Here is a 226,558-nt window from a genome sequence, read left to right as displayed (position 1 = left end):
TGGCTCAGCATGAAGCGGATCGAAGGGGTGGAGAAGGTTCGCATGACGATCCTCGCGCCCATCGTGATGGTGGCTCTGCCGCTGGTCATGACCAAGGTTCTGACCGATTATCCGGCGCCTGATCCCAAATCGCTGATGTTCCTGTTGCCGATGTTGCTGGCGCCGGCGGTCCTCGGACGCTTCATCCCCATCACGGTCTCGTCGAGAACCGTCATTAAGATCGGCTTCTTGATGGTTGTCGTGGGAAATGCGATCTGGATGACCCCGCACGGGTTCGTGCCGACCGGGGCCAAGCTGGTTGCTGAACTGGAGCTTCCGTCCGATTGGAACTTCCTGGCTTTGATGCCGGCGAAGAACTCTGCGGCCTTTACGCTGGTGTTCGTCACCGTCGTCAACTACATCATCTACAACCGGGCTGTCACGCAGGGCACGATTGTCTGGGGTAAGATCGACTATGCCTCCCAGTTTGTCTTGATCTTCCTGGCCTTCAGCGCGATTTGGACCATGGGTCTGATGGGCGCCGTTCGCTCGCTCCTGCGGAAGTATTTCCATACGTACAACCTGCTGCCTGACTTTACGGCCGAATCGTTCACGCCGACCCTGGCCTATTCGGCTTGGTATATCACCGGCATCACGGTGGTGTTCTACGCGGTCGTCAGTTTTGCGATCATTGTCACGCTGCGCGCTTCGCATCCAAAGGAGCAGGCGCATGAGGGCGAGGCAGTTCCGGCAGGGGCCAAGTAACGAGTCGATTATTCCTGGTGCATTCATAGGGATCTAGAACGAGGAGCATTATGGGCAAGGCAATCATCAAGATTATCGTCGGACTCGTGATCGGCGCCGGCCTCTATATGGCCACGATGGCGTTCGACTTTCCGCCTGTCTTCCGATGGCTTTTCTTTGGGTATGCCATGCTGGGCACCATCGTGTTCTTGATCTTGGATGCCCCGACGATGAAGGTCATGAGCGGAGGCAAGGCGCTGGTGTCCTTGCTGGCGTTTTACGCCGTGCTCTGCACCGTGTTCATTTCCGGCGCCTCGCTCTGGCCGCAATATGATCCGGAGGACGAAAAGGGGAAGATCGTCAAGCTTCTGAAGGGGAAACCGAATCTCTTGGATCCCTGGAAGGCTGAAGAAGTAATTGCCCGTGCGAAGGATCTCGATCAGAAGGCGAAAGAGTTGACCGAGCGCATCAAGGCTTTGGGCGCGGCTCAAGCACCGGCGGGCCAGGAAGCCGGCGGAGCAGGTGCAGCTGTGGCCACGACCGGCGCGGCCGGTGGCGATGTGTTAAAGCTGGGCGAGGAGCAGTGGCAGCTCCAGGAGTGCTATAACTGCCACAAGCTGAAGGGTGAGGGCGGAAAGAAGCGCGGCCCCGAGCTGGATAATATCGGGACGCTGCTTCCCCAGGATGAAATTGCCAGAAAGATTCTCGATCCCAAGGCCTACAAGGCTGAAGGCTTCGATGCCGAGTACGAGAAGGGCAAGATGCCCGACAAGTACAAGGATCTCATGGAGCCGAAGGATGTGCAGGCGCTGGCGGCGTGGCTCTCGACATTCAAGAACACGTCTGTGAACACTCCGAAACCCATCAAGATGAAGTAATGATGCAGCCGAAACTTAAATCCAAGGTCCGTGCAACGGACCGTGAAATCGGAGAAGTGACGCGAGTCATCGTCGATCCGCTCTCGCACGAGATCAGCCATATCGTGGTCTCGATGAACGGCAGCGGTGAGCGGCAGGTGGCCATGACTTTCGTGCAGTCGGTCGCCGAGGGTCTTGTCGAGCTGCGTGCCGCATCGGGGGATATCCTTGAGCTGCCGCCATTCAAGCGCGATGAGTACGTGACCACGCATGAAGTGGAAATTGCCCATCTCGAAGAGAAGGTGCATGTCACGCCCGGAGAAGTGCTCGTTCCGTTCCCGGAGCTTGAAAAGAGCGTCAAGCGCCGCACTTTCTTCATGAATTTCACGCACGTGATCGGGTTCCTGATCGGGTTGCCGATCGCGTTCCCGGTATTGCGCTATCTGATGAAGCCGATGTATTCCCCATTCGATAATGGATGGCTGAAGGTCGGCAATATCAGCAAGATCAAGCAGGACGATATCGGCTTCCAGTTCAAGTATAAGCGCAAGGTCAAGGAAGCCTACATGCCGGAATCTGAAATCGAAAAGAATGTGTGGATTCTCAAGGCCACGCCGGCGGTGTTGGAGAAGGTGTACCAGGGCAAGGACCTGGAGTTTAAGGACGCCTACGGCAAGGCGGTCTGGACGAATAAGAAAGATGTGCCCTTCGTGGCATTTTCTGGCAAGTGTCCGCACTTGGGCTGCGGCTATAAATGGCGTCAGCATAAAGTCCTGGGCCAGGTGTTCCTCTGTCCCTGCCACCTGAGCATTTACGACGCATCCGGGAAAGTGCTCGATGGGCCTGCTCCGCGGTCGCTCGATTCACTGCCTATCAGAGTATCGGCCACGGGAGAAGTGGAGATCATCGACATGGAATTCAAGGCCGGCACTAAAACTCAAATTCGGATCATCTGAGCATGATGGAACAGACACCGCCTTCAGCGACCGGGCTTACCGCACTCGAAAAAGTCATCGCGTTTGTCGATGAGCGGGTTGGTCTCAAGACCATCCAGGCGAAGATGCTCAATGAGCCGGTTCCCGGCGGTTCCCGCTGGGCCTATGTGTTCGGTTCAATTCTGCTCTTTATTTTCATCATGCAGGCCGTCACGGGCATCCTGCTGATGTTCTACTATGTGCCGACCGCCGATCACGCCTTTGCCAGCACCCAGTACATCATTCATGAAGTCGATTACGGCTGGTTCCTCCTCAGTTACCATTTCTGGGGATCGACGGCCATGGTGGTCTGCGTGTTTGCCCATATGTCGCAAGTCTTCCTCTGGGGCGCCTATAAGAGTCCTCGTGAGTTGATTTGGCTTGTGGGTTTGGCGCTCTTCGGCCTGGTCATGGGTTTTGGATTTACCGGCTACTTGTTGCCGTGGGATCAGCGGGCCTATTGGGCGACGACCGTCGGTGTCGAAATCATGGATAAGACGCCGGTCATCGGCGATTTTATGGCCCGGTTCCTCAAGGGGGGAGCCACGCCTGGGCAGATGACCTTAAGTCGGTTTTTCGTCATCCACGTCATGATTCTTCCTGCCGGCCTGATGGGACTTGCCGGACTCCATATCTTCTTGTTCCGCGCCGCAGGACCTGCTGGTCCGTTCCGTGGCACGCCGGAAGAAATCAAAGCGAAGACCGACTACTTCTTCCCGCGCCAGATTTGGAAAGACATCGTCGGGATGGTGACGGTATTTCTCACGATTTGCGCCTTGGCATTCTGGGAGCCGGTCGTGCTGTTGGAAGAGGCGACGCCTGACCCCGGTGATTACCATCCTGAGCCGGAGTGGTATTTCCTGTTCCTATTCCAATTGCTGCGCCTCAAGATGTTCGGCGGTGAATTCGGCCAGTTCGTGGGCGCGATGGCATTGCCCGGCGCATTCATGGCGCTCTTGGCCGCGCTGCCATTTATCGATCGCGATCCGGAGCGGAATATTTTCAAGCGTCCCATCGCCCTGATCGGTTGGATTGTGGTCATGGCGATGATTCTGCTGTTCACCATTGCAGCCATTATCAACCGGGAATTCCTGGATTAATCGTGCGAAGCGCCTGCGCTTTGCCGGTGGTTACACTATGACGGAACGAGAATCGATGACTCCGTTGAAGCTGGGATTGAATGTGCTCTGGTCCGCGTTTTGGACCGGCTTCCCCATCAAGCTGGCCATTGCCCTGCTCTTTCTGGCTCTGGGCATGATGCACTTCGAGGGGCGCATTGGCCTGGCCCTCCTCATGTATCTCGCCAGTCCCGTGACGGTTTTCGCGATGCCGATTCTCAGCATGGCATTCGAACCGCATCTCGGAGAAGGTTTCGGAATTGCGCTCTTGTTCCTTCTGTGCATTCCCATCGACATCTGGGCGATAGGGGTGGTGTCTCGAACGGTATTCCTTGAAAAGTTACGGCTTGAGCCGCCGGATGGATTGGCGCTCTCGCTCTGGATCAAGACCGCGCTGGTTGGCGCGGTCTACATGCCGATCCTCTGGTTTGTGGTTGGTTTTGTGACCGAAAATTCGATCGCGCTATCGCACGCGCTGTTTGAAACCGAGATGCTGAAAGCCGTTCCCGTGGCGGAGAAGATCGGCATTGAGTTGACCCTCTGGGGCAGCGTGTCATTGGGGGTGCTGCTGGTGATGCTGCTCATCGGGGTCGCATTGGTCGGCCGGGTGATCAAGGGCGCGTCGCAATCGGCGCAGCCGACCGGTCAGAGCTATCAGGACATTATTACCCGGTGGGACCTGATGCGGGTGCCAGCCGACCAAGGATTGATGCTGACCGCGATTACGTTGATCGGGGTGGTGCTGTCTCTGCTGTTCTGGTCGGCGCTGCCGGTCAGCACGCCGCATCCCCATGAGTGCTGCAAGAAGCCTGAAGTCAAAGCCCAGCCGCCGTATAAACCGGTCGAGGCCTTGAATAAAGACGAAAAAGCCATCACGGTGCTGGCTGCCCAGGTCGAGTCGCTTGAAAAGATGAAAGCGGAAGAAGAGGCGGCGAAAGAAAAAGAGAAAGATAAAGGGAAAGCCGTCAAGGCTAAGCCTGCTGACGCCAAGGCACCAGTGAAAGCTCCGGCAACACCCTAGGACTGGGCGATGGAGAGGTGATATCCATGATGCAACGGCGTGGAATGATTGAACAGCTTATTCGGCTCCTTGCCAATTCGCCCGCCGCAGTGGCGGCCTGGGTCGTGGCAGCGGGGGCGTTGATCGCTCCGGCTATCGGATTGGCGGCGGATTCTGGCGCGACCGCGGCTGTCGCCTATCGGGACGTGCCTCTCGTTGGAAGCCGGAACTTGGTGTGGGTCATTGCGCAATTGCATCTGTTGCTCGCGGGCTTCGTGCTGGGTGTGCCGATTTTCGCCTGGCTTTGCGAAGTGGTTGGATGGCGAAGCGGCGAAAAGCGCTACGACAAACTGGCCAAAGAATTCACCAAGCTGCTCAGTTCCGCCTATTCCACGACCGCGCTGTTCGGTGGAATTCTTTTGTTCATCCTGATCGGGGCCTATCCCAAGCTCATGGCCTACCTCAGTGATATTTTCTTTCCGTCGTTCATGGTCTATTGCGCCTTGTTCCTGCTCGAAACGGCCACCCTCTATATGTATTGGTATGGATGGGATGCGATGTCGGAAGGCCGGGGGAAAGTCTTCCACATTTTCCTGGGGTTCATGCTCAACGTATTCGCCTTCTTCATCATGATTATCCCGAACTCCTGGGCCACGTTCCAGGCGAGTCCGGTTGTCATCGCGGAAGGGTCGGATCTGGCGAGAGCCTGGGCGGCAACCTGGAATCCAACGTGGTGGCCGGTCAATATTCACCGGTTGATCGCGAACGTCGTGCTCGGCGGCTATATCTGCGGGGCCTACGCGGGAATTCGGTATTTGTCCGCCAAGGGGCCGGAAGAGCGTGAGCACTATGATTGGATGGGCTATGTCGGCAATTTCATCGGCGTGTTCGGCTTGTTGCCGTTGCCGTTTGCCGGCTATTGGCTGATGCGTGAAATTTATCAGTATAACCAGCAGATGGGCATCACGTTGATGGGCGGCTTCCTCTCCTGGCTCTTCATCCTGCAAGCCATGCTCATCGGGGTCCTCTTTCTCGGGTCGAACTATTATTTCTGGATGGGCATTACCCATCGCATTCCGGGGTCTGAAGCCCAATATAAGAAGCCGATTTTGACGATGCTGGTGATCCTGCTCTTGTGTCTCGGAGTCTGGATGACGCCGCATTCGCTTGTGGCCAGTCTGGAAGAGGCGCAAAAGATGGGTGGCACGCACCATCCCCTCCTGGGCGTCTTCGGTGTTATGTCGGCCAAAATGACCGTGTCGAATCTCATGGTGCTCGTCACGTTCATGAGCTTTCTGATGTACTGGCAAGCCGGCAAGCAGGCGACGGTGGGATGGGCGCGCGTGGCCAAGGCCGTGATGAACGCGCTTCTTGTCCTCGCTGGCTTGGCGGTGATCTCCCTGGGTGTGTACGGGTATTTTGTGCCGGCCATTATCCGCATCAATTACTTCTCCACGTCGCAGGTCGGCATCGTGCTCTTCGTGCTGGTGACCTTTACCCTGTTGACCTCGGCCATTTTGAAGAGCGCGAAGACGACAACGGAAATGGTGTGGGGCAAGATGCCGCCGCGCGCCGGTTACTCCCTGGTGCTCAATGCGGTGATGGTGATTCTGCTGATGACGCTGATGGGCTATGCCCGCTCCTCATCCCGCGTGCACTGGCATGTATACGGCGTCATGCGGGATTCCTCCCAGTATGCATTCTCTCCCGCGCTGGGTTATGCGGCCGCGCTGATGGCAGCCAACACCTTCTTCTTCTGCATGATCGTGGCGTTCATTTTCTGGGTGGCGACGATGGGCGACAAGGCGAAGGCCGGAAAAGATGGTCATGGGAAAGACGAGATGGGCCATGGGGCATTGCCCGCAATGGCCGGCGGTTCACCGACATTGGACAAGCAGAGCTAACGGTATTGTCTTGCTCAGAGGAGTCCTATGAGTGAAGTCGTAAAATTACAGTTAATCGGACTATCAGTCGTCGGGACGGGTATCATTATCCTCCTGTTCATCCAATCGAAGTTTTTGCGGGTGATTGGATTTGTGGCGATTGTCCTCGGGCTCTTCTCCCTGGTCGCGCTGGCGGTGCCGCAGATGGCCTCGCTGCCTCCGGCGGAAGAAAGCATCGACATAGCGAGCATTAAAACGCCAGCCGATATGGCCTCCATCGGACAGAAGATTTTCTTCAGCAAGGGCCAGTGCGCCTTATGTCATTCAATTGGGCCGAGCGAATCCGCGCGCTGTCCGGATTTGAAGGGAATCGGCGCCAAGCTGAGCCGGGATTTTATTTTCGAGAGTTTGACCCAGCCTCAGGCCTACATCTATCTGGACTATCGCCACGAGGGCCTGCCCAAGGAATATCCGGCGCGCATGCCCTATATCAACAAGAACCCGATCGGCCTCTCAAAGAACGAGATTTTGTCGGTGATTGCGTTCTTGCAGCAGATGAGCGGCGAGCCCATTTCGGTGAATCCGTCGGAGTTGGAGATGCCAGGGGCGGCCCCGGCGGCTCCCGTGAAGTCGGCGCAATCTGAAACCGTGACTGTCGCGCAAGCGCACTGAGGAGGAGTATATGGGGGGATCTCTGCTCAAGCCGGCAATCCTGATTGGGATCGTCTATGTCATCCTCAAGTTTGTGGTGCCGAATATTCCTGGATCGGCGCCGCTGCCCTCCAGTCTCATCTTCCTCTATTTGATGTTGACGACGACCGGCATCGTGATTTTTGCGACCCTGAGCAGTGAATCCAAGGATGCCTTCTGGAATCCGATTCAGCGCTTCATGACCGGTGAAAATATTGGCGGGTTGCAAGCGGTCCGCTATGCCGTATTGATCGTATTTCCGTTGTTCATTGGCTACCAGGCTTACGGAAGCACCGCCACGAGCGACGCGCCCCCCGCTGAAAACCGGACGATCCATCCGGCTCCTCCGGGTGAGTACACGGGGCTTTCGAATCCCGTCTCCAAGACGCCGGAAAACATCATGCAGGGCAAAGGGTTTTATGCCGCGTTTTGTTCTCCGTGCCACGGTGGAAAGTTCGATGGCAAAGGGCCGGCGGCACGGGGCTTCAATCCGCCACCGGCGAATTTCTCTGACCCCACCACCATCGCCATGCTGCAGGAGAGCTATCTCTTTTGGCGCATCAAGAAGGGTGGCGTGGGACTCCCCATCGAAGGCATGCCCTGGAAATCAGCCATGCCCCGCTGGGAGCTTGAATTGCCGGATGAATGGATCTGGAAGATTATTCTCGGCGAGTACGATGGAGCCCATCAGTCGCCGCGGACGTGGGAATAATGCGGTTGGGCAGTGGCATATCGTCTAGTCGCACATTGAAAACGAGGCCAGTATGAAACCGGCAAAACGAATGAGGCAGTGGGTCATGCGAGGGGGCGTAGCGGTGACGGCCGCATTGCTCCTCGGTGGAGCGACGCTCAGCATGGCGCAGGAGGGCGTGTCGGTCAGCGCGCCGATGGTCAAGGGCGCATTGCCTGTCGATGATCCTAATGCGGCCGTGTGGAGCAGCGCGAAACCGGCGACGTTCCCGATGTCGCCCCAGGTGCATTGGCCGAACCGCATTCAAGAAGTGACGGTCAAAGATCTTTCCGTCCGGGCGTTGCACGATGGCACACAGGTGGCCATTCTCTTGGAATATGCCGACCCGAGCCAGGATCCTGACGATGCCGCAGCGTTGCAGTTCATGGTGGGAGATAAAAAAGCGCACTTCGCCCACGGGCAGCCCATGGCCCAGGTCGAAGGGGGGCCGGTCAACATCTGGTATTGGAAGAACAAGGATGACAAGGGCGTGGATATGAACGCCCAGGGGTTCGGGACCTTGAAAATCCAGAGCCATCAGGATGTGAAGGCCAAGGCGGCCTATGCCAATGGAACGTGGAAAGTGGTGTTCTCCCGTCCGCTTTCGACGGAGCATGCTGCGGAAGATACACAGATTACGCCAGGCGGGTTTATCAATATTTCCTTTGCGGTCTGGGATGGCCGGAAAGACGGCGCGGGCGAAATCGTGGAAAAGGGATCTCAGAAGGCGGTCTCTTCCTGGTGGTATTTCCGCGCCGAAGCTCCGCCGGATTATTCAGCCTACTACTATGCGGCCTTCGCAGCGGCGCTGGCCCTAGGGTTTCAGTTTGTCCTGATCCGCAAATTGAAGAAAGGGCAGACAGCATGAAGGCGGCAAGACTACAAGTCATCGGGACGGTCGCCGGCCTGATCGGGATCTGGGCGATGACCGCAGGCGGTTGTGCCAATGAGCAGCAGAAGAAGGGGCAGGAGTTGTACGCCCACTACTGTATGCATTGCCACGGTGAAAACGGACGGCAGAACGAGGGCTTTAATTGGTCCTCGATGCCAGACCCCAAGCCGAAAGACCTCTCGAATAAGTCGGAAATGGGCACCTTTAAGGACGAAGATATTTTCAATACCATTTCCCGCGATATGAAGGACACCAGCCCGGGCGGGGATAAAATCGGCGACGACGACTTTGCCGTGCCGACCATGCCGACCTTCAAGTACACCCTCTCCGAGGATGAGATCTGGTCGATCGTCGGCTATGTCAGAACCCTTCATGGCATGAAGCTGGAGTTTAAAGTCGAAGAGCGCAAGAAGGAATTGGCCGAAGGCTTGAAGACGGCGCAGGAGAAATTCGAGCAGGCGAAGCAGACTTTCGAGGCGGCGGAAAAGAAGGCCAGCGAGGAAGCAGAAAAGAAAGAAGCCGAAGTGGACGAGTCCCTCTATGCCAAAGAGCAGGCGGCGATGGCGGCGGCCAAGAAGGAACTCGATGCCGCGCAAGCGAGCCTCAATAACTTCTCCATGCGGCCAGGCAAGGGCCAGAACGTGGCCCGCCCGGATTTGACCATGACGCCGGAAGTGATGGCGCAGCAGGTTGAGCTGGGCAAGCGCCTCTATCAGAACAAGTACGGCTGCAATGGCTGCCATAGCATCGCCGAAGAAGGCGGGAAGGTCGGGCCGGCCTTGGATCGTGCGGGATTCCGTTTGAACGGCACCTGGATTTACCGGTGGCTCAAGAACCCGCAGGCCATGAAACCGGAGACGCGCATGCCGGCATTGGGGTTGAGCGATGCCGATGCGAAGGCCGTGACGACCTATCTGGGTACGTTGCGCGCACCTAAAGCCGAAGAAGCCCCGGCCGCAGTGAAGCCGGCCAGCTGAGTTCGTTATAAAAGAAAACCTGCGATGAGGCCGGCCAGAATGAACAGGCCGGCCCATACGTGGGCTTGAAACATCAGACGGGCGTCAGACGGGCTGACCACGCCTCGCAGGGTGCGAACTTGCGAAGCAAAAAACAGCCCCACGCCGCACAGGGCCAGATAATACATCCCGCCGATATCGGTCAGTCGTCCTGAGACTCCCAGCAGAATCAGCATGAGGCTCAGGGCCACGCCAACCGCCATCCACGTCGACGATCCAAAGAATAGCGCGGCTGATTTCACCCCGATCCGGCGGTCATCGTCACGGTCTTGGAGCGCATAGATCGTATCGTAGGCAATGGCCCAGGCAATAGTCGCCGCAAAGAGAAGCCACGCAGGCGTGTCAAGCGTCCCGCGTGACGCGGCCCAAGCCATGATGGCGCCCCACCCGAAGGCGATGCCCAGCACCGCCTGCGGAATGTGAATGACCCGTTTGCAGAATGGGTACAAGGCCGACAACAGCACGGCGATGGGGGCAAGCCAGCGAGTCAGGCCGTTCAGGAACAGCAAGAGGCCCCCGGCGGCGACCAATAGGATCACCAGCAGGACCACGGCTTGTGCCGGACGGAGTTCTCCTGAGGCCAGCGGCCTGGTCTTGGTGCGAGTCACATGGCGATCGAACGAGCGATCGGCCAGATCGTTCAGAATGACGCCGGCACTGCGCATGAGAAACGAGCCGGCGAGAAAGATCGCGAAGAGCCGGCCGGAAGGCAGGCCCCGTTCCGCGAGCGCCAGCGACCAGAGTGAGGGCAGCGCCAGCAACAGGGTCCCGGTCTGATTCCGCAGGCGGATCAGCCGGAATAGAGCGGACCAGGGCATCCCTTGCGGGCGAGCATGAGGCGGAACCGCGCGATCATCCATCGGAAGAACCTTAGCTCAGCCGGCTGGCGAAAAACAATTCAGGCGATCACCAGCGGGGCGTGGGCCATCGGCTGGTTCGGTTGTGGAAGCCTGGCGGAGTTCGTTATAACGACATGATGCGACGATCATTTCAGCAATCGATCCGATTCGGACCTCTCCGCAGCTGGCTCGGAAGCCTGCTGGCCGGAGTGTTGGTGCTGTCACTGGCCGGATGCGCCTGGTTCACCAGCGGGCGCAGTTCGTCCGCCACGCTTCCCTACTCCTTGACTCCCGCCCTGCGGTTCCATCCCGCCATGATGGAGGCCGGAGGAACCTATCAGAACGCCTGCGGTGAATCGCGGACAATCGCCATGGGCAGGCCGCTGGCTTCGGCGGTTCAACAGAAACTCGGGCGTGTGTTTCAACGCATGATGCCGGCGGCTTCCTCTCCGGCGGATGGGGTGATCGAAGCCGCTCTGGTGAGCCAGCGCATCGAGCTCGCGATCCCACGAAAAGGAGAGGCGGTCTACCCCGCGACCGTGACCATCGGCCTCGATCTGGCCTATGTCGCCGCTGATGGCAAAACCCTGTTCTCGAAAACCATTGAACGGACCGGGCGTGGCACGGTGGCGGTGCACGATCCGTCTTGTGAGGTCATCGGGCTGGATGCGATCGTCAATGAGGCCGCCAATCTCGTGACGGAGGCGGTCATCAAGCCGCTTGCGGAGTCTCGGCCAGTGCGTGAGGTGGCCTCGGCCAAGCTGAGTGGGGCCTCGCCGGACACGAGTACGGCTGCGACTCCGCCGGCTGTGCCGCAGGGCCAGCCAGGCGGCCTGTCTCGTGAGGAACGGCCGGACCTCAGTTCACCTCCTGTTCAAAGCGTACCACCTCAGGCGAGTCCGTCCACGTCATCCGGTTCCATGGATCTCCCGCCAGCCTCATTGACCTTCCGGGCGATCATGCGGGATGAGAGCCGGGATCAACTGCTCCAGGCGGACGAGCCATTGACCATCGAGATTGAAATTAAGAATGACGGGCCCTCGGAGGCCAGAGGGGTTGAAGTGCTGGTCGGGGGAACGGATCAATTGATCGCCCAACTGCCTCCTGCCATTGCCGTGGGCACGGTGCAGCCGGGAGAAATCAAGCGAACCACGATCACGAAACCGGTGGCGGGGGTTACGGAACCGCTGCGCGGGGAAGTGTTGTTGAGTTTGCGCGCCGGCAGTCCGCTGGCCCAGGTGCCGCCGGCAAAGAAATTTACCGTGCTGGTAAAGCCGGGAGGCGTGGCCGAGGGGCAAGCCCTCATCGATGTGGAGCAGCCGCCGAAACCGGCGGCGGCCGTCAAGCAGCCGAAAGCGTTGGTGCTGGCGATCGGCGTGGGCCATTTCCGGGATGAGCTGGTGCCGCCGCTCAAATATGCCGGCCGCGATGCCGATGTCATGGCCGCCTATCTGCAGGCCATCACCGGCGTGGGAAACGATCGGGTGCGGGTCCTGCGCGATGGCCGGGCGTTGAAACAGGATCTCACGGAGGCATTCGAGGAGTGGCTGCCGGCGCACGCCGAGGCCAATACGGTCGTCTATGTGTTTTTTGCCGGCCGTGCGCTGGTGGATGGCGCAACCGGAGCGGTCTCGCTGGTGCCGTATGACGGGTCCACTTCATCTGTGGGGCGGCTGTATGCGGTCAGCCGGATTCAGGAATCCTTAGCGCGGCTGGCGTTGCAGCGGGCCATTCTCATGTTCGATGTGTCGGTGGAGCCGGCGCCTGGCACCGATCCCAAGGCCAGCGCGGCTCCCGTGTGGGCTGCCGGTCTGTCAGATCCGAGTGCCAGGATGATGTGGATGATCGGGAACAACGCACTCCAAGAGGCCCATGATTATGAGCGGGCGCGGCACGGACTCTTTACCTATCAGTTGCTCAAGGGCCTGCAAGGGCTGGCCGATCTCGACCGGGACGGCACGGTGGTGGCGGGCGAGCTCTGTGCCTATGCGCGTGGAGAAGTCAGCCGCGCGGCACACGAGCAATTCGGCAATGGGCAGGAGCCGTTGTGCGCGCCGGGGCCGGGAGTCGGCGCGATGGTCCGGATCCAGCCGATGGCCAAAGGCCACAATCCCAAGCCCCCCACGCCGGTGAAGAAGGAAGGCCCTGGTTCCACCGGGTCTCCGAATGCGCCGGCGTCGGGAATCGGCCCGGGTTCATGAAAAATATGGGGGTGATGGTCATTGTGGCGTTCCTGCGTTGACAGGCCGCGCCGTGGGCCGTTATCATGGCCCCCTGAAATGTCGATCGGCCTCGGACAGGTCCGATCCCCCTCCATCAGCGCCAGGATGCCGACGTAGCTCAGTTGGTAGAGCAGCTGTTTCGTAAACAGCAGGTCGCCCGTTCAATCCGGGTCGTCGGCTCCATAACTAGTCAGAATCCTCTTGGTGGATTCGTATGTTGATCGGCAGTACCATCCCCAAACAGCTTGTGGTGATCCTGTCCGTCTGGCTGCTCATGACCGGAATGGCCCTGCTCGACGTCGTGGATTTGAGCGACGAGTTCGCCTATCCCTGGGTGACGTGGGACCAGGCTATCGATCCAGAGCTGGAGGAGTCTGACGATGAGTTCAGCCCGGTGGCTGTAGCGGCATTCTTGCCTGCGCCATTGGGTGGGTATGTGTCCGTCGATTCCACCGTGAGAGCCCATTCACGTGGCCCGCTGGAAGCGCGTGAAAGCCGCCCCCTGTTTCAACAGCTCGCACAGTATCGCATCTGAGTTCTCTCTTTCCCTCACAACCATAGACATCGCATTGCGCGGCCTCAGAGCCTCCGTGCTTTCGAGCGGAGGCCGATGGGCCTGAGCGCGATGTCTCTACTCCAGTTTCAACGGGGAGGGGCAGGGGTTCATGATCGAAAAGATTATCGGTTTTGCGCTGACGCAGCGGGTGTTTGTGTGCGTGGCGGGCTTGGTGTTGCTGTTTGGCGGCCTCTATGCCTTTCACGTGCTGGACGTGGTCGCCTATCCCGATCCGTCTCCGCCGATGATCGAGGTCATTACCCAATATTCGGGGTGGTCTGCCGAGCAGATGGAGCGGGCCATCACGCTGCCGATCGAAATCGCCTTGCAAGGCATGCCGGGGCTGACCGATATTCGCTCGCTCTCCATCTTCGGCCTCAGCGATATCAAAGTCTATTTTGACTTCGGCACGGACTATTTCCGGGACCGGCAGGAGGTGTTGAACCGGTTGCAGAGCCTCACGCTTCCGCAGAATGCCCAGCCGGCGATTTCCCCCTGGTCCGCGATTGCCGAGATCTTTCGGTATGAAGTGACGGGGCCGGGCAAGAGCCTCACCGAGCTCAAGACCATCCAGGACTGGCAGATCCGCCGTGAGTTCAAGCGCGTGCCGGGCGTCATCGATGTGAGCACCTACGGAGGGACCACGAAGGAATACCACGTCGATCTGGACCCGGGAGCGCTCCTCGGATTCAACGTCTCCTTAGATCAGATCATGCAGGCCCTCGCGCAGAACAACACCGATGTGGGGGGCAATTACCTCACCATGGGATCCCAGAGCTTCAATGTCCGCGGGATGGGCCTGATGCGCGACCTCGACGACATCGCCGACACCGTCGTGGCGGAGAAAGACGGGACGCCGATCTTTGTGCGGAACCTCGGGCAGACCAGCGTGGGCTACCGGGTGCGGCTCGGCAAAGTCGGCATCAATGAGCGGGACGACGTTGTGGAGGGGGTCGTCTTGCTGCAACGGGGTGAAAAAGCGCTCCCGGTGTTGGAGCGCGTGCACCAGAAGATGCAGGAGTTGAATGAGCGCCGGTTGCCGAGCGGCGTCACGCTCACCACGTTCTACGACCGCACCGTGCTGATTCATACGACGATCGAGACGGTCATCGACGTGCTCATCGCCGGCGTGCTGCTGGTCTCCGTCATTCTCTATGTGTTCATCGGACACCTGCGCACCGCTGTGATCGTGGCGCTGACCGTGCCGGTCGCATTGCTGTTCACCTTTTGCATTATGGTGCTGCGGGGAGACTCGGCAAACCTGATTTCGCTGGGGGCCATCGACTTCGGCATCATCGTCGATTCCACGCTCATCATGGTGGAGAGCATTTTCTATCACATCTCGCATAGGCGGGCGCCGGGGCTCACCGTGCCGATGCACGTGATGCGGGCGGCGCGCGAAGTGGGTCGGCCGATCTTCTTCGCCACGACGATCATCGTGGTGGCGTTCCTGCCGCTCTTCACCATGACCGGCGTGCCCGGAAAGGTCTTCGCGCCCATGTCTCTGACCTATGGGCTGGCGCTGACCGGGGCGTTGATGATGGCCTTCACCCTGGCCCCGGCGCTCTGCATCTTGCTGATCACGGACAAGGTGGAAGAGCGGGACACGGCCATCGTCGGATGGATCAAGCGCCACTATCTCATCGCGCTGCGGTGGGCGCTGGGCCACGAATGGCTGGTGATCGGAGGGGCCGTGGCGGCGCTGGCGGTGGCCATTGGGATGGTGCCGTTCATCGGGGGTGAGTTCATGCCGGCCCTGGAAGAAGGCAATATCTGGATGCGGGCCACCATGCCGGTCGATATCTCCTTCGAACAGGCCGCGCAGCTGGCGACGGACGTGCGGACGATTTTCCGCAAATATCCTGAAGTCATCGATGTGGCCTCGCAGTTGGGCCGCCCCGACGACGGCACCGATCCGACCAGTTTTTTCAATGCCGAGTTTCTCGTCACCCTCAAACCGTTCAAGGAATGGCGGGCCAGCGTGCCGACCAAACACCATTTGATTGCGGAGATTGAAAAGGAATTGGCGGAGATTCCCGGTGTGAATTTCAACTTCTCGCAAGCCATTCAAGACAATGTGCAGGAAGCCATGTCGGGCGTCAAAGGCGAGAACGCGATCAAACTGTACGGGCATGATTTGCGTCAATTGGAGGCCGAAGCCGCCCGGATCGAGCAGGTGATGAAGCAGGTGCCAGGGGTCAAGGATCTGGGGGTGTTCCATCTCATGGGGCAGCCGAACCTGATCATCGAAGTCGATCGGAAAGAATGCGCGCGCTACGGCTTGCAGGTCGGCGATGTGAACGACGTCATTCAGGCGGCGATCGGCGGCCAGGCTGTGACGCAGGTGTATGAAGGAGAAAAGTGGTTCGATCTCGTCGTGCGGTTTCTGCCGGAATACCGGCAGGACATCGATGCCATCGGCCACATCCAGATCAGCACGCCCGACGGAGCCCGCATTCCGATCAAGCAACTGGCGACCGTGTCGGAGCAGACGGGCGCCTTCATCGTGTACCGGGAGAATAACGAGCGCTACATTCCGATCAAGTTCAGCGTGCGCGGGCGCGACCTCGAAAGCACGGTGATGGACGCGCAGCGCAAAATCGCGGAGCAGGTGACCTTGCCGGAAGGCTTCCGCACGGAATGGCATGGCGAATATGATCAATTGCAGGAAGAGAAAATGCGGCTGGCGAAGATTGTGCCGGTGACGCTGGTGCTGATCTTTCTGCTCGTTTATTTCGTGCTGCACTCGCTGCGCGATGCGGCCTTGGTCTTGTTCGCCGTGCCGTTTTCGCTGGTGGGCGGGATTTGGGCCCTCGCGCTGACGGGCACGCATTTCAGCATCTCCGCCGCAGTGGGATTTATTTCGCTGTTCGGCGTGGCGGTGCAGGGCGCGCTGATCTTGATCAGCCGGATTCAAGATCTCGTGCGGGAAGGCCACGACATGGAGTCGGCCATCATGAAGAGCGCCGAAGTGCGGATGCGGCCCGTGGTGATGACGTCGCTGGCCGCCGCCATCGGACTCTTGCCGGCTGCAGTGGCGACGGGCATCGGCTCGCAGTCGCAGCAGCCGTTGGCCCGTGTCGTCGTGGGCGGCATGCTGACCTCAGCTGTGTTGATTCTGGTGGTCTTGCCGATTCTGTATCGCGTGCTGCATCGGCGCTCGCAGGAAGAGACTTGACGGCTGCCGAAAGGCGGGCACGTGGAGCCCGGAATTCAGCCCGCGCAAATGGCGAGATTCGCTTGGCCTGGCGGCCCTCTCGGGCTAGCATAGAGGCATGATATGGAAACTCTTCACGATGGCCGTGTGTGCGTTGGTCGTCCTGGCGTTGCGTCCGATGGAGGCGCGCGCGGACTTTCCCGCCCGGGTGGTGGCCGTACATGAAGGCGATCGGTTGCTGATCTACCACGACGGCAAGAGAGACACGATCTATCTGCAAGATATCGATTGCCCGGAGCTCAAGCAGCCGCAGGGGGTGCGGGCGAAGCATGCGACGCAGGCCTATGTCGGAGGCCGTGAAGTGATTGTGCGGAACCTGCGGCGCGGCGCACAGGGCCGCACCACCGCTGAGATCATCTTGCCCAACGGGCGCAATCTTGGCCATGAGCTGCTGAAGGAAGGCCTGGCCTGGTGGCGTTCATTCGATTCGAAGGACCGCAGCCTGGGCGAGGTCCAAGCGCTGGTGCAAGCCGAACACAAAGGCCTCTGGGCCGACCCCAATCCCGTTCCACCCTGGAAGTGGAAAGAAGCGAAGAAAACCCGCAAGTAGCGGGGCCTGCCGCCGTGTTCAGCCGTCCTGCTCCTCCTGATTCCCCTCATCTTCGGCGATCACCACATACCGCCATGGCGTGCCCGGTATCAGGCTGTCGAATGGATAGCAGGTCACCAGGGCCAAATGGTGTCCCCCGTGTCGTAAGGGAATGCCATCCCGCGTCACATGAGCGATGCGCCGGTTGCGCACACGATAGCTCCGGTGCCCGCCATCGGCGGATTGCAGCGTGAGCCGGTCTCCGGGCTGCAGATCTTTCAGGAAACTGAAATGCGTATCCCGATGGCCGGTCAGGATCGTCGTACCGGGTGTTCCCGGTTGCGCGCTCGATTCGGCATAGCCTGGGCCGAAGGCCAGCGTGCGGCCATAGGCTCCGTTCAGCACGATCATGTCGATGCCGAGAGTCGGAACGGTGAGCCTCGCCACCGGCCAGGTGTCGGCCCAGGGCCAGGGCTGTGCCTGTTTCTCGCCCGCCAGCGTGCGGGTCCAGGCCCGCTGCAGCAAATGCTGCGCGAGCCTGGCCTTCGCATAGATCCACGATCCTTCCCCGAGCTGCCACAAGCCGATGGCGAGGAGGCACACCGTCAGCACAGTCAGCATGCGGGGTGTAGACAAGATCGGGTTCATGCGACTCGTACCCGCAGGGCATAGGCCATCCAAGCCGCCAGCAGTGCGGCAAGTCCCAGAGCAATCTGGATCGGCCCGCTCGTGGCCGTCTGAGGCAGGCCGAAGATGGCTTGAGCGTGCTGGCCATCGGGCAGATTCGTCTTCATCGCGTGGGGATGCAGCGGCTGGTTCGCTGGCCGAACCGGCGTGACATCAACCGCGACGAGGCTGGTGTATGGGCTGACGAGGTGGTGGGCCAATGCCACATTGAGGACGGCCTGCCTCGTCGCGGTCTCATCCTGGCCGTAGCGTTGCTGATCCATCAGTGCGGCGATCTTCTGTCTCGCCCAGTAGACGGAGAGGCCCTCACGAGCTTCGTGATCCTTGAGTGGGATCGACGTTGTCCAGGGAGCGGACCCGATCATGCCGCGAATGGTGACCGTCTCAGGGAGAGAGGTACCTTTCAACACGACGACGACCGGCTCGCCCTCGTAGAGATCCGGAATGCGCGGGGGAAACATCTCGACCTGTCCGTCCAATCCCTCAATGTGCAGATCGGTCAGCGCCGGCCGTTCCAGCTTGCGGAAGATGGCATCCATCTGGGCCTGCACTTCGTTGGTGCTGCCGATATGGGTGAAGGTCCCGCGCCCGAACTCCGCCGCCTTCCGCATGAAGTGGCTGTTCGGCGCCGAGCCGATGCCGATGGTGAAGAGGCGGCTGGGGCCGAGCTGTGTGCGGATGATCTCGAACAGCTCGTCTTCATTGCCGACCTGCCCATCCGTCAGAAAGACCACCTGGCGCAGATGAGAGGCCGGTGCGCTGCCTTTCAAGGCCATCTTCAGGGCGGGCAGAATTTCCGTGCCGCCGTTGGCGGTCAGATGTTCGACATAGTGCACGGCCTTGCGGAGCGTCTGCGGAGTGACCGGCTGGGCCTGGGAAAACAGCACGTGAGTGACGCTGTTGAACTGGATTACGTTGAAGCGGTCCTGCGCCGTGAGGCGATGCAAGGCGAGGAGGAGCGCCGCCTTGGCCTGTTCGATCGAGGTGCCGGACATAGAACCGGAGGTGTCGATCACAAAGATGGTCTCGCGCGGGACGGAAGAGGCCGGTTGATTATGTCCAACCGGCGGCATGGCCATCAGGAAGGCATAGTGGTTGTCGCCCCGTTGTTCACGAAAGACGGAGAGGGTGGGCGCTTGTCCGGGAGCCGGTTTCCAGGTCAGCACGAAATCCCGATCAGCCGGGACGGTGTCTGCGCGGAGCGTGATATGTCGTCGGCCATCCGGCTCGGCGATCGTGAGAATTGCGTGCGAGGGCGACTCGATAGGGCCGAGAGGAAAGCCCGGCGCGAGGTCGATGGTGAGGCTCACCGGATTGATCGAGCCAGAGGCAGGATGCTGCACCGGCGGAGTAATTCGTGACGCGTCCGGCACGCGGTCTGTATCCAGCGACCAGCCGAGGCCTGGGGTCTGATCCTCCAGCACCACCGGTGTGCCGGGGATGTAGCGCGGGCCTACGACCATGGGGAACCGGAGCGAGAAGGCGCCCTGGTCGTAGCGGATGGTCTCCTGATATTCGATCTCGACCGAGATGCGCTCGCCGGGGCCGATGTTCGCAACGGAGGTGGTAAAGATGTTCGGGCGTTCCTGCTCGACGAGGCTGGCCCGCTTCCCTGCCTGCTTGGCCTGTTCGTAGACCTTCTTCGCGTCAGACTTTTCCTTGATCTGGCCTTCGATGATCCGTTCCCCGATCTTCATGCGGAGATGATCGACGGCGGCGGTCTCAGGAAGCGGGAACACATAGACGCCCTCGGCCCAGACGTCTGCCTCCAGGCTGGGGTTCAGAAACTCCTGCGTGACCGTGGCGCGGGCGATGAGTCCGGTCACGGAGAGGCGGACATCGGTGGTGAGGGTGGGCGCGGGAAGGAAGCGGCCCGGTTGAGCCGTCTTGAAGAGCAGTCTGCCGCCCTTCACATCATTCACCGAGATGGTGTGGCCGGTCTGCTCCGGTTCATTGCCGAATGCCGGAAGAAGCAACAGGGTGCCGGTACCCACCGAGAGGAACAGGGCGAGCGTGGTGCGGAGAAACAGGTGTTTGGTCATAGCATCCTCGTCTGATTCAGTAAGGGGGTGGATGGAGGCAGTCTGCGCGGGGCATGCGCCCCGCGCAGAATCTGTCCCCGGCCATGTCGTTAGCTGCCCGACGCCGGGTCAAACGTGGTGATGGCCGGATCGGACGAGGAGGGAGGCATGTTGCCGGTCGAGCCGTCGGCCTGGCCCGAGGCCTGCTGCTCGACGGACTGTTCAGCCGGATCGATCGCCGTTGTGGCGGCAACCGCCGGGATCACCAGATGTTCCTGGCCGATCTTGCGGATTTCCAGATGCACCCGCCGATTCAGGTGTTTGCAGAGATCGCTGTTGTCCACGCAAAGCACGCCCTCTTCTCCGAGGCTCACCACCTTCATCTGGTGCTCGGCTACTCCGGCCTTGAGCAGTTCGGCCTTCACCGTCTCAGCCCGCTTCAACCCCAGCTTCTTGTTGTAGCGTTCCGAGCCCTGCTGGTCGGTATAGCCCTGGATCAGCACGGCATAGTCCTGCTGCTGCTTCAGCAGCTCGCCCTGTGCCGAGAGCTGGGCCTTGGCCTCGTCCGTGAGGCCTTTGCGCCCCACTTCGAAGTAGATGTCGGAATGGATAATGTCCGGCGAGGGAGCCGCCGGGGCTGTGACTGGCAGGGAGGAGGTGGTCGAGGCTTCGGCCTGGGTCAAGGGGCTGGCCTTCTTGAGGAGCTCCGATACTGTGGCCGGTTCGACCTTCTCAGAGGGCGTTTTGATGGTCGTCGGTTCGTTCACCCCCGTATAGATCCAGGCGAGGGCGGACAACCCGGCAAGGGCGATCACCAGACTGGCGAGGATGACGATGTCCTTCGTCTCTTTCTGGGGTCCCATAACGGTGGGGGTGATGTTGCCTGACGAAACCTGGGATGGACCTTTTTGCATGATGGCTTCCTCCTTCATTCGTGAAACGTGAAAAGTAAAAGGTGAAACGTAATGGCGCATGATTCATTCGGCCCGAGCCCGTCATCACCTCCTTTCCGGCCTGCTGCGCCGCGTGCCGACGATTCTGTGCTTGAGCAACCGGAGTGCCGATGGGAAGGGGCGAAGGAATTGGGAAAGATATGAATGAAATTCAGGAGTTCAGAGAATGGCGTGTCTGATGAAACGATGCGGGGATGCTAGGCCCATCATGGGATGCGGGGATGGACCCGCAAGAGGGGGGAGGGGAGCCGCCAGGCCATCCTTCTTGCTCGCTGAGCCCCCACGATGAAACAATGGTCGCTCAATGCGGCGCAGTGAAGGACAGTCAAGCAGCTCCCTGGGAAAGAAGGTTCAGAGGGAACTATTTATAGGCTAAGGTCTTTAGAATAATCAGTTTGAGGATTCGGCTCTATCGCGGGGTGTTGGATACCTAATGGACTTTGACGTAGACTGGGTTGCCAGTGGTGTTGCTAGGTTCCCAATTCTTGCTGGGTTAAGGGAAGGCATTAAATAACTAAAGGCTTAGGGAGGCTTGGATGAAGTCATTGGAAGCCCTGTTGTGTGGCCTCGTAATCTTCTGTTCTGGTTGTGCCAGCTATGTCACCCCCGGCGGACCAGTCAACCTGGCAGCGATCAATCGATCTGATATTGCCGAAGCCGCTTCACGCAAACCCTCGCCGAATTTTCCCGCGCGCATTGCGATTGCGCGGGTTCAGGCACCCCAATACAAGTCCTACACCTCGGAGAGTTATAGCTATGGCCGATTTAGCGTTGTGACAACGCAGGAGCTGCTGAGCGACGGGCAAGTGGAGGGTATGTCGAAGTGGCCGTCTGTGGCAGGTGTGGCCCCCATTAATCGGTTGTTGCTTCCGCCCAATATGGATTCTATCGATGACCTAAGAGTTTCTGCCGCCAAGGTTCAAGCGGATATCCTGTTGATATACACGATCGACACATCATTTAGAGTCCAGGGTCGTGTTCATGCTCCATTGTCCTTGCTCTCTCTTGGAATGGTGCCGGATCGTGACGCTCACATTACGTCAACGGCATCTGCGCTTTTTACCGATGTCCGCACGGGGTTTGTTTACGGGTTATCGGAAGCCACAGCCAAATCCACGGGGCTGACTAATGCGTGGGGCTCCTCGAGCACTGTCGATCTGAAGCGCATAGAAGCCGAGCAGGAAGCGTTCAAGTTGCTCATCCCCCAGTTAGAAAAGACGTGGGCGGGGATTGCGAGGCAGTATGCGAAATAGTAACTTGCGATGAGGGCGGTAAGGGTGTCAGTGCATGATAGATAAGTGCGAAATCAAGAACTGCCCCAGCATGCCTTCCCCGGACATTCGCCAAAATCGGCGCAGACTGGTCAGTTAGTTGGTCATTTCAATGACTCGTCACCGCAGTTTCGAGGTTCAACTTGAAAACTTTAGAAGGGAGGCGATCATTGCTTCGCAGTACCTCTATGCTGAGTCGGCCATCCAACATGCTGCGTCAAGGTCAAGGAAACTGCTGAGCAGACTTAACAACACCCCCACATTCTGGCTTTCGTGCAGTGCGGCATTTCAATCTGCCGCCTACATTGCGCTGGGACGAGTATTCGACACAAATTCAAAGTACAACGTCACCGCATTGCTTGATGCGATGGAGAAAGACCTCGGTCTGTTTCAACGGGGCGCGCTTGCTTTTAGAAAACGAGACGGAAGAGAAACCAATCCTCCATGGCTTCTTGAATACTTGGACCGGGCCTACTATCCAACGATAAAAGACGTCAACCGTCTTCGAGGTATGGTCGAGAAATACCGCCTCGTGTATGAGCGGGCGATTAAGCCTGTCCGACACAAATATCTGGCTCATCGAGAGATAGAAGATCACGCTGACGTAAAAGCACTTTTTGCTCGTGGAACAGTGGGTGAGCTATGGCGCCTCACAACATTTCTGTGCCAGCTTCACGAGGTTCTCTGGCAACAACTTCATAACGGGCGCCGACCAGTATTTCGTTCTCTCCGTCACTCCATAAAGTCAATTTACGATGCGACAAACCATGGGACTTCACCCCAAGAACGAATGGTTGCCGACGTTAAGAATCTCATGCACCTTATTGAAACGGCGATGACCAACACCGCTCTTCATGTGTCGCCTCACAAACGGCCCGCTCCTGAACTTGGTCGATAAGACGGGGGAAATTAACGGGGACATTCTCCATTTCCGTCGTGGCGGAGAAGAAAATGGAGTGGGAATGTTTTCTTGATCGCCTCATGAGAAAAATAGAAAAGGCCTGATTCCTTCAATCCCTTTCGGCCTAACTAGTGTTGGGCCTTATGAGCACAGGTGTAGGGTGGGCAATCAATTACTGCCGCCGCACAAAGATCCGGCCGAACGAGGGTACCTGCGCTTCTTCTACCGGGATTGGCGCCCAACCCGATTCGGGAGATGGTGGACCAGGCTGTTTGCCTGGGTGTCGGGACTTGGGCTGACCCCGCGAATCCTGCTGACGTTGCAGGTGAAGGACCGAACCACTGGCGACCTCCACGACACCATCCTCGTTGGCGCCAGCTATCAAGGCCGGCGTTATCTCGTGTCGATGCTTGGGAATGGGTCGGAGTGGGTGCAGAATGTGCGTGCGGCTGGCGGACAGGCCTGTATCAAGCGCGGGCGGTCTCATCCGGTAAGGTTGGCGGAGATCCCGGCTGAGGGGCGCGCCCCGATCCTCAAAGCCTGGTGCCAGGTGGCGACGAGTGGCCGCGAGCACCTCCCAGTCTCACCCCAGGCGTCGGTTGCCGACTTTGAAGCCATCGCAGAGGACTACCCGGTATTCCGTATCGACGAATAGCGAAGATTAAAGAGGCCCTCCACTACGTCATCTCTGCCCCCCCCCGTTTCTCTCGCTTTGGATGATCATTCGGGCGTTATAAGGGGCAGTCCCCGTTGTTCCCTTGCGTGCTGGATGGATGGGCCGTGGTGTTGTCATCGTTGGCAACAGTGTGCGCATGCTGGTATATGTTTCAAACGAGGTGGAATTGTGAAAACCGTGACACTTGATGTTCGTGCCCCCGGCGAATCCATGGCAGAGTTTTCCCGTGCCTGGGCAACCGGCAAGGCGGAGAAATCCGCGCGCATTAGTTTTGCTTCCCCGGAGCTGCTGTGGAAGGTGCTCACGGCGAAGCGTTGGGAATTGCTCAAGGCCATGTGTGGGGCCGGGCCCATGTCTATTCGTGAAGCGGCCCGTCGTGTCGAGCGCGACGTCAAGGCCGTGCATAGCGATATCACGGCGCTCTTGAATGCCGGGGTGCTCGACCGCGTTGAGGATGGCCGGGTGATGTTCCCGTATGATGCGGTGAAGGTTGAGTTCCTGCTGCATGCCGCATAGACGCAGTGGCCGTGTGAGTACATATTCGAGGCGGGTGGATTGTTTCTGCATCTGCGAGAGGTCGGAGGGTGGCGATGGCGAGTGAGACGGCGAAGGAACGTGCCCGGCGCGTGTGGCGGGAATTGGGGTTTTTCTGCGGCAAGGACAAGGCGGCGAAGGAGTGGCGTGTGGCCGGATCGGTGGCGGGGTTGAGGACGTTTGCATCGCTCATACGGGACTATGCGTCAAACCCGGTGCATGATCGGTTGTCGGAATATATGCATCTGGGGCCGGCCACGAATCTGGAGGTGGGCACCTGGGAACAACCAGATATTACGGATCAGGGCATAGCTGGTTCGTTACCGGATTTGTTGAATCTCGCCGGGCTGATCGAGCTGAATGTGAAGGCCAATGTGGTGGGCCGCCGGATCGCCTTGCGCTCAAGTTACTCGCCCCTGGCCCCCTACGACCTGATTCTCGATGTGCGCGATGAGGCATTTGACCCTGCCTCTGCCGATCCCACCTGCAGTGAGGGCTGAGGAGGAACCAAGCTGGCGAGTATCCTGCGTAGCGCTGCTTGGGGAATGGCAGAGGGGCGGAGTCTTTGGATTGTTATAAGTTGACGGAAGGATCTATGGATCACATCGATTGGGATGAGAAGTATCAAAAGGGCGAGGCGTTCTGGGATAAGGGTGTGCCGGCGCCGGCGATGACGCAGTATCTTGCGCGTCAGACGGTGCGCGGGCGGGCACTGGTGCCGGGCTGCGGCCGCGGGCATGAGGTGGCGCTGGCGGTGGAGCATGGGCTGGATGCGACGGGGCTCGACATCGCGCCGACGGGGGTGGCGGAAGCGCGCGCGAAGTATCCCCATCTGGCGGAGCGCTTCGTGATCGGCAATGTATTCGATCCGCCGGAGGAGATGCGCGGCGTGTATGATGTGGTGCTGGAGCATACCTGCATGAGCGCGCTGCCTCCCACGCTGCGCGCGGACTACCGGCGCGGCATCGATCTGACGTTGCGGCCAGGAGGCCTGCTGATCGGAGTGTGGTTCATCAATCCGGCGCTCGATCCGGGCGAGGTGGGGCCGCCCTTCCCGTTCAGCGTGCCGGATCTGACGGCGCTCTTTTTAGACGGCTACGAAATCCTCGAAGACTATGTGCCGGATGTGGCCTTTCCCGGCCGCGAGGGCCGTGAGCGGGTGCGCGTGCTGCGGCGCGTGAGCTGATGAGGCAAGCCCGCGCGCAACGTGTTTCCAGAATAACCATCATCGGATAATCACCGGCATGCCCATTCCAGACTTCATTCAATCTCTTCGCGCCAAGGTCGGCACGGAGTTGCTGCAGGTTCCTACTGCGGCTGTCATGGCCCATGACAGCCAGGGCCGGCTCTTGCTCGTGCAGGATGCGAAGTCTGGATTATGGGGGCTGCCGAGCGGGATCATCGACCCGCATGAGTTGCCGTCAGATGCGGCGGTGCGGGAGACCTGGGAAGAGGCGGGGGTGTTCGTCGAGTTGACTGACATCCTTGGGGTTTTCGCGGGGGAGCACTTTTCTGCTGTCTACGACAATGGCGATCAGCTCGCCGTCGTCTCGACGGTCTTTGCAGCGCGGGTGATTCGTGGGACCCCTCGTGGTGATGACGAGGAGACCTCCGATGCGCGATTCTTCTCTCCCGCTGAAATCGACAGCCTGCCCTGTGCCCGCTATTTTCTCGTGATCCGCAACGCCGTCAGTCAGACCCCATCGCACGCCTACTTCAAGCCCGCCACCTGGCAGCCGCCTGTGGCCTAACCGTTTGCGTCCTGAAGCCTTGTCTTGACAAGAGGTACCTTGAGAGGTAACACTTACGCATGGGGAAGGTGCGTCGAGGCGGATATGTGTTCGTCACCTGGAAGGGCGATCACTCCCCCCGGCATGTCCACATCTACCGAGACGGTGTACTCATGGTGAAGTGGGATCTGGATCAGCGTCAGCCGATGGTCGGTAAGGCCACGAGACGAGTTCGTGCATTGATCGCAGAATTGGAGCGCGAGGGGGCACTATGAAAATCCAATCCGTGAGTCTGAATAATCGCAAGAAGGCGTTTGAGGTGAAGATCTCGAAGCAGACCTACCAGTTGCCGTACTCAAAGCTCGATTTGCGTCCCAGTGCCGCCGATCCAATTGCCCGGGTTTTCATCGATAAAGAACTCGGGAATGAGGGCTTTACCTATGTCTTGAAGTCCGGCAAGGAAGGGACGGTCCATAGCGAGCAGGTGTTGGAATATAATCAGGACCCTCACTATCTGCGGGATGGTGTGTTGTATAAGCTCACGGTTGAAGCGCAGAAGCGGGTCGAGGTGAGTGCGCTATCGAAACGCGAGATCATCCGTCGGTTGGGAACGTCGGCCACGCAGTTCTACCGGTTGCTCGATCAAACGAACTACAGCAAGTCTGTGGATCAACTCTTATCATTGCTGCATGTCCTGGATTGTGATGTGGAGCTCTTGGTGCGAGCCAAGGGGGTGTCTGGGAAAGCTGCTTAACGGAATGCCCGTCTGTTTCCCGTGAAGTGCTGCCGCACCAGCCTCTCCACCGCTTTGAAGTGGCGGTCGGGGAGGTTCTTGAAGCGCCGTTTGCAATCGGCGATGGCTTCGTCGGCGGTCTTGAAGGGGTCGATCACCGACAGCAGGTGGCTGTGGTAATCCATGAGCTTCAGTTCGACGGTTCGCAGGTGGCTTGGATCGCCTGCAATCGCGCTGGCTGCTTTCCCCTGGTCCCCATTGGTTTCGACCAGCGCCTGGAAGCAGAGCCCCTTCAATCGTTGCGTCACGGTGCTGCGGTCCCAGCCGAGGGTGTTGGCCGTGGCTTGCATGTCGAACCCCTGTTGCCGCAGGCAGTTCAGCACCGCCGCATCGCTGGCCGGATCGGGCAGCATCGGACTCTGTGTGGGGCGGCCTGTGGCGGGCGTGTTGTCGCTGCCGAGGCGCAAGGACTCTTTCGAGAGCAGCGGCCCGTCGTTCAAGGCGATGGCCTGTTCCAGGCAATGGCGGAGTTCCCGCACGTTGCCTTTCCATTCCTGTGCGGCGAGCGCCCGCATGGCCTCATTCGATAATTGGGGGACTGGCTTTCCCATCTGGCCGGCGATGTCCGCGAGGAAGATCTCTGCCAGCAGCGGCACATCGCCGGTCCGTTCGCGGAGCGGCGGGAGCCGGAACACGAGGCCGGTGAGTCTGAAATACAAATCTTCGCGGAACCAGCCTTCGGTGACGCCGCGCTGCAAATCGCGATTGGTCGCGGCGACGATGCGCACGTCCACCGTCGTCGGGGTGGTCGCGCCGACCCGGTAGAACGACTTTTCCTGGAGCACCCGCAGCAGCTTGCTCTGGTGATCCAGCCGGAGGTCGCCGATTTCATCCAAAAAGATCGTGCCGTGATTCGCCAGCTCGAAGTAGCCGCGCCGGTCCGCTGTGGCGCCGGTGAAACTGCCCTTGGTATGGCCGAAGAGTTCGCTCTCAAACAACTCGGGTGAAATGGCCGCCATGTTGACGGCGATGAAGGTCTTGCTCGTGCGGGGGCTCAGCCGGTGCACGGCACGGGCGAAGAGTTCTTTACCGGTGCCCGGTTCGCCGAGCAGCAGCACGGTCAGCGGCGACTTGGCCCCTTTCTTGAGATCCCGATACAGGCGCAGGAGACCGGCGTCCTGAGTCACGATGCCCAGGTGGCGGCATTCGTCGCGGCAGCGATCGAGTTCCACATCTGCGATCGTGGAGGAAGCGCTGGTGGCGGCGCGCAGGTTGTGCAGCTGCTGTTCAAGTTCCGCCAAGGTCCTGCGGGCGTCTTCTTCCGCCGCTTGGGCGTCGGCGAGTTGGGCGCGAAGAGTCTCGGCGGATCTGGCCAGTTCTGCCTGCTGTCCGGCGGAGTGGGTGATGGAGGCCTTGGCGGCGGCGAGATCTTCTTGCAGCGTGTCCGCGCGGGTTTCACGCAAGACCAGGGCTTCGCGCACGGCGGCGGCTTCTTGTTGCACCCGCAACATGTCTTGCTCCACCACCAGCAGCCGCTGGTGCGCGGTGAGGTGGCTCCAGATGGTTGTCCCTGCGAGGACGAGCGCGGCGGCTGTGACGGGCATGGCAAGGGGCAGCACCAGATGGGCCGCCACAAGTAAGAGGCCCAGGGAGCCGGCATAGACGGCGATGGCCGCCGCGGCAAGAAGCAGGTGGATAGCCCCGCGAAACTGCAGCAGGAGCCAGGCTGCCAGGCTGGCGACAAGCAGCGTCACCAGGAAGCGGCCGGTTGCGCCGACTTGGCAGAGGCGTTGATCGGTCAGCAGCATGTTCAAGACATGGAGATGGACGATCTGGCCGCTAACGCTGTGCCCTGTGGGCAAGAGCCAGTTGCCTCCCGTGAGCTGGTTCGGCAGAAACACGACCACCTTGCCGTTGAACCACTCGGTGAGTCGGGCGTTCTCGTGCTGCTCGATCGCGCCCCACACGGCTGACAGTGGCACAGTCGGGAAGGAGGCGAGCGTGCCGTTGCCGGCAAAATTGACCAAGAGCGATCCGGCCCCTATTGGGGAAGGACGGGGGCGTACCGGCGAGACCTGTTTTTGAAACGCATCGTAGAGCGCTATGCCGAAAGCCGGGACGGCTGATGGGTCATCGGGTGACGAAGCCAGCACAGTGCGTGCGACATGATCGGGATGGGCCGTGACTGAGAGCTGGGCGGCCAGGGCGGCATCCGACGCCAGGGCCGCGTCAGCGCTGTGCACCATGACCACGGGGGCGGCGCTGCTGAGGGCTTCCAGCAGCAAGGCATCGCTCGCGGCTCCGCCGCGCTGAGCCGGGCTGGCATGGTCGAGGCGATGGTCAAGGCCGAGAGCCAGGGCTCCGGCTTCGTGCGCGCTGGTCAGCAGGCGGGCGAGGATGGCCCGGTCCCAGGGGCCGGTGCCGAACTCCGCTTCGCTGGCAGGGTCGCGCGTGACGATGAGGAGGGAGGGGCTGACGGGGATGGGGGCGCGGCGGCTGAGCCAGAGATCGTAGGCGCTCCAGTCGAGGGTCGCAAATGTGGCCGGGGCAGCGGCCCACAGCCCGAAGGCCAGAAGGGTGGCGAGCGATCCCATGGCACCGGCTTGGAGCCAGGGAGAGCCGAGAAATTGTCGCCAGAGGCGTGCAGGGTCGAGCATGGTGAATGACTATCGTCCGGCGATTTCGTCCAGGATGAGTTTCGCGTCTTGCTTCGGGAGGCCCTTCAGCAGCGCTTTGGCTTTTTGTGCATCCGCTGAAACGCCGAGGCCTATGCCGTAGATGCGCGCCAGCGCTTTTTTGGCCGGCAGGAAGCCGTCGGCCGCAGTGGTTTCAAAACAGGCCAGGATGCGCGGGTCGAATGGAGTGAGGCGGCCGTCGAGGCCGGTCTCATAGAGGCGCGCCAACTCGGCCTGCGCTGGTTCGCTCAGCGCCAAGGCTTCGTGCAGCAGGACCGTGACGCTGTCGGGTGATTCGCTTGTCTTGAGCAAGGCGATGCCCAGCGAGTCATTCGGATCGTGTCGCGCCGCGTTCGGATAGTCTGTCCAGAGAGAGTCACGATATTGCCTGAAGGCGTCGAGCGCGTCTTTCCGTCGGCGCTCCGGCTGCTCCGGTGACAGGGCCTGGCGGCGCAGTTGCGAGAGGGATTCCGCCGCCCGTGGGTGGCCGAATTCGACCGCGCGGGTCCACCAGCTGATGGCCCTGGCGGGATTTTTCTCCACACCCTGTCCGTTGCGATAGGCATTGCCGGTGAAGAACTGCGCCTGCGGAATGCCGCCGGCCGCCGCCTCCTCCATGAACTGGGCCGCCTCCTGATGGCGATTCGTCAGCTTCAAGACCAGCGCGAGCCGGTAACGGGCGTCAGGAAAGTTGGGCTGCAGTTCCAAGGCCCGCCGATAGGACTGGATCGCGGCGGGTAGATGGCCCAGCGAGTAGTGCACGCTGCCGAGATTGTAATGGGCCTGCGTCAATGTGGGATCCAGCAGGAGGGCGTCCATCAAGGCGGTGGCGGCGGCGCGTCCCTCCTGTTTGGCCATCAACGTGACGCCGAGTTGCAGATGGGCGAAGGCGTTCTTCGGATCCAGTGCGATGGCGGCACGGCATTCGTCGAGCGCGGCATCCAGGTCGCCGATGCGGGAGAGCCCTTGCGCCAGGTTCAGCCGGGCGCTCGCGTTACCGGGCGAGAGACGGACGGCGTTGCGCAATTCCCCGAGGAGGGTCACGGCGTCCTCAGGTGTGGGCGCCGGAGGTTCAGGGAGTTGGCGCTCTTCCACCTGTGGCGGAGGAGTGGGCGATTCTGAAGGCGGCGGCGGGATCTCGAGCACGGGTGACGGGTCGGTTTCTTGTGGCTGTGCGAAAGAGAGTTGGACGGAAACCCGCGCAAGACAGCAGAGGGACAAGAGGGCCGCGAACACCAATCGATGACGCATCGGAAACCTGTGACCCTCCGGATCGGTTATCAAAATTGGATTGTAGTATAGCACCGAATCGAGACCGGTGGGGATGACGGGATCCCGTACTGGGCGCGGCGATACGTGGGTTAACAGGCCTTCTGAAGGGCCTCTTGCAGGCGTTGGACTGTGTGCTGGAGGTCGGGACCTGATCGAAGCACCGGCTCATGCGGCACCCGCCACACCGGTTCGAGCGGGGTAGGATCATTCGCGAGGCGGGGGATGAGATGCCAGTGAATGTGTGGGAGCTGGTTGCCCAGCAATTCGTAGTTGATTTTTCGTGGTTCGTAGACCTGGTTCAGGACTTTGGCAACCAGGGTCACTTCTTCTATCAACTGCATCCGCTCGGTCGGTGCCAGGTGAAAGAGCTCGGTTGCATGCCGGCAAAAGACCAGTACGGTCCAGCCGGAAAAGAATTGATCGTCATGGAGATAGGCCCGGGTCAGCCCGAGGTCGGCGATGAAGTGGTCGGCTCTCGGCCAGGTGCCAGAACAGGCTTTGCATTGGGGATCATTCATGCGCCGAGCATAGCAAAGTTCGATCGATTGAGCGAGTGGCCGCTGGTGCTGTCGCCTTGACACCCTGGGCACTCGACGATATTCTGCGCCCGGTTCTGGCGACTCGTATGGTGTTCGTTTTCTTGCACCTATGCCAATTGCTCGTTCATCGGCGCCGCTTGTAATCCCTCGCCAACTGGTGGCGGGACTGATGCGGCTCTACGATTACCCCCACCCTCACAAAGCCGGGCGGATCATTCGCGGCTACGATCGGCCGCATGCCGTGCGGACGGCACGCATGTGTGCGGCCGTGGCCGCATCGCTGGGGCACGATCCGGATCGGGTGCGGTCCTATCAGATCGCCTGTCTGCTGCACGACCTGGGGCGGGCGGGTCTTGACCGAACACTGTTTGGATCTATCTGGTCATGGGCCAAAGAGCGGGGCATTCCGACCAGGCCGCGCGAGTGGCGTGCCGTCCACCCTGGCACCACCTATGGACGGGAGACAGAGGCGTTCCTCGCGCGATATCGGCGGGACCTTGAAGCGGCCGGGATCGCCGTGACTCCTTGGGCGAAGGAGCAGGTGGAAATGCGGCTGGGCTACGCGCGGCGGCTGGCGCGCCGCCTGCGGGCGGTCCGGCCCGCGATCAAGAATATGGGGATCACCTGGCTGCCCTGGATGCAGCAGGTGATGCTCTACTACTATTATCCCGAGCGGCTGGCATCGGCGAAACCCTGGGTGAAACAGCTGGCGGAAATTCTGGTCGCCTGCGAACAGTTCGAGGCCTACAGCAACCAACAGCGCGGGCGCGATTATTATGTGCGGAAGAAGGAGACGCTGGCCGACGCGTTCGCCTATCTCGCCAAGCTGCAGCAGGAAGGCATTCTGAGCCACGCGGTGATGGGTGCGCTGCGGGGCCTGGCCTCGAAGGGCGAATTTGACCGGGTGTTGGAAGAAGCGCGGGGTTGCCGGCTCTCTCCATCGGAGCGCCGGTTCCTTCGTCAGATGGAGTGCTGACATGGCTGTGAAGACCGTCGCGTTGCACGTGAACATGCGGGGCGATTCGCACATCGAGAACCTGACGGCTGCGGTGCAGTCTGCGCTGGCCGAGTCGGAGCTGGAGGCGGGGATCGTCACGGTGTTTGTGAAGCATACCACCGCTTCGATCATGGTCATCGAAGACGAACCGGGCATTCGCGCCGACACGAAAGCCTTCTGGGACCGGGTGGTGCCGGCCGATCCGGCCTGGCAGCACAATACGAGAAATCCAGGCGAAGACAACGGGCACAGCCATCTGCGCGGGCAGCTCCAAGGGCCGTCCGTGACCATTCCCTTCTCCGAAGGCGCCTTGCATCTTGGCACCTGGCAGCAGATCGTGGTCGTTGATTTCGACACGCGGTCCCGCACGCGCGAGCTCATTATTCAGATCATGGGGGAGTAGGGTGATCACGCGGCCTGTCAGAGGGTGCCTCCAGGGGATTGCCTTGGGAGCTTGTCTGTTCACATCCACCGTAGCGGCAACGGCGTCGGATTGGGGGAAGCCGCTCGGCGGCGGCTATGACGGCGCGGAGGGCAAGCCTCGGCCGGTTTCGCCTGGACCAGCCGAATTGTCTCCCGATGAGCGGGCCACCATGGCCGTCTTCGAACGAGCCACAAAGTCCGTCGTCTTTATTGCCAATACGGCGATCCAGCGGGACTTCTGGTCGCTGGAGACGATGGAAGTGCCGCAGGGCTCCGGTTCCGGATTCATCTGGAACAAGCAGGGCCATATCGTCACGAACTTTCACGTCATCTATGGCGCCAACTCCATTAAGGTGACGCTGGCCGATCGGAGCGAGCACCAGGCGAAAGTGGTCGGCGTCGATCCGGACCACGATCTCGCGGTCTTGCAGATTCAAGCGCCAGAGACGGTGTTAGAGCCGCTCGCGGTGGGCCTGTCGCACGACTTGCGGGTGGGGCAGAAGGTGCTGGCCATCGGGAATCCGTTCGGGCTGGACCATACCTTGACGACCGGCGTGGTGAGCGCCTTGGGACGCACGATCAAGTCGATGTCGAACCGGACGATCGACGGGGTCGTGCAGACCGATGCGGCGATCAATCCCGGCAACTCCGGCGGGCCGTTGCTGGACAGCAGCGGCCGCTTGATTGGCGTCAACACGCAAATTGTGAGCCCCAGTGGCGCCTATGCCGGCATCGGATTCGCCGTGCCGGTGGATACGGTGAATCGCATTGTTCCGGAATTGATCAAGCACGGGAAACTGATTCGTCCAGGATTTGGCGTGTCGTTCATTCCCGATGCGATGGCGAAGCGCTGGGGCATCAAGGGGTTGATTCTCGGGAAGGTCGCCCGTGGGGGTGCGGCCGATGCGGCTGGGCTCAGAGGCGCACGGCAAACGGCCGATGGCCGGATTGAGATCGGCGATGTCATTCTCGCGGTTGCCGGCAAACCCGTGGCCACGCTCGACGACCTGATGGACGTCATGGAGGCGCACAAGGTCGGTGAGCAGGTATCCGTCGAGATTTTGCGCGCCAATAAGCGGCAATCGGTATCGGTGACACTCCAAGCTGTCAATTAGCAGGTTGTGGGCCTTTCTGTTTCGATGCGGTTCTCCATCCAATCTGCGCTCTCGATTGCCCCCAATCCTCGATATCTCCCTGGTAGCGTCTGGCGCAAACATGTTGTTATGATGACGCCTGATTGGTTGGGAGGCACACATGAGCGACCATCGAGCGGACGACAAGGGGCCGGGAGGCCCATCGGATACAGGGGCGGGGAAGCGGCCGGCCTCGGCGGCGGCAGACCCGTTGGAATTGATCGAGCAGTGTCTGGCCTCGTTTCCTGAGAACGACCCCCGCCAGCAGATCCTCTACAAGCTCCGGCATTCGGTCATGCTGAATGCCGCCAGCCAACAGCAGCGGGAAGCCGAATACAAAAAGATCAGCGAAGTGGTCGGGAAGTTGACCGCGCCGGCCAACCGGATCGGCACCTTGCTCGACTTGCCCGGCGAAGGGCTGGCTCGGATCGTGGTGGGCGGCGCGGAGTATTACACCAATGTCGATCCACGGGTGCCGGCCGATGTGCTGAAGATCGGCACGCAGATCCTGGTCAATGAAGCCTACGCCGTCATCAAGACGCTGGGCTATGACCGGAGCGGGCCGGTGCTCAAACTGGCCGAAGCCTTGCCGGACGGGCGGTTGCGATTCGAGCAGGAGATGGGGCGGCAGTCCATGATCCTCCAGCGGTCGAGCGATCTCGCGGGTGTGGACCTCAAGGCCGGCGATGAATTGCGCATTGATCCGGGCCATCGCATCGCGATTGAGAAGCTCGAAGATCGGAAAGCCAAGACGCACGTGCTGGATGAAGTGCCGACGGTCACGTGGGAACAGATCGGCGGCCAGCAGGAGGCGATCGGCGCGATTCGCAAGGCGATCGAATATCCCCTGTTGCACGCGGAAACCTTCCAGCAATTCAAGTTCACACAGCCTAAAGGATTTCTGCTCTATGGCCCGCCCGGTTGCGGCAAGACCCTGATCGGTCAGGCGGCGGCGGCGAGTCTCGCGAAGCTGGTCAGTGAATCGATGCCCGAGGGCGGCCAGGGTGAAACGCAGGTGCCTATTACCGGCGGCGCCTTTCTCCACATCAAGGGGCCTGAGATATTGAATATGTGGCTCGGGGAATCCGAGCGGATGGTGCGCGATCTCTTTGCCAAAGCGAGAGCCAGGCGGCGTGAAGGCGCCTTGCCTTTTATTTTCATCGACGAGGCGGAGTCGATTCTCGGCACCAGGCGGGCCTCGCGTTCGTTCAATATTTCAAGCACGCTCGTTCCGATGTTCTGTTCCGAAATGGACGGGATCGAGTCATTGCGCGACGTGGTGATCATCCTGGCGTCGAATCGGCCGGACCTGATCGATCCGGCGGTCCTGCGTCCAGGCCGGATCGACCGCAAGATCAAGGTGAGCCGGCCCAATCGCGAGTCGGCGGGAGAGATTCTGAAAGTGTATCTGCGGGAAGACCTGCCGCTGGACGCCGCCTATGTGGCGGAGCGGGGTGGCGAGAAGGCGGCGGCCTTGCAGGCGCTGGTTGGCGACGTCATCGAGACGATCTTCAAGCGGACCGATGAGAACCGGGTGCTCTCGATCCGGTTGCGCAACGGGCAGCACAAGGTGCTCTATCGGGGCGATCTCGTGAGCGGCGCGATTCTCTCTTCCATCGTGCAGCGCGCGAAGGAAAAGGCGATCGACCGGACGATTCAATCCGGGACACCGGCCGGCCTGATGGCGAAAGATGTGCTGGACGCGGCATCGGAAGAGTTCCGCGAAGGCGAGATGCTGCCGCCGGACGATGCGGCGGAAGAGTGGCTGAAGCTGCTCGATCATCATCCCGACCAGGTGGTCGGCGTGTCGTCGTTCCGTCATGGCCGGCAGACCGAGGAACGGCTGGTGAGTCAGATTATTTGAGTGAGGCAAGGGGTGTGGGGCGAGAGGCTAGGGGGATCGTCTGAACCGCTAGCCCCTGGCCTCGTGCCTCTCGCCACGCAACGAATTATGCGTCTCTTTGGCATTGAAACAGAGTACGGCATTACGCGCGAGGATCTCGACGTGGTGGATCCGGTCGTCGAGTCGATGGAGCTGGTGCGGGCGCACCTGACCGCCTCCTTCGAGCGGCGGTGGGATTACAGCGGCGAAGATCCGCATGAAGATTCGCGCGGGTTCCGGGTGTCCGGCCTCCAGCAGGACAAGGAAGAGGATGAGTTCGCCAAGGTCGATGCGCACCGGCCCTTTTCGTTTCACGAGATGAAGAGCGACCTGGTGCTGCCGAATGGCGCCCGGTTTTACAACGACCATACGCACCCGGAATACTCCACTCCCGAGTGCCGCACCTTGCGCGATCTGCTGGCCCATGACCGGGCCGGCGAGCGGGTGGTGCAGCGCGCAGCTGAGCGGAGAAACCGGACGTTGGGCGGACCGCATGTGCAGGTCTACAAGAACAACTCCGATTTTCATGGCCACAGCTATGGCTGTCACGACAACTATCTGGTCCCGCGCGCGATCCCGTTTCCCACGCTGGTAGAGGGGTTGATTCCGTTCCTCGTCAGCCGCCAGGTGATTGCCGGGGCCGGCAAGGTGGGGGTGGAGGCGCAGGAAAGCGGTTTCGTGCCGGGCTCGTATCAGCTCTCGCAACGGGCCGACTTCATGGAAACGGATCTGAGCGTCGACACGATGCACAATCGCCCGATCCTGAATACGCGGGACGAACCCCATGCCGATCCCAAGAAATACCGGCGGCTGCATTTGATCATCGGCGACGCGAATATGTGTGAATATGCGACTGCGTTGAAGATCGGCACCACGCAGCTGGTCCTGGAGTTGATTGGCCGCGATCGCGCGCCGGCGATCGAGCTCGATCAGCCGGTCGTTGCGGTAAAACATATTGCGCGTGACCGCGATCTCAAAGCGGTGGTGCGGCAGAAGAACGGCCTCATGCTGTCCGGTGTCGAGATCCAGGAGCAATATTGTGCGGCGGCGGAGGCAGAGTTCGCCGGGTCAGATCCGGATACGGATTGGATCTTGCGGGAATGGCGGCAGACGCTGACGCTCCTTACGACGGATCGCGCGCAGCTGGTGGGGCGCTTGGATTGGGTCACGAAGCTGTGGCTTCTGGAAACCTTCATGCGGGAAGAACGGATTGGCTGGGATGATCCCTGGCTGGCCAGCTTGGACCTTGAATATCACAATGTGAATGCCGAGCGCGGGCTGTATCTGGGGCTTGAAGCGGAAGGCAAGGTCTGGCGCATGACAACGGAAGCCGACATTGAGCGGGCCTTGTCGGCTGGTCCCAGCGATACACGCGGTGGCTTGCGCGGGCTCTGTGTGCGGCGTTTCCCGGACCAGATCAAGTCGATGCAGTGGGAGCGCATTCAGTTTTCCGGCGGGTTGATGCCCAAGACCTTGGAAATGGGCGATCTGTTCACTCCCGAGGATGTGAAGGCCTGTGCGGCGGTGCTGGAGGCGGCTGCGTCTCCCGCCGAAGCGATGACGGCCTGGAATCGACGAAAGGATGCACGATCATGACATATACAAGCATGCCGGAACGGCGCGAGGGGCCGGGTGATCCAATGCCGAAAGCGCCGAGCCCATTGGAGGAAGGCAGCGGACCCAAGCGGCCTGATATTGGGTCGCCCGATAAGGACAGTTTGATGAAGCGCATGAAGAAGGTCGATCCGAAGCAGGCTGAGCGGTATCGGCAAAGAACTGGTGAATAGGCGAGAGGCAATAGGCAAGAGGCGATGGGAGGGGCAGGTGGGTTTCCTCTCGCCCCTCGCCTCGTGCCCCCTAGCCTGGAGGTTTCAATGGGAATGCAGGGCGATTTCTTTCAACTGCTCAAAGAGCAGGGCTATACATTAGGGAGTCCCGGCCAGGCCGGGAACGGACAGGAGCTGACGAGCGCGACGACGATTCTCGCGTTCAAATATCGTGACGGCGTGCTGGTGGCCGGCGATCGGCGGGCCACGGCCGGCAATATGGTGATGTATGACCGGACGGACAAGGTCCTAGAGATCGACCGGCACAGTGTCATGGCGATTGCCGGCGTGCCCGCCACGGCCTATGAGATGGTGCGGGTGCTGGAGCATTCCTTCAAATATTACCGGCGGACGCAACTTCAAGAGTTGAGTTTCGAAGGGAAGCTGCGCGCGGTGTCCAAGCTCTTGAAGGAGAATGTGGCTGCGGCCTTGGCGGGAACCGGCGCGGTGGTGCCGGTCTTTGCCGGGTACGATTTCGAGCAGGGGACGGCGAAGATTTTCTTCTACGATATTCTCGGGGCTGAGTTTGAAGGCGTGGAGTATGCGGTGTCCGGTTCAGGCTCGCCGACGATCCGCGGCATTCTCCACTACGTCAATACGTGGGGTGAGCGTCCGCTCGTGCAGTTGAATGAAGAAGAGGCGACGATTCAGGCGTTGCGCCTGCTGACGAGTGCGGCCGAGTTCGATTCGGCGACCGGCGGGGTCAACCGGGAGGCGAGCCTCTATCCGGTCATCAAGCTCATTACGCAGGACGGGCTGCGGACGATCCCGGATTCGACGCTGAAACCATTGTTCGAAACGAAGGTGTCGCGCCATGTATGAAGAACCCTATCGGTGGGTGGAAGCGGTCGGTAATCGCCGGTCGTATCTCGATGAACAGTTCCGGCAGGGCAGCCCGGTTGTCGGGCTCGTCTACGAGGGCGGTATTCTGCTGACGACCGTCAGCAAAGGGACCTCGAAGCTCTATGAGATTTACGATCGGATCGCGCTGGGAGGCATGGGGCATCCGGCGGATTTGGAAAAGCTGCGGTTCAACCTGCTGGAGATGGCGCATGTCGAGGGGTTCAACCGTTCGCCCTCCGATGTGACGGGTTCGCGCCTGGTTAAGTACGGGATCGCGCCGGTGATCAAGCAAGCGTTTGAAGAGGTCTATAAGGCGCCGTTTATCGTCCGGATTCTGCTGGCTGAGCTGGGACAGAAGCCGGAGCGGGACTCGCTGCTCACGATCAATTATGACGGCACGTTTGAAGAGATGAAGAACCAGGCCGTCCTGGCCGCCACGAAAACGGCTCAGGCGCGCATGCTGGAGTATCTGAACACACAGAGGCCCGCTTCCTGCTCCCTCGATCAAGGACTGGTGCTGGCGCTCCGTACCTGGGCGATCGGGTCTCTCGCGCATCGGCAGGAATCGGCGGAGACGGCGGAGGAGTCCGGACCATCCGGTGAGAGCCAGAAGGCTGCGGCGATTCCGGATCAGGCGGCGCTGCTCGCGCATCTTCGCGAGGTGCTGGCGGACAAGACGTTGGAATGTGCCGTGCTGGACCGTCAGCAGCCAGGATCGTCCAAGTATCGGGCGCTCAAGCCGGCTGAGTTGACGCGGCTCTTGCCGAAGGACTTCCAGCCGATTGTGGCCGGCTAAAATGCTGAACCGTATTTTTGGGATCGAAACCGAGTATGGTCTCCTGGTCAATCAGGACCGTCCCGACCATATGCCGACGTGGTTTGCCCACCAGATCCGCGATCATCTCTTCCATGTCCAGCGCCGGGGGGTGCTCGATTTGCACCATCGCGGGCATGACGAGCCGCCGGGGAACGGCGGATTTCTCACCAATGCCGGGCGCATGTATTTGGATATGGGGCATCTCGAGTATGCCTCGCCTGAATGCCATTCGCTGGCGGATCTGGTCGCCACTGATCGGGCAGGCGATCTGGTGCTGCAGCAGGCGATCGAGGAACTCGGATTCGGCGATACGATCTCGCTGATCAAGAACAATATCGATCACGAAACCGATGCCACGTTCGGATCGCACGAGAACTATCTGGTCACCAGACAATTCCCGTTCAGCCGGCGCGGGTTGAGCCCGCTGGTGACGTTTCTGGTGACCCGCCAGATTTTTACCGGCTCCGGGCGGATCGGCGCCGCCAGTCCGCAGGATGCCTGGATTCAGATGGACCGCCTGATCGTGCCGCGTGCCGTGCTGCATCAGGGTTCGCCGCAGACGATGATTCCGTTTCAGATTTCGCAGCGGGCGGACCACATCGTCAACGACTTCTTCGAGTGGGTCCAACAGAACCGGGCCATCATCAATACCCGCGATGAACCGCTGGCGGACCCGAATCAGTACCGGCGCATTCATCTGCTGCTCGGCGATTCCAATATGGCCGAATATGCGACGGCGCTGAAGATGGGCACGACCGGGCTGGTGCTGCAGCTGATCGAGGAGGGCAAGGCGCCGCGCGGATTGGATATCGACGAGCCGGTCGAGACCCTGCAAGAGATTTCACAGGATCAAGAACGCCAGTGGATCGTGCGGTTGCAGTCAGGCCGGAGCATCTCGGCCATCGACATCCAGGAACAGTTTCTGGCCGCGGCCCGCGACGCCTATGCCGGGCAGGACGAGGAAACCGACTGGGTGCTGGCTCAATGGGAAGCGGTGCTGACGGATTTGCGCGGAGACTATGCCAAGCTGGTGGGCCGCGTGGATTGGGCCTCCAAGCTCTGGCTGCTGGAGTCTTTCCGCGAGGCCGAGCAGTTGGAGTGGCACGATCCGACGCTGAAGAGTCTGGACCTCGAATACCATAATCTTCGCCCCGATCGCGGGCTCTACTTCGGATTATTGGAAGAAGGCCGTGTGCCACGCATGACGACGGACAAGGCCATCGCGCTGGCGATGGAACATCCGCCCCGTAACACGCGCGCGTTTGGCCGCGGCGAGCTGGTTCGGCATCTGCTCGCGGCCGGTCCGATCGCCGAACCTGGTGGGCCGGTGCAGGATGAACGCTATTTCCCCGCCTATGTGATCAATTGGTCGATCTTTCAAGTCCGCGGCCGCACGCCGTTTCCCATGCCGGATCCTTTCAAAACCTATGCGCAGGACGTGCGCTCCCATCTGAACGTCGAGTAAGGATGCCCGGCCTGGAAGCGCCGGATGGTTCAGCTCTTCGGCCGCAGAAAATCCATGATGCGATTTTCCGCCCAATAGGGATCTTCTCCGTTCCGGCCCCAGTGGAAGAATCCACAATGGCCGCCATAGCGGGGATCGAGCAGGGTGATGGCGCGGTTGTTCCTGATCGCCGGCTGGGTGAACATGGAGTAAGGGATGAAGGGATCGTCTTGTGCCGTGATAATCAGTGTGGGGGTGGTAATCCGGTGCAGGACATGGTGGGAACCCGCACGGTCATAATAGTCGGCGGCATCCCGATAGCCGCCATCGGGGGCGGTGTAGTCATCATCAAATTGGCTCATGGTGCGGATGGAGTTCAGTCGCGCCAAGTCCCATTTCCCTGGAAAGTAGGCGGCCTTCCGTCTCATGCGCGCTTTCAGGCGTGGGAGGAAGTGCTGGTGGTAGATCCAATTCCGAGGCCGCTCTAATTCTGTCACGCACTGCGCGGGGTCGATATTCGGACAGACCGCTGCAACGCCCGCCAACGCTGGCTCCATTCCCTCCAGCTCTCCGGCTGCTTTCAGCACCAGATTGCCGCCCATCGAGTAGCCCACGAGCCAGAGGCTGGTGAGACGGTCAACGGTTGCGAGCTCATGCACGATGGCTCGGTAATCCTGGCTGAGGCCGCTGTTATACAGTGTCGGCGTCAGGTGTTCCGTGCCTCCGCAGTTGCGCTGGTTCATCCGCAGTACATTAAATCCGGCTCGGTAGGCCTTTGCCGCAATCCCGCGCATATAGCGCGATTCCGCGCATCCTTCGAGGCCATGCACGAGGATGACGGTGGGCGCGGTTTGCCGCTGGCGTTGCCAATGACAGAGCCCCAGGAGTTGTGTGCCTGGCTCCACGGTGAACAGGCGTGATGTATGGGGTATGCCGTTCAGGGAGTCGGCTCTTGGCCAATAGCGGGGGATGACGGTCATGAGATGGGCATTCCGAAGCAGGAATGGCGGATTAAAGGGAGGGGTGGTCTGCATAGATTTCCCCTATCATAAACAAACGTGGCGCCGTTGCGTACTATGAACTTTCTATTGGGCTGAATGTGAGAGGAATGGGAAAACCAGAGACTTGCTCACATGGTGCAAGAGAGAATCGAGAGGACAAGAAAAAGAGGGCTGGCGGCGTGTGCCACCAGCCCTCTTTTTTATGTTGGCTCCCCGGGCAGGACTCGAACCTGCGACCAGCCGGTTAACAGCCGGCTGCTCTACCAACTGAGCTACCGGGGAACGTCGTATGCTCGACGGAGGGCGTATTCTAGCAAAAGTTTTTGGCTGAGTGGAGTTTTTTTTCGCTGGTACGTGGGTGCTGGTTTGCCGGCTATACGTCGAAGTCTTCGGTTTCGTCTTCGTCCGATGACGCGTCGGTGTTTCCCTCTGCCACCGCAGCATAGTGCCTGGCCCAGGTGAAATACAAATTCCCGCTATCTCTCATGGTGTCGGCCGCTTTGACCAGCTTCTCCGCCAGCTCCGGGTCTTTCCCCCCCGCATGGATGAGGGCGGCCCGTTGTTCCAGCGCTTTTGGGAAGGCTTGGATAATCCGGCTGATCTCGCCCAGGAGTTCGTCGATGACGTTATCTTCACGTTCCATGAGGGCCCTCCATGTGCCTGAATAAAAAGCCCCATAGCGGGTTACGCTATGGGGCTCATGAAACGTCCCGGTGGGCTAGCCTTGGTAGGCTTGACCCAGGGCTGCGGATTCAGCCTTGTGGTGCTTGATGAGCTCTCCCGTGGAGCTGACAGCCTGCATCTCGATGGCCATGTGCTTCGCGGCGTTGCAGACGACCACGCAGAGCTCGCAGCCCTTGCAACGATCGATATTCACTTCTGCGACCATCTTGCTTGAATTGAGGTCCAGACAGTTGGCCTCCGGGCAATACATGATACAGAGGCGGCAGCCCTTTTTCGCCACGCATTTCTCGTCGATGACTTGCGCTACGTTGTACATGCGAGGGGGTTCCTTCTTTAGCTCGACTTACGCGGCGACGGCGGGATTGCCGACTCGCAGCTCAATCTTGTTCTTCTCCGCCCATTCACTGGCGATTTCATAGGCGCGCTTGACGGTGGCCAGGTTTTTCGCGAGCAGCATCTCTTTCTTGGCGAACTTCTTCTTGATGGCTTCGTCGAGCGAGGCGGTACCGCCTGAGGCGACGAATTTCTTCCCGAACCGTTCCTGCAAGGCGCCATCCAGGGCTTCCATCGAGACGCACTTGGTGATGCCGGCGACGGCGCCAATCATCGCCATATTCGTGGACAGCTCGGTGCCGGCCACTTCGATCGCCAGCTCGGTTGCGGCGATGTAAAACACCGCGACGTTCAAGTCTTTCAGACGCTGCACGTCTTCTTCGGACAGCAAGGGCTGGTCGGAGTTGATGATGACGACGCCGCCCTCCTTCACGCCGGAGTAGAACGGCATCGTGTAGCTTTTCCCCATGGTGATGACCTGGGGGTGGAACACTTGAATGACATCGGGGAATACCAGCTCGCCGCGATCGTAGATCCGCTCGATGCCGATCCGGCAATAGCTCTCGGCCGGGGCCATCCGTTTTTCCGCGCCGAAGAAGGGATTGGAAATGGAAAACTTGCCGTCGCGGTTGGCCGCCATCGCCATGACGTGCGCGGCGGTCACGGCGCCCTGTCCGCCGAGCCCTGACATCCGGATATTCAGTCTCTTCTTAATCATGATCGTCTCCTCAAGATTCGAGCTAGGCTTCCTGTGAGGCCAATTGCTTGGCGGCGGCTTTCTTTTCCTTGTCCTTTGCGGCCAGCTCGGCCAGCAATTGCTTCGCCGGTTCGCTGACGTATTCCTTGTAGGCAAACCGCTCGGTCGGCTTTTCAGAATCGCGCATTTCCTGGAGGCCTTCCATGCTGTTCTTGCCGATTTCAAGGATGCAGGGCGTGTACAGCTGGAGATACGTCGGGCCGATTTCGCGCGCGATATGCACGGCGTTGCGGATCACCTTCTCAACCAGGGAGGGCTTGCTGACCGTGCAGTTCACAACATAGTGACAGCCGGACTCACGGGCGATTTCAGGCAGCCGAACCTTGTCGAAGAGCTTGCCGACCGGGGCCATCTTTGCGACGAAGCCCTTCTGCATCAGGCCGCTCTCTTGGCCGCCGGTGTTGGCGTAGAGTTCGTTGTCGAAACAAATGGTGGTGAATTTTTCCTGGCGGAACCAGGCCTGGAGGGTCATGTCGAGACCGATATCGACGGTCGCGCCGTCACCGGCGAGGACGACGACATCTTTCACCCGGCCAGGGAACCGCACGCTGAGGGCGCGCTTCAGGCCGGAGGCGATGGCGTTTTGATTGCCGAACAGGGAGTGAATGTTATGCACGGCTACCATGGGGAACACCAGGCTGGTGCAGCCGGTCGAACCGACCATGACGGTGTCTTCCGGGTTCGGGAGGGAGGCCAGGATGTAACGGAAGGCCATGGACTCCGGGCAGCCGGCGCAGAGCGAGTGCTGCTCGATCAATTCCTTGCTGCTCCCGATATCTTTCCAGCCGCGATCCTCTTTGCCGTAGGTCGCATTCTTCACCAGATCCTGATAGTCCGACGGCATGATGTCGTACAGCGCTTCTGAAATCTTGATGCGTTCCTTGCTCATATATGCCTCCTCAAGGGATCTTCCTCGGAATTAGGTGCTCGTCGATACGATCGTCTCAGCTTCCCCGACCGGCCATGGAGATGGTCTTCATCCCAAGGGTCGTCTTAATTTCCTGCACGATGACTTCCGGCGGCATGGTCATGCCCCCGCAGACGTGCGGGCCGGCATGGACGCGCTGGGGGTTCGGGATCGAGGCGCGGATTTCCTTGGCCAGCCATCCGGTCACATTGAACTCCGGTACGAAGATGTGTTTGGCGTTCTTCGTCGCTTCGCGGATTTCTTCTTCCGGCCAGGGGCGCAAGGTCTTCACCTTCACCAACCCGCAACGGATGCCCTCATCTTCGAGAAGGCGGATGGCTTCACGGCCTTGTGAGACCGCGGTGCCCGAGGCCACGATGACGATGTCGGCATCGGTATTTTCGGTGTCGATCAGTCCGTTGAGCCAATGAATGGAATGCTTGCGGGACCGCTCGACCGCCGCCCACACTTCCTGCTGCCAGGAGGCGTGCGTGGCATAGCTGATGTAGTTGCTCTTCATGACGAACGGATCGCGCATCATCCGGACCGGCGGGCATTCCATATCCATGCAGGGCACCGGCGAGCGGTACGGATCGTATGGAGGCAAGCACATGTCTGCCGGGGTGAGGTTGACCACGTCCTTGGTGTGCGTGACAAAGAATCCGTCGCAGCAGAGGGCCAGCGGGAGGTGCACATCGGGCTCTTCCGACACCATGTAGCCCTTCAGGATCCAATCGAAGAAGTCTTGCGCCGTTTCCGCGTGCCACACCAGCATGCCGGTGTTCAGCAGATAGGCGATTTCGAGCGTGTCAGGCTGAATCGATAGCGGCGAGTTGATGCCGCGGCAGGTCACGATCATCTGAATCGGGAGCCGCGCGCCCGCCCACATGGGGAAGTTCTCCATGGCGCGCATCGTTCCGGGGCCCGCGGTCGTCGTAAAGACGCGGGCTCCGCCGAACGCGGCGCCGGCGCATTGCGACATGACGGCAAATTCGCTTTCGCCGCGGAAGTAGTCGCCGATGTAGCCTTCTGCGAACAGTTCGCCGATCAGGGCCGCCGCTTCGCTCTGCGGGGTGATCGGATAGGCGATCATGACATCGCAGCTGGCCCGCCGGACGGCTTCCTTGATGACTTCGCTGCCCGTATAGAACGACGGCGTGCGTGGCGCCTCGTTCATCATCTTCCAGGTATCGGTATAGGTTTGGCCCTTTTTATTCTTCGTGCCGATGACTGAGTGTATATCTGCCATGGACCCAGCCTCCTTTCAGGCTTTCGAGGATTTCAAACGATTAGTTTGAAGCCCCGCTCTTGGCTGACGTCAGCCGTGGTTGGACGGTTCCCTTCAACTTCTTCACCCATTCGGCCAGCTTCATGATCTTCTCGACCGAGGCATCACGGAAGGACAGCATCGCGTCTTCATGGCCAGCCTGGGCGCACATGGCGATCGTATAGCAGGAGGTGCCGCCGCGAATGATCTTCAAGGACAGGTTGGCTTGGTGGCAATGCACGCCGATGAACATGCAGCAATCGATTTTATTGTGCCAGATGGTCAGATTCGGGTGGTTGGGATTGATCTCGACTTCGGGATTGATCTTGGGATACTTGGGCCGGTAATCGGGCATCGGAATCAGCATGGGGGTCTGCCCGGGCTGCACGCATTCTTTCAGCGTGTTGTAGAGGTGACGCACCGCCGTGGCTTTCTTGGCGGCTTTCTCGTTCCACGCCCACAATACGAGCGGGCCCGGGAAAATCGTCGGAACTTTTGCCATCAGGAATTGCTTGGCGGCTTCCTCATAGGCCTTGTCTTCCGATACGATAACGCCATTAATGTGCGCTTCCCCCGGGTTTGGCAGCTGGATTCCCATGCTGGCTGCGGCGGGCGGGAGGAAGTGTTCAGGTCCTGGAAGCACGCGATATTGACTCATTACGACCTACTCTCCGGCAAAAGGGTGAATGACCTAAGAATGACGAGGTTCTAAGATTTGACCCTACAAATACTCTATGCTTTTTCCTCTCTCTTCTGCAACCTCACAGAAGGCCCACCCTGGAGCGATTTAGGGCTATCAGGAGTGGTGACGGTAGGCCTTTTGAACTAACCGCTTTTCAAGAGAAAAGATCGTTCGGGGCCAACAAGGAGCGGCATTATAGGTAAGGGACTTTTTCCTTGTCAAACCAGTGCGCGCGTTCATTTGGAGAAGGGCAGGCCCAAGAAGTGCTATTTCGGCAGGACTTGCATGAAGGGGTGGACTTCGACGCGTTCGAACACGCCATGAACGGTGTACGGATCTTGCCGGGCGAATTGTTCGGCGTCGGCTTGCGTCTCGAATTCCAAGACCAGCAAACTGCCCGCTTTGTCTGTTAGGGGGCCGGCTAAAACCACGCGGCCTTGCTGAGCCAATGGCTCAAGGTTCGCCAGGTGGGCCGGCCGGTGAATCTTCCGCTTCGCTTCCCCCTCGGGGCCGTCGTATCCGAGAATGACAAATTTCATAGGTGCTCTTTTCGATGGACGGTGTGCCGGAGGTTAGGCCGGATCCTCAAGGGGGCAGCGGTCGTTGTAGCCGCTCGTGACCTCATGCCACCAGCGAATCTCTTTCTCGCCCAGTTTCCAGCAGAGATAGACGATTCGGCCTTCGCGGAGGTGGGGAAAGTCGCACAGGCCCATATCGATGTCTTTGACGTGCACGCCGAGCTCGTGAATGGCGTGGAGGTTGGTGCTGATCTCTTGCAGGCTGCGGACGTAGTGCGCGCCGACGGGCGTTCCGCCCCCATGGTCGGCCTGTGCGGAGGCTTTCCGGACTTCGTCACGGGTCTCCATCAGAACGGCTTTTCGACGCTGAACAGTGGCTAAATGGGACTGGAGTTGAGGGATCAACTGATTGGCCTCGAATAGCGTAAAGACCCGCTCCGGCTGTTCATCGTCTCGCTCGTGTGCCATGCAATGCTCCTCGGCGCTGTTTATCACAGTGGAATTCTTCATTCAATGGGAGGCAGGCGCCTGGCGCAACCGGGAGGCGCCGCGTGAAAAATATAGGAATCTCAGTTGACAACCGGAGAGTCCCTGGGTATCATTCACCGTAGCATTCCAATTTGCGCGGGCTCACTCCACTTAAATAACTCAATTCTCGGAACCTGTCTCAAAGCGAAATCACACGATCTGCGAATGTCGGGGCATAAGGCTAAAGCCAGCAGGATGTATTGATCGTCATCGGCACCTCAGTGGCTTCGGAGACCATATCCTGAATCTTCAATAACGAATAATCTACACGGATCGTCCTCCCCGACGAACTATCGCGGATTCAACCACACACTAACATCTGTTTCGAATGGTCAATCAATTTCGTGAGCCGTCCCTCATGACAACAGAGCCGAAGGCTCGATAGGAGATCTATGCAAGCAACTAAGGGCGAGGTCATGTATCTGTCGGAGTTGAAGCAGAAATCCATTGCCGATCTCAACGATGTGGCCCGCGAGCTAAAAATCGAGGGCGCGGCCAATCTGCGGAAGCAGGAACTGATTTTTGCCATTCTGCAAGGCCAGACGGAGAAGAACGGCGTCGTCTTTGGCGAAGGGGTTCTCGAGACCTTGCCGGACGGATTCGGCTTTCTGCGCGCGCCTGACTCCAACTACCTCCCCGGTCCCGACGACATTTATATTTCTCCCTCTCAAATCCGGCGGTTCAACCTGCGCACCGGCGACATCGTCTCCGGGCAGATCCGCCCGCCGAAGGAGAGCGAGCGGTACTTTGCCCTGCTGAAGGTAGAAAAGGTCAATTACGAAGATCCCGAAGTAGCCCGCGACAAGATTCTCTTCGACAACCTCACCCCGCTGTATCCGGAAGAACGGCTCAATCTGGAGTTTGACCGGGAAGAATATTGCACCCGCGTCATGGATCTCACGACGCCGATCGGAAAGGGGCAGCGCGGTTTGATCGTGGCGGCGCCGCGCACCGGGAAAACCATGCTGTTGCAGGCGATTGCCCGGGCCATTCTGAAGAATCACAAGGAAGTCACGCTGATCGTGCTGTTGATCGATGAGCGGCCGGAAGAAGTCACCGACTGGCAGCGCCAGGTCAAGGCGGAAGTGATCAGCTCAACGTTCGATGAGCCGCCCCAGCGCCATGCGCAGGTGGCTGAAATGGTGTTGGAAAAGGCCAAACGCTTGGTCGAGCATAAGAAGGATGTCGTGATCCTCTTGGACAGCATCACGCGGTTGGCGCGTGCCTATAACACCATTGCGCCGCCCAGCGGCAAAGTGCTCTCCGGCGGGTTGGACTCCAACGCGCTGCAGCGGCCGAAGCGCTTCTTCGGCGCCGCCCGGAATATCGAACACGGGGGCAGCTTGACCATCATGGCCACCGCGCTGGTGGATACCGGCAGCCGCATGGACGACGTGATCTTTGAAGAATTCAAAGGCACCGGCAATATGGAAGTGCATCTGGATCGCCGGCTGGCGGATAAGCGCCTCTTCCCGGCCATCGACATCAGCCAGTCCGGGACCCGCAAAGAGGAATTGCTGGTCGATAAGGACCGGCTCAATAAGATGTGGATCCTGCGCAAGGTGCTGAGCCCGCTCGGCACCATGGAAGCCATGGAGTTCTTGATGGACAAGATCAGCGGGACCAAGACCAACCAGGAGTTCTTGCAGTCCATGAACCGGTAGGGGACCTTGTTTCTCCCCCTGCCGTTCAGATAGAGTGTACCGCTCTTGGCGTGGTGCCAGGAGTCTGACCGAATGTTGGCCAAGGAGTCGCAGGTTATGCAAAAGGGAATTCATCCAGTGTATCGGGAAGCCACGGTTCATTGTGCCTGTGGCAACTCATTCAAGACGCGCACGACCATCGGGGATATCAGCGTAGACATCTGTGCGGGCTGCCATCCGTTTTTCACCGGCACCCAAAAGATCGTCGATACCGAAGGACGTGTCGAACGGTTCAAGAAGAAGTACGCGAAGAAGGACAAGTAGCCACGCGACGGTTCAGAGAAGAGACCCTGCTTCGCATCGAGGCAGGGTCTTTTTCTTTTTGGCCTGCTGGAGGCCGTGTCTGAGGAACGAGCACGATGGAAGCCGCCTTACTCAAGAAGTGGGAATCCTTGGCCTCGCGATTTCAGGAGTTGACCGACCAACTCATGGATCCCTCTGTCTCCAGTCAGCCGTCCTTGCTGCACAAGCTCAGCAAGGAGCGGATCGATCTCGAGCCGGTCGCCCAGCTGTTTGAGACCTACCGCGGCAATGCCCGGCAGCTTGACGAGGCGGCGCACATTCTCGCCGATCCCTCGGCCGGCAGCGAGATGCATCAGATGGCCGCCGAGGAAACCGCCGAGCTGCAACGGCAGCAGGGCGCGCTGGAAGAGCAGGTGAAAGAATTCTTGATCCCGAAAGACCCCCGGGATGACAAGAGCCTGCTCTTGGAAATTCGGGCCGGGACCGGCGGCGATGAAGCGGCCTTATTTGCCGGAGAACTCTTTCGCCTCTATGTCAAATATGCGGAACAGAAGGGGTTCAAGGTGGATACGGTTGAGGCGTCAGAAACGGGCATTGGCGGGTACAAGAACATCACCGCCTTGATCGAGGGCAAAGGGGCCTATAGTCATTTCAAATATGAAGCCGGCGTGCATCGGGTGCAGCGTGTGCCGGTGACGGAAGCCGCCGGCCGGATCCACACGTCCACGGTGACGGTGGCGGTCATGCCGGAAGTGGACGAAATCGATGTCAAGATCGATCCGGGCGATCTGCGGATCGACACGTTCTGCTCCTCCGGCGCCGGCGGGCAAAGTGTCAATACGACCAAATCCGCCGTGCGCATCACCCATATTCCTACCGGGGTGGTGGTGAGCTGCCAGGACGAGCGGTCGCAACTGAAGAATCGCACGAAAGCCATGCGGACGTTGCGTGCGCGAATCGTGGAAGCGGAGCGCGAGAAGCACGACGCGGAGATCGCCCAGAGCCGAAAGTCGCAGGTCGGGACGGGTGAGCGGAGTGAAAAGATTCGGACCTACAACTTCCCCCAGAATCGTGTGACCGACCATCGGGTCGGCATGACTTTGCATAAGCTTGAATTGGTGATGGAAGGCGATCTGGACGAATTCGTCCAAGCGTTGAAGGCCCAGGAGCAGCAGATCGCCACAGCCAACGCGTAGGGAATGATGACGGCGTGTGTCATGCCAGAGCGGAAGACGGTCGGCGCGCTCCTCACGTGGGCCCGGCAGTCCTTCGTTTACGCCGGGGTGAGCAACGGGGCGCAGGAGGCGATGTGGCTGCTGGAGCATGCGCTCAAGGTGCGCAGCCACCAGTTGCTGAGTCAGCCTGACCAGTTGGTCTCTCCCGCTGTCTGGGCCCTGGCGGAGTCGTTGATCGCCAGGCGAATGGCCTGCGAACCACTGCAATATATTCTCGGCACGCAAGAGTTCTGCGGCTTGGAGTTTGCGGTCAGCCCTTCGGTCTTGATCCCACGGCCGGAGACCGAGTTGCTGGTGCGTGAGGTGGTGCGGCAGCATCGTGCGGGGCATAGGGCGACCCTCGTCGATGTCGGGACCGGCTCAGGCTGTCTGGCGGTGACACTGGCAGCCACGCTCAGGGGAGCGAGCGTGCTGGCGATCGATCGGTCCGCCGATGCCTTGCAGGTGGCGAAATGCAACGCTGTGACGCACGGGGTTCTTGAAGCGATCGAATGGTTGCACGGGGATCTGCTGGCGCCGCTGGCGGGTCGTGGGTTGGAAGGCCGTGTTGATGTCATCGTGTCGAATCCGCCCTATATCGCCGAGCGAGACATGCCGGGGCTTCAGCCGGAAGTGCGGCTTTTCGAGCCCCACCTGGCGTTGGTGAGCGGCCCGCTGGGCACAGAGTTTCATCGGCGATTGCTTCAGGATGCCCTGCCGTTTTTAGTGCCGCAGGGTTTGCTCGTGATGGAAATCGGACAGGGGCAGGCGGATGCGGTGCGTGCATTGGCGCGGGATACCGCAGGCTATGCGCCGGTGGCGGTGGTTGACGATGCGGCGGGTATTGAGCGCGTGGTGATAGCCAGGAAGCTCGGATAAGGCGACAACACGATGGATCACATTGTCATCACGGGTGGGAATCGGCTGCAGGGCGAAGTGCCGATCAGCGGCGCGAAGAACTCCGCCCTTCCCATTCTGGCCTCAACGATTTTAGGCGGCGGGGAGTGTGTCATCACGAATCTCCCGCGGGTGGTCGATGTCCTGACGATGGGCAAGCTGCTTGGCATGTTGGGCGCCACGGTGTCCCATGAGGGCAATCGCGCGGTCATCAGGGCCGATGCGATTCATTCCACGGAAGCGCCCTACGATCTTGTCAAAACGATGCGGGCTTCGGTGTTGGTCCTCGGTCCGTTGTTAGCCCGGTGGGGGGAAGCGAAGGTCTCGTTGCCAGGGGGGTGCGCCATTGGCTCACGCCCGGTCAACCTGCATTTGGCCGGCCTGGCAAAATTAGGGGCTGACATTTCCATCGAGCATGGGTATATCACCGCAAAGGCGGCGCGGCTGAAAGGGGCGCGGATCTATTGCGATACCCCCACGGTGACGGGCACGGAGAATTTGATGATGGCGGCGTCTCTGGCTGACGGGACCACGGTCATCGAGAATGCGGCGAAAGAGCCTGAAATCAACGATCTGGCCGAGTTTCTCTGCCGGCGAGGCGCCAAGGTGACCGGAGCCGGGACCGATGTGGTGACCATTGAAGGCGTGCGGGCGCTGCAAGGCGGCGCGCACGATGTCATTCCCGACCGGATCGAAGCGGGGACTCATCTGGTCGCCGGGGCCATCACCAGAGGCGATGTGACGATCACTCGCTGCCGGCCGGCCCATCTGGAAGCGCTTTTGATGAAGCTGCGTGAAGCGGGCGCCGAGATTCAGGTGGGGCCAGATTGGGTTCGGATCAAGGTGGCGGGGCGGCTGAAGGGGATCGATATCCGGACGCTGCCGTTTCCCGGGTTTCCGACGGACATGCAGGCGCAGATGGTGGCGGTCATGGCCTTGGCTGAGGGCACGAGTGTGGTGACGGAGACGGTATTTGAAAGCCGCTTCATGCATGTGGAAGAGTTGCGGCGGATGGGGGCGGACATTCGGGTGGAGGGGAACCGCTTGATCGTGACCGGCCGGCCCACCCTGACGGGGGCGCCGGTGATGGCGTCGGATCTGCGCGCCAGCGCCGGGTTGATCCTGGCGGGGCTCGCAGCCGAGGGCACGACGGATGTGCAGCGGGTCTACCATCTGGATCGAGGCTATGAACGCATTGAAGAAAAACTGCGGGCGGTGGGGGCGGTGATCGAACGCCAAAAGGCGTGACGGTCTCCGGCTGTCCGGTAGGGGATTCTATGCTGACGATTGCACTGTCCAAAGGAAAGTTGATTGAGCCGACGCTGGAACTCTTCCGCCGGGCCGGGTATGAACGAGCCGGGCTGGCTGGGGAAAGCCGGCGGCTGGTGTTCCCCTGTCCTGAAATCGGGATGACGTTTCTGATCGTGCGTCCGAGCGATGTCCCGACCTACGTGGAATATGGGGGGGCCGATGCCGGGGTGGTCGGCAAAGACGTCTTGATGGAGCAGGACAGCGACGTCTATGAACCATTGGATTTACTCTTTGGAGCATGTAGAATCTCGGTCGCCGCGCTCCGTGCGGAAGTGGCGCATGACCGGCTGTCGTCGAAAGTCCGTGTGGCGACGAAATATCCCAGGATCACCGAGCGGTTTTTCAATCAGCGCGGGATCCCGGTCGAAATCATCAAGCTCTACGGGTCGATCGAGCTGGCGCCGGTGGTCGGACTGGCCGACCGGATCGTCGATCTCGTCGAGACCGGCAGTACACTGAAGGCCCACGATCTCGTCGAAGTCGATGTGATCGCCCAGTCCACCGCGCGCTTCATCGCGAACCGGGCCAGTTTGAAACTGAAACACGAACCGTTGATGGAGCTGATCCGCCGGCTCCGGAAAGCGGTCGCAGCGTCACAGACGGCCCAGCCATCGAAGAACGGCAGTCCGGCCACGGCCGGCCGAGCCAAGAAAGCGAAGGCCCGCGCATGAAGATTCTCACTCAGGCAGACCGCTCCTTTACGCCCATGCTCAAAAAAGTCGCGCTACGGGGCAGTACCCAAAGCCATGCCGTGGAAAAAGTCGTCAGGACGATTCTGCAGGCGGTGCAGCGTGGCGGCGATCGCGCCGTGCTCCGGTACACGAAGCAGTTTGATCGCGTGGCCTTGAAGCCGGAGATGCTGCGGGTCACACCGGAAGAAATCAAAGAGGCCTACCACCACATCAGAAAAGACGAGGGCGACGCGTTGCGGTTTGCCGCGCAACGGGTGACGGCGTTCCACGAGCGGCAGCGGACCAAGACCTGGATGTACCAGGATAATACGGCGACGCTGGGGCAGGTCGTGACGCCGGTCGATGCGGTGGGCGTCTACGTGCCGGGTGGCAAAGCGGTGTATCCCTCGTCCGTCCTTATGTGCGCCATTCCCGCCAAGGTGGCCGGCGTGCAGCGGATCGTGATGGTGACGCCGCCGCAAAAAGGAGGCATTAATCCCTACTTGCTGGTCGCGGCCGATATCGCGGGGGTTACCGAAATCTATCGTGTGGGGGGGGTGCAGGCCGTTGCGGCGCTCGCCTACGGGACGAAGACGATTGCCAAAGTCGATAAGGTCGTTGGGCCCGGCAATATCTATGTGGCGACCGCCAAGCGGCTGCTGTATGGGACGGTGGGGATCGACATGGTGGCCGGCCCGAGCGAATTGCTGGTTGTGGCCGATGACGACGCAAACCCCGAACATGTGGCGGCCGATCTGCTCTGCGAAGCCGAGCATGATGAAGACGCGCAAGTCTTTCTCGTGACGACCTCCGGGCGCCTGGCGAAAGAGGTGTCCAAGCTGATCGGGAGTCAGTTAAAGGGGCTCCAGCGCGAGAAGATTGCCGCAAAGTCCATTGCTCGGCATGCGGTGGCGTTTGTCGTCACAACGCTCGATGAAGCGATCGATGTGGCCAATGAAATTGCCGCGGAGCATCTGACGCTCTCGGTGGATAATCCCTTCGACTATCTGGAGAAGATCCGGCATGCGGGCGCCTTGTTTCTAGGTCGGCATACGCCGCCATCCGTGGCCGACTACATTGCCGGGCCGAACCATGTGCTGCCCACCGGCGGGTCCGCGCGGTTCTTCTCGGCCTTGTCCGTCAATGATTATGTGAAGACCAGCAATATCGTGCATTACACGAAAGAGGAGTTGAGGAAGGTGAAAGATCATCTCGTGCGCCTCGCGCACATCGAAGGGTTCGATGCGCACGCCAAGTCGGCTGAAAGCAGGTTCTCATGAAGAAGCGCGGAGCGGCATCGAGGCAGGCGTCGATTCACCGTGCCACGAAAGAAACCGATATTGCCGTCGAGTGGACGCTGGACGGCAGCGGACAGAGCAAGATCGACACCGGCATCCGGTTTTTCGACCATATGCTGGAGTTGCTCGCGAAACACGGATTTTTCGATCTGGTCGTCAAAGCCAAGGGCGACATCGATATCGATGAACACCACACGGTCGAGGATGTCGGCATCGTCATGGGCAAGGCGCTGCATCAGGCGCTCGGTGAGAAGGCGGGGATCAAGCGATTCGGGTTCGCTTCGGCGCCGCTCGACGAAACGCTGGCGCAGATCACCGTGGATCTCAGCGGACGGCCCTATCTTGTCTACAACGTGGCGCTGCCGGACCGGAAGATCAAGGCGTTCGACCTCGGCTTGTTCGAAGATTTCTTCCAGGCCTTCGTGACCCACGGGGGGCTCAACCTGCATGTGAATCTCATGTATGGCCGCAACCCGCACCACATCATGGAGGCTATTTTCAAAGGCCTGGCCAAGGCGCTGGATCAGGCCACCATGCCGGAAGAGCGGCTGGCCGGAAAAGTGCTCTCGACGAAGGGGCTGTTGTAGGACGCAGAAGACCAGCGGCTAGATGATTCGAAAGGGACAGGCACTGTGCGCCTGTCCCTTTTTGTTTTCTTAAGACGGGAGTGGCAGGACGGAGCCGGTTGCGGTATTGTTACGCTTCTTTGGATGGACAACATTCTATGATCGCGATTGTCGATTACGGCATGGGCAATTTGCGCAGTGTCTCCAAGGCCTTTGAGGCGGTGGGGCATCAGGCGGTGGTGACGCGCGATGTGGCGGCGATCAAGGATGCCAGCCATGTGGTGTTGCCTGGGGTTGGTGCCTTTGGCGATTGTATGGCGAATCTTGCGCAGTATGATCTCATCGATTCCGTTCGGACGGCGGTTCAATCGGGTAAACCTTTCTTGGGGATTTGCCTGGGGCTGCAACTGCTCTTCACTGAAAGTGAGGAGTTCGGCACTCATAAAGGGCTGGATATTATTCCAGGCAGGGTCCGGCGATTTGCGGCTGATCCCATGCTGAAAGTGCCGCACATGGGCTGGAATCAGGTGGACGTGCTGCGGCAGTGTCCGGTGTTTGCGGGGATTCCCAGCGGGTCGAATTGGTACTTTGTCCATTCCTACTTCGTCGATCCGGTGGACCAACAGATTGCGGCGACGACCACGACCTACGGCATTTCCTTTGTCTCCAGTATTTGGAAAGATAATGTGGTGGCCTGTCAGTTCCACCCGGAAAAGAGCCAGGCTGTCGGATTACAGCTGGTCAAGAATTTTGGATCATGGAAACCGTAAGGGGTGCAGGGTGAGGCGTAAGAGGGCGGGGCTTCAGAAGTGGCGTCTCCTGCGTCTGGCTAAGCAGGCAGTCCTCGTTGTGTGTGTCTATGCCACGCTGGCTCTGTTTGTTGGGTGCAGCGGTGCGAAGGTCACGACGAAATCGTCGAACGAGCTGCCACGGTACACCATCCAAACCATTGCACTGGTGCCGTTTACCTCCATCACGACGCCGCAAGTGCGTGATCAAGGAGTGTCGCAACTCTCGACGCCGGAGGGGGTGCGGCGGTCGGATATTTCGGTTGCTGTCCAGCCCGATGCCGAGCTGTTATCCAGGCAGACGGCGACGGTCCCTGGCTACGCGGCGGACAAAGTGACGCAGCTGTTCTGGAAGCGGCTTCAGGGGAGGGAAGGGGTGCAGGTGTTGCCGCCTGGGGATGCGGCCAAGGTGTCTCTGACGGCGGCGGATGCGAAGGCCTCTCCTGAAATGGGTGCGGCGCTGCTGGCGAAACGATTGAAAGCGGATGTCGCCCTCATTGGGCAGGTGTTGGTCTTTCAGGAGCGCGTCGGCAGCCGTCTTGGCGCAAGCCCTGCCGCTTCGGTTGGATTCGAAGTCAAAGCGGTGGCGGCAGACGGGCAGGTGCTCTGGGTCGGGAATTACTACGAACGGCAGCGGCCGATGACCGAGGATGTCATGGGCTTTATCCAGCGGTGGTCCTTCGTCACGGCAGAAGAATTGGCGCAGTACGGGGTTGAAGAAGTGCTGAAGGAATTTCCATTTGGAACCCCGGCGAAGTAGCGGAGAAAGGGCGGACAACGTTCATGATCGTCATTCCAGCAATTGATTTGAAAGACGGGCGCTGTGTGCGGCTTCGCCAGGGCGATATGGCGGCGGAGACCGTCTATTCCACCGATGTGCCGGCGATGGCCCGGCAATGGCAACAGCAGGGGGCGGGATTGATCCATGTCGTGGATCTCAACGGCGCGGTGGAGGGCGAACCGCGCAATCTCCCTGAGATTCAGTCGGTGATCGCGACGGTCAGTGTGAAGGTGCAGGTCGGCGGCGGTATTCGCAATATCGACACGGTCCGCCGGTATCTCACGGCTGGGGTCTCGCGCGTCGTGCTGGGCACCGCGGCGTTGACGGATCGGGCGTTTCTCGAGCAAGCCTGTCACGAATTTCCGACCCGCATTGTGTTGGGGCTGGATGCGCGTGACGGCAAGGTGGCGGTGAAGGGTTGGACCGCGGTGTCCGATACGAAGGCGATCGACTTGTTGAAAGAGCTGTCCGGCTATGCGTTAGGCGCGGTGATCTATACCGATATTGCACGGGATGGGATGCTGGATGGGCCGAATATTCCGGCTCTGCGGGAGGTCGTGGAGCATTCGTCGTTTCCGGTGATTGCCTCGGGCGGGATTTCGCGTGTCGAGGATCTGCGGGCGGTCGCATCGCTCGGCCCGCGCATCGAAGGCGCCATCGTCGGCAAGGCCCTCTACGACGGCAAGCTGGACTATGCCTCTGCCGTGAAGGCGATTGGTTAACGATGCTGACGAAACGCATCATTCCCTGTCTGGATGTCAAAGACGGCCGTGTGGTGAAGGGCGTCAGCTTCGTCAATTTGCGCGATGCGGGCGATCCGGTCGAAGTCGCGACGGCCTACGATCGCGAAGGCGCGGACGAGTTGTGCTTTCTCGACATCACGGCGTCACATGAAAACCGGAAGACGATTCTCGATGTGGTCGAGCGAACGGCGGCACGGGTCTTCATGCCCCTGACCGTGGGCGGAGGCGTGCGCACGCTCGACGATATTCGCGCCTTGCTGAATGCGGGGGCCGACAAGGTGAGCATCAACACGGCGGCGGTGCAGCGGCCGGAGTTCGTGCGGGAGGCCGCGCAGCGGTTCGGCACGCAATGCATTGTCGTGGCGATCGACGCGAAGCGCGCGGGGACGCCGGGTCACTGGGAAGTCTTTACGCACGGAGGCCGGAAAACAACCGGCCTTGATGCGATCGAGTGGGCCAGCCGAATGGAACGCTTTGGCGCGGGCGAGATTCTGCTCACGAGCATGGACCAGGATGGCCAGCAGACCGGCTACGATCTGGCGCTCACCGCGGCGGTATCCGAGCGCGTATCCATTCCGGTCATCGCCTCAGGCGGCGTGGGCACGCTGGAGCATCTGTATGACGGGTTTGTGGCGGGCAAGGCCGATGCGGTGCTGGCGGCATCGATATTCCACTTTCGAACCTATACGATTCCGCAGGCCAAACAATTTTTGAAAGAGAAAGGAGTGCCGGTTCGGCTGGACCAAGCCGTGCCGGCCGCGTGAGGCGATGGGACAACAGGACGCGGGAGCGACGTTCACGTTTGATGCGCAGGGACTGATTCCGGCCGTGGTGCAAGACTGGCTGGATGGGACCGTGCTGATGGTCGGGTATATGAACCAGGAGGCGCTGAGCCAGACGCTGGCCACAAAATCCGTCCACTTCTGGAGCCGGTCCCGCAAGAAGCTCTGGGAGAAGGGTGAGACCTCTGGCAATAAGTTGCATGTCAAAGGCCTGTTCATCGATTGCGATCGCGATACGATTCTGGTGAAGGCGCAGCCGGTCGGGCCAACCTGTCATACGGGTGAGCGGGCGTGCTTCTTTACCGCGATTGATCCGGAAGGCTGGATTGAGTCGGAAAAGACCAGTGACGCGGCGGGGGGCATTCTTGAGGCAATCGCTCGAACCCTCGAGACGCGCAAGGCCCATCCGCAGCCGGGCTCTTACACTACGAAGCTGTTTGAAGGAGGCCAGGATAAGATCCTCAAAAAAGTGGCGGAAGAGGCGGGGGAAGTGCTCCTGGCTTCAAAGGGCGGCAAGCGGGACGAGATCGTCTACGAAGTGGCTGACTTGTTCTTCCATACGTTGATGGTCTTGGGCTATCACGATGTACCGCTTCACGCGATCTATGAGGAACTCGCCAAGCGGTTTGGGAAGTCTGGTCTCAGGCCTGAAAAGTAGTCAAGGAGGACGTGTGAGTACCTGCATCTTTTGCCGGATCGTGGAAGGGACTATCCCTGCCAAGCTTGTGTATCAGGATGAACACACGCTCGCGTTCGACGACATTACGCCGCAGGCGCCGGTCCACACGCTGGTGATTCCCAAACGGCATGTGGCGGCGGTCCAAGAGCTCGGTGAGGCGGATCAGGCGCTGCTGGGACAGCTCCTGTTGACCTGCCGAAAGGTGGCGACAGACAAAGGGCTGGCCGAATCCGGCTATCGCATTGTGGCGAATACTGGTCGCGATGGTGGGCAATCCGTGTTTCATCTGCATTTTCATGTACTTGGGGGCAGACATTTAGGCTGGCCTCCAGGCTGACGTTCCCTCCGCTGAATTGACAGACTTTCCGGCTGTCTGATACCCTGATCGATCGATTCATCCGACTTTTGTTAACCGACTCGTCCGGTCGTGCCTGACGGGTGTGTAGGAGCGACGACTCTCGTGGGCCGAGGCCTGATTTCTGACGATATCATCAACCAGATTCGGGATCGTGCCGATATCGCCGATATCGTCGGGCACCATGTGTCGCTCACGAAGGCGGGGCAGAATCTGAAAGGGCTCTGTCCGTTTCATCAAGAGAAAAGTCCATCCTTTACGGTCAGTCCCTCGAAGCAGATTTTTCATTGTTTTGGCTGTGGGGCCGGCGGCAATGTCTTTGCCTTTCTCACCCGGATTACCGGCTCGAGCTTTCCGGAGGTGGTGCGTGAGCTCGGACGGAAGGTGGGGGTCGAGGTTCAGGAGCAGGCGGGGTTCAATCCGCAGACGGCGCAGTTCGCCCGGATCGAGCAGGTGAATCAGGCGGCGTCGGCGTGGTTTCACAAGAATCTGCACGAGGCGAAGGCCGGCGAAGACGCACGGCGCTACCTCGCCGAACGCGGGATTGAACCGGCGACGATTGTGCAATTTAAGATCGGCGTGGCTTTGGGCGAGTGGGAAGGGCTGATCAAGGCGCTCACCCAGCAAGGCTTTACGTCGGGCGACTTGGCGGCGGCTGGTTTGACGATTGCGCGGGACCAGGCCGGCAACGGGGCGACGGGATTCTACGACCGGTTTCGGTCGCGGGTCATGTTTCCCATCGTGGATCTCCGCAAGCGCGTGGTGGGGTTCGGCGGGCGGACGCTCGGCGATGGAACGCCCAAGTATCTCAACTCCCCCGATACACCGTTATTCAAGAAAGGGCTGACGCTTTTTGCGTTCGATCAGGCGCGGGAGGCGATCGCCAGGACGAAGACCGTCATTGTGGTGGAAGGGTATTTCGACGCGATTGCGCTCCACCAAGCCGGGATTGTCCAGACCGTCGCGACGTTGGGTACGGCGTTGACGCCGGAGCACATTCAGGCCCTCCGGCGGTTTGCCTCCAATGTGGTGTTGCTGTTCGATCCCGATGCGGCCGGGGTGCGCGCGGCGTTGCGGGGGCTGGATTTGTTTGTGAACAGCGGGCTGGGCGTGAAGGTGGTGACGCTTCCGTCCGGCGACGATCCGGATACCTATGTGCGCAAAGCAGGCGTGGACGCGTTTGCGCGGCTGGAAGCGGCCGCGCCGAGCCTGTTGGATTATGCATTGGAACATAGTGTGAAGGCCGCGGAGGCCGGGTCGCTGGAAGGGCGCATCCGGAGTGTTGATGAAATTCTCCGCATCCTCCAAAAGAGCGAGCATCCCATCGAGCGCGAGGAGCGGATCCGCGTCGTGGCCGAGCGGCTGGGCATCAGCCAGCAACGGCTGATCGAGCGGTATCCGGCATTGGTGGCGGAGCAGAAAAAAGTTGCGAGTGCCGCGGCGATTCCGCCTAAGGCGGTGCCGGTCTTTAAGAACGTCCCGGAGGAGCGAGACTTGGCGTTCATGCTCTTGCATGGCAAGCTGGCGCCAGCCGATGTTCGCCGGCTCAACCCGGAACTATTTTCCGTTCCTGCCTGCCGGAAATTAGCGGAGCTCGCGCTCGGACATGTGGGGTTGGATGGCCGGATCGGCATCCGCGCGCTGCTCGATGCGGTGTTGGACGATCCGGATTGCGGCGCCCTGGCGACGGAATTATCGCTGCGTGAAGAACATTTCGACGATGTGTCGGCCCACATCAAGGATTGTCTGGATCAGTTGGATCGGAAGCGGGCGGAAGGGGTCATGCGCGACTTGATCGCCCGGCTGAAGACGGCCGAGCGGGAAGGCCGGTCGGAGGATGTGCGGTCGATCAACCTGCAAGTGAATGAATTGCGGATGCGGAAAGCCGGCACGCCAGTCGCCGGCACAGTTTCATTGGTTAAGGAGTAGCTATGCCGAAACAAGAGTTGCTCGGCGAGGTCAAAAAGCTCATCTCGATCGGGAAAGAAAAGGGCTTTCTGACTTACGACGAATTGAACAACACCCTGCCGGCGGAAGTGGTCTCGTCCGACCAGTTCGGGAGCATCATGACGATGTTCGGGGAAATGGACATCGAGATTGTGGATGCGCCGGAAGGCGAACGGGCTCAGAAGACGACCGAGCGCGAGGATGCCGGTGACGAGAGCGAAGAAGCCGAGGCGGAGAGTGACGAAGAAAACGAAAAGCCGATCGATCTTACGCCGGGCGCGCTCAGCCGGACGGACGACCCGGTGCGGCTCTATCTGAAAGAGATGGGCAGTGTCGCGCTGCTGAGCCGCGAAGGGGAAATCGAGATCGCCAAGCGCATCGAGGAGGGGAAGAAGGACATAGCCTCGGTCATCTACGGCATGCCGATGACGATCGAGTTCGTCCTGGCCCTGCGGGATCAGCTGAAGGATGCCAAGATCGATGTCCGTGAAATCGTGCCGGTGCAGGAAACGGAAGAAGATTTCGACGAAGAGCAGCCGGTCGAACGGGATTATGAGGAACTGCGGGTCAAGACGCTGGATGCGTTGAATGCCGTGCGCAAGGTGTCGCTGGCGTTGAAGGCTCTGGCCGAAAAGGGCAAGACGATCGGAAGCGACCCGGTCAAGCAGAAGCAATTCAAGAAGCAGTTCGATGTGGCGCGCCAGCAGGTGGTGGACAAGATCGAGTCCGTCAATCTGCACGGGGTGTTGAAGGACCGCATGGTGCAGCGGGTGCGCGACCTGGCGGTGCAATTCCGCATGGCCGAGCGCGAAGTGGCGAGCTGCCAGCGGCGCATCGGAGTCGGCGGGGAAGCCGGCGCCGAATTGCTGAAGAAGATGTGCCGGACGCGGCCGGATTTTCTGGCCGTCAAGCGGCGGGCCGGCGTGTCCGAAGACACGCTGAACGACATCAAGAAGGTCTATCAGGCGGCCAAGGCGCGCATCCGCCAGCTGGAAACCGAAGAAGCGCTGGTGTCGGCTGACGAGATCAAGGATGCGGTCAAGCATCTCGACGTGGCGGAAGAAAAGGTCAAGCGCGGGAAAGCGGAGCTTGTCGAAGCCAATCTGCGTCTGGTCGTGAGCATCGCGAAAAAGTACACCAACCGCGGCTTGCAGTTCCTCGACCTCATTCAGGAGGGCAATATTGGCCTGATGAAGGCGGTCGATAAGTTCGAGTACAAGCGCGGGTACAAGTTCAGCACCTATGCGACCTGGTGGATTCGCCAGGCGATCACGCGGGCCATCGCGGACCAGGCGCGCACGATCCGCATTCCGGTGCACATGATCGAGACGATCAATAAATTGATCCGGACGTCCCGCCATCTGGTGCAGAAGCTTGGGCGCGAGCCCCTTCCGGAGGAAATCGCCGAGCGGATGGATCTGCCGCTCGACAAGGTGCGAAAGATTTTGAAGATTGCGCGTGAGCCGATTTCGCTGGAGACGCCGATCGGTGAAGAAGAAGACAGCCATTTGGGCGACTTTATCGAGGATAAGAAGGCGGTGTCTCCGCTGGAAGCCGCGATCCGGTACGACTTGCAGCGCCAGATCAACAGTGCGCTGGAGACGCTGACGCCGCGCGAAGAAAAAGTTCTGCGGAAGCGGTTCGGGATCGGCGAAGCGACGGACCATACGCTGGAAGAAGTCGGGCAGGATTTCGAGGTGACGCGCGAGCGCATTCGCCAGATCGAAGCCAAGGCCCTGCGCAAGTTGCGCCATCCGAGCCGCAGCAAGAAGTTGCGCAGCTTCGTCGAAACGCTGTAGCCGGATGCACTGCCGGGTACAGTCCGATTTGACTCCGGGTGGGGGGCGGCCTAGAATCGACTACTTGCCGTCGGCTCTCTGCGGGCCGTGTGGGTATTCTGGGTACACCTGATGGGGCCCATAGCTCAGGTGGTTAGAGCGGCTGACTCATAATCAGCTGGTCCTAGGTTCAAGTCCTAGTGGGCCCACCACATGGGAGAGGTTCTTGCGCATGGCGGGCAGTGATTGCCTGCATGCAGTATAAAGGAGTCCGTTGAGCCAGAAACTATTTCCTCTGATCGCCCTGCAAAAACTTGATCTCCGCATCATGGAGATCAAAGATCAGCGCCGAAAAATTCCTGAACGCCTCAGTCTGGCCGAAGCGCCGCTACTCGAACAGACCCAGCTTCTCACTGAAACGCAGTCAGCGGTCGAGGCCCTCGTCAAAGAGCGCCGTGGGCATGAAAAAGATCTGGAAGCGCACGAGGCGCAGACCGAGAAGATGAAGTCGCATGCCGCAAGCTTGAAAACCAACAAGGAATATCAGGCGCATCTGTTCGAGATCGAGTTGGCGAATAAGAAGCGGGGGGAGTTTGAAGAAAAGATTCTCCTCTCGATGGAAAAGATCGAGCAGCTACAACAGACGGTCAAAGAAGCTCAAGAAAAAGCTGATGCAGCCAGGAAAATCTTTACGGAAGAGAGAAAAGTGCTTGATCAGCAGGATCAGGTGTTGGCAAAAGAGTTAGCCAAGCTCGAAGCCCAGCAGGCCGAGGCGGCGGGGTTGATCGATAAGAACCTGCTTGCCCGCTATAACCAGATCAAAACGGCCAAGAAGGAGCAAGCGCTGGCCGCGGTGCGCGACGGCATGTGCGCCGGGTGCCGCTTGCAAATCCCGCCTCAATTGATCGCTCAGGTCAAACGCTCCGACGATCTCCATGTGTGCCCCTACTGCCGCCGGATGCTCTACTGGGAAGGCGAGGTCCCAACCGAGTCCCCCTCGGCGTTGAGCGAAGCCAAGAAAAAAGATCTGGAAGTCGGCGAATCGGTTTAAGCCAATCCCGCCAGGACGGCTTGTGTGGTCTTGAAGTGCAGCTTCGCCACGGTTTCGAGCCGGTCTTTTCCGTGTTTCTTGATGACCATCTTTGCGGCAAGTTCCACGGCCGGTGAGGCCCCTTTCGGCAGCGTTGTCCCGACCTCATCCGATAGCCGCTTCAGGCGCAGCAGGAATTCCGCACGTGCCAGAATGGAAGCGGCGGCCACGGCGATGTCGGATTCGGCTTTGGTTCGTTGCTCCAGGACAATCTTCCGTCCCTTGTCTTGAAGGGCGTTCAGGATGAGCCGTTCGTCTCCGAACTGATCGGCAATCGCCCGTTCGCAGGACACTTGATCCAGCAGATTCTCCAGCGCCCGCGCATGGCCCCAGGCCAGCAAGCGATTCAAATTCTTAATCTTCGCATACAACTCATTGTATTTCTGCGGGCCGATGGCGACGATGCTATGCGGGCAGATTGTTTTGATGTCCGGCGCCATCTCGAGAATTCTGCCATCGGAAATCTTCTTGCTGTCCCGCACCTGCATAAGGGCCAGTTCGCCTTGGGTCGTCGCATTGACGAAGACGGCGGCGATGACCAGCGGGCCAAAATAGTCACCCTTCCCTGATTCATCGATGCCGATGCGTTCGATCGACGGGGCGGTATGGGCTGGAGAGGTCACGCGTCGCTCCCGGTGGAAAACACTTGTGCCGGCGCGGTAATGTAACGAATGCATGAGGCAGCGGTCAATTTGTGCGCCGATATGATGAGGGACGGAATATGAGGCATCGCGCGAATAGGATGAGGCTGGTGCTGGCCGGTATGCTCTGGTGTGTCTTGTGGAGTGTGGCTGGTTGTGAGACGAATCCCTATACCGGCCGGCAGCAGTTAGTCATGACGTCAGTGGCGGAGGAAATGACGATGGGGGCGCAGGCCTATCAGCAGGTCAAGAGCGATCCCAAGATGCGGCAATCGCAAGACCCTCGTGAGATCGAGCCGGTGAAGCGGGTGGCGGCTCGCATTATCGAGGCGGCCAAGCGGTCGAAGTACGCCGAGATGGCCCAGCAGTTTCAGTGGGAAGTGACGGTGATCAAGGACGACAAGACGATGAATGCGTTTGCGTTGCCCGGGGGAAAGATTGCGGTCTATACGGGCATTTTCCCGGTCGCCAAGACGGAGGCCGGATTGGCTGCTGTGCTGGGGCATGAAGTTGTCCATGCGCTGGCTCGTCACGGAGCGGAACGGATGAGCCAGGGGCAGTTGACGAATGCGGCCTTGCAAGTGGCGGAGGCCGTGGCGGGGATAAGTGGTGAAGGGGGGATGTTGTCACAGGCGGCGATGGCGGCCTTGGGGGCCGGCGCGCAGGTCGGGGTATTGTTGCCGTTTAGCCGGAAGCATGAGTCGGAGGCGGATTATATCGGCATTCTCCTTGCCGCCGATGCCGGGTATGACCCGCGGGAGTCTGTCGGCTTGTGGGAGCGCATGGCGCAATTGTCCGCCGGCGGTGGGCCAGCAGAATTTCTGTCGACTCATCCGGGACACGAAACCAGGATCCAGCAGCTCAAAAAGTGGATGCCGGAAGCTCTGGCCATATACCAGGCGAAACAACCGGTGTCTGCTTCACTATTGCCCATGATTGGGGGGCGATAACTAGATCGGTTCGTGTCGAATGTTCTCTATTGTCTCGCTCTCTATCGTGCGAGGCAAAGGTTCTCCCTACAAATGAGGTGCGTGGGCACCTCTTCTGAAGAGTAGGCATGGACTGCCTATTGTGAGAGAGTTGCGCATCACAAAGGTAGGGGGCGCTTATGGAACAACGGTATAGTGAGCGGATTCCGGTCGCCTGTGACGTGATGTTTGCCGGGAATGGAGTGATCGGGGAAGGCCGGGTGATCGATGTGTCGCTTCCCGGCTGTCTCATGGAAAGTCCTGAGGCGATGAAGATTGGGGACTATATCCGGATGCGCCTGTTTTTGCCTGACCGAGCAGCGCCCCTGAACATCCTGCTGGCAGTGGTACGGCGTGCGGAGGGGAATCTCGTGGGGCTTGAGTTTATTCGGTCCTCTCAGGGCGATCAGGCGAGATTGAGCCGCTTCGTCAGAAAACATGCGCCGATCCTGGAACAGCCCGCCCGCTGCTGGACTGGGGGCGTCGAGCTTCTTGCCGTAGCGGGAGAGTAATCGATCCCTTCTTGCCGGGAGCCGGTCGGTTCCTTGTCAGTGCTCAGGCGTTTCCCCTATACTATACTTGCGCGAGTGAGGAGGCTGGGTGATCGCTCGATACCTTCGGTATCGGGAGGAAAGTCCGGACTCCAGGGGCAGGGCGCTGGGTAACGCCCAGGCGGAGCAATCCGACACCAGCACCACAGAAAACAAACCGCCGATGGCCAACGCGACGGGATCCCATCTGGTCGCTGCGGCTCAGGTAAGGATGAAACGGTGGGGTAAGAGCCCACCGCAGTGGTGGCGACATCACTGGCACGGTAAGCGTCGCCCGGTGCAAGGCCAAATAGGAAGACACGTGCGGTTTCGAAAGAGACTGCGCAACGGCTGGCCCGGCCGGGGTCTTCGGGTAGGTCGCTTGAGGCTCGGGGTAACTCGGGTCCCAGAGAAATGGTCACCTATGCAAGGGTGTTGAGCTCTTGCAGGACAGAATCCGGCTTATAGGCTTCCTCACTCGCGCTTTTTCTTCTCCCGCTCGGCGCTCTCCTCATGATCTCTGGCAACCTCATGGTTTGGGGGAGGGGTTCCCTGGACCATGGCCTCTTGACCCTCGTGGGGCGTGATGTTAGGATCTCCCATCTTTCCCATTGATATTTCAGAAATTTCTGCGTAAGCAGACTGGGCGTTTTGTTCAGCCTATCTGTGGGGGCGTTTTTCTCAAGTAATAGACTCCGGCCATCCGGGGGAGGATAACGATATGAATCTCAACGGATCAGAAATCTTTATCGAGAGCCTCAAGCGGGAAGGCGTGAAAACGATTTTCGCGCTTCCCGGCGGCGTGGTGCTGAAGATTTTCGACATGCTCCACCAGCAAAAGGATCTTGAAGTGATTTTGACCAGGCACGAGCAGGGTGCCGGTCATATGGCCGAGGGGTATGCCAAAGCGACCGGGAAGGCCGGCGTGGCTTTGGTCACGTCTGGTCCAGGCATGACCAACGTCATTACGGCGCTGGCCGATGCCTATATGGATTCTGTCCCGCTGGTCTGTTTTAGCGGGCAGGTGCCCACGAGTTTGATCGGCAATGATGCCTTCCAAGAAGCGGACAATATCGGCTTGAGCCGTCCTTGCACCAAGTACAATTTCTTGGTGAAAGACGTGAACGATCTGGCCATGACGATCAAGGAAGCGTTCTACATTGCCACGACCGGCCGGCCGGGTCCCGTGCTGGTCGATATTCCCAAGGACGTGTCGATGGCCAAGGCTGAGTTCGTCTATCCGAACTCGGTGTCGATTCGCGGCTATAACCCGACGTACGACGGCAACAAGTGGCAGATCAAGCAAGCGGCTGAGGCTATTATGAAGGCCAAGAAGCCCATTTTGTATGTGGGCGGCGGCGCGGTGTTTTCAGGGGCTGCGCAGGAATTGCTTGAGCTGGCCGAACTCACCCAGATTCCCGTGGATATGACTTTGATGGGCTTGGGCATCTTCCCGGGCGAGCATCCGCTTTCAATGGGGATGCTCGGGATGCATGGCACCTATCAGGCCAACATGGCGATGCACTACTCCGATCTCGTGATTGCGATCGGCGCGCGCTTTGACGACCGGGTAACGGGGAAGGTCTCCGAGTTCTGCCCCCACGCTAAGATCATTCACGTCGATATCGATCCGACGTCGATCCGGAAAAACATCCATGTCGATATTCCAATCGTGGGCGATTGCAAAACGGTGTTGCGCGAACTGAATCAGATCCTTCGCGCATCAGTGAATGGCGAGCAAAAGGAATTGCGCAAGCCCTGGTGGGATCAGATTCATGAGTGGCAGCGCAATCATCCCTTGACCTATCAGCAGGATGCCGACGGACCGATCAAGCCGCAGCATGTGGTCAAGCGGCTCTACGAGCTCACGAAGGATCGTGATCCGATCGTGTCGACCGACGTGGGCCAGCATCAAATGTGGGCGGCGCAGTATTTCAAGCTGGCGAAGCCGAATCGCTGGCTGACGTCAGGCGGATTAGGGACGATGGGCTTTGGCTTCCCGGCCGCCATGGGGGCGCAGGCCGCGTTCCGGGACCGCTTGGTGCTCTGCATTGCCGGAGACGGCAGCATTCAGATGAACATGCAGGAGATGGCGACCGCCGTGGTCAGCAAGCTTCCGGTGAAGATCATTGTGTTGAACAACCGTTTCCATGGCATGGTGCGGCAGTGGCAGGACCTGTTCTACGAAGGGCGGTATGCCTCCAGCGATCTCGAAAATACGCCGGACTTTGTGAAGCTGGCTGAAGCCTACGGCGCAGTCGGGTTGCGGGCCAGCAAGGTGGGCGATCTCGATGGCGTGTTGAAGGAAGCGATTGCGGTCGATAAACCCGTGATCGTGGATGTTCCGACCTATCGGTTCGAGAACTGTTATCCCATGATTCCGGCCGGCGGGTGCAATCATGAAATGATTCTGGAAGATCCGCCGGAGTTGAAGAAAAAGCAGAAACAGGCCGGCTCCGGGAAGGTGACGCCGGAAGACAAAGATACGGTCTTGACGGCGTAAGGCAACGGACTATGGAACATATCATCGCAGTGACAGTGGAAAATAAGTTTGGCGTGCTGTCCCGCGTCGCGGGGCTGTTCAGCGGGCGCGGATTCAACATCGAGAGCCTGTCGGTCGCGCCGACGCTGGATCCGTCGATGTCGCAAATGATCATCGTCACGTCCGGCGATGACCGCATCATCGAGCAGATTGTCAAGCAGCTGAACAAGCTGATCGATGTCATCAAAGTGGTCGATCTGAATGAAAGCGAGTTCGTCTCGCGGGAGACGGCGCTGATCAAGGTGCACACCAAGGCGGAAGACCGGGCCGAGGCGCTCAGGATCGCGGACATCTTCCGGGCGAACGTCATCGATTCGACGCCGGCCACCTATACGATCGAAGTGACGGGCGATCCTAAAAAGATCGAAGCCATCATCAATCTGTTGCAGCCGCTCGGTATCAAGGAGCTCACCCGGACCGGCCGCGTGGCGGTCGCCCGTGAACCGATTCGGGCCAGTGTCGTGCAACCGAAAAAAGTGGCGCGCGAGTAGCCAGTCGTTCAGCGAACGGATTTATTTTGACCATAGGGAGTTCTTGAGGAGTTCATGATGAAGATTTATTACGACAAGGATGCCGACATTCAGCAGATTCGCAATAAAAAGGTCGCCGTGATCGGTTACGGCAGCCAGGGCCATGCGCACGCCCTCAACATGAAAGAGAGCGGCGTGAACGTGGTCATCGGGTTGCGCGAGGGCGCGTCCTGGAAGAAGGCGGAACAGAGCGGGCTGAAAGTCATGCCGGTGGCGGATGCGGTGAAGGCGTCGGATGTCATCATGATTCTGGCTCCGGATGAAATGCAGGCGGCCATCTATCGCCAGGAGATCGCGCCCAATCTAAAACCGGGGTCGTATCTCGCGTTTGGCCATGGATTCAATATCCATTTTGGCCAAATCGTGCCTCCGGCGAACGTCAATGTGTTTATGGTGGCGCCCAAGGGCCCCGGACACCTCGTCCGTTCCGAATACACCAAGGGGAGCGGAGTGCCCTGCTTGCTCGCGATCCATCAGGATCCCAGTGGCACGACCCGGCAGGTGGGCTTGGCCTACGCGAGCGCCGTCGGCGGCGGCCGCGCCGGCATCATCGAAACGAATTTCCGCGAAGAGACGGAGACCGACCTGTTCGGCGAACAGGCCGTGCTCTGCGGCGGGCTCACGTCTTTGATTCAGGCGGGCTTCGAAACGCTGGTGGAAGCTGGGTATTCGCCGGAAATGGCCTATTTCGAGTGTTTGCATGAGGTGAAGCTCATCGTCGATTTGATCTATCAGGGTGGCATCGCCAACATGCGGTACTCGATCAGCACGACGGCGAAGTACGGGGACATCACGCGCGGTCCACGAGTGGTCACCGAGCAGACGAAGCAGGAAATGAAGAAGATCCTCGGCGAAATTCAGACTGGTCAGTTCGCCAAAGAATGGGTGCTGGAGAACCAGGCCAATCGTCCCGTCTACAATGCGTTGCTGGCCAAAGGCGAGGCCCATCCCATCGAAGAGGTGGGCGCCAAGCTGCGGGCGATGATGCCGTGGCTGAAGAAAGATCAGCTCGTCGATAAGTCGAAAAACTGAGGCTCTTCATCCTGTGGCAGATCGCGCTGTCGGTATCCCGATTGTGAAAGAAGGAATTCCCTTCGTTGGAATAACGGGAGGGGTTACACTGCTATCAGGTGTGATGGGGTGGATGGTTCCGGCTGTCATTGCCGGAGGATTCACCCTCTTTACGGCCTGGTTTTTTCGTAACCCGTCTCGGGTCGTTCCTCAGGGCGCCAATGTGGTGGTGGCGCCGGGCGATGGGAAAGTCATCGCCATTGAGGAAGAATTCGAGCCACGGTATCTCAAGGATCGCAGCATCCGGCTGACGATTTTCTTGAACGTGTTCGATGTGCATGTGAATCGGACGCCCTGTGAGGGGCTCATTGAGCAGGTGCAATATCAGCCTGGCGCATTTCTGGTTGCCAGCAAGCCCGAGGCGACCCTGCGGAATGAGCAGAATGCGCTGATGATCCGGACTGACAAAGGCGCAAAAGTTCTGTGCGTGCAGGTGGCGGGATTGATCGCCCGCCGGATCGTGTGCTGGGTGACGGCCGGCGATCGCGTGCCGCGAGGAGAGCGATTTGGGTTGATCCGATTCGGATCACGGATGGATACGTTCCTTCCGTTGGGGACGAAGATGCGGGTAGCGGTGGGTGATCGCGTCAAGGGCGGGGAAACCATTGTAGGAGAACTGCAATGAAGGGAAACGGCTTGCGGCAAGCGTTTGCGAAGGAAGGGCGAAAGCGCCAGGCCATGCACCTGATTCCCAATTTGTTTACCACCGGGAATCTGTTCTGTGGCGTCTATGCGATTCTGTCGATTTTTAACGCCAACTACATGGCTGCGTCGATCGCCATTTTAGTGGCCATGATTTTTGACGTGTTGGATGGAAAGTCAGCCCGGCTGACCAATAGCACGAGCCATTTCGGGCTGGAATATGACTCCTTGTCCGACGTGGTTTCGTTCGGTGTGGCCCCGGGGCTGCTGATTTATTCCTGGGCGCTTAGCGGACAGGGCACGTTCGGCGTGGCCGTGATGTTTGCCTATGTGGCGATGGGCGCGGTGCGGCTGGCGCGATTCAATTCCACCGTGGCGCTGGCTGATAGCAAGTATTTTACGGGGCTGGCGATTCCTGCGGCAGCCGGTGTGGTCGCCTCGCTGGTGATTTTGGATCAGCATGTTGTCCGGATGGGAGCCGATGTGAAGCCGGTCGCGGTGCTTCTGATCACCCTGGCCTTGTCGTTCCTGATGGTCAGTACGGTAAAGTACCGGAGCTTTAAGGATCTCAAATTCAAGGGGCATCAGCAGATTACCTATCTGGTGTGGGGAATTCTGGCGTTGATGATGATTGCGGCGTGGCCTGAGGTCATGCTGTTTGTGGTGTTTGCCGGCTATGCCTTGATGGGGCCGACAGAACGAGTCTTTTGGCTGGTCGCCAAAGCGATGGGGAAGAAGCCCCTTCTCAAGTCCGATCAGCCTGTGATAGAACCCAAAGCGTAAGGCGACGACGAGGAGTAGTACGCGGGCCGTATAGATCTGAGAGAACCGGCGGGTGGTGCAAGCCGGTCTGTGCGCCGCAGAACTCGCCTCTGAGCCGAATCCGTGAAGACGAGTAATGGATTCCGTGTCGCTCCCGTAAGGAGCCAATGAAGGGTGATGGATGACCGGTCGTCATCTGTGACCGAAGCAGGGTGGTACCACGAAGTGCGTCAAGCCTTCGTCCCTGATCCGCAAGGATCGGGATGAGGGCTTTTGTGTTTCTGGAGGCCGCTGAGAAGAGAGGGAGAACGTCATGGAACGGATGATCAGGATTTTCGATACGACGTTGCGCGACGGCGAGCAATCGCCCGGCGCCAGCATGAATGTGGAAGAAAAAGTGATGGTGGCGAAGCAGTTGGCGCGCTTGGGCGTCGATATTATCGAGGCCGGGTTCGCCTACAGTTCGCCCGGCGATTTTGAAGCGGTGCGGCGGATTGCGCAGGAAGTGGAGGGGCCGACGATTTGCAGCCTGGCCCGTGCGCGCCCGGAAGACATCGACCGTGCGTGGGAAGCGCTCAAGGGGGCGCCGAAGGTCCGGATCCATACGTTCCTCTCGACGTCGGACATTCATTTGAAACATCAGTTTCGAATGACGCGGGAGGAAGCGAAGAAGCGGGCGGTCGAGATGGTGCAGCGGGCGAGAAGTTACGTCAGCGATGTGGAATTCTCCCCGATGGATGCCAGCCGGTCCGACCCGGCTTACCTTTACGAGGTGATTGAAGCGGTCATTGCGGCGGGGGCGGGAACTATCAATATCCCGGACACCGTGGGGTATGCGGTTCCGCAAGAATTTGGCCAGTTGATCAAGGGGATTTGCGAGAAGGTGCCCAACGCCAAGCAGGCCGTGATTTCCGTGCATTGCCACAACGACCTGGGCCTGGCGGTGGCCAATAGCCTGTCGGCGGTGGTGAATGGCGCGGGACAGGTCGAATGTACGATCAACGGGATCGGGGAGCGGGCCGGGAACACGTCGCTTGAGGAAATCGTGATGGGGCTCAGGACGAGGAAGGATTTCTATCAGGCCGATACGGGCGTCCGGACCGAGGAGATCGCCAAGAGCAGCCGCCTGGTCAGCAAGATTACCGGCATGGTGGTGCAGCCGAACAAGGCGATCGTTGGGGCGAATGCGTTCGCCCACACGTCCGGCATTCATCAGGACGGGCTGCTGAAGGAGAAGACGACCTACGAGATCATGCGGCCGGAATCGATCGGGCTGGTCGAAAGCAAAATGGTGATGGGCAAGTTGTCCGGCCGGCATGCTTTCCGCCAGCGGCTGGAGGATTTGGGCTACAAGCTCTCCGAGGAGGAGATCAATCACGCCTTTGAACGATTCAAGAAGCTGGCCGATCAGAAGAAAGAGATCTACGAAGAGGATCTGGAAGTGATCGTGTCGGAAGAGCTGGCCAAGATGACGGAGCGGATTGTGTTGAAATCGTTCCACGTCGAGAGCGGGACGGATCGTGTGCCGACGGCCACGGTCGAACTGGAAATCGACGGCCGGCTCATCAAGGAATCCGGCTCGGGCGACGGCCCGGTGGACGCGGTCTATCGCACCATCGCGTCCATTACGAAGACCAAGAGCAAGCTGCTGATGTTTGGCGTCAACGCCATCACGGGCGGAACGGATGCGCAGGGAGAAGTCTCTGTGCGGGTGGAGGAGGATGGACGGACGGTGTCCGGAAACGGCGCGGATACCGACATCATTACGGCGGCGGCCAAGGCCTATTTGAATGCCCTGAATCGGCTGGCCTATATGGCGTCGAAGCAGGCCGACGGAGGGGGCAAGGTTCGCTTGATTTGATCGTTCCAGCCACGCTACAGTGATCGTCTTTGGCGCCAGTCTTCCGCTGTTGGCGGGCGGGATCGGCGAAGGGGCGGTCTCCTATGTTGAAACGCACGCTTGCCGATTGCGAGGAGTTTCTCGCCGGGGACCATACGGTGCTCCGCGAGTTGTTGCATCCGGCCAAACAGCCGGTGGAGTTGGGCTATAGTGTGGCCCATGGCCGGCTTGCGCCGGGGCGGCGGTCAAAGCGGCACCGGCTGGCCTCGTCCGAAGTGTACTATTTTATTGCCGGGCAAGGGCGGTTTACGATCGATCAGGACGTCTGTCCCGTTGAGGGCGGATCGGTTCTGTATGTGCCTCCGGGCGGAGACCAATCGTTGGAAAATACCGGGACGTGCGATATCGAGTTTCTCTGCCTGGTCGATCCGGCCTGGCGGGTGGAAGATGAGCAGGTGCTGGAGTAGGTGCGGAGTTCGTTCGTAAGAAGGAGTGCATGACGTGAAAGCAAAGATTGCGGTGTTGGCAGGGGATGGTGTGGGGCGTGAGATTGTGCCGGAAGCCGTCAAGGTGCTGAAGGCGATCGGCGAGAAGTACCACCATTCATTTGAATTCGTGTCGGCCGATATCGGCGGCCAGGCGATCGACAAGGTCGGGGTGCCGCTGCCTCAAGACACGCTGGCGCTGGCGAAGCAAAGCGATGCGGTGTTGTTGGGGGCGGTCGGCGGTCCCAAATGGGAGGGGCTGGAGTACAGCCTCCGTCCTGAGCGCGCGTTGCTCGGTATTCGCGAAGCCTTGGGGCTCTATGCCAATCTGCGGCCGGCGAAGGTCTATCCCAATCTGGTTGATGCCTCGACCTTGAAGCGTGAAGTGATCGAAGGGATCGATATTCTCGTCGTGCGCGAACTGACGGGCGGGATCTACTTCGGCAAACCGAAGGGGATTGAAAAGCTGCCGAACGGCGAAGAACGGGGCGTGAACACCGAAGTCTATACGACCGAGGAAATTCGGCGCATCGGGAAGGTGGCGTTTGAGGCGGCGCGGAAGCGGCGGAAGAAAGTGACGTCGGTTGACAAAGCCAATGTGCTGGAATCGTCCGAGCTGTGGCGCCGTGTCATGATCGAGGTGCAGAAGAGTTATCCGGACGTCGAATTGCACCACATCTATGTGGATAATGCGGCGATGCAGCTGGTGCGCAATCCCCGCCAGTTCGACGTGATGGTGTGCAACAACATGTTCGGGGACATTTTGAGCGATGAGGCGGCGATGTTGACGGGATCGATCGGGATGCTGCCCTCCGCCAGCATCGGCGCCAAGGTTGGATTGTTCGAGCCGATTCATGGCAGCGCGCCCGATATTGCCGGGAAAAACATCGCCAATCCGATTGCGACCATTGCGTCGGCGGGGATGATGCTGTCCTATGCCTTCCAGCTCGACAAGGAAGCGGAAGCGATTGAGCAGGCGATCGTGAAGACCCTCGATTTGGGTTATCGAACGAAAGACATTCAGAGCCCGGGGGCCAGAATCGTCGGGACCACCGAGATGGGTGAGGCGATTCTCCGCAATCTGGTGTAAGGCCGGTCAGGTCACGTATGGCGACGACAACCAAATCATGGATCGTGAGTACTCGGGCCGGCATCGGAGAGCCGGGGTTTGCCGGTGATGGTGGCCTGGCTTCCCGTGCGAGTCTGAATGAACCGAAAGGGCTCGCTATCGATCGCGAGGGACACCTGTTCATCGCCGACTCTGAAAATCATGTAATTCGACGGGTCGATCGGGTGACGGGACTGATCGCCACCGTCGTTGGGCTTCCGTCAGACAATGCGGCTGCCAGCGCGCCATCCCCATGGATGCAGGCATCTGCGCAGGACGAGGCGGATCCGTTTGCCGAGGCCGGCCAGTCTACGACGGAGAAATATACGCAACAGACGGATCTGAGCGGCACCGTGCGATACCTCGTCGGCGCGGCGGCACAGAAGCGATTTGGCGGCGACGGGGGGCCTGCCACAGGCGCGCAGCTCAATTTCCCCACGGCCGTGGCGGTGGATGGGCAGGGCCATCTCTATGTCGCCGATACGATGAATCATCGTGTGCGGCGGGTGGATGCGCAGACCGGGGTGATCACGACAGTGGCCGGGACCGGGCAGGCCAGATTTTCCGGTGATGGGGGCCCGGCTGATCAGGCCGCGCTCAATGAGCCGGCCGCATTGGTCGTGGATGACTCCGGGCAGCTGTACATTGCCGATCAGAGCAACAACCGTGTCCGGGTAGTGGATTTGAAGAGCGGCCTCATCAGGACGCTGGCCGGGACCGGGTCCGCAACCTACGACGGAGATGGACGGCCTGCGGCGGAATCGAGCCTTGCCGGGCCGAGTGGACTGGCATTAGGGGCTGGTGGGTTGTATATCGCCGATACCTTCAACGGACGCATCCGTTGTGTGGATTTGGCCACAGGGCTGATATCCACGGTTGCCGGCGATGGCGGCGACTATCGCTATCAGGCGCCGTCCGAACCGCCGTCCCCCAGCCTTTCCAGGCCTTCAGGGATCGCCTTGGATCGGGATGGACATCTCTTTCTCACCGATTCGGATAGCCATTTGATTCGCCGGTGGGATCGGGACACGCGAGTGGTAACGAGGGTGGCCGGTATCGGCGCGGCTTCGTACAGCGGAGACGGGGGATCGGCGCTGGAGGCGAGTCTCTGTTACCCCTTTGGGATTGTGGCCGATCGCGAGGGCGTGGTATTCGTGGCCGACACCTTCAATCATCGTATTCGTATTTTATCGTTGGAGTAGGAAGAGGCGCATGCTCAAGAAAAAGTCGGCATACACGGTGGCCATTCTCGGTGCGACCGGCGCGGTTGGAAAAGAAACGCTCGAGATTTTGGAAGAACGGAAATTCCCGCTGGCGGCGCTGCGCCTGTTTGCGTCGAAGCGATCGGCAGGGGAAGTCATGATGTGCCAGGGGAAGGAATGGACAGTCGAGGAATTGTTGCCGTCGTCGTCCTTTGCCGGGGTTGATTTTGCGCTGATCTCCGCGACGGATGCGATCAGCAAGGAATACGGACCGCGGTTAGGGGCTGCCGGAGTGGTGGTGATCGACGATAGCGCGGTATTCCGGATGGATGCCGAGGTGCCGTTGGTCGTCCCGGAAGTGAATGCCGCTGCGTTGCGTTCGCTTCCGCGAGGGATTGTCTCGATTCCCAATTGCACAACGACGCCTCTGGTGATGGCGCTCAAGCCGCTGCACGATGCCGTGGGGGTGAAGCGCGTGGTCGTGACCACGTTTCAGTCCGTGTCCGGCACCGGAGCCGCGGCGATGGATGAATTGCTGGAACAAACCAGAGCCTTGATGGCGTTTCGCGATGTCAAAGCGGAAGTGTATCCGTATCAGATTGCCTTCAATCTCCTGCCGCACATCGGATCGTTTTCCGAGGCCGGCGATTGTTCCGAAGAGGTGAAGATCGTCCGGGAGACGAGAAAGATTCTCGACGCGCCGAAAATGCGCGTGACCTCGACGACGGTGCGCGTGCCGGTCTTGCGCTGCCATTCCGAGGCGATCAATGTCGAGCTGGAGAAGCCATTGACGGCGAATGACGCACGGGCGGCGCTGGCCGCCATGCCGGGTGTCATTGTCTACGATGATCCATTGAAAAAGCTCTACCCGATGCCGTTGGATGCGACGGGCAAGGACGAGGTCTACGTCGGCCGCATTCGCGAGGACGAGTCGATTCCCAACGGCTTGAATCTCTGGGTCGTGTCGGACAATCTTCGCAAGGGCGCCGCCCTCAATGCGATTCAAATTGCGGAGTGTTTGGTACAGGGCTGATGGAAGACTGGAGCAGCCTCGGCAAGCTCTTGATCGCCGCAGGGGCGGGTGTGGTGCTGGTGGGCCTCATTCTGGTGCTCGGTGAGCGGCTGTCCGGGGTGGGCTCGTGGTTCGGGTGGATCGGCAGGCTGCCCGGTGATATCTCCATCAAACGCGATCATTTTTCCTTCTATTTTCCTCTCGGAACCAGTCTGGTGCTCAGTGTGGTCCTGAGTCTGGTATTCTATCTCGTATCATGGCTATTTCGACGCTAGGCTGTCTGCAACGCGCCATTCTGGCCGGAGGATTGTCCGGGCTCTGCTTCTTCGGGACGATGCCAGCCGCCGAGGCCGCGGAGTCGATTCGCGTCTTGTTGGCCTCTGATGTCCACCGTTTGGAGGCCCGGGCTGAGACGGTCCTGTGGGTCACGGATGCGCAGGACCGGGCGCATCCGTTCAAGTCGGCGCTGCATATCGAGGTACGGGGGGCTACGTTCCTGATCAACGGGACCCGGGTTGCCGGAGAGCGCGTCACGCTTCGAGCCGGCGATCACGACCTCAAGCTGTGGATCCCTCGCTCCAATGGCGGGGCGAATGGCCCCTCCGTCCAGTCAACGGATGAGAAAGCCGCGCTGCACGTGAGCGGACTGGTGCATCTCGTCCGGCGGGGGAAAGGCGTGTTGGTGATCAACCAGGTGGATCTGGAAGAATATGTGAAGGGCGTGGTGCCGGCGGAGGTCAATTCAGCCTGGCATCCTGAAATGCTCAAGGTGCAGGCCATCGCGGCCAGAACGTATGTGGTGTACCAGCACATGTTGAGCGCCTCGCGCGACTACGATGTGGCCGCCAGCATTCAGGACCAAGTCTATCGCGGCCGGCAGGGCGTGGATGCCCGGGTGCAGGAGGCGGTGGAGTCCACGCGGGGATTGGTGGTCACCCACGAGGGCGCGCCGATCTATGCGGCCTTTTCCTCGACGGCGGCCGGCATTACCGAAGATGCCATGATTGTGTGGTCGAAGGATCTGCCGTATCTCAAAGGGGTCGAATGCCCGTTCGATGTCGAGTCTCCCTACTATCAGTGGAAGGCGTCGTTCAAGCTCTCGACACTGGAGCGGAATCTCAGAAGCCAGGGATTTTCGCTCGGCACGATTGCGACGATGACGCCGGTGAGTTTCAGCCGAGCCGGGCGTGTCGCGAAGCTGCGCATTCTGCATTCCAACGGCGAGTTGATCGTGCGCGGGGAGGATCTGCGCAAGGCGGTGGGGTATACGGTCGTCCCCAGCACGCAATTCACGATTGAGTCGATGGGACAGGATGTGGTGCTGCTCGGATACGGCGCCGGGCATGCGGTCGGGTTGTGCCAGTGGGGCGCGAAAGAGCTGGCGGAGCTGGGCTATTCCTATTCGACGATCCTTCGCTATTACTATCCGGGAACGGAATTGCAGAATGTGGCGTTGACTAAAATGCCTCCGGCGCCCTCTTCATAGATGAATCTCTCCGAATTCGATTTTCCATTCGATGCGTCCTTGATTGCGTCCGAGCCGATTCTTCCGCGGCATGAGGCGCGGCTGCTCTGTCTTGACCGGGCATCGCATGGCATGGCCCATCGGCAGGTGGCGGACCTCCCGTCGTTGCTGGAGCCCGGCGATCTGCTTGTGGTGAATGACACCAGAGTGATGGCCGCCCGTCTTTCCGGGCGAAAACAGCCGACGGGCACCGTGGTCGAGGTGCTGTTCGTCAGAGACCTTGGAGAGGCCCTGTGGGAGGTGCTGATCAAGGGACGCTTCCACGTGGGGCAACAGATTGAGTTCGGCTCCGATGCGCGCGCCACGGTGGTGCAGCGCGATGCAAGAGGGACCAGGCTGAAGGTCGAGAGTACCGTGCCGGTCGTGGAGTTGCTTCGGGCTCATGGGCAGATGCCGCTCCCTCCCTATATCAAGCGGGCGGTGCAGCCGGAAGATCAGGTCTGGTATCAGACGTGTTTTGCGGGCCGGGAAGGCGCGATCGCCGCTCCGACCGCAGGGCTCCATTTTACCCCTGAGCTATTCGCCCAATTGCGCGCGCGCGGGATCTTGACCACGGCCGTCACGCTGCACGTGGGGCCGGGGACCTTTCAGCCGGTGGTCGTGGAGCGGATCGAGGAGCATCAGATGGGGGAGGAATGGTTTGATGTGGGCGCGCAGGCGGTTCAGGCGATTCTTGAGACCAAACGTGCGGGACGGCGGGTGGTAGCAGTCGGCACTACGGCTGTGCGGGCGTTGGAGTCCGCCGCGTTGCACCAGGAGGTGCTTCGTCCGGCTACCGGCGACAGCCGGCTCTTTATCGCCCCTGGTTTTCAGTTCAAGGTGGTCGATGCGCTCATGACGAATTTCCATCTTCCGCGGACGACGCTGTTGATGCTCGTGTCGGCATTGGCCGGTGTGGAGGCCGTGCGCGGAGCCTATGCCGAGGCGGTCAAAGAACGCTATCGGTTTTACAGCTATGGCGATGCGATGCTGATCGTGTGAGTCATGCGAGGCGCGAGGCCAGTGGCAAGAGGCAATGGGCGAAAATCGAGGATCGGGTTCTCCCCGTGCCTCTCGCCCCTTGCCGCTAGCCTGACCTAGAGCAGCTCGCGGTGGATTTTGACCGGCACTTTCACCTTCAGCGATTCTTGATAGGCCATGAGCGCGCGCTGCTGTTTTTGGAATAGCATGTCTTGCAACACGCGGTCCTTGGCGGCGGTGGCTTTGGCGGGGTCGGCATCCGGTTGCCGCGTCATGAGCGTCTGCCCTTCCGCAATTTCCGATGGCGTGAGGGCCACGGCGTCCCTAACGAACATGCGGGCTTTGTTCCCCAGAATTTCTTTGGCCTGCGCCGCTTCAAAGACGGCGGGGGTGAGATGATTCGCGGCCAGGAGCCGTTGATACGTCTCCGGATCAAACGCGCCATTTTTCTGGAATTCGGGGGTCTGGACGATCATCTCGCGGAGATCTCCGTCTGAAACGGTGACGCCCAAGTCTTTCGCGGCGATCAGCCAGAGGCGGTTATCGACCAGCTGTTCGATCACGAATTGCTTGATGGTTTCGTCCTTGAACTCTCCCGGAACCTTGTCCTTGTAGAACCGGTACATGTTTTCATAGGCGCGCCGAAACTCTTCGCGGGTGACGACGAGATCCCCGACAGTGGCGACGTCATTGCCGGCTTGCTCCCCGAATCCCCACCAGCCCATCGTGATCACAAAGGCAATGGCAAGGATTCCCATGATCGACTTCAGGACCCAGGGGTAATTGTGCGACGCGTCACGCATTAACTTGATCATTCGTGTCCTCTCATCGGCTGAATTTGTGCGGGGATTGTACTTGGCGCGGGGACTGAAGGCAAGATCAGGCAGGGTCCAGCCTATGAAGGGGTGGGAAAATGGAGAGGTGAGCAGATCCATGAGGGGGTTGGGCTGATTCTGTGATACTCTGCCGAGAGGGGAGGCCTACGTCCGGCTGTGCCGGGCGGTTTGGGGAGATGTAAAGGAAAATGAGGTTTGTTTGTGCATGTTGTTTGACTTTGTTATACTTTGCCACTAATTAGAAGGAGTGACTGTGATCGGGGTAGGGGCGAAGCGTATGGAACAGGCCGTCTATCCCAAGGCGCATGTACTCAACCGGTTCATTGCAAAGCTCATTGATCTGTTTATCGTGGTGGCGGCGGACGAAATCGCCCCACCGGTCGGGTTCCTTTCCGGGTTGGCCTACATTTTGATTGCCGATGGGTTTGCGGGGGGAAGAAGCATCGGGAAACGGCTGGTTGGCCTGCAAACGATGCGGCTTGACTCCAGGGAATCTGCGGGGTTTCGGGAGTCCATTATCCGGAATCTCCCTTGTGGCATCGCGCAGGTGTTGTTTGCGGTGCCCTACATTGGGTGGATTGGCTCCGCGGCCATTCTTGCCTTCGAGGGGTTGTTGATTATCGGAAATGAGCAGGGCCGGCGGTTGGGTGATGAAGTGGCCAGGACTCAGGTGTTGGATGCCGGTCAGTTAGCTGTGCCGGATTAAGCATAGATGGCGAGCGATTAGCGGGCTGTTGCGCTAGTCCGTGATGAAGGGAGAGATGCCGTGGGGTTCACGGGTGATATTTTTGGATGGTTCTCCAACGATCTTGCGATCGATTTGGGAACGGCCACGACGCTGGTCTATGTGCACGGCAAAGGCATCGTGCTGAACGAGCCGTCGGTGGTCGCCGTGGAAAAGAAAAGCGAGAAGGTGCTGGCGGTCGGCGCCGATGCGAAGAAAATGCTCGGGCGCACGCCCGGCAATATTGTCGCCGTTCGGCCCATGAAAGAAGGGGTGATCGCCGACTTTGAGATGGCCGAGCAGATGCTCAAGCATTTCATCCGCAAGGCCCATAATCGCAGCGCGTTTGTCCGGCCACGGATCATCATCGGCGTGCCCTCCCGGATTACGCAGGTCGAGCAGCGGGCGGTGCGCGACTCTGCCGAGCTGGCGGGTGCGCGCGAAGTCTACCTGATCGAGGAGCCGGTGGCTGCCGCGATCGGCGCAGGGCTTCCGATCACGGAGCCGTCCGGCAATATGGTGGTGGACATCGGTGGCGGCACCACCGACATCGCCGTCATTTCCCTCGGGGGGATTGTCTACAGCGAGTCCGTGAAGGTCGCCGGAGACCGGATGGACGAAGCCATCATGAATTACATCAAGAAGAAGTACAATTTGCTCATCGGCGAACATATGGCGGAACGGGTCAAGTTTGAGATCGGGTCGGCCTATCCGTTCGAAGAGCGGAAAACGATGATGATCAAGGGGCGCGATCTGATTTCCGGCATTCCGCGCACGCTGGTGGTGGATGACGCCGAGATCCGCGAGGCGCTGCAGGAGCCGATCGGAACGATCGTCAATGCCATCAAGGTTGCGCTAGAAAACACTCCGCCTGAATTGGCGGGGGATATTATTGACCGCGGGATCGTGCTAACCGGTGGAGGCTCCCTGTTGAAGGGAATGGACACACGGTTCCGGGAAGAGACCAACTTGCCGATCATTACAGTGGACGATCCCCTCACCTCCGTGGTGCTGGGTGTCGGCAAGATTTTGGATGAGTTGGATCTCCTTCGCAAAGTGTCGGTCATGTCCCAATGCAGTAGCCTCCGGTAAGGTTCCATCCCTCTATGCGGATGGCCAACTTTCGTTCATCGTACGGCGCGCGGCGTCTCGCTCTCGGCGTGTTTCTGCTTGTCTTGCTGGGCTTCTTTCTGCTGCCGCATCAACTCCAAACCATGTTCCAAGGGCTGGGCGGGCCGGTTGGGTGGGTCCTGAGCTGGCCTATTCGGATGGTCTCGTCGATTGAAGGCGGGATCGGCGAGGCCTGGCATCGCTACTTCGCGTTGCAGGGCGTCGAGGATGAAAACCGGCGGCTCAAGAAAGAGATCGAGCAACTGCAGGGGCAGAACAGCCAGTTGCGTGAAGCGGCCTCGGCGACGGAGCGGTTGACCGCGCTCCTGGAGTTTAAGGCGCAGGCTCTGCCGGCGATGGTGGCGGCCCAGGTCATTGGCCGGAATACGGATAATTGGTATCGGACGATCATTCTGAACAAAGGGTCTTCGGATGGGATCCGCCCGGATATGGGCGTGATCACGTCAGCCGGCGTGGTGGGGCGTGTTGTAAAAACGACTGTGGCGACGTCAGTCGTGTTGCTGGTGTCCGATCCGAACAATGCGATCGCGGGGCTGATACAGCGCACGCGCGACGAAGGGATTGTCGAAGGGACGACGGAAGGGCTGGCGCGGCTCAAGTACATTCCGTTGCTGTCCAATGTTCGAAGCGGCGATCATGTGGTGACCTCCGGGCTGGTTGGAGGGTTCCCCCGCGGGCTGGCGATCGGCACGATTACCAGGATCGACAAGGAAGAGGGCGCGTTGTTTCAATTGGCGGAGGTCCGGCCGGAGGTGGATGTCACGCGCGTCGAAGAAGTATTGGTGCTTCAATCGTCGTATGCGGCGGACGAGGAAAGTCTGGGCCCCGGTCTTCCTGCGGTGAAGGCAAAGCCATGAGGGTGGTGGTCTACATCCTATTGATTGTGAGCCTGGTGGTCCTGCACACGACCCTGTTGCCGTATGTGAGTGTCTGGGATGTCAAGCCGGATGTCGGGTTGGTGGCGGTGTGTTTTGTCGGCCTGCTGGCCGGAGAGCTGGAAGGATTGCTCGTCGGCCTGGCCCTGGGATGGGCGATGAGTTTGTTCTCCGCCGGGGATCTGGCGGTCAACCTGGCGGTCAAGGGCGGGGCGGGATTTCTCGCCGGGCTGGCAGGCCGGCATATGGCGCAGGTGACGCCGGTGGTGTTGGTAAGCGGGCTGCTCGTCGCCTCGACGGTGGGAGGGCTTGTGACGCTGTGGGCGGCCAAGCTGAGCGAACAGCAACATGCGTGGTGGGCGCTCCAAACGATCATTGTGCCGCAAGCCTGCTTTGATGCCGTGATCGGGGGCATCGGCTATTGGCTGATCTGGACCCGATTCCAGCTGGATCGAATGGCGATGGAGCCGGAATTGTAAGCCGCATCATGGCAACCTCAGGCCTGCATGATTCTGAACTCGGAGAGCTGCAGCGGCGGCTGATGTTGCTGCGGGTCGGGCTGTTGCTGGTCGTGAGCCTATTGGCGTTGCGGCTCTGGCACTTGCAGATCCGCGAAGGCCCCTACTATCTGGATTTGTCCGAGAATAACCGGACGAGGTCCGTGCTCCTGGAGCCGGCGCGCGGGCTAATCTATGACCGCCACGGCGTGTTGCTGGCGAACAACGTGCCGAGCTTCAGCCTCTATGTCACGCTGGAAGATGTCAAAGATCGCGATGCGTTGACGCAGAAGCTCTCCGAACTGCTGGGGCTCGACTCCGCCATGATCCGGAAGAAGCTGGCGGGCCGCGGCAGCAAGATGCTCCCGAGAAAAATTAAGGACCGGCTCACGCTGCGCGACGCGACGCTGATCGAATCGCATCGGCTCGATCTTCCGGGTGTGATGATTCAGGTCGAGTCACAGCGCAACTATCCCGGCGGGATGGCGGCCTCGCATCTCATCGGATACGTGGGCGAAATTTCTCCGGAACAGTTGGAGAAACCGGAGTTTGCCGATCTGCATCAGGGCAGTATCGTCGGACAATATGGAGTGGAGAAGTCCTTCGATCGCCATGTGCGCGGCCAGGCGGGACAGAAAAGCGTCGAAGTCGATGCCTTGGGGCATGAAAAGCGAACAGTCTTGGTTGATAAGCCGCAGTCCGGCAACGATCTCTATTTGACGATCGATATCCGCCTACAGAAGGTGGCCGAGGATCTGCTCGGAGAAGAATCCGGCGCGATCGTCGCCTTGGATCCGACTAGCGGGGATATTCTGGCGATGGCGAGCCGTCCAGGGTTCGATCCCAATGTGCTCTCGCGCGAACTCACGCCGAAACAGTGGGTCGAAATCGTGCAGAACGAGGGGCGTCCATTGAATAACCGGGCGTCGCAAGGCCAATATCCGCCCGGATCCACTTTCAAGGTGCCGATGGCGGTGGCGGCGCTGGAATCCAATACGATGTCGCCGTCCAGTTCGGTATTTTGCAACGGCGGCTATCAGTTCGGCAAGCGGGTGTATCACGATTGGAAAGCCACCGGGCATGGCTCGGTCGATCTTCATAAAGCCCTGGTCCATTCGTGCGACGTCTATTTTTATACGGTCGGACAGCGGATGGGGATCGATACGATGGCGGAGTATGCCAAGGCGTTCGGTCTGGGGCATGAAACCGGGATCGAGTTGCCCTCTGAACGCGTGGGGATTGTTCCTTCGACGGCCTGGAAGATGAAAGCCAAGAAGGAGCCCTGGTTGCCGGGCGAAACGATCTCCGCGGCGATCGGACAGGGGTACGTGACGGTCACGCCGTTGCAGATGGCCAGCATGATCGGGACGGTGGCCAACGACGGGGTCAGCTACCGGCCGCGTTTGGTGCAGGCCATCATGGATCGCATGACGGGCAATCTGCAAGAGATGCCGGCCGTGGCGCGCGGGAAAGTGCATGCCAAGCCGGAGACGTTTCGGCTGGTGAAGGAGGCGCTGGCCGCTGTGGTGACGGAGGGCACTGCGACACGGGCCAAGTCCTCTATAGTGACGATTGCCGGGAAAACCGGCACGGCGCAAACGACGGCGCTGGCCAAAGAGAAAAAAGCGGAGAAAGATATCCCCAAGAAATTTCGAGACCATGCCTGGTTTGTCGCCTTCGCTCCGGTCGAGTCTCCGAAAATTGCGGTGGCGGTGCTGGCCGAGCATATGGGCCACGGCGGGTCGGCGGCGGCGCCCTTGGCCAAGGAAGTGATCGAAACCTATATGAAGTTGATGCCGCCGTCTGTGCCGGAGGAGGCCTCCGGGTCATGAGCATACGGCGATGGACCGTGAGATGTGAGCGCAGATGATTGACCGGCTGATCGATAATCGCGGGCTCGACAACTTCGACTACCGCTTTCTGGCGCTGGTGGCGGCCATTTTAGGCATCGGCGTGCTATCGATTCATAGTGTGACGCATGCCCAGCAGGGCGGCGTCGCGCCCTATTATCTCAAGCAGCTGGTCTGGATCTTCCTGGGCGGTGTGGCCTTCGTCGTCATGCTGGTCTCGGACTACCATCGGATCGCGCGGCTGGCCTATCCTGCCTACGGGGTGGTGCTGCTCATGCTGGCGTTTGTGCTGCTGGAGGGCCGGACCAGCAAGGGCGCCCAGCGGTGGATCGCGCTGGGGCCGTTCAGCTTCCAGCCGTCCGAGTTTGCCAAGCTCGTCCTGATCCTGGTGCTGGCGCATTATTACTCGAAAGCGCCCCGCGTGGGGTGGTTGCAGCGGGTGGTGATGCCGGGGTTGCTGATGCTGCCGGGCTTGGTGCTGATTTTGAAACAGCCCGATCTGGGCAGCGGATTGAGCTTCGTGGCGGTGTATGCGGCGATGCTGTTGATGGTCGGGGTGCGGTCGAAGGCGCTTGGCGTGATCCTGCTCTTTTCGCTCATGCTCTTCCCCTTTGCCTGGGAAGGGGTGTGGGGGTCCTTGCATGATTATCAGCGACAGCGCATTATGGCCTTCGTGGATCCGGATTATGATCCGGGAGGAAAGGGCTATCATGCCTTGCAGTCGAGAATTGCGATCGGATCGGGGGAATTGATGGGGAAAGGACTTTATGGAGGCACGCAAAGCCAACTGAAGTTCCTGCCCGAAGGTCATACAGACTTTGTCTTTGCCGTCTATGCGGAGGAGTGGGGGTTCCTCGGGGTCTTGCTGCTCCTGGTCCTCTTTGTCGGGTTGATCTGGCTATCGCTTGAAATTGCGTCGAAGGCCAAAGACCAGCTGGGGGCGCTCTTAGCCGCCGGCATTACGGCGATGTTGTGTTTTTGTGTGGTGGTGAATATCGGGATGACGGCGGGCATGTTTCCGATCGTCGGGATTCCCCTTCCGCTTATGAGTTACGGAGGGAGCGCGACCATTATGACGATGGCGTCGCTGGGACTCCTGCTGAACGTGAAGCGAAGACGGTTGAGCTTGTTCTATTGAACCGATTGCGAACCCACAGTGGTGTTGAGCGTTAGGGAAGAGTGTATCGAGCAACGAGATTGAGAAGCCGGAGCCGCATGCGGTGGGCGGATGTCTGGGACCTGGGCCGTTGGCCTGCGTCCTTCGTCCATGGTGCGGAGCCGGGTCTCGCAGACCAAAGGAGTGGATATGGGGATTGAGATTGCGATTGCTGTCTCGCGGGAAGAAACCCGCGTGGCTGTGCTGGATGGCGGAGTCGTCACCGATTTGTTCGGGGACCGGGCCAAGCACAAAGACTTTGTCGGGAATATTTACAAAGGCAAAGTGGCGAAGGTGCTGCCGGGCATGCAGGCGGCCTTTGTCGATATCGGTTTGGAAAAGGCCGCGTTCATGCATGTGTCCGATCTGTCGGAGGATGCGGAGCCCAGCGATTTGCTGGTGGAGGCGGACGAAGACGATAAAGACGCGGATATGCTGCGGCCGAAACGCCAGAGCGCCAAGCCGATCGAGCAGCTGCTGACCGAGGGCCAGGAGTTGATGGTGCAGATCTCGAAAGGTCCGATCGGCACCAAGGGGCCGCGTGTCACGACCTACGTGTCGCTGCCGGGCCGGTATCTGGTGTTTATGCCGAACGTCGAACATATCGGGGTCTCGCGCCGGATTGCGCGGGATGAAGAGCGCGCCCGGTTGAAGGACATCATGCGGCGGGTCCGCCGTCCCGGATGCGGCTATATCGTCCGGACGGTCAGCGAAGGCGTGAAGGAAGATGAACTGAAGTCCGACGTCGATTTTCTCCATGTGCTCTGGCAGGATATTTTGACCAACCGGGAGAAGCTGGGCGCGCCGGCGTTATTGCATACGGATCTGAGCTTGAGCTTCCGTGTCGTGCGGGACCTCTTCGGCAAGAAGGTGGACCGGCTCTGGATCGATTCGCGCAGGGAGTATGAGGCCATCCGGGATTTTGTCCAGCGGTTTTCCCCGGAACAAACCTCGCGGATTCACTTCTACGACAAAGACGAAAGCTTGTTCGATCATCTGGGCGTCGAGCAGGAAATCTCGCGCGCGATGAGCCGGAAGGTCTGGCTCAAGTCGGGCGGGTATCTGGTGATCGACCATACCGAAGCCATGACCGTGATCGATGTGAATACCGGGCGGTTCGTCGGCAAGCGCGACCAGGAAGAGACGATACTCCGCAATAATCTCGAGGCCGCCAAAGAGGTGGCCTATCAGATTAAGCTGCGGGGAATCGGCGGGATCATCATCGTCGATTTCATCGACATGGAGCGGGAGAAGAACCGCGACAAGGTCTATCATGCGCTCGTCGATGCGATGGCGTCCGACAAGGCCCGCACGCGCATTTCCAGGATTTCCGACCTGGGGCTGATCGAGATTTCCCGCGAGCGGGTCCGCGAGGATTTGCTGCGGTCGTTGTCCGAGCCCTGCCACTACTGCGAAGGCCGCGGGTATACCAAGTCTCCCACGACCGTTGCCTACGAGATTTTCAGGGACATCCGCAAGATCGCCGAGTCGGGCGAGTGCCAGCGCATCGTCATCGGCGCGCACCCCACGGTGGCGGATCTGTTGCAGGATGAAGAGCGGCAAGGCGTGGAAACGCTGGAGCGGGATTGCTCGGCAAAGATTATCGTGACGCCGGACAGCCAGCTGCACCTCGAACAGTACGATCTCGTCGCGCTGTAAGGCCGTGAGGCTTTAGCGGGGCGCCGTGTACCGTCCGGGCCTCGCGCTGAGCGAGGAGGGCGGGGGCTGTCGAATCTCCCCGATGGGCGCTTCTCTGATGGTCACGCGTCATGGATGCTGCGCAACTCACCGCATGGCTGGTGCTGCAGGCTGTCGAAGGTGTGGGCGATCGGACGCTCGTGAAGCTGGTGCAGGTGTTTGGATTGCCTGAGCGGGCGCTGGCCGCGTCCCTGGAGGAGTTGGTCCGGGCCGGCTGTAGCCCTGAGCTGGCAGAGGCCGTACGGCGAGGCCCTGAGTTGGCGGTTCGCCGGCAGATCGATCGCCAGGTCGCCCTAATCGAGCAGTTGAAGATTTGCGTGATCACCCTGTCGGATCCGGCCTATCCCAAGCGGCTGGCGATGATTCACGATCCGCCTCCGCTGTTGTATTACACGGGATCGTTCGATGAGCAGGATGGATTGGCCGTCGCGGTAGTCGGCGGGCGGCATGCGACTCCTGCCGGGCGTGCGGTAACGGAAGAGATTGCGAAGGAACTGGCCCTAAGGGGCTGGACGATTGTCAGTGGCATGGCGCGCGGCATCGACGCCGCGGCCCATCGTGGCGCGCTGGCCGGGAACGGCCGCACGCTGGCGGTGCTCGGCTGCGGAGTCGATCGGACCTATCCTCCGGAGCATGACCAGCTGCGCAAGCAGATTGACGCCCATGGGGCGGTGATCGCCGAGCTCCCCGTCGGGTCGCCGCCGCAGAGCCATCATTTCCCCCGCAGGAACCGGATTATTAGCGGCTTGTCCGTCGGTGTGCTGGTTGCCGAAGCGGCGGTGAGCAGCGGGTCCCTCATTACGGCGAAGCTGGCGTTGGAGCAGGGGCGCGAGGTCTTCGCGCTGCCGGGTTCGGTCAAGGAAGCGCGGTGCCGCGGATCGAACGGCCTCATCAAGGAAGGCGCGACGCTGGTCGAGTGCGCGGACGATATTCTGCAGGCGCTGCTGCCGCAGGTGGAGCCGTCGTGGCGTGCGCGGATGCGTCCCGATGCGGCGCCGTCATCGTCGAGCGAGCGGCTGGGGCCGGAAGAACAACGGGTGTACGACGCGCTGTCTTATGACGCCCGGTCGGTCGATGCGGTGATCGAGCAGACGCAGTTGAGCGCGGCGCAAGTCTCGGTCACGCTGTTGTCGCTGGAGCTGCGCGGGCATATCAGGCAGCTCCCCGGGCAGCAATACCTCCGCCGGTGACCTGTCGCATGTGCGCATTCCAGTTGCAGGATCGCGGGAATTTTGATACGGATGGGAACGCACGTCATTTGAGCATGGGGTTGTCATGGCGAAATCGCTGATCATCGTTGAGTCGCCGACCAAGGCGAAGACGATTACCAAATATCTGGGACGCGGCTATACCGTGATGGCCTCTGTCGGCCACGTCAAGGATCTGCCGACCAGCAAGCTGGGCGTCGATCTCGAACACGACTTCGAGCCGCAATACGTCACGATCAAAGGCAAGTCCAAAGTCCTCGCTGAAATCAAGAAAAAGGCCGAAGAGGCCGACACGATCTATCTTGCGCCGGACCCCGATCGGGAAGGGGAGGCCATTGCCTGGCATATCGCCGAAGAGTTGAAGGGGAAGTCGAAAAAGAAGAAAGAGAGCAAAGTTTTCCGGGTACTCTTCAACGAGATCACCGAGTCGGCCATCAAGCGCGCGCTGAAGTCGCCGGGCGACATCGATATGAATCTCGTCAATGCCCAGCAGGCGCGCCGCGTGCTGGACCGCATCGTCGGCTATCAAGGCAGCCAGTTGCTGTGGAATAAAGTGCGCCGCGGGCTCAGCATGGGCCGGGTGCAGTCCGTCGCCATGCGGCTGATCTGCGAGCGGGAAGCCGAACGGGACGCGTTTCGCGCGGAAGAGTATTGGTCGCTGACCGCGTTGCTCGCCGGCGCCAATCCGCCTTCGTTTGAGGCCAAGCTGCACAGCATCAACGGGGAAGAGGCGTCGATCGAGAATGCCGAGCAGGCCGGCCGTGTGGTGGCGGCGATTCAGGGCAAGCCGTTCGTGGTCGAGTCGATTGAGCGGCGGGAAAAGAAGCGGAACCCCGTGGCGCCCTTCATTACGTCCCGGCTGCAGCAGGAAGCCGCCCGCAAGCTGCACTTCTCTCCGAAAAAGACCATGACGCTGGCGCAGCAGCTGTATGAAGGCATTGAAATTGGAGCCGAAGGGGCGACAGGTCTCATTACCTACATGAGAACCGACTCCCCGAGAATCTCCAATGAAGCGATGGCCGAGGCGCGCGAAGTGATTCAGGCCCGGTTCGGGGCGGACTATCTTCCGGCGACGCCGAATGTCTACAAGACGCAGAAGGCGGCGCAAGAGGCGCACGAGGCGGTCCGGCCGACAGCGGCGGCCCGCGACCCCGAGTCGATCCGCCAATATCTCGACCACGATCAGTACAATCTCTATAAGCTGATTTGGAATCGCTTTATCGCGTCGCAGATGGTCCCGGCTATTTTGGATGTGACACGGATCGATTCCTCGCCGGTTGGGACGAAGGAGAAGTACGGGTTTCGTTCGACCGGCACGGTCGTGAAGTTCCCCGGCCATACGATCGTCTATATGGAAGGGGTCGATAAAGAATTGCCGACGCAGAAGCCGAAGGCCGATCAGGAGGCGGAGGACGACAACGAGCGCCAGCTGCCGGCCCTGACAGAAGGGGAATCGCTGCGGCTGGTTGACGCTGAAGGGCAATCGGTGCCGGGATTGCTTTCGAAGCAGCATTTCACGCAGCCGCCGCCCCGGTATAACGAAGCGCTGCTGATCAAAGAATTGGAAGAGAAAGGCATCGGGCGGCCGTCCACCTATGCCGCGATTATTTCCACGATTCAGGACCGCAAGTACGTCGAAAAGACCGAGGGGCGGCTCGTGCCGACCGAGACGGGCAAGACCGTGCATGAGTATCTCATGAAGGGCTTCCCCGAGCTCATCAATGTGGATTTCACCTCGCATCTCGAAGAACAACTCGACGAAGTGGAAGAGGGGACCAAGCCCTGGGTAACGGCGGTGCGGGATTTCTATACGCCGTTTACGAAGGAGCTGGAGCGGGCCAAGACGATTCCAGGGCCGAAGGATACGGTTGAGCCGCCGACGAATATCCCCTGCGAGAAATGCGGCAAGATGATGGAGATCAAGTGGGGGCGGAACGGCAAGTTCCTCGCGTGCCCCGCCTATAAAGACGATCCGCCCTGCAAGAATACGCAGAATTTTCAGAAGCTCGAAGATGGGACGATCAAGATTGTCCCGAAGATTGAACTCACGACCGACCAGAAGTGCGACAAGTGCGGCAGCGCCATGGTCGTCAAGACCGGGCGGTTCGGGAAGTTTATCGCCTGTTCGGCCTATCCCGAGTGCAAGACGACCAAGCCGATGGCGTTAGGCGTGAAGTGCCCTCAGCCGGACTGCGGCGGAGATCTTGTGCAGAAGCGGACCAAGAAGGGGCGCTCGTTCTTCGCCTGCAGCCATTACCCGAAGTGCGAATTTGCGCTGTGGGATCGCCCCGTCAACAAGGCGTGTCCGACGTGCCAGGCGCCGTTCCTCATTGAGAAAGTCAGCAAACAGGCCGGCCGGAGCGTGCAATGCCGCAATGAAGAATGCGGGTACCGCGAAGCCGGATAGTGCTGCTGCTCGCCCGTCGATTTTCTTCCTCATCCTTTCCGCCGTTGAATCTGAGAAACGGATTCATGTGCGCTCCGTCGTGAGGGCACCCTCTCAAGGGCTGTCGGTTGACGGGCGCCGAATGCCAGAGGATAATAAAGATAACAGTTCGGTCGCTACGACTCATAAGACCTGCCTGCGCCCCGATCAGAGGGCCTGCCTGAATGAAGAAAGGGGAACTACCGATGAAAGCGAAAGAGGGTGTAATCGACCTTTTGAACAAGGTGTTGACGGCCGATCTCACGGCCATCAATCAGTATTTTGTGCATGCCAAGATGTGCGCAAACTGGGGGTATGAACGGCTGCACCATAAAGTGCGTGAGCGCAGCATCGACGAGATGAAGGACGCCGATGTATTGATTGGCCACATTCTCTATCTTGAGGGGGTGCCCAACGTGCAGCGCATGAACGCGGTGCAGGTCGGTGAAACGGTGCCCGAGCAGCTCAAACTCGATCTGAAGGCGGAGCAGGAGATGCTGGCGCTGTTGAGTGACGGGGTCGTCCATTGCGCCAAAGTGGCGGACTTCACGACGCGGCACATGTTCGAGGACATGGCGAAGGATGTCGATGCGCATATCGACTGGATCGAAACGCAGATGGAAACGATCAAGCAGGTCGGCCTCGAGAACTATCTCGCCGAGCAGATCAAAAAAGACAGCTAGCGGAGAACGGTTTCCCCAAGATGAAGGAAAGGATGTGCTCTGATGAAAGCCAAAGAAGGAATCCTTGATCGGCTCGCTGAGATCCTGACAGCCGAATTGACGGCCGTGCACCAATATCTGCTGCACGCGGAGTTGTGCCGCCATTGGGGCTATGAGCGGCTGGCCGATCAATTTCAGCATTTATATACGGAAGAGGTGACCCATTCAGGCCAGTTGGTCCGGCATATTCTCTACCTGGGCGGACGGGCCGATGTGAGCAAGCTGGACAAGGTGAAAGACGGGGCGTCGGTTAAAGACTTGTTCGAGACGAATCTTGCCTTTGAAAAAGAGGATGTGGAGATGCTGCGGAAGGCGATCGCCCATGCGGCCAAGGTCGGGGACTTCACCACGCGCCACAAGCTGGAAGAGATGGTCGTGGATTCGGAGGAACATGTCGACTATTTCGAGCGCCAGCTCGCCACCATTGGCCAGACCGGCCTTCCCGCCTATCTCGCCGAGCAGATGAAGTCATAAACACGGTATCGGTGGCGTTCTGCGCTGCAAAAGTGTGGGCGGGGGGCCCCAGGAGGACTGAGGGCCCCCGCCCGCGAAGTGGGAGGTCATGGCTCCCACTCCGGTGCCGGCGCGTGGAGAGCGCCGGCTGTTGACGATGCTGGATGCGTGCCCCTCCTATTCGTAATCCTCGTTCAGCGATTTCAAGAATGCAGCCAGTGACGCCACGTCGGCCTGTGTCAGGGCGATGCCCTGTAGCTGCACGGCGCCGTTCCGCAAGGCGCCGTCCCGGGCCTGTGCGGCGGCGTCCCGGTAGAATTGCACCGTGTCGTCCAGCGTATCGAATTGCCCGTTGTGCATGTAGGGCCCGCCGTGTCCCAGGTCTCGAAGCCCCGGAGTCTTGAAGCGGGCGATGGCGCGGTCGAGCAGGATGCTGTCAGCCAGCGGACAGGGCTGCTGGCCGTCGCAGAGCATGGCGCGGATCGTGTCCTGCGGCTCCGGCATGTCGGGATTCGCGAAGATATTCCAGACGCCGAGATCCGTCAGGCCGGGGTTGGCGGCCATCGGAACAGCCCGGAATGGCTCCTGATAGGACGGATGGTTGTGGGTTGCGGGGAGGTAGCGCTCGGGAGAGGCGCTGCGCTCCGCCAGGTTCGGGATGGCGAGTTGGGCGAATCGTCCGGCGCCGTGCAGGCCGTCGTATTCTTTCTGGGCCGTGCCGGTGTTGTGCAGGTTGAAATCGGTAAAGTTCGGCGCGGCATGGCAGGCGACGCAGTTGCCGATGCCGCCGGCGGCAATCTCGCGCGGGGCCAGCGGCAGGGCAGCCGGCTCAGCCAGGAAGATATTCAGGCCGGCCAGTTCGTCAGCGCCGAAGCGGAACGATTGATCGTGGAATTGGAACCGGCCGTCCGCCGTGTTCGGATTGCCGCTGACGAAGACGAGCGTGCCCGTTTGCTGGCGGGCGGCGATCAAGGTTCGCAGGCGCCGGCTGTAGTCGAGCGGCGATTCATTCGCCTCCGGCTTTCTGGGCAGGCCATTGCGGGCCAAGAAGACATCGTAGGGCGACAGGATGAAGCTCCCGGCCTTGTCTTGGGCAAAAGCCAGTTGCTCGACGTAGGCGGCGACCAGGCGCACGACGCCGTCGAAGATTTCCTGGTCGGTGGCCCTGGCGACGTTGACCCGGAAGGCGGGAGGGAGCCGGAACTCATTGGGAATCGGCTGGCCGCTGCCGGTGAGCATGACGGCCAGCGGCAGGCGGCCGAACTCCTGCGCGAGAGCGCCGGTGCCGTCGTCTTCCCGCACAATGCGGGCGACGTGGGCGATGGCCTGGGCCTTTTCCCCCGGCACCCAGCCGAAATTACGGCCGGTGAAGGTCGCCGCGGTCAGCCCGGTCATGGTGGCAAACTCGCCGTCGAAGTGGAAGAGCGTGCCCCCGGTCCGAGCCAGCGAGGCGTTCACCAGCGGCGGCGAATTTCTGGGGGCGGTAAGACGGCCGTCGGCGCGGGCCGGGATCGGGCTGCGGCGGGCGAAGTCGCCGTAGGTGCGCATGCCCCCTCCCGGCGTCCCGACATGTTCATCGACCAGGTGGCAGGCGCGGCAATTCATGGAGAGGCCCGCGAAGGGGCCCGGCAGGCCCTGTCCGGGCACCGTGGTGTCCGTGAGCGTCATGACCGGATCGCCCGCCGGCATCGGGGTGTTGACCCGTCCTCCCGCATCCAGATAGGCCTTGAAAAATTGCGCGAAGCGCGTTTCGAGAAACAGGCGCTCGCCGTTGGTGACTTCCGGCGGATCGAATGTGAGGGGGCTCTGCGAAGCCGGCTGTGCCGTGGCGGAGACCGAATCGGATCCGCCGCCGGAGCAGCCGGAGAAGGCCAGCGCGGAGCACAGCAGCACGGAAAGAGGAAGAAATGCGGAGCAGCGGGGGATGTCTTTCATGGTGAACCTCTTACAGTTAGGGTGAAACAGGGGGTGACGGAAACGAACCATATTGGCGGCAAAGGAGACTGACCAGTCCTGGGTCGAACTGGGTGCCTGACGCCACGAGGAGAATCCGGAGCGCGACACGGTTGCGCGCATCCCGGAGGTCTATCAGGGGAACGCGGATGGCGTCGAAGGCGTCGGCGATCGCCAAGATCCTGGCGCCAACGGGAATGAAGGCCCCTCGAATGCCATAGGGATAGCCGGTGCCGTCCCACCGCTCGTGATGGTGGGCGACCAGCACGGCCGCTTCGCGCAAGAAGGCGTAGGGTTCCAGCAGCTGCGCGCCAAGCCGGGAATGGTGCTGCACGGCGATATAGGACTCGGACTCGAAGGGAGACGGCTCCGCAATCAGTTCCTGAGGCAGCATCAACAGGCCGATGTCATGGAGCAGCGCGGCCAGCTTCAGGTGATGCAGCTCGTCGGTTGTGAGGCCGGCGGCTTCCCCTAGCTTCATCGCGATGGCGGCGGCGCGCCGTCCGTGGCCGGATTGCCAGGGGAGCATCCGGTCGATTTCTCTGCTTGCCTGGCTGACCAGGAGGCGTTCGATCTCGCGGCGCGACGCGGCGGGAAGTTTCAGGCGATCGGTCTTTCGGAGCAATCCCTGTATCGTGAGAACCGATGGACTCACCGTGGGAACGATTGTGCGCGGCATACCATCCCTTTCAAAAACAAAGAGCCCGAGACCACTGTCGTGATCCCGGGCTCTGGGCGAAACCTCTGGCCTCTTGACGGATTGAGTTATCGTGCCTGCTTAGCCGTGATTCGAGTGTTTCCCTGCCATTAAGGGTTGCCCCAATATCCACATTTCATACAGCGGGATGCCCATCATGATGAGGAAGCTGACGGTCATCAGCGTATCGCCGGTGAGCATGGTCAGCACAAAGACCGGAGAGACGTAGGTGATGAGCCAGGGTGACGCGAGGTCGAGCATGACGCCGCCGAAGGCCATCCAGGTGGCCGCCGATTTGATGGCATGACTGGCGGCCGTCAAGTAGAGCACGTGCACCAGGATCATGAACACGACCGGCATCGTGAAGATGTGAAAGTGCGTGACTTCCGCCAGCTCACGGAACGACATGGGTTCACCGAACGTGGAGTCCGACCCGCGGTAGTGATCGGCAATGCCTTGGGGCGACAAATTGGTCATGCTGTGAGCCCAAAAGAAGGAAAAGCTAAACCCCACCAGCATCAAGAGCAGGAAGAGGGTATATAGCAATCGGATGTGCCGGTCTGAGTCACGAAGTTTAAATCGCTGGTTAAAATTGCGCATAGTGGGACGCTCGGTCCGCTCCGGTTAATTGCCAAAAATGGACGATAAAACACCCTTGTCGGTCTTGCGGGATGCCACGGTGTCGCTGCCGATCCCGGCGGGCTTCAGGTAGAATTCATCCACCAAGACCAGGACGCGCTTGATGCCCGCGCTCATGGAGCGGACGGACATGGTCGCGCCGCTGATGTTGATGATGTCCTTATTGATGCGGACAGGGTCGAGGACGGTTTTGCCTTCGTATTGGGTATTGAACCGTTTCTGCCGGATTTCGCTTCCGCGTGACTCACGGAACACCAGCAGTTCGATATCCGAGACGCGGCCTTTGTTGTCCACCCCGACCATGTAGGTCATGGGCTTGTGTTTTCCGATGGTGTTTTGGACGAGGGCGTAGCCGTCGATGTGGGTGCCCGTTTCGCCGATATAGACCTCAAAGGATTCTTCAGGGAATTTCCAGCCGATGCGATCCTCGATCTGCGCCTTCTTGTCAGGGCTGAGCTTGATGATGTCCTTCCGAACCCGTTCCGATTTGGGGAGCATGATTTTGACGCCTTCTTCTTCGCTCATGAAGACCTCGGCCATCATCATTTCCTGCTCGGTCAGGTAACGTTTCAATTCGCTGTCCCAAATGCGTTCGCTCCACGCCGGAGTGGCGAACGCGGTCAAGGTCAGGAGGCCTCCCAGAAACAGGACGGAAGGTTTCATGATGCCGGACATCCTTTCTCACGGAGCTTGCTATTCAATCGACGGGACACGTCTTGCAGAACCTCTTCGGAAGGATCCACGGGCCACCATTTCAGGGACTGTTGCGTGACGCCCCCGCGGGCATGCCATCGCTGGCGGGTTTCCAGGATGCTGACCGACGTGACATCATTCTGCGAAGTGAGGGAGGCCGTGAGGCGCGCACGCTCTCGATTGCCGAAGCCTTCCCGGCCAAAGGTTCCGAACCCTCGTTCCGTCCCTTCCATTTCGATCCAGGCCGTTTCGATGACGCCCTTCTCTTTGTTCTGTGCCGTGATGGAGTGCCCTTTCAATGTGTCCAGCGTGGCGTCCCAGACCTGGTCGTAGGAGCAGACGTAGTATTGATCATGGCTTCCGCTCATGGTGGCGCAGCCGCTCGCCAAGAGTAAGAGTCCTGAGAATATTGCCAAGCGGTTCACGTTCGATCCACTTCTTTCCGGCGGCGGCCCCTCTTCTCAAGAAAAAGGGCCGCCGCCATAGGGCATTTAGAAATACGTGGCTGCCGAGATGACCAGGGCGCTGTCATGGATGCGGCTGCCATCATTGTTGGGATTATAGGCTTTCGGCTGATACTGATAACTGATCTTGAACACGGTATCTTCAATCGGACGATAGTTCAGCCCAAATGAAATCTGTTCAAGCTCGCCAAATCCACCGGTTTTGTTATCCAGGTTGGTATTGATCCGGTCGTAGCGGATCACCGCGGTGAAGGTAGAGCCTTCCCCAAAGCGCTTTGGCGACCAGGCTCGCAGGAAGTCCGGCATAAAATGGTAGTTGCCCTGCATATAGAATCCGTTCATCCGCTGAGGGGCCGTGCCGATGGTGCTGGAGGATAGCCCTGAGAGCAATGAACCGGGTGTGTAGGCTGTGCTGCCGTTAATGGCATGGGCGTTATTCCGTGCGTAGACCCAGGCGGCTTCACCGATGATCTCGAACGGGCCTCGCTGCAAGGTCCAGTCAAGCGCCGCAATCGTCAACGGATTATGATTGGGGCCTGGTGCCGAGTTGCCGTGGTATGCGGATCCTGCCACTTCAACGCCCAGCATGGGGCTCACCGCGACGCGGCCGCTGAAAGCTTTTCCATTGTTGATGTCGAGACCATCATCCGACGCACATTTCCGCTGCCTCGAGCCTCGCGTTCCGTTGGATTCGGTGATACGAGGGGTGCCGTCGGATTTGTACCCGCAGGGGCCGGTGGTCACGTAGAATTCGTAGTCGACCTTTCCGGTTCTGCCAGGATAAAGGGTGCCGTAGAAACCGGCCCCAGTTTCCGCCATGGTCGAGGGGATAATGAAACGGCTTACCAAGGGGCGATCGGTTAAGTCGTTCAGCGGAGAATCGTGCAAGAGGTTAAACTTTCCAATCGGTATGAGAAGGATACCGGTACGGAGATTAAACGGTTCATTAACAAGGTAGTCAATGTGGGCAAACTCCAGTCCGATTTCAGCCCCCTGAGTAGCATCCTCTCTGATTCCGTGCTCAATTTCGAGTTCCGAGGCAAACTTTACATGCTCGGTAATATCCGCATAAATAAACGGGACGAATCGCTGCTGATCGAACCCGTTGGTGTTACCGCCATACCCGTTCTCGATACTGGGTTTGCGCTGAGAGCGGTATTGCATATCCATATAGCCACCGACGATCGCTTTCGGTGCAGTAACGAACGGTTTGGCGTAGACCAAGCGGCCTGAACCCGTGGAGCCGAATCCTAGTGCCGGCTGCGATTCCGTCCGTCGTTCCTTGCCGACTTCGGGAAGAGACCCGATACCCGGCTCGGCCGTTTGTCCGGAAGCACCTTCTTTGCGTTCCGTTGCGCCCTCGCGCCGTTCATGTTCTTGCAGGCGCTTTTCGACTGCTTGATCGACGAGCTTCTTAATGTCCTCCGGGGTCATGTTCTCGGCCCAGACCGGCGCAACCGGCAAGCTGGCAATCACGAGAGCCCCGAGGATTGACCGGATCCTCATTGTGAACCTCCATGAATGTGAATGTGATGATGGTCTGACTCGGGACTCGGTGGTCTCTGGTCGGTCAATCGAAGATGTGTCGGTTCGGGAGTCTGACTGTAGAGCAACTGTGTCTGCGCCTCCTTTCTTGAGCTGGTTCATGATGCGATGTGGCTCCATCCTTCAATGGCGGAGAAGGGAATGGTGACGATGCGTTTGCATCGCTTGCACTTCAGCTCCAATCCTCCCCCGATGACCTTGGCAATGAGCTGCCCGCACTCACAGCGGGTTTCGCTGGAGAGGGGAGCGGCCGGTTGACTGGATTTTACGGTGACCATATCCTCGCGCCTCATCTCTAAATGAAATTGAGAACGATTATTAATATCCTGACAGCGCCGCTGCTGTCAAGTGTTGATTTCGGTGTGCTGCCGCGGCAAGGCGCATATATTTCAGCGGCTAAATCTCCTATACTTCCAGCAGGATTGGGGCTAGAAGGAATGCCAGTCATGAAAAGAAGGTGCGTCATATGGTGTCATCGTTGAGGTGGCTGCTGCTGTTGTCGGTCGGTATTCTCGCAGGGTGCGGGCTGGTTCATCCGGCTGCCACGCCGGTCGTGGTCAAACGGACCCAGATGCATATGGGCACGCTGGTGTCGATTACGGCCGTGGCTCCGACCGATGTGCGCGCGCACGAGGCGATTGCCGCGGGGTTTGCCGAGATCAAGCGTTTGGAGCAGCTGCTGAGCACCTGGATTCCTACCAGCGAATTGTCGGCGGTGAATCAGGCGGCTGGTCGTAATGCGGTAGCCGTAGGCCGGGACACGCTGGAATTGGTGCAACGTTCGCTCGATATGGCGCGGTTGACCGATGGGGGATTCAATATTGCCGTCGGCCCGGCGGTCGAGGCCTGGAGCGTGACGGAGCGGCAACAGATTCCCTCCCAGGCGGAGCTGCAACAGTTGAAACCATTGGTGGATTGGAAGAGCATCCGCATTGATCCGGAAGCCCACACGATTTTTCTGCCCCATCAGGGAATGCGCATCGATGTCGGCGGAATTGGAAAAGGATATGCGGCTGATCGGGCCGTAGACGTGCTTCGAAAGGCTGGCGCAACCGGAGGTGTAGTGGCGTTGTCAGGCGACATCAAAACATTCGGTGATTTGCCTGGAATGAAGGGATTCCCGGTGGGGATTCGCCATCCACGACAGGACGGCGCACTGGTTGCCACGATCGATCTGAAAGACGAAGCGATTTCAACAGCCGGGGACTACGAGCGCTATTTTGAGCTGGAGGGGGTGCGGTATCACCATATCCTTGATCCGGTCTCGTTAGAACCGGCGCGTCTGTGTCAAAGCGTCACGATCATTGCGAAAGAGGGCACGATGGCCGATGGGCTGGATACGGGGATTTTCGTGTTAGGCCCTGAACGGGGCATGGCGTTGGTCGAGCGGTTGCCGGATGTGGAGGCCGTCATCATCGATGCCGAAGGAAAGATCACGGTGTCATCGGGGCTTCGTACGAGACTGCGGTATCCCTGAGCGGGTGATCCGGGGAGAGGCTTACCGGCCCGTTTTCAGATCGTAACTAATCGAGAATTTGATCGGCCGCTGCGGCCGGCCCAGCGGACGGGAGAGATGAATCGGCGGGCCCTTTTCGACGTCGCTGACGGCGGCCTGATCGAGCAGCGTATTGCCGGAGCTCTTCGACACCTTGACGTCACTCAACGTGCCGTCGTCATGCAGTATCGCGACCAGCACGACTTTGCCTTGAACGCCTTCCGTCCGCAAGCTGGCCGGGTAATGTTTCTCCAAGTCCTGAATCCATTTCCCCATTAAGTCTGCCAGCCAGCCGTCGTCGGGTTTGGTGATTTTCGATTGGGCCAGAGGGGCGAGGGTTGCGACATCTTGTGTTGGGGCTGGTGTGGGCTGCGCCGCCGGCATTTCCTGGGGAGGCGCGGTATGTTGAGAAAGCGATTCTCCCGTTGGTGGTGGCGCGGTCACGCTGGGGGCGGAAAGCGCAGTAATGGAGGTGGGGCGAGACTCCATGGGAGGAGTGGGCTGGTCCGGGGCATGGGATGATGACGATACGGCTGGCGCCGGTGCTTCAACTGCGGGCGCGGGCTTCGGGAGATCTTCCGATTTCATCGGAAGCTTGGGCGCCGTCGGAAGCGGCGCACGAACCGGTTCGGGGGCTGGATCCATTTTCGCCGGAGCGGAGGTCTGTGGTGGCGGCTGGGGCGCTGGCTCAGACTTGGGTGGTGGAGCGGCTTGGACGGGAGCTGGAGGCGGTTGAACGGGAGCGACGGGAGCCGGCAAAGGGCGCGGAGTCGCTTCGATGCGTGATGGTTCGGCAGTCATTTCCCTTGGAGCCGGTTGCGTGGGCGAAGGCGTTCGCTGAAGAGGCGCCGTTGCCGGACGGGACGGCTCAGGGGGCGTTGGGGGTGCGTGGTTCGTCGCGGCCTGAGAGGCCGGTCTGGCAACCGGTTCCACCATGGCGACGTCCCATTGGAACGGCTCCACGTCCGGCGCCAGTTGCAGGCGCTGTAGCAGGAAGACCGCTCCGAGCGCAAGGGCGCCGTGCACACAGACTGAGGCCACCCACCCGGCGATGTTCGCATTGATGGCTGAGGCTCGGCCATGGGAATGGGCCAGGGTCACAGCCGGATCACCTCCAGGCTGACCTGCTGAAATCCAAGCCCGCGCACCTCATCGACCACGGAGACGAATCGTTCCAGCACGGTTGCCTTATCGGCCCGCACCACCACCGCGGAATCTCGCGACTGGGTTTCCAGGGCCGAGGGCAGCCCTCCTTCCGGGACCGATTTGTCGTTGAGGTAGAGGCCTCCTTCCGCGGTCAGGGTAATGACCAGAGGCACATCCTTCCGGTCGCTGACCGATTTGGCCTTGGCCAGACTCACAGGGATTTGGCCAGTGGTGATGAAGGTGGCCGTGGTCAGGACGATCACGAGCAGGACCAGCATCACATCCACGAGCGGGATAACGTTGATTTGATCAACCTGCTGACGATCCATGATGCACCTTATACTCGGTGAGCAGTTCGCTGACACGGCGGCGGAGGATGTTGTTCATGACGACGCAGGGAATGGCCACCAGCAGGCCGACCGCCGTGGCCTTCAAGGCCAGGCTGAGGCCGATCATGATGGTATTGACGGCCATCGTGCCGGACGTGCCCATCGTATGAAATGTCAGCATGATGCCGAGCACGGTGCCGAGCAGGCCGATGTACGGCGCGTTAGCGGCCACCGTGCCGATAATCACCAGCCGCTTGGTCAGGGCCATCTCGAAGATCTGGGCATTGGGGTAGTGGGAGAAGTTCACGGTCCGATAGAACAGCCACCGCTCCACCGCCACGGCGACAGACCAGAGGCTCAACCCGAGCAGCAGGCCGATGATCCCGTAGTCCACCGCGTTCTTCAACGCGTCCATAAGCGAACTCCTTGCGTGCCCAGGGGATGAATCCTGGTGGCTGGGTGAGTAAAAGACAGGAATAGACCCGTATGAATGCCAGATGGGGAAAAGGCCTGTCAACTATGGTTGGGCCGGCGCATCGCTCGCTGCCGCGGGGCCGGGGAACAGGACGGTGTGTGTGGCCAGCACGCGCAACTCGACGGCGGCGCCCTCCTGATACACGCTCGTGGAGCCGGCGCTGCTGTGGACGATCTGTCCCGATGGCAGGCTGACCGTATAGAGGTTTTCCGATCCCCGAAACTGCCGGGCGATGATGCGGGCGCCGGCGCCTTTGGCCGGAGCCAGCTGGATATCGTCGGGACGAATCATGACCACCACGCCGGCGCCCTCTTCGCTGGTGAGGGTATTGGGAAACTCGCCCAGCTCCGTGTGCACCATGCCGTTGTGGATCGTGCCCTGGATGAAGTCGGCTTGTCCGACGAAATCCGCCACAAAGGGACTGGCGGGCATGTGATAGATCAATTCCGGCGTGTCCATTTGCTCCAGGCGGCCTTGGTTGAGCACCGCGATCCGGTCGGCCATGGCAAAGGCTTCTTCATGGTCGTGGGTCACGAGGATGGTCGTCGTCTTGGTGCGGCGCAATAAGGCATGCAGCTCCTGGCGCATCCGGCTGGCCATATCTGGATCCAGATTGCTGAAGGGTTCGTCGAGCAGCAGGACGACCGGATTCTGCACCAGCGCGCGCGCCAGGGCCACACGCTGCTGCTGGCCGCCGGAGAGTTCATGCGGGTAGCGCCGGTCGAAGCCTTCGAGGCCGGTGAGCGTGAGCATCTCTTGGACCCGGCATGTGCGCTCGCTTCTGGAAAGGTGATGCAGGCCGAAGGCGATGTTGTCGGCCACGCGCAGGTGCGGGAAGAGGGCATATTCCTGAAACACCATCCCGACGCGGCGTTGCTCGGTCGGGATGGTCAGATTCTGGCTGGACACGAGTTGTCCCGACAGGAACAGTTCCCCTGCACGGACCGGTTCGAATCCGGCGATGGCCCGCAGAATCGTGGTCTTTCCGCAGCCGGACGGGCCGAGGAGACAGAGGATTTCCCCTTCGCGCGCGGCGAATGAGATGTTCCGGATCGCCGGCCGGCCGGTTTCGTACGCGCAGGAGACGGAGCGCAGTTCCAGCACATTGGAAGCCGGCCGATAGAGGTCCGGTTGCACAGTGGCCATGTCAGTGTCGGTCCGTATCATGGTGTTCAGGTACTCCTGTTCGCGCGCCTGTCAGGCCGACCGCCAGTCTTTGGAGACCAGCAGCCACAGCGCCGGCAAGCTCAGCAAGACGATCAGCAGGGCCGAGGGTGCCGCCAATTGAAAGTACTCTTCGCTCGCTTCCAGCCACACGCGAATGGCCAGCGTGTCGAATCCCACCGGACGCAACAGCAGGGTGGCCGGCAATTCCTTCATCGTTTGGAGAAACATCAAGACCCAGGCGACGATGAAGCCGTTGCGCACGAGCGGCAGGGTGACGCGCCGCCAGGTGTCGCGCACCCCCAGCCCCAAGGTTCTGGCCACTTCTTCCAAGTTGGGGGTGATCTGTTGCAGCGCCGGTTCGAGCGACTGGAGTCCGGCCGGAAGGAAGTGGATCACGTAGGCCACGATCAGCAAGAGCACGGTGCCGTAGAAGATGGGCGTCAGTTTCAGGCAGAGGACCAGCACCGCCAGGGCTGCGACCGGCCCGGGCAACACATACCCGGCGTAGGCGGCCTGGAGGCAGCCAAGATTTAGCAGCGTCGGCCGCCGGCTGGCTAAGTAGGCGAGCGGCAAGCCGATCAGCACCCCGGCGGTGGCGGCGGCGGCGGCCAGCAGGGCGCTGTTCCAGATGAACCCGTAGAAGCGGCTGTCGATGATGGCCAGGGCCTCCGGCGACAAGCTCCATTTCACCAGCAGATATGCGGGCACGCCGAAGGACATGGCCACAATTCCGCCCAGCAACGCCGTGATCGACAGCGCGCCGATCCAGCGGCATGGGATCCGTTGCGGCGCTCGATACCGCCCGGTGGTTTGATAGAAGCGGCTGCGTTGCCGGAACCAGCGCTCGGTGACAAGGAACAACAATGCGAGGACGACAAGCAGGACGCTCAGGATACTGGCGGCGGTGTTATCGGACCGGCCGGTCATCTGTTGAAAGACGGCATAAGTCAGGGTCTGGTAGCGCAGCAGCGAGACGGCGCCGAAATCCGACACGACATAGAGAATGACCAGTGCCACGCCGGCCGCAATCGAGGGGCGCATCAGGGGGAGCGTCACACGCCAGAGCGTCATCATGCGGGACACGCCGCTGACCCGCGCCACTTCTTCAAATGAGACGTTCAGGCTCAAGAGCGCGGTCCGCGTCAGCAGATAGACGAAGGGAAAGGTGTCCAGCGCCATGACGAGCGTGGTGCCCCAAAAGCTTTGCGGGGAGACAATGCGGCTTTGCGGCCCCGCCCAGATCTGCCAGGCTAGCTCCACCGGGCCGCCGAACCCCAGGAGATAGGTGTAGACATAGGCCAGCACGTAGGTGGGCATGGCCAGGGGGAGAATCAGCGCCGCTTCCCACAGGCGCCGCCCGGGGAAATCGAAGCGCACGACGAGCCAGGCCGTCGTAACACCCAGGATCAGGGTGAGCACGGCGACGGAACCCGCGAGCGAGATAGTGTTCCAGAGCAGTTCGGGGATGCGCGTGGCCCAGAGGCGCGACCAAACGGCCGGGTCGGCCGTGACCGCCAGCAGCGTGACATAGCCCAGCGGGAGCAGGATCAGTCCCGCCGTGGCGATTGCCATGAGCTGCAGCGGAGAAGACAGTTGTCGCCGGAGCGTCGTCACCAGGAGCCTCGTGTGATCAGCGGAGGCCCACTTGTTCGATGAGCGTCAGCGTCGGTTCCCGGAGCTCGGCCAGCTTCGTCAGCGGGACCAGCGCGGCGCGAAAGCTCTTGCGATCCACGAGCGCGGGATCCGCCTTGACCTCCGGATGCAGCGGGTATTCTTTATCCAGGTCGGCGAACATTTTCTGGCCGGCTTGCGCCACGAGGAACTCGATGAGCAATTTGGCGTTGTCGGCATGGGTGCTGGACTTGGTGATCCCGATCCCGGTCACGTTCATGATCGCGCCCATGCCGCCTTCTTTTTGATCCGGCATGAGGACGGCCACCGGCGCCGCCGGTTGGGTCGCGAGGTGGCGATAGACGTAATAGTGGTTCACGATCCCCATGGCCACCTGGCCTTTGGCCACGGCGTCCACGATCTGGGAACTCTTTTGATAGACCTGGGACCCGGCATTGTCACGCAGCCCGGTCAGAAATTGTTTCGTCTTGTCATCGCCGTGGGTGGCGCGAATGACCGAGACGCCAGCCTGGAGATATTCGCTGCCTGAGTTTGGAATGGCGATTTTGTCTTTCCATTGGGGATCTGCCAGGTCGAACAGCGAGGTGACTTGGCCTGGTTTGACCATCGTGGTGTTATACACGATGATCCAGAACCGTCCCGAGAGGCCCACCCAGCTGTTGTCGGCGGCGCGGAACTGCGAGGGAATGGCACGCTCCACTTCGCGCATGTTCAGCGGGCGCAAGAGCCCTGCGCCGCGCGCCAGTTCAAGGCTGCCGGCATCGTTCGTGAGCAGCAGGTCGGCAGGGGTCCGATCTCCTTCGGCCTTCAACCGGTTGACCAATTCTGTCGTTCCGGAGGACAGCAGCTCGATTTGAATGCCGGTCTTCGCGGTGAAGGCGTCGAAGACGGGCTTGATGAGCCGTTCAGACCGGCCTGAATAGACGGTCAGCTTATCGGCGGCCGGTGAGGCCGTTGGTATGCACAGGGAGAGGCTCAGGGCGAGTGAACAGGCGGTGAGCATCGCCAGCGCAAGCCGGCGCCCGGCGGATGCCGCGCCTGTCCGGTGACGAATATTGAAGGAGGTCATGGGCGTCCTCGCTCGTAAAATTGAAATTGATAAATCCTCTCAAGAAGGTATCAAAAAAAACGGCAGGGGTCAATGACGGCAGCGGGAACAGAGGCCGTACAGTTCAAGGCGGTGAGTCGAAATGGTAAAGCCGTTGCGGGTGGCCACTTCTTCCTGGAGCTTTTCGATTTCGCAGTTTTCAAACTCCACGATCTTGCCGCACCCTGTGCAGATCAGATGGTCGTGGTGGCCTTTGTGGGAGATGTTGTCGTATTGCGTCTGGGTGCCGAAATGCCGGGCCTGGGCTAGGCCGGCCTCGCAGAACAGGTTGAGCGTGCGGTAGATCGTGGCCAGGCCCAGATGCGGGTCTTTCTTGGCCAGCTGGTGGTACATCTCTTCCGCCGTAATATGTTCTTGCTTGAGGAAGGCGTCGAGAATGAGCTCGCGCTGGCGCGTCAGCTTGAGCTGATGCTTGGCGAGGTGGTCGCGAAGCATGCTCATTTCTTTTTCACTTTTGGCCATGGACCGGCGCGGGCTCCAATTCGGACCCCATTTAAGACCAAACCTGCGCGAGGGTCAAGGGGACAAAGGCTAGGGCGCCAGGACTGTCGGGATCTCAGGGGTTTGACGATGCTGGAGGGGGCCGTTTATAGTGCGCCCTCCACCTGAGGCGAGACACACGCATCATGCGCAAGCCGAATCAGATCGCCGTCGATCGTGCCCTGTTGCTCTATGTGCTCGCGCTGGCTGAGCCGCATGGGCTGCTGAGCGATGTGAAGCTGCAACAACTCTGTTTCCTCTGTGAGCTCCAGACCTTCGGGAAGGGGTTCAAAGGATTTCACTTCGAGTTTTTCCGCTTTGCCTACGGCGCCTTCAGCAAAGATTTGGACAACGACCTGACCTCGCTCCGCCGCAAAGAGCGGGTAGAGAACTTCACGCTGTCTGATCAGGCCAAGGAAGAGGTGCTGCCGCTGCTTCAGAAGGGCATCGAGGGGGTGGAAACCAACGAGAAGATCAAAGAAATCATCGATGCCGTGGTGACGACGTATGGGCCTCAGGATACGGGGGCGATTACCACGTCAGTCGAATCTGTCGAGTTGAGCACGCCGCAACAGCCGGAGTTCAAGATTCCCATTCGCGATATCGTGTTTCACACCACCCTGCTGGTTCCCCATCGCATCGACGTGCAAGCGGAATTCACGCTCTCACCGGCCATCCTTGCCAAGCTGAATGCGGCCATGGGGTATTGAGGGTACTTGGCGCCGGCCGCTTGCGCCGGTTCAGCTCCGTCGTTTCCCGGCCTCTGATATGTGGGTAATCGGGAGGATGCTGTGGCATCCGGTGAGGCAGGATCTCAACGGTTCGAGGCGGAAGCCAGTGAGGGCTCCTCGCCTTGTAAGGCGCGTTCAGCCACCTTCGCCAGTTCATCAAGCTTGTCGGTATGGGCCGGTACCAGCCAGGCCTTGAGGGCCCGCGCCGCCGCGCCGCTGAAGGCCTGCCCAATGGCCGGCTCTTCGCGGGTGATCGCGACGAAGGGGGTGTTGGGATAGAGATTCCGAAAGAGGATCAGCCGGGAGAGGCCGTCATGATCGCGGGATTCCACTTCCGCCACGATGAGATCGTAGCCCGAGACCTGGCGGGCGCTGCGCTGCATGAGAATCTCGCGAGTGTTGGGCACGCTGGCGACGGTCGTGTTGGCCGGTGCCACAGCATGCCTGAGCTTCCCGCGGAAGGGCTCATCGTTGCAAATAATGAGGATGGCAGGCATAGGTCGGTGCTTCTCCTGTTGGTCTGAAGACGATGGCGTAAAAATATTGTCGATACACCGGGTAATGGCGAATATCTGAGGGGGCCTGCACGATCGTACCTCCCCAACGACGTTCACAGTGGTCGGTACTGATAGTATCAATGTCGATAGGATACCATTCTTTCTATGGGCGCAATAGAGACAGGTGGCTCGGGCCGGTTGGCGGAGATGGCGGGAGTATGGTTGTAATAGTGAGCGCTACAGTTGGTAGAGCTCGCCGTACTTCTTCTCCAGGTAGGCCAGAAACGGTTCAGGGTCGATGCTCTTGCCGGTTACCCGCCGGGCCAGATGGTCGGGGGTAAAGGTGCGGCCCCAGCGATGGATCTTTTGTTCCAGCCAGCGGCGCAGTTCCAGCATCTGACCCGCGGCGATGTGCTCTTCGAGCTGCGGCAGTTCCAGTTTCGCCTGTTCGAAAAATTGCATCGAGTAGAGATTGCCGAGGGTGTAGGTCGGGAAGTAGCCGAAGGCGCCGAATGACCAGTGCACATCCTGCAGCACGCCGACCGCATCGGTCAGGGGCGTAATCCCCAGATAGTCCCGCATTTTCTGATTCCAGAGCTCCGGCAGATCGTCCGGCCTGGTCCGGCCTTCGATCAAGTCCTGCTCGATTTCAAAACGCAGCATGATGTGCAGGTTGTAGGTCAGCTCGTCGGCCTCCACGCGAATGAAGGAGGGCCGCACGCAATTGATGGCGGCGTAGAAGGCGTCCTGATCGATGCTGCGCAATTGCTGTGGAAACGTCTGTTGCAGAATCGGATAGAAGAAGCGCCAGAAGGCCCGCGACCGGCCGACGCAATTTTCCCAGAGGCGCGACTGGCTTTCATGGATCCCTAGCGACACCGATTCGCCGAGCGGCGTGCCGAAATAGCGCTGATCGAGCCCCTGGTCGTAGAGACCATGCCCGCCTTCGTGAATGCAGCTGAAGAGGCAGGATTGCAGTTCCCGCTCGTACACCCGGGTCGTCACCCGCACATCGGTGGGGTGAAACGACGTGGTGAAGGGATGGGCCGAGAGATCCAGCCGTCCCCGGTTGAAATCGTAGCCCATCGCGATAAGCACCAGCCGTCCGAATTCCAACTGCCTGGTTGGGTCATAGGCATGGCGGAGGATGCTGTCGTCAATCTGCGCGGGACTGTCGGTGATCCGTTTCAGCAGCGGCACGAGGCGCGCTTTCATCGTGGCAAAGAGCGGGCGCAAGGCGGCGCAGGTGGAACCGGGCTCGTATTCGTCCAGCAGCGCATCATAGGGCGAGTCCGTGTAGCCCAGGTATTGTGCCTCTTCCCGCTTGAGGGAGAGGATCGTTTTGAGATTGGGAAGAAACTGGCTGAACTTGCTCTGCTCTTTGGCCTCGGCCCAGACCTGCTGCGCCAGCGAACATTCCCGGCTGATATTCACGACAAAGTCGGAGGGGAGTTTCTTGGCCCGGCTGAAATCACGCCAGATCTCGCGCAGCAGCGAGCGCGACGGTTCATCCCACAGGTTGCCGGGCTGATCGATGGCTTGCCCGGTTGCTGGATCCACGACCGTTTCAAGGAACCGTTCGATTTCCGGGGCGACAAGCTTCTCGTGGGCCAGGCCTTCGAGCACGGCGATTTGTTCCGCCCGCGCCTCGCCGCCGCCGGAGGGCATGTGCGTTTCCTGATCCCATGATAAGACGGCGGCGGCGCTGGTGATCCGCTGGATCTCCAGCAGCTTGGTCGTCAAGGGTTCGAGAGCTGCGACAGTCTTCACGCCCGGCCTCCTGGTCATTGCGCGGTGAGGGATGATGGCTCACGCTTCACGCAAAGGTGATGTATGATGGCGGGCCAGTGTACGCAACCCCGTCCGCGTTTTCAAACGAGAGAGGCTGCCGCATGAAGACTCTGGTATCGCACGAGATTGAAGCCTACGCGCAGGCGCATTCCATGCCCGAATCCGAGGTGGCCCGCGCTCTTCGCGAAGAGACTCAGCGGACGATGGACTATGCCCAGATGATCGTGGGGCCGCTGGAAGGGGCGTTTCTCAAGATGATGACGCAGCTCGTGGGAGCCAAGCGGGTACTGGAGATCGGCATGTTCACCGGCTACAGCGCCCTCTGCTTCGCCGAGGTCTTGCCGGACGATGGCCAAGTCATCACCTGCGAGATTGAGTCGGACACGGCTGAGCTGGGGAGAAAATATTTCGCCCAGAGCCCGCATGGCACGAAGATCGATGTCCGCCTCGGTCCGGCGCTGGAGACGATGCGGGAGCTGACCGGCCCTTTCGATCTGATCTTTATCGACGCCGACAAGCTGAACTATCTGAACTATTACCGCCGGGCGATGGATCTGCTGGCGCCGCATGGCGTCATCCTGATCGACAACGTGCTGTGGGATGGCGATGTGCTGAAGCAGCCGCCGCCCGATGAGAAAACGGCCGCCATCCAAGAGCTGAACCGCACGGTGGCCAACGATCCGCGCGTGACCGCCGTGCTGGTCACGATCCGCGACGGGGTGTTGGTGGTGAGAAGGAAGGCGAATTGACCGGTTTATGGCGGAGGGATACACTCGCCTGCCGGCATTGAGCCGGATCGACGCAAGGAGGGAATGACCATGGCACTGTATGCCTTTGACGGAACGTGGAACGAAGATGAAGCTGATGCCGCAAAAGAGACCAATGTTCTGAAGTTTTGCAAATGCCTGCCGCCGGATATGAACGTCTTTTACCAGGAGGGCGTCGGTACGCGGTTTGGATTTATTGGGAAACTGCTGGGCGGTGTGGCAGGGGCGGGAGGCCGGTTCCGAATCAGCGACGCGAAGGATCGACTGGAGCAGTATTTCGCCGAAGGGGATCGGACGATCGACATTATTGGATTTAGCCGCGGGGCGGCGCTTGCCCTGCATTTTGCCAATCAAGTGCGGGAAGACATGCCGGGAGCGGACGTGCGGTTTCTTGGCCTGTGGGACACGGTGGCCTCCTTCGGGCTTCCCGGCAATGATCTGAATATCGGATGGGCTCTCACCTTGCCTGACCATGTCAGACAATGCTGTCACGCGATGGCGCTCGACGAACGGCGAGGGAATTTTACTCCAACCCGGATTGTCCCGCGAAAAGGGGGCGTGATTGGCGATCGGCTCCAGGAAGTGTGGTTTCGTGGGGTCCATTCCGATGTGGGTGGCGGGCAATGTCCCGGCCTGTCCAACATTACCCTCTGTTGGATGCTCCGGCGGGCCAAGGAGGCGGGCCTGCCCATAGTCGAAGCCAAGTTGAAGGAACATGAGGCCCTGTGTGATCCGACTGCTCCCATTTCCAAGAATATTGACCTGATCAAGGATCCGAAGCGAACGATTAGGCCAACCGATTGTGTGCATGAGTCGGTGACGGCACGAGGCCACGCAGGGGGGATGGAGCATAATGATCCGCCGCCCGGAGTGATGGTGGTGCGTGGGTAGTGCGTCAGCCGGCAATGCGGTGGGGATAAGCGCAGGCAGGGGATCAACCCTGGTTCGTTCCGCGTGAAGACTGGAAACCGGAAAGGGCGACTGGATTTTGTCGGACCCGTTTACCCGCGAGCCAGGCTCCCCTCTCCCCTGTGGCCATCTGGAGATCTGTAATACTCCTTGACGGCTGGACAGATCGGTTGTATCCCCTCTCTATGGCATCACCATCAACCAGTGCGGCGTACGGAGCGTTGGCGCTTGCGGCAGTGTTGTGGGGCGGGTCGATTGTCGCGCAGAAGCTGGCGCTCGGCTCGTTTTCAGCGGTGGAAGCCTCAGTGTTGCGCGATATCGGCGGGCTGGGGATCCTTCTGGCGACCTGGTGGTGGCAGGAAGGGACGCTGGCGAAACTCAATGCGAGGGATCTGCTGACGTTGGGTTTGCTCGGGCTTGGCGTTTTGGGTAACCACCTGCTGATCTTGATGGGCCTCAAGTATGTGAGCGGAGCGGTGGCCGGGGTTATTATCGGCTCGGCTCCTGTGGTCACGGCGCTGTTGTCGGCCGCATTGATTCAGGACGTGCCGCTTCGGTCTGTGTGGGCGGGGGGGCTGCTCTCCTGCGCGGGTGTCGCACTGGTCTCGATCGCGGGGTTTCAGGCCGCCGGGGAGCAGCCCTTGCTGGGGAGCGCGCTCGTGTTTCTGGGTGTCGTGAGCTGGGCGCTCTATAGCATCGGCAGCCGCGCTATGATGGACCGGGTTTCGGCCTTGACCGTGAATTGGACCACGTTGCTGGTGGCGACGGTGATCCAAATTCCATTGCTCTGGACCGATCGGAAAATGCTCGACGTGGGTGTGGCGTCGGTCACGATGCCGGATTGGCTTGCGTTGGGTTATCTTGTTCTGTTTGCTACGGCTGTTGCGCAGCAGGCCTGGTTATACGGGGTGCAGGGGATTGGCCCCTCTCGCGCTTCGGTGCTTGGCAATCTCACGCCGGTCGCCGCGGTGGCCTTGTCCGCGCTGATCCTCCATGAATCGGTTGGTCTGGTTGAGATTGTGGGTATTGTCCTGATCCTTGCCGGCGTCTGGGTGGTGGATCGGCAAACGGCGAAGCTCATGAAGTAGCAGGTGGCTCTCCCCTCTCTGCCCGTTTCCCTCTCGCCCTCTCCTCTCTGATTACAGTATGATGGCCTCCGTCAAGAAGGAGGCGGCATGCTGGAACAACGGATCGAAGAAGTAACGAAAGCCAATCAAGCCTTTTACGAGGCGTTTGGCGATCTCGATATTGCCAAGATGGATCGCATCTGGGCGCATCAGGAATATGTGACCTGCATTCATCCCGGCTGGGCCTTGCGCTCGGACTGGCCCGAGGTGCGCGATTCCTGGGTACTGATTTTCAATAATACGTTCTCGATGAAGTTTGAATTGTCCGAGGTCATGATTCAGGTGGCCGGGGACATGGCCTGGGTCATCTGCATCGAAAATATCGTCAGTCAGCAGTCCGATGAGCCGCAGCAGGCGAAGGTCCTTGCCACGAATCTCTTCGAGCGGATTGGGGACGAGTGGCTGATGATTCATCATCATGGGTCGGCGGTGATGGGGTAGGTGAGGGTGCGGATCGTTGTGTAGTTTTCTTTGCTCGCTGAGTGCGCACGCAAGAATTTATCAAAGGCGCGCATTGAGGGCGGTGCTCCCTCAATGCGCGCAGGAGAAAACTACACAACGATCCGCTGGGGAGATGGTAAGGGGGAGGAGAATGGTAATTGCTTGCTCAACGTACAGCCTCGGGATGTCTGTGTTGGACGTGCGCGATAAGGAGATCTCCTGACTGTCGGCAAAATGAGGGAGAAGGGTAGGGTTGGTACAGATCAGTTGATAGCAGAAGAGGGATAGGGTAGGGAAGTAATGCCTTATCGGGGGTTTTTATGCAGGCTAGGGCAAAAGGGCATTTAAAATCCTCAAAGGTAAAAGTGAATTTTGCAAACGCTGCTACTGTTGATGGCAGGACAGATGTGCAGAGGCTCATTAGTGCATGGAAGGCAGCGCAAGATGTTTTTAGGAATCGCGAGCACCTAGGTCACTGGGTCAGTGTTGATGCAACTGACACCTTGCAATTACTCGATTGTGTAGCCGATCTGGAGAAGGGATGTGAAAAGCCTTTTGAGGCTCGACTGAAGTCTCGTGTTTCCCAAAAGCATTATCCCGCAGGAAGCCGCATAGTGTTGACATTCTGTTGTACTGACCCTGCCCAGTTGAGTAATGAGGCCATTGAGCGTTTCCTTCAGAATCTATATCTCGCTATGAATTTGTCGGTGCCTGGTAGTTGCAACCTGTATCGGTCTTCGTTCCAGGCTAGACGCGGTGCAGAAAGGTCTATCTGGTCACGAGCTGAGAGTGAAGTGTGGCTTGATTTGTCTGCGGAGGAGCTCCAATTTGCCTATCAATCTTCGCTTAAGCATGGGTGGCCACCATTCGAACGAGTTGAGTTGGCCAGAGTTTGGGAGTGGCTGGAGCGGAATGGTGCCCTAGCCCTTGATGTCGCCCGTGAACCGTGGCAACGGGCCTTGTTTACAATCATCCGCATAGGGCATCGAGCGGAACACGATTTAGATGTAATCCAGCTTTGTGTTCAAGCGTTCGAGGCATTGTTAGGGCAAGGGGCACCGGCCAGCATTGTGAAAAGGCGGTTGGAGTCTGTGCTCGGTGCGCCGCAGAACCATCAGATTTGGTACAGAGACCTTCATGATACTCGAAGCAAATTTGCGCATGGCGCGGCACCTATTTTGCGCCCAGGCAAATGGCTGAGTGAGGATGAGGCGAGTGGTGAGATTGCTAAATATTTTGCCCAGACCGACCTAGCTATCGCGGTCTTACTGAGTTTGCTTCAGAAATTGATACTAAAGAATGCCCGGGCCGTTGAGATTAATGAGATAGTCACACTGCGTTGAGTTTGAAATGGTGGCTAGGATTATTCGTGGAATAGGAATGAACATAAAGAGCAGTCTTTGCTCAAACCTTCGGCAGGTTTGAGGAGGCTTCATCGACGCGGATGGTTTTCTGCCACTCGGCGGCGATGGCGGGGTGCTTGTTGGTAGCTAAATCGATCTTGAATGGTCTGCGTTGGAAGGCTGGTCATGGGGGCTAAAAAAGATAAGCCGAGGTCTTCTGTTTCAAAGATCATGAAGGAGGTTGAGGGGGAAGAGGCTCCACTTTCTCCTGAGTGGGCCAAGGAGATCAAACGGCGGGTTCGAGAGATGGAGAGCCCGATACGCTATATCATCACCTCGGCATTGAGTCGGCGGTTTGTTTTTTACTACAACGTTTCGACCGATACATTTGCGGTGAACAATCCGGAACAGGGGACTTTGTTTAAGAGGCAAGAGGTCGCTGCGTGCGTGGCAGAGATTCTTGGGCCAGGATATGCGGTTGTGAAGTTCACGATAAGAAACGGCGTATTGAAGCGACTGTCTCCATACCAATATCGTCTTGGAAATAGTCGAAGGAAGAAGCTTCAGCGTTAAGACAAACAGGTGTGGGAAATCGTCTTCGCTCAGACCTTCGGCGAGTTGGAAGGGGCTTCGTCGACGCGGATGGTTTTCTGCCACTCGGCGGCGATGGCGTCGCGATCCTGCATGGTCATCGCAGCATACTTTATGAACATCTGCGGGCCCCGGCGGCGGCGCCAGGTGAGAAAGTTGATAAAGTGATCTTTGCAGACGGACTGCGTGCCGGCCGGGGCATAGGGTCTGGATTGGCAATTGGGAACGAAACAGTTGATGTCGTGCATGGCAGTCCTCGTATGATGGATCACAGTATGCCGGACGGGATGGTGTGTTTTCAACTTGCGAGTCGTGGCTGGTTGCCCCTAGCCTCTTGATAGTGCTCGGGTAAGGACTGATCTATGCGAAAGCTTCTTTATTCTGTCTTCAGTTGTATCTTTGTGTCGGTGTCGATGAGCTGTGCCCCCTCTTATCGCGAGGGGTTGCCTCTCCAGAGTCCCTTTGCGGAGCGGGTGCCGGTGAAAGCGGAACTCTTGCCGCAGGGATTTGCGGTCGGTGATGTGACGGCCCATGGGGCGCTGATCTGGGTGCGGACTGATGGCCCGGCGATGGTGCAGGTCGAGTGGGCGCCGCCTGCTGTGTGGGAGACGGCTTCCAAGATGGCGGTGGTGATGTCGCCGGTGGCCAAGACTCCCCGGTTGGAGACCCGCGCAGACAATGATTTTACGGCGGTGATTCCGTTGCAGGGCTTGGTGCCGGGTACGCGCTATCGGTATCACATATTGGTTAGCCGAGTGTCCGCGGCGCAGGAACAGATGGACGCCATGCTGGCGGCGCGCGGAGAATTGACGACCTTGCCGGATGAACAGACGTCGATGCCGGTGACGTTTGCCTGGAGCGGCGATCTCGGCGGCCAGCAGCGCTGCCGGATCGGAGTGGACGGCTATCCGATTTTCGACCAGATGCGCCGCCAGGGGCTCGATTTCTTTTTGTTCCTGGGCGATACGATTTACAGCGACGACGTGTGCCCCTCACCGCCGAACGAACCGGGCGCCGACTTCAAAGCCACAACGCTGGCGGACTATCGATTGCGGCACCGGTATCAGCGCGGAGCGATGGCCTTGCGGCGATTTCTCGAAACGATCCCTGTCTATGTGACATGGGACGATCATGAGGTGAAGAACAATTTTGCCGGCCCGTTCGAGGCGCAGATGCCGGCCGGCCGCCAGGCGCTGCGCGAATATTGGCCGATTGCGTCGCCTCCGGACGATCCGCAACGGTTGTATCGTTCGGTGCGGTATGGCGCCGACCTGGAACTGTTCATTCTAGACGACCGGCAATATCGCAGCCTGAATGCCGACCTGGATGGACCGAAGAAGACGATGCTGGGGAATGCGCAGTTGCAGTGGCTGCTGGACGGGTTGCGCCGCTCGACGGCCACCTGGAAGGTGATTGCGACCTCGGTGCCGCTCTCGATCCCCAAGGGCGGCGGTGCGACAGTGCCAGGGTATGACGGGTGGGCAGGCGGAGCCGATGGCACAGGGTTTGAGCGCGAGCGGCAGGTCATGGTCGATACTATTTTGCAGCAGCAGCTTAAGAACGTTGTTTTCCTCGGCGGGGATGTTCACTGGGTACAGGCCAATGCGTACGATCCGGATCAAAACGGTGTGATCGACTTTCATGAGTTCGTCGCAGGCCCCTTGTCCGCCAGGCCAGGCAGGCTCACGGCGGCGAGTGAGTCGCTGCATCCCACCAGACTGATCAATGAAGAGGGCTATTACAATTTCGGCCTGGTGCGGGTGACCCCGTCCTTCTTCGACGTCACGGTCCTCGACGACGCCGGAACGGTGCGCTTTTCTCACCGGCTTTCGGCGAAGTAGCCTGCCAGGAATCAGTCTGCCCCTCTTGCTTTCAGGCCCAACGGCCAGTTACCGTACTCCGTTGTTTCCAGGCTGGGAGAAGGGAGCCAGATTGCCATGTTCCTTCAGATCCTGTCGGTGATCGGCGCCCTGATGGTCTTGTCGGCCTATGCGATGATTCAAGGCGGGATCTGGCGTGAATTGGATGCTGGGTATCTCGCGTTGAATATCATTGGCTCGCTCCTGCTCGGGGTCGTGGCGATTGCCGATCAGCGGGTGGGGTTCATTCTGTTGGAGTTTGCCTGGGCTGGGCTTGGATTAATCGGGGTGGTGCGGGCTTTGAAAGCACGGAAATCAGCGGCAGCAGTCTCATAAATCACGTCGGTATCACGACCGAGAGGGGAGATCACGTTATGGCAGGGTTATTGTCGGCGGATGATGTGTTCAAGAAGGCGGAAGATGCGGCGGCGGCGGCCACGGGGCCGGATGAAAAGGCGCTGCAGATCGATTATCAAGCATTGAAGGACAAGTTCCGCGCGGCCCTCGGCGATCGCAAAGTCGCCTTGTGCCATATCAATAAGTTTTTGCCGGAAGGGTATGAGGATCAGGGGCGGTTCAACCTCGTGCTGTTGACGGCGGGCAATGTGGTGTTCGACATCGTCATCGGCGATTCCTATTTTCGCTATGATGTCGTGTCAGTCGGCCAGTTGGACAAGGTGCAGGTGATCGATGCGATGTGGGACAACAAGGAAAAGCGCCGCGAGGAGCCGTTCCTGAGCCTGCGCTTGATGCACGGCGAAGAAGCCCATCTCTTGCTGGCGTTAGACGACGAAGAGCGTGCGAGTCTGCTGGCCTTTGCCAAGGCAGTCTCTGCGGCGCGCAATCCCGAAAAGTAGTTCAGCCTGAAGTTAGGCGCGGCGGTAGAAGGGGAGTTCCGCTATCGTCGCGTCGCGCTTCTGTCCTTCGATCTCGATCGATAACGTCGTTCCCGCCTTACTGAAGTCTCTCAGCGGAAATCCGAACGCAATGATGCCGTTTTTCTGCGGCGAAGTCGCCGCGCTGCTGATCCACCCCACTTCACGGTCTCCGCTAAACAGCTTGGCTCCTTTGGGGGGAACCTCAGATCCTGTGACGAGTAGACCCACCAGGTGCCGCCGGACGTTGCCGTAGGTATCCATCCGCGCCACCACTTCTTGCCCTGGGTAACAGCCTTTGTTCAAGCTGAAGGCTTTGCCTTCCAGGTTGGCTTCGGGCGGCACGATTTCTTCATTCAGTTCCGGTCCTGCTTTGGGAATCCCCGCTTCCATCCGCAAGGCTTCGCGGGCCTGGCTGCCGACCGGTTTGATCCCGAGTGAGGCGCCGGCTTCCATGAGGCTGGCCCAAGCGGAGACGACGGCATCGGCAGGCAGGAGAATCTCCAGATCGACTTCTCCGGTTTCTTCCGTACGCATGACGAGCGCCTGATGGCCGCCGATCTGCGCCCCAACAAAGTTCACCGGTTTCAGATCACCGCAGTCCACCCCGAAGGCGGTTTTGACCGTCTGGGCGGCCTGGGGGCCGCTGACCAAGAGCAATCCCCAGCTTTCGGCGCAGTTCTCCATTTTGGCTTTGGTGCCGTACAGGAGAAACTTGCGCAGCGCCGTGAAGGTCTGGTCGCCGATTTCCCCCGCGTCTTCCAGCATGACCGCGTCCTGCTGCACATAGACACGGAAGTAGGTCAGCATCTTGCCCTTGTGCGTCAGGAAGCTGGAATAGCGGCCTTGGCCAGGCTGAAGCGGCAGGATATCGTTGCTGATCACGCTTTGCAGCCACTTCACGCGGTCGTCGCCGGTCACTCTGACCTTCCCGCGATGGGAAAGATCGGCCAGCCCGACGGCTTGCCGGACGGCGTGATATTCGGCGCGCCAGTCTCCGTAGTGGGCGGGCATCTCCCAGCCGGTGACTTCTTCGAATGTTGCGCCGAGTTGCTGGTGTTGCGCATGGAGGCGGGATTGTTTCATGGAGCCCCCTTCGTGACTTCCTCAACGAGGTCTTTGGTGCGTGCGGAGAATTCATTGCGGGATACGATTTTCGTCACGCCGAGGGCTTTTGCCCGGTTCCACGTCTCGACCTCTTCGTGGTTGGCGTAGGCGAGAATGGGGATGGCCTTCGACTGCGGATTGGCTTTCAGGGTTTCAATGGCCAGGAACGCATCGATCGTCAGGTCGTTCATATCGAGAATGACGGCGGCCGGTGTCGCGGCGGAGGTCTTCTCTGCGACGTCCTGCTGAGTCCTGGCCTTTTCCAGCCGATAGCCGGCCTTCAGGGCATCGCGGACCTTCGTGTAGAAAAAAATATCGGTCACGGCGGCAAGGATCGTCGGGTTGGTCGTTTCCATAGGCTCCTAGTTCAGGGAACTGATCAGGCGGCCCAGCGATTTCTTGGCCAGGGCATAGTTGGGGTTGAGGGCCAGGGCCTGCTTGTAGGCCTCAATCGCCTCCGCCCAGCGGCCCTTCTTTTCGTAGACGCGGCCCAGGTTCAAGTGCGGGAAGGCGGGGCTTTCATAGCGCCGCGCCTGCATGGCTTTCTTGAACCAGACGATGGCGTCGTCGAATTCGCCTTTTTCGATGAGGTACGCGCCGATGTCGTTGTAGGGATTTCCGAAATCCGGATCTTGCGCGATGGCCTTGTGGCATTCTTCGATGGCCTCGTCGAGCTTTCCCATGAAGCTATAGGTCCAGCCTAGGAACGTATGGGCCTCCGCGGTCGGATGGGTATCCAGCGACTGCTTATAGAGCGTCACGGCAGCTTCCAATTCGCCCTTCATCTGGCGTTCGTAGGCCTGCTGGAACAGCTGCCAGGCTTCGCGCTTGTCCTCTTCACGCCCTTGGCCTTGTTCGAGAAAATCTTGTACATCCATGGTCGGCTTCTGAAAAACGCCTCCAGCGGCGTTCTCGGTCGTTCAATCGACTCAACGTACCAGAAATGTACGCCTCGTCGATTGCACTCCCTGCGGCCTTGCTGGAGACCTTTTTGAGAAGCCGCAGGAGAATGGCGTCGTTATTCGTTCTTGAGCTTCTTCTTGATCAACTCCGCGCCGTAGCGGCCGGAGAGCAGCATGGAGCCGAAGGCCGGGCCCATGCGCGGCGTGCCGTACACGGCGGCGACGGCCAGGCCAATCACGAAACAATTGGGATAGACTTCGCCGGTCCGGTCCATGACTTCTTCTTCGGAGCGCGACACCCACATGGCGCCGTTGCCTGGAACGGCTTTGTAGAGGTTGCGTTTGTGGAGCAGTTCCACGACGATGGCGTCATGCCCCGTCGCATCCACCACGATTTTGCTTTCGAGCGCGATGGGATCGACGTGGATGATGTCGTGTCCCGCCATTTCGGCGGTCGTATTGTTGACCACGACCCCTTCGAGGATGCCGTCCCGGCGCAGGATCAAATCCACCACGCGGGTCAGGTTCAGGACCTTTGCTCCGGCCCCATAGGCCGCCGCGATCAGGGCGCCGGTGGCGTGCGGGGGATCGACCATATACATCCCTTCGCACTCCGTGATCTTCTTGCAGGGCACGCCGATCTCTTCGAGAATTTCATTGGCCGGTTCGCAGATGGTGGCTTTGTTCATCAAGTAGCCGCCATGCCAGAACCCGCCGCCGAGTGCGAGGCTTTGTTCGATGATCAAGGTGCGGAAGCCCATCTTGGCGAGGTCATGCGCGCAGATCAGGCCCGACGGCCCGGCGCCCACGATGATCACGTCGCTCTCGATGAGGGCATCGAATTCTTTATAGTATTCCCGGGCAATCTGCCGGGTAATATCGCGTTCGCGCAAGGGGGCTGGTTTAGGCTTTGCCATCGGATGTTCCTATCTATAAATCTCGGAGCCGGACTTCTTAAATTCTTCCGCCTTTTCCTTCATCCCGATTTGGATTGCCTTCTGTTCATCGACTTTCAGTTGCGCGGCATAGTCGCGCACGTCCTGTGTGATCTTCATGGAACAGAAATGCGGACCGCACATCGAGCAGAAGTGTGACACCTTGGCGGCATTGTCCGGCAGCGTTTCGTCATGGAATTCCTTGGCGGTGTCGGGATCGAGTGAGAGATGGAATTGATCCTCCCACCGGAACTCGAAGCGGGCCTTGGAGAGGGCGTTGTCTCGGATCTGAGCGCCGGGATGGCCTTTCGCCAGGTCCGCCGCATGGGCCGCGATTTTATAGGTGATGACGCCGGTTTTGACGTCTTCACGATCAGGAAGGCCAAGGTGTTCTTTGGGGGTCACGTAGCAGAGCATGGCGCAGCCGTACCAGCCGATCATTGCGGCGCCGATGCCGGAGGTGATGTGGTCGTAGCCCGGCGCAATGTCGGTGGTCAGCGGGCCGAGCGTATAGAAGGGCGCCTCGTGGCATTCCTTGAGCTGCTTCTCCATATTGACCTGGATCATGTGCATCGGGACGTGGCCGGGGCCCTCGATCATCACTTGCACGTCGTGCTTCCAGGCGATCTTGGTCAGCTCGCCCAGGGTTTCCAGTTCGGCGAACTGGCCTTCGTCATTCGCGTCGGCGATGGAACCGGGACGGAGTCCGTCGCCCAAGCTGAAGGACACGTCGTAGGCCTTCATGATCTCGCAGATTTCTTCGAAATGGGTGTAGGCGAAGTTCTCTTGATGATGCGCCAGGCACCACTTGGCATGGATCGAGCCGCCGCGCGAGACGATGCCGGTCATGCGCTTGGCGGTCATCGGCACGTAGGCCAGGCGCACGCCGGCGTGGATCGTGAAATAGTCCACGCCCTGTTCAGCCTGTTCGATCAAGGTGTCGCGGAAGATCTCCCAGGTCAGGTCTTCGGCCTTGCCGCCGACCTTTTCGAGCGCCTGATAGATCGGCACGGTGCCGATGGGGACGGGCGAATTGCGGATGATCCATTCGCGCGTCTCGTGGATGTTCTTGCCGGTCGAGAGGTCCATCACCGTGTCGGCGCCCCAGCGGATCGACCAGATCATCTTCTCGACTTCCTCTTCGATCGACGAGGCGACCGCCGAGTTGCCGATGTTGGAATTGATCTTCACCAGGAAGTTCCGGCCGATGATCATCGGCTCGCTTTCCGGGTGATTGATGTTGGCCGGGATGATCGCGCGGCCGCGGGCCACTTCATCGCGCACGAATTCCGGCGTAATGGCCGAAGGGATATTGGCGCCCCAGGATTGTCCGGGATGCTGGGTCATGCCTCCGCCTTTGCCGTTTCGCTCGGCCAGTTCACGGGCGACTTCACGCGATTGGTTTTCGCGAATGGCGATGAATTCCATCTCCGGAGTCACGATGCCTTTGCGGGCATAGTGGATCTGGGTGACGTTCATGCCGGTTTTCGCGCGCAAGGGTTTGCGAATGTGCTGGAAGCGGAGCTCGTCCAGTTTGGCATCCGCGGCGCGCATGCGGCCGAATTGCGACGAAATATCGGACAACTGTTCGACATCCTGCCGGCCGAGGATCCAGGGGCGGCGGAGCGGCGCGAGCCCCGCGCGCACATCGATCGTCACCGAGGGGTCGGTGTAGGGGCCTGAGGTATCATAGACAGTGACCGGTTCATTGGGTGTCGGTGCGCCGCCGTTCATCGACTTGGTTGGACTCAGGCTGATTTCCCGCATCGGCACCTGCACGCCGGGGTGGGTGCCGTTGATATAGACCTTCCGTGAAGACGGGAAGGGGTCGGTGGTCAATGTGGTGGACGCTGCCTTCTTCCCATCGCCATTCGATCCAGTATATTCGCTCATGGTCTGGTCCTTTCTCGCTCTCGTGAACGCCGCGGTGACCGAACAATAAAAAAAGCCGCACCACGCGGGGAGGTACGGCTGATCGCTCACAGAAGACCGTCTATGCCGGCTTCCCTACGCTGGTATTACCCAGGTCAGGTTGTGAGGGTCGTCCGAGTTCACGGACTCTCAGCCATCTGGCTCCCCTAGCTACAGTGGAGATCGTATGCTCGGCCCCCCCCGTTGTCAACGGGCTATTAGGCCTACCGGCCCGGTAGGCCTTCTTCACGAGTGCGGTTCGTTGATTGTCGAGGGAGGGCTCCCGTACAATCATCCGACCAGGAACTTTGCTGAGGGGCTTGTGAAAACGACAGCCACGCTTCCACGACCGATTACCGACTATCAATCCCTGTCGTCCGAGGAACTATTCCGCCGGACGGTCGAGGCGAAACGTGCGCTCGGTGAGCGCGTGATGATCCTCGGCCATAACTATCAGCGGGATGAAGTCATTCAACATGCCGATTTCCGTGGCGATTCCCTCCTGCTGTCCAAACTGGCGGCGGAGCGGTCGGAACGGCCCTATATCGTCTTCTGCGGCGTCCATTTCATGGCCGAGACGGCGGATATTCTCAGCCGGTCCAATCAGACGGTGATTCTGCCCGACATGGCGGCCGGCTGCTCCATGGCCGATATGGCTGCGATCGAGCAGGTGGATCAATGCTGGGAAGCGCTGGGGCGGATCATTCCGGTCGAAGAGACGGTGATGCCGGCGGTGTATGTGAATAGCGCAGCGGTGCTCAAGGCCTTTTGCGGCGAGCACGGAGGCATTACCTGCACATCGTCCAACGCGAAAGCGGTCATTGAATGGTGCTGGGCGCGGCGTGAGAAGATCCTCTTCTTCCCCGATGAGCACTTGGGCCGGAACACGGCCAATAAGATGGGCATTCCTCGCGAGCAGATGATCGTGTGGGACCCCTATCAGCCGAACGGGGGCAATACCCGCGAGGCGATCACGCGCGCCAAGCTGATTCTGTGGAAGGGCCATTGCAGCGTGCACCAGATGTTTCAGCCGGTGCATGTGGACAATTTCCGCAAGCAATATCCGGACGGCAAGGTGATCGTCCATCCCGAATGCCATGAGGATGTCGTCAACAAGGCGGATCTCATCGGCTCCACCGAATTCATCATCAAGACGGTAACCGCCGCGCCGGCCGGGACGACCTGGGCCGTGGGGACGGAACTGAATCTGGTCAATCGCCTCAAGCATGAGCTAACCGACAAGAAGGTCTTCTTCTTGTCCTCCACGGTCTGCCAGTGCGCCACCATGTTCCGCATCGATGCGCCGCATCTCTGCTGGGCCATGGAGAACCTCGCCGAGGGCCACGTCGTCAACCACATTGTGGTGCCCGATGAAGAGAAGCACTGGGCGAAGATTGCGCTCGATAGAATGATGTCCGTGAGTTGAATACCTGGCGAGTGGCGCGAGGCTAGAGGCACGAGGAGATGGTGCATCGCGTCAAAAAATGAGATTGCTACCGGTTCTTCCCTCCTGTAAATTCCCTCTCGCCCCGTGCCGCGAACCCCTGGCCTGAGTTATTGGATAAGAGCAATGGACTACAAAGCCACACTCAATCTTCCCAAGACCGATTTCCCCATGAAAGCCAACTTGCCCCAGCGCGAGCCGGAGATGCTGGCCTGGTGGGAGCAGGAAAAGCTCTATGAGCAGATCCAAGAGGCAGGCAAGGGCCGCCCGCGCTACGTGTTGCACGACGGCCCTCCGTACGCGAACGGGCGCATTCATATCGGCCATGCGCTGAACAAGATTCTGAAAGACATCATCATCAAGTCCAAGACCATGGCGGGTTATCAGGCGCCCTATGTGCCGGGCTGGGATTGCCACGGGCTCCCGATCGAGCACCAGGTGATGAAGGAGCTGGGCGACAAGAAGAAGGACTTGGACGCGTCCGCGATTCGGAAGCTCTGCCGCGAGTATGCGGAGAAATATGTCGCGATCCAACGCGAGGAGTTTCAACGGCTCGGTGTGTTGGGTGAGTGGCAGCAGCCCTATCTCACGATGACGCCATCTTATGAGGCTGCGATCATTCGTGAGTTCGGCAAGTTTGTGGAGCGGGGCGGGGTCTATAAGGGCCTCAAGCCGGTGCTCTGGTGCACGCAGGACCAGACCGCCCTGGCCGAAGCGGAAGTGGAGTATGACAACCATACGTCGCCTTCCGTCTATGTGAAGTTCCCGGTGGTCACGTCGCCGGCGGTGTTGAGCAAGACATTCCCGGGCATTGCCTTCCCTGACGGCATCAAGCTGGTCTCCGTCGTCATCTGGACGACGACCCCCTGGACCCTGCCGGCCAATCAGGCGGTCTGTCTCCATCGTGATTTTGATTACGCATTTGTGCAGGTGGGCGAAGAAATCTTGATCGTCGCCGAGAAGTTGCTGGAGACGGCGGCGAAGGCCTGCAACCTCGAAGACTATCGGGTGTTGGGGGTGAAGAAGGGCGGTGAAGGGTTCGAGGGGCTGGAAACGCAGCGGCCTCTTTCCACCGGCTTGTCGCCGATTCTGCTGGGCGATTTCGTGACGCTCGAACAGGGCACTGGCTGCGTGCATATCGCGCCGGGGCACGGCATGGAGGACTATATCCTCGTCCTCAACCACAATGCCGCGGCGTCGGTGGGGGAAAAGCTGGAGATTCTTGCGCCGGTCGATAACGGCGGGCGGTTTACGGAGGTGGTGAAGGAATTCGCCGGCCAGCATGTGTTCAAGGCTAATCCGAAGATCGTCGAATATCTGCAGGCCAACGGCCGCCTCCTGGGCCATGCGGCGTTGAACCATTCCTACCCGCATTGCTGGCGCTGCAAGAGCCCCGTGATTTTTAGGGCCACCGAACAGTGGTTTGTCTCGATGGAGACGAACGAACTGCGCAAGGAAGCCTTGGCCGAGATCGGGCGGGTCCGCTGGATTCCCGCCTACGGCCGCGACCGCATCAACGGCATGATCGAGAACCGGCCGGACTGGTGCCTGTCCCGGCAGCGGGTCTGGGGCGTGCCGATTCCTGGCTTCACCTGTGGTAGCTGTCGTACCGTTCTCGCGGAGCCGCGGCACATCGACCATATCGCCTCGCTGATGGAACAGCAGGGGGCCGACGTCTGGTTTCAGCGGATGGCGGCCGAGTTGCTCCCGCCTGGGACGACCTGTCCAAAGTGCGGCGGCGCGTCGTTTGAGAAAGAGAAAGACATTCTCGATGTCTGGTTCGAGTCCGGGGTGAGCTATGCGGCGGTGCTGAAGCCGCGCAAGTGGTACCCGGCTGATTTGTACCTCGAAGGGTCGGACCAGCATCGCGGGTGGTTTCACAGCGCCTTGTTGGCTGGCGTGGTGACGGATCATCAAGCCCCTTATAAGGCTGTTCTCACGCATGGCTTTGTCGTCGATGGGCAGGGGAAGAAGATGTCCAAGTCGGCGGGGAACGTCGTGGCGCCGCAGGATGTCATCAAACAGTCCGGCGCGGAAATTCTCCGCCTGTGGGTGTCGGCCCAGGACTATCGCGAGGATCTCCGCATTTCGCAGGAGATTTTGAACCATCTGATCGAAGCCTATCGCAAGATCCGGAACACCTGCCGCTTCCTCTTGAGCAATCTCTATGACTTCGATCCGGCCCAGCACCGCGTGCCCTATGCGCAGTTGCCAGAATTGGATCGTTGGGCCCTGATGCGGCTGGGCGAACTGATTCCCAAGGTCCGGCAGTCGTACGATGACTTTGAGTTTCACGCGATTTTCCACGCGTTGAATAATTTCTGTTCCGTGGATCTCAGCGCCGTGTATTTGGATATTCTGAAAGACCGGCTCTATACCTTCCGGACGGATTCGCATGAACGCCGCAGCTCGCAGACGGTACTGTACGATATTCTCCTGGCGATGACGAAGCTCATGGCGCCGGTATTGAGTTTTACCGCGGAGGAGATCTGGCGGACGATGCCTGACGCATGTAAGAAGACTCTCGCTGCATCGAGTGTGCATCTAGCGGCATTCCCCGAAATCGAATCGCACTGGGCTGATGCCGGGCTGGCGCAACGATGGGGGCAACTGTTGGAAGTGAGAGTCGCCGTTCAGGGTGAGTTGGAAAAGCAACGGCGTGACAAAATTATTGGTGCGCCGCTTGAGGCACGGGTAGAACTCGAAGCCAATCCTGATAAGTACAAGTTACTCAAGCAATATGAACAAGACTTGCCCGGTCTTTTCATCGTTTCTCAGGTAATAGTCGAGCCGGTTACCGACTTGCCGCATCACCCTGATTTTCGTGTCAGGAAAGTTGACCGAGCTGTTGGGGCGAAATGTGAGCGCTGCTGGAACTACCGGCCTGCCGTGGGCAGCGTCGCCGATCATCCGACGCTCTGCGACCGATGTGTGGAGGCGATCCGTTGAGCGGCTCAGTCTGGCGTAATCTTGTGCTGGCCTCGCTGACCGGCAGCGTGATTTTGTCCGACCAGCTCACGAAGCTGCATATCATGCAGACCATGCGGCTGCATGAATCCATTCCCGTCGTTCCGAATCTGTTCAGCCTCACCTATATCCGCAATCCTGGTGCCGCGTTCGGGTTGCTGGCCGGGAGCAGCAACGCCTTCCGGATGGTGTTTTTCGGTCTCACCTCGCTCTTTGCGTTGGTTCTGCTGGGATCGATCTTGTATCGGATGCCTGAGAGCGAGTGGATGGGGCGGTTGAGCGTGTCGTCGATTTTAGGCGGCGCGGTCGGCAACCTGATCGACCGGATGCGCTATGGCGAGGTGATCGATTTTCTCGATGTGTATGTGAACGACTATCATTGGCCGGCCTTCAATGTTGCCGACTCGGCGATCACGGTTGGTGTGATCTTTCTCGTCATCCATTTCATGTTCGAAAAGAAAGATGTTCCGCCGGTTGCACCTGAAAATCCATCGGTTCACACCCCTGCCCCTTAAGTAAGAGAATGGCCATCCGTCTGTCTCTCTGAATCCCCTCAGGCGCTTCGTTCGATAACCCCGCTGCCGGCGCATCCTGTCGTTACCGCACGACAACAAAGACAAGAATCCCGAGGATGATCCGGTAGTAGGCGAACACCCGCAAGGTGTGCCGCTGCACGTAGGTGAGGAAGGCGGCGATGACCGCCCAGGCGACGAGGAATGAGACGATCAGCCCGATGCCGAGGGCGATGTAATCTTGTTGGGTAAACGTCGCCGTGGCTTTCAGCATTTGGTAGGCCGTGGCGGCGATGATGGTGGGGAGCGCGAGGAAGAAGGAGTATTCCGTCGCCACTTTCCGGTCGAGGCCGGCCAGCAATCCGCCGATGATCGTCGAGCCGGAACGGGACATGCCGGGAATCAGCGAGGCGCATTGTGCCACTCCCACCCAGAAGGCGGATTTCACTGAAACCTGGTCGAGTTGCGTGGTTGTGACACGAGGTGCCCGGGCTTCGACAAGCAGAATGATGATGCCCCCGATGATCGACGTGGCCGCGACGGTCTGCGGGGTAAAGAGGACGGACTTGATCCAGCCATGAGCGAGGAACCCAACGGTGGCGGCAGGGAGAAACGCCAGGCCGAGGCCGATGACAAACCAGAGGCTCGGATGGGCCCGCATGGACGATAAGAGCACGCTTTGCCAGGTGGCATGCTGGCCGTTGTTGCGGAGTTGCCGCAAGACCGCTTGTTCCTGCCACGCGCCGGAGATCAGCCGGCTGATCTTTTCACGCTCGAAGACGATCACCGCCAGAATGGCGCCGAGCTGAATGGAGATCTCGGCATTGGCGGCGGCATCTCCGGTGAACCCGAGTGCATGCCCGACGAGAATCAGATGGCCCGTCGAGGAGACCGGCAGGAATTCGGTCAGGCCCTCCACGATTCCGAGAATAACGGCGAGAGCGGGGCCCCATTCGGTCATGATCATCCTTTATGCGAGAAAGGTTCATCGATCGAGTCGATTGCGCGATCATCACAGAGCGGCTTTGGCCCGTCAAGCACGTGACGCGTTTGTGCGCGCATTTTTCTCCGTAGGTGGAGCTGCGTGCGCTGGCAAGTGCAAATTGGTTGACAAAGAACAGGGGTTGGCATACACACAATTCAGGCACGGTGATCGAGTGCCGTCTGCCAGAAACCGTGCGGTGATGCGCCGGCCTGTTCGACTCACTAATGTGTGGTCATTCCGAAGGGGGAGGTTCGTATGAGACGGGAGTGGATGATGTCGGTCATCTTGGTCGGTGCGATGCTGGCCAGTGGCTGTGTGACCAGCAAGAAGTATGAGGGGGCATTGGCTGAGGCGGATGCGGCCAAGATGGAATTGGAAAAGGTGCGCCAGCAAAAGAACGTGATGGAGCAGCAGGTCAAGACACTGAAGGAATTGAATGCCAAGATCGGCAGCGAAGCGCAGGCGGCCCGCGACGAATTGCAGCGGATTGAGCACGGCCGGGACAAGGAGCGCGGCACGATCGAGGGCCGGACGAAGGAGCTGGAAGACAAGGTCAAGGCGTTGTCCTCGCAGAATAAAAACGTGCGGGCTGAGTATGAGGATGTGAAACGGCACAATGAAACGTTGAAGTCGCTGGTTGCCCGTTATCAGAAGGAGCTCAAGGATCGGTCCCGGTCAGTGTCGGGGACGCTTACTCCGTCGTCATCGCTGACGCCGTTCCCCAGTGCAGTGCCAGCGCCGGCGGCTCCAGCCGCTCCGGCTGCGGGGGCAGCGGCGATGAATGTGAACAAGGCCTCGGCCAGCGACCTGGTGCTCTTTCTTGGGTTGAAGAAGGATGAGGCGGATCGGATCGTTGCGAATCGGCCCTATCGCATCAAAGGGGAATTGGTTGCGAAGAACGTGGTGCCCAAAGAAACCTTCGATATGATCAAGGATCGTATTTCCGTCAGCCCGTAGCTGATTGGGCATGACAGCTGTCACAGCAAAGGCCGTTCTCCTGGCAGCGGGAGAACGGCCTTTGCTGCTTCTGGTCTTTCCCTTCCAGTGATGATTCCCCGGCGTTTTTCCTGGTAAGATGGCACTCTTCCCGCAGTAGGAGAGGATTATTGGCATGCGGCGTATCGGAATCATTCTGGCGGTCGTGGGGCTCGGGCTCGCCATTGGCGGCTATGTATTTTTTACCGGGGAGCGCAAGGCGCCGGTCCGGTATCGAACCGCGGCGATCGAGCGAGGCTCGATCGTTTCCATTGTCAGCGCCACCGGGACGATCAATCCCGTCGTGTCCGTTCAGGTGGGCACGCAGGTGTCGGGGATGATCAAGAGCCTCCATGCCGATTTCAATTCCCGCGTCAAAGCGGGCGACACGGTAGCGGTCATTGATCCTGAGCCGTTCAAGGCCCGACGGGATCAGGCGGCCAGCAATCTGGAGATGGCGCGAGCCAATGTCGCGCGGGCAAAGACGGACTGGGGGCAGCGGAAGCGTGAATTGGATCGAGTGAAGTCCCTCATCGCCCAGAATTTCGTCTCGCAGAATGATGTGGATGTGGCGCTGACCAACGCGCAGAGTGCGGAGGCGCAAGTGCACGTGGCGGAAGCGCAGGTGCGGCAGGCCGAAGCGGCGTTGAATTCGGCCGATCTGGATCTGAAATATACGGTGATCCGGTCTCCGGTCGACGGAATCGTCGTGGCCAGAAATGTCGAGGTTGGGCAAACGGTGGCGTCGAGTTTTGCGACGCCGAATCTGTTTCTGATCGCCTTGGATCTCACCAAGATGCAAGTCGATACGAATGTCAGCGAGTCGGATATTGGCGGGATGACGGAGGGAAAAGACGCGACGTTTACGGTGGATGCCTATCCCGGCGTGAAGTTTTCCGGCACGATTCGCCAGGTTCGTCTCGCGCCGATCAATGTGCAAAATGTCATTACCTACAATGTGGTGGTGGCGGTGGATAATCAGGATTTGCGGCTCAAGCCCGGTATGACGGCGAACGTTGCCATCGTGGTGGCGCAAAAAGACCAGGTCTTGAAGGTCCCGAATGCCGCCTTGCGATTCACGCCCCCCAAGGGCGGAGGGGGGGAGGGCGCTTCGTCCGAAGGCCGGTCCGCGAAGGCGGACGGAAGGCCGTCCGGCGGACGGCCCTCATCCGTTCCGCCAGACATGGCAGGGACGGCCCGTAAGGTTTGGAAACAAGATGAGTCCGGCGAGCTCGTGCCTGTATCCGTTCAAACCGGGATTTCCGATGGTGTGGCCACAGAGATCGTCGGAGGCCCGCTGGCGGAAAACGATGTGGTCATTGTGGGCCAGGATGTCCCGCGCGGCACTCGTGCCGGCGGTGAGCTGCCTCCGGGGTTCGGGAGCGGCGGACAGCAGAAATCGCGGAGCCGGGGAATCTAAGTTGAGACGGGTCTGGCGTAGAGGCCGATTCGGGGATGTCTCTTCGGCCCGAACGTCTGTGAGGGGGATGTCTTGTGGGTGAGATCGACGGCCGGCAGACGGACTCCCTGATCCGCTGTGAAGATTTGTGGAAGGTGTACCGTTTGGGCGATGTGGAGGTGCATGCGCTTCGCGGATTGAACCTGACGATCGAGCAGGGTGAATTCGTGGCGATCATGGGCTCTTCGGGGTCCGGCAAATCGACCTTGATGAACATGCTGGGCTGCCTCGACCAGCCGACCGAGGGGCATTATTGGCTGAACGGCGTCGATGTCGCGGGGCTTCTGGCCGACGAGTTGGCGGAGATCCGGAACCGGCAGATCGGCTTCGTGTTTCAAAGCTTCAATCTCATTCCCCGCACCAGCGCCTTGGAAAATGCCCAACTGCCGCTCTTTTACCGGGGCCTTCCCCTTCGCGAGCAGCGCGCGCTGGCGGCGGCCGCGCTGGAGCGTGTGGGGCTCAAGGGCCGGGAGCAGCATTACCCCACGCAATTGTCCGGAGGGCAGCAGCAACGAGTGGCCATCGCCCGGGCGCTGGTGACGACCCCTTCGCTGCTGCTTGCCGATGAGCCGACCGGAAATCTCGACACCGAATCGAGCCGGGAGATCATGACTATTCTCGACCGATTGAACAAGGACGAAGGCATCACCGTCATTCTGGTCACGCACGAGCCCGACATTGCCGCCTATGCCTCGCGGGAAGTGGTGATTAAAGATGGGCAGGTGCTGACCGATCGTCAGACCAAGCCGAAAGAACCGTCTTCTCTGGCGGGGGCCTGATGCCGGCTTTTCTCTTGCTCACCATTGTCACCGCGGTTCGCATTCTCAGCCGTAACCGGCTTAGGGCGGGCTTGACCATGCTAGGCATCGTGATCGGGGTGGGGGCTGTCATCGCGATGGTCAGCATTGGCGAAGGGGCGAAAGCTGCCGTTCAGGCCCAGGTGGCCACGATGGGAACCAATGTCATCATTATTCTGCCGGGCGCCACGACCGCCACGGGCGTGCGGGGAGGGCAGGGAGGCAAATTTACGCTCACCACCTCGGATGGGGTGTACTTGAAAAAGCGGATTCCGCTCCTTCGCGATACCGGGTGGGCGAAGCGGGACGCGATGCAGGTGGTCAACGGCAATCGCAACTGGAATGTGCGGGTGTACGGAATCTCCCCCAGCTATTTGACGATTCGTGATTGGTCATATGAGAAAGGCGGAGAATTCACACAGTCGGATGTGGACACGGCCTCCCGAGTCGCGATCGTTGGACAAACGGTCGTGGACAACTTGTTTGAGGCGGGCGAGGAGCCGGTTGGGGCCGCCATTCGCATTAAGAATGTTCCGTTCCGCATTGTGGGGGTGCTGACGCCGAAGGGCCAGTCGGCGGAGGGGGTGGATCAAGACGATGTGATCTTCATTCCGTTCAGCACGGCGGAGCGGAAAGTGTTTGGCACGCAGTTTTTCGGTTCCGTCGGGGCGCTTTTTGCGTCGACCGAGCGGGCGGAGGATCTGGGGCCCGCCACGGAGCAGATTCGCGAGGCGCTCCGGGCCCGGCATCGGCTGCAGCCCGATCAAGAGGACGATTTCACGATCAAGACGCAGGTTGATATCGGAAAGTTGCAGGAGGGAACCAGCGAAACGCTGACCGTCATGCTGCTCTCGATTGCGGCCGTGTCGCTCTTGGTCGGGGGGATCGGGATCATGAACATTTTATTGGTGTCGGTCACGGAACGGACCAGGGAGATCGGCGTGCGCATGGCCGTCGGCGCCAAGCGGCGGCATATCCTCATCCAGTTCTTGATTGAAGCGGTGACCTTGAGTTTGCTGGGCGGGACGATTGGCATCATCGTCGGTGTGGTGGGGGCTCGTCTGACGACGGTGATCGCCGGCTGGCCGACGATTATTTCCGGCAGTACGGTGATTGCGGCGTTTCTGTTTTCCCTCGTGGTCGGTTTGTTCTTTGGCCTGTATCCGGCCAACAAGGCGGCCCGTCTGAATCCCATCGAGGCGCTTCGCTACGAGTAGCCTCCCTCCGCTGCCCAGGCAGGCAAACCGGTTGGAGTGCGTTTCAGGCATGATGCCTTGGCCGAGATTTGTGCCGGCTAGGCGGCTCGGGAGGGAGCATGAGTGGGTGCTGGCTCCGGTGTCGCCAGCACGGTTTCAATGGCCCGCTCAGGCGATCCGTCCCCCTGATGGGCGAGGTCAACGAGCAGCGGATCCGGCGTTTCGATTCCGGCGGGAGTATGGGTGATGGTTACCACCGGCTGATGGAGCGCCGAGGGATTGAGGTCTGTCACGACCGCCTGTTCTTGTGTGTTCAGGCGGACGCGGCTGTGAACGGGGTAGATGCCGACGAGCTTAATGAATTGCGACAAGATGGTTTGATCCAAGATGCCGTCCTGGGATTCCCGATAGAGGCGTTGCAGGGCCTGGTAGGGGGCCAGAGGGGAAGCGCCCCCGAACCCAGTGATGAGTTCGTCGTAGTGGTCGGCAATGGCGAGAATGCGTGACCGCTCCGAGGTAAACTCGCCTCGCGTGCCGTGAGGATAGCCTGATCCGTCCAGCCGGACATGGTGCTCGCCGATCAACTGGAGCACTTTGGTCTCAAACCCGCCTTGGCGTTCGAGAGTCAGAATGCTTAATTGCGGGTGCGATTCGAGCAGATGCCGTTCTCGCTGGGGCAACGGGTTCGACGTATTGGCGCTGCGCCGAACGATATTCGCAGGAATTTGGAGGAGCCCGATATCGTGCAGCAATGCCGCCGTGGCTAACTCTTGAAGCTCCAGCGGGTTATGTCCAAGCGATTGTCCCATCACCAGCGCCAGCGTACAGGTGGAGAGGGCATGCTGGCTGAGGGAGGCATCGCCGGCCCGCTGGGCGCTCAATGCCATGAAAAGAGCTGAATTGGGAAGCGTTCTTGCGACGATGGTTACTTCCTGGATGGCTTCTGTGACTTGGCGGCGATTGACCGTGCGGTGTTCGGAGATGGAGGAAAAGACGGAGCGGACGGTCTGTTCGATTTGTTTCTTGGCTACGCTGGCCTGGGCATATTCCTCATTGAGCTGAGCGAGCGGTTTCGGCCCCTGCGAAGGCATCTGGGCGAGGGACGTCTGGAGGGATGTGCGCAGAGCGACTGAGGTGCGGGGCTCCTGGGGATGTTCGACGTCATCCCCCCGGGACAGATCGATCGTCACCCGCGTGATGCCGATCCGGCGCAATTTTTCGATTTGAGCCTCGGTTTGGACCAGAAACCGGTGTCTCAGAAAGGGAGAGCGGAACCAGGACACGTCCAGTTTGGCTACGTACATGCCCACGCGCAGTTGTTCGATCGGAATGAATTTGGTTGCCATGATGGTGGATATGTTGACGCTCCTGAAAAGAACTCACCTCTTTATCGGTCGAACGAGTGAAAGTCTAAAGCCAAATGGCGGGGGTGGCTTGAGATTATTCTTTAGGCACGCGCTGATCGGCGAGCGAGAGCCAGACCTCGATGCGGGGGTTGGTGCTGTCCAGATCTTTGTACAGGTGGGTTTCGACAATACGGTTGTCATTCAGCCCGATCCCTTCACAGAGGGCGTCCTGGGCGATCTTGAGCCCGCCATCGACGTCCCGGCGCAAGGGCGAGGTGAAGAAGAACCGGATGGAGAGGGCCAGCGGTTCCGTGCGCAATCGTTGCATCAACGCCTGTTTCTGCGGAGATCGGGAGAGGGCGAGCAGGAGTTGTTGCCCCACATGGAGTTTGTAGCTGCGCCCTGCCGATGAAAGGACGCGCCGGCCGTTCACCGTGGCGTATTGATGATTGATGCTCGGAGGGACGGGCAGCGTGATGCAGAGCCGATCGGCGGTAATCGTCGCGGCAGTTGCGGGGATGTGGAGCGGGGGGCGCGGTGGTTTGGGGCGGGCCAGAACGCGTGCGCCGGACAGCGGGGTGTTCGTGGCCGAGTCCGATGCGCTGGGGCGTCGATAGGAGGTGGTTCGGATCGGCAGCTTTGAGGAGCGGGGGCCTGTGCGGCGTCGGCCAGCGGGCATGGGGCTAGTTATAGGAGATTCTGGATTTTCGCCATGTTGTGCTCATAGCGGTCTTCGGTGCGGGCGATGTAGCGGCGCCATTCACTGGGGTTCCAGATTTCCATGCGGTGATAGAGTCCGACGAGGGTGATTTCAAGGTCTTCGTCCACCGGGACCAGCTTTCGCAAACGGCCGGGAATGAGAATGCGCCCGGTCTTGTCGATTTCCGATGTGCCGGCTTCCGAAACGACGAAGTGCATGAACAGCCGGCTCTGGTCTTCGTCCAGCGTGGTGCGCGTTCGCTCCAGGACCTTCTCCCATTCCTTCATCGAATAGAGGAGGAGCGATTGCTCCGGCCCCTTGAGAAACATCACCGCCTGGCCTTCGGCCTCGATCTGTTCACGGATCGGGGAGGGCACGATGAATCGGCCCTTCTCATCGACTTTGCAGTGATATTCGCCAGCAAACATCGTGCGTCCTAATTTACGAGGGGAGGGCGGTTCTGGTTCGATCGCGGATCCACTGCTCCAGATCCGAACGTACGAATCGCCATTCTTTCCCAAGCTTGAAGGCTGGAATCTGTCTGTTCTGTATATAGCGATAGAGCGTGCGGGTCGTAATCTTCAAGTAGCGGCATGTCTCCGCCACCGTCATCAATTCGCTCTTCGGGGCTGTCCCCATCGTCCCACCTGTGTTGAGAGGGCCTCTTCCTCATAAGACTCCTGAATATAAGGGTCATTCTAGGGATTGATGCGTGAATGTCAAGTGAATTTATATGACATTGCCTGTCATAGACCGTCACCAGTGTCTATTCGTGTCTTCGGAATTATCCAAAATGGCCATCGTGTTGCCTATCCGCCGAGCAATCCCAGGGAATCGTTGGCGCGCCGGGCCAGTATCCGGTCCGGGACGACACTCGACTCGACGGTTCTGGCCAGGGTCAGCACAAGGATCTCTCCTGCCCCCGCTTGTCTGAGCACCTTGGCGCACTCGTTGACCGTGGTGCCGGTGGTGAAGACATCGTCGATGAGCAGCACGCGTTGTTGCGCAATGGGTTCAGGGTGGCGGACGGCAAACGCCCGGCGGAGATTGTTGAGCCGTTCCTTCCGCGAAAGTGTGCTTTGCGGATCCGACGGCATGGTGCGGATGAGATTGGTGAAGGAGAGGGGGCGCTGTAGATGACGGGCAACCCGGTCGGCCAGCAGCAGGGACTGATTGAATTCCCGCTCCCGCAAACGAGACGGATGCAGCGGGACTGGCATGATGAGATCCGCCTGCAAGGCGGGCGGGAGCGCATCGATCATCAGCTGGGCCAGGGGGCGGGCCAGCGAGACTTTCCCCCGATATTTGAAGAGGCAGATGGCATCTTGCAGCGGGGGGAGATAAGGAAACAGCGTCCAGGCCTTCGTATAGGCGGGCGGCCGCACAGTGCAATGGTGGCAGCGGTGGGACGGGCTATGGGTGAGGGCCGCAGGAGATGGCAGAGGGCGGTCGCATTGCGCACAGCGGGACAAGGCGAGCGGCGCGATGGAGCGCCAGCAGGAAGCGCAGAATAGCGGCACGGGATCATCTCGGAGCGGCGATCCGCAGGCCGCACAGTCGGCGGGCAACAAGACCCGGAGGGTCTGCCGTACCAAATCCGAAAGCCTGTGCAACCCAATCCCAGCCATCGATTGTTCTCAGGATTCACAAGGGGCCGCGCACAATTTCTAGGAGGAATCCCCGCCGGCTGTCAAGGTTGTGGCCTTCTCAAGGGGTATGTTATAGGAGGAAGGCCGTGGCATGGGATGGAGCGGCAACCGGAGGGTGATGGGCATGGTGAGGCTGGTGCAGCTCTCCAAACGCTATGTGCGCGGCGAGACGATGGTGGCGGCGCTCTGCGATGTCAGTCTCGAGGTCGGGCGCGGCGAGTTCTGTGCCTTTGTCGGGCCGAGCGGGTGCGGGAAAAGCACCTTATTGGGGTTGGTCGCGGGTCTCGACCGCCCGACGTCCGGGGAGATTCTCCTCGACGGTCGCAGGGCGGCGAGTTTTACGAGCAATGATTGGACCACGGCGCGGCGGGATGTCATCGGGATTGTCTTTCAGGCCTTTCATTTGCTCCCAGGGCTGACGGCGTTGGAAAATGTGTCGTTGCCGCTGCTCCTGCGCGGCGAGAGCGGCAGTGCGGTCGGTCGTCGGGCGGCGGAAGTGCTGGAGATGGTGGCGATGACTCATCGGACGCACCATCGTCCAGGGGAGTTGTCCGGTGGCGAACAGCAGCGGGTGGCGATTGCCCGGGCGCTGGCCCATCGGCCGAAGGTCTTACTCGCCGACGAACCAACCGGTAATCTGGATTCTCACCAAGGAACGGACATCATGGCATTGCTTCGATCGATGACGAAAGCCGAAGGGGTGACGGTGTTGCTGGTCACGCATAGCCAGAGCGCGGCACAATGCGCTGACTATGTCTGGACCATGCAGGATGGCCGGCTGGTGTCGCGCACGACCCCGTCCGCGCTCACAGGTGCCGCATGACGGATCTTTCTACAACGATTGCGGGGGTCACGTTTCCAAGCTGTTTCATGAATGCGGCCGGGGCGCTCTGTGTGACCCGAGAGGAGCTGGAGGCGCTGGGCCGGTCGCGCGCCGGGGCCATCGTCACCAAGTCGATGACGGTCGAGGCCCGGCAAGGCAATCCGGAGCCGCGGTATTACGGATTTCCCGGCGGCTCGATCAATTCCATGGGGCTCCCCAATCTCGGCTATCGGGCCTATGCGGACATGATCCCCGAGTTGAAGCGGTTCGGCAAGCCGGTGATTGCGAGTGTGGCGGGGCTCTGCGAGGACGACTTTCCGACCATTGCCGCCGTGATCAACGCGGCGCAGCCCGACTTGATCGAAGTCAACCTGTCCTGTCCGAATATTCCCGGCAAGCCCCAGATCGGCTATGACCCGGAGGCCTCCGAGCGCCTGTTGAAGCGGGTGCGCAAGGTCATTACCGTGCCGATGGGCGTGAAGCTTCCGCCTTACTTCGATCCCGCGCATCATGAGGTGATGGGGAAGGTGATTGGCCGGTGCGAGGTCGATTTTCTGAACATGATTAACTCGGTCGGCAACGGCCTCGTGGTCGATCCGGACCGTGAAGAAGTCGTCATCAAGCCAAAAGGCGGCTTTGGCGGCCTCGGGGGGACGATTATCAAGCCGGTGGCGCTGGCGAACGTGCGGGCCTTCTACAAGATTTTTCAAGGGAAGATTCCGATCATCGGCACCGGAGGCGTGATGAATGGCATCGATGCGTTCGAGCATTTCTTGTGCGGGGCGTCGGCGGTGCAGGTCGGCACAGTCCTGGTGGAAGAAGGCCTTGGGGCCTTTGGCCGATTGGAAGCGGAGCTGTCCGCTCAACTGGCGAAGAAGGGCTATGGCTCGATTGCGGACTGCCGGGGAAAAGTGAAGGAGCTGTAGGGTTACTTGAGGCCGAAGTTGCGGGGCAGCAATCCCTGCTGAAGGGCCTGCCGGAGCAGTTGCGCCACGTTCCGTACGTTCAATCGCCGCATCAGGTTGAAGCGGTGCACCTCGACGGTGCGGATGCTGATGTCGAGCGTCTCGGCGATCTCCCGATTGGTATGACCCAGCGCGACCATTTTGAGAATTTCCCGTTGCCGCGGGGTAATCGACAGCTCGACTTTCGGGTGCCGGTCTATTTGCAGTGCGGTATTGCCTCGACTTCTTGCCATAACGTACTCCCGATCTAGGGTTCCCTGAGAATCTAGCAAAGGGATGAATGTCTGTAAACGAAACTGCCGATTTCTGCACGTGGATTCGATCGGCACGTACTCAGTCGTTTTCACTGATAGTGTTTATACGTAGGTGAATGCTCATGTTCTTACGATGTGGTGCCGCATGATGGCCTGGCTGACGCTCTGTGCGTTGCTGCTGCGTGTCCATCTGACGCAACGGCCCTTTCGGACCATGCTCACCGTAGTGGGCGTGGCGTTGGGCGTGGCGGCATCGGTGGCGGTGCGGACGGCCAATATCGAAGTGTTGCACTCGTTTGAGCAGGCGGTGGTCACGGTCGCCGGACCGACGACGTTGGAGGTCTCAGGGGGAGATTTGGGGATCGACGAGCAGCTCATCGCAACGGTACGGGCGGTGCCATGCGTGGCGTCAGCCTCACCGGTGCTGGCGCAGACGGCGGTGCGGTTGGATGCCGTGGGGCAGCCCGGCGGCGCGCTTCATGTGTTGGGTCTCGATCTGCTGGCCGAGATCGAGCGCCGGGGATTCCGGCTCTCCAAGGAACAAGGCCAGAATCCCATCGAGGATCTGCTGAGCGCCGACCGTGTGTATCTCGGGCGAAAGTTGGCGGCCGATTGGCAGGTTGGCGCGGGAAGTACGATCGCACTTCAAATCGGTCCGCGCCCAGTTCAGGTGCAGATCGCCGGGGTGCTGCAAGACCAATCCGATCGTGCGTCATCGTGGGATCATCTCGCGATCATGGACATTGCCGCTGCCCAAGTCCTGTTCAACATGGTGGGGCGGCTCGACCGGATCGACATCATCACAGAGGCGGACGCGTCCGTTGAGGCCGTGGCACGGGCGGTGCGCGCGGCCGTGCCGCCGCATCTGACCGTCGAACGGCCGGCCAGCCGAACGAAACAGGTCGAGCAGATGGTGCGGGCATTCCGGCTCAATCTCACGGTCTTGAGCTGGGTCGGGCTGTTGGTGGGCATGTTTCTGATCTACAACACGATGGCCTTTGCCGTGGCGCAGCGACGGCGGGAGATCGGGATCTATCGCGCAATTGGCATGACGCAGTCCCGCGTCGCCGGCCTCTTTCTGGTCGAAGCGGCTTTGTTCGGGCTGCTCGGCGGGATAGTTGGGAGCCTGGGCGGTGTGGTGCTGGCGCAGAAGCTGGTTGGGCTGGTCAGCCGGACGGTATCGGACCTCTATGTGCCGTTGAGCCAAGGGGAGGCGGCGTGGTCAGTCTCAGCGGAGCTGTGGCAGGCCTCATTCGAAGGGGTGGCGATCGGCTGTCTTGTGTCGATGATCGGGGCCATTGCCCCGAGCCTCGATGCCAGCCGGACGGCGACGATCCGTGCGCTGGCCCCCGGCGACTATGAAGCCAGCCGGCAACTGCGCGTGGGAATTCTGGCGATGGGCGGGATCGGATTGCTCGTGGCGGCAGGGTGCTTAGCCCTGGCCAGTCCGCTCGGCGGGGTGCCGGTCTTGGGCTATCTCGCGACGTTCTGTCTGCTTGGCGGACTCTCGTGTCTGGCGCCGGGCTGTGTCACTGGTTGGCGAAGGCCGAGCCCCCAACGGAATCGCATTCCCGGTGTTCAAGGCGCCATGCGCGACATTGCGGTCGAGCATGCGGCCAGAAATCCCGGTCGAAACGGCGTGACGGTCTCCGCGTTGATGGTGGGGCTGGCCATTATGATCGGTGTGCTGATCATGGTGCGCAGCTTCCGGCATACCGTTGAGTTGTGGATCAACGAGACGATCATTGCCGATATCGTCGTCGCGCCATCGACCTGGTTGCGAGAAGCCAATGGCGGGAGCGGGACGAAGAGCCTGCCGCCAACCTGGCGTGACCGGCTGGCTGAGATTCCCGGCATTGCCGAGGTCGATACTTATCGGGATGTGCGGGTGGAGGTGCAAGGGCAACGTGTGGCCATTGTCTCGCGCGATCTCCGGCTCCATGCCAGACGCAGCCAATATCTCGTGCGCCAGGGACACTCAACCGAATTGTTGAATCAGGCGGTCGAGCGCGGGGGCATCGTGGTGTCCGAAGTACTGGCCAACCGGCTGAGTATCCAGGAGGGCCAGTTGCTGGAACTCATGACGCCGCAGGGGGCAAAGTCGTTCCCCGTCGTGGCCGTGTTCTACGACTATGCGACTGACGGCGGGAAACTGGTCATGGATCGCAGCCTCTATCAATCCCTCTGGCAGGACGAACATGTGACGGTATTTCCGATTTATCTGCAAACTGGGGCTGATAGAGAGCAGGTCCGGCAGGCGATTGCCGGCGCATTGCAGCACACGCAGGACCGGACGCTGCCGCCGCTTATCATTAGTAATAGCGAGTTGCGCAAGGAGATTCTCGACATCTTCGACCGAACCTTCCTGCTGACCTATGTGTTGGAAGCCATCGCCGTCATCATCGCCATGCTGGGCATCGTGAATACGTTGGTGACGTCTGTGTTGGAACGTCGGCGCGAGTTTGCCACGCTCCGCGCGATCGGCGGCAGTGAGGAGCAAATCAGGCAATTGGTCTTGTGGGAAGCGGTCTATCTGGGTGTGGTCGGTATCGCGCTGGGACTTGTCGGCGGCGGACTGCTGTCCCTGCTGCTCATCAAAGTGATCAACAAACAGTCATTTGGTTGGACGATCCAGATGGTTCTGCCTCTTGGCGCCCTGGCCCAAGCCGTCGGCTTGGCAGCTGCCGCCACCCTGATTGCAGGGTATTTCCCCGCCCGCTGGGCGGCGCGGCAACCGGTGGTGGAGGGGTTGAGAGAGGAGTAATCGGTTAGTCTGTCTTTATTGTGACATCAAGAGCGTTCACAAACCTCGCGGTTCCTTCGCCACCACCTTGCCGTTCTCCCATATATAGATCGCGTGCCATGCATGCGGGCGGTTTTGCGAGCCACCTTGGCGGCTCTGCGGAGTACGCGTCCGGCGGCTTGTGAAAAGGCGCTCGAAGATTGTTTCTTGGGCGATCGCATTGCTAATGCTCGCTCCTCGGTATGGGGACGGTTCGCTATCGGTAGATCTCGTCATGTGTTCCGATGTCGAGAAGGACGATCTCTTTCTTGGTCACTCTCAAGGTAAGCGTGATGCGATGCGAATGAGTCAGGCTGACGGCATGCAGCCCTTCCAGCTCGCCTTTGAGCGCATGTAGACGTAACTGTGGCTGAAATGGATCGGCTTCTAGCCCTCTAAGGGCTTTAGCCAGAGGCTTCTTCAGTTCTGGGTGGGCTTGTGTGAACTTGGCCACACGTCGATCAAAATAGCTGGTGGTGGCCAGCGTGTACATCAGGATTCGAGATGAAGCTCGTCGATGAGTGTTTTGGCCGAGATGCGACGGATGCGCCCTTCCTTGAGGTCCTGTAACGATCGTCTGATTCGGGTCACATATGATTTGCGATACCGCTCCGCCAATTCCTGGTACTGTGCTTCGGCCATGATGACATAGGTGGGCTCGTTGTCTTTGAGGACGTGGACCGGCCCACGCTTCAGTGCATTGTCGATGACGGAGAGTCCTCGACGCCTGATTTCAGTGGCCGGAATAGTTTTTTGCACTGCGTTGGATGATCGCATGGCGCTATGCTAGCCGAAGCGATGAAAGACTACAAGATCGATCAGCTCGCCACCGGCTGCTGGTAATCGACCTCAATCTTGAATCCCAGATCTTCGATCATGCCCCAGACTTCGGGGGCGGGGGAGCCCGGTGTCGTCAGGTAGTTATTCACGAAGACCGAGTCGGCCGGGTAGAGGGAGAGGGGCTGGAGGCTGCGGAGGTTGTGTTCGCGGCCGCCGGCGATGCGGAGTTCCGTGCGCGGATGCAGGAAGCGGAAGAGGCAGAGGACTTTGAGGCAGCGTTGCGGTGTGAGGGCGGCGATGTTCTCCAGCGGCGTGCCTTCCACCGGATTGAGCATATTCAACGGAATCGAGTCCGGTTTCACGTCGCGCAGGGCGGTGGCCAGGTCGATGAGGTCTTCGTTGCTTTCCCCCATGCCGACGATTCCGCCTGAGCAGATTTCCAAGCCCGCGGCGCGCGCATTCTTGATGGTCGAGAGCCGGTCCTGGAAGGTATGGGTGGTGCAAATCGACTCGTGGTAGGCCTCGCTGGTGTTCAGGTTGTGGTTCACGCGGTCGACGCCGGCCGCCTTCAGCCGCTTCGCCTGTTCCTCGTTCATGAGGCCGAGCGAGCAGCAGATCTGAATCGGGATTTCCTGCTTGATCGAGCGCACGGCCCCGGCGATTTCATCGATTTCCCGATCCAAGGGGCTGCGTCCGCTGATGACGATGCAATAGCGCTGGGCCTTTGAGGCGGCGGCCTGGCGGGCGCCCTCCATCATCTGTTTCTGCGGGAGCAAGTTATAGCGCTCGATCGGCGCCGTCGAAATGGCGGATTGCGAGCAGTAGTGGCAGTCTTCCTGGCAGGCGCCGCTCTTGGCGTTCTGCAACATCTGCAAGCGGACGGTGCGGCCGAAGTATTTCGAGCGGACTTGAAAGGCGGCATGCAGCAGCGCGAGCAGATCGTCGTCCGGTGCGGTCAGCACGGACAGCGATTCCGCTCTGGTGAGCGGTTCGTCGTTGAGGGCTTTGTGCGCCAGCTGCATGTAGTCGGTCATGACGGACACCTTTCAGTGGTGAACACGAGCACGAGGGTTATGGAACAAGGGTTTTGAGCACTCAGACGAGGGAAAACCTACACGGTTTCAAACGGAGAAGCAATGCCCTGATAGGGGACGGTGGGGGCCGTAGGCGCGCCTTCAGCCGGCACTGCGGACGGTTGGCTGGCTTCGAGCCAGGGGAGTGCGGTGAGGGTGTTCCAGCGGGCGCACCGGCGGCAGCGGCCGGACCATTCCAGCGATTCCTGCTGGCACTGGGTGCAGATATAGGGAACGATCACGCGCTTCTTGAAGTTGAGGGCTTTTTTGAGTTCCACAATGGCCTGCTCGAAGTGCTGTTTGCGCAGGTACAGATTGGCCATGATTTTGTGATAGTCGAGCAGATGATCCTGCGGCCCTTCGATGGTCGAGAGGACGTCGAAGGCCTCGTCCACCATTTCGAGCCGGTAGTAGAGCTTGCCCAGATAAAATTGCAGGACAGGGTTTTGCGGGTCCTGCTGCAGCGCTTCTTGATAGACGCGAATGATCTCGCTCGGCTCGCCTTGTTCGAGAAAGAATTCTTCCAGGCGATGGAGAATAATCACGCTTTTGGTGCGCGCGTAGACTTTCTTGAGGATTTCGACGGCGTCCTTGGTTTTCCCTTCATGGATGAGGATTTCCCCCATGCCGATATAGGCGGGCAGGAAGCTGCGGTCTTTCTTGATGGCGCCGCGGAAGTACCGGCGGGCTTTGTCGGGATGGCCCCGTTCGAGCAGCTGGCGGCCGACTTCATACATGCACCCGACGAGCAGTTCGGCTTCGGCTTGTTTGTCCGGCTCCGGGAGGTTGGCCTTCAAAAGGCGGTGCTGGATCTCCAGCGCATCGCTCCACTTTTCCAGCTTGATGTGCAAGTCGCGTTTCCGAATGAGCGCGGTCAGGTTATCCGGCTCGATCTTCAAAATCTTCTGAAGGGTCAGGAGCGCGTCCTCGTAGCGTTTGGCTTTTTCGAGATCTTTGCCGAGTTCCAGCAGGACTTCGATGTTGCGGTCGTCAATGCGATGGGCATGCTGGTGCAGCCGAATGGCTTCGGCGAAGTTGTGTTCGGAACGATAGATATTGCCGAGCCAGAGCAGCGAGTCCACGCGATTGGGGTCCATCGCCAGGGCTTTTTCAAACAGGCTGATGGCTTCGACGGTCCGCTTGGACATGAAGGCATGGGTGCCTTCCCGGTGCAGCGCGTCCACTTTCTCTTTCCGGCGCACCAGGCGGGTGCTTTGCCAGGTGAGGATGGCGTGCGCGGTTTGCTGCAGGCCGACGATAAAGGCCACGATCACGGCGCCGATGGCCATGGAAATCAGGGCGAGGGTGACGGGGCTGAGTTCAAACTCGACGGACGAACTCGTGCGGACCAGCACCGTGCCGGGGTTGAGTTCGCGGAAATAGCTGTAGATAAAGACGCCGGCGCTGACGAGGAAGATGGTGAGCAGCAGTCTGAGCATAGCTTAGCAGCCTGTCACGCAACAATGATCGATGCGGCCCAGTCTGACAAGACTGACCGGCATAGTGTTAGGCCGACTTTTTCGCGCGCGGTTTCCGCACGGCGGCGCGTTTCTTGGGCGCCGCGATTGGAGCCGGCACCGGGGCTTCGTCTTCGATGGGCACCAGTTTGGCGTCGCTCCAGAGCCGTTCCAGCGCATATTGTTCGCGCGTGTCTTGCCGGAAAATATGCGCGACGACGTCTCCAAAATCCATCAGCACCCATTGTCCGGACGACAGGCCTTCGATGCTCAGCGGCCGGTCGCCTTTGCTGGACATGATCCCGTCGATATGGTCCGCAATGGCGCGCGTTTGCCGGTCGGATTCCGCCGACCCGATCACGAGATAATCGGCCACCGACGTGAGGGGGGCGACATGGAGGATCTGGACATCGAGGGCCTTTTTATCGAGCATCGCCCTTCCGATGACAAGGGCGGTGGCCTTAGATGTGCGTGCGATTGTAGTCCTCCTGGTACAGCTGATGCTGGAGTATATAAGATTCAACAGGGGGCGGCAACAAATTTGCTAGCGTCGCGCCGCGTTGTACGCGCTGCCGGATATCGGAGGCTGAGATCGTACAGGGTGCGAGCGGCAGGCAAATGAGGGTGCGTCCCGACGGCAGGGGGAGATCGAGTCGATGGATCAAGCCGGAATCCAGTGCGGCCAGTTGATCTGCGTCGATCTTGGGGAGCAGCGGCAACGAAGCCAGTGCGCGGTAGGTTTGCCCAGGCCGTGAGATGACGATGAAGGAGCAGGCGTCGAGGAGGGCTTCGGGCTCCCGCCAGGTCGGTAGATCGATAAAGGCATCAAGGCCGATGATAAAGAACAGCGCGGTCTCAGGCCGTTGTTGCGGCTGGAGTGCACGAATGGTATCGATGGAGTAAGATTTTCCTTGCCGTGCAATCTCAATATCGGAGAGCGCAAATGCGGGATTGCCGGTGATTGCCAGGCGCACCATTTCATAGCGATGCCGGGCCGGTGCCAGCGCGCCGGATTGTTTATGGGGCGGATCGCCGGTTGGAATGAATAGGATGCGGTCTAGCGCCAGGAGCGTATGGGTTTGTCGCGCGATTGCGAGGTGGCCGTTGTGAATTGGATTGAAACTGCCGCCGAAGAGGCCGAGTCGGGGTGGACATGAAGAGGGGGAATCGGGGGCCGTCATAACGCCGTAGTCACGATCCCGCGCCGCATGGTTCTAGAGGATGACCAGATTATCCCGGTGAATGACTTCTTCATATTCCTGTGGGCCGATCTGTTGCTGGATATCGGGTGTTTTGAGTCCCTTCATGCGGTCGAGCAACTCTGAAGAGAAATTCACGAGACCCTTGGCAAATTCCTTTCCGTCCTGATCGAGGCAGCTGACCGGATCGCCGGTTTCGAAGGGGCCAGTGATCTCGACGATGCCCGAGGCCAGCAGGCTCTTGCCCCGTTGTGTGAGCGCCTCGACGGCTCCCTGATCGACCCGGATCTGTCCCCGCGCCCGCAAGGTGAAGGCAATCCAGTGCTTGCGGCTCGTGAGCCGCCGCTCTTTCGCCACAAACAAGCTGCCGCCAGATCCGCCAGCCAGTACGTGAGGGAGCAGGCCCGGTTGTTGCCCGTTCACGATGAGTGTTGCCACGCCGTATTCGCCGACCTTTTTGGCGGCGCGGACCTTGGTCGCCATGCCGCCCGTCCCTTCGAACGTGCTGGACATGCCGGCTTTGCGTTCGATTTCTTCGGTGATTTCGGGGATGAGCGGAATCAGCGTGGCGGCCGGATTCTTGCGGGGGTCCTCGGTAAACATGCCGTCCACGTCGGATAAGATGACGAGCAGATCGGCATCCACGAGATGCGCGACCTGTGCGGCAAGGGTGTCATTGTCGCCGACGCGAATTTCATCGACCGCGACCGTATCGTTTTCATTGATGATCGGGAGCACGCCGAATCCAATGAGGGCTGTGAGGGTATAGCGGGCGTTCAGAAACCGGCGGCGGTCAGCCAGGTCTTGGTGGGTCAGTAAGATTTGGGCGACTTGGATATTGAGCCGGTCGAAGGCTTTTTCATAGGCCCACATGAGCCGGCTTTGTCCCACCGCGGCGGCGGCTTGTTTCACCGGCAGGTTCTTCGGGTACTCCTTCAGCTGGAGTTTTTTGATGCCGGACACGATGGCGCCGGATGAGACGACGAGCACTTCCCGCCCATCCGCCCGGAGCGCGGCGATTTCGTCGGCCAGACGTTCGATCTGTTCGGGGCGGAGTCCGCTGGCGCGGGAGGCGATCAGGCTGCTCCCGATTTTGACGACGATGCGTTTGGCGCTTTTTAGGAGTTCGTCTCGCACGGCGTGTTCCTGAGGCTGTCCACTTTCTTTCCGACGAACGCGATCAGCTCGTCGAGTCCTTCTCTGGTGGCGGACGATACCGGGAAGCATTTGTATTTGCGGCGCTTGCAATAGGCCTGGAGCTGGATCAGGCGATCGGATGCGCCGCTGATATCGACTTTGGTGGCGACGATCGCGAAGGGGCGCTTGTTCAAGGTCTTATCGTAGGCATCCAGTTCCTGCCGCATAATTTCAAAACTGGTTACCGGCTCTTCTGTCGCCCATTCCGAGACGTCGATCAGATGGAGCAAGACGGAGGTGCGTTCGATATGGCGGAGGAATTGAATCCCCAATCCCTTGCCTTCCGATGCGCCTTCGATCAACCCGGGAATATCGGCAACCACGAAGCTGCGGTCCGATCCCCAGCGGACGACGCCAAGATTCGGCACCAAGGTGGTGAATGGATAGTCGGCGATTTTGGGCCGCGCCGACGAGATCGCGGCGATGAGCGTGGATTTGCCTGCGTTCGGAAAGCCGACGAGCCCCACGTCGGCCAGGAGCTTGAGCTCGAGGCGCAGGTGTTTTTCTTCGCCCTCCTTGCCGTGCTCGAAATGCGTCGGAACCCGGTTGGTCGGCGTGGCGAAGTTCCCGTTGCCGCGGCCGCCTCGTCCTCCCTGGGCGATGACGGCTTGATCGCCATCGGCGACCAGATCGGCCAGGACGTCGCCGGTGTCCTCGTCGTAAATGACGGTGCCCACCGGCAGCGTCACGACGACGGACTTTCCGCAGCGTCCAGTGCAGTTGGAGGCGCCGCCGTGCCGTCCGTCTTCTGCTTCGTAATGTTTTTGGTAGCGCAGATCGAGCAGCGTGGTCAGCCGATGGGAGGCGGCAAATACGACGTCGCCGCCGTTTCCGCCGTCTCCTCCATCCGGTCCGCCTCGGGGCACGAACATTTCCCGGCGGAAACTGCAGGATCCGTCTCCGCCTCGCCCGGCTTTTACTACGACTCGAACTTCATCGACAAACATGCGGTGTCCTTCAGCGCTCATTCGCGATCGGATATGGAGGGATGAGTATACCTGACCCTGCCCCTGATAGGGGAGGGTCAGAATACGATCTCAAGCGAATTTCAAAGAGAGCGAATGAGCGAGGCCTAGGATTGGGCAGGGGCGGGGTACACGCTGACTTTTCGTCTGTCGCGCCCACCTTCGAACTTCACTACGCCGGTCACCTTGGCGAACAACGTGTGATCTCTGCCGAGATCGACATTGAATCCCGGGAAAAACTTCGTGCCGCGCTGACGGACGATGATGCTGCCGGCTGTGACGGTTTGTCCGCCATAGGCCTTCACGCCCAGATATTGTGGATTACTATCCCGCCCGTTCCGTGATGATCCGCCGCCTTTATTTGTTGCCATGGCAAGTCCTTCTTATACGTGCTTATGCCGTTGCAATGCCGGTTACGCGCAAGCTGGTGAAGCCCTGACGATGCCCGCGGGTGCGCCGGTAGCCCTTCCGCCGCTTCTTCTTGAATACGGTGATGGATCGGGTACGCCCGTGACGGACGATTTCAGCGGTCACCTTGGCCCCTGGGACCAACGGCTGCCCGATGACGACGCCACCTTCACCGTGGACGAGCCGGACTTGATCCAGCTCCACCGAAGCTCCCACGTCACCCTCCAATGAGGCAACTTGCAACAGAGAGCCTGTTTCAACTCGATACTGCTTACCGCCTGTCTCAATGATCGCGTACATTGCTATATTCCTCCCAACAGGAACGCCTTGTGTAACATAGGGTTCTGTAGAGTGTCAAGCGACGGCTTCAATGGCTGATCTGTGCAGGGAGGGTATGTGTCGCCTCGATCATCGTGCCTCCCCCTCTTTTGTGGGCTATGAGAGCGGATGTTTTTGGACGTATTCTCTGACGTGTCAGGGCAGATGGATGTGCCGGTATTACAGATTATTGAGCAGGAGTGAGAGGGATGCCTCAGACCACGCGATTCATCATTCGAGCCTACCACCGTATTCCTGTCCGTTGTCTTCTGTATTACATGGGGGGCGAATTTCTGGGCAAAGGGACGGTGGTGAATATGTCCAGAAAGGGGATGCGCGTGCTCGGCGATCATCAAGTGGTGCCGGGGATGGAGCTGGTGCTGCGGCTGTCACTGCCGGACAAGGATGAGCCGGTCGAAATTCAGCGTGTGGTGGTCCGGTGGGTTCGCGGGCTGCTCTTCGGGGCGAAGATCGTGACCGTGAGTCCGGACGGCGAGGAGCGTGTCGGGACGTTTCTGAGCTCCCGCCTGCGGTCCTATTGCGCTTCTTCGTAATTCAATTCAGACCGCGCGTCTACGGTGTTGGCGGAGCGCGGCTCGCTTGACCCCTTCTCGACCCCCACGTTATAGTCTGCGAATTCTTTTTTCCCCGTCGTCGGCCATGTCGTAGAGGAGTGCTATTCGATGCTGGAGCCAGTCGAGAAGATTTGGATGGATGGCAAGTTGGTGCCCTGGGCGGATGCCAACGTCCATATTTTGACCCATTCGCTGCATTACGGACTCGCCGCGTTTGAAGGGATCCGCTGTTACAAGGGACAGTCCGGTTCCGCGATTTTCCGTCTTCAGGAGCATGTCGACCGGCTGTTCGACTCCGCGCATATCGGGATGATGGAGATGCCGTACGATCGCAAGCAGATCGCGGACGCCATCGTCGAGACGGTGCGGGCCAATCGCCTCGATGCCTGCTACATCCGGCCGCTGGTCTATATCGGCTATGGCGCCATGGGTGTGCATCCGGGGAACAATCCGATCCGGATTGCCATCGCGGCCTGGCGGTGGGGCGCCTATTTGGGTGACGATGCGCTGGCCAACGGGATGCGTGCGCGGGTCTCGTCCTTTACCCGGCATCATGTGAATGTGTCCATGACGCGGGGAAAGATTTCCGGGTACTACGTGAACTCGATCCTGGCCAAGCGGGAAGCCAAAGTGGACGGGTATGATGAAGCGATTATGCTCGACCCGGAGGGGTATGTCTCGGAAGGGACCGGAGAAAATATTTTTATCGTTCGCCGAGGCAAGCTCAAGACGACGCCGCTGACGTCGATTCTAGAGGGGATTACCAGAAGCTCCGTGATGGAGCTGGCGCGTGAACGCAATATCCCGGTGGTGGAAGAGCGGTTTACCCGCGACGAGATGTATGTGGCGGACGAAGTGTTTGTAACCGGCACCGCGGCGGAGCTGACACCGGTGCGGGAAATCGATAACCGGCGCATCGGAACCGGCAAGCCCGGCCCGGTCACGCTGGCCCTCCAAAAGGCCTTTTTCGCCATCGTGCGCGGCGAAGATCCGGCCCATCAAGCCTGGCTGACCCGCGTGTAGCCGTTTCGGCTCACGCGGGGCGCCATCATTTCAATCATAGAGCGGTTCGATCAGGAAGAAACAGGTGTGTCTAGTGAGCGGCCGCTGGCGCGTCGCTGGCCGGCTTCGTCTCCGCCGGCGGAGCCGCCGGTGCGGCAGGCGTGTCTTTCGAATTGAGGTCGATGACGGTCGAGGAGAAGTTCCGTTGCTTCGCCAGGATGGCCAGGCTGAACGAGGTCAGCATGAACACGGCGGCGACGATGACGGTGAGTTTGCTCAGGAAGTTCGCCGGGCCGCGGCTGCCGAAGACGGTCTGGCTGGATCCGCCAAAGGCCGCGCCGATTTCCGCGCCCTTTCCCGATTGCAGCAGGATCGCGCCGATCATCAGGAAACAGACGAATACATGAAGAATCACTACGAGCGTATACAGCATTGTTAATGTCCTATTCGTTTTTGAGCGAGTCGGACGATAGTAGCAAAGGAATCGACCTGGAGGCAAGCTCCACCGACCAATGCGCCATCAATGTCGGAAAAGGCCAGGAACCCCTCCACGTTTTGCGGAGTCACGCTGCCGCCGTAGAGAATGCGTGCTCCAGCGGCCACGGCGGCCGACCAGCCTGTTGCGAGGGCGCGCCGGATCAGCTGATGTACGTTGACGGCTTGCTCAGGCGTGGCGGCTTTTCCCGTTCCGATGGCCCAGACCGGTTCATAGGCGATGGTCAGCGGCGCCAGCTGGGCCGGCTCGAATCCCGCCAGGCATCCCTTTAGCTGCCGCTCGATGACGGTGGCGGTTGTGCCGGATTCCCGTTCGCCAAGTGATTCCCCGACGCAGAGAATCGGGTTCAACCCGTGCGTGAGCGCGGCGAGGAGCTTTTTACGGATCAGATCGTCCTGCTCTCCGAATTGGGCGCGCCGTTCGGAATGCCCCAGAATGACGTATCGGCAGCCCAGGTCTTTGAGCATGGGCGCGGAGATTTCTCCGGTGAAGGCCCCCTGGGTTTCCCAATGGAGGTTTTGTGCGCCCAGTGCGATCGACGCGGCGTGGCCAAGCGCATCCCTGACAGCGGCCAGCGCCGTAAAGGGCGGGGCGATCACGATGTCGATGGCGGCAGTGGACAACGGGGCCTGAACCAGCTCGCGCGCGAAGCGAGCCGCTTCCGACGCGGTCTTGTTCATTTTCCAGTTGCCGGCGATCAGCGGTGTGCGCACGGTGTCCTTTGGTCGCGGGCGTCCAGCGCGAGCTGTGGAGACGGTTAGGCCCGGTCCGGCAGCGCGGCGAGCCCTGGAAGTTGTTTGCCTTCCAGCAGCTCCAGGGCGGCGCCGCCGCCGGTGGAAATAAAGGAGATGCTGTCGGACTCGCCTGCGCGGTGGATGGCCATCGCGGTTTCGCCGCCGCCGACGATCGTCAGCGCATAGGCATTGGCGACGGCATGCGCCACCGAGAGGGTGCCGCGGGCGAAGGCGTCGATTTCAAACATGCCCATCGGTCCGTTCCACAGAATGGTTTTGGCATCTTGCAGGGCTTCACTGAACAGTTTGACCGAGGCCGGGCCGATGTCGAGGCCGTACCAGCCTTTGGGAATTTCCTGAACCGGCACGATTTTCGTTTCCGCGCCGGGCTCCCGGCTGGCCGCCACCACGCAATCGACGGGCAGGTAGAACTTCACGCCCCGTGAGAGCGCGTGGTCTTCGATGCCGCGCGCAAAATCGAGCATGTCGTTCTCGACCAGGGAGTTCCCGATTTCCAGCCCCTTGGCCTTGAGGAAGGTAAAGGCCATGCCGCCGCCGATGATGACCTTATCGACCCGTTTCCCGAGGTTTTCAATGACGCCGATTTTGCCGGAGACTTTGGCGCCTCCGAGGATCGCCACGAAGGGGCGGACCGGATTTTCGACGGCCCCTTCCAGGTATTCGATTTCCTTTTTGAGGAGTGCGCCGGCGGCCGAGTCTTTGATGAATTTCGTGATGCCGACGGTCGAGGCGTGCGCACGGTGCGCCGCGCCGAACGCATCGTTGATAAACACATCGCCCAGGGATGCCAGTGCTTTGGAGAAGGCCTCGTCGTTTTTCTCTTCGCCGGGATGAAAACGAAGATTTTCCAGGAGCAGCACGTCGCCGGGATTCATCTTGGCGACCAGCTTCTCGGCGGCGGGGCCGATGCAGTCCGGCGCGAACAGGACTTCCTTGCCCAGCAGGCGGCTCAGCCGCTTGGCGACGGGCGCCAGGCTGTATTTGGGGTCGAAGGCCCCTTTGGGGCGCCCAAGGTGCGAACAGAGGATGACTTTGGCGCCTTCATCGACGACCCGGTTGATCGTGGGAAGGGTCGAACGGATGCGTGTGTCATCCGTAATCTGGAGCGAGTCGTCGAGGGGAACATTGAAGTCGGCACGGATGATCACGCGCTTTCCGCGCAAAGCCACATCGTCGATGGTTTGCTTCCGCAGGTTCATCCGTGCTCCTTCTTCAGCCCGCTGTGTGCGGTTACCCCTTGGCCTTGACCGCCAGCGCCTTGATCAAATCACGGACGCGGCAGGAATAGCCCCATTCGTTGTCGTACCAGGCCGTGACCTTGATCATGCGCTTGTCGATGACATTCGTGAGCGGGGCATCAAGGGTGGCGGAGTGGGGATCGCCCTTTTGATCGATCGAGACAATCGGGTCTTCCGAATAATGCAGGATGTTCTTCAGCGGGCCCTCCGCCGCCTTCTTGAAGGCCGCATTGACTTCGGCGATCGTGCAATCTTTCTCGGCCTCCACCGTGAGATCGACGAGCGACACGTTCGGGGTCGGGACGCGAATAGCCAAGCCGTCCAGTTTGCCCTTCAACTGCGGGAGCACGAGATGCAGCGCCTTGGCGGCGCCGGTGCTGGTCGGAATCATCGACATGCCGGCCGCGCGCGCCCGCCGCAAATCCTTATGCGGCAGATCGAGCAGCTGCTGGTCGTTCGTGTACGAGTGAATCGTGGTCATCACGCCGTGCTTGATGCCGAAGTTTTCCAGCAACACCTTGGCGACCGGCGCGAGGCAGTTGGTCGTGCAGGAGGCGTTGGAAATGATGTGGTGCGAGGCGGGCTTGAAGTCGTTGTCGTTGACGCCGAGGACGATCGTCACATCCGGGTCCGCCGAGGGGGCGGAGATGATGACCTGCTTGGCGCCGGCCGACAGGTGTTTGCCGGCACTGTCGCGATCTGTGAAGCGGCCGGTGGACTCGATGACGACATCCACGTTCAAGTCTTTCCAGGGGAGCTCTTTCGGATCCTTCTTGGCCAGGACCTTGATGGGCTTCCCATCGACGAGAATATGATCGTCCTTCGCTTCCACCGTGACATTGAGCGTGCCATGCACGGAGTCGTACTTGAGCAGATAGGCCAAGGTCTTGGCGTCCGTGAGGTCGTTGATGGCGACAATATCCAGTTCGGGGTCTCCCATCGAGGCCCGAAACACGTTGCGTCCGATACGTCCGAATCCATTGATGCCGATGCGAATAGCCATGCGTCTATATCCTTTACTGAATAACGAGCCGGGGCCAACGCCCTGGAAATGGTGGCGCGATAGTAGCGGCGCCCCGGAGCCTTGTCAAGCTATACGAAGGAGGAATATGCGCTGAAAACCCTGTGTTTGCCGTGTTTTCACGCGCTGGCGCTCAGTAGAATTCCCGGCGGAAACCGTCTTGAATTGCCGGTCGCCTTGCTTCTCGCTCGGCCTCTTCGCTAGAGTCCTGCCATCCTCACGTTGGTCACCGATTGTTGATGCTGTGATGAATCACACACTCTCGGAAAAAGCGGCGCAGGCCTTGGAGTGGCCCCGGTTGCTCGACTGCTTGGCGCAAGGGGCGCAGTCCGCCTTGGGCGCGGCGCGCTGCCGGACGTTGGCCGTCGAAAACGAGCTGGATCTCCTGATCCAGCGGCAACAGGAGACGACGGAGTGGCTCAGGCTCGGGGAGGGCAGCGATCCTGCTCCCGTTTTATCGTGTCCGGATGTGCGTGAGGTCGTCGAGCGCGCCCATAAAGGCGGGGTGCTTGAAACGATCGAGCTGCGCGACTGCGGGCTCGTGCTCAGTCTGATGGAAGAGGTGGCGCGGTTTGCCGGCCGTCATCAACACGCTGCGCCTGCCGTCGCCGCGGTGGCCGGTCCGTTGCAGTGGACGAGGGAGTTGCAGGGGCTCCAGCGGGCGTTGGATGCGGCGATTCAGCCGGACGGCGCGATGAAAGAGTCGGCGAGCCCCGAATTGCGGCGGCTCACCCATGCGGCCCAGGAGTTGAAACAGCGCATGCGGGAACAGCTGGATCGCATTCTGCACTCCAGCCGTTATGAAGAGGTCCTGCAAGAATCCTACTTTGCGCAGCGCGAGGGCCGCTATGTGGTGCCGGTGAAGGCCGACATGCGCGGGCGCATGCCCGGCATCGTGCACGATGTGTCGGCCAGCGGCGCGACGGTGTTTCTCGAGCCCCGCGAGCTGGTGGAATTGAACAACTCGATCAAGGTCGCCGATCTGGAGATTGATCGGGAAGTGCGGCGCATCCTGCGCGAACTCTCCCTGCTCGTGTCGGCTCATGCGGAGCCTCTACAGGCCGGCATCGAGGTCTTGACCGAACTCGATTGCCTCCAGGCCAAGGCGGCCCTCAGCCGGCGGCTCAAGGCCAGTCCGGTCTCGCTCAATGATTGCGGACGGGTGATGCTGAAGCAGGCCCGGCATCCGCTGTTGATGCTGGCCAAAGAGCAGGTCGTGCCCAACGACATCCTGCTCGATGAATCCATCCGTGCCCTCGTGATTTCCGGCCCCAACACCGGCGGCAAGACGGTGACGCTGAAGATTGTGGGATTGTTTTCGTTGATGGTGCGGGCCGGGCTGCATCTGCCCTGTGCGCCGGAATCCGAGATGGCGATTTTTCCCGATCTCTATGCCGACATTGGCGACGCGCAGGATCTGAGCCGGGACCTCTCCAGTTTCTCCGCGCACATGTCGCAGATGGTGCAGCTGCTCTCCGAGTCCAGGCGATTTGTGGGCCAGCGCGCTCATTCGCTGGTCTTGCTCGATGAGCCGGTCACCTCGACCGATCCGCTAGAAGGCGCGGCGCTGGCGGAAGCGCTGCTCTGCCATTTGGCGTCGCTGAACATGAAGGTCGTCGTCACGACGCACTATGGCCCTTTGAAAGAATTGGCGCAGACCACGGCGGGGTTTGCCAACGCCAGCGTGGAATTCGACGTGACGCGTCTGGCGCCGACCTATCGCTTGTTCTTGGGGATTCCCGGCGGCTCATCGGCGCTGGAGATTGCCGGGCGGCTGGGCATGGATGAAGCCATTTTGACCGATGCGCGCCAGCGGCTGCGCCATGAAGATCGGCGGCTGGAAGATCTGATGGCCGACTTGCAGCAGAAACAGCGCCAGCTGGCTGAAGACGCCGCGAGGGCGCGGCAAGCCAGAGCAGAAGCCGAACAGGCGGCCAGTGAAGCGAAAGCCCTGCAAGCACGATTGGAAGAAGCCGAGCAGGAGGCCCGCAAGGGGCTCAAGAAAAAAATCGGCGAGCAGTTTCAGCGCGCCCGGGCTGAGGTGCAGGCGACCGTCGATGAGTTCAAGCGCGAGCAAAAGCTGATCAAGGCCAAGGAAACAAAACAGCGGTTGAGCGAGATGGAGGCGCAGGCCAAGCAAGAACTGGCGCCGGCGGGCGAACCGATTCCTCTCGCGCAGCTGAGTATCGGCGATCAGGTGGAAATTTCAGGGTTGGGCCTGACCGGGAGTTTGCTGGAAGCGCCGCAAGGAAAGAAGCGGGTTCGCGTCAAAGTGGGCGAGGGCGAAGTATTGGCCACCGTCGCCAATCTCGTCGGTGTGGCGCGCGGGGCGGCTGCGCCCGCTCCCCCGGCGCCCTCATCGAGCCCGCGCAAGTTCCCGGCCGGCGGCGGGTTGGGGCTGGATGAGCAGACGGTGGTCGATGTGCGCGGCCAGGCTGCCGACGAGGCGCTCGATCAGGTCATCGCAGCCCTGGATCGGGCCACGCTCGACGGCGCGCCGTTTCTGCGCATCATCCATGGACACGGCACAGGGAAGCTCAAGGCCACGCTTCGAGAGTATTTGAAAGGCTCCCCCTACGTCGCCGGTCTCCGTCCCGGCGACCGTGCCGAAGGTGGCGATGGGGTGACGGTGGTGACGATCCGGTAGAAGGATCGAGGCTGTTGTGGCCGCGTGCTACGACAGATGGTACTTGGCCATGCGGTAACGCAGGGTGTTGCGGGTGATTTTCAGGAGGCGGCTCGCCTCTGACACGTTCCCTGCCGCTTTGCGCAGGGCTTCTTCCAGCATCCTTTTCTCCATGTCAGACACCGAGAGTCCGAAGGCGAGGAGCGACGGCTTCAGCTCAGGGCTCGCTGGCTCCGAGGCGTTCTCGGTATGCACTGAGGGGGGAAGATGCTGCGGTTCGATCCAGTCTGCTTTGCAGGTGATGGTGAGCCATTCGGCCATATTATGGAGTTCCCGGACGTTGCCCGGCCAGGAGTGGCGTCGCAAGAGGGCCAGGGCGTCGGGGGTGATGCCGGTGATGCGGCAGCCACGCTCGACGCGGGCCTGCTCCAGAAAGCGCTGAAGGATCGGCTCGATGTCCTCGGGCCGTTCACGGAGCGGAGGCAGGCGGAGCTGATACACGTTGAGCCGGTAGTAGAGGTCGAGCCGGAAGCGGCCGGTTTTAATGTGCGCCGGGAGATCTTCGTTCGTTGCGGCGATGATGCGGATGTTGACTTTATGGCTCTGCGTATCGCCCAGCGGGTCCACGGTATGGTCTTCGAGGACCCGTAACAGCTTGGCCTGTGCGGCCGGGCTCATCTCGCCGATTTCATCCAAAAAGAGCGTGCCGCCTTCGGCCTGTTGGAACCGCCCTGGTTTCGTGTGTGTCGCATCGGTGAAAGCACCCTGATGATACCCGAAGAGCTCCGATTCGAGGAGGTGCTCGGGAATGCCGGCGCAATTCAGCGCAACCAGAGGGCCGTGGGCTCTCGGGCTGGCCGCGTGAATGGCCTGGGCGAACAATTCCTTTCCTGTTCCGCTTTCGCCGGTAATCAGCACGGCGGCGTCAGTCAGGGCGACTTCACGCGCCAGCTGTTTCATGAGTTTCATCTGTGGAGAGACGCTCACGATCAGATCGAACCGGTCCACCGGCTTCTGCGCGGCGTGAGCCGGCTCCTGGGTGACGAGCAGCCGGCGAATGGCGGCATCGAGTTCCTCGGGAACCAGCGGTTTGGCGAGATAGTCCGCTGCTCCGGCGCGCATCGTCTCGACGGCCTCGTGAACGGAGGCTTGAGGGCCGATGACGATGACGGGGAGGTTCGGGCGGCGCAGCCGTGCTTCCTGAAGAATGGGCACGACCGTATGCGGGGTGCCTTCGCAGAGGACGAGGGCGGGATTGGATTGCTGGATCTGCCGGATGCCCAATAACGGGGTGTCGGCTGTGAGAAGGATGGCATGCCGGGGAACGACCTGTTCAAGGGCACGCCGCGTATGGACGTCGCTTGAAATCAGGAGGAAGGTCGCAGGGTTCATTCGGAGGACTCCTTGTTAAGGGCTCCCGTCGAACACCGATCGACTACAGATAGCCTACTCCTCTTGCCGGATGGAATAAAGAGGGGCGGACACTTTTTAATGGAAATATGTAGGTGGGGCTATTTATTGGTTGGTTTTCGCGATTGAAAGATTACGTTGAAGTCCCGCCAGTTTGGCCCGCTTGATCGGACTCTGGTGAAATGTGCGGCGAAACGCGGAGTCGTCCAACTGGGCAAGCGCGTCCAGATCCGGCGCCAAGGTCACAGGAGAGGGCTGAAATGCCGGTTCCTGAGTGGGCGCGGCGCGCAAGTTAAACGGACAGACATCCAGGCAGTCGTCGCAGCCGAAAATGTGATTGCCCATGCGGCGCCGTAGTTCCTCCGGCACGGCAGCCATATCGCCGCGCAGTTCGATGGTCAGATATGAGATGCAGCGGGTGGCATCCACGACGTAGGGCTCGGCGATCGCCCCTGTTGGACAGGCCTGAATACAGAGTGTGCAGCTGCCACAGAGGTCGCTGGCCGGTTCGTCCGGGTCCAGTTCCAGTGTGGTGAGAATCTCCCCCAGCAAGAGCCAGGAGCCGTGCTCGGCCGACACGAGATTGGAATGTTTGCCGATCCAGCCGAGCCCCGCCTGTTCCGCCCAGGCCTTTTCCATGATGGGGCCGGTATCGGCATAGGATCTGGTTGTGGCATGGGGGGCGAGGGCGGTAATACGGGCTTCGAGGGCCTTCAGCTTTGCTCCCACTACGTCATGGTAGTCCTGTCCCCAGGCATAGCGGGCGATCCGGCCGTGGCCCGGCCGTTCGTCCGCGCGATGGCCGGTAAAATAATTTATGCCTACGGCAATGATCGAGCGGCATCCGGGGAGCACGAGGCGGGGATCGGCCCGCTTTTCCGGCGTCCGTTCCATCCAGGCCATGGTGGCGTGGAACCCGCGCTGGAGCCATTGGGTGAGGCGCGAGGCGAGCGTGGGCGGCAGAGCGGGTGCCGTGTCCACGCGGACAATGCCCACGGCATCGAATCCGAGCGCCTGGGCTTCTTGTTTGATTGCCCTAGCGAGGGCCATAGAGATTACTGTTGAGGGGAACAGTCATAACGGACGCTGAATTGCGCTGAGCAATGGTCGGATTGGCAGCGGCCGCAGGCGCCGGTGATGGTGGTTTTCCAGTCGGTGGCTTTTTCATCGAATCGGCACAAGAACCGGCCGCCCTTGGATATGGTCGTCCAGGGTTTCGTGGAACCGGGCGCCTGTGCCACGCGGCATCCGGCGGGAAATGGGACGGCACAGCTATGCGAGGCTTCTCCCTTGCCCATGCCGAAGCTGCAGGATTGTTCGGTGGTTGCGTGCGAGCCGTCCATGGGCTGGGCGTGAGCGGAGGCTGAAAGGCTCCACAGGCTGAGGATTGTCAGCAGGCACAAGGTCCAGCGAGTCATGCCGCGCATCCTAGCACAGAGCGGTTTGGATGCGTCAATCAAGGGCCTCGCCTGGATCGCCATGGGCCTATATAATCGCGCCATGGTATGGCGAGCGATCATGCTGCTAGCCGGTCTCCTGTGCAGCGATCCGGGGTGGAGCGTTGGGGCCGAACCGGTCGTACTGGACGTGCGGACGGAACCTGCTGGCGGGGTGAAGGCGACGGCGACGGTGCTTTTTCCGGTGGCGCCGGCGATCATTCAACGCCTCTTGACCGACTATGCCCATTGGCCCGAATTGTTCGACACCCGCATGCGCATGGCGGAGATACGCGAGCAGGAGGGCACGGTGCTGACGGACATCCGGATCGAGCATGTCTTGCTGGCGGGAGAGCGGCGATTGCTCAGCGAGTCGCGCACGCTGCCAGGCGGCGGATTGCTGACGGAGCTGAAGGGCGGCGACTTCAAACAGTATCACCGGTTCTGGAAGCTCCTGCCGGTTGATGGCGGCGCCCATACCAAAGCCGAGTTCGAATTACTGGTCGAGATCCAGACGGTCGTGCCGGATTGGATGGTGGCCGCGGCGATGCGGCGTGAGCTGGAGACGCACTTTGCGATAGTCCGGGAGAAAGGGCTGGCGCTGGCTACGCGGGGAAAGTAAATTCCGTCCGCTCGGCCTTGTCCAGTCCCTGTTGCACAAGGCGGGGAATATCTAAGGCGCGCTCGACATTCAAGAGTTCTGCGAGGCGTGTCTTAGTACTGGGGTGCGGCGGCGTGAAGAGTTTGCAGCAGTCCTGATCCGGTTCGATGGAGGTCTCATAGGTGCCGATGCGTTTCGCGTCGTCCGTAATTTCCAGTTTGTCCATCCCGATGAGCGGCCGGAGGATCGGCAGTCCCGCCACTTCTTCGACCACCGACAGGTTTTCCGGCGTCTGAGAGGCGACCTGTCCCAGGCTGTCGCCCGTCACCAGGCCCCAGCACTCTTCCTTCCTTGCGAGGGTTTCCGCGATCCGCATCATCATCCGGCGATACAAGACGACGCGGAAGGGGGCGGGGGTGTTGAGCACGATCTCGCGCTGGATCTCTCCAAACGGAATCACGTAGAGCGTGGTCTCATAGAGTGAGGCGTTGAGGGTTTGGACCAGTTCACGGACCTTGTCTTCCGAGGCGCGGCTCACCAGCGGCCGGCCTGAGAAATGGACAAATACGGCGCGGCAGCCGCGTTTAATCATGCGATAGGCGGCGACCGGTGAATCGATTCCGCCGGAAATCAGACAGGCAACCGTGCCGCTGACTCCCACCGGCATGCCGCCGGGCCCCTGAACTTTGTCCACGGAGAAGTAGGCGTCTCTCGATAGCAGCTCAATGTAGACGGTGAGGTCAGGGGCCTTGAGGCTGACCGGTTTCCCCATGCGTTCATGAATGGCTTCGCCGACCAATCGTTCGACATCCATCGAGGTCAACGTCAGACGCTTGTCGGCTCGTTTCGCCGTGACGCGGAACGTCGAAAAAGATTTCGACTGCAGTTCCTCGATGATGGCGCGGTTGAGTTCCTCAAGGTTCGGCTCGGCCAGGTTGAGCGGCACCGCGCGGGCCAGGGAAAAGTTCGCCACGCCACAGACCCGCGCCAGCCGCTCGCTGACGGCGGCTCCATTGGCATCCGGCGGCAGCATCACGCGAATGCGGCTGCGAAGATTTTCTACGCGGGTGATGCCGAGGCCCCGCAGGGCGAGCTGAATATTGCGGACCAGCCGCTGCTCAAAGTAGTCGCGGTTGCGGCCTTTGAGGGCGAGTTCGTGGTAGTGGACGATGGCGCATTTCATGATGCTAGTGGGATGCTGAAAATAGCCGCCAACGTCGTTCTCGGCTCGCCAACATCCTCAACGTACCCCTGAGGGTACGCCTCCGGTGTGTGTCTCGCCTGCGGCCTAGTTGGACGACTATTTTGAGCATCCCCAGGAGTCTCACAAGTTATGGGAGGTTGTTTCTAAAAACCGTTCCGCATCGATGGCGGCCATGCAGCCGGAGCCGGCGGCGGTCACGGCTTGGCGGTACCTGGAGTCCTGCACGTCGCCGGCGGCAAAGACGCCGGGAATATTCGTGGCGGTGCCGTGGTGGGTCAGGATGTAGCCCTTCTCATCCATCTCGATCTGGCCCGCGAAGAGCGCCGTGTTGGGCCGATGGCCGATGGCGACAAAGACGCCGGCGCAGGGAAGTGCTGCCGTCTTGCCGGTTACGAGGTTCTTGAGCCGCACGCCGGTCACCACTTCTCCACCCAGGATATCTTCGACCACCGAGTTCCAGACGAAGGCGATCCGTTCGTTGTGGATCGCCCGGGTTTGCATGATCTTTGACGCACGGAGCTTGTCCCGCCGATGGACGAGCGATACCTTTGCGGCAAACTTCGTGAGGAACAGGGCTTCTTCCAGGGCACTGTCTCCGCCGCCCACCACAATCAGTTCTTTCCCCTTGAAGAAAAAGCCGTCGCATGTCGCGCAGGTGGAGACGCCGTGGCCGGTGAGGCGTTGTTCGTTGGGGAGGCCGATCTGAATGGCCGATGCTCCGGTTGCGATGATGACGGCGTTGGCCTCGATGGTCTGTTCGCCATCGACGGTGACGGAGAAGGGACGGGCTTTCAGATTGACCGCCGTGACCTCGCCGGTGAGAAATTCGGCGCCGAACCGTTCCGCCTGCGCCCGCATGCTCTTCATCAACTCCGGGCCCATGATGCCTGTGGCGAAGCCGGGATAGTTCTCGACTTCCGTCGTGGTCGTGAGTTGGCCGCCGGATTGCCAGCCTTCGATGAGGAGCGGAGACAGATTGGCCCGCGCCGCATAGATGGCGGCGGTCAATCCTGCCGGTCCGGAGCCAATGATGATGACATGGCGCATGGGCGTGCAATCTAACATAGAGAGAAAACAGAATGCAGGGGGAGTTGAGCGTTAGGCGGACGCGCGAAGCAGGCGAAAGAGTGAGCCGACTTGTTTCCGTAACGCGGGAAGGGGCAAGGTTCCGTCCAGCACATAATCCGCGCGGCGGCGTTTGTCTGCCATCGGCATCTGGCTGTTGATCCGGCGCAGGGCTTCGGCGCGGGAGAGGCCGTTGCGTGTTTTGAGACGGGCAATCTGGGTTTCGCGGCCGGTGCTCACGACGACCGTGGCATCCACCCGTGTATCGATACCGGCTTCGAAGAGCAGCGGCACGTCGTAGATCACGACGGCGTGCGGATCGTGTCTGGCGGCTTGCTTGGTGAGCCTGGTCTGCTCGCGCGCGACACGGGGGTGGATGATGCGTTCCAGCCGGCGCAGCCGGGTCTTGTATCCAAACACCATCGCTCCCAGGGCTTGGCGATTGAGGGTGCGATCGGGGTTGAGGACGGTCTTGCCGAAGGTCTTGACGATCTCCCGCCAGGCCGGTTTGCCCGGCTGGACGACCTGGCGGGCCAGCTCGTCAGCATCGATGACGACGGCGCCGCAGCGCGTGAACATGCCGGCGACGGTGCTTTTCCCGGTTGCGATCCCGCCTGTCAGTCCCACCAGTAGCATGGCGCGGAGCTTATCATGGGGGGTGCCACCTCACAAGAAACCCCGTTGACAGGCCGCCTCGCCCGCCTGTAATACCTTGCTCATGCGAAATCTGATTGTGGCGATGGCGTGCGTGATGGGTCTGGGCGTACCGGCATGGGCCGATGAGCCGGTTGTCACCGGTCCGCGTACTATTACGGTCGCGCTCGATGGCAGCGGAGACTTCACGTCGATTCAAGAGGCGGTGGATGCGGCCAAGAAGGGCGACACGGTGTTTCTCAAGCCCGGCCAATATGAGCAAGATCTCACGATTCACAGCAAAGACAGCATCAAGCTGATCGGGGCGGGCGTGGACCAGGTCACGATGCTGGGCAAGGGCCAGATGGTGGGCGTGCTGCATGTCGGCAAGTGGCCCTATGGCGCGACCAATATCGAGATCCGCGGTTTGACGATCAACGAACACGGCGGCCATGCGCTGGGCATTTTTAACGGCGAGCGCATCACGCTGCGGGATCTCCGGGTCAAGGGTATGGTGTTTGGCCAGCAGGTGCAGGATGTGCGGATCGAGGACTGCGTGATCGGCGGCAGCGAGACCACCGGCATCCAGTTTGCCGACTCCCAGGCTGTGCTGGTGCACAATTACATTCACGATAACGATCATGGGGTGAATGTGGCGGGCAAGTCCCAGGTCCGTTTGGAAGGGAACATCATTACGCGCAGCCTGTTTGAAGCCGTGGTCGTGACTGACAGGGCCAAGGCCATGCTGGTTCGCAATACGCTCGTGAAGAACGGTGGCGGCGTGGCCTTCCTGGGCTATTCCCAAAGTGAGGCGTTCGGGAATGTGGTGAGCCTCAATAAGGTAGGCTTTCTCGTGGCGCCATCCAGCCAGACCAAGACCGCGTTCAATGCATTCTTCAATAGTGATGGCAATTATATGCGCGCCGGCTCGCCGAATATCCCGGCGCCCGAGTTGAAGCAGGATTCGGATCTCATCGGTGATCCCCGTTTTGTCGATGCCGAGCACGATGACTTTCGGCTTCGCGCGGACAGTGCGTTGCTGAACGTCGGCCAATTCCCCTTTCTTGGGGCGCTTCCTCCCGTCCACCCGTCCGCGGCACAACGCCAGTCCAAGTAGTTGTTAAAGCGCAGGATTGTGTCAGCCGCTCAGGCCCTCTCCCGGGGTGTGGTAGGCTTTCTCTATGGGGCGGCTCTTCCCGGCGAACCGGTACTCAAGGAAAGCGGCAGACAGGCCGAGAAGAGTCTAACAGGAGGTTCACCGTGGCCAGCTTCCGGCAAGATTGCGATACCCGTTCCGGCGATGGCATTCCGTCGTTGGAAGACATGGAGTCGGGAAAGCTCGTCGGCGCGGTGCTCCCGATGTCCGATAAGGCCCAGGCGCAGATGCGCAACAGCATCGAAGTGATCGATTATCTCCTCAATCGGGAACGCGTCGTCTGGATGTAGCGCTTTCCGTCCTGTCTTGTCCATCATTGCGCGGTTCTCTTTCTCGTTCATCCTGTCTCCAACGTCTTCAGATCCTGTTTCAACGGGAGATCCCTTCTGCCTTCATGCGGGGGCGCGAATCGTCCGATAAAGCGACGAATGGGGCCCTGTGCCGTGCTCCGTCGGAGGAGCGCCGGTGTGTGAGGACGCCTTGAAATGATTGTCAGAATGGCGCATCGTCATCAGAATTCCGTCGAGAGATCGCCGGATGGCCTGAACGGCGGTCTTCTTTCTGACGGGTTCAATCAGACTGGTGAGGCGGCGCATGCCTAACGCAAATCGGTCCTCCTCGCAGCGTCAGGCCCTGAGGCTGGCAGAACAGCAGCGTCTCCAGGAAGATGCCCGCCGCGAGAAACATTGGAAACGCTGGGGGCCCTACCTGAGTGAGCGGGCCTGGGGAACGGTGCGCGAAGACTACAGCCCGCATGGCACCGCGTGGGAGGCGTTCCCGCACGATCATGCCCGGTCGCGGGCCTATCGGTGGAACGAAGACGGTCTGGCGGGGATTTCCGACCGCCATCAATTCATCTGCTTCGCGCTGGCGCTCTGGAACGGCCGCGATCCGATCCTCAAAGAACGTGTCTTCGGCCTGACCGGGAACGAAGGCAACCACGGCGAAGACGTCAAAGATTACTACTTCTATCTCGACTCGACTCCCACGCATTCGTACATGAAATATCTCTACAAGTATCCGCATGCCGAGTTTCCCTACGCCCAGCTTGTAGAGGAAACCCGGCGGCGGGGACGCACGGATCCGGAGTACGAACTCATCGATACCGGCGTGTTCGCGGAGAATCGCTATTGCGATGTCGTGGTGGAGTACGCCAAGGCTTCGCCGGAGGACCTGCTGATCCGTATCCATGCCGTCAATCGAGGGCCCGATCCCACCGAGCTGACGCTTCTGCCGACACTCTGGTTTCGCAATACCTGGTCCTGGGGGCTGGATGTCCGGCGGCCACGGATGAGAGCCGGGACGCCGGCGCAGGGGATGAGCGCGATTGAGTTGACGCATGAGCAGTACGGCCTGCGGCGCCTGCTCTGTGAGGGCGCGCCGCCGGTATTGTTTACCGAGAACGAGACGAACACCAAGCGGCTGTACGGCGATGCCGACGGCGCGCGCTATGTCAAAGACGGGTTTCATGAGTATGTGGTGCGGGGAGACCGCGCGGCGGTCAATCCCGGCCAGATCGGGAGCAAGGCGGCGGCGCATTACCGGCTCGCGCTCGCGCCGGGCGAGACCAAGACGATTTCGCTTCAATTTCTGAACGGCGATGGCGGCCGTGCCTACTCACCAGCGGAATGCGCGGCCATCTTCACGCAACGCCTGGCCGAGGCCGACGAGTTTTATGAGAGTCTGGCCCCACCAGATGTGTCGGCGGATGCCCGCCTGGTGCAGCGGCAGGCGTTTGCCGGGCTGCTCTGGAGCAAGCAGTTCTATCATTACGATGTGTCGCGCTGGCTGAAGGGCGACCCCGCAGGACCGGAGCCTCCGCGCGAACGGGTACAGGGGCGCAACGCGGACTGGACGCATCTCTACAACGCCGACGTCATTTCCATGCCCGATAAGTGGGAGTATCCCTGGTATGCGGCGTGGGATTTGGCGTTTCACTGCATCCCGCTCGCGATCGTCGATGCGACCTTCGCCAAGGAACAGCTCATTCTTATGTTGCGAGAGTGGTACATGCATCCGAACGGCCAGATTCCGGCTTATGAATGGGCCTTCGGCGATGTGAATCCGCCGGTCCATGCCTGGGCGGCCTGGCGTGTGTACAAGATTGAAAAGAAACGGACGGGCGCCGGCGACCGGGTATTCCTGGAGCGGGTGTTTCACAAACTGCTGCTGAACTTCACCTGGTGGGTGAACCGGAAAGACGCCGAAGGCAAGAACATTTTTCAGGGCGGGTTTCTCGGGCTCGACAATATCGGTGTGTTCGATCGCAGCGCGCCGCTGCCGACCGGCGGCCATATCGAACAGTCGGATGCGACCAGTTGGATGGGGATGTACTGTCTCAACATGCTCTCAATCGCGCTGGAACTGGCGCGGGAGAATCGGGCCTACGAGGATGTGGCGAGCAAGTTTTTCGAGCATTTCGTCTATATCTGCCGGGCGATGAACAATATCGGCGGTGAACAGATCGAACTGTGGGATCGGGAGGACGGGTTTTTCTACGATGTGCTGCATTTGCCGGATGGGAAGAACCTTCACATGAAGGTGCGGTCCATGGTCGGCCTGATCCCGCTCTTTGCCGTGGAAACGCTGGATTCTGAACTCATTGACAGCTTGCCGCGTTTCAAGCATCGCATGCAGTGGTTCATCGAAAACCGTCCAGACTTCAGCGCCCATGTCGAAACCCAGTCCTACGACGGCGGCGTGCGGCGCTTTCTCTCCCTGGTGAACCGCCATCGGCTGAAATCGGTGTTGCGCTACATGCTGGACGAGGACGAGTTCCTTTCCCCGTATGGCATTCGGGCGTTGTCGCGCTATCACAAGGATCATCCGTATATTCTCTCGGTCATGGGGAAGGAGCATCGGGTGGACTATGAACCGGCTGAGTCGGGGACGGGTTTGTTCGGTGGCAATTCCAATTGGCGCGGGCCGGTCTGGTTTCCGGTGAACTATTTGCTCATCGAGTCGCTGCAGAAGTTTCACTACTTTCTGGGGGACCAATTTACGGTGGAGTATCCGACTCGTTCAGGGCGGCAGGCCACGTTGTGGCAGGTCGCGGCGGAACTCTCGCGGCGTCTGACGCACATCTTTCTCAAAAATCCTGACGGCATCCGCCCCGTGTTCGGCGGCACAGCCACGTTTCAACGCGATTCGCACTGGCAGAACCATGTGCTGTTTTACGAGTACTTCCATGGCGACAACGGGGCTGGGATCGGCGCCAGTCACCAAACGGGGTGGACGGGGTTGGTTGCGAAGCTGATCCAGCAGTCGGGAGAGTGAGGATGCTGAAAATGCCCCCCAATGGCGTTCTCAGGAGTCGTGAAACGTGAGGCGTGAAAGGTGAAACGAGGGGAAGTCCCGAGCTGCGGCCTTGTTGGATGGACATTTTGAGCATCCTCAGATCCAAGAATGAACATCCCTTCCAAAGACTGCCGACATCTCGATCAGGCGCTCAGTCTCGAGTGGCTGGAGACGAACGGGCGTGGAGGGTTCGCATCGGGCACGGTCGCTGGGGCTCATACGCGGCGGTATCATGCGTTGCTGCTCACGGCAAGGAATCCGCCGGCCGAGCGGGTGGTGTTGGTGAACAGCGTCGAAGAGTGGCTCGACCTTGACGGGCACTCCTTCCCTCTCTCCACCAATCTATACCCCGGCGTGGTGCATCCGACCGGTTATGACCACTGTGCAGGTTTTGCGCTCGCTCCCTGGCCCGTTTGGACCTACAAGGTTGGCGGGTTGACCCTCCGGCGCGAGCTTTTCTGTGTGCAGGGGCGCGATCTTGTCGTGCTGCGCTGGCATGTGGTTGGCAGATCAAAACGGACGGGTACCTTGCGGGTGCGACCGAAGCTCACGGGGCGGGATTATCATGCCTTGCACCATGAGAACGGAGCCCTGAGGACTGAGGCCACGGTCAGGGACGGCCAGGTCACCTGGCAGCCCTATCCGGACGTGCCGGCGGTTCGAGCCGTTCATAACGGCCGCTATCGGCATGCGCCGGATTGGTATCGGCACGTTCAGTTTCCTGTCGAGCAACAGCGCGGCCTCGATGATCGGGAAGATTGGTGGTCGCCGGGGGAACTCTCGTTCGTGGTCGCGCCTGGATCATCCGCTGATCTCGTCTTGAGCAGCGAGACCGTGGAGGCGGTGGATGTGGCAAGGCTGGAGCAGGCCGAGCGATCTCGCCGTGAGGCGCGTGACGAGGCGGTGCCGTCCACCGATGCGCTGGTTCGACGCTTGTGGGTGGCGACGGAGGCCTTTCTTTCGGAGCGGGGTTCGCAGCAGACGATCGTGGCCGGCTATCCCTGGTTCACGGATTGGGGGCGCGATGCCTTCATCTCACTCCCCGGGCTTTGTCTGGTGACCGGCCGGTACACGATCGCGCGGCAGGTGATCAGCGCCTTTGCCGCCCACGTGTCTGACGGCATGATCCCGAACCGGTTTCCCGATGACGGAGAGCAGCCGGAGTACAACACGATTGACGCCTCTCTTTGGTTCATCCATGCCGTGGACCGCTATCTGGCCTACTCGAAGGATATGGGGGGGGTGCGCCAGGTCTGGCCGGCGATGGCCGCGATTCTCGATGGGTATCGTCGGGGGACGCGCTACGGCATTCATGTCGATCATGACGGGCTGGTCACAGGAGGCGAGCCGGGAGCGCAGTTGACGTGGATGGATGCCAAGGTCGGCGAGTGGGTCGTGACGCCACGCCAGGGCAAACCGGTCGAGATTCAAGCGCTGTGGATCAGGGCGCTGGCGGTTGGAGAAATGCTGGCCAAGAAGTTTCGCGACAAGGCCCAGGCCGAACGGTGCCGCAGGGATCGGGCGCTGGCGACGGAATCGTTTCAGCGGCGCTTCTGGTATGGGGCCGGCGGCTATCTGTATGACGTGATCGATGGCCCGGAGGGAGACGATGCATCATTGCGGCCTAATCAGCTCTATGCCCTCGCACTGTGCGACGGGTTGGTGGCGAAGGAACAGGCGCAACAGATTCTCAGGGTGGTCGAGGAGCACTTGCTGACGCCGGTGGGCTTGCGGACGCTCTCTCCTCACGATCCACGCTATCGTGGGCGGTATGACGGGGGTGTGGCTGAGCGGGATGGGGCCTATCATCAAGGGACGGTCTGGCCATTTCTCATGGGCCCGTTTGTCAGCGCCTGGCTGAAGACCTACGGTCAGACGGTGAAGAACAGAGCTCGCGCACGGACGTGGCTGAACGGGCTTGTCCCCCATTTGGAACAGGCCTGTGTCGGTCAGGTGTCGGAAATTTTCGATGGCGACCCGCCGCATGAGGCACGTGGCTGTATAGCGCAGGCCTGGTCGGTGGCGGAGCCGCTGCGAGTGCTGATCGAAGAGCTTGGCGTGATACGAGCCGCCGGGGGATGTGTGCCCGCACGGCCTCGCACTTGACAGCCCCCGGCAGCCTTCGTACTCTTCGGTCTTCTTTTTCTCATGACGATGTCGGGACACATAAAGGAGATGGATATGAATCGAGTCTGGTGTGGCGTGGTGCTGGTCGCGATTAGTCTGACCATGGGGGCGAGGGATGTGTCCGCCGAGGAACTGGCCAAGGAGTCGGTCTTGCCGCTGCATCTGGCCCAGCGGGCGGTGCAAGCCGCGGTGGATGCCTGCAAAAAGGATGGGTATCGCGTGAGTGTGTCGATCGTGGATCGCGCGGGGATTCTTCGCGCGATGGGCCGGGCGGATGGCGCGGGCCCTCACACGGTCGATAGCAGCCGCAAGAAAGCCTATACGGCGGCGAGCCTGCGCCGGGCGACGAGTGAACTGGCCGACCTCATGAGCCGGACTCCTCCGCTTCAGGCGTTACGCGATATGAACGAGCAGATTCTCATGCTGGGCGGCGGGTTGCCGATCGAGATGGGCGGCGACGTCGTCGGCGGCATCGGTGTGGGCGGGGCGCCCGGCACGCATCTCGACGATGCCTGCGCCGAAGCAGGGCTCGACGCCATCGGCGCGGCGCCCAAGATTCCGGCAGCCAAGTGACGCGACGGCTGTGGTGGTGCCTCGCCGTGGCCTTGAGCGCCGGCTTGGTTGGATGCAACAGCGGTGTGCCTGAACCGGCCTCTGTGCAAGTTCCAGGAACCGGCCTCCGGCTGACGATTGTGCGGATCGCGACCGATCCGTTTCTGTCCCGGCATAATCTTGCGCTCACCGTCGAGCGGGCTCCGGACTGCCGCACCGAGGTCGATCTCTTTCCGGATACCGGCCATGCGAGCCGCCGCAATTTGTACGTGACGAGAAATGGGCTGGTCTATGTCGTCGGCCAATTCGATGCGCGGGTGATCGATGGTCAGGCTTGCACGATCACGCTCTCCGAGTTCCGCCACCTCGACCGTGAGGTGATCTTTCTCGGGAGCTTCGACGAAGATGCCGGGGAGCGCTGGACCTATCTCCCAGCCTCGGAACGTCCCGAGCGCCCGTTCGAGAAACGGTAAGGTGATTTGACAGTGTCGCAGGTTGCTCCTAGACTCCCGCCTGCAATGCCCGCGCATCCTGAGCGATTCTTTGGAGTGTTCGCGTGAGCCAGGCGCCTCCCATCGTTGCCATCCTCATCGACCGGTTCGAGCGGAATCGGGATGCCTACAAGAGCCAGGGTTACAACGAAACCCAAGTGCGTCGGGAGTTTCTCGATCCCTTTTTCGAAGCGCTCGGCTGGGACGTCGCCAACAGGCAGGGCCATGCCGAGGCCTACAAGGATGTCATCCATGAAGATGCCATCAAGATCGGCGGCAACACTAAAGCGCCCGACTATTGTTTTCGGGTTGGCGGCGCGCGCAAGTTTTTCCTGGAAGCCAAGAAACCGGCCGTCAACGTCAAAGACGAGATTCCCCCGGCCTATCAGCTCCGCCGCTACGCCTGGTCGGCTAAGCTGCCGCTGTCGATTCTGACCGACTTCGAAGAGTTCGCCGTTTACGATTGCCGGACCCGCCCGAACGCGTCTGATAAATCCAGCACAGGCCGCATTCTCTATCTGACGTATCGTGACTACTTGGCCCGATGGGACGAGATCGCGTCCATCTTCACCAAGGAGGCGGTGCTCAAAGGCTCCTTCGACAAGTATGCGGTGACCGATCGTAAGCGGGGCACGGCCACCGTCGATGCGGAGTTTCTAAAGGAGATCGAAACCTGGCGGGACACGCTCGCCAAGAATCTCGCGCTCCGCAATCCGGCGCTCACCGTCCACGAGCTGAACTTTTCCGTCCAGCGCACCATCGACCGGCTCATCTTCCTCCGCATTTGCGAAGATCGTGGCGTCGAGCCCTACGGCCAGCTGCAAGCCCTGCTGAACGGGCAGAACATCTATGGCCGGTTGCGCTACCTCTACGAACAGGCCGACGACCGGTACAACTCCGGTCTTTTTCATTTTCACAAGGAGAAAGACCGCGCCGAATCGCCCGACGATTTGACCCCCAGCCTGAAGATTGACGACAAGGTCCTCAAAGAGATTCTGGGGCGGCTCTACTACCCCCAGAGTCCCTACGAGTTTTCTGTGCTGCCCACGGAAATTCTCGGCCAGGTCTATGAGCAATTCCTGGGAAAGGTCATCCGGCTCACCTCCGGCCATCAGGCCAGGATCGAAGAGAAGCCGGAAGTGAAGAAAGCCGGCGGCGTCTATTACACGCCGGCCTACATCGTCGAATACATCGTCAAGCAGACGGTCGGCGTGCTGTGCGAGGGCAAGACGCCCAAGCAGATTGCGAAGCTCACGATTCTCGATCCGGCCTGCGGATCGGGCTCGTTTTTGCTCGGGGCCTATCGCTACCTCCTGGCCTACCATCGAGACTGGTACGTGAAGGACGGCCCGGAGAAGCACCGCAAGGAACTCTTTCAGGCGGCCAGCGGAGAATGGCGGCTGACCACGCAAGAAAAGAAGCGCATTCTGCTGAACAATATCCACGGCGTGGACATCGACAGCCAGGCCGTGGAAGTGACCAAGCTCAGCCTCTTGCTCAAAGTATTGGAAGGAGAAAGCGACGAGACGCTCAAGCGGCAGCTTTCCTTTGTCCATGAGCGGGCGTTGCCCGACCTGGGGCAGAACATTAAGTGCGGCAACAGCCTCATCGGGCCGGATTACTTTACGGGCCAGCTCATGCCGGACGATGAGGAGATGCGGCGGGTGAATCTCTTCGACTGGAAGGCCGAGTTCCCGGCAATCATGAAAGCGGGGGGCTTCGATGCCGTCATCGGCAATCCGCCCTATGTACTCCTTCAGGATCAATTTCGTGATAACAGACAGCTTGACTATTTCCGCTCCAACTTCAAGGCCGCCTCCTTCAAGATTGACACTTACCATCTGTTTATTGAGCAAAGAATAAATCTTTGTCGGACTGGTGGACGGTTTTCAATGATTACACCTGCCAACTTCCTAACGAACAATCACCTCGATAAGCTTCGGCGCGTAATATTAGAGAGATCAAGCGTTCACCATGTTGTTATTATCGACGGAGGTGTATTTGATGGAGTTAGCGTGGATAACGCGATATTTGTATTCAGTCCTGGTAAGCGGGCTATGCAGGATTTCCGAGTCGCTCACGCCAGGCTTGAAGGACAACAATTGATTCAAACTAGTCAGACAACTGTCTCGCCAGCAGTGGCGCTGGAAGATGCTCACGTTCTCTACTCCGGAACAGGCCAGTCTGCTTTAGCGAAGCTTTGGAAGAGAATCGCTGCGAGATCCTGTGGGTTAGGCGATATTGCTGATGTGAACTTCGGGAAGCAATTGCGAGATCGAAAGAAATTTATAAAAGATGTCATAGAGGTTTCTAGTGGCAGCAAAGTGCCGTCTACCCACCGTCCATGCTACTCGGGACGTGATATCAATCGGTACTTACTAAAATGGGGGAATCTGGCATGCCTCAATGATGAGATCGCCAGATCGGGAGGATGCTGGGATGCAAGTAAACATGGCGCAAAGAATAAACTTCTCACCCGTCAGATCGGACGTTATCCGGATTTTGCTATCGATGTCGAAGGGTGGCACTGCCTGAACACCATATTCATGGTAAATCTGCGTGAAAAATGGCCAAGCGTTCGATATGTGCTAGGCATTTTGAATTCAAAGCTGATGCGTACTTTTTGGTTGGATCGCTTCTATGACCAGCGCCATACCTTTCCTAAAATTAAAGGAACGTATCTCAAACAATTGCCTATACGTGCAGTTAACTATTCCGACAAATTAGACAAGGTTAAGCATGATCAGATGGGAGTGCTGGTCGAACGCATGCTCGCTCTTAAAGAGCGCGGCTTTGAGGCCAAGACGCCTGCGGACAAAGACCGTCTGCAACGCCAGATCGACGCGACCGATCAAGAGATCGATCGGCTGGTCTATGACCTCTATGGTTTGACGGAAGAGGAGATCAAGATCGTTGAGTCGGCCTCGGTTGCATCCTCATCCAAAGTGAAGGAGAATGATCGTCATGAATCAGAAGCCGAATCAGCCGATCGACCTGGTGCAAGCCGAGGTGCGCCTGCAACAGTGGCGCAGCCAGCACAATACCCCGGCGAAGGTAGCGGCGGCGCACCGGAAGGTGTTGCTGGAGCGGGTGAGCCAGTCCATGGCGTTCGAGAACCAGCCGGTCAGTACGGATCGTCTCAAGGCGCTCACGGAAATCCCGAAGGCCAAAGCGAGCTAGGCTCTACTCGCCAGTTCGACACAGCGGAGGGCCGCCTCTCTTATTCAGAACTTTCCGAACGCCTCGCTGTGCCACTCGTCGGCATCTACGACGAGATTCTTCAGGTCAAGCCCGATCAGATCGTCATCAATTCGGAATGGCTCTGCGCACGCCATAAACGGCTCGCCGGGCATTTGTTTCCCGATTGGGCCGGACGATTCCGTGATGTGGATGTGCAGGTCGGCGGACACACGCCTCCGCCATACTACGAGGTCCCGATCCATATGCGGCAGTTCTGCGATGATCTGGCTGAACGCTTGCGCCATGAACCGGACGGAACGCTTGGCGGCTGCGCGGCGCTCCTGGCCTGGGCGGATTGGCGCTTCCAGTGGATTCACCCCTTCAAGGACTTCAATGGCCGAATTGGCCGCGTCCTGCTCGCGGCGCTCCTCTATAAGATCTGCTTGCCTCACGTCGAAACCGCTCCGCTGGAATCCACCACACGTCGTCAGTATTTGGATGCGTTGCAAGCTGCCGACGATGGTAATCTTGGCCCACTAGCAGAATTGTGGTCACATCGAATTCTCGATGCGTTGTAGTACGATTGTTCATGGAAATTTTGCTGCTATCACCGATTTGCTGGTCAGCTCTTCGTCGAGCAAATCTTGTGAGGCGCGGACCGGTTGAAGTAGCGTATAGCCATCAGTTATCAGCTTTAGGGGGCAACAAAGATACGCTTCATGAGGCTTATATATGAACGAAGGTAAACTGAAAGAACTTAGGCAGCTTGTTGATGAAGTCATGTACGCCGCGACAAAAAAAGAAGCACGGAGCTCAGTACGGCGGTTAGAGTTTGTGGCTTCCGACATGAAAAGCGCAATAGACAGTTATCTGTCTGGAAAGCTAAGCGAAATAGTGAGCTTCGCCAAAGAAGCATCCGGGAACGTGAAAGGCAAAGGCCATTGGATATCCTGCGTGGAACGATCCTGGTATGTTTTTGAAGGTGGCGTAAAGTGGAACCAATCTCAGAGAAATACAGAGCATTATGAGTAATGGGGGCTAGGACAATGATAGCAAGGAGGCTGTGCTATGGCCATGAACGATGAGCAGCTCGAAGCGGAGATCATGAAGCTTGGCCTTGATGCCAGGGCGCGGCTGGCGGAAAAGCTTCTTTTGAGTTTGGACGCGCCTTCGGATGAGGAGAATTTGCGTTTGTGGGTGGCCGACGCTGAACGACGGCTCAAAGACTTGCGCGAGGGGAGGGCCAAAGAGATTTCCGCTGAGGACACGTTCCGGTTCGCTTGTCACGCGATCTTATGAGGACTCAACAGGTTCTAGTGGGAGCGGATACTCTCAGCGAATTCAGGCGTGTTCTCAATACGGATCGTATGGGGAAGCGTTTTTAGGCATGACCCAACCGATCATCGGCTATCATCAGGATGAATATGGCGACTGGGTGGCGGATCTGGCCTGCGGCCATGGGCAGCATGTGCGGCATCAGCCGCCGTTTTTCAGCCGGCCCTGGGTGCTGACGCCGGAGGGCCGGGCCCAGCATCTCGGGGAGACGCTGGCGTGCAAGAAGTGCGACGAGGGAGAGCCGCCTACTCGATCGTGATCAGGCCTGCCTGTGGCGGAGCCGTCAGGCCCAAGCCTGGGGCATGCCATGGATCGAGGAGATGCCCGCGATACCGATAGCCTCCCGCGATGGGATCGTTGGCTAAGAGCAGCGGTGTGTCGAGGTCTAGCACGTCGAAGCCCTTCATGCCCAGTACAAGGCTGAAGGAGCAGCCCATCGCGATTCGCGTTTCGACCATTCCACCCACCATCAGCTTGAGCCCTGAGGCCAGCGTGAACGCGGCGATTTCAGCGGCCTCCACGACTCCTGTCTTCATGATCTTGATATTGATGTAGTCGGCGGCGCGATGTTCAACGACCATCCGGGCGTCCGCCAGTGAACGCACGGCTTCGTCCGCTGCGACCGGAATGCCGGTCTCGCGGCGGATCGCCGCCATGCTGTCAAGATCCTCCCGCACGACCGGTTGTTCGAGCAGGACCATCGTGCCGCCGAATTGCCGGACGCCCCTGGCAAATGTGAGACAGTCTTCGCGCGAGAACCCCTGATTCCCGTCGCCGATGAACGAGATGCCGGGCAGTGCCCGATGCACGGCCTCCAGCCGGCGGATGTCTTCGTCGGCATCCTTGCCGACTTTCATCTTGAACAGGCGAAAGCCCTTTTCGTACCAGCCGTGGGCCAGCGCAACCGTTTTTTCTCGTGTGGCGATCGGTATGGTGATGTCGGTTTCCCTGGGCCGCACATCGGGTTTGCCCCAGAGTTGCCACAGGGGAATGTGTGTGGACCGGCAATGGGCATCGATCAGGGCCGTTTCCAATCCGCAGCGGGCGGCCGGGTGGGATCGGGCGATCTCGGCCATGCGCCGGGCGAGTGCCGGATAGTCCTGCGGTGGCTGCCCAATCAGCGCCGGGGCTAATTGACCCAGTGTGGCCAGGCAGGATTCGCGGGTTTCTCCGCCGACTTCGGGGAAGGGTGCCGCTTCTCCATAGCCCTGCGTGCCGTCAAGGAGCGTCATTCGGACGAAGACATTTTCCGCAACCACACGCGTACCTGTGGCGACGACGAAGGGGTCGGTCATGGGAATATCGACAGGCCAGAATTCGATTCGTTTGATTATGGGGGTGGACATAGAGTCTCTCTCCCGTCGTGAGCGGCGGCTAGCCTATCCCGTCTCTGTGCAGATTGGAATGGAAATGTTGCGGTGGCGGAGTCAGCGGGGCGGGAAGCGACCGGCGCCAGCAGGCGCCGGTCGCTCTCTCGACAGCCTAAAAACGAACGCCAAAGGTGAGGCCCGGCATCACGGATGCGTCGGTGCCCCGTCCCGTATTCACATCCGTAAAGTTGAGCAGGAAGGTGCTCGTCAGCGTGAGATTGTCGTTGAGCTTGTACTCCGCGCCGACTCCGATTGGGATGAGCCAGGAGGTGTCGGAGGTAAAGCGGTCGGCGTAGAGGAATCCGAGGCCGCCTTGGACATTGAACTTCAAGCGTGAGTCGGTGCCTGGGAGGCTGAACCAATATTTCACCTGCCCCGACAAGCCCATTTGAAACAAGTCGCCGGTAAAGGCGAACTGTGCCAATGGACCGACGGACACTTGCGAGTTCAGAAAATAATCCGCGTTGAAGTTTATGGCGAAGGCGGTGCCGTCCGGCGTATTGCCTAGGAAGCCAATGCCCGCGCCGCCGGTCAGGGTGCCTTGGCGCAGTTCCGACGCGTGAGACGCCGTGGGCGTCAGGGCGTACAGGGCGCCGGTCAGACAGGCGAGAGCGAGGATCTTTCGAAGATTATGAACGATGCGCATCAGGGAGACTCCTTTCATGCCAATAAACCTGGCTTCTTGCCAATGAGGATAAGAATTACGCACAAGGATAGCAAGAATCGTCCGGTTGTCAAAAGGAACTGGGGTGACAGCTTGTGGGGCGTGGCCGCGCGTCTTTGCAAATGGGCGATTTGCTTGAGCGGGGAGAGGAATTATATATAGTAGACATTTTCTGGAGGGGATGGTCCCGTGGCTGCTCAGGATACCGCGGCGGCGATGGCCGCGCTAGACGACTGTATCGACCGGTATATTGCCGAATGCCATGGCCGTGTCGATGGCTTTGTGGAACGGCATTTTTCGCTGCAGGAAACGGTGGCCTTGCAGAAGCAATCACTGGTCAGCGACCTGCTCTGCCATCCCGTCAACACGCTCTGGGCCATTCCCTATCTGCTGCTGAAGAAAGTCGTCGAGGTGCCAGAGAAGCTCGGCTGGCGGGCCGGGGCCGATCTGGTCGGTCTGCTGCCCTCAGGGATGAAGACGAAGTATCAGCGGCACATTGAGCGGCTGCTGGCGACCGAGTTGCTGGAATGGCCATGCGGGCGCGATGCCGGTGCGGCGTCTCCTCGCGGATTGGCGGAGATGCTGAGGCAGGAGCGATCGATCGCCCCCCTCTTCGCGCTGGGGACGACCGTGGAAGAGGCGTTGAACGGCTTGCCCGATATGACACGGGTGCTCGAATCCCATTCGTCCAGCCGCGGGCTGGTCTGCGATATGGCCGCGACATTGTTGACGCTGGCGACGGGTTGGGTCTTGTTCGGCGATCATTCCCTTGGCATTGCCGGGCTCGGCGATCAGATTGCCCGAAAGGCGGCCCGAGACCGGGCGGCGTCGCATTTCGTATTGGGCTCGAGCCTCGGCTCAGCGTTTTATTCGGTGTTCCCGCCCAAGCCGTCGCTCTGGCAGGTAGTGTGGGCCACGTTCTGTGTTGGTCTGTTTGTGACGAGCATGAGTCTGCTGGCCGGGATGTTCAGCGATCCCTGGCTCAAGCGGATGGGCTTACAGCAGGCCCAGTTGCACCGGCTGATCGATGCCATGGAAGATCAGTTGCATCTGCATGTGCGCAAGCAAATCAAGCCCGCCGTCAAGCGCGCCGCCGGTTGAAGAAGGGGTGTCCTCTTCAGCCGGCGGATCGTTCCAGCTTCTGCTTAATAGAACGTGTAGACCAATAAGGCATTGCACTGGATGCGCGTATAGATATTCGCGATCTGCGTGTAGTCGCCCATGACCTTCAAGAGCCATGGTTTTGAGAGGCGCGTGGTGTAGGCGACGTGGGCGTCTCCGCCGACGCGGAAGGCGGAGGCTTGCGTGGCCTCATCGATGTATTGCAGGGCGGGGCCTGCGGCGAAGGTGATGTCTTGCTTCTCGTCGAAGGTGTAGGTGGCGGCCAGTCGGGGAATCTGGTTCACAAAGACTTGCGGACTGAAATAGGCGCCGCCGCGCGGTTCGACTGCGCTGGGCGTAAAGCCGCTTTGATTCTCTCCATAGTGGGTGAGATAGAAGAGGTATTCACCGGAGAGGTTCCAGTTGCCGGTCTCCCACAGCGGCGTCGAGGTCTTCACTGTGAGACCGACTTGGCTATTGGCGCTCAGGGATTCAGCGGTCACCCAGCCGATGAAGGGGGTGACGTCGATGTGGGTCGATCCCAGGTCGAAGATCACGTCGGTGTAAAACTGTGTCGAGCGCGCCAGGCCCACCAGCTGTCCGGAGCTGCGCGATCCGATGAGGGCGGCAAACGAATCGTAGCGGAACTCGCGTTTCACACCGGGGCGGATCGAGACCGACTCCCCCTCATAGGCATATTCAAACTTGTAGGCCATACCGTCGCCGCGCGGGGCATCATGGTATTCGAGGAGCAGGTCGAAGCGGTTGGCCGGATTGATGCGCAGCTGATTGGCGAAGGAGAGATATCCGCCGGCGCGATTCTCTTTTGAATTCCAGAAACGCTCGGCGCCGGCTTCCAGTGTCGTGGTGGTGAAGGGGCTGAGGTCCATCTTGCCCCGCGAGCCGAGCCGCATCCCATACAGTTCAAAGGGTTTTTCCGGCTGGGCCAGCACGGAGAGCACGCCCTCGACCGACGGTTCGCGGCCCTTGAGCATGTCGTGGCGCAAGGCGGTCATATCGCCCGGTTCGCGCTTCGCTGCCTGCCGGCCCAGATTGGCATGGTAGAGCGCCTGGTCGTTCTGCCCCAGCCAGGCATAGGCCTTCGCCAGACCCTGATGGGCTTGCGCATTGCGGGGTTGCGACGCGAGCACTCTGTCATACTGAGCGATGGCTTCCTGCGCGGTCTCTTTGCGGCCGGCGAGATGCGCGGCGTACTTCAAGCGCATGGCCGGGTCGTCTTTGCGCTTGAGCCCCATGCGGTAGTACTTCAGCAGATCTTTTTCGCGATACGAGGCATAGCGCGACCATTCCAGCGCCTGGGCCTGTTTGAAGGCGATCTCGGGATCGTCGTCGTATTTCGCCAGATACCGGTCGAAGGTCTCGATGGATTTGTCTTTGAGCCCCTGCCGTTCGTAGGCGATTCCCAAGCTGCGCAACGCTTCCCGATGGTCCGGGTCGCGCTCCACCACTTTCTCGAACGCTTCGATCGCCGCCTTATAGTTGTCGATCTCCATGTTGGACCGGCCGCGGGACAGGTACCAGGATTCCGTAAAGTCTTCCGCCGCGGCGCGCTGGTCGAACGCGGCGACGCACACCAGCATGAGACTGAGCAAGGCAAGGGACCGTAACGACATGGATCATACCTTTCTTTCAGTGAATATGGGCGATGGCTACTCGGTCGATGGCGAAGGGACAGCCTGCAATCCCACCCGCGGCACCAGGCCCAAGATCATGGTGCGTGAGATCGGGCGATAGGCGGTCAGCTGTCCCTTCTCGTTCGGGATGAGCCAGGGGGTGGATCCGGGCCTATTGGGGGCGAAGGTCATGAGACCAAGGCCCTGGGCGGATTGATCTCTGAGGACTGCGCGGTGCCGTATATTTCCAACCTGGATCTGGATGATCTGACATCTCCATTGTCTCGGACTCTGCCGCCGGCTGAGGCGTAATGGCCGAAAGTGCCGGAATAAACCTAAAAGCAAGTGACATGCCATCATGGCACTGCTGCGCAGGCGGTGCGTATGCGCATCTTTCCAGGTGCCAGGATCGGCATAGAGATTCAGCAGCAGGTGTCGGCGCTGTTCTTCCGAGAGGCTGAGAAACGTCAAGCCGCAGCGGATGCCGTGCCCTGGCAAGCGGTCATGATAGACCACCCGGACCTGGCAGGTGAAGGGAATTTTGTCGAGCAATGTGATGGTCATGGTTGGCGGGAGCGGGTCGGATGGGGCCTGGTTCCATGAGAGCCCGGTCAGGCTCATATCCTGTGCCGTGCCTTGCAGGCAGCGCTCATTGGCGCGGAGTTCAAAGGGAACAGACTTGAGAATGCGCTCCTCAATGCGGCGCTGCGGTTTCTCCCAGGCCATCAACAGCCCGACCAGCAGGGTCAGCAGATTGACCGAGGCCCAGCTGATATTGAAAAAGTACGCGTCCTGTTCAATGCCGAAGTACCAAAACTCCCACAGGCCTTTGCCGATAGCGGCGAGGGTGATCGCGATGGCGATGGCCAGGCTGGCGGACGAGCGCCAGTCGAACGAGCGCTGCTCCGAGAGCAGGCCCTTGGGGGTGACTTTGAACCCCAAGTTTTTGGGGAGCAAGAGGTCGAACATCGACCGGAAGAGTGGAAAACTGACTGCTCCTTCATACAGTGACGACCACATGAGCCTGGGCCAGCCTGGGAGCAGCGTGGCCGACATCATCGGAAGCACGATCATGAAGGGCAGCAGATAGGCCACGAGGATCGAGACGTCGGCAAAAATCGGATGGAGATGGAACAGCAGGAAGTAGAGAGGCGTGATCCAGAAGATCACGCGCGCGATCGGAAAAAAGAAGTAATAGAGCGAGGCAAAGTACCCGATCCGGTGGCGAAGCGAGAGACCCCGGCAGAGGAGCGGATTGTCTTTGAAGAATATCTGGAGGCAGCCCAGCATCCAGCGCCGCCGCTGGACGATATAGGACGCCAGATTTTCCGCCGTCAGCCCGACCGCCAGGTCCTTGTCCACGAAGGCGGACTTCCAGCCTTTGGCATGGAGATGCTGGCTGGTGTGAATGTCTTCTGTGATGCTCATCAGGTTGAAGCCGTTCAGTTCGGTAATGGCTACGCGCCGAAAGACGGCCCCGCTGCCGACGAAAAACGAGCCGTGCCAGCGCTGGCGGCCACCCTGGATCGCGTGGTTGAACAGATCCTGCTCGTTGGGGATGCGGGGGCCCGCTCCGAGCGCCCGTTGAAAGATATCCTGGTTGTAGAAGTGGTGCGGCGTTTGGACGAAACCCATCTTGGGATCGGCGAAAAATGGCACGGTTTCCGCCAGAAACGTCGTCACGGGAATATGGTCCGTGTCGAAGACCACGATGAGTTCGCCGTCGGTCTTGGTCAAGGCATGGTTTAAGTTGCCGGCTTTCGCATGCTTCTTGGGGCCTTTGATGTAGGTGGCTCCGAATCGTCCTGCGAGCTGGGCAACCTCGTCCCGATGGCTGTCGTCCAGGACGTAGATCTGTTTGTAGCCGTATTTCATTGCCACGGCGCCGATCAGCGTCTTCTCCAGAATCTCGCAGGACTCGGAATAGATGGGGATGAAAATATCGACGGTTGGCGCAAAGCCCTGTGAGAGCTCAGGGGGGCGAGCCGGCTTGTGTCTCCATCCGGTTCCGACCTGGATGAACAGCAGGACGACGGTGGAGAAGGCATAGAGCTCGGCGGCCCAGAGGGAGAGGCTGATAAAGAGCCCGCCGGTTTCTAGGACGTTTAGTGTATGGAAGAGCCGCCAGTGGAGGTAGCGGAGACAGAGGCTGAAGCCGCAGAGCAGAAAGGCGAGCTTGATGACTGGATGCCACCGAGCGAGCAGATAGAGGATGACGGTAACGGCGAACAGTTCCCAGGGGAAGTGGGCCGAGAATCCGGCGACATTGAAGGGGCGCAAGAATCCCAGGAACTCATCGTAGTGACGGGCTTGCGACAGCGTCACGGCTTGGCCAAACCAGAGCCAGTTGTGGAAATAGTACGGGAGTCGCTTCCCTGCCAGAATGCCGGCTTCGAGCGGGGCGAGTTTCTTGGCGCGCAACAGGCGGGCAAGGTCGTGCTGCTCCTGAACGGCCAGCGTGTGGATGGTGGCGTAGAGCGGGAGTCCCTCGCTCGATGACAGGGGCGAGCCTTTGAGTGAATAGTGGTCGGCGAAGAGCCCGCGCGTCTTCCATTCGCGTGCGAAAAATTCCAGCATCTTGCCCCGCAGGGGGCCTTCCGCTCGTCCGAACCAGGCGGCATCCAGCGCCACACGCCAAAAGATGGGGAACGCATCATAGCTGAACGAAGACGTAGCTCCGGACACGGGATGGGTGACGGTCAGCCGGTCGGTCTGCCGGTTCAGGTAGACAAGTTCGGGAGGGACTGGCAGGCCTTCCTCATCGTAGAGCCAGTGCAGCAGGCCATAGCTGGTGGCGATGGCTTGGGCCCAGGGATGGCGCGGATCGATGGAAGCAAAGATCTCGTAGGCATAGGGGGCCAGGTAGGCCACGTGAATTGTTGGAACCGGCTCATGGCGCGCCCAATTGCCGGCGGTGACATAGCTGTGGGTGCCGATATGGACCAGTTCCAGATTCCAGATCGAATCGAGGATGGCCAGCGCATCCTGTTCAAAGGCCGGGTGGTCGAACCGCCGCGCGGCCAGGATCAGGGCAAGGGCGATGTCGGTATCCGCGTCGGTGGCCGAGTTCCTGTCGAGCACCGTTCCTTTCCATTTCCAGGCAAACAATTTGTCGTCGCGGACTTGGAGGTGCTGCTTGGTCCAGTCCCAGACCGCCTCGAAGGTGGTCCGGTCGTTCGACCAGACGGCGCGGAGCAGCGCGTAGCCTTGGCCCTCCGAGGTGGTGATGCCCTGTTCATCCAGGCTGACGACCCGGCCATTCTGGATATAGGTCCGTTTGTAGAAGCTCCAGAGGGCGGAGAGGTCGTCGAGTTGCCGGATCGCGTCGTCGTTCGATTGCGAGGCGGCCGTCGCGGTAGCGCGACTGGGGAGTCCGGCGCAGCAGACGAGGAGAACCAAGGCGAGTGATACAAGTTTGGCAAGGTGGTGCATGAATCGTTGAATCAGGGGGTTCGTGAATAGAGAGAGCAGGGCGACCATCTGTCGCAGGGAGCGGCCCTGTGGCCGCCTCACCCGTAGCGGTCGTTCTTCCAGGGCAGGGCGGTGTTCGAATAGCCACGGACTTCCCAGAAGCCTTTTTCGTCTTTATCTGAAAACGTGATCTCCTTCACCCACTTCGCGCCCTTCCAGGCATAGCGCTTGGGCACGATGACCCGCACCGGTCCGCCGTGTTCTTTTGTCAGCGGTTTGCCGTTCCATTTATAGGAAAGCAAGACGTCGGTATCGTCGCAGGCGTCGAGCGGCAAGTTGGTGGTGTAGTCGTCGTAGGATTTGAACAGGACGAATTTGGCCAGGGAGAGCGGCTTGACGACGGACATGATGTGTTTGAAGCTCACTCCTTCCCAGTCGTTGTCATAGCGGCTCCAGGAGGTGACGCAATGAAAATCCGACCGGTCCTTGAACTGCGGCTGGGCGAGGAAGTCGTCCCATGTCCATGTGACCGGGCTGGTCACAAACCCGCCGATGGTCAGCTTCCATTCAGCCAGGGGGATATCCGGTTTGAAGCCAAGATCCAGGACCGGAAAGGTTTCGACCAGATGCTGGCCCGGCGGCAGCCGGTCATCGCCTTCGTAAAAGACCTCGCGCTCTTCGCCACCGCGCCGCGCCTGTGCCCACTGCTCTTTGGTTTTTGTGAGCCGATTGTCCTGATCCATGGATGTGGCCTCCTGCCACAGAGTACGAGAATCGAACCGTCTGTGACAAGTCACTCCCGGAGTGGAGCCGGTGCGTCTGTACATCGCTGATCGCATTGACAGGACTGAGCAGAGCCCCCATGATACAGGCCGAAGCCGCTATGACCAGCCAAGCCTCCACAACGAGACCCGCACAGCCGTCCATCGGGCACAAGGCCGCCATCATGCTGGGCGTGGCGGCGGCGCTCGGGCTGTTTTTCTATTTCGATCTGGGCCGCCTGTTGTCGCTGGATGCCTTGCAGCAGCATCGCGATGAATTGCTGGCGTTGACAGAGGCCCATTATGCCGTGTCTGCCGGGGTGTTTATTCTCGCCTATATTGCGGTCACGGGGTTGTCGCTCCCCGGCGCGGTGATCCTGACCCTGGCCGGCGGGTTTCTGTTTGGGACTGGTTGGGGCCTGCTCTTCGTGAATCTTGGCGCGACGACCGGCGCCACGCTGGCCTTCCTGGCCGCCCGCTATCTGTTCAGGGATTGGGTTGAACAAAAATTTGGGACATGGCTTGAGCCGGTGCAGGCCGGGTTTGCGAAGGATGCCTTCAGCTATCTGATGACCCTCCGCCTGATTCCGCTCTTTCCATTTTTCGTGATCAACCTCGTGTCAGGTCTGACCCGCATGAAGGTCGGCACCTACGTGGCGGCGACCGCGCTGGGGATCATTCCCGGCTCGTTCGTCTATGCCTATGCCGGCCGGCAGTTGGGCACGATCAATTCGCTGAAAGAAATTGCCTCGCCGAATGTGATTGGAGCGTTTGTGTTGTTGGGGCTGCTGGCGCTGGTCCCGACGCTGTATAAGAAATTCAGAGGGACGCGCTGATGAGCCTGCATGACCAGAGGCTTGTGCTGCCTGACGACGAACACAATCGGCAGCTCGTCGCCAATGTGCATCCTGCCAACTGGGTGAATCCTGAGCCAACCGGCCGCTATAACATCGTCGTGATCGGGGCGGGAACGGCCGGGCTGATTACTGCGGTCATTGCCGCTAGCTTGGGAGCAAAGGTTGCGCTTATTGAAAAACACCTGATGGGTGGCGACTGCCTGAACGTCGGCTGCGTGCCGTCCAAAGGGATGATCCGGGCGGCGCGAGCTTGGTCGGATCTGAAGAAGGCCGGAGAGTTTGGCCTGCACATTCCGCCAGGCGTGACGTACGACTTCGGGGCGGTGATGGCCCGCATGAGAAAGCTACGGGCGCGGATTAGTCATAACGACTCGGCCCATCGCTACAAGAGTTTGGGCGTCGATGTGTTGATCGGCCAAGCTCACTTTGCAGGACCGGATACGATTGCGGTTAAGGGAGAGGCTGGGAACCGGAGCCTGTCGTTTGTGAAGGCGGCCCTCTGCACCGGGGCTCGTGCGGCGGCTCCGCCTATTCCAGGGCTCCAGGAAGCCGGGTATCTCACCAATGAAACCGTGTTCTCGCTCACGGAGTTGCCGCCCCGATTGGGTGTGATCGGCGCGGGTCCGATTGGGTGTGAACTCGCGCAAGCGTTTGCCCGCTTGGGGAGCCAGGTAACGCTTATCGAGGCGATGCACGGCATTCTGCCGAATGAGGATCGGGAGGCGGCGCACCTTGTCCAGCAGCAACTGGTGCGTGACGGCGTCACCCTGCATTGTTGCGGAAAAGATCTGACGGTGAGCCAGGCGGATGGCGAAAAGCGGTTGACCGTGGAGTCACACGGACAGCACTACGCCATCACCGTCGATGACATCCTGGTGGGGGCCGGACGCCAGCCGAATGTCGAGGGCCTCGGGCTTGAGGCGGCAGGCGTGCAGTATGACAAGACCGGGGTCATCGTGAATGACCGGCTCCAGACGACAAACCCGCGCATCTTCGCCGCCGGCGACATTTGCTCCCGCTATAAGTTTACGCATGCGGCCGATGCGATGGCGCAGATCGTCATTCAGAACGCGCTGTTTCCGCATCCCTTGGGCTTGGGCTATGCCGGTGTCGATTCCCTCGTCATGCCCTGGTGTACGTTTACGGAGCCGGAAATCGCGCATGTCGGTCTATATGAAAAGGATGCGAACGCGAAGGGCCTGGAAGTCGAAACCTATACATTCAAGCTGGATGAGGTTGATCGCGCCATCCTTGACGGCGACGAGGAGGGGTTTGCGCGAGTTCACATCCAGAAAGGCACCGATAAAATCGTCGGGGCAACCATTGTCGCGGCTCACGCTGGCGACATGATCAACGAATTCTCGGTGCTCATGAGAGCCGGACTCGGCGCAAAATCCCTCGCGGCCACGATTCATCCCTATCCGACCCAGGCCGAGGTGAGCAAGAAGGTCATCAACTTGTGGCGCAAGGCGCATTTTACGCAGCGCTCGAAGAGTCTTCTTGTGAAGCTGTTTGCAATGCTGAGGCGATAGGGAGGCCGTGGCGTGATAGCCTTGTATCGGATCATCGCCGTGACGGTTCTGATCATGGGCGGGGATGGTCATCCGGTCCTCTCCTGGGCGCAATCTGTCCCGCTGATCGAGGTGGGGGCATTTTCATCAGATCAGCCGGGGGCAGGTTTTCCCGTTGGGTGGAAGCCCCTGACGTTCAAGAAGATCCCCAAGCACACGGAGTATATGCTAGTGAGCGAGGGTGGGCAGGTTGTGGTGAAAGCCACCAGCGAGGCGTCGGCTTCCGGGCTCATCAAGGCCGTGGCGATCAATCCCAAAGACTATCCCATTGTCCACTGGCGCTGGAAAGTGGAGAATCTCCTCCAGCGCAGTGATGTCAGCCGCAAGGAGGGGGATGATTACCCGGCGCGGTTGTACATCACGTTCGCCTACGATCCAGACAAGGTGAGTGTCGGGAAGAAGCTCAAATACCAGGCCGGCCGAGCCCTCTTCGGAGATATTCCGATCGGGGCGCTGAACTATATTTGGGAGACGAAGGCGCCCGTCGGGGCCATTGTGGAAAATGCGTTTACCGGCTTCGCCCAGATGATTGTCGTCGAGAGCGGGCCGCAGAAGGTGGGGGTCTGGGTGGACGAGGAACGAAATATTTACGAAGACTATAAACAAGCCTTTGGCGAAGAGCCGCCGATGATCAATGGAGTCGCCATCATGAGCGATACGGATAACACGAAGGACCGTGCGGTTGCCTACTACGGCGATATATCATTCAGGAAGGCGCCGCAATAGGAGGGGCGTCAGGCAAAATAAAAGGGGCCGGCCTGTACAGGGCCAGCCCCCTTCGAGGACCGTCCCGCACCCGGGCGGGTGCGCGGATTCAATGAGAGGGGTTACTGGACGGAATTCGCGAAGCCACCCCGTGTGATTTCGGCGCGGACCGTGTCCCCGACCTTTTTCGCTCCCCGAAGCTGCTTGGTTCCCTGGCCAACGTACAGCCTCACCTGGTTGCCGTCGTAATCTTCAACCGTATAGGCATTGCCGTCGATTTGTTTGACCGTCCCTCCGACCGTCTTCCAAGCCGGACCCGGCTTGCTATCATGTTCGCCGGCCTTCGGCTCATGGCCGACTTCAGGAATCTGGCCGGTGGATGAGGCGGCGGCTGCCGCGGAGGAATGCTGCGTTCCTGACGATTTCTTCTTTGCGTCCTTTTCCTTTGCGAATGCCGGAGCCGGGGCCAGTGCCACGGTAGCCAGGGCGGCAATCGCAATAGTCAGAATCTGGGTTTGAATCGCTCTCTTCATCGGCAACCTCCTTGCGTGAACAGCAGAGTGAGTAGGTGCTGTCATTTACCAGCATGTATCAGCAAGGCATGTGCCGTAAGTGGGTAAGGGGGGATATCGTTAAAAAGCAGAGGGTTAGATGGCTGGTTAAGGTGGGGTACGCAGGGGGATGGGAAAGAGAAAGGAGAAAAACGTCATTCGGCTGTGCATTTCTGCTCAGGGAGTTGTTGCGCCAGACTCGGGAGCAAATGCCGGGCGTTTTCTTATCGTGAAGAAACGGGTAGCTTGGGGAAGGTTGGTGACGTCGTTTACATTTTGACGCTGGCCACGTCTAACTCAGTAGACTGAGGCCACTGCGTGGCGATGTCCAGTCGGGTATGTCGCGCGCAGAGGCGGTGGATCACCTTAACCGGAGGGATTATGATGAATTATCGTCGACCTGAGCGTTGGAACAGGATGTTGTTGGGGATGCTGGTGGGTCTATTGATCACTGCGGCGCCGGCGGTGGGGCAAGCGACGGATCCTGTGGGGGAGCCGTCTGTGCGTACGGACAATCGGGGCCCTGGGTCGCTGAATAGCGGTTCCGGATCTATGAACAGCGGCCGGCGTGGCGGGGATGATCTTCGAGTGGCACAGGCAGAGGATGTGCGCCAAGAAGACCGCCAGCAAGCCCGCCGCGAAGACAGGCGTGAGGACCGGCGGGCTGATCGGCAAGCCGATAGCCGCTCCAATGCCGGCGGGGAAGTGCGTGGGTTGGATCGTGCCGATCAGGTTGCCGGTGAACATGGCCAACAGGGGCGTGACAATGCACGCGCGGCTCAGATGGAACGATCGACACGTCCGGAGCGGGTTGAACAGGGGCAACGGCCGGAACGTCCGGAGCGTCCACAGCGCCCGGAGCGAACGGAACGGGCGGGGCGGAACTAGCCACGGTTGTCAGCGCTCTGTCGCCGGCATGGGGGAAGGTTCCCGGTGCCGGCGACTCATATAAAGTCGTTGAGTGAGACGAAGCGCGGTAGAGTCAGTGAAGAGTAAGGCGACGCGAGTAGTGTGGGGGGCTGGCCTGTACGGAAAGGAAGAGGGGGTGGACATGAGGCGGTGGAGCAAGGTGCTGGTAGGAGGCCTGGTGGCAGGATTGTGCGGCGGGACTGTGTTTGCGGCAGACAGGATTGATCAAGGCCCGGCACGTGAGGAGCAGCAGTGGCAGGTGGGATTCACCCCCAGTTACAGCAGCGGCAACTTTGGGACGAATACGACGAGCAGTTTTTTATATGTCCCGCTTTCAATTCGGAGATTATTCAAGGATGGCGATGTGACGTTGGTGATGCCGTTTGTCTCGGTGACGAGCGATGGGCGGACGACGCTGGTGGGTGGCAGTGCGACAAGGATCGATGACAATGGTGGGAGTAACTCCGGGACAGGCAGTGGAACCGGTACTGATGGGGGATGTAGCGGGAAGGGGTCTAACGTCAGCGGCAAAAACCGAGTGTGCGGATTAACGACACGAAATCCAGGCCAGAAGGTGACGACCTCTGGCCTGGGCGATATCATTCTGAAGGGCCGGTACTATGTCGTCGAGGAAAAGGACTACGTGCCGCTCATTGCCGTGACGGGCCGGATGAAGCTGCCGACCGCCAGCGCCAGCCAGGGGCTGGGAACCGGCGCATTCGACTATGGATTTGGCGTGGAAATGTCCAAGATGCTCGGTGAGAAATGGATTGCCTTTCTGGATGGCGGTTACAACATCATCGGTGATCCGGACGGACTGACCTTGCAAAATCAGCATTGGTACGATGTCGGGGCTGGGTACTACGTGACAAAGTCCATGTTGCTCAGTGCGTATTATGAGGAGTATCGCGCGATCGCGCCAGGTTTCGTCAATGCGCGGGATATCTTCATTGCCACTAACTATACGGCATCATCGGCGTGGCGTTTCAACGGAGGGTTAACGCTCGGGCTTTCCGATGGCGCGCCCGACTTTGCACTGACGGTCGGAACCAGCTACCGATTTTGACGGAGGCGGCCTCTGGTTGCGCCCATGCTGGTATTTCGTCTAATGAATCAATCCGGTCAGCGCAACAGATTTGGTGGCAGGCAGGTTGTGGGGATTGCTCGATGCCGCTGAATCAGCGAGAGGGGCCTGACGATGCGCAGCTGGTTGCGCGCAGTCTCAAGCAGGATCATGACGCATTTGGCCAGCTCATCGATCGGCATGCGGCCCGTATCGTCAGTCTGGCCTATCGGATGGTCGGGAATCGCGCCGAGGCCGAGGATCTGGCCCAGGAAGCATTCCTGGCGGCGTTCAAATCGCTGCCGTCGTTTCGGGCGGATTCGAAGTTTTCAACCTGGCTGTATCGGATCGCGGCCAACAAGTGCACAGACTGGCTGCGAGCCAAACGGCCAGGGCAAGGTCAGCAGGATGTGGATATTGACGAGGTGTTGGATATCGACGTGTCCGAAGGTCGGACGCCGGAGCGGTTGCTCTCCCAGCAACAGGTGGCGCAGGAATTGGAACAGGCGATTCAGCGATTGCCGCCGCTCTATCGTGAAGCCTTTGTGTTGAAACACGTGGAAGGTCTCAGTTACGAGGAGATGCAGGAGATTCTCGGGGTGAATGGCGATACGTTAAAGATGCGCGTGTATAAGGGACGGTTGCAGCTTAGCCATGAATTGGCAGAGCTGAAGCCGACGCGATAACGCAGGGTCACTGAAATAGGATATAGGCGATGGATGACCAGGATCTCATGGTGCAACGGTTTCTCGATCAGGATTTGACGCCGGAGGAGCGGGTGGCGTTTCTCCGATTGATCGATACCGATCCCGGGTTACGCCGGAGCTGGCTTAATCTTGAGATGGTGGTGGCTGAGGCGGCGCACCTGCCGAGAATTACCCCTTCGGCCAGGTTTCTGAGTCAGTTGAAGGCGACGGTGGCCCCGCCACCGGTCGGTCTGTGGGATCGAGTCCGCGAGGTCCTCACCGTGCCCCGCAGGCTGGAGTGGAATCTGGTCGGAGCGATGGTGGTGGCCTGTGTGGCGGTGATGGCAGTTGTGGGATTGCTGCGAATGACGCCGGAGCGGATTGTGAAAGCGCCGGTAGGCCAGGCGCCGGCGCAGACGATTGCCGCACAAGCGAATGCTGGGCCCCAGGTCTTTGTCCGGCTGGTGTTGTTGCAGCCGGAAGCACATTCAGTGTCCGTCGCCGGTGATTTCAACGGCTGGAACCCGCACAAAACGCAGCTTGAGCGGTCGGAGGGCGGCATGTGGACCGCCACGATTCCTCTGAGGCCGGGCCGGTATCAATATATGTTTGTGATTGACGGCAAGCAATGGATCGCCGACCCCTTGGCGGGCGAAACCTCAGGCGATGGATTTGGATCAGAGAATGCGGTGCTCGATGTCGGTATTTAAACGTAAGCGCAGTTGCCTTGCATCGGATTCGGCTGTCGGGTACTCTGCGGCCCATGAAGAGAGGATTCAGGGCTGTGATGCTGGGGGGCGCGTTGGCGGTGGGGATGAGCGCCTGCGCCACGGCCGTTAAGCCGGACCTTCCCAAGCTGGTGGCGGGAACGGTGCGGTTCACGTATCTGGGTCCGTCGGCCAGTTCCGTCTCCATTGTGGGGTCATTCAACGGGTGGGTGAAGGGTGCCACGCCGATGAAGCAAGTGGCAGGCACGGGAGTCTGGGTTGCGGACGTGATCGTACGGCGGGGGGAACATACCTTCATGTATCTGGTGAACGGAACAGAGTGGGTGGTGCCGCCGCTGGCAGAGGACTTTGTGACGGATGGATTTGGGCAGATCAACGGAGTGGTCATTGTTCGATAGCATGCATACGACGATGAACAGACGGGTGTGGTTGGTCAGTTTGGCACTCTGCCTCCTGGGCGGTTCGCCTGTACAGGCTGATGTTCTTTCAAATCAGGATCGGGAGGAGATCGCCCGGTTGCGCGTGGCGCAAGGCCACTCGGAGGAAGAGGTCAATGCCCTGGTTGAGCAGGTGAGCAAGGCTGGTGAGAAGGGCTTGCCCACGGAGCCGTTGGCCAACAAGGTGAAAGAAGGATTGGCAAAAGGCGTCGAGCCGAAGCGTATTGATGGGGTCGTACGGCAACTGGTGACTCATCTTGAATCCGCTCACGAGATTCTGCAAGAGGCATCGGCAAAAGGCTTGATGGATTCCTCGCCAGCTAATCGTCAGCGGGCGCTTGAGGGGCTGGCTGAGGCGCTGAGCCGCGGGGCGACAGCCGAGGAAGTGCGTGAATTGGCACGAACGGGGCAAGGAGCGGGAGGCAAGGTCTCGCAGGAATCCCTGGCTTCCGGAGCCAAAAGCCTGGCCATTCTCAAAGAAGCGAAGATTCCATCGAAAGACGGAGCGGCGCTGGTGGCGGAAGGCCTGCGACAGGGCTATCGCCCCACGGAGCTGGCCGATCTTGCGCGTGAAATCAAGCGACGAGGGGCCGATCTCCAACAGGGCCGGATGAATGTGCAGAGCATCAAGGACCAGGTCTCCAAGGGCCAGCGGGTTGACCGGATCTTCCGTGAAGGCGATCAAAGCGGCTCCGGCGGTGGTGAGCGGATGGAGCGAAGCGGGGGCTCGGACCGTGGAGGACGTGACGATCGCGGCGGCGGGCGCGACGACCGTGGCAGCCGTCCTGACCGGAGCGGCCACGGTGGCCGTGATCGTTAGCGCAGCAGCCTCGAAGTCTCCGGCCCACTTTCACGAAACAATTCTTCTTGTTCCGAATCTCTAGACAGCTACCCATGGGCCTGATAGATAAGGCTATTCAACATGTTTCGCCTGCTGTCAACGGACTGGTATGCCGCGCGTTGGTTGAAGGGTACGGAGATGCAATCTTTCACTCCAGGGAGGCAGCGATGAAGACGATGTGGCTTGCGGTGTGTGGGTTGATGCTGGGCATGAGCGGGGCGGCGTTTGCTCAAGTGGACACGCCGGGAATTGATCAGCGACAGGCCAATCAGGAAAGGCGGATCGATCAGGGAATTGCCAGCGGCCAATTGAATCAGCGGGAAGCCAACCGGCTGGACCGGGAGCAGAATCGGGTTGATCGCATGGAGAATCGTGCGAAGGCCGACGGGGTCGTCACGAATAGGGAGCGTGCCAGGATCACGCATGAGCAGAATCAGGCGTCGCGTCATATTGCCCGCGAGAAACATGATCGGCAGGGCGCGCGGCATCGCTAGATTCCTGCTGCCATGATCGCATGAGGGGCTCACGACGGCGGTCGTGAGCCCCTCATGCCGTTGGGAGCCGGTCATGTTCATGCGGCGTTGTCTGGGCGGTAAGCGGGGCAGCCGTTTCGCGATAGGAGCGACCCTGCTAGAATGCCGCTATGGAAGTCGTGACGACCCACCGTAACGCGGATTTCGACGGCCTGGCCTCGATGGTGGCGGTGCGCAAGCTGTATCCCGAGGCGCGGCTGGTGTTGTCTGGCGGGTCGCAAGAATCCGTGCATGCCTTTCTCAGTACGCACGACCTGAATCTCACCAAACTGAAAGATATCGATCTCGCCCAAGTCCGGCGGCTGATCCTGGTGGATACGCACGAGCCTGATCGGATCGGTCCGTTCAAGTCCTGCTGGGAAAATCCACAGGTCGAGGTGCTGGTGTTCGATCATCATGGTGCAAGCGCGGCATCGCCTGAGACGCCGTCAGGCGGGAGGCCGGTGACCACGGTGCTTGAGGCAGTCGGGGCCACGACGACCCTCCTGATTGAACGGGTGCGCGCGGCGGCGGTGCCGCTGACGGTATTGGACGCGACAGTCTTGGCATTGGGCCTCTATGAAGAAACGGGCTCCTTCACGTTTGGATCCACGACGCCGCGAGATCTCGAAGCCGCGGCATTTCTTCTCAAGGCTGGAGCCGATCTCAATCTTGTGTCGCAGACCTTGCAGCGGCCGCTCGACCCGGACGTGGTGGCCTTGCTCAACGATCTCCTCGAGCATAGTGAGGTCCATTATCTCGAAGGCCGGAAAGTCCTGGTGGCCACCAGCACGGTCGATCGGTGCCAAGCGGAAGCCGCCGAGGCGGTTCACAAGCTGGCGGAGTTGGAGGGGGTGGATGCGGTGATCGTGGCGGTCATGACCGAGGAGCATATCGAAGTCATCGGCCGCAGCCGCACGCCCGACATCGATGTCGGGGGTATCGCGAAGGAATTCGGCGGCGGCGGACACGCGGTCGCGGCGGCCGCGATGGTCAAAGGTCAGACGCTGGCGCAGGTGAAGGAGCGGGTGGTGCAGTTGCTCACGCAGCGCTATCGGCCCACGCTCCTGGCCAAAGATGTCATGACCAAGCCGGTGAAGACGGTGGCCGCAGAGACGACGGTCAAAGACACCGAGCAGCAGATGACGCACTACGGGGTCAACGTGCTTCCGGTTCTGGACGGGAAGGATCGCTATGTTGGCCTGGTGAGCCGGGAGCAGATCCAGAAGGCGCTGTTCCATCGGCTGGGTTCGCTGATGGCGCAGGAGATCATGCACACCGATCACTATGCGGCAAGCCCCGAGACCTCGTTTCACGAGATCGAACAGGCGATGCTCGAGCGGAATCAGCGTTTTGTGCCGATTCTCGACGGGCCCCGCGTGGCCGGGGTGATCACCCGCACGGATTTGCTCAGGACCTGGCATGACGATGTCTCGCGGACGCTGCGGGTGCGTCCCAAGCTCAGCGAGCCTGCCGAGACGACCCGGCCCATGCATCGGCGCAATCTCAGCCAGCAGATTCGGGAAAAACTGCCTCCGCCGCTCTTCACGTTGCTGAAGGAGGCGGGTCTGCTTGCCGACCGGTTGGAGGTGTCTCTCTATGTGGTCGGGGGATTTGTGCGCGATCTCCTGCTCGGGCTCGACAATCTGGATCTCGACTTGGTGGTGGAAGGTGACGGCATTGCATTCGCGCGCAAATTGGCCGCGGAGCACGGGGGGCGGGTCAAGGCGCACGAGCGGTTTGGGACGGCGGTCGTCGTGCTGCCGGACGGCGTCAAGCTGGATGTGGCGACGGCGCGCACCGAGTACTATGAATTTCCGACCGCGCTGCCGACCGTCGAGCAGAGTTCGATCAAGAAAGATCTGTATCGCCGGGATTTCACGATCAATGCCCTGGCGGTGCGGCTGAACGGGCGGGGATTCGGGGACGTGCTCGATTTCTACGGAGGGCAGCGCGACCTGAAGGACAAATCCATTCGTGTCCTGCACAGTCTGAGTTTTGTCGAAGATCCGACCCGGGTGTTCCGTGCGATTCGCTTTGAGACGCGCTTCGGGTTCCACTTGGGCAAAGACACGCTGGCCTTGATCAAGGCGGCGGTCAAGATGGAGCTGTTCCATCGGCTGTCCGGGCATCGCCTGCTGGAAGAACTGAAGGCGCTCTGTTCCGAGCGGGAGCCGAAGACCGGCCTCAAGCGATTGGCGGAACTCGATCTGCTCCGGTTCATTCACCCGAAGCTGGCCTGGACGGCGCGTCTGGAGCGCATGCTGCTCGCGGCGGCGGAGGCGTTGGATTGGTATCGGTTGCTCTATCTCGATCGCACGATGGAGGGCTGGCTGGTCTATATGATGGTGCTTGCCGCCGTGCTGCCGGATCGCGGCGTGACGGAGTGGCTCAAACGGTTTCCGTTCAGCGAACGGGAAGCGGCCACGCTGAAGGTGTTTCGCGGCGGGGCCCATCGGGTGTTCCGGCAACTGGCGAAACGGCCGCCGCTTCCACCCTCGGCGGCCGTTCGATTGCTGGAAGGGATGCCGGACGAAGCGTTGGTGGCGATGATGGCGCAGAGCCAATCCGAGCCGGTCAAACGGCAGGTGGCTGCGTACCTCACGACCTGGCAGCACGCGAAGCCGCGGCTCACGGGAGCGGATCTGCGCGCGATGGGTGTAAAGCCAGGGCCGATCTACAGCAAGGTGCTGGCACAGTTGCGCGATGCGCACCTCGACGGGGCAGTGAAAACCGAAGCCGATGAGCGGGCGCTGGTGCACCGGCTTCTCCGCCGGCCCGCCGGCGGTGCGGCTTAATTCGTCGGAGTGATGGAGAGAGAGACTTCGTTCGGCAGCAACAGCGTCACGTTGGCCTGGTTCGCGGCGTCAGGCTGGATGATCGCAAAGAGCGGAACGGCTTGCGGTATGGTGCTTGGCGGCATGGCAAGGATCGCCGGGAAATCGATCAACGGAGAAATCGTCGCGAGGCTGGCCAATCTCAATCGGAAGGCCATCAAGACATCGCGCAAGCGTCTTGCCTGTTCTTCCTCGGGTAACGAGTCCGTGGTCACGATGCCCAGCTCCCACAACGGTTTGGTGATCGTCACGGGAAACGTGAGCCCGAGCTGTTGGGCGGTCGGCGTGACGTCGATCAATATCCCTGACAGAATCGCCTGCTGACGGTCTTTGATCGTTGGAACGCCCGGTCCTGCGCTGGAGGCCTCCGCAGTATCTTCCCGGTCTGCAAGCACGTCCGTTACAGGATCAGTGTCAGCCGCCGCAGTCGAGGGAAGCGCCAACTCTGTCTTCGGCAAGGCGGTGACGATGCCCTCGTAGATCACTCGGGCGGAGTCCGACCACGAAGGATTGAACGGGCGTCCGGCGAATGCCGCATCGGCCGCCTTCTTTTCGTCGTGGGTCAGGGGTTTGGGATGGGTGTGTTCAGTCATGGTTTTAAGATAACCAGGTCAATGGTGAGGTCAAGAGGCCGTTGGCGGGCTATTCAGAGATGCCGTGAGCCTGCCGCCGCAAGGTGAAGCGGCGAGAAGCCCCGTGGTATAGTTTCCCGCATGGCGCGCATGGATTATTATCGAGTGCTCGGGGTCTCGCGGGAGGCCTCCGACGATGACATCAAAAAAGCCTACCGGAAGCTGGTCTTTCAGCATCACCCGGACCGGAACCCCGACAGCAAAGATGCGGAAGCGAAGATCCGCGAGATCAACGCCGCCTACGAGATCGTGGGCGATGCCGAGAAGCGCCGCAGCTATGACCGGCTCTACTGGGGGGACGAGCCGCGCGCGGACGTGGTGGACCCCTTCGTCATCCTTCATGAGATGGAGCAGAAACTGTTCGATGAGGGACGGAAGGAGCTCTTTGCGGTGCTGGTGAAGGACGTCGCACGGGTGAAGGCGGAATTGGCGCTCTTGCGCGAACGGACGGTGGCGGATCAGGGCTATGATTCATTTAGAGAGGATCTCGTGGCCGAGCGGGGCGCAGAGGTGATGGACGACTTTCTCACCGAGGAGATGGAGGCGCGCAAAGGCCGATTGGTCGAAGTGGCCGCCGAGATGATGGTGTCGCAAGGCGTCGTGAAGAAGCACGACGAAGGCGGGTTCCGGTCCGTGCGAGGCGCCCTCGAAGAGAGTTTCCGCAAAGGCCGCATCCACGGCTACGCGTCGGCGCTGGAATTGTTCTATGAGAGACGGTAAACGGTAATCGTGAAAGGTGAAATGTGAAAGGTAAAACGTAAGAGGGCTGACTCCAAGATCGTTTCACTTTTCACGTTTTACGTTTCACGTCTTCGCCAGCGGTCCCGCCACAAATTTCCCCGCCTGCATCACGCCCATGATCTTACTGCGGTCTCGAAGCACGTCGATCCGTTTCAGCGGGTTGCCGTTGAGAATCACCAGATCGGCCTGTTTTCCTTTCGTTAGTGTGCCCACGGTCTCGTGAATGCCGATGAGCCGGGCGGCGGCTGCCGTTGACGCGAGGATGGCGTCCATCGGGCTCATGCCGAAGGCCACCATCCGTTCGAGCTCCTGCGCATTATCGCCGTGATAGTTGAAGGGGGTGCCGGCGTCGGTCCCCATGGCGATGAAGAGTCCGCTCTGATGGGCCTTCTTGAAGCTGGCTTGGTGGCGCTTGGTCATCGCCTTGGCTTTGTCGAGCGCGCTGACAGGAATGCCGCAACCCGGGCGTCCTGCCGCCGTGGTGGAGAGGGCGGAGAGCGTCGGCACCATGTAGACGCCGTGCTGCTTCATCAATTCGCCGGCTTCATCGTCGAGCAGCGTGGCGTGTTCGATGGAGTGGACGCCGGCGCGAATGGCGTTTTTCATCCCAGAGGCCCCGTGGGCGTGGGCCGCGACTTTCTTTTTGGCGCGCCGGGCGGTTTCGACCGCCGCGGTGAGTTCCTCCACCGTCATCTGGGCCTGGTCCGGCGAGGTGCCGGGTGTCAGGACGCCGCCGGATGCGATGACTTTGATCACCTCGGCGCCGGCGGCCAGTTGCGCGTCGACGGCGCGGCGGACCTCGTCGGGCCCCGCCACTTCCCGGCCGATAAAGCGCGCATGGCCGCCGACCATGCAGATCGCGAGGCCGGCGCCGACAATGCGCGGGCCCGGCAAGATGCCTGCGTCGATCGCCTGCTTGAGGACGAAAATGGAGTGGTCACGCGAGCCGACATCGCGAATCGTGGTAAAGCCGGCTTCGATCGTCTGTCTGGCGTGGAGGACCGACTTGAGCAGGGTGAGCGAAGGGGCGTCGGTTTCGACCGCCGCGACGACGTCCGGTTCCGCGCCCAGGCAGAGGTGGACATGGCAGTCCATCAGACCAGGAATCACGGTGAGCCCCCGGCCGTTGATCTTGGTCACGCCGCGGGGGATCGTGATGGTGCGGCTGAGGCCGGCGGCGGCGATCTTGGCCCCGCGAATGAGGACGGTGGCCTGTTCGTAGACATGGCCGGTGCCATCGATGAGGCGGACGTGCTGGAGTGCGAGCGCCATGAGTCTATTCTCCGACCGGGAAGGTGATGACGATTCCGCCCATGACATCGTTCAACTTGAAATCGCGGCGGGGGCTATTGGGGTGTTTGTTGTGGCAGTCGACACAGGCCTGGGATGTGGCGCGGTCGGCGTAGATCGCCTGGAAGTAGCGGGTTCCGTCTTTGGTGAGAAACCCATAATGGGGATGATCGGGTTGTTTCTCGACCGCGGCGAGTCCGAGCCGTTCCAGATCGCTGTTGGCCCCATTCCACACATAAATAGGGGTCAAGCTGGCGAGCCGGAATGTAAACTTCAAATCCTTGAGGGCGACGAGCCGGCCGGACTCCATCAGATATTGCGCTGGGAGGGGCACGCCGCGTTCGTCCTTCCAATGTTCGTGCGCCTCGATCCCTTCCTTCTGCAGCTTGACCACGACATTGTCCGTGTAGTTGGCGCGATTGGCCTCCAGCAGCGCATGCATGAATGATGCGACCTTCTCCGGGGCGACCATGTCGGACTTCTTGGAGTCGGCCATCGTCAGCTTGAAGACCCAAAAGAAGATGACGCTCATGAACGCAACGGTGATGGCTCCTAACACAACTAAGAGCGGACGGTTCATGGTCTGCGTTCCTCCTGTGGCATGGGGCGGCGATAGATTCGCGTGGCGGCTATGCTGGCTGAGCCCGTTCCCGGCAGCGCGATAGGCATACAATTCGCGGAGGGAACCAGATGGCGCAGGTGTGCCCGGATATCGTTCCCAGGGGTGTTTCCTTGCAGGGGCATCAGTGCGCCTCAATCGGTCATTGATCAGAGAAGTCAGCGGGTTACGGCGTGACAGTATAGCCAACTCCGGGCGGATAGGCCATGTGATATTCGAGGCGCCAGTGGGGCTCCTACCCAGTTTGGGGGGTAGGTCGTGGCCGGGCTCAATGGTATAGTCGAACCCATGGAATGTGAGCCGCAACCGAATGATCAGCCGCTGCGCGCCGGCGAAGCGGTCGAAACGGTGTCTCCTTCACCGTGTGAGGGGTCCGCTCGCCCGCAATTTTCCCCCTTCGTGAGCATCCTCTCCGCGCTGGTGCTGCTGGCCACGCTCGGGGCCATTCTCTGGTTTTCCTCGCATAGCCCCAAGCTCGACCGTTTTGACGACCCCGATCAGGCCCTCGATCTGATGGTCAGCCGGACGATGGAGGCGCAGGATGGTTTGGAACGGGCGCCAAGGTGGCAACAATGGGTGGCTTCCTGGACGTCCGGCAGTCCTCAGGCCGAACGGGATCAAGCCATCCAGTGGTATCGGGAACTGGTGGCGACGACCGGCACGCCGCAGGCGCAGTTACGGCTGGCGATTCTGCAAGGCGAATCCGGGTATCGCGGAGAGGCCGTCACCGCCGCGCAGGCCTGGAAGGCCGATGCCGAACCGCTTCCTCTCTATGCCCGATTCATTGAATCCGCCTATGGCGACAGGCCGCTCTCACAGGAGGACGAACTGGCCCTGCAGGCCGAGCTGGCCGAAGCCGTGCCCGCCGGGTGGTTCTACAGCCATCTGGCCGCCGCGCTGGCCGCGCGAGCCGGCGACGGGGCATTGGGCGCCACGGTGGCGGGACAGATTCAGGCGCGCGGGGCGCTGGTCGAGCAGCGGGCGCAGGTATTGACCGTAGTGGAGCTGTCCTGCTTGGTGCTTGGCTCGGTGCTGTTGTTCGGGATTGTGCGGTTGAAAGGGCAACGGACGGACATCTTGCGATTGCATCAACCGGGTGTGCCGCCGCCCTGGCCGGGCGGGATCGGCAGTGCGGTGCTGCTGAGGGGCGGGGCGCTGGGGGCCGTCGTGACGCTGGTCTTTCTCTCCTTCGCGCCGATCGAAAATGCCTCATTGCGTGCCCTGGCCATTCCGGCGGCCAACCTTCCGCTTCTGGCGATGGCCTATGCCTACTTGTTGAAGCCGGCGGGATTGAACTTCCGGAACGGATTCGGGTTGCAGATTCACTGGACGCAGGCCGGCCGGCTTGCGGGGATCGTGCTGGCCGTCGTGGCGGCGGGATTGTGGGGCGAATGGGTGATGGGCCGCGTGGCCGAGTCGCTGCACATGACGAATCACTGGACAGAGTGGTTCGATCCCGATCTTGTGTGGGCCTCCGGGTCGGTGTTGACGATCAGCTTGCTGGAGTATGTGGTCTTTGCCCCGATCTTTGAAGAACTCGCCTTTCGGGGCCTGCTGTATGCGATTCTCCGCAGGCGATTGAGGCCGCTGCCCGCGGCGATGATCAGCGCGGGGATATTTGCGCTCGCACATGGGTATGGGGTGATCGGTTTTCTCAGCGTCTTCTGGAGCGGACTGCTCTGGGCTTGGATCTACGAACGGACGGGCAGTGTGCTGCCCGGTATGATCGCGCATGCCACGAACAATCTGCTCGTCTGCGTGAGCGTGATGGCGCTGTTGCGATAGCCGGACGGTGAAACTGTTTTCCAACGGCGGTCTCGCTTCGTCAAAATCCTCAACGTACCCAAGAGGGTACGCCTCCGGTTTTGACTCGGCTGCGGCCTTATTCAAAGCCAGTTTGAACGCCCGCGAGGATTCAAAGAAGAGAAAGCTCTTCGTAGAGATCGTGGTGGTGAATCTGATAGCCGAGGTTCTGCGTCAGTTTCTTGATAGAGATGCGTTTCCCCGGTTCGCGGTCGACGACAGAGAGAGGTGGCGCGATTCCCCTCTGGCACTGGGCATAATCGCAGATCTCTCTCCAGGTGTGGGGCGTGCCGTCGCTGACATTGTAGATTTCTCCGAGGGTGCCTCGTTCGAGCGCCAGGAGGCAGATTGAGGCGAGATCTTCGACGTGGATTAGGTTCACATATTTGCGTGAGGAGCTGACCCGGCCGGTTCTGATCCAGTTGAGGGGATTGCGCCCGGGGCCATAAATCCCGGCGACGCGGAGGACGATCGCGCCGAGGGTGGTGCGGAGATAGTCTTCGCCTTGCACGCGGGGCTTCGTCCCATCGGTTGGAGCCGTTTCGTCGATCCAGGGGGGTGGATAGCCCTGGGAGCCGCCGGTTTCGTAGGCTGACGTGCTGCCGAGTATGACCAGGCGGCAAGACGATGTCCGGAGTCTTTCGGAATACTGTTGCACGAGGTTGAGCGGGGCAGCGGGAAAGCTCCAGAGAATATCGGCGTTGTCGGGGAGAGCCGTCCACGTGTCAGGTTGCGCAAGGTCGAAGCGGAGGCGCTGGTCTCGTGAGAGGTGACTGAGATTCTTGTCTGGATCGCGGCTGGTGGCAAGCACCGTAGCATAGTGCCGGGCCGCAAGGGGCAGGAGAAATCGCGCGGTATAGCCTGAACCAAGGATAATCAGAGTGTTCTGCACAGTGAGATGGCCCTCCGTGTCGCGTGCCGGCAGTGTGCCAGCGATGGTTCGGGAGAGTCTATCGAAAACTTCCCGATGGATTGGCGGTTGGTGATGGCGATGATCTTGCGCAAGAGAGGGATGGTGTCGCGGGTGTCCGCGAGCATTGGCATAAGGCAGGTTGTGTAAGGAGGTAGGATATGAAAGCCATACATGGCTATTGGTCCGTGCCAGCTCTTGGAATGCTCCTGCTCATAGGGTGCAATACAAGCGGTGTCACGAGCAATGATGGCGGAGTGACCAGTGTTGTGTATCGTGCCGATCAATCCACCGATACGGTCGAGGAGCTGTTCTCGGTGAGTTCTGGGGGGCGGATTAATCCTCAACTCGCTTTGCCCAAGACCGTTCAGCGGTTTGCGCTCACGGCAGATCTCTCCTCGGTTATCTATATCGCGGATCAGGACGCCACATCCGTTTATGAATTGTATCGGGTCAATCTGGCGGCGCCGGGAACGAGCACGAAGCTCAGTGCCGCAGCGATTACCGGAGGGAAGGATGTACAGGATTTTAAACTGCTTCCTGATGGCACAGGGGTGGTGTATCTCGCCGATCAAGACACGGATGGAGTCAATGAGCTGTATAAGGTGCTGTTTTCATCGCCGGGGACGTCTACAAGAGTCAATGGGACGCTGACGACGGGAGGCAATGTGCTGGAGTTTGATGTCACGGCGAACAGCGGGAGCGTCGTGTATCGAGCAGACCAGGACACAGATACAGTTGTCGAACTCTATCGGACGATTGTGTCCAGTGGTGCGAATTCCAAACTGCATTCCAACTACGCATCAGGGAAATCCGTCTCTTCCTTCAAGCTGTTGCCCAATAGCACGGGGGTGGTGTATACCGCCAATCAAACGAGCAGCAGTGTGACGGAGTTGTATGAGACCGTGTTTGGAGGCGGTACGGGAGTGACGGTCAGCAATACCCTGGCTACCGGCGGGAATGTGCTGGACTTTGTTGTGAGTCCTGACAGCGCCAGCGTCGTGTATCGAGCTGACCAGGACACGGATGGCATTAACGAACTCTATCGCGTTGCCCTGGCATCTCCCACAGTGAGTGTGAAAATGAATGGGGGGCTTATTTCTGGTGGGAATGTGAGTGCGACCTATGTCGTGACACCGGATAGCGCCAGTGTCGTGTATATCGCAGATGAAGCGGTTGATGAACAATTCGAACTCTATCGGACGGTATTTTCCGGTGTGACCAGGACGCCTCTGACAAGTCCTCGTATTGGTGTCGGAGAGGATGTCTATGGTGTGGCGACTATTCCTGATAGCAGCGGAGTCGTCTACATCGCGGACGAGACATCCGCAGGGACGAGAGAGTTGTACCGGGTGCTGTTTGCAACGCCTGCAACGAGTACCAAGCTCAATCCGACGCTAGCCAGCGGACGGGTCGTGGAGGAGGCTGTGGTGACGTCCAACAGTGCCTCGGTTCTGTATCGGGCGAATCAGACCTCGGCGGCGGCCGTGGAACTCTACCAAGTCTTTTTCTCATCGGCTGGAACGAGCACGACGTTGAATGGAAATCTTATCACGGGTGGGAATGTCAGCGCGTTCGCCGTCAGGTAGGCGCGCTTCCTGCGTCAGTGGGGCCCTTGGAGGAGGCGCGCCGCTTTGGTAGGATGACAGCTTGTGAGCCTCTCCACGTTTCATCCCCTCATTGCCGATTGGTTCCGGTCGCAGATTGGTGAGCCGACCGATGTCCAGGTGCAGGCCTGGCCGGCCATTCAATCCGGTGCGGATGCGCTGATTGCCGCGCCGACCGGGTCGGGGAAGACGCTCGCCGCGTTTCTGTCCTGTATCGATTCCCTCTTCAAACAAGCTCTCGCCCGCGAACTCGACGACCACACCCAGGTGTTGTACGTCTCGCCACTGAAGGCGCTGAGCAACGACATCCAGAAGAATCTGCAGAAGCCGTTGACGGAGATCGGCCAGGCCGCGCTACAGGCCGGGCTGCTCATGCCCGAACTACGCGTACTGGTCCGCACCGGGGACACGCCTATGGCGGACCGGCAGCAGATGCTGAAGCGGCCGCCGCATATTCTGGTCACGACGCCGGAGTCGCTCTTCATTCTCCTGACCGCCGACAAAAGCCGCCGGATGCTGCAAACCGTGCGGACGGTGATCGTGGACGAAATCCATGCGCTGGCGCCGAACAAGCGCGGCGCGCACGTGGCCTTGTCACTGGAGCGGCTTGACGCGCTCACATTGGCCAAGCCGCAGCGCATCGGGCTCTCGGCCACGCAACGGCCTATTGAACTGGTTGCAGAGTTTCTGGTGGGCGCTCGCCAACGCCCGATGATCATTGATGTCGGCCATCGCCGCGAACTCGATCTCGCGGTGGAGGTGCCCAAAGATGAACTGAGCGCGATTGCTACGAATACAGTCTGGTCCGATGTCTACGACCGCGTGGCCGAATTGGTCCGGCAGCATCGCTCGACGCTGGTGTTCGTCAATACTCGACGTCTGGCGGAGCGCGTCTCGCACTATCTGGAAGAACGCCTCCAGGATTTGGGCCCCGGCGTGGTGGCGGCGCATCACGGCAGCCTGTCACGGCAGATTCGTCTGCATGCCGAAGAGCGGCTCAAGACTGGCAAGACCCGCGTGGTCATTGCCACGGCTTCGCTGGAATTAGGCATCGACGTCGGGACGGTGGATCTGGTCTGTCAGATCGGCTCCCCGAGGGCCATTGCCACGGCGCTGCAGCGGATCGGTCGTGCCGGTCACTGGATCAAGGCCGTTCCAAAAGGCCGACTCTTTGCCATGACGCGGGACGAGTTGTTGGAATGCGCCGCGCTTGTTCGCGCTATTCGGGCGGGGACGTTGGACCGCATCGAGGTGCCGATCGCGCCACTCGATATTTTGTCGCAACAGATCGTCGCGGCGGCGGCGAGTCAGACGTGGACGGAAGACGACTTGTTTTCCCTCTGCCGGCGGGCCTATCCGTACAGGAATCTGTCGCGGGAAGAGTTTGATCAGGTGGTGCGGATGTTATCCGATGGGATTGCGACCCAACGAGGCCGGGGCCATGCCTATGTGTATCATGACCGGATCAACCGCCGGATCAAGGGGCGGCGCGGGGCGCGACTGGCAGCCATCACGTCAGGCGGGGCGATTCCGGATACGGCCAACTATGCGGTGGTGGCGGAACCGGACGGCACGGTCGTGGGGTCGGTGGACGAGGATTTTGCCGTGGAAAGCCTGGCCGGCGACATCATGTTGCTCGGCAATACCTCGTGGCGGATTCAGCGGATCGAAGCGGGCAAAGTTCGTGTTGAAGATGCGCAAGGGGCGCCGCCGAATATCCCCTTCTGGCGGGGCGAGGCCCCGTCGAGGACGGCGGAACTTTCTGCGGAGGTGGCTTCTCTGCGGCAAGCGATCGCGCAGCGGGTTAGTGGCGCGGGGCCAGAGGCACGAGGTGGAGAGGATGTTTCTCACCTGCCTCTCGCCTCTCGCCTCTTGCCCATGGCCTGGCTTCGCCACGAATGTGCGCTCGACCAGCGCGGCGCGGAGCAGGCGGTGGCCTATGTGACGGCGGGGCTGGCGGCGCTGGGGACGGTGCCGACGCAACGGACGATTATCGCCGAGCGGTTTTTCGACGAAAGCGGCGGGATGCAGTTGGTGATCCACGCGCCGTTCGGCGGGCGGATCAACCGGGCCTGGGGCCTCGCCCTGCGGAAACGCTTTTGTGTCACCTTCGATTTCGAGCTGCAAGCGGCGGCGACGGATAACGGCTTGGTGATCTCGCTGGGTGAGAAACACAGCTTCCCGCTGGAGTCCGTGTTCGGGTATCTCCAGTCGCATTCCGTGCGGGACGTGCTGATTCAGGCCGTCTTGCTCGCGCCGATGTTCACGACGCGCTGGCGATGGAACGTCTCGCGGGCGCTCGCGCTGCTGCGATTCTCCAACGGGAAAAAGGTGCCGCCGCAGATTCAACGCATGAAAGCCGAGGATTTGCTGGCCGCGGTCTTCCCCGATGCCATTGCGTGCCAGGAGAATCTCACCGGGGCGCGGGCGGCGCGGCAGATTCCCGATCATCCGTTGGTCAAGGAGACGCTGCGGGATTGCCTGACGGAGGCCATGGATCTGGACGGCCTCACGAGCGTATTGGCAGACATCGAGGCGGGCCGCATCCATTGCGTGGCGGTCGATACCCCGGCACCCTCTCCCTTCTCGCACGAAATTCTGAATGCCAATCCCTATGCCTTTCTCGATGACGCGCCATTGGAAGAACGGCGGGCGCGGGCGGTGGAGATGCGGCGGACCCTGCCGCCGGCATTGCTTGGCCAGGTGGGTGCGCTCGATCCCGAGGCGATTGAAGAAGTGGAGCGGGAATCGTGGCCGGTCGTGCGCGATCCCGATGAGTTGCACGATGCCGTGCTCACGTTGGTGTGGCTGCCCGATGACCAGATGCAGCCATGGGCGGCGTTTGTGCCGGTCTTGATCGAATCTGGACGTGTGGTTTTTGTGCAGGCGAGAGGCGATGGGCGAGAGGCGAGGGGGTGGGTGGCGACGGAGAACCGGGACGGGATTGAACGGGTATTTGCCGATGGTGATGACACCACGCTCGATGCCATCGTTCTGGGCTGGATGGAAAGCATCGGGCCGACGACGGTCGCCGCCCTCGCTGCCCGGCTGCATCTGCCCTCCGATGCCGTGAATGGATCGATGTTGAGGCTGGAGGCGATGGGCCAAGTCCTACGCGGCCAATTCCGGCCTCAAGGCCTGGCACGGGGCACGGGGCTAGAGGTTAGTGGTGAGGGAATCAGCTCTTGCCCCTTGCCCCAGGCCTCTTGCCTCACGCCTGCCGCGCGAGCGGAAGAATGGTGCCATCGCCGCCTCCTCGCGCGCATTCACCGGCTCACGCTGGGCCGCCTGCGCAAGGAGATTGAGCCGGTAACGGCGGCCGATTTCATGTCGTTTCTGCTGCGCTGGCAGCATGTGGCGCCGGGCGCGCGGATGCATGGGGAGGCGGGGCTTGCCGAGGTCATCGCGCAGTTGGCGGGATTTGAGGCGGCGGCGGCGGCGTGGGAGCCGCAGCTGCTGCGCAGCCGGCTGGCGAAGTTTGAGCCGGAGCTCTTGGACCGCCTGTGTTTGAGCGGGGCCGTGAGTTGGGGCCGGTTATCTCGCCACCCGCGGCTGATGCCATCAGGGGATCTCGATCGGGCACGCCGGATTGTTCCCACCAGCGTGGCGCCGATCACCCTCTTTCCGCGAGAGGAAGGGGAGTGGCTGATGGAGGCGGTGCAGGATCGGGCTGTGTCTTCCTGGACAGATCCCTCTACGCTGGTGAGTGCCGTGGGGCAGAATCTGCTTCGGGTTTTGCGTGAGCGAGGGGCCAGCTTCTTTGCCGACTTGGTGCGGCTGACGCACCATCTTCCGACGGAAGTGGAAGAGGGGTTGTGGGAACTGGTGGCTGCCGGCCTTGTGACGGCCGACGGGTTCGATAATCTGCGGGCGCTCATGGATCCGCAGCGGCGCCGGGCAGAGGGGCGGGCGCGGCTGCGCCGTCCACGTCACGCAGCCGGGCGGTGGTCATTGCTCCGAAGTGCTATCAGCCATCAGCCATCGCCTATCAGCTACATGGAAAAAGTCGCCCGTCAGCTCTTGCGCCGGTATGGCGTGGTGTTTCGCGATCTGCTGGCGCGGGAGACGCTGGTACAGTCCTGGCGGGATTTGCTGGTGGCGTACCGGAGAATGGAGATGAAGGGCGAGGTGCGCGGCGGGCGTTTCGTGGCCGGGTTTGTCGGAGAGCAATTTGCCTTGCCGGAAGCCCTTGAGTCATTGCGCGCGTTGCGCAAGAGCGGGTTTGGAATCTCTCAGGAAATCAAGTTGTCGGCGGTGGATCCGCTGAATCTCGCCGGCGTCATCCTGCCGGGGCCGAGAATCCCCTCGGTGCTGACGAACTTTCTGGTCATCAAAGAGGGACGTATTGTCCGCACCGTGATGGGAAAGCACGGCGGGGAGAGCCGGATCGATGAAACGCTGGCGGTGCGAGGCCTGTTAGACCGGTAGGGCCAGCAGGGGGCAGCGGGCGCCACGCAAGACCCGCTCGGTGACGCTGCCACGCATCATATCGAGCAATGATTGCTGCTTCGCCGTGGTCATCACGATCAGATCGACATCGAAATCCGCGCCCATCCCGAGGATCACATCGACCACATTGCCTCGGCAAGTCATCGTGTGCCAGAGCCAGCCTGTCTGGCTGGGATAGCGGATGGACTGGAGAGTGTCGTCGTCTCCGACATGGACGACGACGACGGTCAGGTTGTCGCATCCCAAGGCGGCCGCCAGTTGGGCAGTCGTATCGATGGCGAGTTGAGGCTGAGAGTCGGCGCTGACGGGAACGAGCACGCGGCGCAGTTTCGGCTGCCCCGATTCCTTCACCACAAATCCTTCAACGTGAGCCGGGACGAAGAGGGTGGCGGTGTGGCTTCCGCGTGCCACCGGTTCGGCGATGGGAGCGTGCTGCCAGCGCGTGAGTCCTTCGTATTGATTGGTGGACATCACCAGCAAATCGGCCGGATGCGTGCCGAGGTAGCGGAGAATGCCCTCAGCTGGGGTTTTGCCGACGGTTCTGGTTTTTTTAATCGTGATGCCCAAGTCGCGGACCTGTTCGCGACGGCTTCCCTTCGGGAGCGCGCCCCATCGCTCGAGAATCGGGCGGACTTTGGGAAAATCTTCGAAGTCTGCGCGCGCCACCTCCGGGTCTACATGCATGACCGACAATTCTCCCTGTGCCGCGAGGGTCAGTTTGATGGCATGGACCAACCCGGTGTGGCTGTCCTCGGTGAAGTCCGAGGGGTGGATGATCCGGCGATAGGGGAGCCCCGTAGCCGGGGCAACGGGGGGCGTCATGATTAATGTTGTGGGGTTGTGTCGGCCATGCGCCGATAGGGTTGTGCGGTGTCTTGCAGCAGGGTCAGCCAGGCGGCCGGAGTGTCCTGCGAGGGTTCTTGTGTCAGGGCATAGCGAGCTTGTACGTCCGCGCCGTAGGCGAGGCGATCCTGCGCCGGTACGCCGAGCAGGGCGCCAAGGGAGGTCAGGTACTCTCCCTGTCCCTTCGCTATATCGTGTTGCAGGTTGGTCTGGTTCATGGTGACAAAGGCAATGGCCTTGTGTTCCGGGTGGAGCAGGCCATCCTCATTCCACCAGGCATGGCCTGAAGTCGTGCCGGTGACATTCGATGTCGTATCCGTGGTTTGCTTGAATGTGGCTTTGACGGAGCACCCGGTCGCGATCACGTTGATGGCCAGGAAGGCCGATGCGAGGAGGAGAGAGGCCGATGGTGTGCGCATGGGATGTCTCCTTTGGTTTGGGGATGCCTCAGGGCCTATGCAAGAATCAACTATATCATAGCCCTTCTTAAGTTTAACTAGTAAGGTACCGATAGGATTGACAGGCCGGGGTGCAGGCTATCTGGGATCCGGGAGTATCCGATGCCAATTGCAGGGCTCACACAATTCGATCCATCCACATTCTTTCAGGCCCCTGCGCCATCGGCACAGGGCGTCCAGCGTCTGGATACGAACGTCTCCGCCATTTCCACGGCCAGCGACCTGACCGGCCGGCTCAGCGTGGTGACAGCGGAGGGAGACAAGATTACCCTCTCCGCCGATCTGGAAGCCCGGTTCCAGGCCGCCAGTTACCAGGGGCATGCCGAGTCGAACGGGAAGACGGTGGATGTCCGCGCACAAGGCGCAGCCTTCTCCTTGTCGCAACAGTACGGCGTGACGGTCGAGGGCGACTTGAACGAGCAGGAAGTGCATGATTTAGAAGGCCTCTTCCGGAAGGTGTCGAATATCTTCAGTAAATTTTTCAATGGGCAGGACGAGGCAGCGCTGGCCAAGACGGTTTCACTGGCCGAGCAGTTTGGACAGGCCTCATCTTTGTCGAGCTTGGACTTGAGCGTAGATGTGGAGCGGTCGGTCACCATGCTTGCCTCGCAGATGGTGTCAGCGGTGACCGGGTCCTTTCCAAATTCGACGGCTACCCCGGGTGGGGCGTCTGCGACGGCGGCGGTGATCCCGCAGCCGTCCACCGGTACCACGGCGCCCACCCCGCCTTCGACGGCCTCGCCAGACGGGGCTCGTCTCCTCGCGCCCGCTCAGGATGCGCACCCAACGGCGTCATTGGTTCGGCAAATCCTGGACGCGCTGGAGCAGAGCCGGCTGGATGTGGAAAAGACGAAGAAGTACCTCCCCGATTTTCTCAAGAAACTGCGTGAGGACCTCGGGAAAGACGCAGGGGGCGAGCGGGACGCCGAGTCTGCCGAGCAGGCAGATCCTGTGGCTGCGCCGCCGAGCCCAACGATTCTCAACGGCAGCATGCTTGTGGCCTATCAGGCGGCACGTCAGACCACCTTCTCCTTTTCTCTCAGAACATAAGGGCAACCGCGTCAGCCGCAGGGCTGGCGTCAAGTGTCGCAACGGCGGGATGTGGCGTGGCCACACCCGCCGTTGTCGTTTTGCCGAAGAAATATCGTCTGAGCGATCCTCCGCGTTGACAAGTCCTGGTATACGCGTAAGAATCATTGCGCCTTCAGTCTGTCGAAGGAATATAAAGGTGGCTGCCCGGGTCTGAGGAAGAGATTAAGGGGGGCAAAGGACAATCTGCTGATGTTGGAACTGAAAACCGTCGCACTGTTCGTGGCTACTGCGGTCGCTGAAATTGTCGGGTGTTATCTTCCCTATTTATGGCTGAAGAAGGACGCTTCGATCTGGGTGTTGTTTCCCGCTGCAGCGAGTCTGGTGGTGTTTGCCTGGCTGTTGACGCTGCATCCGCTCGCCGCCGGGCGTGTCTATGCCGCATATGGCGGGGTCTATGTGTCGGTTGCCATCGTCTGGCTCTGGCTCGTTGACGGGGTGCGTCCTTCCCCATGGGATTGGGTCGGCGTCGCGGTCTGTCTCTGCGGCATGGCGATCATCATGTTTGCGCCACGCCAGGTGTCATCCTAATGGCGGGAAGCGATGGCCCAGAGACTCTTGATCGGTCTGTTTGCCAGCCTGAATCCATTCAATCCACGGTGTCTCTTACCATCCGCAGGGCGCTCACTCTGTCGAGGAGAGGAGTTATATGGCGTCTCAAGACCTGATTCGTATGGGCTCGTATCTGTCGGTGCTGGGCGTGATGGCCATGTGGGAATGGCTGGCGCCGCGCCGCCCGTTGACGGCGTCGAAGTTCTGCCGCTGGGGCGGCAATCTCACGATTGTGGCCTTGAATACGGTCATTGCGCGGCTGTTGTTTTCTGGCGGCGTGGTGGCGATGGCGGCTCTGGCGCAGGAGCGGGGCTGGGGTCTGTTGAATTGGGTCGACGGGCCGGCCTGGCTTGAAATGGGCCTGGCGGTGGTGCTGCTGGACTTCATCATCTACTGGCAGCATCAGGTGTTTCATCTGGTTCCGATCCTCTGGCGCTTTCATATGATGCATCATTCTGACCTGGATCTGGATGTGTCCAGCGGGGTGCGGTTTCATCCGGTGGAGATGGTCTTCTCGCTGCTGGTGAAGAGCGCGGCGGTGCTGGTGCTCGGGGTGGCTCCCCTGGCGGTGGTCGCGTTTGAGATCGTGCTGAATGCCACGGCGTTGTTTAACCACAGCAATGTGCGGATGCCGCTGGGGCTTGATCGCGCGCTCCGCTGGGTCATTGTCACGCCGGACATGCACCGCATTCACCATTCGACGGATAGGCGGGAGACGAACAGCAACTACGGATTTAATGTGCCTTGGTGGGACCGGCTCTTCGGGACCTACTGTGCTGAGCCAGCCTTGGGACAACTGGGGATGAAGATCGGCCTGGAACACCTCGGGCCGCCGGTCTGCTTGAATCTCTTCATGATGCTCCGGTTCCCGTTCGTCGCCACGCTTGGACGCTATGCAGGACGGACTCAAGCCTAGGCAGGATAGGAAAGCCAAAAACAAAAGAGGCCGCCGGGTTGCCCCGGCGGCCTCTTTGTTTCTCTAAGCCTTGTTCTTCTTGGACGCGAGTGGTTTCGTGCCCGGTCTTTTCTAGTTGTGCCCGGCCGGGTGATCCTGTTTCTCCACCAGCGGATCGATTTCTTTCTTCGCGCCCTCGGTCACGTTGTAGCGCACGTAGGCATGATCCAGCACTTCGTTGGCGTAGAGCCGTCCCGTCGGTGCCGGGACCGCGATGTTGGCTTCCACGGTTCCCTTGGGGCCAATGGTCACGGTTTGCTCGGTCGCGGTGCGGATATAGGGGTGCCACACGACCAGCTTGTACGTGCCTGGCGGCACATCGGTGATGGTGTACCGGCCCTGCTCATCGGTCTTGGCATAGTACGGATTGGTGACGGCGACGCCCCAGCTCTCCATGTAGGCATGGAAGCCGCATTGCATCACGAAAATCCGCCGGTTCTTGCTGAGATTGACCAATTGCTTCATCGGCGGGCCGGCCATGTGCTTGTGATACATGCCGGCTTCGGTGCGATCCTTGAAGTTGCGCGGATGCTGCGGGTTCATCGGCAGCGGCACGTTGAAGAGCACGCGCGCGCCTAAATTCGACGTTTCATAGGCTTGAATGTCGTGCATGACCGGATCCATGTTGACCACGGTCACTTTCTGCTCATCCCGCACGACGGTCGTGAACGGAAGGAAGAGGCAGTCCTTGGCCTCGATCTGCGGCACGCCGCCCACGTCGAAGGGTTTGCCCTTCTCGATGCCTTCGAGATAGACCACCACCTCGCGGAACTCGCCGGCCGGTCCGACGTTGAACGGCTGCAGGATGCGCCAGCCTTCGCCATCGGAGATGCGGCCGCAATAGAAGGGGTCGGGCAGGGTGGTCAAGTTGTAGCCTTTCGGCTTGGGGATCGCTCCCTCCAGCTTGACGGTGCCGGTGAGGGTGCCTCCCTCAGCCACGGCGGTTTCTTCATAGGCCCAGGCGGAAGAGCCAACACTGGACATGAGTGCGAAGAGAGCGATCAGAATGGCGCGCATGGTAAGTCCTCTCATGGCAGAAATCGTTGGGGCCTGCGATCACGCATCGGTTTGGATGCCAGGGGCGACCGTCGTCCGATAGCGGGAAGCCGATTATAACGCATTTCCTCCCTCGGGAGGCAATGGCTCACACCTCAGGTCCTTGCAGCCGTTCTATTGCGATGCGTTTGATGCCGCGCAGATCCAGCTTGCCGGTGCCGAGAACCGGCAGCGCCTCGACTTTCACGAATTGGCTTTTCGCGGGGATGAAGAGATTGGGCAGTCCGATGGCGGCCAGTTTGTCGAGCACCTGGGGGAGGCCGGCTTCGTCGAGGGTGTAGAGCACGGCCAGCCGCTCGCCTTTTTTCTCGTCCGGCAGGCCGGTGACCGCGAAGACCTGCGTCTCGGCGCCGGCTGCCTGTTGCAGCGCGTCTTCGACCTTGCCATGCGGAACCATCTCGCCGCCGATTTTCGAGAAGCGGGAGAGCCGGTCGGTAATAGTGAGAAATCCATCTTCATCGAGCGTGGCGATGTCCCCGGTAATGTACCACCCGTCTTTCATGGCTTTGGCCGTCAGGTCCTCCCGCCCCAGGTAGCCGCTCATGACGTTGGGGCCCTTGACGAGCAGCATGCCGGGCTGGCCGGGGGGCAGGACGGCCCAGGTATCGGGATCGACAATGCGCACGGACACGCCGGGGAACGGCTGGCCAACCGTCCCGCGCCGCGAGGCGGCCTGGTAGAAGCCGGCGGCGCGGAAGTCGGGGCAGTTGGAAGATATGACCGGCGCGCATTCCGTGACGCCATACCCTTCGACCGGTGTGATGCCGAATTTGTCTTGGAAGGCCTGCGCGAGCCGCAGCGGAAGTTTTTCCGCGCCGGTCAGCACGACGCGCAAGGAGCGGAACTGTTCCGGGGTGCAACGGCGCAGATAGAGTTGGAGGAACGTCGGCGTCACCACCAGCAGCGACACCCGGTACGTGCTGCAGAGTTCGCCGATGGCGGCGACGTCCAGGGGCGAGGGATGGAAGACCATTCCCACATTGTGGCGGGTGTAGTACCACAGCAGCATGTAGCCGAAGGAATGGAAGAAGGGGAGGATGCCCAAGGCGCGGTCGGCCTGGCTGACGTGGAGGACTTGCGCCGCGCCCTCGACGTTCGAGTTGATGGCAAAGTGTGACAGCATCACGCCCTTGGGCTCGCCGGTGCTGCCGCTGCTGAAGATGATGGTGGCGAGGTCGTCCAGGTTGATCGGCTGCGTGCGGCCACAGGCCCGCTCCAGCAGACCGATCGGCGCACAGAGCCCGAGCAGCAGAGCCGCCAACTTTGCGCCGCCGCCGATTGTCTTGGCGATATCTTCCAGATAGAGGATGGTGACTCCGCCAGGGATGTCGAGCTTGGCTTTGTCGATAAATTGGCGGCTAGTGAGCACCGTCTTGAGTCCGGCTTGCGTGACGGCCGATTCGAGCCCCGCGCGCCCCACGGTGTAATTCAAGTTCACGCTGGTTTTTCCGGCGAGGGCGGCGGCGACGTTGATCAGCGCGCCGGGAACGCTGGGCGGCAGCAGCAGCCCCACCTGGCGCTGGCCTTCCCAATGATGTGTCATGGCGCGTGCCAGGGAGATGGTTCCGATCACGGCCTTCAGCCCCGTGATGTGCGGGCGCGCCGCGTCTGCCATGGCGAAGGTGAGCGGATGGCGGCGCCAGGCGGCAATGACCGGCCGGTGGATGGGCTGTTGATCGGCTTTGCGCAACCCCCAGGCGGCTTCGCCCAACTCGCGCACGAGCCGCCGAATGTCATGGGCCGGCGTCTCCGCGGGCTGCGGGGCTCCGAAGGAGACGGTCACCGGATAGGGAATCCGCTCGGGCCATTTCGTGACGAACCGGCCGTTCACAAAACTGAAGAGACTCCCCCAGATCCGGTCCAGATGCACCGGAATGACCGGCACGGTCCGGCCTTTGACCAGGTGCTCGAACCGTTGTCCGAAGGATAGTCCGGCGTTGGTCGTAGCTGCAGGCCCGTCTGGGAAGAGGCAGACGATCTCGCCCTGGTCGAGGGCGTCACCGGCTGTGCGGAGTGCGTGTAGGGTAGCTGACTGGTCGCCGAAGAATGGAATGGGAATGACGCCGAGGGCGGCCATGAGCCATCGGAAGTGCGGTTGGGTGGCGCAGGCGGCATCGACAGCGAGGCGAACGGGCCGGTCGAGGCTGGCGATCAGCAGAAAGCCATCGATGAACGACAGATGGTTGGGGACGAGCAGTGCGCCGCCGGTCTGCGGCACGTTGGCCCGGCCAAGCACCGTGACGCGATAGAGGATCTTGATGGCAAGCCTCATGGCGAGGCAAATAAAGGTGCTGCAGGTGAAGGATCTCATAAACATGGCACTATACGGACAAGCGTGCGCGAGGGCAATGCTGCTGCCCCGTTGGCCTGGCAATATTAGATAGTTGTCCTAGGGGCTGATGGACCGATTGCCAGGGCCTGATGGATTGTGAATACTGCGTGTCTGATGAGTCTCATGCATTCGCGACGATCCTTGCCGAGGAAGGCAACGCCGTGCTGGGTGCGACAATGCTCAGGAAGTATGGTCTCTCAGGCTGCCTGATCCACGAGTTTTCGACGGATTGTGTGGCCATCTCTCTCCCTCCCCGTCCCATTCGGACAACATTCTCATTTCACCAATCCATACAACGGGCGAGTGCCGTCATGGAGTGGAGTCTGTATCCCTGCAGAAGGCTAAAGAGTCTCTTGCGTAGCGACAGGTAGAAAACGAATTGCGCCAACCTGAGATGAGTTTCTAGCGCAGAGAGTCTCAAGCGTGCGCGAGGGAGTCGTGCGAGTCGCAGGGGAATGTCCCATTCCGTTCTTGGTTCCAAGACCGTTGTGCCAGAAGCATTCTCGCGATCTGGAAGCGTCGTACGCCGATAGGCGTATAGACGCTGGTAGATGCCTGGGGTAATGGTATCCAGTGTGCCGGTCAATCTGGGGTAATGCTGGCTATTGTCTCGTGCGAATATGGAGCTGCGCAGCCATGACTCAAAAACTGGAGAGTCTCACCGTGCGAGAGCGGGAGGTCTTGGGGCTTCTGACGCACGGGGATAGGACCAAAGACTTAGCGCGGCAACTGGGGATCAGTCCCCGTACCATGCAGAAGCATTTGCAGAGGATTTACGCCAAGTTAGGAGTGGAAGGGCGGACCGCTGCAGCTCTCTTCGCGGTGCGAGCCGCTACTAAGTAAGAAAAACATATATGCGAGGGTCGCACGGCTGTTTTCGAGATGTGGGACGCTCCCTTCTCCCCCTCCTTCTTTCTCTCCGCTCCAAGCACTTTGTACATACGTAATGGTTGTAATAGTCGAGGCGTGAAGTGTGTACGCGCTTTAGCGTACGCCTTCTGTGGGGTTGTCGTTTGGTGAGGTGTTGCGGGATAGTCGGCGCCCGATGGTTCGGTCATGAAATTTACTGGTGTTGCGATAGAAATGATCGTGAGCACTTTTAGATTCAGGCTGGATTGAAATGGATTCAAAGAGTGCAGTGAAACATGTTGAACGACGGATGGCGCTATGTGCCGTGGGCTGATGAATTGGCAGTTCGGATGTGTGGCTTGCGAGATTGGCCGAAGTGAAGGTGCGTGCTATGCCAGTTGGTTTAGAAATTGCTGAGGTGGGGAAAGTGGCAGTCTTATCGTGTGTGGACAGTTGAGCAAAAGGGGGGCGTTATGAAACTGGAAACAGCGAAAGCAGGGCTGTTGATCTGTCTGGCGATGTTGCTGGCGGCGTGCAGCGGGGGAGGCGATAGTTCAGTCTCCGGGACGAGTCCTGGAGTAACTCCTGTGGCTGCGACGAAGACGATTACTGGTACTGTCGCGGGTGGGGCTCCGTTGGTTGGGACTGTGACGGTTAAAGATAGCAGCCTCCCTCCTGTCGAAAGAGCCGTAGCGGTAGATCTAGCAGCTACGGGTAAGTATTCCATGGATGTGACGGGCCTCACGCCGCCGTTTATGTTGCGCGCGGAAGGTATGGTAGGTGGTGCTAGCGTCACCTACTTTTCGGGTATTGATAATGTGGGGGCAGCGGGGACTGTCAACGTCAACATTACGCCTTTTACTAATTTGATTATAGGGAACATCGCGGGAACAATTGCTGCGAATTATTACAGTAGTGGCAATTTCAGCAGTTTGACTCCGCAAGCGCTCACCAGCGCTCAACAGCAATTGAGGAATCGCCTGCTGCCATTGCTTCAAGGTGTCGGTCTCGATGGCACCGTGGATTTGTTGCGTGCTTCGTTTGAGGCCAATGGCACTGGGATTGATGAGGCCTTGGATATTGTGAGAATGGCTCCTGATCCCAACGATCCAACCCTTTCGGTTATTATCACGAACCTCATCAATAATCAGGAGATCATCGATAATCTTGCCAGTATTGCGGATATCACGGTGATCGATGCAGCCGGGGTGAGTGATTATGACCAGATTGCCCAAGGTTTTAGAACATTGGAGGGCTTGTTTGCCACTAGAGTTCCTGCTTCCGATGATGCCCAGTTGCTTGCGCTCTTCGACGCGCAAGGATTTCGGTTTAGCGGAGCAACCTATTCTGAGTTTGCCGCCGAGTTTCTTGACGCTCAAAATATTGGGGTCACATTTGCATTGACCCCATTATCGTTTACTCCCTCCAATGCACCCACTAATGCGAGAGTAAAGCTTACGGTCAAGCAAAAGAATCGGATCCCAAGTACCGTGGCAGAGTGGCAGTTGAATAAGGTGACGGTCAACAATGTTTCGACCTGGAAGTCGATCGGTAATCAATGGATTGCCGACGCCGGTGTGCAAGCGCAGGCTTCAAATGCAGGGGGGGGCACGACCTCAGGGCTGTGGTTTATCGATACGTTTATGCCGGCTGGTTCCGGTATCGGTTATGCCGTTGTCACGGGGAGGGGATTGGGAAACAAAGGTGGAGCAGATGGCGTTTCACCAGGGTTGTTGTTGGTGAATTACCAAAACGGCGCTTCCCCGGGCGTCGCGGCCCCGCCGTATCAAGGAGTTACCACGCCGCTTCGGCGTAATGATCGGTACAACATATTGCCACTGACGGACCAAGAAATACAGAACGCGAATTTTGGCGATAACGAGGTGTATACGTTTGTGTTCTACGATGACAACGGCACTCCATCTGATTTGAGCGATGATGTTCCACTGAACGGAACGGGGTATCAAGTCACATTGCCTAAACGTCCATATTTATCAACAGAGTTTCCCAGTGTGTTCCCAGTGTTCACAAGTCCAACAGCTGGTCAGGTCACAGTGGCGGGTCTTTCTGGTGGGAATGTGCTCGCGGCCTGGACGCTGCCGGCAGGGCAGCTTGCTGAGAGTATCGAGTTTGTCCGGGGGACGATTCCCAATGGCGGAGGGAGTGTGACGTTTGATTACGTCGATATAGATCTTGTTACGTCCGCTGTGAGTACTTTCTTTACAGTGGCTCCACCTGGAGCAGGTCGGACGGTGACAAGCTCGGGCCTTGGGCTAACAACCCAGGATCTCTCTGGGCGTGCTTTCCAGGTGTGGGTTATTCCGTAGTGAGGCTTTGGATTCAAGAAGGCAACGAGTGGTGTGACGCACGTTCTGAAGTACAGATCCATGAGCCCGCCAGGCCATGATGGCCTGGCGGGCTCCGTGCAACTTAAGGTATTTGTGATTTTATGGTGTTGTGATATCGCACATGCTCTAGGGCTATTCGGCCCCATTCTTTTTGGTGGTATCTCGCCAAAACCTATGAGAATATGCTGCCGTTAAATGTGCTCGCGAGGATAATGAGGGTGTTCTCGTGAGAGGCATTGTTCAAGGAATTGTCGTCTCATGGTGGTGAGGCCCTCCACTTAATAAGTAGGGAGGAGTGGTTATGAAGAAACTTGCGGTCGTAAGTTATCTCGCGCTTGCGAGCGGGCTGTGTGGGGTGACGTCAAGTCAGGCGGTTGAGTTTGCGACGGTCGGTGCGCGAGCGGCGGGCATGGGCGGGGCGGGCGTGGCCGTCACGACCGATGCCTTTGCGACGTACTGGAATCCGGCCGGCTTGGCGATGACAAAGACGGTGGATATCCGGATTGGAGTCGCCGCTCAAGGAATTGATCGGTTGGGCGTGAAAGATACATTGGATCAAATCGATAAACTAGATAAGAACAATGTTGCAAACCTTAACCAACTCCAGTCTTTGGTGGACAAGATCAATCGTCCGGGAGCCTCGGTTTCCGCTATCGGTGCGGGCGGTCTCTACATCAAGGGGTACTTTGGCGATCATGCATTTGGCGTCAGTGTAGCCGATGTTGCTACAGCGGGCATGTTTGCTCCAACTCGGCTGACTGCTGTTAACAATGGGGGGACGATAGGCGTGAGTGGTCAATTAGCGTTGCAAGGGCTGGAAGCGCGTCAGGCGACATTTTCTTATGCCTATGCGTTTGCGGATCGGACCTTCGCAATTGGGGTGACCGGAAAATTGATCCAAGGTGCCGCATATAATGGCACCGCCACGGTGACGAACGGGGATGTGGATATCACGGACAGTCTTGGTAAGGCGAAGCTCTCGACCGCGTTTGGGATCGATGTGGGTGCGGTCTATCGGCCGTCGTCCTGGCTACGCATGGGGATTGTGGCGAAGGATATCAATGCGCCCTCCTTTGACACGAAAACGCCGGGGCAGCAATTCAAGCTGGAGCCGCAGGTGCGCGGTGGTGTGGCGGTGAATCCCTGGGAGACACTGACCCTGACCGCAGATATGGATATCACCTCGAATCGCACACTCACCCCTGGGGTGAAGAGCCAGGTGCTGAGCGTTGGTGCGGAACAGACGATCTTCTCGGAAATGTTCTCGCTGCGGGCGGGCGCCTTCAAGAATACGGCGGATGCCAATTCGTATATCACGCCGACGGCTGGCTTCGGTCTTCGTTTGTGGGCGCTGCGCGTGGATGTGGGCGGCGGCTACGACTTCCGTGAACGGGGAGCGTTGGCATCGGGAACAGTGGCGATGACGTTCTAGGCCAGACCATCTGTAATTTCATGAGGGAGCGTTGAACATGAGGAAGATGCTGGCAGGGATGGTTGGGGTCGGGCTTCTCGTCATGACGGGTTGCGGCGGCTTGCAGGAAGTGTGGGAAGGGCCGTCAGCGGCCACGTTCAAGCCGAAAACGATTGCGGTGTTGCCGCCGATGGTGGGGGCCTACGAGGGGGCGCGGGAGTCTTCGCAGGCGGTGCTGGTCAGTGCGTTGAGCAAGTCCGGGCGGTATGAATCGGTGGTGAATCCTGATCAAGTGAACGGCGCCTTCTCGGCCAAAGACGCGAGCGATTTGCTGGCGGCCTACTACTCCAAGCTGGACACGACGGGGCAATCTGATCCGGGGATGGCGGCGAAGCTCGGTCAGCTGGTGCAGGCTGAGGCGTTGCTGGTCCCAAAAATTAACAATTGGGAATATGGCCGTGCGGAAGGGGATAGCTTTGGGAAGGTGGGAATGGGCGTGCGCCTGATCGATGGGGCTAATGGCGCGATTGTATGGAAAGGCCGCCACGACAAGATCAAGACCTATATGATCTTCAAACCGTCGTTGAAAGACATTGCCGAGGAGCTGTCGGAATATATCGTGAAGTACATGCCCAAGTAGGGGCTCAGGTCCGTTGGTTCCGGTATCAGTCAGGCGGAAGGGACGTTCGTTCCTTCCGCCTGTGTGTTTCTGCTGGTCTAAGCCCTGCGTGCCTGCCGATTTCTCAGGGGAGCGGTTTCGGCACCGGCAGCCCTTCCAATTCCATAATCCTGAGCGCGTTCGTGGTCGGGCAGGGGCCCGGGCGGAGGCGGTAGTCGAAGGTGAGCGTGCCGTCGGCAACGGTTTCCTGAAAGTGGCTGTTGGTGAGCCCTGGAATGGATCGATCTAGGTCGGTCAGTTCCAGGTCGTGCGTGGTCACCAGTCCGTACCCATTCCCTTTGGCTAAGCCTTCGATGTAGGCACGGCTGCCGATGAGCCGTTCGCGGTTATTCGTCCCTTTGAAAATCTCGTCGATTAGGAACAGTGCGGGCGGAGCCGCGTTCTCACGGGTTGTCTCTAAGATGGTCTTCAGCCGCTTCACCTCGGCATAGAAGAACGAGAGTCCTGCGTCCAGTGAATCATTCACGCGAATACAGCAGGCGAGGCGGCTCCAGGCCCATTCAAAGCGGGTCGCGCAGACTGGCGCACCAGCTTGTGCGAGGCAGAGGTTAATGCCGAGGGTTCGTAGAAAGGTGCTCTTGCCGGACATATTTGACCCGGTGACCAGATGGATGCTGCCATGGCCTGTTAGGGTGAAGTCGTTCATCACACGATGATCTGGCTGGATGAGGGGATGGCCGAGTGCGGTGCCGGTCACTCCCACGGTGTTGACCGGTGTGGGCCAGCTATAGGCTGGATGCAAATAGGCAAAGGAGGCGAGCGCTGAGGCCGCTTCAACTTCGGCGAGGCAATCCAGCCAGAGGGGCAGCAGTGTGTGCAGCCGACGCTGGAATTGTTGCAGCCGGAAGGTGAAGAAGAGATCCCAGGGACAGAGGGCGTTCAGGACCAAATGGACGAGCGGATGGGCCTTCACGCTGACGCCGTGGAGCACGCGCGCGAGATGGCGAATCAAGGCGGACGGAGCGGTGTCTGCCACTGTGAGGGCGCGACAGGTCTCGGCAAGGGCCGATTCCGGTGTTCGGGCGCGCTGTTCCAGGAAGAGCAGCACGGTTCCCAGCTTCTCGACTTCATGATGGAGCCCGACGGCATGTTCGAGCAATTCTTCTCCCTGATCGGTCTGCAAGAAGATCAGGGCATAGATCCCAAATGACAGCATCCAATAGGCCGGGAGGAGATTGAGCAAGGCGGCGAATCCGAGGCCGAGCGTGGTAACGGCCAGCAGGGCTTGTAGGGGGAGTAGGATGCGCAGATGAGGAAGATGCACGTGATGCTGTAAGACGGCGGAGAGTCGGTGGCCGTTGATCTCCGCTTCGCCCATCCGTTGGGCTTCGACCGTGAGGCGATCGCGGAAGATGGAAATCCTGGCGAGTGCACGGACGAGGCGTTGCCGGTTGCCCCAGGCCTGTTCCGCGGGTGGTTGTTCCAGCAACCAGGAGGCGAGTCGCTCGCGGCCTTGGGTGGAGGTCGAGGTATCGAGAAGGTGCAGCAAGGAATGGGGTCCGACCAGGTCAAGATCTTTAGCGTAGAGGTGTCCCTCGGCTGCGATAGGCCGGCAGGGGGGAAGGGCCTGCCAGTCGAGGCGCAGGCGAGCGAGATGGCCTCGCTTCACGCTGGCCCATAAGCCGAGCCGATGAATCCGGTGTTCGAGCCTGTTATGATACGCGGCGATCGTGAGAAAGCCGATGAGGAAGAGTACGAGCGACCAGTTGCCGGCCTCGTATTGTCCGAGCCGGTAGAAGCCTACAGTGACGAGCAGGCCGATGAGAAATAGCACCCCACGCCAGCGGGACAGCCTGGCGCTGGCTGCGGTGCCTCGTTGGTGCAGGCGTTCGCCGCGCCGGAGTAAGCGAGTGAGTGTGTCTTCGCGTGAGGTGGTGGATTGGCTGGTCGTCACGATGAGCTCGACCATACTGGGAAGGGCTCGTGCTCGTCAATTGAATGTGTGTGAGGAACCATGACGCATGAGTGGGTCGACGTCAGTTTTCAGAGTGCGATTGATCCAGGGGAATTGCTCGGGCTACTGGACGATCCGCATGTGCAGGGTGCCTGGGAGGATCAGGGCGTCACCCATCTCTATTGGTCTCGCGGTCATTGGAGCGGGGAGCAACTGGGGCGGGTCCGAGCGGCCCTCGATCAACTCGATCCGTCAGGGCGAAGCAGCGGGGCCGTGCACGTGGGGGATCTGCCGCATCAGGACTGGAACCGCCAGTGGGCGCAGTCGGTGAAGCCGCTGCTTGTCGGGCGGCGGATCGTGATCCGCCCCAGTTGGGAACCGGTTGCGCTTCAGCTCGATCAGCTGGAGATCATCCTGGATCCCAAGCAGGCGTTCGGCACCGGCCATCATGCGACGACGCGCATGTTGCTGGAATGGCTGGAGGATCTGATTCGCGGAGGGGAATTGGTCCTGGATGTCGGAGCGGGCAGCGGGATTCTGGCGATGGCGGCCTTGCGGCTGGGGGCGCGGTCGGCGGTCGAGGTTGAGAACGATCCTGTGGCCGTGGAGTGCGCGCGCGAGTATGCGCGGGAGAATCGATTTGGCTCTGAATTGGAAGTGATCTGCGGGACGCTGCAAGATCTTGGCGGGGAGGCCCGGCCTGATTTAGTGCTGGCGAATCTTGATCGCCAGACGTTGCTGCTGCTGGCCGATGAACTTGCCGCCTATGGGCTGGCCGGTGCCCGGCTGCTGTTGTCCGGCGTGCTGGCCGATCAAGAGGCTGAAGTGGTGGCGCGTTATGCGGCGCTGGGCCTCTATCTGGCGGCTCGGCGCGAGCAGGAGGGGTGGGTGGCGCTGGAATTGGTTCGGGCTGAACCGTGCGAAGGGGGGCGCTAGGCCATGAGCAGCGGACGGCCATCCTATCCTCATGTGCATCAGATCAGTGTGTCGGACGGCGGGGTGCCGAAGAAGCCGGTGTTGGAAGCGCGGGTGACCGCACAGGGTGTCGAGGGAGACCGGCAGCGGAACAGGAAATTCCATGGAGGGGCCGATCGCGCGGTCTGTCTCTTCTCGCTCGATCTTATCGAACGGCTGCAGGACGAAGGCCATCCGATCGATCCGGGTGCGTCGGGGGAGAATCTGACGCTGGCGGGGGTGGAGTGGGAGCAGATGCGGCCCGGAGCGCGGGTGTCAATTGGGCCGGAGGTGCGGCTGGAGATTATGAGCTATACCGTGCCGTGCGACCACAATGCCCGGTGGTTTCGCGAGGGGGAGTACAACCGGATTTCGCAGAAGCATAATCCCGGCTGGAGCCGCGTCTATGCCAGGGTATTGAGTGAAGGCGTGGTCAGGCCTGGAGATAAGGTGCGGGTCGAGCAAGGCCCGATGAAGACGAAGGCTAAGCGCTCGGGCGCCTAGCCTTCGGTCGTGGTCTTGTCGAGAAGACGCTAGTTGACGGAGTCTTTCAGCGCTTTGCCGGGTTTGAATTTCGGCACTTTGGCGGCCTTGATCTTGATCGCCTTGCCGGTTTGGGGGTTGCGTCCGGTGCGCGCGGCGCGGTGGCTGACTTTGAAGGTGCCGAAGCCCACCAGCGAGACGCTCTGCTTTTTCTTCAGACTCGTGGTAATGGCGGACAGCATGCCCTTCACGGCGCGAGCCGCGGAGGCTCTGGAAAGGTCGGCGGTCTTGGCGACGACATCGATGAGGTCTTGCTTGTTCACGATAGTCCCCTTTCTAGTGATGAGTGCCGATGGTATCCCCTACGGGCGTCTGTATAGCAAGCCGCACGGATTCGGTCAAGCGGTGAGCCATGAGGAGGGCGGGTGGAACGGATCCTTGAACCGGAATTGATGGATGATCCCGCGCAGGCGCTGGCCTATGCGGAGGCGGATTTTTCGGCGGAGAATCAGGGCTTCGTCGAACGGTTTCGTGACTACTTCCCTGACTGCACGCAGGGCCATATCGTGGATGTGGGCTGCGGGCCTGGCGATATTCCTGTGCGGCTGGCTCGGCTGCTGCCAGCCTGCCGGATTACGGGTATTGATGCCTCGCGTCCGATGATCGCGCTGGCGGAAACGGCCGTTCGCCAGGCCGGGTTGTCTGATCGCGTGGCGTTCAGGTGTGAACGGTTTCAAGAGCTGGCCGGGGCCAGTCAAGCCGACGCGGCCATTTCCAATAGTTTGCTCCATCATCTGCCCAATCCATTGCAGTTCTGGCACAAACTGCGAATGATTGTGAGACCCGGCTCGCCGGTCCTGATCATGGACCTCTTGAGGCCGGAATCACCGGAAGAGGCACAGGCTATCGTGGATCGGTACGCATCGGGCGCGCCGGAGATTCTCCGGCGGGACTTCTACCACTCGCTGCTGGCCGCGTTTACGGAAGATGAAATTGCCGCGCAGCTGGCTCAGATGAATCTGACCAGGTTGCTGATTGATGTGCCGGATGATCGGCATTGGGTGGTTGGCGGCATCATCCATTGAGGACAGGATGGTGAAAACGATCCCCAGCTTCGTTCTCGGTCGTGAGAACGCCTCAACGTACCAACCGCGTGCGCCTCGGCGTTCACTCTTCCTGCCTTCTTGCGGGATGATCGTTTTGACCATCCTTCTCTTTCTCCTGCTTGAAACTCATGCAAGCGCGCAGCTGGACCGGCTCAGGCGGTCACAGGCTCTGGAGCAACCGGCTCCCGCCGACACCCCGATGGCTAAGATTTCCGAAGGGCCCTTCGCCATGGGATCGGATGGGACGCAGGCGCTTGATGATGAGCGGCCCCAGCATCAGGTCTGGATGCCGGCCTTCTTCATGGATTTGTATGAAGTCACCACGGCGCAGTACGCGGCCTTTCTCGCCGCGACCGGCCGTCCGGCTCCCTGGCTGTGGGAGACGGTGAAGCTGTCGCAGCATCGGGATCGCCCGATCATCGGCGTGGATTGGTACGACGCCGAGGCCTATTGCCAGTGGCAAGGGAAGCGCTTGCCGACCGAAGCCGAGTGGGAAAAGGCGGCGCGCGGGACAGATGGGCGGTTGTATCCCTGGGGCAATCACGTGCCGAGCAAGGATGTGGCGAATTTCGCGCTGGGTGCGCGGTTCAGTTACAGCCAGGTGTTGATGCCGGTGCAGGTCTATGACGCGGGGCGGAGTCCGTACGGTCTCTTCAACATGGCGGGCAATGTGAATGAGTGGGTGCAGGATTGGTATGCGGCGAACTATTACGAGGGCTCGCCGGAGCACAATCCGCAAGGGCCTGAGCAGGGCCAGTTCAAAGTGCTGCGCGGCGGGTCCTGGTCGGACTTGCCCAAATACCTGCTGACGTACGGACGGTTCAAGTTGCCGCCTGAAACACGCAATAGTTATACGGGCTTTCGCTGCGCCAAATCATAGTGGACTGCTGAAAACGATCCCCAACGTCGTTCTCGCCTTGACAACATCCTCAACGTACCCCAGAGGGTACGCCTGCGGTGCTGTCGTCGGCTGCGGCCTAGTTGGATCGCCTAGTTGAGCATCCTGGAGGGACGCGTTCGTTAGGTGATGACGAGCGCCAGCAGGACGAGGGCAGTCAATGTGCCGAGCGTGCCATAGTAGAGCAGACCGGTCTTGTCTCGTGTCCAGTCGCTTGCCCAGGTCTGTGGGTAGAGCGAGTGATCCTCCACAAAGATGCCTTCCGCGTACAGATTCAGCGCCTGCTCGAGATGAATCAGGACTTGCTTGGCTTGCCGATGGCGGTTCTCTTGTTGCCGAATCAGTGCGCAGAATAAGCCACACCAGATCAGGCCGGCGAGACC

219 protein-coding genes, 3 tRNA genes, 1 other RNA gene and 1 riboswitch (2 of these 224 cut by a window edge) are annotated in these 226,558 nt (G+C 60.0%); of the genes, 138 read left to right on the top strand and 85 right to left on the bottom strand.

Annotated features, from left to right (window positions below; genetic code table 11):
* The 10 genes in view from RI101_01655 to RI101_01610 are tightly spaced (at most 55 nt apart) and all read left to right on the top strand, a layout consistent with a single transcriptional unit that may run on beyond the window.
* On the top strand, positions 1-744 hold the 3' portion of the coding sequence (locus RI101_01655; protein MEC4888739.1) for a cytochrome ubiquinol oxidase subunit I. Its footprint begins 960 nt before the window's first position; only the last 744 of its 1,704 coding nucleotides appear in the window; its start codon lies beyond the left edge, outside the window; it ends in the stop codon at positions 742-744.
* Positions 745-794: 50 nt separating this feature from the next.
* Complete coding sequence (locus RI101_01650) at positions 795-1,601, top strand: cytochrome c (protein MEC4888738.1); 807 nt, start codon at positions 795-797, stop codon at positions 1,599-1,601.
* Positions 1,601-2,536: a ubiquinol-cytochrome c reductase iron-sulfur subunit gene (locus tag RI101_01645; protein ID MEC4888737.1), complete on the top strand. Its 936-nt coding sequence runs from the start codon at positions 1,601-1,603 to the stop codon at positions 2,534-2,536. Before RI101_01650 ends, RI101_01645 begins: the two co-directional genes overlap by 1 nt.
* 2 nt (positions 2,537-2,538) lie before the next feature.
* On the top strand, positions 2,539-3,654 hold the full coding sequence (locus RI101_01640; protein MEC4888736.1) for a cytochrome bc complex cytochrome b subunit: 1,116 nt from the start codon (positions 2,539-2,541) through the stop codon (positions 3,652-3,654).
* 55 nt (positions 3,655-3,709) lie between these two features.
* A complete protein-coding gene (locus RI101_01635) occupies positions 3,710-4,693 on the top strand; it encodes a hypothetical protein (protein ID MEC4888735.1) in 984 nt (327 codons plus the stop codon).
* A 26-nt stretch (positions 4,694-4,719) separates the two neighbouring features.
* Complete coding sequence (locus RI101_01630) at positions 4,720-6,576, top strand: cytochrome ubiquinol oxidase subunit I (GenBank protein MEC4888734.1); 1,857 nt, start codon at positions 4,720-4,722, stop codon at positions 6,574-6,576.
* Positions 6,577-6,603: 27 nt separating this feature from the next.
* Positions 6,604-7,227 (top strand): cytochrome c, encoded by a 624-nt coding sequence (locus RI101_01625; GenBank protein ID MEC4888733.1) that lies wholly within the window; start codon positions 6,604-6,606, stop codon positions 7,225-7,227.
* Between the two features lie 10 nt (positions 7,228-7,237).
* Entirely contained in the window at positions 7,238-7,957 is a 720-nt protein-coding gene (locus RI101_01620) for a cytochrome c (GenBank protein ID MEC4888732.1), read from the top strand.
* A gap of 52 nt (positions 7,958-8,009) precedes the next feature.
* Positions 8,010-8,843, top strand: coding sequence for an ethylbenzene dehydrogenase-related protein (locus RI101_01615; protein ID MEC4888731.1), 834 nt, complete (start codon positions 8,010-8,012; stop codon positions 8,841-8,843).
* Positions 8,840-9,844: a c-type cytochrome gene (locus RI101_01610; protein ID MEC4888730.1), complete on the top strand. Its 1,005-nt coding sequence runs from the start codon at positions 8,840-8,842 to the stop codon at positions 9,842-9,844. The genes RI101_01615 and RI101_01610 overlap by 4 nt, the downstream gene beginning before the upstream one ends.
* Positions 9,845-9,849: 5 nt before the next feature.
* Here the strand turns inward: RI101_01610 and ubiA are convergent, their stop codons facing one another.
* Positions 9,850-10,743 (bottom strand): 4-hydroxybenzoate octaprenyltransferase, encoded by an 894-nt coding sequence (gene ubiA, locus RI101_01605; protein MEC4888729.1) that lies wholly within the window; start codon positions 10,741-10,743, stop codon positions 9,850-9,852.
* 113 nt (positions 10,744-10,856) lie between these two features.
* On the opposite strand from ubiA, the gene RI101_01600 reads away from it, so the two are divergent.
* From RI101_01600 to RI101_01580, 5 genes are all read left to right on the top strand, one after another.
* A complete protein-coding gene (locus RI101_01600) occupies positions 10,857-12,923 on the top strand; it encodes a hypothetical protein (protein ID MEC4888728.1) in 2,067 nt (688 codons plus the stop codon).
* A gap of 128 nt (positions 12,924-13,051) precedes the next feature.
* Positions 13,052-13,127, top strand: a tRNA-Thr gene (locus RI101_01595).
* 31 nt (positions 13,128-13,158) lie between these two features.
* Positions 13,159-13,479 (top strand): hypothetical protein, encoded by a 321-nt coding sequence (locus tag RI101_01590; GenBank protein MEC4888727.1) that lies wholly within the window; start codon positions 13,159-13,161, stop codon positions 13,477-13,479.
* Positions 13,480-13,609: 130 nt separating this feature from the next.
* A complete protein-coding gene (locus RI101_01585; protein MEC4888726.1) occupies positions 13,610-16,678 on the top strand; it encodes a CusA/CzcA family heavy metal efflux RND transporter in 3,069 nt (1,022 codons plus the stop codon).
* 97 nt (positions 16,679-16,775) lie between these two features.
* Positions 16,776-17,267 carry a thermonuclease family protein gene (locus tag RI101_01580; protein MEC4888725.1) on the top strand — a complete coding sequence of 164 codons (492 nt, stop codon included), beginning with the start codon at positions 16,776-16,778 and terminating at the stop codon, positions 17,265-17,267.
* Between the two features lie 18 nt (positions 17,268-17,285).
* On the opposite strand, the gene RI101_01575 is transcribed toward RI101_01580, so the two are convergent.
* The 3 genes from RI101_01575 to RI101_01565 form a co-directional block, all read right to left on the bottom strand.
* The gene (locus RI101_01575; GenBank protein ID MEC4888724.1) at positions 17,286-17,894 is read right to left on the bottom strand and encodes a class GN sortase; all 609 of its coding nucleotides are present in this window, start codon (positions 17,892-17,894) and stop codon (positions 17,286-17,288) included.
* Complete coding sequence (locus tag RI101_01570; GenBank protein ID MEC4888723.1) at positions 17,891-19,975, bottom strand: marine proteobacterial sortase target protein; 2,085 nt, start codon at positions 19,973-19,975, stop codon at positions 17,891-17,893. The genes RI101_01575 and RI101_01570 overlap by 4 nt, the downstream gene beginning before the upstream one ends.
* Positions 19,976-20,064: 89 nt before the next feature.
* Complete coding sequence (locus RI101_01565) at positions 20,065-20,868, bottom strand: OmpA family protein (GenBank protein MEC4888722.1); 804 nt, start codon at positions 20,866-20,868, stop codon at positions 20,065-20,067.
* Between the two features lie 575 nt (positions 20,869-21,443).
* Here RI101_01565 and RI101_01560 point away from each other — a divergent pair.
* The 8 genes from RI101_01560 (at position 21,444) to RI101_01525 (ending at position 26,773) form a co-directional block, all read left to right on the top strand.
* On the top strand, positions 21,444-22,160 hold the full coding sequence (locus RI101_01560) for a hypothetical protein (protein MEC4888721.1): 717 nt from the start codon (positions 21,444-21,446) through the stop codon (positions 22,158-22,160).
* Positions 22,161-22,290: 130 nt separating this feature from the next.
* On the top strand, positions 22,291-23,076 hold the full coding sequence (locus tag RI101_01555; GenBank protein MEC4888720.1) for a hypothetical protein: 786 nt from the start codon (positions 22,291-22,293) through the stop codon (positions 23,074-23,076).
* Positions 23,077-23,239: 163 nt separating this feature from the next.
* A complete protein-coding gene (locus RI101_01550; GenBank protein MEC4888719.1) occupies positions 23,240-23,734 on the top strand; it encodes a hypothetical protein in 495 nt (164 codons plus the stop codon).
* Between the two features lie 189 nt (positions 23,735-23,923).
* Entirely contained in the window at positions 23,924-24,271 is a 348-nt protein-coding gene (locus RI101_01545; GenBank protein MEC4888718.1) for a winged helix-turn-helix domain-containing protein, read from the top strand.
* Between the two features lie 74 nt (positions 24,272-24,345).
* Positions 24,346-24,789: a hypothetical protein gene (locus tag RI101_01540; protein ID MEC4888717.1), complete on the top strand. Its 444-nt coding sequence runs from the start codon at positions 24,346-24,348 to the stop codon at positions 24,787-24,789.
* A 95-nt stretch (positions 24,790-24,884) separates the two neighbouring features.
* The gene (locus RI101_01535) at positions 24,885-25,475 is read left to right on the top strand and encodes a methyltransferase domain-containing protein (protein ID MEC4888716.1); all 591 of its coding nucleotides are present in this window, start codon (positions 24,885-24,887) and stop codon (positions 25,473-25,475) included.
* A 58-nt stretch (positions 25,476-25,533) separates the two neighbouring features.
* A complete protein-coding gene (locus tag RI101_01530) occupies positions 25,534-26,040 on the top strand; it encodes an NUDIX domain-containing protein (protein MEC4888715.1) in 507 nt (168 codons plus the stop codon).
* Positions 26,041-26,290: 250 nt separating this feature from the next.
* Entirely contained in the window at positions 26,291-26,773 is a 483-nt protein-coding gene (locus tag RI101_01525) for a hypothetical protein (GenBank protein MEC4888714.1), read from the top strand.
* Here RI101_01525 and RI101_01520 read toward each other — a convergent pair.
* From RI101_01520 to RI101_01510, 3 genes are all read right to left on the bottom strand, one after another.
* Positions 26,770-29,409 (bottom strand): sigma 54-interacting transcriptional regulator, encoded by a 2,640-nt coding sequence (locus RI101_01520; GenBank protein ID MEC4888713.1) that lies wholly within the window; start codon positions 29,407-29,409, stop codon positions 26,770-26,772. The genes RI101_01525 and RI101_01520 overlap by 4 nt on opposite strands.
* 9 nt (positions 29,410-29,418) lie before the next feature.
* The gene (locus RI101_01515; GenBank protein ID MEC4888712.1) at positions 29,419-30,471 is read right to left on the bottom strand and encodes a tetratricopeptide repeat protein; all 1,053 of its coding nucleotides are present in this window, start codon (positions 30,469-30,471) and stop codon (positions 29,419-29,421) included.
* Positions 30,472-30,788: 317 nt separating this feature from the next.
* Positions 30,789-31,217, bottom strand: coding sequence for an HIT family protein (locus RI101_01510; GenBank protein ID MEC4888711.1), 429 nt, complete (start codon positions 31,215-31,217; stop codon positions 30,789-30,791).
* A 190-nt stretch (positions 31,218-31,407) separates the two neighbouring features.
* Between RI101_01510 and RI101_01505 the strand changes: the two genes are divergently transcribed.
* The 9 genes from RI101_01505 to RI101_01465 all read left to right on the top strand — a co-directional run bounded on the left by RI101_01505 (position 31,408) and on the right by RI101_01465 (position 40,624).
* Positions 31,408-32,214, top strand: coding sequence for a hypothetical protein (locus RI101_01505; protein MEC4888710.1), 807 nt, complete (start codon positions 31,408-31,410; stop codon positions 32,212-32,214).
* Position 32,215: 1 nt separating this feature from the next.
* The gene (locus RI101_01500) at positions 32,216-32,638 is read left to right on the top strand and encodes a secondary thiamine-phosphate synthase enzyme YjbQ (GenBank protein MEC4888709.1); all 423 of its coding nucleotides are present in this window, start codon (positions 32,216-32,218) and stop codon (positions 32,636-32,638) included.
* Position 32,639: 1 nt separating this feature from the next.
* Positions 32,640-33,773, top strand: coding sequence for a trypsin-like peptidase domain-containing protein (locus tag RI101_01495; GenBank protein MEC4888708.1), 1,134 nt, complete (start codon positions 32,640-32,642; stop codon positions 33,771-33,773).
* Positions 33,774-33,912: 139 nt separating this feature from the next.
* Positions 33,913-35,655 carry an AAA family ATPase gene (locus RI101_01490; protein ID MEC4888707.1) on the top strand — a complete coding sequence of 581 codons (1,743 nt, stop codon included), beginning with the start codon at positions 33,913-33,915 and terminating at the stop codon, positions 35,653-35,655.
* 87 nt (positions 35,656-35,742) lie between these two features.
* Complete coding sequence (locus RI101_01485) at positions 35,743-37,269, top strand: proteasome accessory factor PafA2 family protein (GenBank protein MEC4888706.1); 1,527 nt, start codon at positions 35,743-35,745, stop codon at positions 37,267-37,269.
* A complete protein-coding gene (locus RI101_01480; GenBank protein MEC4888705.1) occupies positions 37,266-37,460 on the top strand; it encodes a ubiquitin-like protein UBact in 195 nt (64 codons plus the stop codon). Before RI101_01485 ends, RI101_01480 begins: the two co-directional genes overlap by 4 nt.
* Positions 37,461-37,547: 87 nt before the next feature.
* A complete protein-coding gene (locus tag RI101_01475) occupies positions 37,548-38,321 on the top strand; it encodes a proteasome subunit alpha (protein ID MEC4888704.1) in 774 nt (257 codons plus the stop codon).
* Positions 38,314-39,138: a hypothetical protein gene (locus RI101_01470; GenBank protein MEC4888703.1), complete on the top strand. Its 825-nt coding sequence runs from the start codon at positions 38,314-38,316 to the stop codon at positions 39,136-39,138. The genes RI101_01475 and RI101_01470 overlap by 8 nt, the downstream gene beginning before the upstream one ends.
* 1 nt (position 39,139) lies before the next feature.
* The gene (locus tag RI101_01465) at positions 39,140-40,624 is read left to right on the top strand and encodes a proteasome accessory factor PafA2 family protein (GenBank protein MEC4888702.1); all 1,485 of its coding nucleotides are present in this window, start codon (positions 39,140-39,142) and stop codon (positions 40,622-40,624) included.
* Between the two features lie 29 nt (positions 40,625-40,653).
* Here the strand turns inward: RI101_01465 and RI101_01460 are convergent, their stop codons facing one another.
* From RI101_01460 to RI101_01415, 10 genes are all read right to left on the bottom strand, one after another.
* Positions 40,654-41,637: an alpha/beta fold hydrolase gene (locus RI101_01460; protein MEC4888701.1), complete on the bottom strand. Its 984-nt coding sequence runs from the start codon at positions 41,635-41,637 to the stop codon at positions 40,654-40,656.
* A 173-nt stretch (positions 41,638-41,810) separates the two neighbouring features.
* A tRNA-Asn gene (locus tag RI101_01455) sits at positions 41,811-41,886 on the bottom strand.
* Positions 41,887-41,977: 91 nt separating this feature from the next.
* A complete protein-coding gene (locus RI101_01450) occupies positions 41,978-42,247 on the bottom strand; it encodes a hypothetical protein (protein MEC4888700.1) in 270 nt (89 codons plus the stop codon).
* 75 nt (positions 42,248-42,322) lie between these two features.
* Positions 42,323-42,604 (bottom strand): pyruvate ferredoxin oxidoreductase, encoded by a 282-nt coding sequence (locus tag RI101_01445; protein ID MEC4888699.1) that lies wholly within the window; start codon positions 42,602-42,604, stop codon positions 42,323-42,325.
* Positions 42,605-42,631: 27 nt separating this feature from the next.
* Positions 42,632-43,339, bottom strand: coding sequence for a 2-oxoacid:acceptor oxidoreductase family protein (locus tag RI101_01440; GenBank protein ID MEC4888698.1), 708 nt, complete (start codon positions 43,337-43,339; stop codon positions 42,632-42,634).
* 22 nt (positions 43,340-43,361) lie between these two features.
* Positions 43,362-44,267: a thiamine pyrophosphate-dependent enzyme gene (locus RI101_01435; protein MEC4888697.1), complete on the bottom strand. Its 906-nt coding sequence runs from the start codon at positions 44,265-44,267 to the stop codon at positions 43,362-43,364.
* A gap of 55 nt (positions 44,268-44,322) precedes the next feature.
* Positions 44,323-45,534: a transketolase C-terminal domain-containing protein gene (locus tag RI101_01430; GenBank protein ID MEC4888696.1), complete on the bottom strand. Its 1,212-nt coding sequence runs from the start codon at positions 45,532-45,534 to the stop codon at positions 44,323-44,325.
* A gap of 40 nt (positions 45,535-45,574) precedes the next feature.
* On the bottom strand, positions 45,575-46,150 hold the full coding sequence (locus tag RI101_01425) for a carbon monoxide dehydrogenase beta subunit family protein (GenBank protein ID MEC4888695.1): 576 nt from the start codon (positions 46,148-46,150) through the stop codon (positions 45,575-45,577).
* Between the two features lie 350 nt (positions 46,151-46,500).
* Complete coding sequence (locus tag RI101_01420) at positions 46,501-46,773, bottom strand: YciI family protein (GenBank protein ID MEC4888694.1); 273 nt, start codon at positions 46,771-46,773, stop codon at positions 46,501-46,503.
* Positions 46,774-46,806: 33 nt separating this feature from the next.
* On the bottom strand, positions 46,807-47,220 hold the full coding sequence (locus RI101_01415; GenBank protein ID MEC4888693.1) for a DUF2203 domain-containing protein: 414 nt from the start codon (positions 47,218-47,220) through the stop codon (positions 46,807-46,809).
* 476 nt (positions 47,221-47,696) lie between these two features.
* Here RI101_01415 and rho point away from each other — a divergent pair, with 476 nt between their 5' ends.
* The 18 genes from rho (at position 47,697) to RI101_01325 (ending at position 64,087) form a co-directional block, all read left to right on the top strand.
* Complete coding sequence (gene rho, locus RI101_01410; GenBank protein ID MEC4888692.1) at positions 47,697-48,944, top strand: transcription termination factor Rho; 1,248 nt, start codon at positions 47,697-47,699, stop codon at positions 48,942-48,944.
* A 96-nt stretch (positions 48,945-49,040) separates the two neighbouring features.
* Positions 49,041-49,247 carry a 50S ribosomal protein L31 gene (gene rpmE / locus RI101_01405; protein MEC4888691.1) on the top strand — a complete coding sequence of 69 codons (207 nt, stop codon included), beginning with the start codon at positions 49,041-49,043 and terminating at the stop codon, positions 49,245-49,247.
* A 95-nt stretch (positions 49,248-49,342) separates the two neighbouring features.
* A complete protein-coding gene (prfA, locus tag RI101_01400) occupies positions 49,343-50,422 on the top strand; it encodes a peptide chain release factor 1 (GenBank protein ID MEC4888690.1) in 1,080 nt (359 codons plus the stop codon).
* 21 nt (positions 50,423-50,443) lie between these two features.
* Entirely contained in the window at positions 50,444-51,319 is an 876-nt protein-coding gene (gene prmC, locus RI101_01395) for a peptide chain release factor N(5)-glutamine methyltransferase (protein MEC4888689.1), read from the top strand.
* A 12-nt stretch (positions 51,320-51,331) separates the two neighbouring features.
* Positions 51,332-52,585: a UDP-N-acetylglucosamine 1-carboxyvinyltransferase gene (murA, locus tag RI101_01390; protein ID MEC4888688.1), complete on the top strand. Its 1,254-nt coding sequence runs from the start codon at positions 51,332-51,334 to the stop codon at positions 52,583-52,585.
* A gap of 29 nt (positions 52,586-52,614) precedes the next feature.
* The gene (hisG, locus tag RI101_01385; GenBank protein MEC4888687.1) at positions 52,615-53,319 is read left to right on the top strand and encodes an ATP phosphoribosyltransferase; all 705 of its coding nucleotides are present in this window, start codon (positions 52,615-52,617) and stop codon (positions 53,317-53,319) included.
* Positions 53,316-54,599, top strand: a complete 1,284-nt coding sequence (gene hisD, locus RI101_01380) for a histidinol dehydrogenase (GenBank protein MEC4888686.1) — start codon at positions 53,316-53,318, stop codon at positions 54,597-54,599. Before hisG ends, hisD begins: the two co-directional genes overlap by 4 nt.
* A complete protein-coding gene (gene hisB, locus RI101_01375; protein ID MEC4888685.1) occupies positions 54,596-55,204 on the top strand; it encodes an imidazoleglycerol-phosphate dehydratase HisB in 609 nt (202 codons plus the stop codon). The genes hisD and hisB overlap by 4 nt, the downstream gene beginning before the upstream one ends.
* Before the next feature lie 137 nt (positions 55,205-55,341).
* Positions 55,342-55,953, top strand: coding sequence for an imidazole glycerol phosphate synthase subunit HisH (gene hisH, locus RI101_01370; protein MEC4888684.1), 612 nt, complete (start codon positions 55,342-55,344; stop codon positions 55,951-55,953).
* Positions 55,954-55,963: 10 nt separating this feature from the next.
* On the top strand, positions 55,964-56,731 hold the full coding sequence (locus RI101_01365) for a hypothetical protein (GenBank protein ID MEC4888683.1): 768 nt from the start codon (positions 55,964-55,966) through the stop codon (positions 56,729-56,731).
* A 23-nt stretch (positions 56,732-56,754) separates the two neighbouring features.
* On the top strand, positions 56,755-57,474 hold the full coding sequence (gene hisA / locus RI101_01360; GenBank protein ID MEC4888682.1) for a 1-(5-phosphoribosyl)-5-[(5-phosphoribosylamino)methylideneamino]imidazole-4-carboxamide isomerase: 720 nt from the start codon (positions 56,755-56,757) through the stop codon (positions 57,472-57,474).
* Between the two features lie 2 nt (positions 57,475-57,476).
* The gene (gene hisF, locus RI101_01355) at positions 57,477-58,259 is read left to right on the top strand and encodes an imidazole glycerol phosphate synthase subunit HisF (GenBank protein MEC4888681.1); all 783 of its coding nucleotides are present in this window, start codon (positions 57,477-57,479) and stop codon (positions 58,257-58,259) included.
* Between the two features lie 4 nt (positions 58,260-58,263).
* Positions 58,264-58,935, top strand: a complete 672-nt coding sequence (hisIE, locus tag RI101_01350; protein ID MEC4888680.1) for a bifunctional phosphoribosyl-AMP cyclohydrolase/phosphoribosyl-ATP diphosphatase HisIE — start codon at positions 58,264-58,266, stop codon at positions 58,933-58,935.
* Between the two features lie 13 nt (positions 58,936-58,948).
* Positions 58,949-59,293: a histidine triad nucleotide-binding protein gene (locus RI101_01345; GenBank protein MEC4888679.1), complete on the top strand. Its 345-nt coding sequence runs from the start codon at positions 58,949-58,951 to the stop codon at positions 59,291-59,293.
* A 123-nt stretch (positions 59,294-59,416) separates the two neighbouring features.
* Positions 59,417-61,240 carry a DNA primase gene (dnaG, locus tag RI101_01340; GenBank protein MEC4888678.1) on the top strand — a complete coding sequence of 608 codons (1,824 nt, stop codon included), beginning with the start codon at positions 59,417-59,419 and terminating at the stop codon, positions 61,238-61,240.
* 2 nt (positions 61,241-61,242) lie between these two features.
* Complete coding sequence (gene rpoD / locus RI101_01335; GenBank protein MEC4888677.1) at positions 61,243-63,057, top strand: RNA polymerase sigma factor RpoD; 1,815 nt, start codon at positions 61,243-61,245, stop codon at positions 63,055-63,057.
* A gap of 114 nt (positions 63,058-63,171) precedes the next feature.
* Positions 63,172-63,248: transfer RNA gene (locus RI101_01330), tRNA-Ile, on the top strand.
* Positions 63,249-63,310: 62 nt separating this feature from the next.
* Positions 63,311-64,087, top strand: coding sequence for a C4-type zinc ribbon domain-containing protein (locus tag RI101_01325; protein ID MEC4888676.1), 777 nt, complete (start codon positions 63,311-63,313; stop codon positions 64,085-64,087).
* Here RI101_01325 and rnhC read toward each other — a convergent pair.
* On the bottom strand, positions 64,084-64,749 hold the full coding sequence (rnhC, locus tag RI101_01320; protein ID MEC4888675.1) for a ribonuclease HIII: 666 nt from the start codon (positions 64,747-64,749) through the stop codon (positions 64,084-64,086). The genes RI101_01325 and rnhC overlap by 4 nt on opposite strands.
* A gap of 128 nt (positions 64,750-64,877) precedes the next feature.
* Here rnhC and RI101_01315 point away from each other — a divergent pair, with 128 nt between their 5' ends.
* The 16 genes from RI101_01315 to queA all read left to right on the top strand — a co-directional run bounded on the left by RI101_01315 (position 64,878) and on the right by queA (position 79,965).
* On the top strand, positions 64,878-65,717 hold the full coding sequence (locus RI101_01315; protein MEC4888674.1) for a M48 family metallopeptidase: 840 nt from the start codon (positions 64,878-64,880) through the stop codon (positions 65,715-65,717).
* Between the two features lie 158 nt (positions 65,718-65,875).
* A complete protein-coding gene (locus RI101_01310; protein ID MEC4888673.1) occupies positions 65,876-66,247 on the top strand; it encodes a PilZ domain-containing protein in 372 nt (123 codons plus the stop codon).
* Between the two features lie 76 nt (positions 66,248-66,323).
* An RNA gene (rnpB, locus tag RI101_01305) (RNase P RNA component class A) lies at positions 66,324-66,746 on the top strand.
* A gap of 240 nt (positions 66,747-66,986) precedes the next feature.
* Positions 66,987-68,768, top strand: a complete 1,782-nt coding sequence (gene ilvB / locus RI101_01300; GenBank protein MEC4888672.1) for a biosynthetic-type acetolactate synthase large subunit — start codon at positions 66,987-66,989, stop codon at positions 68,766-68,768.
* An 11-nt stretch (positions 68,769-68,779) separates the two neighbouring features.
* Positions 68,780-69,298: an acetolactate synthase small subunit gene (gene ilvN / locus RI101_01295; GenBank protein MEC4888671.1), complete on the top strand. Its 519-nt coding sequence runs from the start codon at positions 68,780-68,782 to the stop codon at positions 69,296-69,298.
* A 54-nt stretch (positions 69,299-69,352) separates the two neighbouring features.
* A complete protein-coding gene (gene ilvC, locus RI101_01290) occupies positions 69,353-70,369 on the top strand; it encodes a ketol-acid reductoisomerase (protein ID MEC4888670.1) in 1,017 nt (338 codons plus the stop codon).
* A gap of 13 nt (positions 70,370-70,382) precedes the next feature.
* Complete coding sequence (locus RI101_01285; protein MEC4888669.1) at positions 70,383-71,033, top strand: phosphatidylserine decarboxylase family protein; 651 nt, start codon at positions 70,383-70,385, stop codon at positions 71,031-71,033.
* Positions 71,030-71,833, top strand: coding sequence for a CDP-diacylglycerol--serine O-phosphatidyltransferase (pssA, locus tag RI101_01280; GenBank protein MEC4888668.1), 804 nt, complete (start codon positions 71,030-71,032; stop codon positions 71,831-71,833). The genes RI101_01285 and pssA overlap by 4 nt, the downstream gene beginning before the upstream one ends.
* A 292-nt stretch (positions 71,834-72,125) precedes the next feature.
* Positions 72,126-73,673 (top strand): 2-isopropylmalate synthase, encoded by a 1,548-nt coding sequence (locus tag RI101_01275; GenBank protein ID MEC4888667.1) that lies wholly within the window; start codon positions 72,126-72,128, stop codon positions 73,671-73,673.
* Between the two features lie 83 nt (positions 73,674-73,756).
* On the top strand, positions 73,757-74,119 hold the full coding sequence (locus RI101_01270; GenBank protein ID MEC4888666.1) for a cupin domain-containing protein: 363 nt from the start codon (positions 73,757-73,759) through the stop codon (positions 74,117-74,119).
* Positions 74,120-74,153: 34 nt separating this feature from the next.
* A complete protein-coding gene (gene leuB, locus RI101_01265) occupies positions 74,154-75,227 on the top strand; it encodes a 3-isopropylmalate dehydrogenase (protein MEC4888665.1) in 1,074 nt (357 codons plus the stop codon).
* A gap of 17 nt (positions 75,228-75,244) precedes the next feature.
* Positions 75,245-76,447, top strand: coding sequence for a hypothetical protein (locus tag RI101_01260; GenBank protein MEC4888664.1), 1,203 nt, complete (start codon positions 75,245-75,247; stop codon positions 76,445-76,447).
* A gap of 10 nt (positions 76,448-76,457) precedes the next feature.
* Positions 76,458-77,480, top strand: coding sequence for an aspartate-semialdehyde dehydrogenase (locus tag RI101_01255; protein MEC4888663.1), 1,023 nt, complete (start codon positions 76,458-76,460; stop codon positions 77,478-77,480).
* Positions 77,480-77,734, top strand: a complete 255-nt coding sequence (locus RI101_01250; GenBank protein MEC4888662.1) for a DUF2905 domain-containing protein — start codon at positions 77,480-77,482, stop codon at positions 77,732-77,734. Before RI101_01255 ends, RI101_01250 begins: the two co-directional genes overlap by 1 nt.
* Positions 77,716-78,945, top strand: a complete 1,230-nt coding sequence (locus RI101_01245) for a SpoIID/LytB domain-containing protein (GenBank protein MEC4888661.1) — start codon at positions 77,716-77,718, stop codon at positions 78,943-78,945. Before RI101_01250 ends, RI101_01245 begins: the two co-directional genes overlap by 19 nt.
* Positions 78,946-79,965, top strand: a complete 1,020-nt coding sequence (gene queA / locus RI101_01240; protein ID MEC4888660.1) for a tRNA preQ1(34) S-adenosylmethionine ribosyltransferase-isomerase QueA — start codon at positions 78,946-78,948, stop codon at positions 79,963-79,965.
* Between the two features lie 95 nt (positions 79,966-80,060).
* Here queA and RI101_01235 read toward each other — a convergent pair whose 3' ends face one another.
* Positions 80,061-80,759, bottom strand: coding sequence for a SurA N-terminal domain-containing protein (locus RI101_01235; GenBank protein MEC4888659.1), 699 nt, complete (start codon positions 80,757-80,759; stop codon positions 80,061-80,063).
* Positions 80,760-81,033: 274 nt separating this feature from the next.
* Between RI101_01235 and RI101_01230 the strand changes: the two genes are divergently transcribed.
* From RI101_01230 to RI101_01180, 11 genes are all read left to right on the top strand, one after another.
* Positions 81,034-81,486 (top strand): RDD family protein, encoded by a 453-nt coding sequence (locus tag RI101_01230; protein ID MEC4888658.1) that lies wholly within the window; start codon positions 81,034-81,036, stop codon positions 81,484-81,486.
* A gap of 60 nt (positions 81,487-81,546) precedes the next feature.
* Positions 81,547-82,596: a rod shape-determining protein gene (locus RI101_01225; GenBank protein MEC4888657.1), complete on the top strand. Its 1,050-nt coding sequence runs from the start codon at positions 81,547-81,549 to the stop codon at positions 82,594-82,596.
* Positions 82,597-82,610: 14 nt separating this feature from the next.
* Positions 82,611-83,492: a rod shape-determining protein MreC gene (mreC, locus tag RI101_01220; protein ID MEC4888656.1), complete on the top strand. Its 882-nt coding sequence runs from the start codon at positions 82,611-82,613 to the stop codon at positions 83,490-83,492.
* A complete protein-coding gene (locus RI101_01215) occupies positions 83,489-83,989 on the top strand; it encodes a hypothetical protein (protein ID MEC4888655.1) in 501 nt (166 codons plus the stop codon). Before mreC ends, RI101_01215 begins: the two co-directional genes overlap by 4 nt.
* Before the next feature lie 8 nt (positions 83,990-83,997).
* Positions 83,998-85,839, top strand: a complete 1,842-nt coding sequence (mrdA, locus tag RI101_01210) for a penicillin-binding protein 2 (GenBank protein MEC4888654.1) — start codon at positions 83,998-84,000, stop codon at positions 85,837-85,839.
* Between the two features lie 34 nt (positions 85,840-85,873).
* On the top strand, positions 85,874-86,995 hold the full coding sequence (gene rodA, locus RI101_01205; protein MEC4888653.1) for a rod shape-determining protein RodA: 1,122 nt from the start codon (positions 85,874-85,876) through the stop codon (positions 86,993-86,995).
* Between the two features lie 168 nt (positions 86,996-87,163).
* Positions 87,164-88,672: an Rne/Rng family ribonuclease gene (locus RI101_01200; GenBank protein MEC4888652.1), complete on the top strand. Its 1,509-nt coding sequence runs from the start codon at positions 87,164-87,166 to the stop codon at positions 88,670-88,672.
* A 110-nt stretch (positions 88,673-88,782) separates the two neighbouring features.
* The gene (dprA, locus tag RI101_01195) at positions 88,783-89,901 is read left to right on the top strand and encodes a DNA-processing protein DprA (protein ID MEC4888651.1); all 1,119 of its coding nucleotides are present in this window, start codon (positions 88,783-88,785) and stop codon (positions 89,899-89,901) included.
* Positions 89,902-89,986: 85 nt separating this feature from the next.
* Complete coding sequence (gene topA, locus RI101_01190) at positions 89,987-92,326, top strand: type I DNA topoisomerase (protein ID MEC4888650.1); 2,340 nt, start codon at positions 89,987-89,989, stop codon at positions 92,324-92,326.
* A 224-nt stretch (positions 92,327-92,550) separates the two neighbouring features.
* On the top strand, positions 92,551-93,027 hold the full coding sequence (bfr, locus tag RI101_01185; protein ID MEC4888649.1) for a bacterioferritin: 477 nt from the start codon (positions 92,551-92,553) through the stop codon (positions 93,025-93,027).
* Between the two features lie 42 nt (positions 93,028-93,069).
* Entirely contained in the window at positions 93,070-93,540 is a 471-nt protein-coding gene (locus tag RI101_01180; GenBank protein ID MEC4888648.1) for a bacterioferritin, read from the top strand.
* A gap of 156 nt (positions 93,541-93,696) precedes the next feature.
* On the opposite strand, the gene RI101_01175 is transcribed toward RI101_01180, so the two are convergent.
* From RI101_01175 to RI101_01145, 7 genes are all read right to left on the bottom strand, one after another.
* The gene (locus RI101_01175; protein ID MEC4888647.1) at positions 93,697-95,454 is read right to left on the bottom strand and encodes a hypothetical protein; all 1,758 of its coding nucleotides are present in this window, start codon (positions 95,452-95,454) and stop codon (positions 93,697-93,699) included.
* Between the two features lie 16 nt (positions 95,455-95,470).
* A complete protein-coding gene (locus RI101_01170) occupies positions 95,471-96,151 on the bottom strand; it encodes an HD domain-containing phosphohydrolase (protein ID MEC4888646.1) in 681 nt (226 codons plus the stop codon).
* 99 nt (positions 96,152-96,250) lie between these two features.
* Positions 96,251-96,769, bottom strand: a complete 519-nt coding sequence (locus tag RI101_01165; protein MEC4888645.1) for a hypothetical protein — start codon at positions 96,767-96,769, stop codon at positions 96,251-96,253.
* A 24-nt stretch (positions 96,770-96,793) separates the two neighbouring features.
* Positions 96,794-97,471 carry an FMN-binding protein gene (locus RI101_01160; protein MEC4888644.1) on the bottom strand — a complete coding sequence of 226 codons (678 nt, stop codon included), beginning with the start codon at positions 97,469-97,471 and terminating at the stop codon, positions 96,794-96,796.
* A complete protein-coding gene (locus tag RI101_01155) occupies positions 97,468-97,926 on the bottom strand; it encodes a hypothetical protein (GenBank protein MEC4888643.1) in 459 nt (152 codons plus the stop codon). Before RI101_01155 ends, RI101_01160 begins: the two co-directional genes overlap by 4 nt.
* Before the next feature lie 66 nt (positions 97,927-97,992).
* A complete protein-coding gene (locus RI101_01150; protein ID MEC4888642.1) occupies positions 97,993-99,441 on the bottom strand; it encodes a hypothetical protein in 1,449 nt (482 codons plus the stop codon).
* A gap of 167 nt (positions 99,442-99,608) precedes the next feature.
* Positions 99,609-99,788 carry a hypothetical protein gene (locus RI101_01145; protein MEC4888641.1) on the bottom strand — a complete coding sequence of 60 codons (180 nt, stop codon included), beginning with the start codon at positions 99,786-99,788 and terminating at the stop codon, positions 99,609-99,611.
* A 188-nt stretch (positions 99,789-99,976) separates the two neighbouring features.
* Here RI101_01145 and RI101_01140 point away from each other — a divergent pair, with 188 nt between their 5' ends.
* Positions 99,977-100,987 carry an FAD:protein FMN transferase gene (locus RI101_01140; GenBank protein ID MEC4888640.1) on the top strand — a complete coding sequence of 337 codons (1,011 nt, stop codon included), beginning with the start codon at positions 99,977-99,979 and terminating at the stop codon, positions 100,985-100,987.
* Positions 100,988-101,008: 21 nt separating this feature from the next.
* Here RI101_01140 and RI101_01135 read toward each other — a convergent pair whose 3' ends face one another.
* From RI101_01135 to RI101_01105, 7 genes are all read right to left on the bottom strand, one after another.
* Positions 101,009-102,106 carry a TonB family protein gene (locus RI101_01135; protein ID MEC4888639.1) on the bottom strand — a complete coding sequence of 366 codons (1,098 nt, stop codon included), beginning with the start codon at positions 102,104-102,106 and terminating at the stop codon, positions 101,009-101,011.
* Complete coding sequence (locus RI101_01130; protein MEC4888638.1) at positions 102,103-102,480, bottom strand: biopolymer transporter ExbD; 378 nt, start codon at positions 102,478-102,480, stop codon at positions 102,103-102,105. The genes RI101_01135 and RI101_01130 overlap by 4 nt, the downstream gene beginning before the upstream one ends.
* Positions 102,461-102,895, bottom strand: coding sequence for a TonB-system energizer ExbB (gene exbB, locus RI101_01125; protein ID MEC4888637.1), 435 nt, complete (start codon positions 102,893-102,895; stop codon positions 102,461-102,463). Before exbB ends, RI101_01130 begins: the two co-directional genes overlap by 20 nt.
* Before the next feature lie 102 nt (positions 102,896-102,997).
* A complete protein-coding gene (locus tag RI101_01120; protein ID MEC4888636.1) occupies positions 102,998-104,101 on the bottom strand; it encodes an ABC transporter ATP-binding protein in 1,104 nt (367 codons plus the stop codon).
* Positions 104,102-104,152: 51 nt separating this feature from the next.
* A complete protein-coding gene (locus tag RI101_01115) occupies positions 104,153-105,736 on the bottom strand; it encodes an iron ABC transporter permease (GenBank protein MEC4888635.1) in 1,584 nt (527 codons plus the stop codon).
* Between the two features lie 16 nt (positions 105,737-105,752).
* Entirely contained in the window at positions 105,753-106,823 is a 1,071-nt protein-coding gene (locus RI101_01110) for an extracellular solute-binding protein (protein ID MEC4888634.1), read from the bottom strand.
* Positions 106,824-106,892: 69 nt separating this feature from the next.
* A complete protein-coding gene (locus tag RI101_01105) occupies positions 106,893-107,324 on the bottom strand; it encodes a Fur family transcriptional regulator (GenBank protein ID MEC4888633.1) in 432 nt (143 codons plus the stop codon).
* A 164-nt stretch (positions 107,325-107,488) separates the two neighbouring features.
* Between RI101_01105 and RI101_01100 the strand changes: the two genes are divergently transcribed.
* Positions 107,489-108,052 carry a hypothetical protein gene (locus RI101_01100; GenBank protein ID MEC4888632.1) on the top strand — a complete coding sequence of 188 codons (564 nt, stop codon included), beginning with the start codon at positions 107,489-107,491 and terminating at the stop codon, positions 108,050-108,052.
* Between the two features lie 104 nt (positions 108,053-108,156).
* Here the strand turns inward: RI101_01100 and RI101_01095 are convergent, their stop codons facing one another.
* Together RI101_01095 and RI101_01090 are read right to left on the bottom strand one after the other, a co-directional pair.
* On the bottom strand, positions 108,157-108,570 hold the full coding sequence (locus RI101_01095) for a hypothetical protein (protein ID MEC4888631.1): 414 nt from the start codon (positions 108,568-108,570) through the stop codon (positions 108,157-108,159).
* A 237-nt stretch (positions 108,571-108,807) separates the two neighbouring features.
* Positions 108,808-110,340, bottom strand: a complete 1,533-nt coding sequence (locus RI101_01090) for a carboxypeptidase M32 (protein MEC4888630.1) — start codon at positions 110,338-110,340, stop codon at positions 108,808-108,810.
* A gap of 122 nt (positions 110,341-110,462) precedes the next feature.
* Between RI101_01090 and RI101_01085 the strand changes: the two genes are divergently transcribed.
* The 6 genes from RI101_01085 to RI101_01060 all read left to right on the top strand — a co-directional run bounded on the left by RI101_01085 (position 110,463) and on the right by RI101_01060 (position 115,521).
* The gene (locus tag RI101_01085) at positions 110,463-111,110 is read left to right on the top strand and encodes a class I SAM-dependent methyltransferase (protein MEC4888629.1); all 648 of its coding nucleotides are present in this window, start codon (positions 110,463-110,465) and stop codon (positions 111,108-111,110) included.
* Between the two features lie 69 nt (positions 111,111-111,179).
* On the top strand, positions 111,180-112,019 hold the full coding sequence (locus RI101_01080) for a DUF2235 domain-containing protein (protein MEC4888628.1): 840 nt from the start codon (positions 111,180-111,182) through the stop codon (positions 112,017-112,019).
* A 203-nt stretch (positions 112,020-112,222) separates the two neighbouring features.
* The gene (locus RI101_01075) at positions 112,223-113,125 is read left to right on the top strand and encodes a DMT family transporter (protein ID MEC4888627.1); all 903 of its coding nucleotides are present in this window, start codon (positions 112,223-112,225) and stop codon (positions 113,123-113,125) included.
* A gap of 87 nt (positions 113,126-113,212) precedes the next feature.
* The gene (locus tag RI101_01070) at positions 113,213-113,605 is read left to right on the top strand and encodes a nuclear transport factor 2 family protein (GenBank protein ID MEC4888626.1); all 393 of its coding nucleotides are present in this window, start codon (positions 113,213-113,215) and stop codon (positions 113,603-113,605) included.
* A 320-nt stretch (positions 113,606-113,925) separates the two neighbouring features.
* On the top strand, positions 113,926-114,948 hold the full coding sequence (locus RI101_01065; protein MEC4888625.1) for a hypothetical protein: 1,023 nt from the start codon (positions 113,926-113,928) through the stop codon (positions 114,946-114,948).
* Between the two features lie 186 nt (positions 114,949-115,134).
* Positions 115,135-115,521, top strand: coding sequence for a hypothetical protein (locus RI101_01060; GenBank protein MEC4888624.1), 387 nt, complete (start codon positions 115,135-115,137; stop codon positions 115,519-115,521).
* 29 nt (positions 115,522-115,550) lie between these two features.
* Here RI101_01060 and RI101_01055 read toward each other — a convergent pair whose 3' ends face one another.
* Complete coding sequence (locus RI101_01055) at positions 115,551-115,787, bottom strand: hypothetical protein (GenBank protein MEC4888623.1); 237 nt, start codon at positions 115,785-115,787, stop codon at positions 115,551-115,553.
* Between the two features lie 114 nt (positions 115,788-115,901).
* Between RI101_01055 and RI101_01050 the strand changes: the two genes are divergently transcribed.
* The 3 genes from RI101_01050 to RI101_01040 all read left to right on the top strand — a co-directional run bounded on the left by RI101_01050 (position 115,902) and on the right by RI101_01040 (position 118,255).
* Entirely contained in the window at positions 115,902-117,380 is a 1,479-nt protein-coding gene (locus tag RI101_01050; GenBank protein MEC4888622.1) for an alkaline phosphatase D family protein, read from the top strand.
* A gap of 96 nt (positions 117,381-117,476) precedes the next feature.
* Positions 117,477-117,734: a hypothetical protein gene (locus RI101_01045; GenBank protein ID MEC4888621.1), complete on the top strand. Its 258-nt coding sequence runs from the start codon at positions 117,477-117,479 to the stop codon at positions 117,732-117,734.
* A gap of 38 nt (positions 117,735-117,772) precedes the next feature.
* Positions 117,773-118,255, top strand: a complete 483-nt coding sequence (locus RI101_01040; protein MEC4888620.1) for a hypothetical protein — start codon at positions 117,773-117,775, stop codon at positions 118,253-118,255.
* 12 nt (positions 118,256-118,267) lie between these two features.
* Here RI101_01040 and RI101_01035 read toward each other — a convergent pair whose 3' ends face one another.
* From RI101_01035 to thiC, 5 genes are all read right to left on the bottom strand, one after another.
* Entirely contained in the window at positions 118,268-119,359 is a 1,092-nt protein-coding gene (locus RI101_01035; protein MEC4888619.1) for an aminomethyltransferase family protein, read from the bottom strand.
* Positions 119,356-119,736, bottom strand: a complete 381-nt coding sequence (locus RI101_01030; GenBank protein MEC4888618.1) for a histidine kinase — start codon at positions 119,734-119,736, stop codon at positions 119,356-119,358. Before RI101_01030 ends, RI101_01035 begins: the two co-directional genes overlap by 4 nt.
* A gap of 6 nt (positions 119,737-119,742) precedes the next feature.
* Positions 119,743-120,258: a tetratricopeptide repeat protein gene (locus RI101_01025; protein MEC4888617.1), complete on the bottom strand. Its 516-nt coding sequence runs from the start codon at positions 120,256-120,258 to the stop codon at positions 119,743-119,745.
* A 140-nt stretch (positions 120,259-120,398) separates the two neighbouring features.
* Positions 120,399-121,199, bottom strand: coding sequence for a sulfide-dependent adenosine diphosphate thiazole synthase (locus tag RI101_01020; GenBank protein ID MEC4888616.1), 801 nt, complete (start codon positions 121,197-121,199; stop codon positions 120,399-120,401).
* 9 nt (positions 121,200-121,208) lie between these two features.
* The gene (gene thiC / locus RI101_01015; protein MEC4888615.1) at positions 121,209-123,110 is read right to left on the bottom strand and encodes a phosphomethylpyrimidine synthase ThiC; all 1,902 of its coding nucleotides are present in this window, start codon (positions 123,108-123,110) and stop codon (positions 121,209-121,211) included.
* 94 nt (positions 123,111-123,204) lie between these two features.
* Positions 123,205-123,307, bottom strand: a riboswitch (TPP riboswitch).
* A 143-nt stretch (positions 123,308-123,450) separates the two neighbouring features.
* Between thiC and nadA the strand changes: the two genes are divergently transcribed.
* The 3 genes from nadA to lspA all read left to right on the top strand — a co-directional run bounded on the left by nadA (position 123,451) and on the right by lspA (position 128,054).
* Positions 123,451-124,554 (top strand): quinolinate synthase NadA, encoded by a 1,104-nt coding sequence (nadA, locus tag RI101_01010; protein MEC4888614.1) that lies wholly within the window; start codon positions 123,451-123,453, stop codon positions 124,552-124,554.
* 144 nt (positions 124,555-124,698) lie between these two features.
* The gene (ileS, locus tag RI101_01005) at positions 124,699-127,521 is read left to right on the top strand and encodes an isoleucine--tRNA ligase (protein ID MEC4888613.1); all 2,823 of its coding nucleotides are present in this window, start codon (positions 124,699-124,701) and stop codon (positions 127,519-127,521) included.
* On the top strand, positions 127,518-128,054 hold the full coding sequence (gene lspA, locus RI101_01000; GenBank protein MEC4888612.1) for a signal peptidase II: 537 nt from the start codon (positions 127,518-127,520) through the stop codon (positions 128,052-128,054). The genes ileS and lspA overlap by 4 nt, the downstream gene beginning before the upstream one ends.
* Before the next feature lie 82 nt (positions 128,055-128,136).
* Here lspA and RI101_00995 read toward each other — a convergent pair whose 3' ends face one another.
* Positions 128,137-129,012: an undecaprenyl-diphosphate phosphatase gene (locus tag RI101_00995; GenBank protein MEC4888611.1), complete on the bottom strand. Its 876-nt coding sequence runs from the start codon at positions 129,010-129,012 to the stop codon at positions 128,137-128,139.
* 279 nt (positions 129,013-129,291) lie between these two features.
* On the opposite strand from RI101_00995, the gene RI101_00990 reads away from it, so the two are divergent.
* The 4 genes from RI101_00990 (at position 129,292) to RI101_00975 (ending at position 133,484) form a co-directional block, all read left to right on the top strand.
* Positions 129,292-129,993: a helix-hairpin-helix domain-containing protein gene (locus RI101_00990; protein MEC4888610.1), complete on the top strand. Its 702-nt coding sequence runs from the start codon at positions 129,292-129,294 to the stop codon at positions 129,991-129,993.
* 154 nt (positions 129,994-130,147) lie between these two features.
* Positions 130,148-131,431: an efflux RND transporter periplasmic adaptor subunit gene (locus RI101_00985; GenBank protein MEC4888609.1), complete on the top strand. Its 1,284-nt coding sequence runs from the start codon at positions 130,148-130,150 to the stop codon at positions 131,429-131,431.
* Positions 131,432-131,505: 74 nt separating this feature from the next.
* Positions 131,506-132,249 (top strand): ABC transporter ATP-binding protein, encoded by a 744-nt coding sequence (locus RI101_00980; protein ID MEC4888608.1) that lies wholly within the window; start codon positions 131,506-131,508, stop codon positions 132,247-132,249.
* Entirely contained in the window at positions 132,249-133,484 is a 1,236-nt protein-coding gene (locus RI101_00975; protein ID MEC4888607.1) for an ABC transporter permease, read from the top strand. The genes RI101_00980 and RI101_00975 overlap by 1 nt, the downstream gene beginning before the upstream one ends.
* A 77-nt stretch (positions 133,485-133,561) precedes the next feature.
* Here RI101_00975 and RI101_00970 read toward each other — a convergent pair whose 3' ends face one another.
* The 5 genes from RI101_00970 to RI101_00950 form a co-directional block, all read right to left on the bottom strand.
* Positions 133,562-134,809 (bottom strand): DUF3391 domain-containing protein, encoded by a 1,248-nt coding sequence (locus RI101_00970; protein MEC4888606.1) that lies wholly within the window; start codon positions 134,807-134,809, stop codon positions 133,562-133,564.
* 94 nt (positions 134,810-134,903) lie between these two features.
* The gene (locus RI101_00965; GenBank protein ID MEC4888605.1) at positions 134,904-135,488 is read right to left on the bottom strand and encodes a RusA family crossover junction endodeoxyribonuclease; all 585 of its coding nucleotides are present in this window, start codon (positions 135,486-135,488) and stop codon (positions 134,904-134,906) included.
* Positions 135,489-135,496: 8 nt separating this feature from the next.
* The gene (locus tag RI101_00960) at positions 135,497-135,937 is read right to left on the bottom strand and encodes a hypothetical protein (protein ID MEC4888604.1); all 441 of its coding nucleotides are present in this window, start codon (positions 135,935-135,937) and stop codon (positions 135,497-135,499) included.
* Between the two features lie 13 nt (positions 135,938-135,950).
* Positions 135,951-136,148, bottom strand: coding sequence for a helix-turn-helix domain-containing protein (locus RI101_00955; GenBank protein MEC4888603.1), 198 nt, complete (start codon positions 136,146-136,148; stop codon positions 135,951-135,953).
* A gap of 170 nt (positions 136,149-136,318) precedes the next feature.
* Positions 136,319-137,137: a ComF family protein gene (locus RI101_00950; protein ID MEC4888602.1), complete on the bottom strand. Its 819-nt coding sequence runs from the start codon at positions 137,135-137,137 to the stop codon at positions 136,319-136,321.
* A 112-nt stretch (positions 137,138-137,249) separates the two neighbouring features.
* Here RI101_00950 and RI101_00945 point away from each other — a divergent pair, with 112 nt between their 5' ends.
* Positions 137,250-137,981 carry an ABC transporter ATP-binding protein gene (locus RI101_00945; GenBank protein MEC4888601.1) on the top strand — a complete coding sequence of 244 codons (732 nt, stop codon included), beginning with the start codon at positions 137,250-137,252 and terminating at the stop codon, positions 137,979-137,981.
* Positions 137,978-138,907 (top strand): dihydroorotate oxidase, encoded by a 930-nt coding sequence (locus RI101_00940; GenBank protein ID MEC4888600.1) that lies wholly within the window; start codon positions 137,978-137,980, stop codon positions 138,905-138,907. Before RI101_00945 ends, RI101_00940 begins: the two co-directional genes overlap by 4 nt.
* Before the next feature lie 2 nt (positions 138,908-138,909).
* Here the strand turns inward: RI101_00940 and RI101_00935 are convergent, their stop codons facing one another.
* Entirely contained in the window at positions 138,910-139,179 is a 270-nt protein-coding gene (locus RI101_00935; protein ID MEC4888599.1) for a response regulator transcription factor, read from the bottom strand.
* Between the two features lie 166 nt (positions 139,180-139,345).
* On the opposite strand from RI101_00935, the gene RI101_00930 reads away from it, so the two are divergent.
* Positions 139,346-141,964 (top strand): FtsX-like permease family protein, encoded by a 2,619-nt coding sequence (locus tag RI101_00930; protein MEC4888598.1) that lies wholly within the window; start codon positions 139,346-139,348, stop codon positions 141,962-141,964.
* A 235-nt stretch (positions 141,965-142,199) separates the two neighbouring features.
* Here RI101_00930 and RI101_00925 read toward each other — a convergent pair whose 3' ends face one another.
* From RI101_00925 to rplU, 10 genes are all read right to left on the bottom strand, one after another.
* Positions 142,200-142,475, bottom strand: a complete 276-nt coding sequence (locus RI101_00925; GenBank protein ID MEC4888597.1) for a hypothetical protein — start codon at positions 142,473-142,475, stop codon at positions 142,200-142,202.
* Entirely contained in the window at positions 142,475-142,759 is a 285-nt protein-coding gene (locus RI101_00920) for a hypothetical protein (protein ID MEC4888596.1), read from the bottom strand. Before RI101_00920 ends, RI101_00925 begins: the two co-directional genes overlap by 1 nt.
* Before the next feature lie 41 nt (positions 142,760-142,800).
* Entirely contained in the window at positions 142,801-143,796 is a 996-nt protein-coding gene (bioB, locus tag RI101_00915; protein MEC4888595.1) for a biotin synthase BioB, read from the bottom strand.
* A 77-nt stretch (positions 143,797-143,873) separates the two neighbouring features.
* Positions 143,874-145,274, bottom strand: a complete 1,401-nt coding sequence (locus RI101_00910; protein MEC4888594.1) for a tetratricopeptide repeat protein — start codon at positions 145,272-145,274, stop codon at positions 143,874-143,876.
* A gap of 67 nt (positions 145,275-145,341) precedes the next feature.
* The gene (gene rsfS / locus RI101_00905) at positions 145,342-145,725 is read right to left on the bottom strand and encodes a ribosome silencing factor (GenBank protein ID MEC4888593.1); all 384 of its coding nucleotides are present in this window, start codon (positions 145,723-145,725) and stop codon (positions 145,342-145,344) included.
* 28 nt (positions 145,726-145,753) lie between these two features.
* On the bottom strand, positions 145,754-146,473 hold the full coding sequence (nadD, locus tag RI101_00900; GenBank protein MEC4888592.1) for a nicotinate-nucleotide adenylyltransferase: 720 nt from the start codon (positions 146,471-146,473) through the stop codon (positions 145,754-145,756).
* A gap of 33 nt (positions 146,474-146,506) precedes the next feature.
* Positions 146,507-147,628 (bottom strand): glutamate 5-kinase, encoded by a 1,122-nt coding sequence (proB, locus tag RI101_00895; GenBank protein MEC4888591.1) that lies wholly within the window; start codon positions 147,626-147,628, stop codon positions 146,507-146,509.
* Entirely contained in the window at positions 147,610-148,635 is a 1,026-nt protein-coding gene (gene obgE / locus RI101_00890) for a GTPase ObgE (GenBank protein MEC4888590.1), read from the bottom strand. Before obgE ends, proB begins: the two co-directional genes overlap by 19 nt.
* 125 nt (positions 148,636-148,760) lie before the next feature.
* Positions 148,761-149,024, bottom strand: a complete 264-nt coding sequence (gene rpmA / locus RI101_00885; protein ID MEC4888589.1) for a 50S ribosomal protein L27 — start codon at positions 149,022-149,024, stop codon at positions 148,761-148,763.
* 22 nt (positions 149,025-149,046) lie between these two features.
* Positions 149,047-149,361 carry a 50S ribosomal protein L21 gene (gene rplU, locus RI101_00880; protein MEC4888588.1) on the bottom strand — a complete coding sequence of 105 codons (315 nt, stop codon included), beginning with the start codon at positions 149,359-149,361 and terminating at the stop codon, positions 149,047-149,049.
* A gap of 227 nt (positions 149,362-149,588) precedes the next feature.
* Between rplU and RI101_00875 the strand changes: the two genes are divergently transcribed.
* Together RI101_00875 and RI101_00870 are read left to right on the top strand one after the other, a co-directional pair.
* Complete coding sequence (locus tag RI101_00875) at positions 149,589-149,933, top strand: PilZ domain-containing protein (protein ID MEC4888587.1); 345 nt, start codon at positions 149,589-149,591, stop codon at positions 149,931-149,933.
* Positions 149,934-150,062: 129 nt separating this feature from the next.
* Complete coding sequence (locus tag RI101_00870; protein MEC4888586.1) at positions 150,063-150,977, top strand: branched-chain amino acid transaminase; 915 nt, start codon at positions 150,063-150,065, stop codon at positions 150,975-150,977.
* 70 nt (positions 150,978-151,047) lie between these two features.
* Here the strand turns inward: RI101_00870 and secG are convergent, their stop codons facing one another.
* Genes secG through gap form a run of 4 tightly spaced genes read right to left on the bottom strand, consistent with a single transcriptional unit; the run spans position 151,048 to position 154,448 of the window.
* Entirely contained in the window at positions 151,048-151,389 is a 342-nt protein-coding gene (secG, locus tag RI101_00865) for a preprotein translocase subunit SecG (GenBank protein ID MEC4888585.1), read from the bottom strand.
* A 2-nt stretch (positions 151,390-151,391) separates the two neighbouring features.
* Positions 151,392-152,165 carry a triose-phosphate isomerase gene (tpiA, locus tag RI101_00860; protein MEC4888584.1) on the bottom strand — a complete coding sequence of 258 codons (774 nt, stop codon included), beginning with the start codon at positions 152,163-152,165 and terminating at the stop codon, positions 151,392-151,394.
* 44 nt (positions 152,166-152,209) lie between these two features.
* Positions 152,210-153,406 carry a phosphoglycerate kinase gene (locus RI101_00855; protein ID MEC4888583.1) on the bottom strand — a complete coding sequence of 399 codons (1,197 nt, stop codon included), beginning with the start codon at positions 153,404-153,406 and terminating at the stop codon, positions 152,210-152,212.
* 31 nt (positions 153,407-153,437) lie between these two features.
* Entirely contained in the window at positions 153,438-154,448 is a 1,011-nt protein-coding gene (gene gap, locus RI101_00850) for a type I glyceraldehyde-3-phosphate dehydrogenase (protein MEC4888582.1), read from the bottom strand.
* Between the two features lie 265 nt (positions 154,449-154,713).
* On the opposite strand from gap, the gene RI101_00845 reads away from it, so the two are divergent.
* Positions 154,714-157,113 carry an endonuclease MutS2 gene (locus RI101_00845; GenBank protein ID MEC4888581.1) on the top strand — a complete coding sequence of 800 codons (2,400 nt, stop codon included), beginning with the start codon at positions 154,714-154,716 and terminating at the stop codon, positions 157,111-157,113.
* Between the two features lie 27 nt (positions 157,114-157,140).
* Here the strand turns inward: RI101_00845 and RI101_00840 are convergent, their stop codons facing one another.
* The 3 genes from RI101_00840 to RI101_00830 all read right to left on the bottom strand — a co-directional run bounded on the left by RI101_00840 (position 157,141) and on the right by RI101_00830 (position 159,920).
* Positions 157,141-158,484 carry a sigma-54 dependent transcriptional regulator gene (locus RI101_00840; protein MEC4888580.1) on the bottom strand — a complete coding sequence of 448 codons (1,344 nt, stop codon included), beginning with the start codon at positions 158,482-158,484 and terminating at the stop codon, positions 157,141-157,143.
* Positions 158,485-158,607: 123 nt separating this feature from the next.
* A complete protein-coding gene (gene queG / locus RI101_00835; GenBank protein ID MEC4888579.1) occupies positions 158,608-159,552 on the bottom strand; it encodes a tRNA epoxyqueuosine(34) reductase QueG in 945 nt (314 codons plus the stop codon).
* A 5-nt stretch (positions 159,553-159,557) separates the two neighbouring features.
* Positions 159,558-159,920, bottom strand: a complete 363-nt coding sequence (locus RI101_00830; protein MEC4888578.1) for a hypothetical protein — start codon at positions 159,918-159,920, stop codon at positions 159,558-159,560.
* On the opposite strand from RI101_00830, the gene RI101_00825 reads away from it, so the two are divergent.
* Complete coding sequence (locus RI101_00825; protein MEC4888577.1) at positions 159,919-160,560, top strand: hypothetical protein; 642 nt, start codon at positions 159,919-159,921, stop codon at positions 160,558-160,560. The genes RI101_00830 and RI101_00825 overlap by 2 nt on opposite strands.
* Here RI101_00825 and thiI read toward each other — a convergent pair.
* The 3 genes from thiI to coaE all read right to left on the bottom strand — a co-directional run bounded on the left by thiI (position 160,544) and on the right by coaE (position 163,444).
* Positions 160,544-161,722 carry a tRNA uracil 4-sulfurtransferase ThiI gene (gene thiI / locus RI101_00820; GenBank protein MEC4888576.1) on the bottom strand — a complete coding sequence of 393 codons (1,179 nt, stop codon included), beginning with the start codon at positions 161,720-161,722 and terminating at the stop codon, positions 160,544-160,546. The genes RI101_00825 and thiI overlap by 17 nt on opposite strands.
* Before the next feature lie 141 nt (positions 161,723-161,863).
* Positions 161,864-162,790, bottom strand: coding sequence for a thioredoxin-disulfide reductase (trxB, locus tag RI101_00815; GenBank protein ID MEC4888575.1), 927 nt, complete (start codon positions 162,788-162,790; stop codon positions 161,864-161,866).
* A gap of 51 nt (positions 162,791-162,841) precedes the next feature.
* On the bottom strand, positions 162,842-163,444 hold the full coding sequence (coaE, locus tag RI101_00810; protein MEC4888574.1) for a dephospho-CoA kinase: 603 nt from the start codon (positions 163,442-163,444) through the stop codon (positions 162,842-162,844).
* Positions 163,445-163,526: 82 nt separating this feature from the next.
* Between coaE and RI101_00805 the strand changes: the two genes are divergently transcribed.
* From RI101_00805 to RI101_00760, 10 genes are all read left to right on the top strand, one after another.
* Positions 163,527-164,558, top strand: a complete 1,032-nt coding sequence (locus RI101_00805; protein MEC4888573.1) for a right-handed parallel beta-helix repeat-containing protein — start codon at positions 163,527-163,529, stop codon at positions 164,556-164,558.
* Between the two features lie 143 nt (positions 164,559-164,701).
* Positions 164,702-164,887 carry a hypothetical protein gene (locus RI101_00800; protein ID MEC4888572.1) on the top strand — a complete coding sequence of 62 codons (186 nt, stop codon included), beginning with the start codon at positions 164,702-164,704 and terminating at the stop codon, positions 164,885-164,887.
* Between the two features lie 304 nt (positions 164,888-165,191).
* On the top strand, positions 165,192-167,873 hold the full coding sequence (locus tag RI101_00795; protein MEC4888571.1) for a glucosidase: 2,682 nt from the start codon (positions 165,192-165,194) through the stop codon (positions 167,871-167,873).
* 129 nt (positions 167,874-168,002) lie between these two features.
* Complete coding sequence (locus tag RI101_00790) at positions 168,003-170,000, top strand: amylo-alpha-1,6-glucosidase (GenBank protein ID MEC4888570.1); 1,998 nt, start codon at positions 168,003-168,005, stop codon at positions 169,998-170,000.
* A 75-nt stretch (positions 170,001-170,075) separates the two neighbouring features.
* The gene (locus RI101_00785) at positions 170,076-170,594 is read left to right on the top strand and encodes a heme-binding protein (GenBank protein MEC4888569.1); all 519 of its coding nucleotides are present in this window, start codon (positions 170,076-170,078) and stop codon (positions 170,592-170,594) included.
* On the top strand, positions 170,591-171,046 hold the full coding sequence (locus RI101_00780; GenBank protein MEC4888568.1) for a hypothetical protein: 456 nt from the start codon (positions 170,591-170,593) through the stop codon (positions 171,044-171,046). The genes RI101_00785 and RI101_00780 overlap by 4 nt, the downstream gene beginning before the upstream one ends.
* 83 nt (positions 171,047-171,129) lie before the next feature.
* The gene (locus RI101_00775) at positions 171,130-174,822 is read left to right on the top strand and encodes a TaqI-like C-terminal specificity domain-containing protein (GenBank protein MEC4888567.1); all 3,693 of its coding nucleotides are present in this window, start codon (positions 171,130-171,132) and stop codon (positions 174,820-174,822) included.
* 154 nt (positions 174,823-174,976) lie between these two features.
* Positions 174,977-175,276, top strand: coding sequence for a hypothetical protein (locus RI101_00770; GenBank protein ID MEC4888566.1), 300 nt, complete (start codon positions 174,977-174,979; stop codon positions 175,274-175,276).
* A gap of 36 nt (positions 175,277-175,312) precedes the next feature.
* Positions 175,313-175,543 carry an addiction module protein gene (locus tag RI101_00765; GenBank protein MEC4888565.1) on the top strand — a complete coding sequence of 77 codons (231 nt, stop codon included), beginning with the start codon at positions 175,313-175,315 and terminating at the stop codon, positions 175,541-175,543.
* Positions 175,544-175,631: 88 nt separating this feature from the next.
* Complete coding sequence (locus RI101_00760; GenBank protein ID MEC4888564.1) at positions 175,632-175,838, top strand: DUF3565 domain-containing protein; 207 nt, start codon at positions 175,632-175,634, stop codon at positions 175,836-175,838.
* Here RI101_00760 and RI101_00755 read toward each other — a convergent pair.
* Positions 175,825-176,925: a dipeptide epimerase gene (locus tag RI101_00755; protein MEC4888563.1), complete on the bottom strand. Its 1,101-nt coding sequence runs from the start codon at positions 176,923-176,925 to the stop codon at positions 175,825-175,827. The genes RI101_00760 and RI101_00755 overlap by 14 nt on opposite strands.
* Positions 176,926-177,061: 136 nt before the next feature.
* Entirely contained in the window at positions 177,062-177,595 is a 534-nt protein-coding gene (locus RI101_00750; protein MEC4888562.1) for a hypothetical protein, read from the bottom strand.
* Between the two features lie 207 nt (positions 177,596-177,802).
* Here RI101_00750 and RI101_00745 point away from each other — a divergent pair, with 207 nt between their 5' ends.
* The gene (locus RI101_00745) at positions 177,803-178,714 is read left to right on the top strand and encodes a DUF6635 family protein (protein MEC4888561.1); all 912 of its coding nucleotides are present in this window, start codon (positions 177,803-177,805) and stop codon (positions 178,712-178,714) included.
* Between the two features lie 44 nt (positions 178,715-178,758).
* On the opposite strand, the gene RI101_00740 is transcribed toward RI101_00745, so the two are convergent.
* The 3 genes from RI101_00740 to RI101_00730 form a co-directional block, all read right to left on the bottom strand.
* Positions 178,759-180,348 (bottom strand): tetratricopeptide repeat protein, encoded by a 1,590-nt coding sequence (locus tag RI101_00740; GenBank protein ID MEC4888560.1) that lies wholly within the window; start codon positions 180,346-180,348, stop codon positions 178,759-178,761.
* Between the two features lie 36 nt (positions 180,349-180,384).
* Complete coding sequence (locus tag RI101_00735; GenBank protein MEC4888559.1) at positions 180,385-183,780, bottom strand: glycosyl hydrolase family 8; 3,396 nt, start codon at positions 183,778-183,780, stop codon at positions 180,385-180,387.
* Positions 183,781-183,857: 77 nt separating this feature from the next.
* Positions 183,858-184,502, bottom strand: a complete 645-nt coding sequence (locus RI101_00730; GenBank protein ID MEC4888558.1) for a sulfite oxidase-like oxidoreductase — start codon at positions 184,500-184,502, stop codon at positions 183,858-183,860.
* Between the two features lie 119 nt (positions 184,503-184,621).
* On the opposite strand from RI101_00730, the gene RI101_00725 reads away from it, so the two are divergent.
* Genes RI101_00725 through RI101_00715 form a run of 3 tightly spaced genes read left to right on the top strand, consistent with a single transcriptional unit; the run spans position 184,622 to position 187,674 of the window.
* A complete protein-coding gene (locus tag RI101_00725) occupies positions 184,622-185,356 on the top strand; it encodes a TVP38/TMEM64 family protein (GenBank protein MEC4888557.1) in 735 nt (244 codons plus the stop codon).
* Positions 185,356-186,909 carry a mercuric reductase gene (locus RI101_00720; GenBank protein ID MEC4888556.1) on the top strand — a complete coding sequence of 518 codons (1,554 nt, stop codon included), beginning with the start codon at positions 185,356-185,358 and terminating at the stop codon, positions 186,907-186,909. Before RI101_00725 ends, RI101_00720 begins: the two co-directional genes overlap by 1 nt.
* Before the next feature lie 12 nt (positions 186,910-186,921).
* Positions 186,922-187,674 (top strand): DUF3047 domain-containing protein, encoded by a 753-nt coding sequence (locus RI101_00715; GenBank protein ID MEC4888555.1) that lies wholly within the window; start codon positions 186,922-186,924, stop codon positions 187,672-187,674.
* Between the two features lie 101 nt (positions 187,675-187,775).
* Here RI101_00715 and RI101_00710 read toward each other — a convergent pair whose 3' ends face one another.
* On the bottom strand, positions 187,776-188,186 hold the full coding sequence (locus tag RI101_00710; GenBank protein MEC4888554.1) for a hypothetical protein: 411 nt from the start codon (positions 188,184-188,186) through the stop codon (positions 187,776-187,778).
* A gap of 606 nt (positions 188,187-188,792) precedes the next feature.
* Between RI101_00710 and RI101_00705 the strand changes: the two genes are divergently transcribed.
* From RI101_00705 to RI101_00670, 8 genes are all read left to right on the top strand, one after another.
* Positions 188,793-189,092: a hypothetical protein gene (locus RI101_00705; GenBank protein ID MEC4888553.1), complete on the top strand. Its 300-nt coding sequence runs from the start codon at positions 188,793-188,795 to the stop codon at positions 189,090-189,092.
* A 163-nt stretch (positions 189,093-189,255) separates the two neighbouring features.
* Entirely contained in the window at positions 189,256-190,179 is a 924-nt protein-coding gene (locus RI101_00700) for a transporter (protein ID MEC4888552.1), read from the top strand.
* Between the two features lie 101 nt (positions 190,180-190,280).
* On the top strand, positions 190,281-190,862 hold the full coding sequence (locus tag RI101_00695; GenBank protein ID MEC4888551.1) for a sigma-70 family RNA polymerase sigma factor: 582 nt from the start codon (positions 190,281-190,283) through the stop codon (positions 190,860-190,862).
* A gap of 29 nt (positions 190,863-190,891) precedes the next feature.
* Positions 190,892-191,572, top strand: coding sequence for an isoamylase early set domain-containing protein (locus RI101_00690; protein MEC4888550.1), 681 nt, complete (start codon positions 190,892-190,894; stop codon positions 191,570-191,572).
* Between the two features lie 77 nt (positions 191,573-191,649).
* The gene (locus RI101_00685) at positions 191,650-191,988 is read left to right on the top strand and encodes an isoamylase early set domain-containing protein (protein ID MEC4888549.1); all 339 of its coding nucleotides are present in this window, start codon (positions 191,650-191,652) and stop codon (positions 191,986-191,988) included.
* A gap of 13 nt (positions 191,989-192,001) precedes the next feature.
* On the top strand, positions 192,002-192,847 hold the full coding sequence (locus tag RI101_00680; GenBank protein MEC4888548.1) for a hypothetical protein: 846 nt from the start codon (positions 192,002-192,004) through the stop codon (positions 192,845-192,847).
* Positions 192,848-193,035: 188 nt separating this feature from the next.
* Positions 193,036-193,362, top strand: a complete 327-nt coding sequence (locus tag RI101_00675) for a hypothetical protein (protein ID MEC4888547.1) — start codon at positions 193,036-193,038, stop codon at positions 193,360-193,362.
* Between the two features lie 149 nt (positions 193,363-193,511).
* Positions 193,512-196,178, top strand: coding sequence for a CBS domain-containing protein (locus RI101_00670; protein MEC4888546.1), 2,667 nt, complete (start codon positions 193,512-193,514; stop codon positions 196,176-196,178).
* Here the strand turns inward: RI101_00670 and RI101_00665 are convergent.
* Positions 196,175-196,810 carry a DUF6573 family protein gene (locus tag RI101_00665; protein ID MEC4888545.1) on the bottom strand — a complete coding sequence of 212 codons (636 nt, stop codon included), beginning with the start codon at positions 196,808-196,810 and terminating at the stop codon, positions 196,175-196,177. The two genes, RI101_00670 and RI101_00665, sit on opposite strands and share 4 nt — an antisense overlap.
* Positions 196,811-196,939: 129 nt before the next feature.
* Between RI101_00665 and RI101_00660 the strand changes: the two genes are divergently transcribed.
* Positions 196,940-197,569, top strand: coding sequence for a DnaJ domain-containing protein (locus tag RI101_00660; GenBank protein ID MEC4888544.1), 630 nt, complete (start codon positions 196,940-196,942; stop codon positions 197,567-197,569).
* A gap of 84 nt (positions 197,570-197,653) precedes the next feature.
* On the opposite strand, the gene RI101_00655 is transcribed toward RI101_00660, so the two are convergent.
* Both RI101_00655 and RI101_00650 read right to left on the bottom strand, forming a co-directional pair.
* On the bottom strand, positions 197,654-198,862 hold the full coding sequence (locus RI101_00655; protein MEC4888543.1) for an amidohydrolase family protein: 1,209 nt from the start codon (positions 198,860-198,862) through the stop codon (positions 197,654-197,656).
* A 4-nt stretch (positions 198,863-198,866) separates the two neighbouring features.
* The gene (locus tag RI101_00650; protein ID MEC4888542.1) at positions 198,867-199,460 is read right to left on the bottom strand and encodes a DUF3365 domain-containing protein; all 594 of its coding nucleotides are present in this window, start codon (positions 199,458-199,460) and stop codon (positions 198,867-198,869) included.
* A gap of 297 nt (positions 199,461-199,757) precedes the next feature.
* Here RI101_00650 and RI101_00645 point away from each other — a divergent pair, with 297 nt between their 5' ends.
* Positions 199,758-201,284 (top strand): type II CAAX endopeptidase family protein, encoded by a 1,527-nt coding sequence (locus RI101_00645; protein ID MEC4888541.1) that lies wholly within the window; start codon positions 199,758-199,760, stop codon positions 201,282-201,284.
* A 130-nt stretch (positions 201,285-201,414) separates the two neighbouring features.
* Here the strand turns inward: RI101_00645 and RI101_00640 are convergent, their stop codons facing one another.
* Entirely contained in the window at positions 201,415-202,194 is a 780-nt protein-coding gene (locus RI101_00640; protein ID MEC4888540.1) for a hypothetical protein, read from the bottom strand.
* Between the two features lie 179 nt (positions 202,195-202,373).
* Here RI101_00640 and RI101_00635 point away from each other — a divergent pair, with 179 nt between their 5' ends.
* Positions 202,374-203,801, top strand: coding sequence for a hypothetical protein (locus tag RI101_00635; GenBank protein MEC4888539.1), 1,428 nt, complete (start codon positions 202,374-202,376; stop codon positions 203,799-203,801).
* A gap of 63 nt (positions 203,802-203,864) precedes the next feature.
* Positions 203,865-208,247 (top strand): DEAD/DEAH box helicase, encoded by a 4,383-nt coding sequence (locus RI101_00630; GenBank protein MEC4888538.1) that lies wholly within the window; start codon positions 203,865-203,867, stop codon positions 208,245-208,247.
* On the opposite strand, the gene RI101_00625 is transcribed toward RI101_00630, so the two are convergent.
* Positions 208,236-209,090 carry a universal stress protein gene (locus tag RI101_00625; protein ID MEC4888537.1) on the bottom strand — a complete coding sequence of 285 codons (855 nt, stop codon included), beginning with the start codon at positions 209,088-209,090 and terminating at the stop codon, positions 208,236-208,238. The two genes, RI101_00630 and RI101_00625, sit on opposite strands and share 12 nt — an antisense overlap.
* Positions 209,091-209,092: 2 nt before the next feature.
* Complete coding sequence (locus RI101_00620; GenBank protein MEC4888536.1) at positions 209,093-209,530, bottom strand: DUF3015 family protein; 438 nt, start codon at positions 209,528-209,530, stop codon at positions 209,093-209,095.
* Positions 209,531-209,671: 141 nt separating this feature from the next.
* Between RI101_00620 and RI101_00615 the strand changes: the two genes are divergently transcribed.
* The 3 genes from RI101_00615 to RI101_00605 all read left to right on the top strand — a co-directional run bounded on the left by RI101_00615 (position 209,672) and on the right by RI101_00605 (position 212,126).
* The gene (locus tag RI101_00615; GenBank protein ID MEC4888535.1) at positions 209,672-210,619 is read left to right on the top strand and encodes a hypothetical protein; all 948 of its coding nucleotides are present in this window, start codon (positions 209,672-209,674) and stop codon (positions 210,617-210,619) included.
* 231 nt (positions 210,620-210,850) lie between these two features.
* Entirely contained in the window at positions 210,851-211,189 is a 339-nt protein-coding gene (locus RI101_00610) for a YnfA family protein (GenBank protein MEC4888534.1), read from the top strand.
* A gap of 118 nt (positions 211,190-211,307) precedes the next feature.
* Positions 211,308-212,126 carry a sterol desaturase family protein gene (locus tag RI101_00605; GenBank protein MEC4888533.1) on the top strand — a complete coding sequence of 273 codons (819 nt, stop codon included), beginning with the start codon at positions 211,308-211,310 and terminating at the stop codon, positions 212,124-212,126.
* Positions 212,127-212,237: 111 nt separating this feature from the next.
* Here RI101_00605 and RI101_00600 read toward each other — a convergent pair whose 3' ends face one another.
* Complete coding sequence (locus RI101_00600; protein ID MEC4888532.1) at positions 212,238-213,197, bottom strand: carboxypeptidase-like regulatory domain-containing protein; 960 nt, start codon at positions 213,195-213,197, stop codon at positions 212,238-212,240.
* Positions 213,198-213,309: 112 nt separating this feature from the next.
* Positions 213,310-215,538, bottom strand: a complete 2,229-nt coding sequence (locus RI101_00595; protein ID MEC4888531.1) for an AMP-binding protein — start codon at positions 215,536-215,538, stop codon at positions 213,310-213,312.
* A gap of 1,337 nt (positions 215,539-216,875) precedes the next feature.
* Between RI101_00595 and RI101_00590 the strand changes: the two genes are divergently transcribed.
* The 3 genes from RI101_00590 (at position 216,876) to RI101_00580 (ending at position 220,801) form a co-directional block, all read left to right on the top strand.
* Complete coding sequence (locus RI101_00590) at positions 216,876-218,729, top strand: hypothetical protein (GenBank protein ID MEC4888530.1); 1,854 nt, start codon at positions 216,876-216,878, stop codon at positions 218,727-218,729.
* Positions 218,730-219,051: 322 nt separating this feature from the next.
* Complete coding sequence (gene traF / locus RI101_00585; GenBank protein ID MEC4888529.1) at positions 219,052-220,182, top strand: conjugal transfer protein TraF; 1,131 nt, start codon at positions 219,052-219,054, stop codon at positions 220,180-220,182.
* Between the two features lie 37 nt (positions 220,183-220,219).
* Positions 220,220-220,801, top strand: coding sequence for a hypothetical protein (locus tag RI101_00580; protein MEC4888528.1), 582 nt, complete (start codon positions 220,220-220,222; stop codon positions 220,799-220,801).
* 103 nt (positions 220,802-220,904) lie between these two features.
* On the opposite strand, the gene RI101_00575 is transcribed toward RI101_00580, so the two are convergent.
* The gene (locus RI101_00575; GenBank protein ID MEC4888527.1) at positions 220,905-222,749 is read right to left on the bottom strand and encodes a hypothetical protein; all 1,845 of its coding nucleotides are present in this window, start codon (positions 222,747-222,749) and stop codon (positions 220,905-220,907) included.
* A 45-nt stretch (positions 222,750-222,794) separates the two neighbouring features.
* Between RI101_00575 and RI101_00570 the strand changes: the two genes are divergently transcribed.
* Both RI101_00570 and RI101_00565 read left to right on the top strand, forming a co-directional pair.
* A complete protein-coding gene (locus tag RI101_00570; protein MEC4888526.1) occupies positions 222,795-223,670 on the top strand; it encodes a 50S ribosomal protein L11 methyltransferase in 876 nt (291 codons plus the stop codon).
* Between the two features lie 3 nt (positions 223,671-223,673).
* The gene (locus tag RI101_00565; GenBank protein ID MEC4888525.1) at positions 223,674-224,192 is read left to right on the top strand and encodes an MOSC domain-containing protein; all 519 of its coding nucleotides are present in this window, start codon (positions 223,674-223,676) and stop codon (positions 224,190-224,192) included.
* Between the two features lie 29 nt (positions 224,193-224,221).
* On the opposite strand, the gene RI101_00560 is transcribed toward RI101_00565, so the two are convergent.
* Complete coding sequence (locus tag RI101_00560; protein ID MEC4888524.1) at positions 224,222-224,494, bottom strand: HU family DNA-binding protein; 273 nt, start codon at positions 224,492-224,494, stop codon at positions 224,222-224,224.
* Positions 224,495-224,596: 102 nt separating this feature from the next.
* On the opposite strand from RI101_00560, the gene RI101_00555 reads away from it, so the two are divergent.
* The gene (locus RI101_00555) at positions 224,597-225,256 is read left to right on the top strand and encodes a methyltransferase domain-containing protein (protein ID MEC4888523.1); all 660 of its coding nucleotides are present in this window, start codon (positions 224,597-224,599) and stop codon (positions 225,254-225,256) included.
* Between the two features lie 115 nt (positions 225,257-225,371).
* Entirely contained in the window at positions 225,372-226,157 is a 786-nt protein-coding gene (locus tag RI101_00550; GenBank protein ID MEC4888522.1) for an SUMF1/EgtB/PvdO family nonheme iron enzyme, read from the top strand.
* Positions 226,158-226,297: 140 nt separating this feature from the next.
* On the opposite strand, the gene RI101_00545 is transcribed toward RI101_00550, so the two are convergent.
* Positions 226,298-226,558, bottom strand: partial view of a hypothetical protein gene (locus tag RI101_00545; protein MEC4888521.1) — the 3' portion only. The gene runs 192 nt beyond the window's last position; only the last 261 of its 453 coding nucleotides appear in the window; its start codon lies off the right edge, out of view — the gene reads right to left on this strand; its stop codon occupies positions 226,298-226,300.

Origin of the sequence: Nitrospira sp. (genome assembly GCA_035968315.1) — a bacterium.
Taxonomy (GTDB): Bacteria; Nitrospirota; Nitrospiria; order Nitrospirales; family Nitrospiraceae; genus Nitrospira_D.
This window is presented reverse-complemented; position numbering and strand designations above follow the sequence as displayed.

What these genes read in the sequence shown, in the direction of transcription:
- RI101_01505 (MEC4888710.1), top strand. Translation starts at nt 31,408, where the DNA reads ATGCGGCTCTACGATTACCCCCACCCTCACAAAGCCGGGCGGATCATT.
- RI101_01250 (MEC4888662.1), top strand. Translation starts at nt 77,480, where the DNA reads ATGGAAGACTGGAGCAGCCTCGGCAAGCTCTTGATCGCCGCAGGGGCG.
- ilvC (MEC4888670.1), top strand. Translation starts at nt 69,353, where the DNA reads ATGATGAAGATTTATTACGACAAGGATGCCGACATTCAGCAGATTCGC.
- RI101_01635 (MEC4888735.1), top strand. Translation starts at nt 3,710, where the DNA reads ATGACTCCGTTGAAGCTGGGATTGAATGTGCTCTGGTCCGCGTTTTGG.
- RI101_01535 (MEC4888716.1), top strand. Translation starts at nt 24,885, where the DNA reads ATGGATCACATCGATTGGGATGAGAAGTATCAAAAGGGCGAGGCGTTC.
- topA (MEC4888650.1), top strand. Translation starts at nt 89,987, where the DNA reads ATGGCGAAATCGCTGATCATCGTTGAGTCGCCGACCAAGGCGAAGACG.
- thiC (MEC4888615.1), bottom strand. Translation starts at nt 123,110, where the DNA reads ATGAGCGAATATACTGGATCGAATGGCGATGGGAAGAAGGCAGCGTCC.
- RI101_01650 (MEC4888738.1), top strand. Translation starts at nt 795, where the DNA reads ATGGGCAAGGCAATCATCAAGATTATCGTCGGACTCGTGATCGGCGCC.
- RI101_00635 (MEC4888539.1), top strand. Translation starts at nt 202,374, where the DNA reads ATGAAAGCCATACATGGCTATTGGTCCGTGCCAGCTCTTGGAATGCTC.
- RI101_00665 (MEC4888545.1), bottom strand. Translation starts at nt 196,810, where the DNA reads ATGACTGAACACACCCATCCCAAACCCCTGACCCACGACGAAAAGAAG.
- RI101_00990 (MEC4888610.1), top strand. Translation starts at nt 129,292, where the DNA reads ATGAGACGGGAGTGGATGATGTCGGTCATCTTGGTCGGTGCGATGCTG.
- RI101_01055 (MEC4888623.1), bottom strand. Translation starts at nt 115,787, where the DNA reads ATGCACGACATCAACTGTTTCGTTCCCAATTGCCAATCCAGACCCTAT.
- RI101_00605 (MEC4888533.1), top strand. Translation starts at nt 211,308, where the DNA reads ATGGCGTCTCAAGACCTGATTCGTATGGGCTCGTATCTGTCGGTGCTG.
- RI101_01525 (MEC4888714.1), top strand. Translation starts at nt 26,291, where the DNA reads ATGAAAATCCAATCCGTGAGTCTGAATAATCGCAAGAAGGCGTTTGAG.
- RI101_00615 (MEC4888535.1), top strand. Translation starts at nt 209,672, where the DNA reads ATGCCAATTGCAGGGCTCACACAATTCGATCCATCCACATTCTTTCAG.
- RI101_01645 (MEC4888737.1), top strand. Translation starts at nt 1,601, where the DNA reads ATGATGCAGCCGAAACTTAAATCCAAGGTCCGTGCAACGGACCGTGAA.
- mreC (MEC4888656.1), top strand. Translation starts at nt 82,611, where the DNA reads ATGCGGATGGCCAACTTTCGTTCATCGTACGGCGCGCGGCGTCTCGCT.
- RI101_01120 (MEC4888636.1), bottom strand. Translation starts at nt 104,101, where the DNA reads ATGGCCACTGTGCAACCGGACCTCTATCGGCCGGCTTCCAATGTGCTG.
- RI101_00740 (MEC4888560.1), bottom strand. Translation starts at nt 180,348, where the DNA reads ATGTCGTTACGGTCCCTTGCCTTGCTCAGTCTCATGCTGGTGTGCGTC.
- RI101_01470 (MEC4888703.1), top strand. Translation starts at nt 38,314, where the DNA reads ATGTATGAAGAACCCTATCGGTGGGTGGAAGCGGTCGGTAATCGCCGG.
- RI101_00625 (MEC4888537.1), bottom strand. Translation starts at nt 209,090, where the DNA reads ATGACGCCCCCCGTTGCCCCGGCTACGGGGCTCCCCTATCGCCGGATC.
- hisA (MEC4888682.1), top strand. Translation starts at nt 56,755, where the DNA reads ATGATCGTCATTCCAGCAATTGATTTGAAAGACGGGCGCTGTGTGCGG.
- RI101_00720 (MEC4888556.1), top strand. Translation starts at nt 185,356, where the DNA reads ATGAGCCTGCATGACCAGAGGCTTGTGCTGCCTGACGACGAACACAAT.
- RI101_01585 (MEC4888726.1), top strand. Translation starts at nt 13,610, where the DNA reads ATGATCGAAAAGATTATCGGTTTTGCGCTGACGCAGCGGGTGTTTGTG.
- RI101_01510 (MEC4888711.1), bottom strand. Translation starts at nt 31,217, where the DNA reads ATGAATGATCCCCAATGCAAAGCCTGTTCTGGCACCTGGCCGAGAGCC.
- RI101_01030 (MEC4888618.1), bottom strand. Translation starts at nt 119,736, where the DNA reads ATGGAAACGACCAACCCGACGATCCTTGCCGCCGTGACCGATATTTTT.
- ilvB (MEC4888672.1), top strand. Translation starts at nt 66,987, where the DNA reads ATGAATCTCAACGGATCAGAAATCTTTATCGAGAGCCTCAAGCGGGAA.
- RI101_00610 (MEC4888534.1), top strand. Translation starts at nt 210,851, where the DNA reads ATGTTGGAACTGAAAACCGTCGCACTGTTCGTGGCTACTGCGGTCGCT.
- RI101_01415 (MEC4888693.1), bottom strand. Translation starts at nt 47,220, where the DNA reads ATGGCACACGAGCGAGACGATGAACAGCCGGAGCGGGTCTTTACGCTA.
- rpoD (MEC4888677.1), top strand. Translation starts at nt 61,243, where the DNA reads ATGCCGAAACAAGAGTTGCTCGGCGAGGTCAAAAAGCTCATCTCGATC.
- RI101_00580 (MEC4888528.1), top strand. Translation starts at nt 220,220, where the DNA reads ATGAGGAAGATGCTGGCAGGGATGGTTGGGGTCGGGCTTCTCGTCATG.
- hisB (MEC4888685.1), top strand. Translation starts at nt 54,596, where the DNA reads ATGAAGAAGCGCGGAGCGGCATCGAGGCAGGCGTCGATTCACCGTGCC.
- RI101_01170 (MEC4888646.1), bottom strand. Translation starts at nt 96,151, where the DNA reads ATGCCGCGCACAATCGTTCCCACGGTGAGTCCATCGGTTCTCACGATA.
- RI101_01180 (MEC4888648.1), top strand. Translation starts at nt 93,070, where the DNA reads ATGAAAGCCAAAGAAGGAATCCTTGATCGGCTCGCTGAGATCCTGACA.
- RI101_00805 (MEC4888573.1), top strand. Translation starts at nt 163,527, where the DNA reads ATGCGAAATCTGATTGTGGCGATGGCGTGCGTGATGGGTCTGGGCGTA.
- rsfS (MEC4888593.1), bottom strand. Translation starts at nt 145,725, where the DNA reads ATGCTCGATAAAAAGGCCCTCGATGTCCAGATCCTCCATGTCGCCCCC.
- RI101_01095 (MEC4888631.1), bottom strand. Translation starts at nt 108,570, where the DNA reads ATGCCTGCCATCCTCATTATTTGCAACGATGAGCCCTTCCGCGGGAAG.
- RI101_01310 (MEC4888673.1), top strand. Translation starts at nt 65,876, where the DNA reads ATGGAACAACGGTATAGTGAGCGGATTCCGGTCGCCTGTGACGTGATG.
- RI101_01215 (MEC4888655.1), top strand. Translation starts at nt 83,489, where the DNA reads ATGAGGGTGGTGGTCTACATCCTATTGATTGTGAGCCTGGTGGTCCTG.
- ileS (MEC4888613.1), top strand. Translation starts at nt 124,699, where the DNA reads ATGGACTACAAAGCCACACTCAATCTTCCCAAGACCGATTTCCCCATG.
- RI101_01245 (MEC4888661.1), top strand. Translation starts at nt 77,716, where the DNA reads ATGGCTATTTCGACGCTAGGCTGTCTGCAACGCGCCATTCTGGCCGGA.
- RI101_01440 (MEC4888698.1), bottom strand. Translation starts at nt 43,339, where the DNA reads ATGATTAAGAAGAGACTGAATATCCGGATGTCAGGGCTCGGCGGACAG.
- RI101_01070 (MEC4888626.1), top strand. Translation starts at nt 113,213, where the DNA reads ATGCTGGAACAACGGATCGAAGAAGTAACGAAAGCCAATCAAGCCTTT.
- thiI (MEC4888576.1), bottom strand. Translation starts at nt 161,722, where the DNA reads ATGAAATGCGCCATCGTCCACTACCACGAACTCGCCCTCAAAGGCCGC.
- RI101_01025 (MEC4888617.1), bottom strand. Translation starts at nt 120,258, where the DNA reads ATGGATGTACAAGATTTTCTCGAACAAGGCCAAGGGCGTGAAGAGGAC.
- RI101_00595 (MEC4888531.1), bottom strand. Translation starts at nt 215,538, where the DNA reads ATGTTTATGAGATCCTTCACCTGCAGCACCTTTATTTGCCTCGCCATG.
- RI101_01540 (MEC4888717.1), top strand. Translation starts at nt 24,346, where the DNA reads ATGGCGAGTGAGACGGCGAAGGAACGTGCCCGGCGCGTGTGGCGGGAA.
- RI101_01475 (MEC4888704.1), top strand. Translation starts at nt 37,548, where the DNA reads ATGGGAATGCAGGGCGATTTCTTTCAACTGCTCAAAGAGCAGGGCTAT.
- prmC (MEC4888689.1), top strand. Translation starts at nt 50,444, where the DNA reads ATGCCAGAGCGGAAGACGGTCGGCGCGCTCCTCACGTGGGCCCGGCAG.
- RI101_01480 (MEC4888705.1), top strand. Translation starts at nt 37,266, where the DNA reads ATGACATATACAAGCATGCCGGAACGGCGCGAGGGGCCGGGTGATCCA.
- RI101_01160 (MEC4888644.1), bottom strand. Translation starts at nt 97,471, where the DNA reads ATGAAACCTTCCGTCCTGTTTCTGGGAGGCCTCCTGACCTTGACCGCG.
- secG (MEC4888585.1), bottom strand. Translation starts at nt 151,389, where the DNA reads ATGCTGTATACGCTCGTAGTGATTCTTCATGTATTCGTCTGTTTCCTG.
- RI101_01270 (MEC4888666.1), top strand. Translation starts at nt 73,757, where the DNA reads ATGTTGAAACGCACGCTTGCCGATTGCGAGGAGTTTCTCGCCGGGGAC.
- RI101_01610 (MEC4888730.1), top strand. Translation starts at nt 8,840, where the DNA reads ATGAAGGCGGCAAGACTACAAGTCATCGGGACGGTCGCCGGCCTGATC.
- RI101_01260 (MEC4888664.1), top strand. Translation starts at nt 75,245, where the DNA reads ATGGCGACGACAACCAAATCATGGATCGTGAGTACTCGGGCCGGCATC.
- RI101_01060 (MEC4888624.1), top strand. Translation starts at nt 115,135, where the DNA reads ATGGGGGCTAAAAAAGATAAGCCGAGGTCTTCTGTTTCAAAGATCATG.
- RI101_01500 (MEC4888709.1), top strand. Translation starts at nt 32,216, where the DNA reads ATGGCTGTGAAGACCGTCGCGTTGCACGTGAACATGCGGGGCGATTCG.
- RI101_01620 (MEC4888732.1), top strand. Translation starts at nt 7,238, where the DNA reads ATGGGGGGATCTCTGCTCAAGCCGGCAATCCTGATTGGGATCGTCTAT.
- RI101_01035 (MEC4888619.1), bottom strand. Translation starts at nt 119,359, where the DNA reads ATGAAACAATCCCGCCTCCATGCGCAACACCAGCAACTCGGCGCAACA.
- RI101_00700 (MEC4888552.1), top strand. Translation starts at nt 189,256, where the DNA reads ATGAGGCGGTGGAGCAAGGTGCTGGTAGGAGGCCTGGTGGCAGGATTG.
- dprA (MEC4888651.1), top strand. Translation starts at nt 88,783, where the DNA reads ATGGATGCTGCGCAACTCACCGCATGGCTGGTGCTGCAGGCTGTCGAA.
- RI101_00710 (MEC4888554.1), bottom strand. Translation starts at nt 188,186, where the DNA reads ATGAAGAGAGCGATTCAAACCCAGATTCTGACTATTGCGATTGCCGCC.
- RI101_00795 (MEC4888571.1), top strand. Translation starts at nt 165,192, where the DNA reads ATGCCTAACGCAAATCGGTCCTCCTCGCAGCGTCAGGCCCTGAGGCTG.
- RI101_01130 (MEC4888638.1), bottom strand. Translation starts at nt 102,480, where the DNA reads ATGGATCGTCAGCAGGTTGATCAAATCAACGTTATCCCGCTCGTGGAT.
- RI101_01140 (MEC4888640.1), top strand. Translation starts at nt 99,977, where the DNA reads ATGGTGTCATCGTTGAGGTGGCTGCTGCTGTTGTCGGTCGGTATTCTC.
- RI101_00735 (MEC4888559.1), bottom strand. Translation starts at nt 183,780, where the DNA reads ATGCACCACCTTGCCAAACTTGTATCACTCGCCTTGGTTCTCCTCGTC.
- RI101_01630 (MEC4888734.1), top strand. Translation starts at nt 4,720, where the DNA reads ATGATGCAACGGCGTGGAATGATTGAACAGCTTATTCGGCTCCTTGCC.
- RI101_00620 (MEC4888536.1), bottom strand. Translation starts at nt 209,530, where the DNA reads ATGCGCACACCATCGGCCTCTCTCCTCCTCGCATCGGCCTTCCTGGCC.
- RI101_00930 (MEC4888598.1), top strand. Translation starts at nt 139,346, where the DNA reads ATGATGGCCTGGCTGACGCTCTGTGCGTTGCTGCTGCGTGTCCATCTG.
- exbB (MEC4888637.1), bottom strand. Translation starts at nt 102,895, where the DNA reads ATGGACGCGTTGAAGAACGCGGTGGACTACGGGATCATCGGCCTGCTG.
- hisIE (MEC4888680.1), top strand. Translation starts at nt 58,264, where the DNA reads ATGGGACAACAGGACGCGGGAGCGACGTTCACGTTTGATGCGCAGGGA.
- RI101_00755 (MEC4888563.1), bottom strand. Translation starts at nt 176,925, where the DNA reads ATGTCCACCCCCATAATCAAACGAATCGAATTCTGGCCTGTCGATATT.
- RI101_01590 (MEC4888727.1), top strand. Translation starts at nt 13,159, where the DNA reads ATGTTGATCGGCAGTACCATCCCCAAACAGCTTGTGGTGATCCTGTCC.
- rplU (MEC4888588.1), bottom strand. Translation starts at nt 149,361, where the DNA reads ATGTACGCGATCATTGAGACAGGCGGTAAGCAGTATCGAGTTGAAACA.
- RI101_00975 (MEC4888607.1), top strand. Translation starts at nt 132,249, where the DNA reads ATGCCGGCTTTTCTCTTGCTCACCATTGTCACCGCGGTTCGCATTCTC.
- RI101_01555 (MEC4888720.1), top strand. Translation starts at nt 22,291, where the DNA reads ATGACTCGTCACCGCAGTTTCGAGGTTCAACTTGAAAACTTTAGAAGG.
- RI101_00650 (MEC4888542.1), bottom strand. Translation starts at nt 199,460, where the DNA reads ATGAACCGTCCGCTCTTAGTTGTGTTAGGAGCCATCACCGTTGCGTTC.
- RI101_00760 (MEC4888564.1), top strand. Translation starts at nt 175,632, where the DNA reads ATGACCCAACCGATCATCGGCTATCATCAGGATGAATATGGCGACTGG.
- RI101_01145 (MEC4888641.1), bottom strand. Translation starts at nt 99,788, where the DNA reads ATGGTCACCGTAAAATCCAGTCAACCGGCCGCTCCCCTCTCCAGCGAA.
- rho (MEC4888692.1), top strand. Translation starts at nt 47,697, where the DNA reads ATGTATCTGTCGGAGTTGAAGCAGAAATCCATTGCCGATCTCAACGAT.
- RI101_01430 (MEC4888696.1), bottom strand. Translation starts at nt 45,534, where the DNA reads ATGGCAGATATACACTCAGTCATCGGCACGAAGAATAAAAAGGGCCAA.
- RI101_00950 (MEC4888602.1), bottom strand. Translation starts at nt 137,137, where the DNA reads ATGGCTGGGATTGGGTTGCACAGGCTTTCGGATTTGGTACGGCAGACC.
- RI101_00870 (MEC4888586.1), top strand. Translation starts at nt 150,063, where the DNA reads ATGCTGGAGCCAGTCGAGAAGATTTGGATGGATGGCAAGTTGGTGCCC.
- traF (MEC4888529.1), top strand. Translation starts at nt 219,052, where the DNA reads ATGAAGAAACTTGCGGTCGTAAGTTATCTCGCGCTTGCGAGCGGGCTG.
- RI101_01625 (MEC4888733.1), top strand. Translation starts at nt 6,604, where the DNA reads ATGAGTGAAGTCGTAAAATTACAGTTAATCGGACTATCAGTCGTCGGG.
- RI101_00940 (MEC4888600.1), top strand. Translation starts at nt 137,978, where the DNA reads ATGACGGATCTTTCTACAACGATTGCGGGGGTCACGTTTCCAAGCTGT.
- RI101_01570 (MEC4888723.1), bottom strand. Translation starts at nt 19,975, where the DNA reads ATGACCAAACACCTGTTTCTCCGCACCACGCTCGCCCTGTTCCTCTCG.
- murA (MEC4888688.1), top strand. Translation starts at nt 51,332, where the DNA reads ATGGATCACATTGTCATCACGGGTGGGAATCGGCTGCAGGGCGAAGTG.
- RI101_01600 (MEC4888728.1), top strand. Translation starts at nt 10,857, where the DNA reads ATGATGCGACGATCATTTCAGCAATCGATCCGATTCGGACCTCTCCGC.
- RI101_01485 (MEC4888706.1), top strand. Translation starts at nt 35,743, where the DNA reads ATGCGTCTCTTTGGCATTGAAACAGAGTACGGCATTACGCGCGAGGAT.
- RI101_00660 (MEC4888544.1), top strand. Translation starts at nt 196,940, where the DNA reads ATGGATTATTATCGAGTGCTCGGGGTCTCGCGGGAGGCCTCCGACGAT.
- RI101_00910 (MEC4888594.1), bottom strand. Translation starts at nt 145,274, where the DNA reads ATGCTCAGACTGCTGCTCACCATCTTCCTCGTCAGCGCCGGCGTCTTT.
- RI101_01560 (MEC4888721.1), top strand. Translation starts at nt 21,444, where the DNA reads ATGAAGTCATTGGAAGCCCTGTTGTGTGGCCTCGTAATCTTCTGTTCT.
- mrdA (MEC4888654.1), top strand. Translation starts at nt 83,998, where the DNA reads ATGGCAACCTCAGGCCTGCATGATTCTGAACTCGGAGAGCTGCAGCGG.
- RI101_01490 (MEC4888707.1), top strand. Translation starts at nt 33,913, where the DNA reads ATGAGCGACCATCGAGCGGACGACAAGGGGCCGGGAGGCCCATCGGAT.
- RI101_01420 (MEC4888694.1), bottom strand. Translation starts at nt 46,773, where the DNA reads ATGAAATTTGTCATTCTCGGATACGACGGCCCCGAGGGGGAAGCGAAG.
- RI101_00675 (MEC4888547.1), top strand. Translation starts at nt 193,036, where the DNA reads ATGAAGACGATGTGGCTTGCGGTGTGTGGGTTGATGCTGGGCATGAGC.
- RI101_01110 (MEC4888634.1), bottom strand. Translation starts at nt 106,823, where the DNA reads ATGACCTCCTTCAATATTCGTCACCGGACAGGCGCGGCATCCGCCGGG.
- RI101_01175 (MEC4888647.1), bottom strand. Translation starts at nt 95,454, where the DNA reads ATGAAAGACATCCCCCGCTGCTCCGCATTTCTTCCTCTTTCCGTGCTG.
- RI101_01425 (MEC4888695.1), bottom strand. Translation starts at nt 46,150, where the DNA reads ATGGGAATCCAGCTGCCAAACCCGGGGGAAGCGCACATTAATGGCGTT.
- RI101_00785 (MEC4888569.1), top strand. Translation starts at nt 170,076, where the DNA reads ATGAATCGAGTCTGGTGTGGCGTGGTGCTGGTCGCGATTAGTCTGACC.
- RI101_01460 (MEC4888701.1), bottom strand. Translation starts at nt 41,637, where the DNA reads ATGCAGACCACCCCTCCCTTTAATCCGCCATTCCTGCTTCGGAATGCC.
- RI101_01085 (MEC4888629.1), top strand. Translation starts at nt 110,463, where the DNA reads ATGAAGACTCTGGTATCGCACGAGATTGAAGCCTACGCGCAGGCGCAT.
- RI101_01450 (MEC4888700.1), bottom strand. Translation starts at nt 42,247, where the DNA reads ATGGAACGTGAAGATAACGTCATCGACGAACTCCTGGGCGAGATCAGC.
- obgE (MEC4888590.1), bottom strand. Translation starts at nt 148,635, where the DNA reads ATGTTTGTCGATGAAGTTCGAGTCGTAGTAAAAGCCGGGCGAGGCGGA.
- RI101_00765 (MEC4888565.1), top strand. Translation starts at nt 175,313, where the DNA reads ATGGCCATGAACGATGAGCAGCTCGAAGCGGAGATCATGAAGCTTGGC.
- RI101_00570 (MEC4888526.1), top strand. Translation starts at nt 222,795, where the DNA reads ATGACGCATGAGTGGGTCGACGTCAGTTTTCAGAGTGCGATTGATCCA.
- pssA (MEC4888668.1), top strand. Translation starts at nt 71,030, where the DNA reads ATGAAGGGAAACGGCTTGCGGCAAGCGTTTGCGAAGGAAGGGCGAAAG.
- RI101_00685 (MEC4888549.1), top strand. Translation starts at nt 191,650, where the DNA reads ATGCTGGGGGGCGCGTTGGCGGTGGGGATGAGCGCCTGCGCCACGGCC.
- bioB (MEC4888595.1), bottom strand. Translation starts at nt 143,796, where the DNA reads ATGACCGACTACATGCAGCTGGCGCACAAAGCCCTCAACGACGAACCG.
- RI101_01050 (MEC4888622.1), top strand. Translation starts at nt 115,902, where the DNA reads ATGCGAAAGCTTCTTTATTCTGTCTTCAGTTGTATCTTTGTGTCGGTG.
- RI101_00690 (MEC4888550.1), top strand. Translation starts at nt 190,892, where the DNA reads ATGGATGACCAGGATCTCATGGTGCAACGGTTTCTCGATCAGGATTTG.
- queA (MEC4888660.1), top strand. Translation starts at nt 78,946, where the DNA reads ATGAATCTCTCCGAATTCGATTTTCCATTCGATGCGTCCTTGATTGCG.
- RI101_00750 (MEC4888562.1), bottom strand. Translation starts at nt 177,595, where the DNA reads ATGCGCATCGTTCATAATCTTCGAAAGATCCTCGCTCTCGCCTGTCTG.
- RI101_00845 (MEC4888581.1), top strand. Translation starts at nt 154,714, where the DNA reads ATGAATCACACACTCTCGGAAAAAGCGGCGCAGGCCTTGGAGTGGCCC.
- RI101_01100 (MEC4888632.1), top strand. Translation starts at nt 107,489, where the DNA reads ATGCGCAAGCCGAATCAGATCGCCGTCGATCGTGCCCTGTTGCTCTAT.
- hisH (MEC4888684.1), top strand. Translation starts at nt 55,342, where the DNA reads ATGATCGCGATTGTCGATTACGGCATGGGCAATTTGCGCAGTGTCTCC.
- RI101_00830 (MEC4888578.1), bottom strand. Translation starts at nt 159,920, where the DNA reads ATGACTCGCTGGACCTTGTGCCTGCTGACAATCCTCAGCCTGTGGAGC.
- RI101_00565 (MEC4888525.1), top strand. Translation starts at nt 223,674, where the DNA reads ATGAGCAGCGGACGGCCATCCTATCCTCATGTGCATCAGATCAGTGTG.
- RI101_01065 (MEC4888625.1), top strand. Translation starts at nt 113,926, where the DNA reads ATGCAGGCTAGGGCAAAAGGGCATTTAAAATCCTCAAAGGTAAAAGTG.
- RI101_01575 (MEC4888724.1), bottom strand. Translation starts at nt 17,894, where the DNA reads ATGAACCCGATCTTGTCTACACCCCGCATGCTGACTGTGCTGACGGTG.
- RI101_00985 (MEC4888609.1), top strand. Translation starts at nt 130,148, where the DNA reads ATGCGGCGTATCGGAATCATTCTGGCGGTCGTGGGGCTCGGGCTCGCC.
- RI101_01275 (MEC4888667.1), top strand. Translation starts at nt 72,126, where the DNA reads ATGGAACGGATGATCAGGATTTTCGATACGACGTTGCGCGACGGCGAG.
- RI101_01640 (MEC4888736.1), top strand. Translation starts at nt 2,539, where the DNA reads ATGATGGAACAGACACCGCCTTCAGCGACCGGGCTTACCGCACTCGAA.
- RI101_01565 (MEC4888722.1), bottom strand. Translation starts at nt 20,868, where the DNA reads ATGCAAAAAGGTCCATCCCAGGTTTCGTCAGGCAACATCACCCCCACC.
- RI101_01615 (MEC4888731.1), top strand. Translation starts at nt 8,010, where the DNA reads ATGAAACCGGCAAAACGAATGAGGCAGTGGGTCATGCGAGGGGGCGTA.
- RI101_00725 (MEC4888557.1), top strand. Translation starts at nt 184,622, where the DNA reads ATGATACAGGCCGAAGCCGCTATGACCAGCCAAGCCTCCACAACGAGA.
- RI101_00790 (MEC4888570.1), top strand. Translation starts at nt 168,003, where the DNA reads ATGAACATCCCTTCCAAAGACTGCCGACATCTCGATCAGGCGCTCAGT.
- RI101_01530 (MEC4888715.1), top strand. Translation starts at nt 25,534, where the DNA reads ATGCCCATTCCAGACTTCATTCAATCTCTTCGCGCCAAGGTCGGCACG.
- RI101_00945 (MEC4888601.1), top strand. Translation starts at nt 137,250, where the DNA reads ATGGGATGGAGCGGCAACCGGAGGGTGATGGGCATGGTGAGGCTGGTG.
- RI101_00970 (MEC4888606.1), bottom strand. Translation starts at nt 134,809, where the DNA reads ATGGCAACCAAATTCATTCCGATCGAACAACTGCGCGTGGGCATGTAC.
- RI101_00575 (MEC4888527.1), bottom strand. Translation starts at nt 222,749, where the DNA reads ATGGTCGAGCTCATCGTGACGACCAGCCAATCCACCACCTCACGCGAA.
- hisD (MEC4888686.1), top strand. Translation starts at nt 53,316, where the DNA reads ATGAAGATTCTCACTCAGGCAGACCGCTCCTTTACGCCCATGCTCAAA.
- RI101_01255 (MEC4888663.1), top strand. Translation starts at nt 76,458, where the DNA reads ATGCTCAAGAAAAAGTCGGCATACACGGTGGCCATTCTCGGTGCGACC.
- RI101_01045 (MEC4888621.1), top strand. Translation starts at nt 117,477, where the DNA reads ATGTTCCTTCAGATCCTGTCGGTGATCGGCGCCCTGATGGTCTTGTCG.
- RI101_00925 (MEC4888597.1), bottom strand. Translation starts at nt 142,475, where the DNA reads ATGTACACGCTGGCCACCACCAGCTATTTTGATCGACGTGTGGCCAAG.
- hisF (MEC4888681.1), top strand. Translation starts at nt 57,477, where the DNA reads ATGCTGACGAAACGCATCATTCCCTGTCTGGATGTCAAAGACGGCCGT.
- rpmA (MEC4888589.1), bottom strand. Translation starts at nt 149,024, where the DNA reads ATGGCAACAAATAAAGGCGGCGGATCATCACGGAACGGGCGGGATAGT.
- RI101_01235 (MEC4888659.1), bottom strand. Translation starts at nt 80,759, where the DNA reads ATGATCAAGTTAATGCGTGACGCGTCGCACAATTACCCCTGGGTCCTG.
- RI101_00960 (MEC4888604.1), bottom strand. Translation starts at nt 135,937, where the DNA reads ATGTTTGCTGGCGAATATCACTGCAAAGTCGATGAGAAGGGCCGATTC.
- rodA (MEC4888653.1), top strand. Translation starts at nt 85,874, where the DNA reads ATGATTGACCGGCTGATCGATAATCGCGGGCTCGACAACTTCGACTAC.
- nadD (MEC4888592.1), bottom strand. Translation starts at nt 146,473, where the DNA reads ATGACGGCCCCCGATTCCCCCTCTTCATGTCCACCCCGACTCGGCCTC.
- RI101_00600 (MEC4888532.1), bottom strand. Translation starts at nt 213,197, where the DNA reads ATGAGAGGACTTACCATGCGCGCCATTCTGATCGCTCTCTTCGCACTC.
- queG (MEC4888579.1), bottom strand. Translation starts at nt 159,552, where the DNA reads ATGGCCCTCGCTAGGGCAATCAAACAAGAAGCCCAGGCGCTCGGATTC.
- coaE (MEC4888574.1), bottom strand. Translation starts at nt 163,444, where the DNA reads ATGCTACTGGTGGGACTGACAGGCGGGATCGCAACCGGGAAAAGCACC.
- RI101_01020 (MEC4888616.1), bottom strand. Translation starts at nt 121,199, where the DNA reads ATGGCAAAGCCTAAACCAGCCCCCTTGCGCGAACGCGATATTACCCGG.
- RI101_01465 (MEC4888702.1), top strand. Translation starts at nt 39,140, where the DNA reads ATGCTGAACCGTATTTTTGGGATCGAAACCGAGTATGGTCTCCTGGTC.
- bfr (MEC4888649.1), top strand. Translation starts at nt 92,551, where the DNA reads ATGAAAGCGAAAGAGGGTGTAATCGACCTTTTGAACAAGGTGTTGACG.
- RI101_00840 (MEC4888580.1), bottom strand. Translation starts at nt 158,484, where the DNA reads ATGAACCCTGCGACCTTCCTCCTGATTTCAAGCGACGTCCATACGCGG.
- RI101_00655 (MEC4888543.1), bottom strand. Translation starts at nt 198,862, where the DNA reads ATGGCGCTCGCACTCCAGCACGTCCGCCTCATCGATGGCACCGGCCAT.
- RI101_01040 (MEC4888620.1), top strand. Translation starts at nt 117,773, where the DNA reads ATGGCAGGGTTATTGTCGGCGGATGATGTGTTCAAGAAGGCGGAAGAT.
- RI101_00825 (MEC4888577.1), top strand. Translation starts at nt 159,919, where the DNA reads ATGCCGCGCATCCTAGCACAGAGCGGTTTGGATGCGTCAATCAAGGGC.
- RI101_00935 (MEC4888599.1), bottom strand. Translation starts at nt 139,179, where the DNA reads ATGGCAAGAAGTCGAGGCAATACCGCACTGCAAATAGACCGGCACCCG.
- RI101_00590 (MEC4888530.1), top strand. Translation starts at nt 216,876, where the DNA reads ATGAAACTGGAAACAGCGAAAGCAGGGCTGTTGATCTGTCTGGCGATG.
- RI101_00955 (MEC4888603.1), bottom strand. Translation starts at nt 136,148, where the DNA reads ATGGGGACAGCCCCGAAGAGCGAATTGATGACGGTGGCGGAGACATGC.
- RI101_01165 (MEC4888645.1), bottom strand. Translation starts at nt 96,769, where the DNA reads ATGCGCAATTTTAACCAGCGATTTAAACTTCGTGACTCAGACCGGCAC.
- RI101_00965 (MEC4888605.1), bottom strand. Translation starts at nt 135,488, where the DNA reads ATGCCCGCTGGCCGACGCCGCACAGGCCCCCGCTCCTCAAAGCTGCCG.
- rpmE (MEC4888691.1), top strand. Translation starts at nt 49,041, where the DNA reads ATGCAAAAGGGAATTCATCCAGTGTATCGGGAAGCCACGGTTCATTGT.
- RI101_01580 (MEC4888725.1), top strand. Translation starts at nt 16,776, where the DNA reads ATGATATGGAAACTCTTCACGATGGCCGTGTGTGCGTTGGTCGTCCTG.
- RI101_00770 (MEC4888566.1), top strand. Translation starts at nt 174,977, where the DNA reads ATGAACGAAGGTAAACTGAAAGAACTTAGGCAGCTTGTTGATGAAGTC.
- RI101_01520 (MEC4888713.1), bottom strand. Translation starts at nt 29,409, where the DNA reads ATGCTCGACCCTGCACGCCTCTGGCGACAATTTCTCGGCTCTCCCTGG.
- ilvN (MEC4888671.1), top strand. Translation starts at nt 68,780, where the DNA reads ATGGAACATATCATCGCAGTGACAGTGGAAAATAAGTTTGGCGTGCTG.
- RI101_00995 (MEC4888611.1), bottom strand. Translation starts at nt 129,012, where the DNA reads ATGACCGAATGGGGCCCCGCTCTCGCCGTTATTCTCGGAATCGTGGAG.
- RI101_00875 (MEC4888587.1), top strand. Translation starts at nt 149,589, where the DNA reads ATGCCTCAGACCACGCGATTCATCATTCGAGCCTACCACCGTATTCCT.
- prfA (MEC4888690.1), top strand. Translation starts at nt 49,343, where the DNA reads ATGGAAGCCGCCTTACTCAAGAAGTGGGAATCCTTGGCCTCGCGATTT.
- ubiA (MEC4888729.1), bottom strand. Translation starts at nt 10,743, where the DNA reads ATGGATGATCGCGCGGTTCCGCCTCATGCTCGCCCGCAAGGGATGCCC.
- RI101_00855 (MEC4888583.1), bottom strand. Translation starts at nt 153,406, where the DNA reads ATGAACCTGCGGAAGCAAACCATCGACGATGTGGCTTTGCGCGGAAAG.
- RI101_01445 (MEC4888699.1), bottom strand. Translation starts at nt 42,604, where the DNA reads ATGTACAACGTAGCGCAAGTCATCGACGAGAAATGCGTGGCGAAAAAG.
- RI101_00670 (MEC4888546.1), top strand. Translation starts at nt 193,512, where the DNA reads ATGGAAGTCGTGACGACCCACCGTAACGCGGATTTCGACGGCCTGGCC.
- RI101_00730 (MEC4888558.1), bottom strand. Translation starts at nt 184,502, where the DNA reads ATGGATCAGGACAATCGGCTCACAAAAACCAAAGAGCAGTGGGCACAG.
- RI101_00695 (MEC4888551.1), top strand. Translation starts at nt 190,281, where the DNA reads ATGCCGCTGAATCAGCGAGAGGGGCCTGACGATGCGCAGCTGGTTGCG.
- RI101_01105 (MEC4888633.1), bottom strand. Translation starts at nt 107,324, where the DNA reads ATGGCCAAAAGTGAAAAAGAAATGAGCATGCTTCGCGACCACCTCGCC.
- RI101_01200 (MEC4888652.1), top strand. Translation starts at nt 87,164, where the DNA reads ATGGGGATTGAGATTGCGATTGCTGTCTCGCGGGAAGAAACCCGCGTG.
- hisG (MEC4888687.1), top strand. Translation starts at nt 52,615, where the DNA reads ATGCTGACGATTGCACTGTCCAAAGGAAAGTTGATTGAGCCGACGCTG.
- RI101_01080 (MEC4888628.1), top strand. Translation starts at nt 111,180, where the DNA reads ATGGCACTGTATGCCTTTGACGGAACGTGGAACGAAGATGAAGCTGAT.
- gap (MEC4888582.1), bottom strand. Translation starts at nt 154,448, where the DNA reads ATGGCTATTCGCATCGGCATCAATGGATTCGGACGTATCGGACGCAAC.
- trxB (MEC4888575.1), bottom strand. Translation starts at nt 162,790, where the DNA reads ATGCGCCATGTCATCATCATTGGCTCCGGACCGGCAGGATTGACCGCC.
- RI101_01075 (MEC4888627.1), top strand. Translation starts at nt 112,223, where the DNA reads ATGGCATCACCATCAACCAGTGCGGCGTACGGAGCGTTGGCGCTTGCG.
- RI101_01435 (MEC4888697.1), bottom strand. Translation starts at nt 44,267, where the DNA reads ATGAGCAAGGAACGCATCAAGATTTCAGAAGCGCTGTACGACATCATG.
- RI101_00680 (MEC4888548.1), top strand. Translation starts at nt 192,002, where the DNA reads ATGAACAGACGGGTGTGGTTGGTCAGTTTGGCACTCTGCCTCCTGGGC.
- RI101_00920 (MEC4888596.1), bottom strand. Translation starts at nt 142,759, where the DNA reads ATGCGATCATCCAACGCAGTGCAAAAAACTATTCCGGCCACTGAAATC.